The following is a 167,299-nucleotide window of genomic DNA, read 5'->3' on the forward strand; positions in this document are numbered from 1 at the left end:
ATGGCTAAGTGCCACTGATGCTGTTTAAGTATTTGGCAAAGCATTTTAATACCCGGCATTAAAGGTAAATTATTTTTTAACTCATCTATTAAGCTTTTTTCAATTCCGGTAAGTTTAGCGACGCGCTGATTTAGGCTTTCACTAAAATCAAGCTTACCAGCCATTGCCAGTGCTGTTACCGAAGCAACCTCATCGTATACGTTAGCTAAGCGTGCAATTTCATCTATGCACTCAATAGTAATAGCGGTTGAATCCATATCCATTACCAATAAACCTGGCTCATACAAGTTGGGTGGGCAAGCTATTTGCACTAGCTGAAAATCAAGTGTGCTGGAAAATTGTTGTAATACTAGCGGGTTAATCGGCAGCTCTGCTTGCTTAATATAAAAACACAGTGCCGCTGGTAAACTTAAGTCCGGCTGATACTGGCAAAGCCCTGTAACGGTTTGATTATGCTTCGCAAAAAAATCTATTATGGCTTTAATATGGGTAATACTAAAATTGCCAGCAAAGGCAATACTAAATAAACCTTGGTGTTTATTAGGTAGGTTTTTTAACGGTAAAAACACCTCATCCTGATAGCTAAACCATTTATTTAATACTAACTGCGTTAATGGTTGCTCAGCACCAGGCTGTGCCATGTTCGTTTGCGACATGGATTCTCCGTGAATTTTTTTGTTATCCTGATAGCTACTTACAAAATGTTAAATATATTACTTGCGCTAAATTCGCCATCAGGTGGGGTTTAAGGTTATAGTATACCCAAACAACTTGGGTATAGCATTTGTAACATCAAATCAAAATGCTGTCAGTAGTATATACGGTGACTATGAAAAATAACCATCTTAAAAACCCTATCACTGCCTCACAAAAAAAACGCTTAGTGCGTTTATTGCTTGCTACTGCCTGCTTAATATTACTGAGCTGGGTGGGCATTAATAGTAGTTTTCAAAGCCATCAATTACTTTATGACAGTGCCGATAGTACGGCAAAATCGCTCACCAAATTTATGGCATTAAATGCTAAAACCCCGTTAATTGAAAAAAACAAACCGCAACTTAATGCATTATGTAACAACATAAGCAAAGATGAATTTGTACTTTCAGCCACAATTTACGACCAGCAAGGCATGCTTATAGCCAGTAGCGATAATTGGCAATCGCTGCATGTTAGCGGCCAGCTATCTGAATCAACTCCTGGTGTTAGTAAACTTAAAACACCGTTTATAGAGCCCGTGGTAAGTGACGACGACAGACCTGTTGGTTTTGTATCTATTACTTATTTAACCCGTGCGGCAGTTACATCTAGCCACAATCATTTTCATGACTTAGGTCGCCAAGTATTATTAATGTTGGTAATTGCATGTATTTTTACTTGGCAATTTGGCCGTGGCTTAAAAATATGGCAGGTTAATCGCTATATACAAAAAACATCACAGCATGAGTCGTAAAGCTCTGTAGCTAGTTGCTCTTTGTGTTGTTTGGGCTTTAATTCACACAATACATCAAATACCCGCATTATTTGCAGCGGCGTATTGATCTCCCCTTGATAACCACATAGCGGCATTGATGGCGAGTCGGTTTCAAGCACTAGGTGCGATGTATTTATATTGGCAATTACATCGCGCGTTTTAACCGCTCGCGGGTAGCTAATAACACCGCCTACACCGAGCTTAAAACCTTGCTTAATATAATATTGAGCTTGTTGAAGTGATCCCGAAAACGCATGAATAACCCCTCCATACTTAGGCTTACAACGCTTAAACGACTGCGCTATTAAATCATGGCTTTGCCTATGATGCACAATTAACGGTAACCCTAGCTGATTAGCCAATGCTATTTGTTGTTCAAATAGAAAGGTTTGTTTGGAGAGGTTTTCAATACTTCGATCTAGACCGCATTCGCCAATTGCCACCAGCTGGTTTTTATTGGCCGTAGCAAATGTAAATAGCAGCTCTATATGGGACTCTTGATGCTGATTTAAAAAGTAAGGATGCAGTCCTGCAGCTATTTTTACGCCTGCAAAGTTAATTTTAAATTCAAGTAATGCACGCGATTGGGCCAAACTAATACCGGGCACCACAAACTGCTCAACTCCCTTTGCTACACACTCGCTAATGAGTGACTCGCGGTTTGAGTCAAACTCTGTAAAGTCGAGGTGGCAATGAGAGTCAATAAATTGCATTGTTACTTACTCATCGATTTATTAAGGGTTTAAGCGTGTAATTTGCCAGCTGTTGTCTGCTTGGCGCTGATACATAAAGCGGTCGTGCAGGCGGTGTGCCCCACCTTGCCAAAACTCAATTTTTTGCGGTACAACACAATAGCCACCCCAAAAGTCAGGTAAAGGAATTTCACCTTTAGCAAACTTGTTTTTCATATTGGCAAAGGTTTCCATCAACACTTTACGCGATGAAACTGGGCGACTTTGTGCTGATGCCCACGCTGCTAGCTGGCTTTCTTTAGGGCGAGATAAAAAGTACTTAGCCACCGCAGAAGTAGGTAAAGGTTTAGCCTCGCCATACACAATTACTTGGCGTTCCATAGGGTGCCAAGGAAAGTGCAGCGATATTTTATTATTACCTTTAAGCTCCTGCGCTTTGCGCGAACCTGTATTAGTAAAAAACACAAAACCATCATTATCTAAATGCTTAAGCAATACAATGCGCTGCGAAGGCTGCCCGGTATCATCAACTGTCGCCACTACCATAGCGGTTGGATCAGGTAAATTACTTGCTACAGCGTGCTCAAGCCAGGTTTCAAACTGTTTAAACGGATCATCAAGCAAATTATCTTCGCTTAACGCGTTTTGCAGGTATTCACGACGGATATCTTCGAGTTTCATAATAAATCCTTTAAATAAAGCGTTAGAAAAGAGCTTAGAGTAACGAGCTTAAATAGTGATGCTAGTAACAACAAACATCAAGCTTTAGGTATATTCGATACCGGTAAACACAAAATTTTTAGTGTATGCGATAGCAATAAACATCGAGCTTTAGGTATATTCGATAGCAATAAACACAGAGTCTCAAGTTTATGCGATAACAATAAATACAGAGTATCAGGTGTATCGTTGGGTTTCGTTTCACTCAACCCAACCTCGGTGTAAAGCGTTACATCTGCAAGTGTAGGAGTGCTAGCAAGGCGGTAAAACTATTTATGCCAAGGAGCATACGGTTTGTATGTGACTTAGGCTAAATAGTTTTATCAACGCAGCTAAAGCGAACTACACGCAGCAGAAGGTGATTACATTTGCTCCATGACTTCAATGCCTAGTAAGTCTAATCCCGTCTCTAACGTTTTAGAAACCAAATTACATAACACTAAACGGCTATCACGTACGTTTGGCTCTACGCCTTCTTTAAGTACTGGGCAGGCTTCGTAGAACGTCATATATAAGCTTGCTAGTTCATATAAGTAACCACATAGTACGTGTGGTGTGGCTTCAGTGATCATTAAATCAAGTACTTCTTCAAGCTGCAGTAACTTAAGCGCTAGCGCTTTTTCTTGCGGCTCTACGATAGTAACGTTTGAATTTAGTGTAGCTGCATCAACGCCTGATTTACGAAAAATACTGCGTATACGCGTATAGGCATATTGTAAGTAAGGTGCTGTTGCGCCTTCAAAGCTTAGCATGCTGTCCCAGTTGAAAATATAATCACTGGTGCGGTGCTTAGAAAGGTCGGCATATTTAACTGCGCCAATACCTACTTTGCGGGCAATTTCGCTGCGCTCTTGCTCTGATAAATCAGATTCACGCTCGGCTAATTTTATTGCTGCGCGATTAATCGACTCTTCGAGTAAATCGGCAAGTTTAACTGTGCCACCGGTACGGGTTTTAAATGGTTTGTTGTCGGCGCCCATCATGGTGCCAAACGGGCAAAACTCATAGCTAGTTTCATCGCGTAAAAAACCAGCTTTACGTGCTGTAAGCTCTACTTGGTTAAAGTGCAGGCTTTGGCGCGCATCAACAAAAATTAAGATACGATCGGCACCTAACTTATTTGAGCGGTAATCACATGCGGCTAAATCTGTAGTTGCATATAAAAAGCCGCCACCCGATTTTTGTACAATAAACGCCGATGGTTCGCCGTCTTTGTTTGCTAGTTCATCTAAAAATACTACCTGTGCGCCTTGCGACTCCACGGCAATATTTTTATCTTTTAATAAACTAATAATGTCATTTAGCTCAGCGTTGTATGCGCTTTCAGCCATAATATCAGCTTGTGTAAGCGTTACATTTAAGCGCTTATATACTTCTTCAGAGTGCTTAACTGAAGTGGCAATAAAAAGCTTCCACAGTTTTTCACAATGCGCGTCGCCGCCTTGTAATTTAACTACATAATTACGTGCTTTGTCGGCAAAGCCTTCTTCATCGTCAAAACGTTTTTTAGCGTCGCGGTAAAAGGTTTCTAAATCGGCAAGTGCTACTGTATCTAAATCTACGCCTTGGCTAATTTGATCTTCTAAATGCGCAATCAACATACCAAATTGTGTGCCCCAATCACCCATGTGATTTTGACGCACAACGCTATCGCCTCTAAATTCAAGCGCACGCACAATCGCATCACCAATAATGGTTGAGCGTAAATGGCCTACGTGCATTTCTTTAGCAAGGTTTGGCGATGAGTAATCAACAACCACTTTTTGTGGATTAGCGTGTTCATTAACCGCTAATTTTGCATCACTGTTCGCCGCTTTAACGCTTTGTGCTAAAAATTCAGGCTTTAAATGAATATTTATAAACCCTGGGCCGGCAATTTCAGTTTTTTCGGCAATGTCGCTTACATCTAGGTTATCAATAATTTTTTGCGCAAGCTCTCGTGGGTTGCTTTTCATTTTTTTAGCCGCGCCCATGGCAGCATTAATTTGGTAGTCACCAAATTGTGGACGAGTACTTTGTGTAACTGCTGGGTTAGTATCTGCTGGTAAGCCTACAGCTGTCATAGCGGCAATGGCTTTTTCTACTAAAATAGTACGAATGTTCATATTTTTTACCTTAATAAGCCCGCCAAAGCAGGCTTTTAAAATTTTACTAAGCTGGCTTTAGTTTTCGCGTGTATGGCTAAAGGTGACTTCTGGATAGCGCTCTACTGATAAATTAAGGTTTACACGGCTTGGCGCTATGTAAGTTAAATTATCGCCGCCATCTAAGGCTAGGTTGCTTTCACATTTACGCTTAAAGTCTTCAAACTTTTTAACGTCGTCGCTACTTACCCAGCGGGCTGTATTTACGTTAACACCTTCGTAAATTGCATCTACGTTATATTCTGCTTTTAAGCGCGCTACAACCACATCAAACTGAAGTACACCTACTGCGCCTACAATTAAATCGTTGTTTATTAGCGGTCTAAATACCTGTACAGCACCCTCTTCTGAAAGTTGTACTAAGCCTTTTAATAACTGCTTTTGCTTAAGCGGATCACGTAAACGAATACGGCGGAATAATTCCGGTGCAAAGTTAGGAATACCACTAAACTTAAGCTTTTCACCTTGGGTAAAAGTATCACCTATTTGAATCGTACCGTGGTTATGTAAACCAATAATGTCGCCAGCGAATGCATCACCTGCGCGCTCACGATCGCCAGCCATAAACGTAACCGCATCAGAAATACTTACTTGTTTGCCAATTCGCACATGATTCATTTTCATGCCTTGGCTGTATTTACCCGACACTATGCGCATAAAGGCAATTCGGTCGCGGTGTTTCGGGTCCATATTGGCCTGAATTTTAAATACAAAGCCAGTAAAGTTCTCTTCAGTGGCAACTACTTGGCGGTCTTCTGTTTCACGTGGTAATGGCGTTGGCGCCCATTTAGTTAAGCCGTCAAGTACATGGTCAACACCAAAGTTACCTAGTGCTGTACCAAAATAAACTGGCGATAGTTCGCCGGCTAAAAACAGCTCTAAATCAAATTCATTGGATGCGCCAATAACCAGCTCTAGCTCATCGCGTAATTGCGCGGCAAGATCGTCACCAATAGCATCAACCAGTTCTGGGTTATCTATCCCTTTAATGGTGCGCACGTCTTGAATTTTATGACCTTGGCCAGTTTTATATAAAACCGCTTCATCGTTATGAATATGATAAACGCCTTTAAAGCCTTTACCGCTACCAATTGGCCAAGTAATAGGGGCACACGCTATTTTAAGCTCGGTTTCAACTTCGTCAAGCAGCTCCATTGGGTCGCGTATATCACGGTCACATTTATTCATAAAAGTAACAATTGGCGTAGTACGCAGGCGTGTTACTTCCATTAATTTACGCGTACGGTCTTCTACACCTTTGGCCGCATCAATAACCATTAAGCACGAATCGACTGCTGTTAGGGTACGGTACGTATCTTCTGAGAAGTCTTCGTGTCCAGGTGTGTCGAGCAGGTTAACCAAGGCGTTTTTATACGGAAACTGCATTACTGAGGTAGTAACAGAAATACCACGCTCTTTTTCCATGTCCATCCAGTCAGATTTAGCATGCTGGTTAGAGCCACGGCCTTTTACTGTACCGGCTTTTTGGATAGCTTGTCCGAATAAGAGTACTTTTTCGGTGATGGTGGTTTTACCCGCATCTGGATGCGAAATAATCGCGAAGGTACGTCGTTTATTAATTTCACTGAGGAGATTTTGCTCTGCCATTAAAAAAGTTCTTTTAGTTTGAATACGGACATTTATGTATGCTGACGTTTCAGAGCTAATATTGCTCAACCCCGAAAGCTCAACACACCCTAGGAAGAACCCAATTTGGCTCCTCACACGCGATCCGTTATGTTAATCGTAATTGAAGACTATTTTCGCTGATCTTCACTCTATAAACAATCAATGCTTAGTTATTAACTGATTCTTTTTTTATTAACTCTCCCAGAGCGCGTATTTACTCAATTATTGTCCTAAATTGTGCTTAGTTATAAATATTACCAGCACAATAAACAAACGCTAAGCTTGAGTAATATAGCTGTAAAACATATTATTACTAACATTACATGGAGGATGTGTTGTTTGGTAATGAAAACCAGTAAGTTAAGCATTAGGTTATTATGGTATATAACGCCGTTAGTTATACTTCCGCTGTTATTTTTAGGTGGTTTTACGCTAACTAATGTAACCAACTCAACACAAAAACAAGCTGATTTAATTATGAGCCGGTTTGTTGAACAACAACAACAAAAAGTATTTAACTATATTGACTCATTTCAATCCACTGCTAAGCTATTATCCACCTCACCCGTATTGAACGATTTTTTAGCTAACGATTTACATGCTGATGGTGGCTACACCTATCGCCTAGGTGCGTTAATGGATGTGTTTGCCAGTTATAGCGAGGCCTATCCCGATATTATTAGCATTAACTTAATGTCGGTAAATGGCAAAAGCGATGCCTACTACTCAAGTAATTTAAGCATAGCGCCAAAATCGTATCCTTTTTTTGAAAAAGTACAGCAAAGTAATTTAAGCCAACAGCAGTTTATGATGCAAAAAGCAGATGGCACCACCAGCTTGTATTTTATTCAGCGTATTTATAGCATTGACTACTATCTTAAGCGCCCGCAACAGCTTGGTTTTATAGTACTGCATATTGACCCTTCTATTCTTAATACCAGTATTTTAGAAGCCCCTTACAACAACACTCTCAACTTACTCGTTAGTAACGAGGGGAAAATTTTATTTAGTTCCGATTATAATATTCGTGGCCAATACATTAGTGAATTTGAGCTCAACCAGGTACATAACTTAGCCGACATTGGCTCTTTATCAACCATAGAGCTTTCGAGTATAGATAAAATAGAGCGGATGATTTTTGCGGTGCAAATGAGCGGTGGTTATTATGTATCGACTATTCCTAAAGCCGTTTTGTATCAATCGGGTAAGGCTATTAGCTTAATTACCGGCTTAATTGTTATTATTTCGGTTATTACGCTGCCAATACTTATTTTTATTGTAGTGCGTAATTTATTACTTAATCCTATTGAGCTATTAGGTGCAGCTAGCCACCGTGTAGGTGATGGCGATTTAGGTGTTTCACTGCCCGCGCACACAGATGATGAAGTAGGCATATTGTTTAACGACTTTAATCACATGGTTAATCAAATTAGGCATTATCAAGAGCAATTAGAAGAATATAAACATCACCTCGAAGACAAAGTAGAAAGCCGCACCAAAGCGCTAGAAACCATGAATAGCCAGTTAGAGCTTGCGATTGGCCAAGCAGAGCAAGCAAATCAACTTAAAAGTCGCTTTTTGGCTAATATGAGCCACGAAATTCGTACCCCACTCACGGCAATAATGGGCTTTACCGAACAGCTTTTACATAACGATAAAATCACCAACAACAAACAGCATTTAAGCACTATTTTACGCAACTCTAAGCATTTACTAGAGTTAATAAATAACATTTTAGATTTGTCTAAAATTGAAGCCGAAAAAATTGCTGTAGAGCAAGCCCCACTAAATGTAGTGCGCTTAATTCACGACATTGAGTCAATTATTGAACCGCTGGCACAACAAAAAAAGCTAAAGCTCAGTATTAATTATCAACTCCCGTTACCACACACTATAAACAGCGACGAAACCCGCTTAAAACAAATACTGATCAACATTGCCAGCAATGCAGTTAAGTTTACCGAGCAAGGCCATGTATCTATAACGGTTCATTACCTACCAAGCCAAGAGCTGATGTTTGTAATACAAGATAGCGGAATTGGTATGGTTGAAAGTCAAATTAAGCGCTTATTTACTCCTTTTGAGCAAGCAGACGCTACCACAACCCGTCGCTTTGGCGGCACCGGGCTTGGGCTATGTATTTCAAAAAATTTAGCACAACGTCTTGGCGGTGATATAACCGTTAAAAGTGAATTAGATGTAGGTAGCTGCTTTACTATAACCATAGCCTGTAATTTACAAACGCCATTAGCCGATAACCTGTTTTTAGAGCAATCCAATCAACTCATTCCAGAAAAAGATCCGCTGCTTTCCTTCGCTAGTAATAATTTTGATGCACATATTTTAGTGGCCGAAGATAACCCCGATAATCAATTATTAATAAAGCTGCTGCTGCAAACTTGGGGATTAGAGCCCGACATAGCAAACAATGGCGCTGAAGCGGTAGAAATGGCGCTAGTAAACGACTATCAGTTAATTATTATGGATATGCAAATGCCAGTAATGGGTGGCCTAGAAGCGACTAAAATATTACGCCATGCTGCATACGACGGCCCTATAATCGCACTCACTGCGAATGTAATGAACCATGACGTAGACACATATATTGCTGCAGGATGCGACAAGGCTCTGGCGAAACCTATAGATAAAGATGCCCTAGAAAGCGTATTAGTAAGTTACCTACACCTTGAAAAAGACAATCAAAATAAATGGGACGACATACTCAAAAGTGAAAAATTCCAACAAATAAATGCAAATTACGTCGCTAACCTGCCAACTTATTTAGATGAAATAAAAAGCTTACAATTTTCGGGTAACTTAGTCGCATTACGCGCATTAGCACATAATATAAAAGGCAGTGCTGGGTGTTTTAACTTTGATGATATTTATCACTGTGCTGCGCGTTTAGAAGATCATTTAAAAAGCGATAGCAAAGCCGCGTTAAACGAATTAACAGCTAACTTAATTAACGCTATTGAGCAGGTTATTAGTGAGCAAAGTAAGCCGGTATAAGTTATCGGCTTACTGCAACAATATTCTTTATACAGTTATCACTGCAAACTCTTCACTACAAAATATTATTGAAAGTTTAAGCCCAGTGCCATGCCCATTAAAATAGCGTCTTCAAATCCGTTTTTAGCAGGATTGTCGCTTGGGTAATAGTTTTTACGCACTGACATTTCTATAAAGCCTGCATTTTCGTAGAGCTTTATTGCGGGGGTATTTGATTCGCGTACTTCTAAAAATAAATTTTCAGCATTTTGCTGCTCACCATATTCAATAAACTGGTTCAGTAGCTGTTTTGCAATGCCTTTTCCTTGCTCGCTTGGGGCAACGCAAATATCCATCAAGGTAAAGTCGGGCCCGGCCTTTTCGCCAATATAAAAACCTACCATGGTACCGCCGTTAAACGCTGCTAAATTAAAATAGCGCCCACCAATACATGAGCTCATGGTATTTAACGTCCACGGGTGGCTGTGGCATGCGGTTTCTATAGCCATTAATTGCGGTATAGCGGTTGCGTCTACTGATTTAAAGTTTATCAAGATGGTCACTCATTAAAGCCCATAAAGCACGTTTATCGGCAGTACTGAGCTGTGAATTTGTTAAAACTAACTGATCGCCATGTAATTGCAGTTCCGTGCCTTGTATTACACTATTGATGGTAATGGGGGCTATGGCACGCTTTATATCTGCAAATAACTGGCTTGTGAGCGAAATAGGCTCAGGCGCGACGCTGTCTGCTTTAGTGTCAGTTGCTTTATTATTTATTGGCTGGTTATTAACCGTTTGATAATGCTGATTTAATTCGAGGTTTTCTATACCAAAAACAGCTGCGTAACGTGAATGCATAACGACTCGATGAAATTAGTAAGTAAGGTAATATAAGAAGTAATAAATTCGATGTAAAGAAGAAATGGCAGGGGCGGAGAGATTCGAACTCCCAACCGTCGGTTTTGGAGACCGCTGTTCTACCAATTGGAACTACGCCCCTGCAATACCGACGAATTATAGAGACCTTTGGCCAAAGGTAAAGAAAAAAATCATCTTTTTGGTTTGATTGCCTTTTAAATAAACAAAACGACGAATTAGCAGGCTAATTATTCATTTTTTAATTACTTAGACTCAGGCAAATATTAATAGCCGAGCACTAAATTAATTATTTTTACGTTTTGTGAATAAAAATATAATAGCAATAAAGTGCTGTAGCTTACTTTATCTCACTGTGCTGATACTACTATTTGTTGTGGTTCAATAAAACTAGGCACTAATTTAGATAGTTTGCTAATAACTTACTGATAGCTTGCTGATAGCTTGCTGATAATTTGCTGATAATTTGCTGATAATTATTAGATGGTTTCTAGGCAGCTTTTAGATACTTTTTAAATAGTTTTTACAATTTGAATAACTCAAGCTCCCTGCCTTACTAATTTTAGCATGCTCTTAAATCTTCGCTATTCCCTTTAAACTTGCTCTTGTAGCTAAATTATCACCTTCAAACCATATTGATAAGAACAAAGCGTACTATTCCGCCCCCCTTTGGCTATCGCCTTTTGGCGCATTTTTAGAGCCATGCTGGTGATAATATTACCGGTTACACAAAATAAAATGTAAAGCCGATAGCATTGACACAGAGTCGATTCCTCCTTACCATTGAAATAATAGACCAGTCGTTATAATTTGAGGTGTTTTAGTTATGAGTGAAAAAGTAAAGCCGAAAGACGTTCTAATTGAGACGGCATCACGCTTATTTAGAGTGCGCGGATATTGCGGAGTGGGCCTAAATGACATAATTGAAGAAAGTGGCGTACCTAAGGGCTCCTTGTATTACTACTTTCCAAAAGGCAAAGAGCAGTTGGCGACTGCTGCAATTAACAATACTAAAAGACTTGTTATGGAAGATATTCAAAAAAACTTTGCGGGTGTATCCAATCCAATAGATGCTTTTCAAGCTTATGTTTATGAATTATCCAGAGTGTTTGGACAAGGCGGAACCCCTCTTGGCTCTCCAATTGGCACTATTGCTGGAGAAAAACATTCCACTAGTGAACCTATTCGCTTGGCGTGTGAAGCGACCTTTAAAAGTTGGCAATCTATTTATACTGAAAAGTTTCTTGAAGCAGGCTACACAGAACAACAGTCCACAAGTTTAGCTACTGTTTTTCATGCGCTAACTGAGGGCGGTATTCTCTTAGCTTTAACAATGAAAACGGGCAAGCCGCTTGAAACAATAGCAGAGCAAATTCCCTCATTGCTTATTAAAAAGTAAATTTAAAAAGTAAATAAAGTATCAACCAACACAGGTCAATTTAGTTAATCAGCGAAGAGAGTTTTAATGTCTACAATTGCATATGAACAAGATAAAACAGTTATAAGACCAGTCCCTATTCTAATATCCTTTTTAATTGCCGGATTCATTGGCTTATTTAGCGAAACAGCTTTAAATATGGCACTTGGCAATTTAATGAGTGAATTAGATGTTGTTTCCTCTACCGTGCAGTGGATAACAACAGGTTACTTACTGACTATGGGGATCCTCATTCCCGTTTCTGCACTATTAATACAATGGTTTAGTACACGGCAATTATTCGTTGCTTCGTTACTTTTTTCGATTATTGGAGCGATAGTTTCCGGTATAGCCCCCTCTTTTAGTGTTTTGCTATTAGGTCGTATTATTCAGGCAATCGGAACCGGCTTATTAATTCCCTTAATGTTCCATACAGCCCTCATCATTTTCCCTGTTCATAAAAGAGGCACTATTATGGGATTGATTGGCCTTGTTATGATGACAGCACCGGCTGTTGGACCAGCTACTTCGGGGCTGATTATTGAGCTGTTGAGCTGGAATTGGATTCTTTGGTTACTCATTCCGTTTCTTGTTTTTTCATTAGTATACGGGCTGGCTTATGTGCAGAACGTTTCTGTTTTGAGTAAGCCTAAAATAGATGTGCTGTCAATTTTGTTATCGACTGTCGGGTTTGGTGGCATTGTATATGGCTTTAGTATTGCGGGTGAAAAAGGATGGGGGAACTTACTGGTAATTAGTACCATTATAATTGCGCTAATCTCTCTTATTATATTTTCGTTAAGACAGTTTAAACTCGATAAACCAATGTTAGATTTACGTACTTTAAAATATCCAAAGTATACTTTAGGTTTATTGAGTGTATCTGCCACATTCATGATTATTTTATCAACCATGATTCTTTTGCCTTTATATTTACAAATTGGCCTTGGATTAACTGCGCTTACTGCTGGCCTTGTGCTTATGCCAGGTGGAATAATAAATGGTGCTTTGTCTCCGATCGCGGGGCGTATATTTGATAAGTTTGGCTCTAAGTGGCTACTTACACCTGGCTTTATTATTATGATTATTACGCTATGGAATCTGTCGAATGTAACCACAGAAACCTCTATTGCAATGGTTATCTTTTTGCATTCATCTCTCATGATTGGCGTAACATTAATTATGATGCCTGCGCAAACAAATGGTTTAAATGAGCTCCCCAGAGAACTATATGCTGACGGGACCGCTTTAATAAACACTTTACTGCAAGTATCTGGCTCAATTGGCACCGCCTTGGCGATTACAATCATGTCGGCTTCTCAAAATAGTTTTTTGGAAAACGTGGCCGATCCATCAGCGCCCTCTGCAGTAAGTAGCTCATTAACAGCGGGTGTACAAACAGCGTTTATTTTGGGAATTGTACTTGCGATTAGCGGGTTAATTATGTCGTTCTTTATAAAGTCATCTAAAAATACTTAAAGTAATATTAGCAACAAAAAAGCCCATGAAATCATGGGCTTTTATTTTTATATACTGCTAATACTAGCTAGTAGCTAACGCGCGATTATTCCCACTCAATAGTTGCAGGTGGTTTACCCGAAATATCGTAAACAACACGCGAAATACCATCAATTTCATTAATGATACGGTTTGAAACCACACCTAAAAATTCATATGGTAAATGTGACCAGCGCGCGGTCATAAAGTCGATAGTTTCCACGCAGCGCAGTGATACAACCCAATCGTATTTACGCGCATCACCCATAACCCCTACCGATTTAACCGGTAAAAACACAGTGAACGCTTGGCTTACTTTATGGTAAAGCTCTGCTTTGTGAAGCTCTTCGATGAAAATAGCATCGGCGCGACGCAGTAAATCACAGTATTCTTTTTTAATTTCGCCAAGTACACGGACACCTAAACCTGGTCCAGGGAAAGGATGACGGTAAAGCATGTCGTACGGTAAACCTAGCTCTAGGCCAATTTTACGTACTTCATCTTTAAATAACTCACGTAGCGGCTCAACTAGGCCCATTTTCATGTCTGCTGGTAATCCGCCCACATTGTGGTGCGATTTAATTACGTGTGCTTTACCGGTGGCAGATGCCGCAGATTCAATTACGTCTGGATAAATTGTACCTTGCGCTAACCATTTTGCATTTTTAAGCTTTTTAGCTTGCTCATCAAATACATTAATAAACGTGTGGCCAATGGCTTTACGCTTATCTTCTGGGTCTGACTTACCAGCAAGGTCATTTAAAAATTGCTCTTCGGCTTCAACTTTAACAATGTTTAGGCCAAACTTATTACCAAACATGTCCATAACTTGCTGGCCTTCGTTTAAACGAAGTAAGCCGTTATCAACAAATACACAAGTTAGCTTTTCGCCAATTGCACGGTGAATAAGCATAGCCACAACCGATGAATCAACACCGCCCGAAAGACCTAAAATAACTTCGTCATCGCCAACTGTTTCTTTAATGCGCTCAATGGCATTATCGATAATTTTTGCTGCAGTCCATAATTTTTCACAACCACAAATATCAATAGCAAAACGCTCTAATAAACGCTGCCCTTGATGTGTGTGCGTTACTTCTGGATGAAACTGTACGCCGTAAAAGCGTTTTTCTTCGTTCGACATTGCCGCATGCGGACACGTAGATGTTTTAGCTGTGGTTTTAAAGCTTTGTGGAATATCCATTACTTTATCGCCATGGCTCATCCATACATCTAGTACGCCATTGCCGCCGTCGGTAATATGATCTTCTATCGCATCAAACAACGCACAATTACCCACTTTTTCTACTTGGGCGTAACCAAACTCTTTTTTATCAGAGCTGTGTACACTGCCGCCAAGCTGAGCTGCCATAGTTTGCATGCCGTAGCAAATACCTAGTACTGGCACACCAGCATTAAATACATATTCAGGAGCGCGTGGGCTGTTTTCAAGTGTTGTCGACTCTGGGCCACCAGAGAGAATAATACCTTGTGGGTTGAACTCGCGAATTTGCTCTTCGGTCACATCCCATGCCCACAGTTCACAGTAAACACCAATTTCGCGCACACGACGGGCAATTAATTGAGTGTATTGTGAACCAAAGTCTAAAATGAGAATTCGTGAATCGTGAATGTCTTTGCTCATGGAGTATCTCGTAAAGTCAGATGCTAAATAATGCTACTGATATAGTGAGTAGCTATTTAAAAAGGCTAGTAAAACTAGCCCATAAATTGATGTAATTACGGCTGATTAGCCTAAACGGTAGTTAGGTGCTTCTTTAGTGATTTGCACGTCATGTACATGCGACTCACCCATACCAGCTGAAGTAACACGTACAAACTGTGGTTTGGTGTTTAGCTCTTCAATAGTGGCACAACCGGTTAAGCCCATTGCGCTGCGCAGGCCGCCCACTTGCTGATGGATAATAGTTGCAATAGGACCTTTGTACGCTACGCGACCTTCAATACCTTCTGGTACTAACTTGTCGGCTTCGTTTGACTTTTGGAAGTAACGATCTGATGAACCTTCTTTTTGATCCATCGCGCCTAACGAGCCCATACCACGGTATGATTTGTAGTAACGGCCTTGGTAAAGCTCTACTTCGCCAGGTGCTTCTTCAGTACCAGCAAGCAAAGAGCCCACCATTACACACGATGCACCAGCAACAAGTGCTTTTACAATATCGCCAGAAAAACGAATTCCGCCATCGGCAATTACCGGAATATCACGGCCTTTTAAGCCATCAACAGCATCTGAAATAGCCGTAATTTGTGGCACACCACAACCCGTAACAATACGCGTAGTACAAATAGAACCTGGGCCTATTCCTACTTTAACCGCATCGGCTCCAGCGTCTGCAAGCGCAACAGCGCCTTCTGCTGTTGCTACGTTACCAGCAATAATTTGTAAGTCTGGGTATTCTTTGCGGGTTTTCGCAACGCGGTCAATAACACCTTGAGAATGGCCGTGCGAAGTATCGATAAGTAATACGTCAATACCTGCTTCTACTAATGCAGCAATACGCTCATCAGTACCTGCGCCAACACTCACAGCAGCACCTACACGCAAACGACCTTGGTCGTCTTTACAGGCATCTGGTTTTTCTTGTGCTTTTTGGTAATCTTTTACGGTGATCATGCCCTTTAGTTTAAACGCATCATCAACCACAAGAATTTTTTCAATGCGGTGTTCGTGCATTAAGCCTAAAATCTCTTCGCGCGCAGCACCTTCGTTTACAGTAACTAGCTTGTCTTTTTTAGTCATAACAGTAGAAACAGGCTGTTCAAGCTTAGTTTCAAAGCGCATATCACGCCCTGTTACAATACCAACAAGATTGTTATCGCTATCGGTTACTGGAAAGCCCGAAAAACCTTTTTCTTGCGACAGCTCAAGTGCATCTGCAATGGTTAAGTCGGCAGTTACTGTAATAGGATAAGTAACAATACCCGCTTCATAGGTTTTAACTTTACGAACGTTTTTCGCTTGTTCTGCAATAGTCATGTTTTTATGAATAAAACCAAGACCACCTTCTTGCGCAAGGGCAATAGCTAAACGAGCTTCGGTAACAGTATCCATAGATGCTGAAACAAGCGGCAAGTTAAGTTTGATTCCACGCGTTAAGCGAGTTGAAATATTTGCCGTATGTGGCAAAACAGTAGAATGACCAGGTACTAAAAGTACGTCATCAAAGGTAAGAGCTTCTTTAGCGATTCTAAGCATTTTGGCAACTTCTCACATGGTGGATCTAAGATAAGGAATTGCGGCCAAATTTTAACAGCGTTGCTGGCACTAGTAAATCATATTTTGTAAATATTTATGATAAACTAGGGTTATAAATAGTTTTTGGTAGTTTTTTATGTTTTCGAAGCCTTTGCAAACGATTTACACCGTGTCACGCCTTAATAGAGAAATACGCGCCCTACTCGAGCAAGGCTTTGCCTCGCTGGTACTAACTGGCGAAATTTCGAACTTTATTACTCCGGCGTCTGGGCATTGGTATTTTTCGTTAAAAGACGATAAAGCACAAATAAAAGCAGCCATGTGGCGCGGCAATAATCGTAACCAAAGTTACCGACCCATTAACGGTGCGCAGGTAACGGTAAAAGCGCGCGTTTCACTTTATGAACCACGCGGCGACTATCAACTTATTGTTGAGCATATGGAACCTGCTGGCGAAGGACAACTTAAGCAAGAGTTTGACGCCCTAAAAATGCGTTTAGCCGCTGAGGGGCTATTTAGCTCGGTTTATAAAAAACCTCTACCGCAAAACATTAACCGTATCGGGGTAATAACCTCTGCAACTGGCGCGGCCATAAAAGATATTTTAACCGTACTAAAACGCCGCGCACCGCAGTTAGAAGTTATTATTTACCCTGCTATGGTGCAAGGTAAAGACGCACATCTGCAGTTAATTAAACAAATAGAGTTGGCTAATATTCGCAGCGAAGTAGACGTGCTTATTTTAGGGCGTGGTGGCGGCTCTTTAGAAGATTTATGGTGTTTTAACCATGAGCAACTTGCACGCGCTATATTTAATAGCCAACTGCCTATTGTGAGCGCGGTAGGCCACGAAATCGACACCACTATTAGCGACTATGTAGCCGACGTACGTGCAGCTACGCCTTCTGCGGCGGCAGAGCTGGTAAGCCCTAATACGCAAGAGTTACATAATAAAGTAACTCAGCTAGTTAACCGTCTTGCTAATGCGTTTAAACACGATATGAGCGAAAAGCGCGCTCAAGCATTACAACTACAGCACAGGTTAAATTTATGCCATCCACGTAATCAGTTAAATCAAAAAGCGCAGCGCTTGGATGAGCTAAGCATTGCACTACAACAAGCTATGCGTAATAGTTTATATCAACAAGAGCGCACCCTTAATAATTTAACGCCTAGATTAATGCGCCAATCACCCGACAAAAAGCTCACTCAAGCAAGTCACCAACTCGCACAATTACAAACTCGGCTTAACCAAGCAATACAGCAGCAATTACAGCAAGCTAATAACAGCTTAGCACTGCAGGCAAGTCGCCTAGATTCAGTAAGTCCACTTAATGTATTAGCGCGAGGCTATAGTATTACAAAAACAGATAAGCAAAAGGTGGTTAAATCGGTAGCGGATGTAAAAGTCGGAGATACTTTAATTACTGAACTGGTTGACGGCACGCTACACTCGCAAGTACTAAGTTAGCAGCGTCTTACTCTTTAGTACTCACTATAAAGTCTATCTGTTCATCGGTTGAATTTGACGAAGTGAGCTTAAATTGCTGCCACCATGGCATTAGCGCTAATTTATCGTTCAGCTCGCGCCACTGCACATGCCCTTGCTGATTAGTTTTATCGGCAACTAGGCTAAACTTACAAAGTGTTTGTTTGCACTCTAAACTAGTTAGTTGCGCGGTATTACTTAAATCGCTGGTAATTAAAAAATCAGTTAGCGCGGTTTCTACTTCGTAGCTCCACTGGCTATTTTCATCCTCAGCTATAAACTTCTCTTCTAACTGCTTAGCAAAATCAAGCTGATCTAGTTGCGCTAATTTTAACGCTTGTTCAACGCGTTTAAGTTGTTTGGTTTTAAGCTCAAGCTCATTGGTAAGCGTGGCAATTTTATGCGTATATGGTGCAATACTCTCAGCCTGAAAGTTACCATCGGCAGGGTTAACATGCTCGTCAGTACTATTGAGTGACTCATCGTTAGCTTGCTTTATAACAATACTTTTATAAGGAAACGGCTGGCTTTGTTGCGCTTGAATAGGCATAGAATGTAAAAACAAAAAGTAACCACTGGTTAATCCTACGCCTAAAATAAAACAGCACAGGCCAAGTAAGTTACTTTTGTTTAGCATTTTAAATTGCTCATTACTTTATAGCATAGAGCTAGTATGCGATTCATTTTCAGGCTCAGGTTTAGCTAAAAAGTTTTGGTTCATACTTTTTGCAGGGCATTCGCAATCTGGGCGACCAATAATTTTTGCCGGTACACCTACCGCTGTAGTGTGTGGCGGTACATTACTTAGCACAACAGAGCCTGCGCCAATACGCGCGCCCGCGCCCACTTCAATATTGCCTAATATTTTAGCCCCAGCACCAATAAGTACCCCGGCTCTAATTTTAGGGTGACGATCGCCTTGCTCATTGCCCGTGCCACCTAAAGTAACCGACTGCAGTATTGATACGTTATCTTCAATTACCGCCGTTTCACCAATAACAATACCGGTTGCATGGTCAAACATTATTCCTTTACCCACTTTACAAGCAGGATGAATATCAACGCCAAATACTTCTGAGCTACGGCTTTGAATAAAGCGCGCCAACTCTTTACGGTTTTGCGTCCACAAACAATTAGCTAAACGATGCGCCTGAATAGCATGGAAACCTTTTAAATTTAATATTACCGTAAGGTAAGTTTCGGCTGCAGGGTCACGATCTTTTACCGCTTTAATATCGTGAGCAACGTGCGTTAGCATACGCTCACACCTTACAAACGACTGATCAAATAGCTCACGAATAGTAAATGCCGACACCACCGCATCTGCCAATTTATTAGCAACAATAAAACTCAGCGCCGCCCCTAAACATTCATGGTTCAAAATACACGAATAAACATGGCTCGCTAAAAGAGGTTCGCGTTTTACTACTTCATTTGCTTCGCTGCGAAGCTGTTGCCAAATTTCATGTCGCATATTACTGCCTTTGTTGATCAAAAAGAGCCTTTTGCTAAGTTTAACGGATTTAGTCACTAAGGTGTTAATCCCTTAGTTATTTGTTGTGGTTATTAGATATAACTATTTTTATAAAACAAAAATGCCCCAACTATTTAAAACAGTTGGAGCATTTAGTTTTTTTAAGTTTAAACTTACTTAAATACTTTATCTACTGCTATTACTGCAATATTTTTTGCCGGAATAGCTAATTTGTAATCGGCAATCACTTTATCCTCTGCAACAAGCTCTGCTGGTTTATCGGTATTATAAACCATTGGCGATGTTTGCTCAGGCGCTAAACGCTTTTGCATATCAGCGCCGTCACCGGTAATAAATACATAATGGATATTATCGGTTTGTAGATTATCTTTAATAACGCGGTTTACATCCTTTACTGTTAGCGTTTTAAGTTTGTTAGTTACGTAACTTACAAAGCTGTCGGTATTGTAAAACTCGCTATCAAGTGCATAACCTAGTTGGCGATTTTGGCTTGCCACCATTTGCGGCACAAAGTTAATTAAAAAGTTACGCGTGGCTTCAAAGTCGTCTTCACTCATGCCATTTTTAATTAGCTTATCAAGCTCAAACAAGGCGGTACGAGTCGCAAAATGCGCATCGTTATTAGAGCGAAGTGGGCGTAACCACACTTGAAATATTTGCTCAGAGCGCCCTAGGTTTGCATCAGGCTTAGTTTGAAACATACCACGCGGAAAGTATTCAATGTACGCGTAATCGCCATAGTTCATGCCACGGGTTTCACGAATACGCTCATATAAAAAGCTGTTAGAACTACGGTGCTCACCAAAGTAAGAACGCACTAACCACAGTGCAGTCCAGTCCTCACTACTTCTTATTGTATCAATTGGAAAACCAAACGATACCGCTGTCGACTGCGCACTCTTTTCAACAATAGTAGCATGATGGCCTTTAAGCTCAGGCGCATCAGGAATACTTAAACGGCTTTGCTCGCCTTTAGGCAGGCCTGCTAAATCAGCTAGCATAGTGGCTTTTAGTTTTTCCGGTACTGCACCAATTAAGCCAAGTGTTAGCTTAGATTGCGTAAGCTCTGTGTTATAAAACGTTTTAACATCATCAAGCGTAAGTGCTTCTAAATCTGAAATATCACCATAGTTGTAGCTTTCATAAGGATGGCCTTTGTAAAGCGCGCTGTAGAGTACTTCTTTACCTAGTTCTTCATCGTTAGATGCTTTTAAGCCCGATTTAATACCGTCAATTAGCTCTTTTTTAAGGCGCTTAAAGTCATCTTCTCTAAAACCGGGATTAAGTAACTGATCGCTCACTAATGCATACCACTTAGCAGCGTTATCTTTATGAATACGCCCTTGAAACGACAGCATTTCTTTATCTATTTGATAACCAAAGCTACCTGCCAGCGGATAAAGTGCTTGTTTAATATCTTTATAGCTTGTTGATTGTGAGCCACCTTGCGCCAGCATAGCTGCAGTTAATGCGCCAAGGCCTTTTTTACCTTGCGGGTCAGCAGCAGCCCCGGTATTGAATAAAAAGTTAACGTCGATTAATGGCGAGCTGTTAGTTTTATCTAGTACTTTAAATGCAGCAGCCTGAGGTGCTTGCTCCAGTTTTGCAACCAGTGCGTTTAAATCAACCTCTTGCTCAAAATTTGGCGCTTTATCAAGTGCCGACATAGTCACGGTAGTGCGTGCATTATCAACAAAATACTTGTTAGCAATTGCTTTAATATCTTCAGCTGTTATTTCATCTGAGGTTTTATATAGCTGGTTTATTACCCTAGGGTCACGCTCAAAATGCATATAGCTTGCAAGGGTTGCAGCAATTGCTTGCGACGAATCTAAACCATTTATAAAGCTGTATTTAAGGTTAGATTTTAAGTCGCTGAGTTTTTGGCTATCTACTAACTCAGTACGCGCTTGGGCGTAGGTACGATTGATTGCATCGCGTACTTTGGCTAAATCGTCTGCTTTTTCTACTTTTACAAATACATGCAGTAAACCCGGATCTTTGGTTTCTGGATTATAGCTAAACATTTGGCTGGCAATTTGTTTATCTACCACTAGCTCTTGGTATAAATCTGAGTTGTTTGAAAAATAAAGCTGCGAGAGTAAATCAAGCGCAGCTCTGTCTTTTTTAGCCGGCTCCCACGCAGTGCCTTTATACGATACTAATAACCAATGCCCTGGTAAGCCTGGGTTTTGTTGATGACTATATTTTGGCGCTTGCTGTGTTGGCTCTGCTTTAATGTCGGCAACATAGTCACCCTTTTTCCACGCACCCCAGTGTTTTTTAACCATAGCCATAGTGGCTTTTGGGTCTACATCACCCACAATTACAAGTGATACATATTCGGGCTTATAAAATTTGGCAAAAAATTCTTTACCATAAGCCATTTGATCAGGCATGGCTTCTATGTCTTTAAAAAAGCCCATAGTGGTGTGTTTATAAGTGTGTTGCTCAAAGGCCTCTTCGCGTACTGCGCTAAGTAATTTACGCACTGGGCTGGCATTATTTTTTAAGTACTCGCCTTTTACCGTTTGCGCTTCGGTTCTAAATTGCTCTTCGGTATAGGTTAAATTTTGAAAAATATCAGCTTCAAGTTCAAGTACTTTATCAAGATGCTGCTTTGAAAAGTTTAAATGATAGTTAGTGTAATCGTTGGTGGTGTAAGCGCGGTTATCAACGCCAGAATTTTTTAAAATACTTGAATACACAGCCTCAGGAAATTTTTCAGAGCCTTTAAACATCATGTGTTCAAAAAAATGCGCAAAGCCCGTTTTACCCGCTTGCGTTTCATTACGTGATCCTACCGATACAGGAATTTGCAACGAGACTACATCAGGGTAATCGGTTTTAACCACCATAACGCGCAAGCCATTTTCAAGCTCTTCTAGTAAGTAGTCTTGTGAAAAAACGCCCTCGCCCGTAGTGTTTGTTTGTTGTTGTGTTACTGCTTGGCTCGTTTGATTTTGTTCAATAGCGCAACCCGACAGTGCCAGCGATACCGCTAAACTGGTTGCTAAAAATTTAAATTTCATTGTTTTTCCTTTTATAGCAATCAATTTTAATCGCTAAACGTTGAGCTAGTTTAATAAAAAGTACCATCTGATTATGCCGCAAAGCCGCCAATAATAAGAGCCTAAAGCGTTGTTATTATGTAAACAACTGTATCAAATTTACTAATTGGTAACGAGCTTGTATGAATAAACCTCACTACGATTGAAAAACTTTCATTAAATAAAGCTATCTAGCCATCTAAATGGCTGCTATATTAATTCCATCGTAACAAACTAAGCTGGAATGAGGATTATGGCTTTATCACTTCAAGAGAAAATAGAAGATAGCAATCAAGGCGTATACCTTATTGGTACTACGCCGCCAAAAATTGGTACCGATAAAGCGCAACTAAAAACCATTGCAGAAAAGCTATTGGGTCGCCTACACGAAATTGAATACGACGGCGTAATAATTTACGACATTCAAGACGAAAGCAGCCGTACTAATCAAGCGCGTCCGTTTCCATTTAGGCAAACTGTCGATCCACGTGAATACAGCAACCTATTACGTGGCTTATCGCACCTTGATGTAATTACCTATAAAAGTGTGGCGCAACGCAGTGCGAACGAGTTTAAAGATTGGCTAAGTGAAACTAAAAACGACTACGATTTAAAAAATATTGTTTTAGTAGGTAGCCCATCATCGATAGGCGATATAAAACTAAGCCTACCAGATGCGTATAAAACGCTGGCAGAGCAATCTGATGACTTCTTTTTAGGCGGCGTTACTATTGCAGAGCGTCATTCTAATAAACGTAATGAACACGAGCGCCTAATAGAAAAAACCGCTCAAGGCTGTAAGTTCTTTATTTCGCAAGCGGTTTACGACGCACAAGCAACAATAGAGTTAATAACTAGCTATGCACGTAGTTGTAAAGCACAAGGGCTTGAGCCTAAGCGCCTTATTTTAACTTTTACTCCGTGCGGCGGCGAAAAAACCTTAGAGTTTATGCAATGGTTGGGGATCTCAGTGCCAGAGGCCACTAAATGGCGCATGCTTGATGCGAACAATACGCTGAGTGAATCGGTACGTATTTGCCGCGAAAATCTCGATTTAATACTTAAAAGCTGTGCGCATTTAAACGTGCCGCTGGGCTTAAATATAGAAAGCTTAACTAACCGTAAAGAAGAAATTGACGCATCAATTAACTTATACCGCTTATTAAAAGCCACCATGGAATTAAATCTAGCTGAAAAGTTAATAGCTTAAGGGCTAAGCATTTAATACAAAACCAGATTAATTAGTTACACTCTTTGGCAAGCCTTATAGCTTGCCTTTTTTTATTTTAAATTTGAGAAGTAACGTATTTAGTTAAAGGTAAGGGGAAATTAGCAGTTATGTACTAAATGCATTTTGCGCTTTATTATCAATATTAACTATGTTTACTTTTGTTGCTGGCCGCTTTTGTTACTAACCTTTTGCCCTGAATAGCTTTTTAACGCAGCTCCCATAGCAGCGCACATAACACCAAAAATAACTCCTTCGTTAGATATAAACCTAAAGCTGATAAAAATATCTAATAAACTTATTATTGCCAGCGATAAAACTAAACCTATGCCTGAATACAGCAACCATGTTTTAGTAACTTTGTTCATAAATTAATTCCTTTTAAATGCTAAATTTAGCCTAATACAACCCCGCGGCTATTTTTCGGGGTCGTATTATTTCACTGACAATTGAAAGTCAAAACTAAAAAACTGTTATTTACGTCTTCTACTTGGCTCTCTTTGTCCTGTAATGCGTTTTTTATCGCGGTCTTTTCGTGATTTATTGGTGTTTTTGCGGTTATCTTTTGGCTTTTTGTTTGGATCTGGCTCGTAGCCTGCTAGCCACTGTGGCGTTAAGCGGGTATCTAACAGTACTTCTATTTCTTCAAGTAACCATTGCTCGTCAATACTTACTAGCGACATTGCAAGCCCTTGCTCACCAGCGCGACCTGTACGGCCAATGCGATGTACGTAGTCTTCGGCTATGTATGGCAGTTCAAAGTTAATTACAAATCTAAGTGTTGGAATATCTAAGCCACGTGCGGCTACATCGGTAGCAACTAATACACGGGTAATGCCTTCTTTAAAGTTTTGTAGTGCACGGTCGCGTGCGCCTTGTGATTTATCACCATGGATTGACTCGGTTTTTAAACCGTCTTTACACATTTCTTTAGCCAGTTGGTCGGCCATTTGTTTGGTGCGGGTAAAAATAAGCACTTGGCGCCAATTTTTCATGCCGATCATGTGCGATACCAGCTCGCGCTTGCGATCCTCGTCTACTGAGTAAATTACTTGCTCAACCTCAACTGCTGCTGAGTTGCGTTTATCAACTTCAACTAATTCTGGGTTTTTAAGTAGTTTTTTACTAAGCGCAAATACGCTGTCATCAAAAGTCGCCGAAAATAACAAAGTTTGGCGATCGCCTGGAATATGGCGCAATATACGTTTAATTTCGTCAATAAACCCCATATCAAGCATACGATCGGCTTCATCAAACACCAGTGAGTCAACACTTGAAAGCACCACACTGCCTTTAACAATATGATCGAGTAAGCGCCCCGGGGTGGCTACTATTACTTGCGCATCTTTTAGGGCTTTTATTTGTGGGCCTATGCTTGCGCCGCCATACGCTAATGCCCCTTTAATATTGGTGCCTTGGGCATATTTTTCAAAGCTGGCAAATACTTGCTGAGCAAGTTCGCGAGTTGGCGTTAAAATTACCACGCGAGCAACACCTGGCTCATCTTTTTTAGGGGTGTTTAAAAGTTTGTGTAGCAGTGGTAGTACAAACGCTGCGGTTTTACCTGTGCCAGTTTGTGCACTGCCCATTACATCACTGCCCGCTAAAATAGGCGGGATGGTTTTAATCTGAATTGCGGTAGGTTGAGTGTAATTATTTTGCTCAATCGCAGTTAATAACAACGGGTCGAGATTAAGTGATGAGAACGTAGTGGCAGACATAGGCTTAGCTTTAAAATGACAAAGAGCGCTATTGTACTCATATTCACTCATGCCGTAAATTAGAGTGCTTGAGAAAACTATTTAATCGTATTTATCTGCTTTTATTTGTGCCAATAAAAAAGGCGCTAAATAGCACCTTTTAAAATTCATCTCGTTTTTAAGCTGGTTTTAAATTTGCTTTGCGCTCGTTGTAAAAAGCAATCAAATCATCAACCGTAGCTTGGCAGTACTCGCGAATACCCGATACCACCATGTGCTTTTCACCAAAACCCACTTTTTTACCGTTTTCTAGCAAATTAAAGCGCAAAGTAATTTTGCCGCGTTTACCTGTGTATTCAAAACTAGGCTCTGCAAATTCAAGTGTCGGTGCACTAATTTCAACAGTATCAAGATTTATAATCATCGATTCGTAAATAATCATCGGGCGTGCAGGGTTAATCATTACCTCTTGCTTACCCATGAGCGGAATAATCACGTGCGGAAACGCTGCGCCTGAAAACTCAACATAATTTTTAATCAAGCTATTAGTAAGTGCTGGGCATTTGCTGGTTTTACCTTCGCGTTTTACCTTTAAAATTACTTTATCGCCGTTTGTTACATCAAATTCATCGGCCTCTGCAGGGAAGCTAAGTTTGGTATTTTCGTCAACCATACCCGCAAAAGTAAACTCCATGCGTTCACTAATACCGTAACGATCTAATACTAATGAAAAAAGTAAGTCTCCTGGAGCACAAAATTTCTTCGCATCTTTATCGTGAAGTGGGTTGTAATCATCAGCAATACACTTGGCGAAACGACAGCCTTGCTCACGAGAGATCGAAACATAATCAGCATGTTGCTGATAAAAAGGACTTAACATAGGGTGTTCACTACTTAAACGGCTTATAACCTGGCTATACTAACAGAAAAAATAAAATGAGAGGTCGAATCTGTTAGATTAGTTACTAAATAAAACAGAGTAATAAAAAAATAATGACTTTTTATTTATTAGCATTATCGATTATATGTGTTTTTCCGTACTGTAAAGTATCAATAATACGGCAACCACTTTGGCACTACTTAATGGCTTTAAGTGTTATATGTGCGTATTTTGAGGGTTATATAAATTTATATGGACTGTTCAGTACTGGGCTTTACGTTGCTTTATATCACTTTGTGCTATATACAAAGCAAACAATAATACGCGCTATTTTAAGCACTGTTTTTATAGTTTCCTCATTGGCATTAGCGCTTCATTGGGTGCCTGGTTTTAACAACCTTCCTATTGCTATAAACGAGCATATTACCAGCGATGCAATTGCTTTTACCCTTTATGCTAATTTTGATAAAGCTATGGCTGGCCTCTTTCTTTGTGCTTACTTTTATTCAAATATAAAGCCTTTAAAAGCAGAGTCTAAAAAGACGACTTCATTAATTAACCCCCCTATTTTAATAATTATTACTACCATTTTAGCCGCACTTACTGCAGCTTTAATGCTTGGGCTGGTAAGCTTTAACCCTAAGGTTCCTGACTTCTGGTTAGCATTTATTGCTATAAACCTTTTATTTACCTGTGTTGCTGAGGAAGCTTTATTTAGAGGCTTATTACAAACCAAGCTTAGCCAAATTATTACGCCTACCCGCTTGGCAATATTTGCGCCTGTAATTACTGCAGGTATTTTTGCTTTGGCACATTTTGCTGGGGGAGTTAGCTATGTATTAGTTTCATTTATTGCAGGTTTGGGATACGGCTATGTTTTTTATAAAACGCAGCGTTTAGAGTGGGCTATTTTATGCCATTGGTTAGTAAATATTTGTCATTTCTTTTTGTTTACTTATCCTATGCTAAGTAAAACCGAGTGCATATAAAGTCATTTACAAATACTAACAATTTACTCAGTAGTAAACATTGCCCACATCTGATTTTGTTAGTAATTTACTACTTCAAACAATAAATTAAAGGACTAATTAATATGCTACGTTTTATGGCAATAATAACTGCACTGGCTACTTTAAGTGGTTGCTCAAACATGACTTTTCATACTGATATAAACAACGACGTTTTATCTCAAGAAATTGGTACCTACGTTAATAAAAGAGATTTGCAGCAGTTTTACAGCGACCAAGAAGCACACGAAAGTGGCGCTACACTTTTAGGCCGAATAGCAGGTGAAAGCTGTGATGGCGATGGTATGGGTAACAATAATGTAAGCTATAACCGTTCTAAATCAAATGCTATTGATTTACTTAAAGCTGATGCCATGCGCAGAGGCGCAAATGCTTTTACTATTAACTCTTGTAGCGAAACCTCTGTATCGTATTGCGACCTATCTGTTTTATGTACCGGACAGGCCTACGACTATTAATAAATCATATATTAAGTGCAAAGCTCAGTAGCACACGCTTTCCAGACTCGATTTTAGATACGCTGTGTTCGTACTTATCGGGCCTAAATAAATACACCCTATTAAACCAGTTAATAATACATTTAGCGCATTTAAACACCCCACCGCTTTTAGGTTTTACTAATACAAAGTTGAGTTTGTAATAGCGCCCTTGCTGCACCGGATCAATATGGTTCATAACGCTGTGGTTTGTAGGGTAAGTAACTAAATTTATAGAAAATACACGACTACTAAAAATGGCTTTGTTTTTAACGGTTGCAATCATACTGCCTCCTATGAGTTTATATGCCGCATTGTAGCATTTAGTAAATTATGAATGCTTAGACTAAACAATATCAAAATACGATGTCATATAACTAAACAACCTGAAACAAAAAAGCCGAACTTATTTACTAAGCTCGGCTTTTAAAAATGCATTATTTAGCAATTATGCACTTGGGTATTCGCGGTAGGCACGTTCGATATTTTTAGCCTGCTTTTTAGAAATACCTAAATGCGCCAATGCTACACGTAAACGAGCACGCGATAGGTCAGAGCCTAATATTTCCATAGCATCAAGCACAGAGGTAGATGACGTTTTACCCGTAATTGCCACAAAAATCGGCTCTAAAAAGTCTTTAATTTTAAGCTCGTGGAACGTTGCTACTTCTTTTGCAATGGCAAAAATAGCTGATTTATCAAAGCTACGTAGGCCTTCTAGCTGCCATACAAAAAATTGTAGTGCTTGGCGAATTACGTCTTCATCGGCTTTGCCCGCTGTTAATAGCGCAGGATCATAAGTAGGTATACCGCCTACAAAGTGCCCTGCTAAGTCAACTAAGTCCGACAATGTGTTAATACGTGCTTTGGCTTCTGGTAATACTTTAGCTAGCATTTCGCCATTAAACTTCCAATCAACAAAGCGCTGAATTAACTGCTCGTCAGTTAGGTTTTCGCGGATCCACATGCCGTTTAACCAGCTAAGTTTATCTACGTCGAATACTGGGCCACCTAGTGACACGCGCTTCATATCGAAGTTTTCAATCATTTCGTTAAGAGTGAATTTTTCACGCTCATCTGGCATTGACCAACCCATGCGGCCTAAATAGTTAAGCACGGCTTCTGGCAGGTAACCCATTTCTTTATAGTAGTTAATAGAGGTTGGGTTTTTACGCTTAGACAGTTTTGACTTATCTGGGTTACGCAGTAGCGGTAAATGCCCAAGTACTGGCGCTTCCCAACCAAAATCTTCGTAAAGTTTTAATAGTTTAGGCGCTGAGTTAATCCACTCTTCGCCACGGAAAATATGGCTAATTTGCATATGGTGATCGTCAACTACGTTCGCTAAAAAGTAAGTTGGGAAGCCATCAGCTTTTAATAGCACTTGCATATCGACGTTTTCCCACGGGATCTCAATTTCGTCGCGTAGGTAGTCGTTAAATTTAAAAGTGCCTTCGCTAGGGATTTTCATACGTATAACGTAAGGTTTACCCGCTGCTAGGTTTGCTTTAATTTCGTCGTCTGTGTGGTTTAAGCCACGGCCGTCGTATTTAGGGCGTAGACCTTCTGCCATTTGCTCTTCGCGCATTTTATCCAGCTCTTCGCTTGTTGCAAAACAGTAAAATGCTTTGCCGTCGTCAACGAGTTGGTGTGCGTATTTTTTGTATAAATCGCTACGCTCAGACTGGCGGTACGGGCCAAACTCACCGCCCACATCTGGGCCATGATCCCACTCGAGTCCTAACCAACGCAAACTATCCATAATTGCTTGCTCTGACTCGGCAGTGCTACGTACTTGGTCGGTATCTTCAATGCGAAGTACAAATTCACCACCTTGCTGTTTAGCAAAACAGTAATTAAATAAGGCGATATAAGCGGTGCCAAGATGCGGGTCGCCAGTTGGCGACGGGGCAACACGGGTGCGAATTGTCATGGTAATGTCTCTTTTAATAAGTGAGATGGTAAAGTTATTTATGCTGCTACTTTGTTTATATAAGCAATAATATCGTTTGATTCGTATAGCCAAGTTACTTGGCCATTTTGCTCGATGCGCAGACAAGGCACTTTAACTTTTCCGCCTTGTTCTAGCAGTTCTTGACGATATTGCTCATTACTTTTTGCATCACGCGTTTCTATTTTAAGGCCTTCGCGCTTAATAGCACGGCGCACTTTTACACAAAACGGGCATGCTTTAAATTGATAAAGCTTAAATTGTGCGGTTTGCTGATCAAGCTGCTGTTGCACTTCTGGAGCACGTTTTTTACTACGTGGCGTAAATACAAAATTAAAGAATAAAATTATACTTCCTAATAACCAACGAACTAATTTCATTAACTGCACTCTATTTACAACAAATTTAAGGTGCCAGATTTTAACACAAAAATAGCAGCAAAAAAGCTCAAATATACTCAGCCAGTATATTTGAGCTTTGTAAGCTCAACCTCGGGTCAGGTTAATTATTTAGCTACTAAAATGGGAGCTTATTTATTCAGCTATACTGCTTTTTATTACAGTAAAATTAAGTCATCGCGATGCAGTACTTCTGCCCCGCCATCGTAATCAAGTAATTCACCTATTTGCTTAGAGTGCGCGCCTTTAATTTTATTAACTTCGCTGCTGCTAAAGCGGGTTAACCCACGAGCAATAAGTTGTTTGTCGCTATTTATTACACTTATTAGATCGCCGCGCTCAAATGCCCCCAACGCATTGGTCACGCCTTTAGCAAGTAAGCTTGCACCTTTAGTTTGCAGCGCGGTTATTGCACCGGCATCAATAACAATTTGCCCGCTACTTTTAGGTCCAGCGAGTAACCACTTTTTACGCCCTTCTTTTGGCGCAGTGAGCTTTAAAAAACGTGTGCCGGGCAGTTGCTCGCTCATACATTTTAAAATGACATTTTTACCCGCACCTTTGGCAATTATAACCTCAACCCCAGCACGCCTTGCAATGTCGGCTGCTTGTAGTTTGGTTGCCATACCGCCGGTGCCCAAGTTTGTGCCACTACCACCAGCAAGCTGGCGCAATTCGTCGTTAATATCACTCACTTCACCAATTAATGTGGCATCGGCATTAGTGCGCGGATCGCTGGTAAATAATCCTTCTTGATCGGTAAGCAATAACAGCTTATTGGCATTAGCTAAAATAGCCACCAACGCTGATAAATTATCGTTATCGCCTACTTTTATTTCACTAGTAGCAACCGCATCATTTTCGTTAATGATGGGCACTACGTCGTAGTTTAATAATGCATTTAGTGTATCGCGGGCATTTAAATAGCGCTCTCGGTCGTTAACATCGGCGCGGGTTAACAGCATTTGCCCTACGTTTACACCATACAAAGCAAACAAGCTTTGCCAAATATGAATGAGCTGGCCTTGACCAACTGCTGCTAGCATTTGCTTATCTATTACGCTGCGGCCACAGGGCTTTAGTAATTGTTCTCGTCCGGCCGCCACGGCTCCGCTCGAAACTAAAATAACGTGATGCCCTTGCTTTTTAAGCTCACAACATTGGCGCACTAGTTCAACCATATGCGCTTTATCTAGCTTATCGGTGCCGCCAGTCAGTACGCTTGTACCTAGCTTTACAACGATTACCTGATCCCTTTGCATTTATTTTTACTACTGAATAATTAAAGATGAATTTATTTATACCAGCTGGGTATTTTTCAACAAGTAAAATATATTCATGCTAGGATCTGATTTTATTCAATTGTGTAAATTACCTGCTATGCCTGCCAGTTTATGTTTAATTATTGCCACCTTTTTATGGGGTAGTTCCTTTATTGCACTTAAGTATGCCATTGCTATTTACGACCCCGCTTTGGTGATATTTTTACGCATGCTAACCACATTATTTTTATCGCTGTGCTTATGGCGCTATGTAATACGCTTTGAATACAGAGTTGGTGACTGGAAGTATTTAATTGCTATGTCGCTGGCTGAGCCTTGCTTGTACTTTTTATTTGAAGGCCATGCAATGGAATATACCTCGGCATCGCAGGCGGGGGTAATTGTGTCGTGCTTGCCTATTATTATTGCTGTACTGGCTTTTTTTATGCTTAAAGAATACATCAGTAAATCTATTATTATTGGCTTTACTTTTTGTATTGGTGGCAGCATTTTGCTCACTGTGCTTTCACCAAACTCCGATCAAGCGCCTAACCCATTATTAGGTAATTTTTTAGAACTTATGGCCATGGTATGTGCGGCGTTTTATACCGTTTGCATTAAACACTTAGCGAGTCGTTATTCACCGTTAACGCTTATAGCGCTGCAAGGCATTAGTGGCAGTTTATTTTTTGCACCGTTTTTGCTTTTTATCGACCTACCAAGCGAAAATCAACACAATATAACCGCTTTATTAAGTATTTTATATTTAGGCTCGTTTGTTACTTTAGGCGGTTATGGTATGTATAACTACGCTATTAGTAAGGTATCGGTATTAACCGCAGCGGCTTATTCAAATTTAATTCCTATATTTACGCTGATTCTTTCGGCCATCATTTTAAATGAAGTGCTTAACTTGTGGCAGTGGCTGAGTATATTTGTGGTATTTGTTGGCGTAATGATCAGCCAACGTCATCAAGAATTAGTGGTTGATATCCCCAGCGCCGAGTCGGGCGAGGATATTTCCACCGATCTTACTACCTCCGATATCATATCGGCCGAAACCAATAGCCTAAATTCGGTTCCCGATGCTAACGCGTCAAAAGGGTAGCACGTTAGTAAATACAATTGTGCAGTGTGTAAAAATGTGTTTTCTGACTCATGAATTACCTCGCTGCCGGTTACTTTATAATGCTGCAAGGTGCCATTTTGTAATTGCAGGGTAAACTGCTCTCCCACTTTAACGTGCTGTAAAAAAGCAAAGTGAGTGTCGTTATGCCCTGCAATGAGTGCCCCAGCTTGTTTACTACCAAGCTCTGCTGCGGGTAAAAAGTGGCTGGGCGCAAAGGCTAAATTACGCCCGCTAGCACCTGCTAATACGGTGAGTTTTTCATTATGCGCCGGCCAATTTAATTGTGCGGTTACATAACTATCGGCGTAAAACCATGGCTTAACTTTTGCCTCAGGCGTTTTAAGAGCCTGCTGCCAGGCCTGTTCAATTAGTAATTGCGCCAGCCATGCTTTGCCTTGCATGTAAGCGCCATGACCAAATAACCCCAAACCAAGTATTAATAGCCCCGCGCTTAGCCACTTTTTCATTTAAAACGCCTTACTAGCACAAACCCACTTAACAATAAAATTCCTAATATTATATGTACTTTGCTTTGCCCGTCGGTTTGTGGCAAACGCATTGCCATACCCTGAGGAACTGCGTTAGTAGCATTAGCTGTTTGTTCTGCTATTGGATTAATTTGTGTTTGCTCTATTGCTATAAATGCCGTAAATGGGCTGAGTAATTGATGAGTAAGCGCCAATTGTTGCACTTCGTCTTTAACTGCATTTTGTGAGTTATAGAGCAGCAACGACTTAATTTTTTGACGAGCCCACAGCTTAGCAATTCCTTTAGCATTTGAGCCTGCTTGTGTGTTTAGGTTAATACTAATAGGCCCTTGTGCAGTTTGCCCGTTTAATATTACATTACTGGTATTATTGAGCTTTATAGCCACCATTATTGGCTCATTAAAATAGAGATCTGGCAGTGGCGAAGGCCAAAAGTCTAGGCTATTACCGTTTTCATCGCTTAGCGCTAAATTAGTAATTGCAGGGTGTGCGAGCTTATCAAATAACTGCTGCATTTTAGGTTGCACCTCGCTAGTGCTGCCTATAAAAGTAAACGAGCCCTTGCCTACATCTGCCGCACGGCGCATAAAAAAGCTATTGGGGGCGCTGCCAATACCAACTGTAAATAAGCGGCTATCGCCTAATTTAGCTTGAATACTTTTAAACAGTGCATCTTCGTTGCTTACGCTACCATCGGTTAAAAATATTACTTGGCGTACAAAACCATCAAACTGCGAACCATCTAAAACGGCATCAAGTGCGCCTTGTATTTCTGTACCGCCGTCGGCTTGTAACCCATATATAAAGCGCTCTGCGCGGCGTAAATTAAAGCCACTTGCAACTAAAGGTTTATCGCTCATTAGGGTTACTACATTATCAAACCCTATAATGTTAAAACTGTCGTTACTGTCTAGCAGCGATAGCGCATAAAACAATGCGTTTTTAGCTTGCTCCATAGACTGCCCATGCATAGAGCCCGAAGTATCGACTACAAATACTGTTTCGCGGGCTAATCGCTGCGTTGCTATAAAGTTATCTGCAGGCGGCATTAGCATAGCGAGCCCGTAGCGCTCGCCATTTTCAAACTGCTCAGTAAAAAATGCGGCTTGGGCTTGCTCTTTTTGCAGTGGTTTAAACTCCAGTACAAAGTCGCGGTTTAGCGCATTTTGCTCATTTAACTCTATTGAGTATTGTCCAAATGCAGTGTTTTGAATATTTACATTATGAAATTTAGAATTTATATCTACCAGCTCTAAACCTACGTCTATATCTAAGTTTAAATTAAACTGACTACTTGGCTTATCGTCATTTTTTTGCGTGCTATAAACTGGGCTTAGCCAACCATGTGGTAGCGAGTTAGTTGGTTTTTGGCTTTCTTTATTTATGTCAATTTCACCTTGGGTTACATGATAACGCGGTGTGATTGTGCCCGGAAAGCGCACTGTAAAGGTGCCGCTGCTGTAATCAATTATTTCTTGATATTCCAGCTCAATAATAACCTGCTCCCCAGGGGCTATATTAGCTACGTTTGTAATAAACATATTAGCGCGTTGCTGGCGTACTAGTGCTGCTTGCTTGCCGGCCTGTTTGGCTTCTGCGTATTTTTTTTCGGCCGCCACTTTTTTATCAATTTGGCCCTTAATTACTCGCTCGCCAATACGCATGGTCATAGCATGTACTGCGCTTTCATCGGGCAGCGGAAACACATAACGCGCATTAACAGCAAACGGGTTTTGGTTTTGATAAGTTTGTTTAACTACAACATGATTTATAAGTCCGGTTAATGTCATATTTGCATCACTTTTTAATATTATTGCAGGGCCTGCTTGTGCGCCGCTGCTATCAAAAAGTTCTAACTTGGGAGAGTGTGCGTGGCTTTTAAAGCTCGTTAACATCACCAGTATACCCAGTGTAAAAAGACTTACCCATTTAAGGGTAAGCACTTTGCTTGGTTTACTCAAAAAAAACATAAAATCACTCCATCGAAGGCTTTAATTTAATTACTTGCTGTTTGGCTATTTACAGGATTTATTAAACGAGTAGTAAGGGTTACCCGCCGATCAAACGTGTTGTCTTCTACTGTGTTAGTTTTAGCAAGTGTTTGCTGCTCACCAAATGCTTGCGTGCTTAAGCGCGTGTGGCTTACGCCCTGTTTTATTAAATAGCTTTGCACCGCATTTACACGTGCTTTTGAAAGTAAAAGGTTGGCTTGTTCATCACCGCGTTGATCGGCAAACCCACTTAAATCGAGCGCTAACTGTGGCTGGTTTTTTAAAAGCGTAACGAGTTGGTCTAACTGCAATGCAAAATGTGGCGCAATAACACGTGAGCCGGTTTTAAACTGTACTGTCATGGCAAGTAAATTATTAATTTGCGATTGTGTTAACTGCTCATTTTGATTAGCAAGCACTTCGATTTGTTGCTCTAACTGGCTGTTATGGCTAAGCAGGTGTTGGTAGTCGTTGGTTTTTTCTGTCATTACAATTATTGCACGCTGTTGCTGGGCAATTTTGTTATCAGCAACTTTTGCATCGCCTATTAAACCACCAGCAAATGCTCCCACAAAAGCACCAATAGGGCCGCCTACTACACCACCTATAATAGCGCCCGCTCCTAAGCCTATTGCGGTTTCGGTGTGCGCTTCTTTTGTAGCCGTATTATTAGAGGTTGATGCTAATGCGGGACCGCAAAAAACGGCCGCTAGGGTTAGCGCTATTAATGTCTTCTTCATGATTGATCCTTAAACTTACTTTTTAATTTATGATGTTTTGTTTTGATGGGTGTATTAAAACAAGCTCAAGTGGCAACAAAGGGGAGCAAAAATGGCAAACCACTGAGCAATTGTGGCAAAAAAAAGGCAATTGCCTTTTTAAGCGTACTTAGCTTAAAAACTTCGTTATAGTGCGTTGGTAATAAAGAGGATAAACCCAGAAATGAAAAAAATAGCCATCATTGAAGATGAACCCGCCATTCGCGAAAACTACACTGAAATGCTCAGCGCACAAGGTTATCAGGTAACTGGGTATGCAAATCGTAGTAGCGCAGAAGCGGCGTTTAAAAATGCCCTGCCCGATTTAGCCATTGTTGATATTGGCTTAGGTAATGAAATAGATGGTGGGTTTTTGCTGTGCCAAACATTGCGATCACTGTCTAAAACGCTGCCTATTATTTTTTTAACCGCTCGTGATAGCGAAATAGACACTGTATGCGGCCTACGTATGGGCGCCGACGACTACCTCACAAAAGATATTAGTTTGGCTCATTTAGCGGCGCGTATTGGTGCGCTATTTCGTCGTATGGAAGCACTTAAGCAACCTGCCGACGAAAATGCACTTATAACTCGCGGGCCGTTAACGCTCGATACACAGCGCATGCAGGTGTTTTGGCAACAACTATTAGTTGATTTAACAGTAACCGAATTTTGGATGTTGCACTCCCTCGCACAGCGCCCCGGACATGTTAAAAGCCGTAATGAATTAATGAGTGATGCTAAAATTTATGTAGACGACAGCACCATAACTTCACACGTAAAACGTATTCGTAAAAAGTTTATAGCACTCGATAGTAACTTTGACTGCATAGACACAGTGTATGGCATGGGCTACAGGTGGGAGCAAATTTAATGTTGCGATTTGGCCTACGTAGTAAGTTTATTTTACTTTCTTGCTTTTTATTTTTATTGCCCTGGTTGGGCTACGAATATGTGTGGGAAATGGAAAAGTTTTTACGCCAAGGCCAAGAAAAAACCTTAGTAGGCACTACCCGTGCCCTCGCCACTGCCCTGCATGAACGCCCTGCATTATTTGATCAGCAAACTAGTTTTTTAGATCAAGTTGTAAAGGGCCGCGATCTATACGCGTACAACCTTAAAAATCCTATTCAACTCGATGGTAAGCTCACTGATTGGGAGAGCTATCAGGCATTATTTTGGCAATACGACAAACGCTACTTACAAAAAACCGACAACAAGCATCAAGCCAGCGATCTGTCGTTTGAGCACATGGTAGGAAAGTTTGATAATTACCTTTATGCACTGTTTAAAGTAACTGATAACCAACTCGTTTATCGACCAAAAAACAGTTTAAGTATTACTAATAACGACCATTTAAAAATTGGCTTAAAAACACCTGATGGGCAGTTTAACCGCTATATTATTGCGCCACGGCAAGATGGCTGGGTAAACGCTTTTAATGCAGATAGCAAAGTACCCTTTACAAAAATTCAGGGCTATTTTAGCAGTACGGCGGCTGGCTACAATATTGAGCTACGCTTTCCTATTAGTATGCTTGGCAATAAGCTTGGCTTTGCCATTGTTGATGTAGATAACAAAGAGCCCTTGTTAGAACCTAAAATAATGTCGACCTCAAACTTAAATAACCCCAGCGATTTAGGTTCAGTACTTGTGCCCTCTCCCGAAATTAATCGTATTTTAAAAGGCATGGGCCACAGTGGCAGCCGTATTTGGGTGGTCGATAAGCATCATAGAGTATTAGCACAATCGGGCTCGATTCATCATGCCGATGGCGTATGGGCTGACGGCCTTGCCAATCAAGCTCCTGAAACTTGGTGGCAACAGTTTGAGCAAAACTACTTGCATCCCCTTTATTATAAAATTTTAACACGCCCCGAAAACGAATTTTTAGATACTCTGCACGACGTAGCAGCTATGCAAGGCAGTCATTTAGCCAAAGCACTAAAAGGCCAGCCTGCATCATCGTGGCGATTAACCCCCGACAGTAAAGCCGTTATTTTATCGGCTGCTTACCCTATTTGGATCCAAGATAAAGTAATTGGCGCGGTAATAGCCGAGGAAACTACCAATGGCGTACGTACACTGCGTAATAAATCGCTCGAAAAATTATTTAACGTTATTTTAGCCGTGATGCTTATTGGCACAGTAACGTTATTCTTTTTTGCCTCTCGAATATCGAGCCGTATTAGGCGTTTGCGCGATACTGCAGAGCAAGCTATAGATGCACAAGGGCGAGTTACTGGCAGTATTAATTACAGCGATGCTAATGACGAAATTGGCGATCTATCACGCAGCTTTGCTAATATAGTCAGCCGCCTTGGTGGCTATACTAACTATTTAGAAAATATGTCGTCGCGGTTATCGCACGAGCTGCGTACACCTGTTGCAGTAGTGCGCTCATCGCTCGAAAACCTACAAATGCAACCACAAAGCGAGCTGAGTCAAAAGTACTTAGATCGTGCCAGTGAAGGCGTTGAACGCTTAGGTAAAATTATTACCACCATGAGCGAAGCCACTCGCTTAGAGCAAAGTATTCAAAGCAATGAGCCTGAGCCATTCGACTTACAAAAAGTAATAAATGGCTGCATGCAGGGCTACCAGCTTACTTACCCTAAGCAGCTGTTTACACTTGATATATGCCAAACTGCGCTTCCTATGCAAGGCGCACCAGAGTTTATAGCGCAACTGCTCGATAAGTTAATTAATAATGCAATTGAATTTAGCCACGCAGAAAAGTCAATTAGTGTTAGCTTAAAACAAAACGACAGTGCAGCAATTTTAACCGTAGGGAATTATGGTCCATTATTACCTGTCGGTTTAACTGAGCATATTTTTGATTCTATGGTGTCGGTGCGTAGCCAGCAAATGCAGCAACAGCCACATTTAGGATTAGGACTCTATATTGTAAGGTTGGTGTGCGACTACCATAATGCCAGTGTAACCGCTAAAAACAATCAACAGGGCGATGGCGTAGTGTTTACTGTAAGCCTGCCATTAGTTAAGTAAAAGTGGGTTGTAATTTACTTAACTAATACTCGCCACTGGGTTGGCTTTTTTTGGGTTACAATTTAGTAAGAGTTAAAATGTAACTGTTCATTTTTAATTCAGTGGCAAAACCCTAACCTAGCGCTAATCATACTAAGCTAAGGTTTAATCATGCACCCATTATTAGAGCAAGAAGAGCTAGATTTTATATTTGAATTATATAGGCCAACAACAAGCACTAAACCTGTAAGCGAGCAGAGCCAAAACCGCAACTATAAAAAAGTAACGCAGCGCCAGTGCAATAAAGATAACAGCACATCAAGTTACTTAATTTAATTACTTTTAATACCCTACTCACTGTGCCTGTTTTTCTCGTGTTAAAAACGCTTTTACACAGTTTATTTCCGTTTGTTTAACTTCCTCGCCTATTTCTGGGCCTTTTTTGCCGCTGTTAAGTGCAGCTTGTACCACTTGTTTTTTATCTAGCTTTAATAGTTCTGCATGAATAGCACGCAGCTTAGCTGCTTGCGGGTAAGGTTTATCTACGAGTGTTTCGCCGCGCCCTTGTGCATCGCATTGGCATGCTTGAGTAAAAGCAATAAAACGTTGTGGATGAACCAAGGCGTTTAAATTAGTCACAATTAACTTATGAACCGTTTCGGGCCTTAATTGCTCTAATCTATGACAAAGAGTGTGATTATCGCTAGTAAGTACGCCAATATCGCGAAAGCAATTAGGTATTTTTAAGCGTTCACAAAACTGTTCAACTACAGCAACCCCATCTCGTTCATGGCCACGTAAATTACCGCGTTTTTTAAAACTGATCGCTTTACCAAAGTCGTGAGTTAATGCAGCAAAACGCGTTGCTAAATCAAAATTCAAATCGGCTGCACGCCTAAGTACTAACATGGTATGCACAAACACATCACCCTCGGGGTGATGTTGTTTAGGTTGCGGCACATTAACCATTTTCTCAAGCTCGGGAAAAATCCCTAAGCCTTGCAACGCTTGAAAATAAAGTTCGGGATGCTTTTCACCCAGGGCTTTTTCGGTCTCTAACCATACTCGCTCTGGCACTAAATGATTAAGCTCGCCTTGCTGCTTAAGCTGTTGCATTAGTGCATAAGTGCTCGGATGTATACGCCACTCGCTGCCAAAACGGGCTAAAAAGCGAGCTATACGCAACACCCGCACTGGGTCTTCTACAAATGCATCTGTTGTATGGCGCAGTATTTTATCTTTAAGGTCTTGTTGGCCGTTAAATGGGTCAATTATATTGTCGTTAGCATCGAGCGCCATAGAGTTTATAGTTAAATCACGTCTGGCTAAGTCTTCCTCTAGAGTCACATCTGGGCTGGCATCAACCACAAAACCGGTATAGCCTTTACCACTTTTTCGCTCAGTGCGCCCAAGTGCATATTCTTCTTTGGTTTTTGGGTGTAAGTAAACCGGAAAGTCGCTACCTATTGGCACAAAGCCTAACGCTTCCATTGTCTGTGGCATTTCGCCAATAACAACATAATCGTTGTCATTTGATGCTCTTTTTAGCAGTAAATCACGCACTGCACCACCAACTAGGTAAACCTGCTCCAATGCTTTATCCACGTAACCTCCAAAAACAAATACCAAAACCGCAATTAATGGTACTAATTATACCCAAAACCATATTAAAAGTCTGAGTAGTTTGACCTACCGCTAACTTGCTCATTACAATAGCGCTTTATTTTTAGCTAAAGTCATAACAACAATGAAAAAGCACTCTGCAAAAAAAGAACTCATGCTACTGCCTATATTACTGGTGGTTATTTTAATGTGTGTGGTGGGGCACTTTTTTATGCAAGCGGATTATCAAGACAGTAACATGATTGAATACATGTTAGCAGCGCTGCCATTTGCAATGTTTGGCTTAGTGGTTGTAGCCTTTAAAATGGCGGCTAAAAGCGAAAAAGAAGAACAAAACGAGCAGGATTCTTAATCCTGCGTTATGTGTTTAAAGTACATGATAACCAAACCAATCAGGTTTAATTTTTTGTGCTTGCCCACTTGGGGTCAGTTTTATACTAAGCTGGCTGTCGAGTAAATCTATTGCAAAGCAATCGTCTACGTCGTGTAAATCATCTTTATGAATATGGCTAAGGCCAGCGAGTAAATCGTTTTTAGCGCGCTGTTTGGCCTCTTGACTACTGCTTGCTACATACAGTGCAAAGTCGTGTTGCTCAGCCATTAAATCGCTTCTGTAGGCGCCTAAGTTTACAAAGTAAAGCTGTTTAGTTTGCTCAACGGGCGTGTCGCTTACTGTAACTTTATAACCATCTATGTGGTTAATTGCCATGTAGCTATCCATATGCACGCTGTTTTTGTCGCCCACCCATTGGCTTTTTAATTTAGTATAGGTTTGCTCAATGTTTTGCCCAACTACAAAACGAATGTCGTGCATTTCTATATGACAGCCCTGAATTCGCCCACCTAAATACACCATAAATAACTGCATGTTTAGTTCCTATAAATTGGTTATTTAAGCTAAATTATCAACATCTATATTGTGCTTTTTAATCAGTTTATAAAAATCTGAACGGTTACGTTTAGCTAGTTTTGCGCCTTCGGCGACATTTCCACCAGCCATTTTAAGGGTGTTTATTACGTAGTCGCGTTCAAATTCTTTTTTAGCGTCGTTTAGCGACAATGGCTCTACATTTTTTTCGTTGCTATTTAATGCACTTAGCACTAAATGCTCTGAAATAACTTCGCTTGGGGTAAGTGCTACAACTTGCTCTACCACGTTTTGAAGTTGGCGAATATTACCTGGCCAGTCGTAACGCACGAGTGCGTGCATGGCGTCGTTGGCAAAGTGTTTTTCGCTTTGCTTCATTCGCTTTGCAATACTGGCGCTAAAGTATTGTGCAAGTAGACTTATATCTTCGCGACGCTCGCACAAAGGAGGGAGTTTTAAATTAACCACGTTTAAGCGGTAGTATAAATCCTCCCTAAACTGCTGATTTATAATCGCTTCGGGGAGGTTTTTATGAGTTGCCGATACAATGCGAACATCTATGGCTATTTCTTCTTGAAAGCCGACTGGACGTATGGTTTTTTCTTGCAATACGCGCAGTAACTTAACTTGTAAATTAAGCGGCATATCACCTATTTCATCTAAAAATAAGGTGCCTCCCTCAGCTTGTTGAAACAGTCCTTGGTGATCTTTTATTGCCCCAGTAAACGAACCTTTTTTATGACCAAATAATTCTGACTCTAGCAGTTCACCCGGTACTGCGCCGCAGTTTATCGCTACAAATGGGCCTTTACTTACATGGCTATGCTGATGAATAGCTTGAGCTAATAACTCTTTACCTGTGCCGCTGGCTCCGGATATTAATACGTTAACTTGCGTTGGCCCTAGCAGTTTAACTTGCTCTAGCAAATGTAGCATAGCGCCGCTACGGGTAACTATATTGCTAGTGGGTATTATTTCATCGGCATTTACGCCGTGTATTTCTATCGCTTTTGCTAAGCTGTCGAATAACTCGTCTTTATCTATTGGTTTGGTAATAAATGCAAAAATGCCTTGTTTGGTAGCCTCTACCGCATCAGGAATAGAGCCATGCGCTGTCATCATAATAACGGGCAATGCCGGATAGCGGCTTTGCAATTGGCGGTGCAGTGCCATGCCATCCATTTCGTCCATGCGCAGGTCGGTTACTACGGCATCGAACACTTGGCTTTTTAATATTTGTAACGCAATTAGGCCGCTCTCGCAGGTGGTAACCTCGTAGCCTTTTGATTCGATACGAATAGCAAGCAATTTTAATAAGCTGGCATCGTCATCCACTAATAATACTTTTGCACCTTGCGGTTTTATTGCTGGCATAACTACTGCTCCTTAGTTTCTTCGCGTAATAACAGTTGCTGCTCTATGGTTGCTAATGACGAGAGCGTTTGTTGCATTTTATTATTAAGTGCTTGCTGCTCTTTTTTAGCATTTATTTGTAGTGTTACTTGTTGTTTTTGTAGCCATAAATACTGTTTTATATCGTCTGGCCAATAGTAAGCTTGGTCAAGTTTAAGTAACTTACTCATTACCGTATTAGGATCGCTACTAGTGTTTAAACACATAAATTGAAAAAAGTTTTTTAGTTCTTTTTCGCCAACAAAATCTTTGTTATCTGGGGTTAACTTAAAACCACCACATTTATTAGCATGCCAGGCTATTACTTGCTCCGCAGGGGGATACATAGGATCGCTTTTAGGCCGAGGCTTTGGGCTTGGCTGGCTGTTTTTATCGCTCGTTACTTTAGTTTGAGTTTGCGCCACTGGGCTATCAACCACTTGCTGTTGGGGGTTATTAGTTTTGCACCCCGATAAAATGATGGCACTGCCACACACACATAAAATAGCCATTAAACGCGAGGTCATGCTAGTTAACTCCTTGATTTGTTATTATGGGAAGCGTAATTAAAAATCGACAACCTTGGGGTTCATTTTGCTCTATTAATAATTGTCCGTTTAATTGCTCTACTGACTCTTTAACAATAGTTAAGCCTAAGCCACTGCCTTGTAGCGTAACATTTTTGCTATGCTTACCTTGATAAAATGCGCTAAAAACATGTGCTTTTTCGTGCTCTTTAATTCCGCATCCCTCGTCGCTTATCGCCATTTTTAGCTTACTGTGCTCAAAGGTTAACGCTATAGATACTGCCTGCCCGTGTTGTGAAAACTTTAAGCCATTAGAAATTAATTGCACTAAAATCATTTCAATTAACTCCCCAGGTAACGCAAGCGCCTTATTAGGTAAGTTGTTATGCCAAATAAGGGTTTGCTCTCGGGCTGTTAGGCGGTGCTCAAAATGACTATTAATTTTATTAATTAAATGATTAAACTCAACCTCACTTACGCTGTCTTTACTAGTACGAATCGCGTTATAACTAAGTAGGCTGTCAATCATAGTACGAAGGCGCACCATAGACTGGCTAATAAGCTCAAGTACTGCGCGTTGCTCTTTAGTTATAGGGCCAACTATTTCATCGCTGAGCAAGTCGGTGCCCTCGACCATTGAGGCTAGAGGTGTTTTAAGTTCGTGGGTAACGTGGCGTAAAAAGGTGTCTTTTTGCTGCTCAAGTATATGTAACTGAGCTTGCACCCATTGTAATTTATTACCTAATTCAACTAGCTCTGCTGAGCCTTGCACGGCTATTTTTTGTTGCCAGTCACCTTGCCCTAATTTACCAATAATTTTAGTCAGGCTTTTTAAGCGGCCACTTATACGCCACAAAAAACCGCCTCCTACTAAGAGTGTTAGCGGAATTAGCGCCACCAGCCAGTTAATAAATGAAGTTTGTAACTGCGCTATTTCTTTTTGATTATTAGTAATTTGGGTTTCGCTTTTATCGCGTAACCATAAGGTAAGTTCGGCGAGTAAATCGCTAATAGGTAAAAATAAGGCTACCTGCTGTTGTTTTTGTTCAACAAGTTGAGTGTGTGCTAGTTGCAGAGTATTCGTTAAACGCTGCCATTGTGCGGTGTGACTTTTACTGGGCGCTACACGTGTAAGATCTTCAATACTTTGTAGCGATGCTTGCCACTTATCAACTATGAGCGTATCGAGTGACTCACTTTTTAGTACCCAATTTTGCCGAGTAGCGCGCTCTAAACTATTGAGTTCTTGTTTTAAAATATTAAACGATTTAGTTACTTGGTAGTTATTACTAACAATTTGCTGAGTTACAGCTAACTGCTTATTAAGCGCATTTAAAAATACAATAACCACTAACGATAAGGGTAATAACGACAGCAACATGCTCATTACAAACTGGCTAATTAAATTAGGGCGCCAATTAAGTATTGCTTTGTATTTTTCAGCCATCGCTGCTGGCATTGCATCCATCCTTTAGTAACTTTAAACAGCCTATTATTAAGCGTTTAAGTTATACACTAGCTGAATCAATTTATATATCTGTTATTCGTACTGTAAAGCTGCCTGTTGCCAAACAGCAACAACTCAACTCTTTGATTTGTATTGCTTCTTTATTTATAAGCCAAATTTCGTTGCAAAAAACACACAGATACCTGTAAAACTTGCTTAACCTATAACACCAAAAACCATAAGCAACTGAATTTAAAGGATAAAAATAATTGGCATCGTTTTTGTAATAGTTAATCTAAGTTTATCTTATAAGGAAATGACCATGAGTAATCGCTTTTTAATTATTATGCCAATCGTTGCGCTAGGCTTTTTGAGCGCTAACGCGCTGGCAATGGATGTACAAGCTACTTTTAATGAACTTGATAAAGACAGTAACGGTACTCTCAGCGAAGCTGAAGCTGGTGAGGACGCCGTACTTCATGAAAACTTTTCACAAATAGATACTGATCAAAATGGTCAGCTGTCGCTAGATGAGTTTAAACAGTTTATTAAGTAACTAACCTAGTAACAAAAGGAGTTTTTTATGAAACAGCTTATAGCCGCATTTTCGTTACTGTTTTTAGTTATTAGTGCTACTGCCCTGGCTTCATCGTTTAATGCTCGTTTTGCTTTTTTAGATAAAAATATGGATGGAAAAATATCTATTACCGAAGCCAAAAAAGATAAAGAAGTAATGAAACAGTTTTCTGATTTAGATGAAAATAACGATGAAATGATCTCTAAAAAAGAGTTTGAGGCGTTTAAGCCTTAAGTTTAAATTCAAGTTTGGTCTTGTAAAATTAATTAAAAGTATTTGCTATAACCCCTGAGGGAGTGTGTAAATGGATTTAATGTTGGGCGTTAAATTATGGCAAGTACTTTATTTTATTACGAATGACATTAAAATGAGCTTTGCGAAGGAGCACCATGAAGATACGCGCTTGTTTAGTTAGTTGCTTATTATTACTAAGCTTTAATTCATTAGCACTTGATGTAAAGCAACGTTTTGATCACCTTGATACAGATCAAAGCGGCTATTTAATTCACCATGAGCTTGAGGCTCAACCGCACTTACTAAACAACTTTAGCAAATGGGATAAAAACCAAGATAATAAAATTTCATTGGTTGAATTTAAAAATTATCTTACGAATAACCTCTACTGAGTAATTTATGAAAAATATAAGCTATATAGCGCTCGTTGCGCTTAGTATTTGTAGCACACCAAGCTTTGCCAGCAGCAATAACATTGCCAAGCAATTTGAAAAATTTGATCGTAACCAAAACGGCTTATTAAGCCGAGCAGAAACAGCCAGTGACCCTGCCCTATGGTCTCGTTTTGCAAGTTACGATAAAGACAAAGACGGCCACCTTTCTTTAAGCGAATTTACACTTTATGCAAGTCAGTAATTAATTTACCAATAAATTAACTGGCTTACTCTGCACAAATAACAATCCAACCACCTCAAGTGGTTGGTATTATAAAAGTGAGTTTGTTATGTTAAAGCCATTAACAATAAAAATAAGCTCACTATGCCACTCAAAAAAATAATCAAACCTTTGCTACTCGCTTGCCTTTGCGCAGGCTCAAGCCTTGCGGTTGCGCAAACTAAAGTTATTTACAACGCCAACGGCTACACACCTTTGTACAAAGGTGAAGTGCAGCAGTTTTCTACTTTAGTTATAAAAAACGGTAAAGTAGTTAAACTTGGCGGCGATACGCTAAAAAATAGCTTTCCTGATGCCAAGCTTATTGACGCTCATGGCAATACGCTACTACCGGGTTTAATTGACGCACACGGTCACATTATTGGTTTAGGTAATAACCTGTCACAATTAGATTTACGCGGTGCGCTTTCTATTGATGAAGTTACTAATAAACTCAAGGTATTTGCAAATAACAAACAAGGTTGGATTATTGGCCGTGGCTGGAATCAAGAGCTGTGGCAAAAAAAGCAGTTTCCTACCGCTGCCGATTTAGACAAAGTAGTGAGCGATCGCCCTATTGTACTATCGAGAATTGATGGCCACGCTATTTGGGTAAATAGCAAAGCCCTAGAGCTTGCGGGCATTACTGCAAACACCCAATCGCCAGAAGGCGGCGAAATTATTAAAGACGAATTTGGCAATCCTACTGGTATATTTGTAGATAAAGCAGAATCGTTAATTAAACAATTTATGCCAAAACCATCAAAACAAACTCTTAGTGACTCTTTAGATGCTGCCGGTAATCATTTATTAAGTTTAGGGATTACCTCAACCCATGATGCGGGTATAGATAAAACCACTTGGGAATTATACAAAGAACGCGGTGAACTAGGCAATTTACCACTGCGTATTGTGGCAATGCTCAGTGGCGCGAGTCCTGATTTAAAAACTATGTTAAAAGCAGGTCGATACCAAGATGCCAACGACTTTATGTCTATTCGCAGCGTTAAGGTTTATGCTGATGGCGCATTAGGTTCGCGTGGCGCGGCGCTAATTGAGGATTATGCCGACAGAAAAAACCACCATGGCTTAATGCTCGAAACCCAGCAAAAACTAGAAGAGCTATTTACGCTTAGTTTTAAAAGCGGTTTTAGTGCCAACACCCATGCAATTGGCGACAAAGCTAACCACGTTGTATTAGATGCTTATAAAAATGTATTTAAAGCAACCGGCGGAATTTTACTACGTAACCGTATGGAGCATGCACAAATAGTAACGCTTGATGATATTAAGCGCTTTAAAACATTAAAAATTATTCCTTCAATGCAACCAGTGCATGCCACCTCTGATATGCACATGGCAGAACAACGCTTAAGCGAAAAGCAATTAGCGGGTGCTTATGCATGGCAAACCTTTTTAAAACAAGGGTCAGTGATTGCAGCAGGATCTGACTACCCAATAGAATTGGCAAATCCTTTTGATGGCTTGTATGCAACAATTACTCGTATGGATCACAACCAACAACCAACCCAGGGCTGGCGCGCTAGCGAAGTATTAAGCCGTGAAGACGCACTGCGTGCTTTTACCCTAGGCGGCGCTTATGCAGCGCATCAAGAGTTTAAAGTGGGTAGTTTAGAGCAAGGAAAGTGGGCCGACTTTATTTTAATAGATAAAGATTATTTTAAAGCCCCGGTTGATGAACTATATAAAATAAACGTATTACAAACATGGATTGCAGGCAAACTTCGTTACGAAAAAGAGGCTGTGACTGCGCAATAAACTGAATACAAACTGAAAATAATAAATTAATGATAAAATTTAATTAAAGTAATCAAAAAGTGTGTCGATAAAATGGGGTATTTAAAAATCCCCTTATGTTTCAGGAAGAAAACATGTTATCTAAAAAAATATCTCTTACTTTATCGGCACTTTTTACCCTTTCACTTTCAGCTTGTTCTAGTCACCCTGTTTACAATGGTCACGCTCCTCATAATGACTATTCTCATAACAAAAGGCACGTTCAAAATGACTCGCCTCGCGTGAGTAACTGGCAGTTTCCAGAAAAAAATTACCGCCCAATAAATAGCAGTAAATTACTTAGTAATTACACCGAACAATTAGCCATGAAGCTAATTGAAAATATGAATTACATAAATAGTAATACCCCTATTGCCATTACTTCTTTTGTAAATTTAGATGATAACCTACAAACAACTAATATTTTTGGTAACCATTTAGCTGAGAGCTTTATTACTGAACTACAAGAGTTTGGATTATCTGTTGTAGATTACAAACACACAGGTACTGTACATGTAACCCCAAATGGCGACTTTTCATTTAGTCGTAATGGTCGAGAAATTAAAGGCTACCCGCATATTGAATACACTTTAACTGGCACACTTACTTACACCAATCGCGGTGTTATTGTAAACGCACGTATTATTGGCGCTAAGTCAAAGGTAGTGGTGTCTTCGGCTAAAGGATTTGTGCCTAGCTTTGTGGTTGAGTCGTTATATCCCACTCGCCGCGTTGACGGCATAGCGCTTGACGTAATCTTATAAAAACTAAAAAGGATTAGCTTAGACTAATCCTTTTTAGGCTCTGGCTGTTTATTACGGTATAATTTAATAATATGATACGCGTTTACAAACGCGAGTAAGCCGTTAGTAAAGGCAACGGGTACTGCACCAATAGCTAAGCCATAAATAGTAAAGGCGATACACCCAAATAAATTATACCAACGCAGCTTTACCACGTCGGTCATTGTTAACGATGCAACCAGTAAAGCAGATGCTATATAACCTAAATATTCCCAACTCAATTGTTCTCTCCTAGGCTTTAGGTTAGCATTGCATATTAAACTTTAGTACATTGAATCTGTACAGCAACGTAACAGCTAAATAAAAGTTAACCTATAAATGGCTTAAAACTCTGTTGGTTATCAGCAGCTATACTGCTCAAATAATTAGTCCAACAGTGCCAGCCCATTATATTAGCAGCACCTGATATGTTAATTAATTTAACATAATTTCTTAGAGCTTTGATGCTATCGCCATTAAGGTGCAATAAATAGGACAATTGTCCGAAGAGTATGATTGATGTTTCAATACCATTTTTCCAGTTATCTTGTTGAACAACTACTTACCTTTGCCGGTAGTAGTTATCAGCAATCAAAAAAAGAAATATTAATACAACAAGACCAGCCTTTAACTAAGTTGGTACTTGTGCGCAGCGGAACTGTGTCGTTTAGTTACGATGTAGGTAACGGACGACGCCTGCTGCTTGGTCAACTCGATTGCAATAACACCCTCATTGGTGAAATAGAAGCGCTCAATAATAACCCCTGTATTTATACAGTAACCTGTTTTAGCGATGTAACTTATAATTTAATTGAGTTAAAGCATTGGCGTGCGTTATTACTTGAAAAACCTGAGCTGAGTTTATACACAGCACAAACTATAGCGGCTAAATTTCAAGAAAATCAAAAAATAAACCTAGATAAATTATTACTGCCACTGAGCTATAACATAGCTAAAGACTGCCTACTAAGAGCCGAGAACAACAACCCTACACTGCTGCGTGCGTACCCTACGGTAAATGCCGAAGCAGAACGTTTTGCAACCACTGAGCGCGCTTACAGGCGCGTTGTAACAGAGCTCGTAGAAAAAAGCTTAGTACAAAGAAGTACCCAAGGTTTATTAGCAGTAGATATACCGCGCCTAAGCCAATATGTAGATAGCTTTGCGCAATTGTAATTTATTACATCAGGTTACATAGGTTGAAGCGTTAAGTTTTATCCATAAAAAAAGGCCTTAATGGCCTTTTTTTATTTATGCAGGTTGATTATTTTTCTAGCAAAATGTCATGTATTTTTGCTAGGTCTGATTTGCCAGCAATAATTTCATCCGGTGTTAAACCCGATAACTCATGCGGAAACACTAGCCATTCTTCAGACTCATGAATATAGTAATCTGGCTTCATGTCTACTTTAGAGTTTTTAGGCTTGTAGTAAGGGCATGCAATGCGAATATCGCGCGGTAAGTTTAAACGCATTAGCTCTGAAAGCTTTTCTTTTAATGCAAAAATACTGCGGCCAGAGTCAAACACATCATCAACAATAAGTAATGAGTCACCTGCATTAGCATTTTCTACAATGTAGTGTAAACCATGTACTTTTATCTCTTTAGATTGCTTTCCAATGCCATAATAAGACGATGTACGTACCGCAATGTGATCGGTTTCAATGCCTTTGTAATCGTAAAATTCTTGCACTGCAATACCTATGGGTGCACCACCTCGCCAAATACCAATAATGAAATCTGGACGAAAGCCATCATTATACACTTGCGCTGCTACGCGAAATGAATCTTCAAGTAATTGTTGAGCCGTGATATAGCACTTATCTGACATAGTTAGGATCCCAGTGGTGAGTACAACATTTGAGCGCAGCTTAGATTAAAGCTGTAAATGAAACGTTCAAACATCTAAGGCGAGGGATTTTACCGTAATTTAAATCAAAATGCTTGTTTGCAGCACAAAAAAATAGGCACCAAACGGTGCCTATTATAATTTTTTAATAAACTAACTCTGCAAATATTACGCTTTTTCTAACAAGGTGCGAGCAACAGTACGCATGCCTTGTGTGGTAGCGCCTGCAGCCCATTGGTTAGTGCTGCTCATATTAAATGCAGCTGCCAGATCAATATGCACCCAGCCTTTGCCATCATTTGCTACAAAGCGCGATAAGAAACCAGCCGCATTTGATGCACCACCATAACCACCGCCTTTTTGCGCACGGCTGTTAGCTGTATCGGCATAAGCCGATGGGCAGTTTTGCTGATGCCACTTTTCAAGTGGTAATGGCCACGCTGCTTCCATTTCTTGAGAAGCAAAGTCTTCAACTTCACGTACTAGCTCTTTATCAAGTGCAAACAAAGCATTGTACTCTTGGCCAACAGCAACTAGCGCAGCGCCGGTTAGTGTTGCAGCATCAATAATTAATGGCGCACCACTCTCACCTGCAGCCATTAAGCCATCAGCTAATACTAAACGCCCTTCAGCATCAGTATTTACAATTTCAACTGTAGTGCCATTTTTATACGTTAAAATGTCACCTAATTTATAAGCATGGCCAGAAATTAAGTTTTCTGCACAGCATAAAAACAGCTTAATACGTTTTTCAATACCGCGATTAATAGCCAGCGCCAAACCAGCCGTTACTGTAGCAGCACCGCCCATATCGCACTTCATGCCTAGCATACCTTCGCTTGACTTAATTGAGTAACCGCCTGAGTCAAACGTAATCCCTTTACCTACAAGCGCAGCGCTTACTGGCGCATTTGCGTCGCCTGTTGGGTTGTAATCAAGCTCAAGTAAAACTGGCGGGCGAACACTACCACGGCCAACAGCATGAATACCGATCCACTGTTGCTCTAATAATGCATCGCCTTTAATAATTTGGTAGCTCACATGCTCAGGCGCTAACGATTGAATAAATTCAGCGGCTTTTTCAGCAAGGCTTTCTGGGTAAATATCATCGGCAGTACCGTTAACCATTTCGCGAGCCCAAATAGCTGAGGTTTTTAAGTTACCTAGCTCTTTAATATCTGACTGTGCGTTGTCAACAAAGGTAACGCCATTTAACGATTTAGGCGTTACAAACCCTTGATAAAACGCCCACTGGCTTTCGGTACACCAAGTATCGCCAGTTAGTTCAACAGCTTTTACGCCTTGAGTAGCAATAGTACGCGCTGCTTTTTGAACATTTTTTAATGTTTCTTGCTCAGATAAATGAACGGTTGCCCCGTGTTCATTAAAAGATAACGACGCGTTTTCGCCCCAATGGCTTGGTGCTGACTGCTCGCTTAGTTGAACAACAAATTTTTCACTCATGTTAGAATATCCTTGCACTTAAATGTGCCACCGAGTTTACTATAGAGCGCTTGAGTTCCCAACAGCTTGAGATAAATAACATAAATTACGCTACGGAAGTTATTATGAAGTACCAACCTGCCCTGCAATCAGCCACCTTATTAAAACGCTATAAACGTTTTTTAGCTGATTTACAGCTCAGTGATGGCTCAGAGTTTACCGCCCATTGTGCCAATACAGGTAAAATGACTGGCTGCGCTGAACCCGATTTTAATGCTTTTTACTCCACCAGTACTAATAGCAAACGCAAGTACCCGCAATCGTTAGAGCTCACCCAAAATAGCTTATCGCAACTTATTTGCGTTAATACCGCAGTAGCAAATAAAGTGGTTGCTGAAGCTATAAATGCCAATCTTATTAGTGAGCTTAACAATTATGAGCAATTACAAAGCGAAGTTAAATATGGCAACGAAAACAGCCGTATCGACTTTTTACTAACCAGCGATGAGCGTCCTAATTGCTACGTTGAAGTTAAATCGGTAACGCTCTTAAGCCAAGATAACCCCCGCAGTGGCCAAGGCTACTTTCCTGATGCACCAACTCTGCGCGGGCAAAAACATATTCGCGAATTAATAGAGATGGTGGAGCAAGGTCATCGTGCAGTATTACTTTTTGCTGTACTGCATCAGGGAATAAATCAGGTAAGCGCTGCTGCTCATATAGACAATAAATATGCACAGTTACTAAATGAGGCAATTAACCAAGGCGTTGAGGTATTTGCATATAAAGCAGATATTTCTACCAATGAAATCATCTTAAAAGAGAAGCTCCCTTTTATATAATCATCATTTAATACAAAGTGTTGTAATTAGGTTTTGGTAAATACAAATATAAAGCAGCGGTAATGGGCTAAATATATAAAGTAAACTTTAAGTAACACCTTGTTTTTTAACTTTTAGCCCACATATATAGGCAAGTTTAGAAACCGATAGTGCGATTAAAAAAAGTACAAATATTACTTATCATACTTTTAAATCAATAAACGTGGTTACAGCTAATTCGATTAATTAAAAATAAATTTGCCTAGGGTATAAGATTCTGTTATTTATACCGCCGGCTAATGCTGAGGCATTAAATTAAGGATTTAGGAGAGAGTTATGCCAAACCAAAATAGATTAGGATTATTGGCTCAAGCCGGTTTAGAACCATACCAAGAAAAACCAGGTGAAGAGTATATGAATGAAGCACAACGTGTTCATTTTAAAACAATTTTAGAAACTTGGCGTAACGATTTACGCAACGAAGTTGATCGTACTAAATCGTATATGCAAGATGAAGCTGCTAACTTTCCTGATCCAGTTGACCGTGCTGCGCAAGAAGAAGAGTTCTCTTTAGAACTGCGTACTCGTGACCGCGAACGTAAACTGATCAAAAAAATTGAAAAAACAATCAACTTAATTAAAGAAGATGATTTTGGTTTTTGTGAGTCTTGTGGTATCGAAATTGGTATTCGCCGCTTAGAAGCGCGCCCGACTGCTGATTTATGCGTAGACTGTAAAACACTTGCAGAAATTAAAGAAAAGCAATCTGGACGTGGCTAATTAACTTATATTAATTAGTTATGTTTACTACAGCCGTTATTACGCCAACGCGTAAATACTGCGGTCGCTTTGCACCGTCTCCTTCTGGGCCATTACATTTTGGCTCATTAGTAGCGGCTGTAGGTAGCTATCTTGATGCTAAAGCTAACCAAGGAAAATGGTTAGTTCGCATCGAAGATATAGACACCACTCGCGTTGTAAAAGGCGCCGACACCGACATTCTAAATACCTTACAAGCCTATTCTCTGCACTGGGATGAAAACGTCGTTTATCAAACACAACGTTTAGATTTATACCAAGATGTTGTTAACTCTTTACACAATAAAAACCTTATTTATGCCTGTAGTTGCTCGCGCAAACAAATTAAAGCTATTGGCGGAATTTACCAAGGTCATTGTAAAAACCTGCACCAAGATATAACCCACAGTGCCCTGCGCCTTAGCCAAAGCTTTGCCACCAACCAATTTAACGATTTAATTCAAGGCGACATAAACGTTAATAACGCCTTTGCTGCCGAAGATTACATAATAAAGCGCAGCGATGGTTTATTTGCCTACCAGCTTGTGGTGGTAATTGACGATATAGACCAAGGGATCACGCGCATTGTTAGAGGGGCTGACCTAATTGAGCCTACCGTTCGCCAGATCAGTTTGTTTAAACAACTTAATAGCCCTGTCCCCCAATTTGCTCATTTACCCTTAGCAGTTGCAAAGCCAGGCTTTAAGCTCTCAAAGCAAAATTATGCGCCAGCAATTTGTAAGCAAAACCCTAAACCGGTACTTATCGATGTGTTCGCGTTTTTAGGCCTAGCAGTCCATAGCCAGCTTATGGACTTAAATATTGAGCAACTACTTGCATGGGGGGTAAATAACTTTAGCTTAAATCAAGTGCCAAACCTTGCTGAAATTCAAATTTAGCAGTCCACAACTCCCCGCGCGCAATAATTTAGACCTTTAAGTAAATAAAAATCGCTAAAAATGGCTTAATTTCAGTGCAGCAACTTAATTTTTAAACCTTGCTGGTATATGATAGCCGCCTAAATATATGCTATTTACATTAATCAGCCAGTAATAGGTTATAACACCTACATTTGCTGTAATTTTGATTGCAATGGCAAGTCAATCAACACCTTCTAGGAGACAGACTATTATTTCCAAGCTTTTTCAATTTTGTCGACAAATAATCGGCCCAAATGCCAGTGCCGAAAACACGGCAATAAGCAGCGAACCGCTAGTGATCTCACGAGGTGAACATGGTATTTCTCGTAAACAATTTAGCCCAAATGCAATCAAAGTTTTATACCGTTTAAAAGATGGTGGTTTTGACGCCTACCTAGTTGGTGGTTGTATTCGCGATGTATTGTTAGGTCAACAGCCAAAAGATTTTGACGTGGTAACAAATGCCACGCCAGAACAAGTTAAAAAGTTATTTAGAAACTGTCGTTTAATTGGCCGCCGCTTTCGTTTAGCTCACATTGTATTTGGTCGTGAAATAATAGAAGTAGCTACCATGCGCGGGCACCACGAAGCGCCAGAGGACAAAAACCAAATAAGCCAATCGAGTGAGCAAGGACAATTGCTACGCGACAACGTATTTGGCAGTATTGAGGAAGACGCAGAACGCCGTGACTTTTCAATCAATGCACTTTATTACTCAATTAACGATTTTTGTATTTACGATTACGCCAATGGTTTAGCCGCAATAAAAGCTAAACAAATTGAGCTAATTGGCGATCCAGAAACGCGTTACCGTGAAGATCCGGTGCGCATGCTACGTGCGGTACGCTTTGCCACTAAGCTAGATATGAAAATTGCACCAAACAGCGAAAAGCCGATGACTGCTTTAGCAAGTTTGCTAGATAACATTCCACCGGCGCGTTTGTTTGAAGAAATACTCAAACTGTTTTTAAACGGCAAAGCACAAGCTAACTACTTAATGCTGCGCAAATACGGCCTATTTAACTCACTGTTTCCAGAGCTAAACCGTATTTTAGATAATAATCCTGGCGGGCTTGAAGCCACTTTTATTGAAAACATGTTTAAAAATACAGACGATCGTATTAACGCAGATAAAAAAGTAACCCCTGCGTATGTATTTGCTGCGCTACTTTGGTTTCCGCTATTAGAGCGCACTAAAACAGTACAAAATGAAGAGCAGCTCTCTGAATACGATGCATTTTCGCAAGCAATTAATAGTGTACTTAGCGATAACGCCCAGCACATAGCTGTTCCTAAACGCTTTACTTTAGGCGCACGCGACATTTGGCATATACAGCATCGTTTAGATAAACGTGCCGGCCAACGTGCATACAGATTAACGCAGCAACCTCGCTTTAAAGCCGCATACGACTTTTTATTAATGCGTGTAGAGGCAGGAGAAACACAACATAGCGAGCTTGCTCAGTGGTGGACACAATATTTGAGCCTAGATATTAATGGCCAAAAAGAAATGGTAAGAACCTTGGGTCAGCCTGCGGGGCCAAAACCACGCAGACGCGCTCGCCGTCGTACACCTAAAAAGCCAACAGAGTAACTTCTATGCACTGTGTTTATTTAGGTTTGGGTGCCAATTTAAACTCACCAAAAAAGCAGCTTGATAACGCTATTGCCGCGCTTAAAAAGCTGCCAGATTGTGAATTTATAAGTGTTTCGCATTACTATACGAGTAAGCCCATGGGCCCACAAGACCAACCTGACTATATTAACGCCGTTGCCTGCATAAACACTACGCTTAGCCCTGAAAAGCTGCTTGATTTAACCCAAGCAATTGAGCTTGAGCATGGCCGTGTTAGAAAAGCCGAGCGTTGGGGGCCACGTACTTTAGATATAGATATGTTATTGTTTGACGCACAAACAATTAATACCGAGCGCCTTATAGTGCCTCATTATGGTTTAACTGAACGTGAGTTTGTTGTGTATCCACTGCTAGAACTTGCGCCAAAACTTATTTTACCCAGCGGCATTGCACTACACACTATTGCAAATACATTACCGCTTAACAATTTACAACAATTACCACAGTAATTAACTAAGGCTTATGCCGGTGAGAAAATTATGTCTAAAATAACAGTTTCAACTTTAAATAAAATGAAAGCAGAAAAAAATAAAATTACTGCTTTAACAGCTTATGATGCCAGTTTTGCTAAGTTATTTCATGATAACGGCGTTGAAGTTATTTTAGTTGGCGACTCTTTGGGTATGGTATTACAAGGCGGCGACGATACACTTGGCGTAACTAATCAAGATATTGCCTATCACACTCGTTGCGTACGTGCGGGTAGCCGTGAGCTGTTTGTAATTGCTGATATGCCGTTTATGACTTATTCGAGCCCCAATGACACCTGTAAAAATGCCGCTGAGCTAATGCGTGCTGGTGCTAACATGGTTAAGTTAGAAGGGGGTGAATGGCTTTTTGAGAGCATTGAAGCCCTAACTCAACAAGGTATTCCTGTGTGTGGTCATTTAGGCCTAACGCCGCAGTCGGTACATGTATTTGGTGGTTTTAAAGTACAAGGGCGTGCAGAAGAGCAAGCACTAAAAATAATTGCCGATGCTAAAGCCCTTGAAGCGGCTGGCGCACAATTATTAGTACTGGAATGCATTCCAAGCGCACTGGCAAAACGCGTTACCGACGCATTAACTATTCCTACTATTGGCATTGGCGCGGGTAATACTACCGATGGTCAAATATTAGTAATGCACGACTTAGTAGGTATTTCTGCTGGGTTTATTCCTAAATTTTCGAAAAACTTTTTACTCGAAACAGGCAATATGCCTGAAGCCGTTAAAAAGTATTGTACCGATGTAAAAAGCGGTGCCTTTCCAAGTGCCGAACACGAGTTTAAATAATGCAGTCAATTACTGAAATTAAATCATTACGTAGCCAAATTAAAGCATGGCGCCAAGCCGGATTAAGCATCGCCCTAGTACCCACTATGGGCAACTTGCACTTAGGCCACTTTTCGTTAGTCGAAAAAGCAAAAATGATGGCCGATAAAGTCGTAGTAAGCATTTTTGTTAACCCTATGCAATTTGGCGCTAATGAAGACTTAGACAATTACCCTCGTACCCTTGATGAGGACAAGCGTGGCTTAGCCGACCTTGAAACTGATATTGTATTTACGCCAAGTGTAGAGACTATTTATCCTAATGGTTTAGCTGCACAAAGCTTTGTAGATGTACCTGATATTTCATTAGGTTATTGTGGTGGTTCACGCCCAGGGCACTTTAGAGGTGTGGCAACAGTTGTTACTAAACTCTTTAATTTAGTGCAGCCAGATTACGCTTGTTTTGGCGAAAAAGACTTTCAGCAGCTACAAGTAATTAAAACTATGGCTCGCGACTTATCGATTCCGGTTGAAGTTATTGGTGTATCAACTATGCGTGAAGTCTCTGGGCTTGCTATGAGTTCGCGTAATGGTTACTTATCGAATGAGCAAAAAGACAGTGCCACCGCACTTTTTAAAGTGCTTAATAACTGCGCTGAGCAACTTAAAAGTGGTAATACTGACTTTGCTACGCTGGAAGAAACAGCCAAACAAAGTTTACAGCAAGCTGGATTAAAACCAGACTATTTTTCGATAGCTCAACGAGATACGTTAAAAGCTGCTACACTCGATGATAACAAATTTGTTATTTTAGCCGCGGCCTATTTAGGCAGTGTTAGATTAATCGATAACCTTCAGGTTGAAGTTTAATATAACCGCGACTTTCATTTAAGGATAAGCATGCATACTTTAATAAAAATGAGCGCAGTAGCCCTTACATTTATGCTATTAGCAGGTTGTCAGAATAACGCTGGAAATCCAGAGTTAAATCAATGTGCACAACAAAACTATCAATGCGAAAGTAGTTGTGAGCAACAATCAACTGGCGAAGGTTTAAAGCAGCAAGTATGCTCAGCTAAGTGTGTTGAGAGCTATAATCAGTGTAAAGCACAAGCCGAAAACTTAGGTAACATATAAGTATTAAGCTTGTACCTGAACAGTAAATATAAAAAAACCGCTCAATGAGCGGTTTTTTATTGCGTATAATTTAGTGACTTAATTTAAGCCTAACTTTTTAAGCTCAACTTCAGCCAATTTGGCTGAAAGCGGTACATAACCGTCTTTTTCTACAATTTTTTGCCCATCTTTCGACAATACCATTTTTAAAAATTCAGCTTCAATTGGTGCTAATGGTTTATTCGGGTGCTTGTTCACGTAAAGGTATAAAAAGCGCGACAGCGGATACTTACCTTGTGCTACATTTTCAAGCGTTGCATCAACAAAGTGGCTGCCTTTTTTGGCCAGTGGAACTGTGCGTACACCAGAGGTTTTATAGCCAATTCCTGAGTAGCCAATCGCGTTCAATGAAGATGAAATAGACTGCACTACAGATGCTGAACCCGGTTGCTCATTTACGTTATTACGAAAGTCGCCTTTACACAGTGCTTTCTTTTTAAAGTAACCATAAGTGCCTGATACCGAGTTACGCCCATACAATTGAATATCTTTAGCAGCCCATTCTCCAGTTAAACCTACGTCACTCCAGCGGTTAACTTGCTGCGTTGCACCGCACTTACGAGTAGATGAAAAAATAGCATCTATTTCATCAATACGTAGCCCTTCTATAGGGTTGTCTTTGTGTACAAATACCGCAAGTGCATCGATGGCAACCCGTACTTCTGTGGGTTTATAACCATGGCGTTTTTCGAATGCTTCAACTTCTTTTGATTTCATTTTACGGCTCATTGGCCCTAAATTTGCTGTGCCTTCGGTTAATGCCGGTGGCGCAGTTGATGAGCCAGCTGCTTGTATTTGAATATTTATATTTGGATAAATACGTTTATATTCTTCAGCCCAAAATGTCATCATGTTCGCTAATGTGTCTGAACCTACCGATGAAAAGTTCCCTGAAACACCACTAATTTTTTGATACTCAGGTAGTGCGTTATCCAAAGCGACTGCTTGTGCAGATACAAACGTTGTAACAGCCACACCCATTGCGGCAACTAAGTTTTTAAATTTCATGTGGGGTTCTCCAATTTGTTCGTCCCATTTTTTAACTGTGTTCACTGTAAATTGTGTAGATGACAGTGATATTACCCTTAAATGACACTTTTATGACTTGCCACTTGTTTGTACTGTGCTGCTCATAGGTACTATTTTATTACTTGAAAAATCAAAAGAAAAACACGAACCTTGACCCAAAACACTACTAATCTTTAACTGGCTATTGTGGCGAGTTAATACGTGTTTGGTAATTGCGAGCCCAAGGCCTGAACCACCTGTAGTGCGACTGCGCGCTTTATCTACCCGGTAAAAGCGCTCCGTTAAACGATTTATATGCTCAGGCGCAATACCATCACCATTATCGGTTACGCTAAAGCAAGCTCGATCGTTTTGACGCTGCCAACATATTGTTATTTTTCCGCCTGGTTTAGTGTAATGAATGGCGTTAAAAACTAAATTAGAGAATGCACTGCGCAGTTCATCTGCTGATCCGCTAATATCTAAGGAAGTATCAATATTAAAAATAAGCTGATGCTTTTTTTGCTGATTAATTGAGTTAGCTTCTGTTTGAATATAGTTAAGTAGTAAGGGTACATTAACCGCTTTATCGTTATTTTGCTTACGCGCACCTTCTATACGTGATAGTGATAGCAGCTGAGTAACTAAACTGTCCATGCGTTTGCATTGCTCAAGCATAGTATTTTGGGCTTTATTCCACATTGCGGGCGGTGGCATCATGTCGCTATCCATCATCTCAAGATAGCCTGTAACCACCGTGAGCGGAGTTCGCAGTTCATGCGACACATTGGCAACAAAGTCTTTGCGCATTTGTTCTAGTTGCTTTAAGCGGGTTACATCGCGTACTACTACCATTAACTGTGTGCTGGCATAGGGCATAACTCTAAACTCAAGTATTTGCTCTATGTTATGACCACTTTCAAGCTCCAGTGGCTCGGTAAATTGGCCGCGGTGCATATACTTAGCAAATTTAGGTTCACGAATTAAGTTATCCAGACGCTGCCCTTGATCTGTAGGCCACTGCAAGCCTAATACTTTTAATGCCAGTTGATTACACCAATAAATGGTTAAATCATTTTGCAGCACTATCACCGCATCAGGAATGGCTTCAGCACCATCACGAAAGCGATGAATTAATGCCGATAGTTCATTACGCTTTTTACGATTACGATGCTGCAGCTGATAAATACCTTCGAATACCTGCTCCCATGCGCCCTCTCCTTCGGGCGGGTTAAAGCTTTGTTGATTAAGCAACCAATCACTTAAACGATAAAGTTGGTAGTAGTGCCAAATAAGTAGCGAAAATGAGCCTAAAAATAACAACAAAAATGGGGCACCTACTAACAGCCCTATTAGCAGTAAAGGTATAAAATAGATAAACAGCCGTTTAACTAAGGTGCGTTTATTAATAACTCTATACATACACTGTTACCTTAAAGTCGCTATCCATTGGTACTTAGTTAAGCTGCAAGTACATTATAATTTACTTGAAAAGCGATAACCTGCTCCGCGTACCGTTTGCACTAAGCGGTCATGCCCTAAGGGTGAAATAGCTTTACGTAAGCGGCGAATGTGTACATCAACCGTACGGTCTTCAACGTATACGTTAGTACCCCAAACTTGATCAAGTAATTGCTCACGGCTATATACGCGCTCGGTGTGGGTCATAAAAAAGTGTAGTAATCTAAATTCGGTAGGCCCCATATCAAGCTCACTGCCACCTGAGGTAACGCGGTGCGAAATAGGATCAAGGCGCAGGCCATGTACGTCAATTGCTTCTTCTAATGAGGTGGGCGACACACGACGTATAACCGCTTTAATGCGGGCCATGAGTTCTTTGGGCGAAAATGGCTTAGTAACATAGTCATCGGCACCTACTTCTAGGCCGCGTACTTTGTCTTCTTCTTCGCCACGAGCGGTGAGCATAATAATGGGAATAGCGCGCGTGTATTCATTTTGTTTAAACTTTTTAGCAATTTGAATTCCGCTACCCCCTGGTAACATCCAATCGAGTAATACCATATCTGGGTATGGCTCTACCATTGCCGCAATAGCAGAGTCGTAATCTTCTGCTTCAATTGCCTGAAATCCATTTTGTTCTAAAACAAAAACCAACATTTCTCTGATCGGTGCTTCATCATCAACGACTAATACTTTACGTGACATTCCATTTATCTCTTAGCTATCGAATTTGTTTTCATTATTATGACTAAGTATGACACTTTTATGAAAACCTAGCGCGTAAGTTAATATAACAGTAAAAAAACACAAAATAGTGACAAAATAAATATTTACACGCAATTATAGCGATAAAGCAAAGCGTATAGCAGGATCATTATTTTACTAACATTGTGTGTTAAAGCAGCCAACTTTGTTCACTTAAATAGCATACGCTAACCTAGTAATACAATTATGATCTGCATTGTGATGATCTTAAATTAAAAGATCAGAGTTTTATTAAGCAGATCCGTTTTGGGATCACTATTATACCCAGTGAAATAGCTAAGTTGATGATTGTTTGTACTATTCTTTTATTTAATAATGAATTTAAGTGTCAACTAGGGCTAAAATACCCGTTTACTTAGTAAAGTAATGATCTCAAACTGATCACGTTAGTAATTCAGTGATCCTAATTACCTGCTGTTAGTAAGATATTGATCCCTAAACGGCATAAAAAAAGCCAGTGACAATGCAACTGGCTTTAGTAAAAAGTCTAAAATGATCAATTATTTAATGCGTGGGTCTAACTCGCCGCTTAAATACTTAAGATGCATTTCATCTAATGAAATTGGTTTAATTTTGCTAGCTTGGCCTGCTGTACCAAACGACTCATAACGCGAAATACAAATATCGGTCATGGCTTGAGTTGCTGCCGCTAAAAATTTACGCGGATCGAAGTTTGCCGGATTAAGCGCCAAATGGCGACGCACCGCACCGGTAGATGCTAAACGTAAGTCTGTATCAATATTAACTTTACGTACGCCAAACTTAATCCCTTCAATAATTTGCTCTACTGGCACACCGTAAGTTTCTGGAATTTCGCCACCGTACTGATTAATTATTTCTAACCATTCTTGTGGAACCGATGATGAGCCATGCATTACTAAGTGAGTATTTGGAATACGTGCATGAATTGCTTTAATACGATCAATCGCTAAAATATCATCCGTTGGTGGACGAGTAAATTTATACGCACCGTGCGATGTACCACAAGCAATTGCCAGCGCATCAACATGGGTTTTATTTACAAAGTCAGCCGCTTCTTCTGGATTAGTTAGCATTTGCTCAGTGGTTAATTTACCCTCTGCGCCAATACCATCTTCTTCGCCTGCTTCACCTGTTTCAAGCGAACCTAAAACACCCAGTTCGCCTTCAACAGAAACACCACACGCATGTGCCATTTCTACAGTTTTACGGGTTACTTCTACGTTGTATTCGTAGCTTGAAGGTGTTTTACCATCGCTCAATAATGAGCCGTCCATCATTACTGATGAAAACCCAAGTTGAATTGAACGCTGACATACACCCGGTGATGTACCGTGATCTTGATGCATAACCACTGGAATATGTGGCCACTCTTCAACCGCTGCTAAAATCATATGACGAATAAATGGGGCACCAGCATAAGCACGTGCGCCTGCAGAACCTTGCACAATTACAGGGCTATTGGTTTTGTCAGCCGCTTCCATTATTGCGCGCATTTGCTCTTGGTTGTTAACGTTAAAAGCAGGTACGCCATAACCATGCTCAGCGGCATGATCCAGAAGTTGTCGCATACTGATTAAAGCCATTGGGTTTTCTCCAATTTTTTGATAGCAGTTCTCTGCCATCTAGTTTGAACGGATGTGTTAGTTTGGCGCAATCACTGCGCCACGAATTAGTACTGATAAACAGTAACTAACGCGTAAAATTAATTATTAAATTAGGGTGAGAGGTATTTAATAATTAATTATTGCGGATGAAGTAACCTCCATCCGCTTACGCCTAAATAAAATAAATTACTTAGCGCGCGATTCTAGCATCTCAACTGCTGGTAGCTTTTTGCCTTCTAAAAACTCTAAAAACGCACCACCACCAGTAGAAATATACGATATTTTATCGCTAATGCCGTACTTATCAATTGCCGCTAAGGTGTCGCCACCGCCTGCAATCGAAAACGCATTTGAATTAGCAATAGCTTGGGCAATAGCACGAGTACCGTTACCAAATTGGTCAAACTCAAACACGCCAACAGGGCCATTCCATACTACAGTACCTGCATTAGCAATTATTTTTGCCAGCTTGTTTGCTGTATCTGGGCCAATATCAAAAATCATATCGTCGCTGGTAACTTCACTTACATCTTTAAGTGTTGCTACTGCTGAGTCTGAAAACTCATTACCTACAACAACATCAGTCGGTACTGGAATTTCACCATTGTTAGCAACAGCCGCTGCGCATAAGCGATTCGCTTCATCCATTAAATCAGCTTCGTAAAGCGATTTACCAACAGGATAACCCGCCGCCGCAATAAAGGTATTAGCAATACCGCCACCGGTTACTAGCTGATCAACAATTTTTGATAGTGAATCAAGCACTGTTAATTTAGTAGACACTTTTGAACCACCCACAATCGCCACTAATGGGCGAGCTGGGTTATCAAGTGCTTTGCCAAGAGCTTCAAGCTCTGCCGATAATAATGGCCCTGCACACGCAACATCTGCAAATAAACCTACGCCATGGGTAGAGGCTTGTGCGCGATGCGCCGTACCAAATGCATCCATTACGTAAACATCACATAATGCTGCAAGTTGTTTAGATAGCGCTTCGTCGTTATTTTTTTCGCCTTTGTTAAAGCGTACGTTCTCAAATACCACCACTTCGTTATCAGCAAGTTCAACACCGTTTAGGTAGTCTTTTTCTAAACGTACTGTTTGCTCTAGGGCATCGTTTAAGTAATTAACGACAGGAGCAAGAGAAAACTCTTCGTCATATTCCCCTTCCGTAGGGCGGCCAAGGTGTGACATAACCATTACTTTTGCGCCTTTTTCAAGGGCTAACTTAATTGTTGGTAGCGCCGCACGAATACGCGCATCTGACGTCACTTTACCTGCTTTAACGGGTACATTTAAATCTTCACGAATTAATACACGCTTGCCGTTTAAATCTAAATCTGCCATTTTTATGACCGACATGAACATCTCCTTAGTTAACGATACTAAACCCAATAAAAGGCGGTTATTTTATATTAGTTATTTTTTCTAACGCGACCATTGCACGCGCAGTGTCGAGCATTCGATTAGCAAAACCCCACTCGTTATCGCACCAAACTAGTAACTTTATCAGTCGTTTATGACTAACTCGTGTTTGGGTACCATCTATAATACAAGAATGTGGATCATGATTAAAATCAATCGATACTAGTGGCTCTGCGGTGTAACTTAAAATGCCTTCAAGGCGATCTTTAGCTTGTGCTTTAAGCGCGCTATTTACTGCATTTAAATCTACATCGGTATTAACCGTTACACTTAAATCCATAGCCGTTACGTTAATAGTAGGCACGCGTACAGCAATGGCTTCAAAGCGGCCTTTAAATTTAGGTAAAATACGGTCTATACCGCGGGCTAGTTTTGTATCAACTGGAATAATAGATTGACTGGCTGCGCGTGTACGGCGTAAATCGTGGTGGTAGGCATCAATTACCGGCTGATCGTTCATCGAGGCATGTATTGTGGTAATAGCACCCGATTCAATACCAAATGCATCATCTAACACTTTAATAACCGGCACTACACAGTTAGTAGTACACGAACCATTAGAGACGATAGTGTGCTCTGGTTTTAGCTCATCGTCATTAATACCATAAACAATAGTGGCATCAACATCGTTATCAGCTGGATGCGAAAACAACACTTTTTTAGCGCCTGCGGTTAAATGTAGCTGTGCATGTTCGCGCGAGTGATAAACCCCAGTACATTCAAGTACTACGTCTACACCTAAGGTTTTCCAAGGTAATTCCGCCGGATTTGGCTCACAGAAAAGAGCAATAGCATCGCCTGCTACGCTAATGGTGTCCTCACCAAGCTTTACAGGAAAAGAGAAACGACCATGAGAGGTGTCGTATTTTAATAAGTGAGCAATAGCTTCAGGGTCAGCAAGTTCGTTAATCGCAACAATTTTTATCTCGTTGCTCAAACCTGATTCGTATAACGCGCGGACAATATTTCGACCAATACGACCAAAACCATTAATTGCAAGTTTGATTGCCATGAAATATAAAATCCACTCTTTTGCGTGCAGATAAAGGCAATATGCCTTTTAGATGGCGGTATTGTAATCGACCTTGAGCTTTATTATAAGAGGGAGCGATTAGAAACTTTAAATAAATGATAAGTTAAAAATTAAATATTAACTTATAAGCTGCTAGAGGCTCGGCTATAGCTAAGGTAATAACCTTAGCTATAGCCGAAGCAGTTAAATTTTATGTAGTGTTACTCTAATTAATAGCTACACCCTAGCAGCTAAAACTTAATTATTACCATAGCCATTTATTAAAGTTATTTATCACCTAAATACTCTGCCATTATTTGTTCAATTTTTTGATCTTCTGCAAGCCTTAATAAAACTAAGTTAACGTCGTTAACTAGTTTACTGTCGGCTCTAAATGCGAAGCCGTAACCTTGCTTATAATACTCCGCACTTGGAATATGAATATTCTCTGCTTTATGTTTATTTTTATAAAACAACAATTGTGGACGGTCAAAAACAACGCCATCCACACTTTTATCTTTTAGTCTTTCCATGGCTTGGCTTAGGTTATTTACCAATACTTTTTGGCCTTGATGTTCTTCAATAAAGCCTATAGCTGGCGAGCCTGCTGATGCTGCAATTTTTTTACCTGGAAATTGTTCAACTTGTGTAATAGTAGAACTGCTAAAGCTTGATACGGTAAGAGTACTGGCAATACCTGCAATCATTGATGTAGCAAAAATTAATGAAATAATCATCCAACAACCAGCTACAACTCGGCCTTTTAAGCTCACCGGTGCCATGTCGCCATAACCTGTTGTACTCATAGTCACTATGGCTAGCCACATACCGTTAGCTATCCCTCTTTTTGGATCTGCAGGAAACTGCTCTGGAGAATGTTTGCGCTCAGCAAGCCAAAAGAGCAGCCCAACAATGGCCAGCAAAGATAAAAATATGGCAACAGCAATTAGTAATTGTATGCTAAAAAAAGGTTTTATTTTACCCCAAATACTGGCATTTTCATCGCGCGAGGCAATAGTAAGGCTCGATTGGTAATAAGGCTGAGAAAACAGAAACTTTTCCACTCGCTCCGAGGTAATACTAATCGGCCCAGCAAGTAAATCAACTTCGCCTTGCTGCAAAGCGGTAAGTGCCTCATCAACCGTAGTAAAATATTTATATTGGTATTCCCAATTTTTTTTATCGGCTATATTTTCCCAAATTGTAAGTGAAATCCCCTCTAGTGAATTATTTTGGGGATTGTGTATAACAAAGGGAGCATCCCCCGCTACACCAACGGTCAAACCTGTCTCTGGCAAAGCACTTTGAGCATGCACCGATAAGGTTAAAATTGCCATAAGGCTTAAAGCGCCTACACGTAATGAATTTAATATTTTTGTTAGCATAAAAACTCAATTGTTTGGGGTGATGTGAATAGCTTATAAGCTCACAAACATACTAATAGAATATGTATAAGGTTACGAAAGTGTAAAATAGTTTCAAGCTAAGGTCAAAAATAGCTTGATTTAGCGCTTAATTTTCAGATGGTAGCCTTAGCTTTCAGATAAAAATAAAAGCCAAGTACGGTGTTTAAAATGCATAAACACTATTTATTAAAGAGGTTAAGAGTGCATAAAGTAGTGATTTAAATCGTAGCAAATAAAGCTAGCAACTAAACAAGCTCCCTCACTTTTAATCCTCTGCCACTACTTATTTGATGGCACTGCGCCAAAAATAACTCTGCTGTGGCTTGTGCGTCGGTAAGTGCGTGATGACAATGATAACTAGGCAGTTCGTAGCGATTACGACATTCGTTTAACGTTAAATCATCTTGCTTTATTTCGACGCCTTGATGTTGCAGGCGCTTTTTTTCTATTTGTAAGGTGCAGAGTATTAGTTTTGGCCGCGTAGTAATATTGGCATTTTTAAGCGCTGGTTTTAAAAAACCCCAGTCGAGCATGGCATTATGAAACACTAAAATACAGTCATTAAAGTGCTCACTAAGGTGCTCTAAAATACTATGTAAACTTTGCCCTGCAGCTACATTATCATTATTAATGCCGTGATAAACTGGGCTTTGTGCCAAGTTTTTAACCTCTTTATTAATTAAATGCTGCGACTGACTCATTTTTATACATTGATTTTCTATAACCACCCAAGCTAGCGACACTATTTCGTGCTGCTTGGCGTCAAGCCCAGTTAGCTCTAAGTCAATCACTAGGTAGCGCTGCTTTAAAGCAGCATGTGCCAGTAGCTGTCGCCTTTTAAAATAACGGGTAATTAAGCGCTTAACCATAATGTTTATTACTCGCTTTGTCCGCCGCTTTTTTATAAACAGCCATGCTATAAGCTACCACGGGCAAATTTAAACACAGCGGCTTGCTGCGCTTGTTTTACCAGATAAAATGCTTCTTTGAGTTGGTGGCGCTCTAAAGAGTTTAATTGGTCGGGGTTAATACAATTACTGGGCAGCCCTTCTTGATTTATTTGCGTGCTTAATCGCAGCTGGGTTAAAAAACGCCAGCAATCTTTTAGGTTATAAATATCTTCTTTGCTGAGTAAAGTGTGTTTTAACAATGCGTCTAAACGCTCTTGGGTATTGGCACGGCGAATCCCCGCTCTTAATGCATATAAACGCACTATGTCGTTAATTATTACTACGCCACGTTTTTTTAAGTCGATATATTTATAGTTTTTTTCTGTTTTTTCGGTTTTAAAATTATTAAACAAGCCTATAGGCACGCTGTTTGAGTCAATGTCGTTGGCCATGGCGGCGTAAAATAATTCGTTGCGTGACATGTGCGTAAGTTGCTCATAAAACTTACTATAAAGTGTGTGTGAGCCTTCGATAAAGCGTAAATCAAAAAATATTTTACAGTTGAGCATGGCTTGAGGGGTTGGGCTGCTTATCCATTTAAAAAAGCGCTCGCGCCAGTCACTAATACTCATTCGGCACAACTCGCTACTGGCCATTATATTGCCAGGGCAACGTCTAATGCCGCACTCTACTAAGTTTTCGCAAACATATTCCCCCATGCCTTTAAAGTAGGCTAACTCATCGTCATTTAAACCATCGGGTAATAATAAGCCATTATCTTGATCTGAATGTAGAGTTTGTTCTTCACGGGCTTGCGAGCCAAAACAAATAAAACTAAAACTACTTGGTGCTACTCCATGTTCTTGTTGATACAAATAAATTAGCCGCGAGGTGAGTGCATCGGTTAGGCCACTGAGTAATTTGCCAATTAGCGATATGTCGTCAATATTGTACGAAAAGCCGCGTAGCAACTCTGGGATCTCTTTGGCGTAGCGTTTTAAATCGGCAATAGCACGCGCTTTATAAATACGACCTATAAGTTGTACCGGGTCGCTTTTTTGCTGGCGTAATAAATCGGTACTGGTGATCATTCCCAAAGGTTTGTGGTTTTCGTCAAGTACTGGAATATGATGAATATTATGTTTAAGCATTAAGTGTAGCGCTGAAAACACCCGGTTATTTTCAAAAATAAACTTGGGTTTTGCTGTCATTATGCTGCTTACGCTTTGCTGAGGATCAACTTCATCTGCCAGTACCCGATTACGCAAGTCGCGGTCGGTTACTACCCCAACTAAGTGCGCATCTTGGGTGATCATAATAGATGACACACCATACTCTTGCATTTGTTTTGCCGCGTGGCGAATACTCGAATCTGGCGTTAAAGTAATGGCTTTTCGGGTCATTAACTCTGATATTTTCCTCTCCGACCAGCTTTCTGTTTTACTTTTATAATGTGATGAGAGTAGGCGGTTTGCATGAGCGCGAACAAAATATTGTTCAAACGGTTTATATTCGCGGCGCAAATAATCAAACGACTCCTGAGGCAGCATATACACTATGCCCTCTTTTTGTACTTCTAACCTGTTTTGCATCGCCTCACCGGTTAATAGCGACGGAAAACCAAAATAATCACCTTGTGCTAAACGCGTAACTATATCGCCTTTACTATCCACTAAATCGTATAAACCTGAGCGAATTAAAAATAACTTAGGGTGATCACTTTGCAGCCATTGTGCTTGGTTTTCACGGTTGAGGTAAGCAATATCAAGGTGCTTTACAAAATAGCTGCAAGCACTCGCCTCAAGCATGCTAAACGGGGCCTGCATAGTTACAAACTGGGTTATATCTTGCTGCTCTGCACTCATAGTTACGCTCGTTAAGTGATTTATATAAGGTTTAATGTAATCATTTATTAAACAAATAAAAAGCCCGACTTAAGTCGGGCTTTTGGTACTTTTATTGCCTGTTAAGCAAATAGACTTAGTGATCGTGAGCTTCACTAGATCCTTTAGGATTACGAATACCTTCAACCAACTGTTGAATTTCCAGTGGTGTCGGTTTAGTAAATTTAAGTACTATTGCAGCAACTGCAAAGTTAATTATCATACCCACTAAGCCAATACCTTCAGGTGAAATACCTAAAAACCAATGCTCGGCACTATTAAGCTCTGGGCTAACAAATTTAAAGTAAATAATATAGCCAGCGGTAAAACCAATACCCGTTACCATGCCAGCAATTGCACCTTCTCTGTTCATTGCTTTAGAGAATATACCCATAATAATAGCTGGGAAGAAACTCGCTGCCGCTAAGCCGAAGGCAAATGCAACCACCGATGCCACAAACCCTGGCGGGTTAATCCCAAAGTAGGCGGATATAACAATAGCGACCATGGCAGCTAACCTCGCTGCGAGTAACTCTTGCTTATCGCTAATATTAGGCTTAAGGGTTCGCTTGAGTAAATCGTGCGATACGGAGGTAGAAATAACTAACAGTAAACCTGCGGTTGTTGATAATGCTGCTGCAATACCACCGGCAGCAACTAGGGCAATAACCCATGCTGGTAAGTTAGCAATTTCTGGATTAGCAAGTACCATAATGTCGCGGTCAACATCTACTTCATTAGCACTGTTTGGATCGTCAATGCTGCCTGAAGTGTAAAACATTTTGCCATCACCATTTTTATCATTAAAAGTAATTAAGCCGGTACGTTCCCAGTTTTTGATCCACGTTGGTGCTTGTGCATACTCTGTACCGCTACCATCTTTACCGTTAATAGTATCAACCATGTTTACGCGAGCAAATGCAGCAACTGCTGGTGCTGTAGTATAAACAATAGCAATAAACACTAAGGTCCATGCCGCTGATATACGCGTATCTTTAACGCGAGGTACAGTGAAAAAGCGAACAATTACATGTGGTAAACCTGCAGTACCCACCATTAATGCACCGGTAATAGCAAATACATCAATCATACTCTTAGAGCCTTCGGTATACTGAGAAAAGCCCAATTGCGAACTTATGCCATCTAGCTTATCAAGTACATAAGCACCTTCTCCGCCAATTAATGTGGCACCAAAACCAGTTTGTGGCAAAAAGTGACCTGTCATCATCATAGAGATAAAAATAGCCGGTACTAAGTAAGCAAATACCAACACACAATACTGTGCAACTTGCGTATATGTAATGCCTTTCATACCACCTAAAACAGCATAAAAGAATACAATAACCATACCTATGTATACACCGGTTTCAATTTCTACTTCTAAAAAGCGAGAAAAAACCACGCCTACGCCACGCATTTGCCCTGCAATGTAGGTAAAACAAATGAATATGGCACAAAAAATAGCAACTAAACGCGCTGTACGTGAGTAGTAACGGTCGCCAATAAAGTCTGGCACAGTAAACTTGCCGAATTTACGTAAGTAAGGCGCTAAACACATGGCAAGTAATACATAACCACCTGTCCACCCCATTAAGTAAACGCCGCCGTCGTAACCCGCAAACGAAATAATACCCGCCATTGAAATAAACGACGCCGCGCTCATCCAATCGGCAGCGGTTGCCATACCATTAGCTAAGGGAGGTACGCCGCCACCCGCTACATAAAACTCTTTAGTTGAACCCGCTCGGGCCCAAATTGCAATGCCGATATAAAGCGCGAAGCTTAAACCAACAATTAAAAACGTGAGTGTTTGAACATCCATTGCTTAGCTCCTATTCGTCTACGCCATATTTTTTATCTAACGTATTCATTTTGACTACGTACACAAAAATCAAAGCCACAAAGGTATAAATTGAACCTTGCTGGGAGAACCAGAAGCCAAGTTTAAACCCAAAAAAACGTACTTCATTAAGTACATCAACCAGTAATATGCCAAAACCAAATGACACGACAAACCACACTGCTAATAATTTAAATAACAGTGAAATATTTTCCGCCCAATAAGCTTTTGCTTGTTCTTCATCTTTAAAAGCCATTTTTATTTTCCCCTTTAAGCATCACTAAAAAGTAATGAGTGGTTTATTTTTCATCTACCAATTTAGCAACGCAATGCAAATATTGAATTGCGACCATAGTCGTAACAGCCTGTTAACCTTTTGGCGAAAAACCAGTATTTAGCTGATATTAAAATTAAAAAGCATTATTTTTCAGCTATTTAAAACCTTACTCAGATCCCACCCGTTAACATTTTGATAAAATTTAGATTGCATGCGACATTAGTCTTATACTGTATTGCTATAATTTAATGTTTATAAATAGCAATTAAAAACAACAGCTTAAACTTATAAATAAATATCGCACCCACACTTAATTCAAGCTCTGGTATTGTGTATAGTCCATGCTAGTTGAGTGCATATTCAAAAAGGTTTAATAAATACATGACTGCCGTACTAATTTTTGTTGCTTTGAGCTATATAGGAGTGCTGTTTTGGCTCGCAAGTTGGGGCGATAAAACCACGCCTTTGGCTAAGCGTATTAGTCATCATCCTTTTGTGTATGCATTTTCACTAGGCATTTATTGTACATCTTGGACCTACTACGGCTCGGTAGGAACTGCAGCCACAAGCAGTTGGAGTTTTTTGCCCATACTACTAGGCCCCGCATTATTATTTTTTTTCGGCCAAGGTTTTTTACGTAAATTAGTTTTAGTGAGCAAAAAACAAAATATTACCACCATTGCCGACTTTATTTCTGCCCGTTATGGCAAGCGCCAAACCACCGCTATTATGGTGACTTTAATCGCGCTATTAGCGACTATTCCGTATATTGCGCTGCAATTAAAAGCGCTCAGTTCGAGCTTTTTACTGCTACAAACAAGTAATAAAATATCTGGAGATATAGTCGCCCTGTCGGCAACCTTAATTATGGCGTTATTTGCAATATTTTTTGGCACTCGAAAAGTTGATGTCACTGAATATCGTTCAGGGCTAATGCTTGCTGTAGCGTTTGAATCTCTCATAAAATTAATTGCACTCATGGCTGTAGCTGGGCTGGCTGTGTATTCTTTATTTAACTTACCTGAGTCTTATGCTAACCAAGTAGACGAGCCTTTGTGGACACACTGGGCCGACTTTGACTTTTTTAGTTTTAACTTTGTTGGTCAGTCATTAATGGCTGCGGCGGCTATTATTTGCCTACCGCGTCAGTTTCATGTGACCGTGGTCGACAATCAAGACAAGCGTCATTTATTTACCGCGCGCTGGGCGTTTCCACTGTACTTATTACTTACCGCAGCAATGATTTTTCCAATAGCAACTGCCGCTATTCACCCAGAAATAGGCCGTAGTTTTTCACCCGACAGCTTTGTGTTAGCCCTGCCAATGCTGCACTATAATGCCTTTTTAACCACCTTCGTTTTTATTGGTGGCTTGTCGGCTGCCACTGCTATGATAGTGGTAGCAACACTCACTTTAAGTACTATGATTTCAAACGATGTAGTACTGCCCCTAATACTGCGTCGCAAATTTAAACGCAACTTAATAACCACCAGCTATAGATCGAGAATACTATTAGTACGACGCTTTGCTATTGCCGGTATTTTAACCTTGGCTTATTTTTATCAGCATTGGTTTGGTCACGGAAGTGCATTAGCGAGCATGGGCCTGGTGGCATTTTCGTTAGTAACCCAATTATTACCCGCTATTGTAGGTGGTTTATATTGGCGAAAAGGCCATGCTTATGGCGTTTATGCGGGCTTACTTGCAGGCTTTATATGCTGGGTGCTGTTTTTAATGCTGCCTATTTTAGATGCTGGCAACACGCTAAATAACGAGCTACAACAAACCCTTATGACCCGCGGCACGCTGATTGCGTTATTTGCTAACATAGGTTGTTATATTAGCTTTTCGTTAGGGGCTGAGGAGCGATTAATTGATAAAATTCAGGCTGCTGCATTTGTTAACCCAAAAGATCAGACTATTTTATCAAAGCGTTTAAATAAAGATGTTAAAGCCACAGTATACGACTTTAAAATACTGCTACAGACCTTTTTAGGTATTCAGCGCAGCCAGCAAGTATTAGCCAATTATGCCCTAGCCCATCATTTAAGTGACAACAACGCGCACCCCAAACCTGAGTTTATTGCTTATTGCGAACGTGCGTTAACCGGTGTGCTTGGTGCATCGTCGGCTCAGGCATTAGTGCACACTGTATCGTCTGGTAAGCGCATGGCATTTGAAGAAGTGGTTAACTTTTTTGATGAAACCACCCAAGCACTGCAATTTAACCAAAACTTATTGTTTACCTCGCTTGAAAACTTAAGCCATGGTCTTTCTGTGGTCGACAAAGATTTAAAACTTGTTGCTTGGAATAAACGCTATAGCGAAATGTTTAATTACCCTGAAGGCTTTTTAGAAGTGAGCCAACCGGTAGAAGACATAATACGTTATAACGCAGAGCGTGGTGAATGTGGTCCAGGCGAAATAGAACGCCATGTAGATAAGCGGGTTCGTCATTTAAAAAATGGCACCTCGCATCATTTTATTCGCCACCGCCGCAACGGCCAAGTGTACGAAATGATAGGTAACCCTTTGCCTGATGGCGGCTTTGTTACCAGCTTTTCAGACATAACAACACATATTAATACTCAAAATGCGCTGGAAGAAATTAATATCGATTTAGAAAACCGCATCGAGGCGCGTACTCAAGAAGTACAAACCATTAATAAAGACCTTCAAGCGCAAATAGATAGCCGAGTCCAAACTGAGCAGGCGCTAACTTTAGCCAAACGTGAGGCCGAAAAAGCCAACGACAGTAAAACCCGCTTTTTAGCACTGGCGAGCCACGATATTTTACAGCCATTAAATGCCGCGCGCTTATACCTTGCCGCCATCGACGAAAAGCAGCTCAATAGCACTAATCAAAATAATCTTGATAAACTAGGAGACAGCCTAGACTCTACCGTGCATTTAATGTCGGCTCTGCTCGAAATAGCCAAGTTAGAACAAGGCGCAATGGCGCCTACACCACGCCACTTTTGTATTGACGATATTTTGCAACCGCTTAAAAGCGAGTCGAGTATTTTACTCAGTGTAAAAGGGTTATCGTTCAAAGTGCTTTCTAACCAACAAATAGTGCACAGCGATATTACTTATTTACGACGCATTATCCAAAACCTGCTCTCTAATGCAATTAAGTACACACAAAGCGGTAAAGTTTTAATTGCCTGTAGAAACCGTAAACATAGCCTGCGCATAGAAGTATGGGATACAGGACAAGGGATCAGTGAAGCAGAGCAAGCTAAAATTTTTAATGACTTTTACCGGGTTGAGGCTGGCGACAATAAAGGCATAGGCTTAGGTTTAGGAGTAGTAAAAAGAATGGCTGACTTACTCAGCTTACCGCTTGATGTATGCTCAGTGCCTAATAAAGGCAGCCGCTTTAGTATTGAAGTACCTTATGGTGATGCAAAATTTGTACAGCATAAAAGTATTGCTAATAGTGTAATGGAAAACCGCGCCGCCATTAATATTGTTGCCGTTGACGACGATCCTGCCAATCTAGCTGCCATGGCAAGCTTACTCAACAAATGGCAAGCCAATTACACCTTATTTGATAACGTTGAACAGGTGCTTGCGCACGCTAATGAGCACAGCGCACCCGATGTGATTTTAATGGATTACCAGTTAGGTAATGATTGCGACGGCATAACACTTATAAAAACCCTGAGAGATATTTGGCAACACCAAGTCCCTGCTATCTTAATAACAGCGGTGCGCGATGAAGAGCTTAAACTAGAAACTAAAGCGGCTAATATTCATTACCTAAGTAAGCCTATTAAACCGGGCAAACTAAAAGCGCTGCTAAATCACAGCACTTAAATATTACACCCAGCCTGCTAGTAATAGCGGGCTGGGTTTTCCTTTGCTTTATTTTATAAAGGCTTAAGCCAGATTAGCGCGGCTTCTCAGCTTTTGAAACAACCAGCTCAGCCCCACTAAAGATAACCCTAATCCAATAAACGATATCGCTTTTAGTAAACCTGTTAAGTTTGCCATATCGATTAAAAATACTTTTAAAATAACCGCGGCCAATAAGCCTAAACCTACTTTTTGTATTAGTAGCTGATTTTTAAGATGGCCCACAATAACCGTACTTGCTCCCAGTACTAGCCAAATAATAGAATAGCTGTAAAGCTCAGCGTTACCTACCCCCTTAGATAAGTAAATATACGCCCCTTGCCAATATTGACGAATTAAACTGTTAATTGCCAAGAAGGTAAATGCCCCCGCAATTGCGAGAACTATTGCAATTACCTTAGTATTTATAGCTTTGCTATTTATAGTTTTAAGTAACCTTGCTAACCACAAAGTTAACCCTGCAGGTACTAACCATAATAACAATAACCAGTTAAATATTGGCGTTGTACCAATATCTATTGCACTCAATAACGGATTGTCGTCAACTAAGGTTTTTAGTGCAAACACACCAGCTAAGCCCGCCAATGCAAAGCCGCCAATGCGATACAGTTTTGCTAAACTCCCTGCTATTCGCGCGCGATATAAATACACACAACCTAACCCAAGCCAGTTACAAACCAGTAATACTTGCTCGTAAAAACTCAATGAATCAAATTGTGGATAATGCCCTACTAGCTGATAACTGGTTTCGGTGGTAATAAATAATGCCAAGCAATGCAGCGCTGCACCTTCTAGCCATAACTGCATTTTTGATGTGTTAAAACATCTTGCTGCAACATAAAATAGCACCGTACACAGCGGGTACACCACTATACTCCAGTGCAAACCAAAAATAGTAAGAGCCTCGTAACTTGGTGTCCAAGGTGAGAAAGTTAGTCGCAATAATAATGCTGCCACCAGTGCTTTAATAGGCCAATGTGGCATAGGTATGCTGTGGCGTTTGATCAGCAAGCTAATCAATAACACTTGAATAGCCAGCGCTATAGTTAAGCCACTGTCGTTTAATAGCATAGTAATCGCGAGCGTAATATTAGCATTTGCTGCTATCCAGTAGGTAAAACGCTGATACAAACTAGCACTGTGCTGCGCACTTTTTATTAAAACAGCACTACCAACAAGTAATATAACTGCCCAAAGCGGATACGCTGTACTTAACGCTGAATTAGGAATAAGTGCGTATAACGTGGCTATCATTAAAAAGAAACTAAATGCGCCGGTAATATGAAATGCCAAGCGCTTAGGAAACTTACGACCAAAATAAAGGCCATAAGCAGTCAAAGTAAAACCTAGTATTAAACCTAGTCCATATTCTTGTTTAAATATAAACAAGGCATCATCAAAATCAAAAGTTTGCTGGGTACTGACTAAAACGACCAGGGCTATGACTAAACACACAGCTTGCCATAAATCCCAGCGGCTATTTTTTAATACTAAAAACAGCATTAGCACTAAAGTTATTAAGCTAAATATCTGAAACTGCACGTCGAACCTATGCAATAGCATCATCAAAATAAACGGTGCGGTAAACACTAACATTAACGGGTGATCGGGCAGTACATTAATTAAACGCTTTAAGCTGTGCGGGCGAAACTCAATTAGTGTAAACCTTCCCCCTAAACGAGGGATAGCTACGAGGCCAATAATACTGGCGACTGCATAAACACCCAGTAACCAAATGGTGCTGCTTTCGAGTAAAACAAAACCCGCTAAGTACCAAAAAACATGCCCAGCCCAGAGTAAATACCACAGCCAAATACGCTGTACTTGGTGCGCCACTATGGCGGCAAATAAACTAACAAAGCCAACATACATAAATAAAGAAAATAAATTAACGCTATTACTACTAACCCAAATAGGCACGCTGTAGGCACCAATAATGCCCAAAACAGCAAGTAAAGGGCCAAACTTAATTGCCATAACGCTTGCACTTAAAGCTATAATCGCCAATAGCACAAATGCAACAGTGGAGCTAAGCATGGCGTAGTTACTGTAAGCAAGTAAGGCTAACGCAAAGCAGGTAATAAAGCCGCCACTAGCAAGGGCTGCCGGAATATAGTTATTAAACCCTTCAAATACAATGCGTTTATAATGTAAATACCCAGCAGCTGCTATTAAACCAAGGCCAAATAGTGCACCTAAACTCAACCGCATAACGGGTGAAAGTAACCCAGCTTCTAAGCTGTATTTTGCTAAAAAAATACCGCCAAACGCAAGCGCTATCGCGCCTATCCAGGTCATCCAGTTTTCTTCAAATCCTGCACGTAATTTATTAAATAATGTATGTAAAACGCTAGGTTTTTTAGGGAAGGTATTTGTTTTAGCTGTTTTAGTAACTGCAGCTTCATTGCCGCTTATAGCCGCAGTTTTTACCTGCGTTGAAACAGTTGCTGGTGTGCTTACTTGTGGTTGTGGTTGCGCTTGTGGTGGTGCTTGCTTACTAGCAAGCGGTGTTAATTGCTCTTGTTGCTGGAGTAAACTATTAACTTTAGCTGTTAACTGCACAACTTGTTGCCTTAAACTTTTAAGCTGTGTAAGTGCAATAAACCCGCAAATAGCGCCTGCTATTATCGCTAATATAAATAGCCCTACTAACCCAATCAACTCATCCATGGCATGCTCTTATTATTTTATTTAATATAAATTAGCGGTATTAAATTACCGTCGTTAACCACCATATACCGATTACAAAAACAGTTAAAGTAATCATGGCTTTAGTTTTATGTTTACTAATAAGTTGCTCGGCTTTATTACCGGCGTAATACACAACTACCGCTAAAGCAAAATATCGTATAGCACGCGAAATTGCGCTGGCTAATAAAAATAACCCGAGGGAATATTTAGTCGCCCCCGCTGCCAGCATGGCTATTTGAAATGGAATAGGCACTATGCCTAGCGTTATTACAAACCAGAAGCCTTGATTGTGCATTTGTTGTTTAACATTTTCAAACTGCTCGGGGCTTGAGAAACTATTAATAACCCAATCGCCAACTGCATCAAATAAGTAATAACCCAGCGCATAACCAAATAACGCCCCCACAATACATCCCAAAGTGGCCATTAAAGCAATAAGCCATAATTTTTCACGACGCGCTTGCATTAAGGGTACTAAAACAGCTTCAAGCGGAATAGGTACTATGGTCGACTCTAAAAACGACGCCACGGTAATGCCACTGAGCATATGTTTAGATTCAATAAAATTACGTGTTTTTTGTTTAAGCTTTTTTTGAATCGCCATAGTAAATCCTTTTCACTTATAAATAAGAACAAGAGTATTCAATGAGCTAATAATTACATATTTAGGTTAATACACGCTGAAAACACTGTGCTAAATTTATCAGGTCCTAGGGCGTATTAACAAATTAGTAATATCCATAAGAATATTTTATTATGTGCCCATGCAGTTAGATTCCCTATCACAGTAGTTATTAATTTATGCAAAGTGCGCGTTTTATTCCCTTTAGAAAGCAAGATATTGTTGATATGTGTAGCGAAGAGCTCAATAACAGCACACAACAAACATCGTTTAAACAGTTTTGTGATTTACTAGCTAGCCTTATTCATTACGATTACCACGCAACACTTGAGGCACTTAAAAACAATTATGCACCATTTGATCCCAATAGCGACACACGATCTTTAGCCCCCGTATCGGCAGAACAAAAAGCACAGTGCCAACGTGAGTTTGCTAAAGACTTTGCCAAGGTACTTAACGCCGCTAATTTTGAAGTAATCACCAATGAAGACTTACAAGACGCATTAAACGAAGAATCACTATTTAAGGTGCGCCTTGAAGTTGAATTTGACGACTTTGAAGAAGTGGTATTTTATCGCCGTGGCGAGTCGCAGCTCACTGAAACGATTACCAGCTTTTGGGGCTTGCGTAAAAAGCCGCTGCATTTTACTAATTACGATCGTGTTGCGGTGTTTATTCGCTTTAAAGATAGCGCTTATTTTGAAGCTAAAAACAAAACGCCACTGGGATTTGAGCCAAGTTCAACCATAGTAAAGTTGTTTCAAAATGTGCCTAAGGCCGATCTCGAAATGCTATTTCCTAATAGCGAAGTGCGCATGCGCCCTATCGATAAGGTCATTATTGGATCGTCTGCTTTAGTTGGCGGTGCAGTGGTACTTATTACTAAATTGGGCGCATCAATCGTATTATTGCTTGCTCTGTTTGCTTTTTGGGGTGGTTTTAGAAGTGAAGCTGTAGAAATGACCCAACAACACTTTATTACCTTTGCTATCGGTATGGGCGTGTTTGGCAGCTTTATTTTTAAAGAATGGAGTAAGTTTAAAAACCGCAAAATAAAATTTATGAAAGCCCTAAGCGATAACCTCTACTTTAAAAACCTCGATAACAACGCGGGCGTATTTCACACGCTTATTGATGCCGCCGAAGAAGAAGACATAAAAGAAGCCTTGCTTGCGTATACCTTTTTACTAAAATCGGAAAGCGGATTAAGCGCACAAATGCTTGATGAGCAAATAGAGCATTGGTTTAAAAGCAAATACCAGTGCGTTCTTGATTTTGAAATTAGCGACGCGCTTGAAAAGCTGGTACGTATGCGTTTGGTAACGTGTAGTAACGAAATAGAAGGTAATGAAGTGTATAGCGCGCTGAGTTTAGAACACGCAAAAACCATTTTGGATGAGCGCTGGGATAATCTTTTTCAATATAATTAATGTAGTATTTTTACTAAATAATACTCAAAAAGAGCAGCTGTAAATACAGCTGCTCTTTTGATCAAGCTTTAAATAGCGAGTACTTAAGCTAACTCAGCTTCTGCTTTTTTAGTAAATTTAGAATGCACTAACTTATAAAGCGCAGGCAATATTAATAGTGTTAGTAGAGTTGATGAAATAATTCCGCCAACCACAACCGTTGCTAAAGGTTTTTGCACCTCAGAACCCGTCCCCGAATTAAGCGCCATAGGTATAAAGCCTAAACTTGCCACCAGCGCCGTCATCAGTACTGGGCGCAGGCGCTGTAATGCGCCGCTGTGAATTGCATCAAACAAACTTAAACCATCGCTTCGTAACTGCTTAATAAACGACAGCATAACCACGCCGTTTAATACCGCTACACCACTTAAGGCTATAAAGCCAACACCCGCTGAGATTGAAAGCGGCATATCGCGCAGCAATAACGCAAGTACACCACCCGTTAATGCCAGTGGCACACCACTAAATATAATTAATGAATCACGAAGCGATCCAAAGGCGCTATAAAGTAAGCCAAATATAAGCAGTAAAGTGACCGGCACAACTAATGATAACCGCTTACTTGCCGATTGTAGCTGCTCAAACGTGCCGCCATATTCAAGCCAATAGCCACTTGGTAAGTTAAGTGATTCATTCATGCTCGCTTGCGCATCACTTACAAAGCTTGCTAAATCGCGCCCCTCTACATTGGCAGTTACCACTACGTTGCGCTTACCACTTTCGCGGTTTATTTGATTAGGCCCTTTTTCAATGCTGATTGTCGCTACTTCGCCAAGCGGTACAAATGCAAGTTCTGGGTTGCTATCTTTAGGTAAAGCAACTGGCAAACGGGCAAGTGCTGATACATCGCTCGACCAACGCCTATCAAGGCGCACTAATAACGAAAAGCGTTTATCGCCCTCAAAAATTAGCCCGGTTTGCACACCACCAACAGCGGCGGCAAGTGTTTGTTGAATGTCGTTTACACTTAAGCCTAATAACGCCATGTGGTCGCGCATTGGTGTTACCGAAAGCGTTGGCAACCCTTCCATTTGCTCCAAACGTACATCGGTAGCGCCTGCAATATTACGCATTAAGCCTGTGGCTTTTTCGCCAAACTCTTTAAGTACGCTTAAGTCGTCACCGTAAATACGCAGTGCTACATCGGCGCGCACACCAGCAATTAACTCGTTAAAGCGCATTTCTATTGGTTGTGTGAATTCGTAATTATTACCGGGTACATCGTTAACACGAGTACGAATTTGCTGAACCAACTCTTCTTTAGTGAGTGCTGGATTTGGCCATTGTTTTTGAGGTTTTAACATTAAAAAAGTATCGGCTACGTTTGGCGGCATAGGATCGCTTGCCACGTCAGCAGTACCAATTTTTGAAAAAACGTTAGCGACTTCGGGTTGCTTTAAAATGGCTTGTTCAAGCTCTTTTTGCATTTGTACCGATTGCTCAATACCGGTGCCAGTAATGCGCAGCGCATGCATAGCAATATCGCCCTCATCAAGCTGCGGTAAAAATTCTGCCCCCATATTTTTAACTTTAAAACCAAGCACTAATACTAATGCAGTGGCAATACCCACCATAAGCCACGGTAATTTAAGCGATATACCAAGTAATGGCTTATACACTTTTTTAACGCCGCGCATGACTGCGTTTTCGGTTTCATTAACCTTACCGCGAACAAATACCGCAATAGCAGCAGGTACAAAGGTAACGCCAAATATAAGCGCGCCTATTAATGCAGCAACTACAGTAAACGCCATTGGCTGAAACATTTTGCCTTCAACGCCGCTTAGTGCAAATAAAGGTAAGTAAACCAGCATAATAATAACAATACCAAATACAGCCGGTGTAAATACTTCTTTGGTGGCGGCGGTCACTACATTTAGACGCTCATTTAAGGTAAGTAGCCTGCCATGTTTATGCTGAGCTACACCGAGTTGGCGCAGGCAGTTTTCAACAACAATTACAGCGCCATCAACAATTAAACCAAAGTCGATTGCACCTAAGCTCATTAGGTTACCCGATACGCGATTACCCACCATACCTGTAACGGCAAACAACATACTCAACGGAATAACCATTGCCGTAATTAGCGCGCCCGTTACATTACCCAGCAGTAATAGCAAAACTACTATCACTAAAACGGCACCTTCAAATAAGTTGGTTTGCACAGTTGCTATGGTTTTATCAACAAGCGTAGTACGGTCGTAAACCGCTTCAACAATAACGCCAGCGGGTAAGCTTTTTTGCACATCAACTAACTTATCAGCCATAGCTTTTGCCACCACGCGGCTGTTTTCGCCAATGAGCATCATGGCGGTGCCGAGCACGGTTTCTTCGCCGTTATAAGTCGCCGCACCGGTTCTAAGCTCTTTACCTAAAAGCACGTTAGCCACATCTTTAATGCGTACAGGTGCGTCGTCGCGCTTAGCAACAACGGTATTGGCTATGTCTTCTAGCGTTTTAAGCTGCCCTGGCGAGCGTACTAAATATTGCCCATCAAAGCGCTCAATATAGCCTGCGCCTCGGTTACTGTTATTAACCTCAAGTGCACTAATCACATCGCTAATAGTAAGCTTATAGGCAATGAGTTTTTCGGGCACTGGCGCTACTTGGTATTGACGCTCAAAACCACCTTGGCTGTTTATTTCGGTTACGCCTTTTACTTTTAAAAGCTGCGGACGAATAACCCAATCTTGCAAAGTACGTAAGTCTTCTGCGTTATATGGCGTGCCATCGTCTTTTAACGTATTAGGCTCTGTATGCACAGAGTAAGTAAAAATTTCCCCTAGGCCGCTAGCAATTGGTCCTAAGTTTGGCTCAATATTGGCTGGCAAGTCTGAGCGAATACTTTGAATACGCTCACCTATTTGCTGGCGCGCCCAATAAATATCGGTGCCTTCATCAAAAATAACCGTTACTTGCGAAAGCCCATAACGCGAAAGCGAACGGGTATAATCAAGCTTAGGTATGCCCGCCATGGCGGTTTCTACCAAATAAGTAATGCGTTGCTCTACCTCTAATGGCGTAAACCCCTGCGCTTTGGTATTAATTTGCACTTGTACGTTAGTTATATCGGGTACTGCGTCTACCGCTAAATTTTGAATATTGTATACACCAAATCCAGCAAATAAAAATGTAAGCGCAAGCACCAGCATGCGGCGTTTAACCGCAAAAGAAACTATCCAATTAATCATGGTGCCTCCTAGTGAGCGTGGCTTGCGCCGCTTTTTAAAATATCGGCTTTAATTACATAACTATTGTCTGTTACGTATTCGCTACCCGCGTTTAAGCCTGTTAGTACTTCTACCCATTCGCTATTTTTTGCACCTAAGGTAACGGGGCGCACTTCAAATACATTATTTTTACGAACAAACACACTTGTTTGACCGTTAAACTCTTGAATAGCGTGTGGCTTTACACGCACGCTGGCATTTATTTTAGCCATACTTACATCGCTATTTATATGCATGCCTGGGCGCCAATGCCCGTCTGGGTTATTAAGCTCTATACGTGCACGGGCTATGTGCCCTCCAGTCATCATTGGGGCTATAAAAAACACTTTGCCTTGCGTATTTAAATGATGATGTAAGTCGTACACTTTAGCGCTTTGCCCTATGGCTAGCTTTTCAATGTTTTCGGGAAAAGCCGACAGCTCAACCCATACTTTATCAAGGTTAACTACTTGCATAAGTGCGCTGGTGCTTGCAAGCTCACCACGCTTTAAATATTGCTCAGTTACAACGCCACTAATAGGGCTTTTAATGGTGTAGTTTTGTAGTGTTTCGCGGTTAGTGATACTTACAAGCACCTCGCCTTTTTTAACGCTTTGGCCAATGCTTACAAAAATATCGCTGATCAATCCTGTATACGGCGCCATTACTTCTACTGTGCCGTGCTGGGTTGGCGCAATAACACCAAAAAGCGTGTCGGTAATATCTACCTCACCACTTTGCGCTATCTCAGTTTTAATACCTGCGCGCTCAATAGCTCGCTCTGTTAACGTGGTACGGCCTTCGTGTTGCTCGTACTCATAGCTAATACTCTCACCGTTATAATTAGCAGTAACGGCAAGTACAAATGAATGCGGTTCGTTAATTGATTGCGTGCTTACAAGGTAGTCGCCCTCAGCTGAAAACTGTATATTTTGCGGCGCTTCAACTAATCGTTTTAAACTCATTGTTATGTTTAAATCACTTATATTAATTGGCTTGCTTTGCTTGTAAGCGTATATACGCAGCTCAACATTACCGGCAAATTCTTGTAATTTAAGTTCAAGAGTTAACTTAGGATCAACTAATAAAAAACCACCGTGTGGACCTTGCTTTTGCTCGTGTTGTTCTGTTTCTTTATGACCTGACTCGCCATGCTCAGCAGAGGCAAATACATCTGTGCTTAACACGCTGCCAGCAAGTGAAAGTGATACTAATAATGCAATTATATTTTTATTCATGATTGGTAAGTCTCAATTAAAGATTGGCCAGTTAAACGCTCAAGAGTAAGTAGCACTTGGTACAGCTCTGCGTGGGTTGCAATGAGTGCGCGTTTAGAGTCAAAGTGTGCTTGCTGGGCATCGAGCAACTGCAACACCGAAATTTGCCCGCGTTGATAGCTGTTTAAGCTTTGCTCAATCAATGTTTGTGTCTGAGGAATTATTTGCTTATTTAATAACGTGGCTTGATTTGCTATCCCTTGATAATAAGCATACAGAGTACGTACTTGCTGGCGTAACTGAACTCGCAACTGCCCTTGCTGCTGGTTTAAAAGCGCAAGTTCACTTGCTGCTGCAGCAATATTACCGCTATTAGCATTACTGATTTGCAGTGGCATAGAAAACGAAAACAACAATGAGCTAGAGTCATTTTTTTGGTTGTAACGCACACCACCACCTACATTAATATCGCTTTGCCCATTGGCTTTTTGCAGCGCTAAGTTAGCCGTTTGCTGTATATATTGCTGCTGAAGTAAGGCAAATTCAGGTGCTAAATTTACCGCATCTAAAAGCGCTTGCTGTGACTTAAGCGGCGTGATGACGTTAATATTTCCCGCTAAAAAAGCACTACTTTGCTCATCAATCCAAAGCTCATTAAGTAATAAACGCGCGCGCTCAAACTCACTTGTTAGCTTTACTTGCTCAAGCTCTACTTGGCTAAGTGCATAACGCATACGACTTACATCGGCTTGCGATACAGCCCCGGCATTTGCTCTTTGCTCAATTGTTTTGAGCGCCTGTGTTACAACGCTTTTTCGCTCAACATTTAATGCTAATAAGGTTTGAAATTTAAGTGCGCTATAGTAACGCTCTGCGGTGGTAGCTAATAACGCTAAACGAGTATTTTGATACTGTATAGCCTGCGCTTTAATATTTGCAGTAGCAAAACCTACTCTACTTTGGCGTTTATCGCCCAGCTCAATAAGTTGGCTAAGCCCGAGCGTTATTTCAGCGCCTTTTACGCCACGCGCATCATTGGTGCCTAACACGTTTTCAACCGCAACACTAAGCACAGGGTTTGGCGAAAGTGTGGCTTGTGATTTAAGCGCGCTCAATATTTTTTGATGATAGGGGTAGCGTTTTAATATCGGATTTTGTTGCTCGGTATTACTCAGTGCTTGCTTAAGCGTGAGTATATTTTCACTGGCACTAACATTAGCCAGCGCATTAAATACCGGCAGCACGCAAAGTAGTGCCACCAGCATAATTGGTTTTTTATTCATATAGCTTGTCCGTTTTTTAACAAACAGGGTTAACTTACAAAATAATTTAAAATTAAAAATCGCAATGTAAATTTGTAAGCAACCTAAATATGCATATAACACAGCCTATATAGCGTCTAAACGCAGGCAGTAAAATGCACCATATTTTATTAAGGTAAATTAAAACTAGCTAAGTGAAATAGGAGGGCGCGACATAGGTGGATAAATTAATCCACAATAGCGTACAGGTAACGCGGGGTTACTCTGCTCAGGGCTGATTGAATGATTTACTGTACTGTAATAGCCACTATGACAATGTTGGTGGGCATGAATTTCGGCAGAGGCTTGAGCCTCATTTTGGCTACCATCGGCAGTTATATTACTTTGTAACTGCGCGCTGGTTATGTGATCCACGTCTTCTTGTAAATGATACGCAGCACCATCACAGCTAATAAAGCTGTGTACAAGTACTAAAAGTATCACTATTAAAAAACGCTTTGAATGCATTGTCTGCCTACAAACTCTAAAAAGAAGTCCCTTCTAAATACTTGAATATAAAAGGAGTCAGCAGCATAATAAACCTTCTAGTTACTGGAAGGTCAATATGCAAATCAAGCAACTTGCTCACTTAGTTAATATTAATGCAAAAACAATTCGCTATTACGAACAAATAAACCTTATTCCTGCTCCAAAAAGAGAGAGCAACGGCTATAGAACCTACACCCAAGCAGATACAGAGCGTCTTATTTTTATTCGACGCTGTCGCGATTTACAAATTCCAATAGACGATATTAAAACTCTACTTGTTGCGCAATCATACGGCGATAAATCGTGTGTTGAGGTTGACGATATTATCGAAAACCAATTAATTAAAGTACGAGCGGCACAAAAAGAACTTAAAAAGCTCGAGGTATCGCTTGCCAGCTTATTAACTAACTGCACCGCAAATACTATAAACGACTGCCAAATAATAAAAGAATTAAATAGTTAATACATATAAAAAAACCGCTAACCTGTAAGGCTAGCGGTTTTTATTAATAACACTTTAAATTAAGCGACTGCTTGTTCTAAAATTTCACGACTTTCTTTTAGCGTGATTGCTTGGTTTTCACCAAGGGTAAGCATGCCATGCGCTTCAAGTTTGCCAATAATATTGTCAATCGCTGCTGCTTTATCTTCACCATGTTCAGTAAGCTGCGTAGCTACATCAAGGCTATGGTAAAACGCTTCAATTGCTTGAATTGTTAGCTCTGCTAAATCGTCTGATTGTGCAAGGCCAAATACGTTTTTACCCATTTGCTCAAGTTTTGCTTTTTTAACTGCAAATTGATTGCGTAGTAAAGAAGGCTGAACTATTGCAAGCGAACGTGCATGGTCAACACCGTATGCAGCTGTAAGTTCGTGACCAATCATGTGGGTTGCCCAATCTTGCGATACGCCAGAACCAATCAAACCGTTTAATGCTTGATTCGCTGACCACATAAGATTTGCACGCCATGCGTCATCTTGGTTTTCAAAGTTATCGCCAAGTACTTTAAGTGCTTTAAGCAATGCTTCAGCGTAACCATCTTGTACTAATGCACCTTCAGGGAACGTTAAGTACTGCTCACAGGTATGCACCCATGCGTCTACTAAACCATTTACAAGTTGACGCTGTGGTAATGTTTTCATTACATCAGGGTCCATAATCGCAAATTTAGGTTGTACTGCTGGTGACATAAACGGGAGTTTTTGTTTTGTAGCAGCTTTGCTTACTACTGAGCCTTGGTTAGACTCTGAGCCAGTAGCTGGTAATGTAAGTACTGCACCAATTGGTAATGCGCTAGTTACTTTATGCTTACCAGTAGGAATATCCCAACCTTCGCCATCGTATACTGCTGAAGCTGCAATGTATTTAACGCCGTCAATTACTGAGCCGCCGCCAACACCTAGTACAAAGTCGATGTCTTGTTCTTTACAGATTTTTACTGCTTGATCTAGTACTTCAATTGTTGGGTTAGCGCCAACGCCCGAAAACTCTACCCAATCAAAACCTTCAAGTGCTGCTGCAACTTGGTCGTATACGCCGTTCTTTTTAATTGATCCGCCGCCGTACACAACTAGTACTTTTTGATCTTTTGCGATCAAATCAGTTAGTGAGGCTATTTGTTGTTGGCCAAATTGAATTAGTGTTGGATTTACGTAGCTAAATTTCATTATTTTATCCTAGGGTGACGATTAAATATGGTTCAACTTACTTAGTTACTAACTAAGTAAATTTTCAATGAGTGCATATTACTGGCAAAACAAACATAAAAAAAGCTCAATAACGCGCAAAAGCTTGCCTAAAACTATCAAGATTGTTATTTTACGTAAAAGTCAGCCATGTAAAGATGCTTTTATGTCCACCATTGCCAATATGTTGCAGCAGTACGCAGAACAAAATCAGTTACTCAGTTTTGAAGGCACGATGGAAACCATTATTACTGGGGTTTATTTTCATCGCGCCAGTAAAAGCTCGCCGCGACAGCCGCTTATTTATAACTCTGGGATTATTGTGGTCGGGCAAGGGCATAAAGTAATTCATTTTACAGATCATAAAATACAATATGGTGCGGGGGATTATTTAGTATTGGGCGTTCCTGTACCGCTAGAGTGCGAAGCCTTTACTGATGGCGACTTACCAGTGCTTGGGATTGCTGTTGATATTAACCCTGCGTTATTGCACAAACTCGTTAACCAAATGACTGAGCATAAACAATTTGCTCTGCCACCAACATGCGGGCAAATGAGTGGCGTGCAATCGGCTAAACTCGATAACGCGATGGAGCTGGTAACTAAGCGTTTATTAACCGTGTTAAATAACCCACTTGAAGCACAAGTATTTGGCGAAGATATAGTAAAAGAATTAGTATACCGTGTACTTTGCGGCCCCCAAGGACATACCTTGTTTGGCCTTGCTATGCACGACGGCCACTATGCACGTATAGCGCGCACACTGTCTATTATGCATAGTAATTATGCCAACCCCATCACAGTAGAAGGGTTAGCAGAGGACGTAAATATGAGCATTTCGTCGTTTCATCGCGCCTTTAAACAAGTGACTTTTGAGTCGCCGTTACAATATTTAAAAAAGCTGCGTTTAGCCAAAGCAAAAGCACTTATAACCGCCAGTGGCAGCAAAGCCAACGAAGCCGCATTAAAAGTAGGCTATACCAGCCCATCGCAATTTAGCCGAGAATTTAAACGCCACTTTAATAAAACACCAAAAGAAATGTTACTCTAAGCAAACCGCTAAAGCTGCGTTTTAGCGGTATTAAAAGCAACCGGATTAACGTATTTACGGTTTATAAAATGGCTAAAAATAAGCGTAAACAACACCGAGCTAATAGTTGCCACTGTATAAACTTGCCAAATTAAAATATCGTATTTTAATAGCAATGCAATGGCGGCAAAAAATATACACCCACCTAATGAGCCAATAATACCGCCGTTTAGTATTTTAAACGCTGAGTCTTTTTTATCACTGATATACGCTATGCTGCCCATTACCGCTAAAATAACCGGAAAAGTAGAAAGCAACCCACTCCATGCCGAGCCAATATGCTCAGAAATAAAGGTAACCAACATAATAAAACTAGTTACTAACACTATTTTTATTGGCAGCTCCCATTTTGAATTTAAAGGCTTTGCATCTATCGCTACTTTTAATTTTGTAGTAGCAAAAGTTAAAGCCAATAAAGTACTAATAGAGAACAAGCACGCTACAAAAATATTAACCGGTAAAAATAATGTCAGTATGCTAAATAAACACCACACACTCAGCGCTATTAACAACGACTTTGCTAAGCCACACTTATACGAAACCGCCATATACACAAAGCAAAATAAACCAATACCACTCATGCCATATAAAGCGCCCACCGCTGAGTTAGCTGCAAACAGTTTTCCTTGCTCTATAGCAATAAAATATGAAATAGGCCCAGAGGTGATTGGCAGGCCAGGAATAATACCGCTTATAAAACTACCAAACTTTTTTTGCGCGTAAGAAATAAAGAGCAGTAATAGCGGGGCAACCATTAATTTAACTAACATGACTAATAATAAAAGATGAGTAATGGCGCAAATTCTACTCACTTAGTTAATACAGTCAATCAATATTGAGTTGAATTTAAATCATCTCATCAGGGCGTATTTATCTTTTTATGACTAATTTATAGCTACTTTTTAATAACTTAAAATTATTTACTCAATTGAGAATGAATTGGCATTACAATTAAGCAGCTAAAAATCAAAGGTTGCAATAATTGGTAATATAATAATTGCACTTTGGTATGTTAAGTTGGTTTTAAATACGTTACAGTCATGTGCAACAATGTAAATATTTAACTTTATACTGAGGTACTAATGAATAAAAATAACATTACACATCTTATTAAGCCCGGCGCTTTAATTGCCCTCACTACCTCTTTGGTTATTGGTTGTGTTAGCCAACAACCAAAAAGCAATGAGCAACAAGCTAACCCATTAGTACCCGCCTCTAAATTTGATTTATCTCATTGGAAAATTAATGTACCGGTTGATTTAGATAACGACGGTAAAATTGATGAAATAGATGTTAAAAAAATTCAGACTTACTCACATCCTGATTTTTTCTATCTGGATGATAAAGGTTACATGGTATTCACCTCGCCAAACAAAGCACTCACCAGTGCCAATTCTACCAATACACGCAGTGAATTTAGGCAAATGCTCCGCGGAGCAAATACCAAAATAAAAACCAAAAGTCCTAAAAACAATTTTGCTCTTGCTGTACACCCACTATCGGATCGATTTGGCTCTATTGGTGGCAAAATGGAAGCAACGCTAAAAGTAGATCATGTTGCATTACGTGCTACTGATCCAAGTAAAAATGCGGCCTACTCTGTTGTTGTGGGGCAAATTCACGCAGGTAAAGATCAGGCGCTTATTGACACTAAGCTTGGTTATGGCTGGGGCAACGAGCCACTAAAAATATATTATAAAAAGTGGCCTGGACATAAAACGGGATCGGTTTTTTGGAACTACGAGCGTAACCTACCAAAAACAGATCCTAACCGTACTGATATAGCTTATCCTGTTTGGGGTAACACATGGGAAAACCCTAACGAGCCAGGCAATGCTGGTATCGCATTAGGTGAAGAGTTTAGTTACACAGTAAATGTGTATAAAAATGTGATGCACCTAACATTTAGCACAGCAGGCAAAAACGATGTTAGCTACTCTATTAACTTAGGTAATAACGTAGATGCGTATGGCAACGTAGACGAAAAAGATCACCCGCATGGGTATGCGGCTGATTGGCACTACTTTAAAGCAGGCGCGTATAACCAATGTAGTACCAAAAATGCTAAAGGCATTTGGTATCCGGGCTGTTTAGGTACGGGCGACTGGGCTACAGATAAACAAAACGGTGACTATGCACAAGTGAGCTTTAGTAAACTTGTATTAAGCCCCGCTAGCCCACAATAAAGGTAACTAAATTATTACTGCCCCGCTTGTTTGCCTTATTTAATAAAGTAAACAAGCGAGCGCGTACAATCAACTTTTCTTAAATAAAACCTCGGGGTTAACCATAGTTTTCATTTCGAGTACGTTACCGTTAGGATCTTCTATAAAAAATGTTTCTTGTTCAAACTCATCACCTATAAAACGACGATATGGCTTATCTAAATACTCCAAGCCCGCGCTTTCAATACGTTGCTTTAACGCATTAAATTCGTTTTCAGATAAATGAATGCCAAAATGTGGTACGGCAACTGCGCCCATATCAACATCATGACGAACTGTAGGTAGGCGCTCAACACTTTGGTGCAGTGTTAACTCGTTACCCCAAAAATCAATATCTATCCAGCGTCCTTGCTCGCTATTTCCGGTTTTACAGCCAAGCACATCGCAATAAAAAGTTTTAGCTATATTTAAATCACCAGCCGGAATAGCCAGATGTAAACAGTTAGACATAAATTACCCTTGATAATAGCTTTTAATAAATTAAACAGTCAGCATTATACATGCTTTGTAATTTATAGAACATTAACGAGTATATTTTAGCATTTACAGCCCTTACAACTATTAGGCTAATAAAATGATTAAATTCTGACACCTACTATTTTTGGCAATTAGCTATTATTAGTTATGCTATAAAATTCTAGCTTTGAGCTATCAAACATAAAAGTGTTACTTTATTATACGCACGCTATAAGGTACTAATTTGCGCGCTATGATTAAATTTTTATTATTAAAGTCCATCACATTTTTTGCCGGCTGTATGTCGTGCTTTGTAATGCATACAACATTTGCATTACCACTTGTTATATCTGCAGCATTAACCGGGCTAGCTGGCTCGTTTATTCCTTTTCCTAAGCTTTATCAAAACCACCCTTATGCGGCCATATATGCAGGTAGCTTTGCCGGTATGTGCTCAACTAGCTTAATTACTAGCTACTGGGAAGTGGCGATAATCTCAATTATTGGCGCAACGCTATACACCCTTACCTTAAATGCATTTGCTGGTTTTGGTGGCCGATTAGGCAGCGTAGCCTTTGCAAGTGTTGCTTTGTATTCTTTAGCTAAAGGCTTAGTGTAATGAGTATTGAATATTCTATATTAGCTTTGATAGGCGCTTTTTTAACATTTTATTTAGCCAAGCATAGTCGTTTTGATGGTATTAGAGCTTCTGCGGCCTTATCTATAGTTACTTACTTAATTTTTTACTGGCTTAACCTTGATCCTGAGTTATACAGCGTTGTGTTTTTTGGTGGTACTTTTATAGGTATGAGCGCCCCACACCGCTTTGGCATATATACGCTTGCCAGCTCCGCTGTTATATTTTCGTTATTATTTGAGTACTTAGTACCCATACTCGACGGCTACGGCGGTGCTTTAGGTGTGAGTGCATTTTTGTCGGTATGTATTTGTCACTTATTCATTATATTAGGTGCACCACGCAGTAAAAACATTTCTTTTCGACGTGTTAAATAAGCAGTTAATTGGAACTTGTAGGGTAACCAAATATCACTTTTAGCTTTGCCGTTACCCCTTTTGCTTTAAATGCACTTTTTACTAAATAAGCCCATTGATGAAAAGTTATGGTCAGTGGGTTGTTACTATTTAACTGCCCCACAATACCGTACTTACACGGTTTATCGGCTTTTTCCTCGGCGTAAGTGCCAAATAACTTATCCCAAATAATGAGTACACCGGCAAAATTTTTATCTAAGTAGCCGGGGTTAATAGCATGATGTACTCGATGATGCGATGGGGTGTTAAATACCTTTTCAAACCAGCCTAGTGTACTTACCGTTTGGGTATGCACAAAAAACTGATAGGCCAAATTAAGCGCCACTACGGTAAATACACTCAGCGGATCAAAGCCGATTAATATCATTGGCAACCAAAATAACCACATACCCGCAAGCGGATACATTAAGCTTTGCCTAAATGCGGTTGAAAAGTTCATTTTAGTTGAACTGTGATGCACCACATGGGCAGCCCATAACCAATGAATATGGTGCGACGCTTTATGAAACCAATAATACAAAAAGTCTTGTAGTAAAAATGCGCCAAATATCGTCAGCACCGACAGTTCAATATCAAATAACCTATATTGATGCAGCCAATAAAAAAATGGCATTAGCACAATTAAAGCAATTGCATCGGCGCCTTGGTGCATAAGCGCCAGTGCTGTATTCGCCAAGCTGTCTTTTATGTCGTAATAACGCCGATATTTAATAAATTCATAACTTACAAAAATAATAAATACAGGACTAAGGGCAAGTAAAATTATTTCTATGCTCATGATATGTTGCCCTTAAAGTTGGCTTTTAGTTTATTAAGCGCTTGTGCTATATCTTTTTTAATAAAAAATTTAATCACTAGGCTTGGCAGCCACCACGGTGTTTTACAGCGTATGTTATAGGTAACTTCGGTGCTTGTTGGGGCATTGTCACTAACGCAAAAATAAATATCGCCACGATGCTCTGCAACTGGTTTATTACCTATTATTTGATAACTAATATGATTGCTATCGGCGCTAATTATACGCTCTTCAAAGCGAACTCCTGCCATTATAACTTGCCTAATAGCACCTTTACCGCCAATAATTTCGCCTTCATTTTGCTTTTTTAATAGGACAAATTTAGCATTAAAAAAACGTTCTAATTGCGCATGATCAAGCAAAGCGTCTCTGACTTGTAGAGGCGTTGCTGCAATCTTTTGTTTTAAGGTTATTTGTATCATTTTTATATAATAAGTATTTTCATAATGCCCTACCATATAAAATTTTTTCGTGGCAAACTTGCTGTTACACGACCATTTTTTAGCTTTAGGCGACAAATGAGCACACTTGCCGATCATTATTTTTCAAGCTGTATTGATTACCTTGAAACACTTGGACTTAATAGCCAAGCTGTTTTGTCGGCTATTAACTTTAATGAATACAGTAATAAGCAAGCTCAGCAACTCGCGCCACGCATTAGCTTAAACAGTTACAACGCACTGCTAAATTATGCTCAGCAAACTCTAAACGAGCCTTTGTTTGGCTTTAAGCTTGGTCAGCAAATTCGAACTGCCGACTTTGGCATATTGGGTTACTTAATTGAATCGAGTAATAACTTAGCCAGCGCTATTACCGCACTGCTTAACTACGACAGTTTAGTTGCAGATATTGGTAGAGCAGAGTTTGAACAGCAAGGTGAGTTGGCAATTATTCGTTGGCTACCTAATGCTAACTGTAGCCCACAGGTTATTTTACGTAATATGACCGCTTGGGTAAGTGTTATTCGACAACTATTAAATCCACAGCTATCGCCCAGTACTATTTATTTTACCCAAGCTTTTACCAGCAATGAAAAAACAGTACTCACACACTGGTTTAACTGCCCCGTTAAAACTAACGCACAGTATAACCAAGTGGTATTTCCGAGCAGTTATTTAGCACTGCCATTTAAAACCGACAATACGCAAATTAATTTAGTGCTTAAACAGGTTTCTGAGCAGCAACTTTCACGCTTTAAAAGCCAGCAGCTACTAACCGAAAAAATTAGCCAGTTATTTATAGCTAAAAATGACTTAATCGACTGCAGTTTAATACGCACAGCAGGCGCGCTAAACATGACCCCGCGCACCTTGCAACGCCATTTAAAGCGCGAACAAATATCGTTTGCCGACTTACTTGAGCAAGAGCGTAAAAGGCGCGTAATACTGTGCATTGGCAAAGAGCCATTAAGTAACATAGCAATTAAACTTGGCTTTAACGACCAAAGTTCATTTAATCGTGCTTTTAAACGCTGGTATAACTGCACTCCACTGCAATATCTAAAAACACTACCTAAAAACATTGGCTAAAAATCAAACGTTACTTAACTCTTTAATTCAACATAGGTAATAAAAAGCCGCGGTTAAATTTAACCACGGCTTTTTATTCGCTTACTAATACGCTTACTTTCCTATCGCTTCTTTAGCAAACAAATGCTTTATTGGGCCTAAGTTATCAACCATTGAAAGCCCAACTCCACGAATTAGTTTTTTAATTGGGTTAGCACCGGCAAATAACTCTTTTAAAGAGTACATCATGGCAATGTGTTTTTGCGCATCGAGTTTACGGGTGCGCTCGTAATCACGTAAAGTACGCGTGCTGGCAAATTCTTTATTATCACTTGTTAGTAACTCAATTAAATAAGCGGCATCTTTTAGGCCTAGGTTCATCCCCAAGCCTGCAAGCGGATGAATCGTATGTGCAGCATCGCCAATTAATACGACTTTACCTGCAACCCATTGCTGGGCATAACGCATTTTAAGTGGAAATGCAGCGCGTACACTTTGCACTTCACACAAACCACATTGGCCATCTATTGCCGCCATAATGGCTTTGTTAAACTGGTTGTCGTCCATTGCTAATAGCTCTTCACAATGCGTTGGGTTTGTAGACCACACAATTGAATGGGTGTTGGCATCGCTCAACGGTAAAAATGCTAATGGCCCGCTTGGTAAAAACACTTGGCGTGCGGTATTGGCGTGTGGGTCTTGGGTTTTAACTGTAGCCACCAATGCATGGTGGTCGTAGTCTTTAAAGCTCAGCGCCATATTAAACTGCTTTCGAATTGCCGAATTTGCACCATCGGCGGCCACCAGCAGCTTTGCAATGATTGGCTCACCACTTTTTAAAGTAACAAATACATCCGATTCGCTTTGGTGTATTTGCTGATAACAAGTGTCGAACATCAGCGTAGCATTTGGCTGCTGCTCCAGCTCCTTTACAAGCGCGTAGCAAATAATATCGTTTTCAACTATATGACCTAAATGATCAAGCTCTAGTTGCTCACTATTAAAAGCTATTTTGCCAAAGCTGTCTGCATCGCGCACATCCATATGGGTATAGGCACTAGCACGCAAAGCAACTATGTGTGGCCATACGTTTAATTGTTCAAGCAAGGTTTGACTCGCAATACTCAACGCACTTACGCGCATGCCATACTCGTCTGTTGGCGGTGTTTGCTTTGGCGCAGCGTCAAGCACGACTACGCTTATACCTGCTTTTGCCAACCCAAGCGCTAAGGTAAGCCCTACACTGCCACCACCTACAATACATACCTGTACTTGTTTCATAAACCTTGACCTTGTTTAACTTGCCCCATTAACTGCTTAGCCAATGGCGCTTTTAAAGAGGGGAATAAATCCATCGAAAACAACCCAATACTACGGCCAAGTGCCAGTATGCGTGATGAATTTGAAAAAAGCCTTACTAAACCATCTGTTAGAGTCATCACGTTATTTATATCAGCGCTGCGCTGCTGTGCATACTCGCGAGTAAATGCATAACTGCCTAAGTCATTTGGGCTCTGGGCAATTAAGTTACTAAGTACTTGTACATCTCGCAGGCCTAGATTAAACCCTTGCCCTGCAATGGGATGAATTGCATGCGCAGCATTACCTATTACTACCGTGCGGTGCGCAATAAGCGATTCTACTTGCCCATACACTAAGGGGTAATTAGCACGCATACCCACTTTAGTAAATTGACCACCGCGATAACCAAAGGCACTTTGTAGTGCGCTTATAAAGTCGTCTTCACTTTGTGCCATGTGCTGCTCAACGTGCTGTTGCTGCATACACCACACCAGTGAATAGCGGTTGTTGCTCATAGGTAATAGCGCCATGGGGCCATGTTGCGTAAATCGCTCAAAAGCATGGTTATTATGCCCACCAGCTACTTCTATATTGGCAATAATAGCCCCTTGCTCATAAGCTTGAGTGTTAAACTTAAGTCCAAATAAGCTACGAGTTGGCGACTGTGCACCGTCGGCAATAACTAACAGCTTGGCGGCTATTTGCTCGCCACTTTGCAAAGTAACTATATTATTATGTAATTGCTGCTCAATGGCACTTACGCTATCAGGGCAATATAAACTGATATTTATTTGAGCGTTTAATAATTGATGTAACGAGCGGCCAAACGGGTTTACTTCAACCACATAACCAAGGGCATCTTTAGCAAACTCTTCACAGTTAATATCTGCTTTACCAAAATGGTGACGATCAGACACACTTACTTTTTTAATTGCTGTAGCGTACGGTGAATTTAACGCAAATAAATTTAAGCCTTGCAAGTACTCTACCGACTGCTGAGCAAGTGCTATGCTTCTATCATCAAAGCTCGGGTGATAGTCATTACTTACTTCATTCGCCTCAACAACAGCAATACTAAGCGCGGGATTTATTTTAGCCACGCTTAACGCACAGCTAGCACCGGCTAAACCGCCACCAATAACAACAACATCAAACTGCTTAGGCACTTTTTTCTCCTAGTCTTATGCGCTTTTATTGCTTTGCATAAGTGCTTCTATATCGCTTATGGTTTTTGGCGCACTTAGGGTGAGGTTTTCATAACCACTTGGGGTTACTAATAAGTTATCTTCAATGCGAATACCAATACCTCGGTATTTTTGCGGTGCATTTGAATCTTCGCTGATATAAAGCCCAGGCTCAATGGTTAAAACCATGCCCGCAGCAAATGCGCGTTCGCTATTATTTTGTTTGTAGTCGCCTACATCATGTACGTCTAGGCCTAACCAATGCCCCAAACCATGCATGTAATATTCTTTACAGGCTTGCTTTGCCATTAACTCATTAAAGTTGCCAGTTAAAATACCCAAATCTAGTAGACCTTGGGTCATTACTGCCATTGCTAAAGCATTAGCATGCGACATATAACCGCCGGGTTTAATTTCTGCAAACGCCACTTCTTGCGCTTTAAGAACAATATTATATAACGCGGCTTGCTCGGGGCTAAATTTACCATTCACTGGAAATGTACGTGTAATATCAGCAGCGTAGCCTTGTAGCTCGCAACCTGAATCTATTAACACTAGATCGCCACTTTTAAGGGCGTCGCTGTTTTGGGTGTAATGTAAAATATTAGCATTGTCGCCACTGCCTACAATAGTGCCATACGCTGGGTGCCGCGCACCATGCATTGCATAATGATGATGTAGCTCTGCTTCTAATTGATACTCGGTTGCACCGCTATGGGCAAAACACATTGCCCTAACATGGCCTTGTGCGCTAATTTCGCAGCCTGCGCGCATAATGTTTATTTCACTTGGTGATTTAAATAAACGCATTTCGTGAATTAACAAACGAATATCTTTAATGGTACTTGGCGCTGTGTCACCTTTTTTAGGGGCGCTGCGCAGAGTATTAAGCAAAGAGAAAACACGCCCATCAAAAGCCGAATATGCACCTTGCGCATAATATAAAACCGCTTTGCCATTGAGCAAATTAAATAACTGTTCACTCAACTCACTTAATCCATGGGTTGCATCAAACAAATATTCGTTTTTTGCTTTTTCAAAGCCTATTCTACGGCCATGCCATACTTCGGCTAGTTTATCTTTATTAAGGCAAAATAATGTACTGGGGGTGTCGCTATTTGGAGCAAGTACAAGTACGGCATCGGGCTCATTAAAACCAGTTAAGTAAAAAAAGTCACTGTCTTGTCTAAATGCATAGTGAGTGTCGCGGCTGCGCGTAACTTCGCTCGCCGCAGGTATAATTGCCACACTGTTACTATCCATTTTTGCAAGCAGACACTCACGACGTGCTTTAAACTCTGACTTTTGTATTTCAACCATGTGCAACAAACCCGTTTAACTTAAACTATTAATGAAGTGTTTTTTTAGTGCTAGCAGCACTTTGATCTTTACCTAACTCTGCAAAGCAAAGTAATGCCGACACACGCACATACTCAATCACTTCATGTAGTGCTTGGCTGTCTTCTTCAGTTTCTTCAAAGGTAGTATCAAGGCGAGTAATTTCGCTAAAATCGGTAATAACTTCTTTTACATCGGCTGATAATTTACCGTAATCTTTTTGCTTTAAACCAAAGCCAAGCATAAAACCTGCAACCCAAGAAACCAAACCATTAGCCTGATCTATAAGTGTTTCATCGTCGCTGGGTAAAAACAAATCAAACGCAAACTCTTCATCATTAAAACTAGCAACGACCTGCTTATAAATGCTGCCAAAAAACTGTTTTAAATTATTACTAAACGAATCACCATCGTTAAACACATCGCTTAACAGCCCTAGGTATTCTTTGTCGTCAATCGTTAACCCACAAGCTAATAAACCACTAATTACACCGTGCGCTTCGGCCGGTGATACAAATATTTCGTTTTTTTCTAATAATAATTGGGCTTCTTCGTAATCTGGTAAATCGCTCATTGTTATATCTTCATTTTGCTAGTTAAGGCAATGCTACCACTCGATAAAAAGCAACTCCAATAAATTCTATAATCAAACCGCTTAAGGGGCACTATTAAACACTTTAATAGTGGCAGCTCTTTATTGCTGCGGTATGCTTTATTAAGCCCAATATATAAAAAACATATTTATGGTTAAAAAGCACACTCATAAGTAAATAACTAGTAACAAGAGCATAATAACCACGCAAACAAAATAATATTTTACTTTTGGGGTTTAAGCTTTCGATTATGTCTTATATACTGGATTTGTTCCCTGGGGTGCTGGAGCTTGGTTAAGTCCCTGAGCCGATAAATTTTATACCAGGGTTTCTGTTCGTATACTATTGTGCAAGCTCGGCATGTACCGAGAAGCCTACGGTAAACCGCAGATTCCCGCCCTGAAACCTCAAGGTTTCAGGACTGACACCAACACCACACTTTGGGGAACACCTTCTTATTTTTATAATCCCTCTTATTATTTATTTGTCTTTTTTGTTATAACTTTCTAAATTATTTTTATAATCTTTGGCAAAAAAAAGCTGCAAGTAATTCCTTACTTACAGCTAAATTCTAAATGCTTACACTTATTTACTTAAACCAACCCTGAAAACGCTCCATGAGCATATAATTTACCGGTACTAGCAATAAAGTAATGAAGGTGGCGAATATAATTCCAAAGCCTAAGCTCACAGCCATAGGAATTAAAAATTGCGCTTGAGTCGCTTTTTCAAATAATAACGGCATTAATCCTATAAAAGTGGTTAAGCTAGTTAGCATAACTGGGCGAAAACGTGACGCGCCGGCAAGTTTAACTACCTCAATTAATTCAATCCCTTCTGTGCGTTTTTTATTAATATAGTCAACTAATACCAGCGAGTCATTAACCACTACGCCAATTAATGCTAGCATGCCAAGCAAGCTCATAATGGTTAATTCCATTCCCATGATCCAATGCCCTACTACAGCGCCTATCATGCCAAAGGGTATAACACTCATTACTATTAATGGCTGTAAATACGATTTAAACGGTATCGCTAATAGCGCATAAATAATAAAAAATACAAATACTAACGCCCAAGCAAGTGAACCAAACGACTCTCTTTGCTCTTTTGCTTCTCCTTCTAATGCATAATCAACTCCTGGGTATTGCTGCATTAGCTCATCCAAATACTGGGATAAATCAGCTTGGAGTATGGTCATGTTAGTGTTGCTTTTTTCTATATCGGCGGTCACATTTAAAGTACGGTAACGATCGATTCGATTGATAGTAGACGGGCTTTGCCCTGTAATTAAAATAGCCACATGCGATAAAGGCACTGAGCCACCGGCAGGTGTGTTTATGAGTATATTTTGCAAGTCGGCTACCGAGCGTCTTTCATCAATAGGCAAACGTACCATTACGCGCACATCGTCTCGCCCACGTTGGATCCTTTGTACTTGCGAGCCAAAAAACGAGTTACGCACTTGCCCTGCTACATTCACTCTATTTAAACCCAGCGCTAAGCCTTGCTCTGTAAGCTCTATTTGTAACTCTTCTTTACCATCAGACATACTATCGGCAATATCGAATACAGTTGGGTAGGTCGATAAACGCGTTTTAATATGATCTGCCACGTCTTGTAAAACCTTTAACGATGTACCGCTAAGCTGCACATCTATTGGATCTGAACTACGACCTATTTCGGCTCTAAAGGTGAGACTTTCAGCGCCGGGAATAACGCCAATTAATTCGCGCCATTCACTGGCAAGCTCGCGTGAGCCTATATCTGAATCACGTTTTTCAGCTGGGGTAATTTCAAAGCGTACTGCGCCTGAGTTAGATACTCCGCCGCGCCCGCCCGTTGTTGCTAAAATATTTAAAATAACGCTCTCCCCCGTATCAGGGTCACGGTATTTTTCTTGTAATTGCTGCGCCTTTTGCGACATATCAATCACGTACTTATTAGTTACTTCAAACGGCGTGCCAGCAGGCAGGGTTAAGTTTACCCGTACGGTTTCGCTGGGAATACGTGGAAAAAATACAAACTTAGTCCAACCACTGGTGATCATAGTTAAAATAATTAAAAACACGCCAACAAATAAGCTCACCGTTGCCAGTTTATGGCGCAGAGCTAAATTAAGAATAGGTTGATAATATTTTAAAATCGCACTTTCAAAGCCATCAGCAAAACGTTGCTGTAGCAGATCAAACTTTGATTGCTTACCTTTTTGGTGACGTAGCTTTATATATTTTAAATGTGCAGGTAAAACAAATTTAGATTCAATTAAAGAAAACAATAATACCGGAATAACCACCACCGGAATTTGTGCAAATAATGCCCCGCGTGCACCTTCAATAAAGGCTAATGGCAAAAAGGCCGCTACCGTGGTTAATACACCAAAAGTCACTGGCGTTGCTACTTCTTGGGTACCTAATATGGCAGCTTGTTCGCCCGATTCGGCTGTTTTTAAATGGGTGTAAACGTTCTCTCCGGTGACTATGGCATCATCAACCACAATACCGAGTACTAAAATAAAACCAAACAAGCTCATTACATTAAGCGTTACGCCAAAAATAGGCATAGCAATAAATGCCCCCATGAACGACACCGGAATACCAATAAACACCCAAAATGCGATAGCTGGGCGTAAAAATAAGGTTAGCAGTGCCAGCACTAAAATACCGCCTTGCAAGGCGTTAGTGGTGAGTGTGGCAATACGGCTTTTAACTAGCTCTGAGTCGTCATCCCAATAACTTAATGCAAAACCTTGCGGCAATGAAGGTTGCTGGGCATTTATATAAGCTTTTACTTCATCGGCAACAGTAATTGCACTTTGTGGGCCTATTCGGTATACGTCGATAAAAGCGGCTTGTTTTCCGTTAAAACGTGTACGCACTGGGGTTTCTTCAAAGCCGTCATTAATTGTGGCTATATCACCTAAGCGAATAATAGTACCGTCGCTTTGGTTTTTAACCACTATGCTGGCAAATTCATCTTTTCGGTATGCTTGTCCTTTTGAGCTAATAAGTACATCGCCACCTTGGGTTTTTAAGTTACCCGCAGAAATGTCTGAGCTTGAGTTAGCAACCGCATTAGAAATTTGCGCCAGTGTTAAGTCATATTGGCGCAATGTATCTTGGCTTACTTCAATAGCCAGTTCGTAGTCGCGCACGCCACTTAACTCAACCTGCGTTACACTGGGTAAACGTAATATTTGATCGCGTACTTGCTCTGCATACTCGCGAGTTTCTTTTTCGCCATAATCACTAGATACAGTTACCGCTATAACCTCTCGTTTTCGCTCAGCTAGAGCAACGATGGGTTTTTCAGCATCCCCAGGAAAGGTATTAATAGCATCAACACGGCTTTTTATATCAGCGAGCAACTCTCGAGGATCGTAGCCGCTTTCCACTTCAACAGTGACAGAGCCCGAACCTTCAGATGAGCGGCTAAATATTTGCTTTATACCCTCTAAATCTTGTACAGACTCCTCTATACGTATAGTGACACCTTGCTCAACATCCTCTGGCGTCGCGCCACGTAAACTAACCTGAATGCTGATCATATCGGTTTCAAACGAAGGAAATACTTCGATCGGTATTTTCGTCGATAAACTAAACAGCCCAGACAGCAACAAAGTTACTAACAATAAATTGGCAGCAACATGGTTTTTGGTAAACCAAGCAATCATGGCTTATCTCCTTGCTTTGCTGCGCGACGTTTTTTTACTAGCTCTGCAACACTAATGCCTTGCTCTTTTGCTTGTTGTGCTAATTGCTCTGCTGTTGGGCGTTGCTTCATACTTTGTGGTTTAGTCGCTTTATTATCTTCGCCTAAAATATTCACTTGTGTACCCGAACTAACTTGCCCCAGTGGCGTAATAACAAGTTTATCACCTGCTTTTAAGCCGGTTTTTATCATTGCAAAAGCGGCATTTTGCCATGCAAGCGTTATATCTTTACGCTTTAATACTCCCTGCTCAACAATATAAACGTAAGACCCCTGATAAATAGTGCTATTTGCAATAATAAGTGCATCAGAAACTGTTTTTCCGGTGATCTGCGCTTTAACGTATTGCCCTATTTTTATTGGGTATTGATTACTTTGTGTTGCTTTATAAGGGTCATTAATTTTAGCAACCACGTAGAGTTGCTGTGCACTTTCATCAATAGCACCTTCGGTACGCGCCAACTGCCCTTGCCATGTTTGCTCACCAACTAAATCAGAGCTAAATTTAATCACGGATCCGGCCTGGTTTTTAGCACCGTCGCGGTACTGCTCAGGTAAATTAATAAAAGGTAGGTCTTTGTTTTTTATTGGCAACCGAATCTCTACGCTGTCTATTGCGTAAATAGTAGCGAGCTGAGTATTGTTGCTAACAACTTGGCCTAAATCTACATTACGACTAAGTACTCGTCCTGCAAAAGGCGCTATTATTTGGGTACGTTCTAAGTTTAACTTGGCTTTTTCAAGTGTTGCTTGCGCCGATAATACTTGTGCTTGTGCTGCAGCTAATTGTGGCTCACGTAGCACCAAGCTACTTGCAGGTTTATCATTACCTAAACGCTGCCAATCTGTAATAGCCTGCTGCCCGCGGGCTTGTTCTTCTAAAAGGCCTTGCTTTGCTGTTAATAAGTTAGCCTGTGCCGATTTAACCTCTGCTTGATAGTCTCTATCGTCGAGTTGGATTAGTACCGCACCTTTTTTAAAAAAACCACCTTCTCTAAAGTCATCGCTTATATTTATAATTAAACCCGATGCTTGAGCAACTAATAAGCTTTGTGTACGTGGTTTTACTGTGCCGTAGCTGTCTACCATCACTTGATAGTTTTGCGGCTGCAACATTTGAACTGCTACATTAATTGATGCTTTTGGTGGTGCACCAAAGCGATTAGCTTCTGGCGGGTTACCTTTAATAAACATGACGATTAAAATAGTGGCAATAATAACCGCGATTGGAATAATAATTTTTGCTGTTTTAGTTTTCATTGCTATTACTCTGTAGTTCGGTTGAAGTGTTTGCAAAATCGCCACCAAGGGCAAGGTGTAAATTAACTCGGTTTGCTATCAATTGATTTTTAATACTAATTAAGGAGCTTTGAGCATCGAACGAGCGTCCTTGTGCATCAAGCACTGTAGTGTAGCTAACCAAGCCACTTTGATATTGCTCAAACGATAATTGCTCGGCAGCAAGGGCATTTTCTTGTGCTTCTAGCGTGCTTGTATATTGCGCTTTAAGTGATTGCTGTAGCGTAATCGCATTTTCTACGTCGCTAAAAGCATCGTAAAGTGTTTGTAAATACTGCTGCTCTTGTTTTTGGCTATTTAAACGCGCAATTTCTTCATTCGCTTTTAACCGGCCGCCATTAAAAATAGGCGCTGAAATACTGCCAAGTAATGACCATGCTAGGCTAGATGGCGAAAACAAATCACTTACTCTATCAGTAGTATCACTTAAACTTGCCGTTAAATTTAAACTTGGAAAACGTTGCTTATGGGCATAAGCCAAGTTTGCATCACTTGCTAAAAGCTGATACCAATTTGCACGTAATGTTGGCTTTCGGGTAATTAACTCTGAGGGTAAACCTAGTGGAATGTCAGTATTGATAACTGGTAGGTCATTATTTGCCGAGATAATTCCTTTCGGATAATCTCCCAATAAACGCTCAAGTACTCTTGCTGTAGTTAATAAGCTAGCTTGCTGAGTAGCAATACGTGAACGCTCATTATTTAGCTCGTTGCGAGCTAAATAAACATCGAGAGCTTCGTTTAATCCTTGACGATAACCTGACTCTATAATATCAAGATTTTGCAAAGCATTGGCTTCACGGCGCTTATATAAATCAAGTAATTGCTTTGCGGTTACTACATCAAACCAGCCCTTTACTACATCGGCAACTAGCTGTTGTTTGGCTTGTTCAAAGCGCGCCTGTTGCGCTAAGTAGTTTAAATTAGCTTGGCGATTAGAATCTGACAGCTTGCCCCATAAATCAACTTCGTAACCTAAATTCAAGCTCACTGAACTTGCATTATTATAACTAATTGGGCGGTTATTTTTACTGCGGCTAGTACGCGCAGATAAGTCCAGAGTTGGCCACAACGCAGCGCCCGACACAATTAACTGCTGCTTTTGGATCGCTACATCGTAACTACTTTGTAAAAGCTGCTGGTTATTTTTAAGTGCCTGCTCCACAAGCTTATTCAGCTGTGGATTTTGTAATTGTGTAAGCCATTGCTGCTGTACGTGTAATACCGGCGCAGAGGTTTTTTGTTGCCATTGCTGCGGTACATTGTTAGGTGCTTGTTCGCGCTGCTGTGAATTTATATTGCTCGCACAGCCGCTGAGCAGCACAATACTGAGTGCCAATAAAGTTGGCTGGTATTGTTGCCAAATCATAATTAAACCTGAATTACTGCTATTTATAATGTAATTCAAGCACTTTGAACTAAAACGCTCAACTTACTTTACATAACATTACATAATTAGCCATAAACTATCGGATAACTATTTATACTCTATTTCGACATTAATGATCATTAAGAAAGTTGAAAGTAACTATAAGTGGTTTGTATCACTAAGGGGGTTGCTAAGTAGTGTACTGATAAGCTTAAAATTAGTCTGGAACAATTTTAAGCTGTATGGGATGCAGGGATAAATAATCTTTATAAACAAAAAAACCTCACAAATGTGAGGTTTTTTAATAAATGGTGCCTCGACGCGGAATCGAACCACGGACACGAGGATTTTCAATCCTCTGCTCTACCGACTGAGCTATCGAGGCACATAAACTGTGCGAGTTAACTAAATATTCTAAGCTAACTTTTTACTAAACTGATTTAGTAAATAAATGGTGCCGACTAACCGAGTCGACGGGTAACTTGAACAGACTACTGATTACAGCTTTCTTTTCAAATTACATTATAAATGGTGCCGACTAACCGAGTCGAACGGTTGACCTACTGATTACAAGTCAGTTGCTCTACCAGCTGAGCTAAGTCGGCACACAAAACTGTGTGCTAAGGCACTTTATCAATTTTAAAGATTGATAACTTTTAATAAATGGTGCCTCGACGCGGAATCGAACCACGGACACGAGGATTTTCAATCCTCTGCTCTACCGACTGAGCTATCGAGGCACATAAACTGTGCGAGTTAACTAAATTTTCTAAGCTAACTTTTTACTAAACTAATTTAGTAAATAAATGGTGCCGACTAACCGAGTCGAACGGTTGACCTACTGATTACAAGTCAGTTGCTCTACCAGCTGAGCTAAGTCGGCACACAAAACTGTGTGCTAAGGCACGCATAATACTGTTTAATATCTTTGATTTCAAACACTATTATTTAATAATGGTGCCCAGACGCGGAATCGAACCACGGACACGAGGATTTTCAATCCTCTGCTCTACCGACTGAGCTATCTGGGCGTGCGGCGTATTAAACGAGTTTTGCTGTTACAAGTCAACTTTTTTTTCATTCTTTATAACTGTTTGCACGGTTTTTATGCAACTCGGGTCTTTTTTAATTAACACTGCTCATTTATACTACAAACAAGTGAAAAGTAGCACCATAATTTTAATCTAAACTATGCTAAAGTTGCGGCGAGTTATTTTTACTTGTTTTTGTTTATCCCAAAGTACGGTAAAGGCTTACCGTGTTATTAATATACCAATTAGGAAAAATCCATGCAGAGTAAGTTCTCTTCAGTGATAAAAGGTTTGTTACCTCTTTTTTTATTAAGCAATGTAATTATAACCACACTGTTTATAATTGCCTTTTCACTTTATTCTCAAAGTGAAGTGGATACTAAAAAGAGCGCACCGCTTATTGACATCACTTCACTGGCTAACAAGCTAGAAGCTCCTCTAATCGACGCTTTAACTATATACGGACAAGGTAAAGTACAAGAGCTGCTTGAGCTTACCTCTGTATTTAGTGACAACTTTGAATACACGCTATATCGCTTTAGCGCTACATCACAAACGGAGCTGGTATATAGTACTAACAAACCTGCAATTGCTGCTATTAAACTTAACGAGCATTTAGTTGATCAAGGTGTTTTACATAAAGTTTTAACGCTTAACGATCAACCTATTGGCGAGCTTATTTTAAAACAAAAAAAATCCCCTCCCACTTTAACTAAACAAACGTCATTATTGAGCGCCTATTTTATGGCTTGTATAGCGGTTATTACATTATTTGTATTAGCATTGCTATTAAACCAATATATTAATAACCGTTTACGTAAGAGTACGGGCTTGCTTAGCGAAGAATTACAGGCTGTAACTGATAGCAGTAATTTTAACAGCACTGTAAATGAGCAGTTAGGTAATGGCTTAAATGTGATTGCACTAAATATTAATTTTTTATTGAAAAAAGTACAAGCAGCTTTATCTGAGAATGAAAAAACTCGAAAAGAATTACAAAAACTGCAAAACAATCTTGAAATTGAAGTGCAAACTCGAACTCTTGCACTTGAAAAAGAAACTTTAAATGCGCAAAAAGCAAGTGAAACTAAAACGACCTTTTTAGCAACTATGAGTCATGAAATTAGAACCCCTATGAATGGCGTTATAGGAACTATAGATTTACTGCGCCAAACAAATTTAGACGGTTCACAATATCGGCTTAGTACCATTATTCGTGAATCTGCTTTTTCTTTACTGAGTATTTTGGACGACATTTTAGATTTTTCTAAAATTGAAGCAGGCAAACTAAATATTGACCCGATCCCGTTTTCTGTAACCGATACGATTGAAGAAGTGGTGCGCGTACTTTCTTCTATCGCTAAACACCGTGATCTCGATTTAAATCTATCGATTGCCCCTGATATCCCTATTAACCTTATTGGTGATAACACTCGAGTACGCCAGATACTATATAACCTATGCAGCAATGCGATTAAGTTTACCAGCACGAGTGAATCGCATAAGGGGCAAGTTAATATCTCTGTAGAGGTAGCTCACAACACAGCAGAACACTTCACTTTACGTTTTTGTGTAACCGATAATGGTAAAGGCATGAGCCAAGCGCAATTAAGAGAAATATTTAATCCGTTTATTCAAGCGGAAAGCTCAATAACCAGAGAATACGGTGGAACCGGCCTTGGATTGTCAATTTGTAAAAGTTTAACCGAGTTAATGTTAGGTACTATATCGGTTAATAGTAATATTGGCATAGGCAGTGAATTCATCGTGGAGCTGCCATTTAGTACTTCGGGTAAAATTAAGTTCGCACATAAAAATAGTTTAGATGGCAGGCATATTGTTGTAGTGAGTAATAATGTTGACCGTGAAAAAGTAATCTATCGTTATTTATCATTTATGGGCGCCAAAATAACTTATGTGCACAACGAGCAAGAAATTGAGTCTCTGCACGACGCTAAAGATATCATTTGGGTTGTTGATGGCATTGATGATATGGACAGCATAAATGCATTTTTAAGGCGTTTACTTTACTCTTTAGAGGATAATAATCAGCAGGTTGTCGTTTTAAGCAAGCTAGATGATGCAGCTATTAATCATAAAAATATTTTTTATATTAACGCAACGCCATTATGTAAGTCTAACTTTATGCTATCAATACTTGTAGCTGCAGGTTTACATCAGCCTAAGCACATTAAAAAAACCATAGCATACGATAACCATTTAACTACAGAGCAAGCTTTAGCCGCTAACAAGCTTATTTTACTAGTTGAAGACAACCTTTTGAATCAGCAAGTTATAACTGATCAACTGCACATCTTAGGTTACGGTGTTGAAGTAGCTAATAACGGTGAGGAAGGGATTAATATGTGGCGAAAAGGTAACTATTCGCTCATTTTAACCGATTTACATATGCCGATAATGTCGGGCTACGATATGGTCGAAAAAATCCGCAATGAGGCCGAAATGCTAGGTTCGGTTATTTCACAGCCTTATATAATTGCCGTGACAGCCAACTCTTTAAAAGGTGAAAAAGAACGCTGTTTAGCTGTTGGTATTAACGACTTTATTACTAAGCCTGTTGAGCTTAACGTTTTAGAAAGTACACTAATACGCTGGAATGAAAAAAGTAATCACAAGAGCATAGACATACCACATCAAAAGCCAGCAATGCCAATAGATATGGATTCAGTAGCTAAATACATTAATGGCGATGACGCGAAGAAAATACGTTTCTTTAAAATGTATTTAGAGCAGAGCCAAGAGCTAATAAAGTCGATTAACTTTGGTGTTATGCAAAGCAACGTTAATGAGATTCTTGAGGGGTGTCATCAATTAAAGTCTATATCTAAAACCATTGGGGCGCATCGCGTCGCTGAACTGGCCGTCGTGTTTGAAGAGCAATGTAAAACAGATGAACTAAACAGCGATAAGTTAATTGATTTAAGAGATCAATTAGAAATTGAATATTCTAAAGCTGCTCAATTTTTAAAAGAGCAAATTAAAAGTGCCGAGCAGCAAGAACAACCGAGTTAATTAATTTAGGTATAAAAAAAGGGCTATTTAGCCCTTTTTTTATTCCACATAACAATTACTTTTCTGGTGGTTTGTAGCCTTCAATTTCTACTTCTTTGTTTTCAAACAAAAAACCAACCATTTGCTGCTCTAAAAAGCTACGATGCTCTGGGTCCATCATATTTAAATGCTTTTCGTTAATCAGCATTGTTTGCTTGTGCTGCCACTGCGCCCAAGCCTCTTTAGAGATATTGTTAAAGATTTTTTCGCCTATTTCGCCAGGATATAATTGAAATCCAAGCCCTTCAGCTTCTTTTTGTAACTTTTGACAAAATACTGTACGTGCCATAATTAATTCTCTTTAGCGATAGTTATAAACAAGTCTAACCTATTGGTGCAATTTGTTTAACCAACTTTTTAGTTGGTGCTGCTAAACCCACCTCAATTGACTGATCTAGTGGGTACCAAACTAATTGTCGGTCGTTAATTACATCTGGAATTTGTACTACATTTAGCACATGTGGATTAATAGTAAGTTCAAAGTGCGAAAATATATGGGTAAAGGGTTCAAGCGCCACTAAGTCAGCTGTTAGCCCTTGCTGCGCTATAAACACCTCTAGTTCGCTCAATTCATTAAACTCAAAAAAGCCAAACAACCCGCCCCATATTCCTGAGTTAGGCCGTTTTTCCATGAGCACTTTATCATCATGTTTAATAATTAACTGATGGCAGCTTTTTTTCGGCACTGCTTTTTTAGGTTTTGAGTGTGGGAATGTTTTTACCTGCTGCGTTTTAAATGCACCACAGCGGCTACTTAACGGACATGCAGGGCAGTCAAAACGACTACGCGAACATAAGCTCGAGCCTAAATCCATCATAGCTTGATTAAACTCGGTTACGTTATTTTTAGGCGTTAGCTGCTCGCTCAAATGCCAAAGTTGGCTTTCGACTTTTTTAACACCATACCAGCCTTCAACCATAAAAAAACGGGCTAATACTCGCTTAACATTACCATCGAGTATGGGGTGATGCTGCCCAAGTGAAAGTGATAACACTGCACCGGCTGTAGAGCGCCCTATTCCGGGTAAATCAATAACCTCTTCAAGCGTTGTAGGAAACTGCCCCTGATACTTGTCACGAACTATTTTAGCTGTTTTATGTAAGTTACGTGCCCTTGCGTAATACCCTAAACCAGTCCAGTGATGCAGCACCTGATCTTCATCGGCGTTAGCTAAAGCAATAATATCGGGAAAGCTTTGCATAAACCTTTCAAAATAAGGGATAACGGTCACTACTTGAGTTTGTTGTAACATCACTTCAGACACCCATACTTTATAGGGTGTTTTTGCTAACTGCCACGGCAGCGTTTTTCTACCATGAAGATGATACCAATCAACCACTTGGTTAGAAAACCAATCAGACTGCTGTTTATTTAAATCCAAAATAGTTTACTTTTTACGTATGCTCAATGGCGGCTCAGTTTATTGCAGTTAGTGAAAAGATCAAGCTATAGCGCCTCTATACACCTAGTAAAATCAGCTAGAGCTTGTTATCCATGGCTTGGTCAGGGATAATACGCAACCATTTTTTAAACCAGTTATTTTTGTCAGGCCAATAATATGAGTGAATCAAGTAACACTAATCTTGAGCAAGCAAAGCAAGAAGGTAAGTATATCCGCACTATTCGTAGTTTTGTAAAGCGCGAAGGTCGTTTAACCAAAGGCCAAGCTGCCGCTATCGAAAAATGCTGGCCAATAATGGGCTTAGAGCATAAAAATGGCATGCTTGATTTAAGCGAAGTTTTTGGCAATAACAATGATGTAGTGCTAGAAATTGGTTTTGGTATGGGCAAATCACTGGTTGAAATGGCAAAAAATGCCCCGCATTTAAACTTTATTGGCATAGAAGTACACCGCCCAGGCGTTGGTGCTTGTTTAATGGATGCTGATGAAGCGGGTATTACTAATCTGCGTATTTTTGAACACGATGCGGTTGAAGTTTTAGCCGATTGTATAGCAGATGAAAGTTTAACAACCTTACAATTGTTTTTCCCTGATCCTTGGCATAAAAAGCGTCACCATAAACGCCGTATTGTACAAGGCGAGTTTGTTGAAAAATTACGTTCACAGTTAAAAATGGGCGGTGTTTTTCATATGGCTACCGACTGGGAAAATTATGCTGAGCATATGCTTGAAGTAATGCAAGCTGCGCCTGGCTTTAAAAACCAGTCAACAACAAACGACTACGTACCACGCCCTGATTTACGCCCGTTAACCAAGTTTGAGCAACGCGGCCATCGTTTAGGTCATGGTGTGTGGGATTTAATGTTTGAACGCACTAAGTAATCTGTATTTCGGATAATAAATACCTTAACCTACATTTAGGTTAAGTACATAACTCTGTAAATTATATAATCTGTAAGGTAAAGCCATTTATGAGCGTATTAACCAATCCAAGCCTACTGTTACTTCGCAATAGCGAAAAGTTAGTTGGGAAATCTATATTGGTGGTCAACTTTGTTCAAGATGGCTTTTTAGCCGAGCTTAAAAAGCGCAACCCAGAGAGTAAAATAACCGCCTTTAGCTACAATCATGCTAATGGCGAATTTGCCAAAAACACACCCGGCGTTGATGTATGTGTAAACCACTGTATTAGCGGTAACGACTTTGATTTAGTGGTTCTTTACTATCCAAAATCAAAACCTGAAGTTCTTATGGCGCTTGATAATATACGCGCAGTAATTACAGCAGATGCTGAGTTACTGGTGGTTGGCGAAAATAAGAGTGGTGTTAAATCAATAGAAAAACAGCTTACTGATAAAGCTAATTTTAGTAATAAAATAGACTCAGCAAAGCACTGTGTTTTATATTCATTTGCAGAGCTTAAACAACTTAGTCAGTTTAATATTAGCGATTATCATAAGCCATTTACGGTCAGTGTGGCCGATAGCGAATTTACCGCTATCAGTATTCCTGGGGTATTTAATCACGGTAATTTAGATGTTGGCACTAAAATATTGCTTGAAAACGCTCCGTTTATTAAGCAAGGTACTGTGCTCGATTTTGGTTGTGGCGCTGGCTTAATTGCAACTTATTTAGGGCTGCAAAATCCGGCATTGAGCTTTGTTTGTAGTGATGTGAGCGCTTTGGCAATCTATGCAACAACGCAAACCCTTAAGCTTAATAACATTAAAGGCGAAGCCCTCTTAAGTGATGGACTTACTAACATTACAGGTAAGTTCGATCTTATTATTAGTAACCCACCTTTTCATACCGGTATTGCAACCGACTACACAGTGGCTGAAACCTTTTTAGCCAATGCTAAACAGCACCTAACTAAAGCAGGTAAGTTGAATATTGTTGCTAATAGCTTTTTAAAATACCCGCCAATTTTAGAAGCGCAATTTGATAACTATCACACCGTGTTTAAAAATAATAAGTTTGCCGTTTACAGCAGTTAATAATGCTCATGTTTGAGCACCTCAAGTGCTCAAACTTATTTATAAAATTAATTACCCTCCTGAATTTTTACCGCTTAGCAATAATAGTCAAAATATTGAGGGGAATAGTAAAATCAAGTATTTGACCTTTTTATAACAAATAAATAAGGATAAGGTACGAGAACTATTTCAAGCCGTCTATCTGCTGGCAAACCTGTTAAGTAATATCCAAGTAAACTCTGAGCGTAAGACAGCTTTTATAGTCAAAGTAAAAACGACACTCACCAACAACACCACAGCTTAAACAACGTACTGATTAATTATAAGCATGCTCTTGAATTTTAACTTTATGACCTCATTAATAGAGCATTCGTTATTCAACTATATTATTTAGTGAATTAACTGCTTAAAGTTAAATATTTTCTGAACTTTAATGCTTTTAAGATATCACATACATTGATGAAAGGTTGGAAAGTGATATAATTTCGTTTTGAATTAGTCTGATTATTTTAAGTATCTTTACCTGATTGATGGATGTATCAATTACTAAAGGGAAATGGCTTTGACTTTAATAATTCAAAATATGCATCCAATTTTAAAGATCAATTAAACAGTAGCTTTACTCTATACCTTTTAAGTAGGCTGTGCGGATCCTGCTGTTTTTCTCTAATTGTTTTTACTTGTTAACAATTAGATATAATCCTATACTCTTTTAGTAATCGGTTTATAAAACTATACCGGTTTTTTTTATAAATAAAACACACCAAAAGGTTAATTAAAAATGCAAACGCCAGTCATTCTGATAGTAGAGGATGAAGACGTAACTAGACTAAACCTCGTTAGTTTATTTGAAGCTGAAGGTTACAAAGTTATTGAAGCCATTGATGGCGATGACATGCATGATAAGCTTACAAATAATGACGACGTCAATCTTGTAGTTATGGATATCAATCTACCGGGTAAAAACGGGCTAATTTTAGCACGTGAGTTACGCCAAAAACGCAAAGTCGGTCTTATTTTCTTAACAGGCCGTGACAATGATGTAGATCGTATTTTAGGCCTAGAAATTGGTGCTGATGACTATATTACTAAACCGTTTAATCCTCGCGAATTAACTATTCGTGCGCGTAATTTAATTACTCGTACTGCCCTAGGTGGTGAAGAGTCTGCACTTGAAACAAATGGTGTAATTACGTTTAACGGTTGGGAACTTGACGAAAACAGTCGCTGTCTTACTTCTCCAGGTGGAGACGCAAAACGTCTACCTAAAGGCGAATACAGAGCACTGCGTTTAATGCTTGACTCTCCAGGTCGTATTTTTAGCCGTGAGCAATTAATTAAACACATGACTGGCCGTGAGCTACGTGCAAACGATAGAACAGTTGATGTTACAATTCGTCGTATTCGTAAGCACTTTGAAAGCGACAACTCAACAACTGAGTTGATCAGCACCATTCATGGTGAAGGTTATCGCTTCATTGGTAAAATCGACAGCTAATTAGTTACTCTAATTGCTGTAAGAATAAATGAAGGGCATGCTGTCCTTCATTTATTTTGTCTGCTAAAACATCTAACCACTGCTTTAACACCTCGTCAGATTCATCCAGCGCACCATACTCCATTACTTTTGCATGCAATTGCACATCATTTAAGCCTACAGATCCCGCAGCACCTTTAAGCTTATGTGCAACTGATTTATATTCTTCTCTGTCGCCTGAGTTTAACGAGGTAAGTAACTCTTGCTGATATTGGGGATTGAGTTTTTCAAATAACTGACTACTGCGTTTAAACACCACCAAACCCATTGAGTTTACAAAGTCTTCTATAGTTTCAACATCAAGTAAATGTGCATTAATGTCAGCAAGCGCTGCTGTACTTACTTTTAATTGTGGCTCATTACTTCTTGTTTGTTTTATACCAAATAAATCAGCCAATATTTTATCTAGTTTTACCGTATTGATAGGCTTAGCGAGCGCTCCTTGGATTGAAATCCCCTCTAGCTCTTGCTCTGCACTGCGCACATTTGCGGTAAGCGCTACAATAGGTAGTTTATCAAAATGGCTATCGGCTCTTATTTGCCTTGCTACTTCATCACCGTTTATATCGGGTAACTGCATATCAAGTAAGATCAAATCTAAATCGTCTTCAGTTTCTACAAAAGACAATGCATCTTCGCCGGTCTCAGCCCAAATAACTTCATGACCACGCTGTTCAAGTAAGTTAGTCGCAATTTCGGCATTTAACGGCACATCTTCTACTAACAGTATATTTAAGCTGCGTCCTACATAACTATTCTCAGTGGGTGCGCTACATAAAATTAGCGGTATTTCTACTATAAAGCAGCTCCCCTCGCCTTCGGTACTATTAACCGAAATAATCCCCTGCATTGCATCAACTAAGGCTTTGGTTACTGCTAAGCCAATGCCAGAACCAATAGCATTGGTGCCTTTAAGATCTGGCGCTTTATAATACATATCAAAAATACGAGAGAGCTGTTCGGCTGGTATGCCTTCTCCGGTGTCTGATATTTTCATGGTAAGCCAAGGGCCATCATCTCGATTTTCACGAATACAGGTAAGGGTTACACTGCCCTTATGAGTAAATTTAACCGCATTATTTATTAAGTTCCAAACAACTTGGCGAAGTCGGGTTGGATCTAGTTGCGCATAAATATCTAGCATGCCTAAGCGTTTAATATCAAAAGAAAGATCTTTTTGTTCAGCAATTAGGCCTGCAAAGTTAACCACATCGTTAATAAAGTCTGATACGTTTATAGCATTAGTTGCAATATCTAACTGCTCTCTGTCTATTTTGTCTAAATCTATAATGTCGTTAAATATATTACCTAGTGTTTCGGCACTCGAAAACACCGTATTACACCAACTACGCTGCTGTTTATTAAGCTCTGTATCAAGCAACATACGTGTTAAACCAACAATGCCATTAAGTGGTGTACGCAACTCATGGCTCAAAGTGGCAATAAATTTACCTTTATCCTTGTAGGCTGTTTCAAGTGCTTCTGCAGCCTCTTTACGACTCGTAATATCACGGCCAAATGCAAGTAAACCTATGTACTTACCTTTATCATTAATAAACGGCAATTTACGTAATTCAAACCAACGCGTTTCGCCGCCCACATCGTATTGAACATCTATAGTTAATGCTTGATGAGTTTGCTCTACCTGTTTATCGGTTTTTAAAACTTCAGATAAAAATTGATTAGGAAATATTTGTTCAGCACTCTTACCGATTAATTCGTCACTGGTTTTACCCATTACTTCTTCAAACATTTTATTACAGCCAGCAAACACACCGTTGTCGTCGCGGTAATAAAATAAATCGGGGGAGGAGTCTACTATTGAGCGCTGTAGCATACTTTGCTGGGCAAGCTCTTGTTGTGTTTTTTTACGCTCAGCAATTTCTTTTCTTAGCTCTTCTATTGCCCGGTGCTTGGCATGGAACGCCATTTTACGCTCATCAATTTCTACATTTAAGCGATTTATATTATCTTTTAATGTTTGATTGAGTAGCTTTTCTTGTTTTGTCGCACTGTCTAAATATGCATAGGAGGCATCTAGTTGCCTGATTGAATTTATTAGCACGCTTATAACCAGAGGCGATACCACAGAGGTAAAAAATACCACTGCTAATATATCAACAAGATTAACTTCTCCAACGGCAACATAATAAAACATACTTGATAAAACAAGCGAAACTGCCAATAACAAAGCATAGCAAATGGCTGCAGTTTTAAACTCACCAAACCGAGTTATTAAACTAGAAAGAACTCGAGCCCAAGGGCTCAAAGAGGAATCGGTCATATATCAGTGTGTCTCTTAGCTTAATTACAAAAAGGTTTAAATTGCATGTTATGGTTAATTTTAGCATTTTCTATCAGCTATTTTCATGTTGTGCGATAAAAACTCTAATATTTATTGTTTGAATCATTAGCTGGCTACAACTCATCATTCCAGCAATAAATTATTTAGTGTAAAATGCGGCGCTTTATTATTGCTAATAACGAGTAACACACCATGCAAACTAATATGCCCGATATAGCTAACACGGCTCCCGCCTTACAAACTGGTACATTAGACTGGGTGGGAATGGGTGAAATTGAACTGCCATTTATTTTTGAGTCGCATGGCATAACGCCAGTTACTGTTAATGCTAAAGCCCGCGCTTTTGTAAACTTACACAAAGAAGATGCAAAAGGCATTCATATGTCGCGCTTATTTTTAGCGCTCGACACGCTCTCTACTGAGCAGCAAGTTAATCCTCAAACATTAGCTCAAGCGCTCGATTTTTTTATTAGTAGCCACGAAGGCTTAAGTGATAAAGCACTTATAGAATTTAAGTTTGAATTACCACTGCGCCGTAAATCGTTATTAAGCGGCAAGGCTGGCTGGAAAAGTTACCCCGTTATATTAACCAGCACAATTGAACAAGGTGTTATTAATTACGAGCTAAGTGTTGATGTAACCTATTCATCAACTTGCCCATGTTCAGCGGCACTTGCGCGTCAGCTGATACAAAATGCATTTGCCGAAAAATTCAGTCAAGAAACCCTCAGTCAAAAAGAAGCACTAGAATGGCTAGGTACTACGCAAGGTATTGTAGCCACCCCACACTCGCAGCGCTCAATTGCTAATGTAAAAGTAAAGCTCGACAGTAATATTACTCAATTTGACGTAGTTAATTTAATTAACACGATTGAAGATGAATTAAAAACGCCAGTACAAGCGGCAGTGAAACGTGAAGATGAACAAGAGTTTGCCCGCCTAAATGGTCAAAATTTAATGTTTTGTGAAGATGCTGCTCGTAAAATTAAAGCGCTACTAGAAACACAGCAATACAGTGATTACTGGTTACAAATAAATCATTACGAATCGCTGCATGCGCACGACGCACTCGCTATTGCAGTTAAAGGCGTTGCTGGCGGTTATAGAGCTTAAGTTCTTATTTTGCAGTGTTCAATATCCATACGGGAACATACTACTTAACTAACTAATTTAGGCACGTTAATTGCTTTACTTAAGCAGTGTCAATTTGTTGTTATGGAGTTACCGTATGGAATTCGCTTTATTATCAATTTTAGTATTAGTTGTTGGGGCCTCTGTTGTTGCGTCAAAGTTTAACGATGATGGCGGAAACCCTTATCCTTTTACCCGCAAGCAAAATGTATTTACTCAAGTAGAAAGTGCTTTTTTAAATTTATTAGAACGCGCAGTGGGCGATCAGTATAAAATTGTTAGTCGTGTAAAACTAATCGACGTGATTGATTGCAAACAAGGTTTATCGGCAAAGTCTAAGCGTGCAGCAATGGCTAAAGCTAAAAATAAACAGCTTGATTTTGTGCTAGTCGATAAAGAAAAAATGACCATAGTGGCAGCCGTAGACTTAGTAAACAATGCCAATAAAGATGGCCATAAAGCACAACGCGACTGGTTTGTTAATGGCGCATTAGAGGCCGCTGGCATCCCGCATATTCGTATGAAAGTAAAATCAGGCTATCGCCCAAGTGAAGTACGCGACGCTATTATGTTTAAACTCGGCAAACCTGCGGCTACGCAAACAGCTCGCCCTATTCGTACCCGAGTTCAAAAACCAGCGGTGCTATCACCTTCTCAAGCTAAAGCGCACTCTACAGCACTAGCCGAAATTTAACGTAAATAACATAATAAAAAGCGAGCAAAGTAAAACTGCTCGCTTTTTTGTTTTTTAGCGCTAACTTCACGTATAATCAGCGCATTCAAACTCAGGAACTTAACACTATGAATGTTGGTATTATTGGCGCAATGGAGCCAGAAGTTAAAATTTTGCGCGAAGCAATGCAAAATCCACAAACTTTAACTAAAGCTGGTTTTACTTTTTATACCGGTGAATTAGCAGGTAACACAGTAACATTGGTTCAATCTGGTATTGGTAAAGTAGCATCAACTATTGCAACTACATTACTTATTGACAACTTCGCCCCTGATTGCGTAATTAACACCGGCTCTGCCGGCGGCTTTGATCCGTCATTAAATGTGGGCGATGTAGTTATTTCGTCAGAAGTTCGTCATCATGATGTTGATGTAACTGCCTTTGGTTACGAAATAGGTCAAGTACCACAAATGCCAGCAGGTTTTGCAGCACACCCTAAATTAGTGGCTGCCGCAGAGCAAACTATTGCGCAAATTAGTGACGTAAAAACCTTAGTTGGTTTAATTTGTACCGGCGACATATTTATGTGTGACCCAATACGTATTGAAAAAGCCCGTAGCGACTTTCCTACAATGCTTGCAGTAGAAATGGAAGGGGCATCAATTGCGCAAACCTGTCATACACTTAATACACCGTTTGTGGTTATTCGCTCGATGTCAGATATTGCCGGCAAAGAGTCGCCGCAGTCGTTTGAAGAATACCTAGAAACAGCATCAATCAATTCATCTAAAATGGTAGTGGCGTTACTTGAAAAGCTAACGGCAGTTTCACTGTAAATGCTCAGCAATATGGTTCAAAATCACTTGGACTTTATTGTATTTATAATGGCGCTCCTTGCTGAGCGCTTTTTACCACTTGTTAGTTGGTATCATCCTAACACCGCTTTAACGGCTATTTTTAGCGCTATTGGTAAGCGTATTTATAAAGCAGCAGAACCCAATAGCTATCAATATTTAGCCGCAGCCCTTGCCAGTACACTTATTTTAAGTGTGGTACTTATTATTATTGTATTACTACTGGAATTTGCATTTTACCCTGAATTACTCGCCGGGCTTATTTTATATTTATGCCTTGAGAGTAAAGCTATTGATAAAAAAGCACTACGTATTGCTAAGCTTACCAAACAAAATCAAAAATCTGCCGCCCGTGAGCTATTAAAGCCATTAGTAGCCCGAGATGTTACTAAACTCTCTGGTGCAGGCATAATTAAAGCCTTAATAGAGAGCCTAATATTACGTACTGCAAGATATTACTTTGTGGTGATATTTGTTTTTTTAGTACTTGGCCCTATTGCAGCGCTTGCCTATCGATTACTTACTTTAATTGAGCAGGCATGGCGCAGTAACATTAAACCCAACAGCCCTTTTTTAAAGCCGCTTAAAATTACCTTGTTTATTATTGAATTTATTCCTATGCGCTTATTGGCACTGACTATTGCAGCCAGTAAAGCGAGCAAGCTAAGCATGCATTATATAAAGCATTATGGCAGGCACTTTTATCAAACTAATACCGGGTGGCTTTTAAGCACTTGCTCTGCATCATTAGGCGTACAACTAGGCGGGCCTGCAGTGTATTTTGGCGAACGTTTTAACAAAATGCGTATTGGTACCGAACGCCTCCCTATTGCTGAGGACGTGCCGATTACTATTAATAGACTAAATCAAGCGCGGGTATTTTGGTTACTGGTCGTTGTTTGCATAGAAATACTTAAAAACATTTAGCTAAGGGCGAGTTACACACCTATTATTAAAAATACAAAAAATATAAGCACAAAAAAACCAGCCGTGGCTGGTTTTTAGCGTTTTACCGTTTAGCTTTACGCTACAGTAATATTTGCAAACTTACGCTTACCTACTTGGTAAATAGCCGTACTGCCTTTTGCTATTTCAAGTTTAGTGTCTGTAATTTTATCTTCGCCGTTGAGCTTAACTGCACCTTGCTTAATCATGCGCATTGCTTCTGATGTACTAGCAACTAAGTTAGCTTCTTTAAGCAAGTTAGCAATTAAAATGCTGTCTTGCTCAATGGTTACTGTTAGTTCAGGTATTTCATCCGGCAGAGCTTTTTTCTGAAAGCGCTGAATAAAGTCATCATGAGCTGCTTGTGCATCGGCTTCACTATGAAAGCGCGCAATAAGCTCTTTTGCTAACTCAATTTTAATATCACGAGGATTTGTACCTTGCTCTACACGCTCTTTTTGCGCGTTAATACCAGCAATCGACAGCCCGCTTAATAAGTCGTAGTAACGCCACATTAGCACATCACTAATCGACATTATTTTACCAAACATATCGTTAGGCGCATCGGTAATACCTATATAGTTACCCAACGATTTAGACATTTTTTGCACCCCATCGGTGCCCTCTAATAACGGCGTCATTATTACTGTTTGTGGTTTTTGGCCTTCGTCTTTTTGTAGCTCACGACCCATTAGCAGGTTAAAGCGCTGATCAGTACCACCGAGCTCTACATCAGCCTCAAGTGCAACCGAATCCCAACCTTGCACTAACGGATATAAAAACTCATGAATAGCAATAGACTGGCCACTAGCGTAACGCTTTTTAAAATCATCACGCTCTAACATACGCGCAACGGTTTGGCGTGCTGCAAGTTTGATCATTCCAGCTGCGCCTAAATTTTCCATCCAGGTAGAATTAAATGCGACCGTGGTTTTTGCAGGATCAAGAATTTTAAATACTTGCTCTTTATAAGTCTCAGCATTAGCAAGCACGTCTTCGCGAGTAAGCGGCTTACGCGTTACGTTTTTACCTGTTGGGTCGCCAATCATACCGGTAAAGTCACCAATTAAAAATACAACCTCATGACCTAAGTCCTGAAAGGTTTTCATTTTATTAATAAGTACCGTGTGACCTAAGTGTAAATCAGGCGCGGTTGGATCAAAGCCCGCTTTAATTTTTAGTTTTTTTCCAGATTTTAATTTTTCAACTAACTCATCTTCAATTAATATCTCTTCTGTACCGCGTTTTATCTCTGCAAGAGCGGTTTGTAAATCCACTGTGTGTTACTCCAAAAAATTCTGTTAACGAAGGGGTTAATTATTAATATGCTCGCGGCTTATTACTAGATAAGTAGCACTTTTAGAGTCAATAAACCTATGTAACTAAGATAGCAAATTATTACCTAATTAAAACAACTTTTTAAACGATAGCGTCACTAAATAAGGCAAAGCGGCATAAGTTGCATAAACGAGTAAAGATAACTGTTTGCAACACTTTAAAAACAGCACAAACAGCTGCAGCTTTGGTTTTTAAATTACTAACGTGATGATGCATCATTGTTTTATTATTTTGCTCAAAAATACCGCGGTTTAGCCCTAGTTCTAGATTAATAAAACACCTAGATCATAAGCTGCTTTAATACTAAGATGCCTATAAGCCCTGTGATTTTAGCTTAATTTAGCATTAGTTTAAATCTACAAAATACTAGTATTCGTACATTATTCGTTATATCCTGCAAGATAATCTATTAATTTTCTTGACAGCAGAAAAAGGCACGTTATGGTTCACGTGGTTCACACGCTCCCCAAAAAACACAAATTGCTTATTTTAGGCTTAGTTTCTGCTATTGCTGGCTTAGCTTTTCTCCCTTCTGAAAAAGCCACTGCATCCAAAGACAATAGTGAAAACACGCTAGAAATTGGCAAGCGCTATGAGTTACAAGTTAAAGTTGATGACAACGAAAAATTAACTGCGTTAAACTCAGAGCAAGCAGCAGACAAGCTGCCAGAATACGACTTTGTTGATCACCAAGTAAAAAATGGAGATAACTTAGCTATTATTTTTAAACGTGCTGGCTTTTCAGCTCAAACGTTACATAAATTAATTAACACTAACGCAGAAACTCGCAAACTTACTAAAATTCACCCGGGTGAAACACTGAGTTTTGCCACTGCAAAAGATGGCGATTTAGCACAGCTGCGTTACGTTATTTCAAAAACAGACACTTTATTTGTTACCTTAAACGATGAAGGGCAATACGACACTTCAATCGATAGTAAAGAAATAGAAACACTAACTAAAACAGTAGGCGGCGAAATTTCTAGTAGCTTTTGGACTTCAGCAATAGCTGCAGGTTTAAGCGAGCGCCAAATAATGAACTTTGCCGATATATTTGGTTGGGATGTAGATTTTGCTAACGATATTCGCAAAGGCGATGGGTTTGGTTTAATTTATGAATCTCACTATGTAGATGGTGAGTTTATTGGTACTGGTAAAATTATTGCTGCGGAATTTGTTAACCAAGGCCAGCGCTATGCTGCAATTCGCCACACTGACGGTAGTTTTTATACTCCTGAAGGGCGCAGCATGAAAAAAGCATTTTTACGTGCACCAGTTAGTTTTAAATATATAAGCTCAAGCTTTAACCCGCGACGTTTGCACCCAGTAACGGGGCAAGTTAGAGCGCATCGCGGTATAGACTTTGCGGCGCGCACTGGCACGCCGGTAGTTGCCTCAGGTAATGGTAAAGTTATTAAATCGGGTTACAGTAAATATAATGGTAACTATGTATTTATTAGCCATGGCACACAGTACGTAACTAAGTACTTGCACCTTAATAAACGCCTAGTAAAAACAGGGCAAAAAATTAAGCAAGGTGAGCAACTCGGTACTGTTGGCTCTACTGGTCGTGTGACCGGTGCCCACTTACACTATGAATTTTTAGTTAATGGTGTTCATCGTAATCCTAAAACCGTTAAATTGCCTAAGTCAGAGCCGCTGCCACGTGCAGAGCTTGCCAAGTTTAAGCCTATTGCTGATAACTTTATTGCCCAGTTAGAGCGCAACCGCGAACTACAGTTAGCACTTAAGTAACATTAAATCATTATTAAAAAAGCCTTTGCTAGGTAACTTGCAAAGGCTTTTTTGTACCTATAATTTTTTTGCCTATGAATAATAGACTGACACACTAATTCATTAATACATAAATTAGCTGTACCACTAACGATACCATTACCAGTGGCCATATATACTTACTGTATTTTTTAGCGCCATCTAAGCCTATTTTACTTTGATACTTTTCTAATAACGGAATTAATATTAACAATGCGACAAACAAGCTAATTAAAATAACGAATATATTCATAGTAATACCTTAAGTGGGGGTCTAAATTAGGGTAACTCGTGCCCTTTGGCGCTGACATATAATGCATACCAATGCTCTCGGGTTAATTCTATATTTACAGCGCTGCACGATGCAGCCAGTCGCTTAGCATTAGTTGTGCCTATTACCGGTTGAATTAATGCCGGATGGCGCAGTAACCAAGCCAATACAATAGCCTCGGCAGACGTGCTATAAAGTGCTGCTAACTTATTAACTAATATAGCGGTATTAATATCTGCAGGTGATGCATTTTGCAGCTGTTTTCCTGAATATAATCCTTGGCATAAGCTACCCCAGCTTTGAATTTGTATTTCCTGCTCGGTGCAATATTCTATAAAGCCGGGAGTAAAGTTAATGTCTTTGCCATCGCGGTTACCGACATATACCCCCTCATCAACCCAGGCTGATTGCTTTAAGCTTGCTTCAATTTGGTTGGCAACTATGGGCATATCAAGGGCTGTTTGTAAAAACTGTATTTGTTGCTGCGACATATTAGACACCGCAAAATGACGTACTTTGCCACTTTCTTTTAAGCGACTAAATACCTGAGCTACTTCTTCAACTTGTATCAAAGGGTCGGGTCTGTGCAGCATAAGTACATCTAAATAATCAGTATTTAACCGCTTAAGAGAGCCCTCTACTGATTGCTCAATCCATTGCTTTGATAAGTCGTAGCGCTTTGGCCCTTGCTCATCGGCAAAACGAATTCCGCACTTTGACTGGATATAAATTTGCTCTCTCAGCTCTGGGCGCTGCTTAAGGACTTGGCCAAACACCTGCTCAGCTTTACCAAATGTATAAATATCGGCGTGATCAAAAAAATTAATGCCACCGGCTATTGCTGTATCTATACAAACATGTGCCTGCTGGGTATGAGTATTAGTTAAGGGGTCTTTATTCCAGCCTCCCCCAAGTCCCATACAACCAAATATGAGCTTGCTAACATTAGGTAAATATTTTGCCAAAGGAGTGTCATGCATGCCGGCTATCCTTAATTAATTACAAGTAGCTTACTGTAACAAAAACAGTCAATAAATTAAGCATAAAAAAAAGCGCAGTAAACTGCGCTAATCGGTTGGATTTTAAAATTGATGTTAGCCAACAAGTGCTAATAAAATACCTGCTGCAACTGCACTGCCTAGTACTCCGGCAACATTTGGCCCCATTGCATGCATAAGTAAAAAGTTATGTGGATTGCTCTCAAGGCCTACTTTATTTACTACGCGCGCCGCCATGGGTACAGCCGATACTCCCGCAGCACCAATTAATGGATTAATCGGCGTTTTAGATATTTTATTTAACCCTTTAGCCATAAATACGCCCGAGGCTGTACCTATAGCAAAAGCCAGTGCGCCAAGCACTAAAATACCAATCGTCTCAACAGTTAAAAACTTATCTGCAGCAAGCTTTGAGCCTACAGCTAAACCTAAAAATATAGTTGTAACATTGATGATTTCGTTTTGAGCACTGTTACTTAATCTATCAACAACACCCGACTCTCGCATTAAGTTACCTAAACAAAACATACCAACCAGAGGTATCGCCGCAGGTAAAAACATTGCTGTTAAGCTAAGTACCATTAACGGAAAAATAATTTTCTCTTTTTTAGATACTTTACGCAGCTCTGGCATTTTTATTTGGCGCTCTTCAACCGTGGTTAATGCGCGCATAATTGGCGGCTGAATAATTGGCACTAATGCCATATACGAATAAGCAGCTACCGCAATCGCACCTAACAAGTCGGGTGCCAGTTTAGAGGCTAAAAATATAGCGGTTGGGCCATCAGCTCCACCAATTATCGCAATAGCCGACGCATCTTGCAGGCTAAATTCAAAACCAGGTACATAGTTAAGTAAAATAGCGCCAAACAAAGTCGCAAAAATACCAAACTGTGCAGCTGCACCTAATAGCAACATACGAGGGTTAGCAATTAGCGCACTAAAATCAGTTAACGCGCCTACTCCCATAAATATTAATAGTGGAAAAATACCGGTATCAATACCTACATAATACACATAATGCAGTAAGCCGCCGGGGTCGGATAAACCTGCCACCGGAATATTAGTTAATATTGCACCAAAGCCGATAGGTAATAATAATAGGGGCTCAAATTTTTTGGCTATTGCCAAAAACAATAATAAACAGCCTACCGCAATCATAATCAACGCTGGAAATGTAAAGTTAGCAATGCCTGTGGCATGCCAGAGGTTTAAAATACCATCCATCCTCTATTTACTCCTAAGCTAATGCAATCATAGCGTCGCCGGTAGTTACAGCATCGCCTTCACCAACTAACACTTCAGCAATTGTTCCGGTGTGCGTAGCGCGTATTTCAGTTTCCATTTTCATGGCTTCCATAATAATCACTACATCACCTTCATTCACAACTTGCCCTGCTTTTACCTTTATCTTAAAAATATTACCGGCTAAAGGGGCGTTAAGTGTTTCGCCTGATGCAACCGAAGCAGACTGAGGAATATGTTCTGAGTCTTTTAATGTAACTTCTTTAAGCTCGCCGCCTTGAGCTACAACAACGTCGTAAACCTTACCGTCTACTTTTACGCTGTATTGCTCAGCTTTAACGCTGTTGTTATTTGAAGCTGATTTAGAGGGAGCTTTATTACTTTTATCTTCAACACAAGGAACTGGCTCAAATGCATCTGGGTTGTTACGGTTTTTAATAAACTTCAAACCAACCTGTGGGAATAATGCATACGTTAGTACGTCATCAATTTGCTCATCAGCAAGAGTTAAACCTTGCTCTTGTACTTCTTTTAATAATTCAGCCTCAAGCGTTGCAAGCTCAGGTGCAATATTATCTGCAGGACGACAAGTAATTACCTCTGCTCCATCAAGCACACGCTCTTGTAGCTCTTTATTCATAGGTGCTGGTGTTAGGCCATATTCACCTTTTAATACGCCAGCTGTTTCTTTAGTAATTGTTTTATAGCGCTCACCCGTTAGTACATTAAGTACCGCTTGAGTGCCTACAATTTGCGACGTTGGTGTAACAAGCGGTAAAAAGCCTAAATCTTCTCGTACACGTGGGATCTCAAGTAAAACTTCATTAAGCTTATCTGCTGCGCCTTGCTCTTTAAGCTGGTTTTCCATGTTAGTTAACATGCCACCAGGTACTTGCGCGAGTAAAATACGGCCATCAACCCCTTTTAAGCTACCTTCAAATGCCGCGTATTTTTTACGTACATCTCTAAAGTAAGCAGCAATTTCTTCAAGGTGATTTAAATCAAGCTCAGTATCACGCTCAGTCCCTTCAACTATCGATACAATAGTTTCAGTTGCGGTGTGTCCGTAAGTCATACTCATAGATGAAATTGCGGTATCAAGCATATCAATGCCTGCATCAATCGCTTTTTGATAAGTCGCAGTACTTAAACCTGTTGTGGCGTGGCACTGCATTGCAATTGGAATAGATACAGTTTCTTTTAGTGCTTTAATTAGTTTTTCAGCATCGTACGGCTTTAATAAACCCGCCATATCTTTAATACAAATTGAATGACAGCCTAAATCTTCCAACTGCTTAGCTAGCGTTAACCACATATCAAGCGTATGAACAGGGCTTACTGTATAAGAAATAGTCCCTTGGGCATGTGCGCCTACTTTTATAGCCGCTTTAATTGCCGTTTCAAGATTACGTACATCGTTCATTGCATCAAATATACGAAATACATCAACGCCATTTTTATGGGCACGCTCTACAAATTTTTCTACTACATCGTCAGCATAATGGCGGTAACCTAATAAATTTTGACCGCGTAATAGCATTTGCTGTTTGGTATTTGGCATCGCTTTTTTTAGTGCGCGAATACGCTCCCAAGGATCTTCACCTAAATAACGAATACACGAATCAAACGTAGCTCCACCCCACGACTCAATAGACCAATAACCTGCATCATCAAGCTTTTTTGCAATCGGTAGCATATCGTCAAGGCGCATACGAGTTGCTAACAATGATTGATGCGCATCACGTAGTACCAGTTCTGTTAATTTTAATTTAGCCATTTAAGTGCTCCTTTAATTATTGTTTGTTTTGTACTGAGCAATGGCAGCACTAATTGCGGCGATGTGCTCATTAGGCACACCTTGTGATTTAAAAGACGGTGTTCTGGCAGGCATTGCAAGCTCAGGCTCTGCAAAGCGAGATACCAGCTTAGACATAACCGTAACGCAGGTAATTAATAATGACAGAAACACAAACACCCCCACCATACCGGTTAGCATTAAGTTGCTTGCTGTTGTAAGTAAAGCAGCGATATCCATTTTCCTCTCCTATAAAACTTATACCGAAATCAAAATAAAAAATCATTTTACGTAAATAATTATTCACCGAATAATAACAAAAAACAGTGTTTTGTCTATAGCCTGTAAATTGGTAAAACCAATTTAAACAAAACTAACATGCTATTAATTAACTTAACACTACAAAAAGGACTAGATACGCGCTATTACATAGATAATAAAAATAGTGAATATAAATAAAAGTTATATAGGCGACCTAAAAACCGTTAATAATGCACTTAAAGTAAAGCGTTAACAGTTCTATTAGCATAAAGTAATTTCACCACTGGCAATTGGTCTTACCAAATATATTTGTTAATTATTCAACCATTTAAATAGCCGCTGTTATTAAGCCCGCTATGCTCGTAAGTCTCGAACTGCAATTTAATAGCTCTTAAACTCAATTCTAAAAATCAATATGCGCTAACTTCTCTTATAAAAAACTAACATCCATAATCACTTGTATCAGTATGAATAAATTACATAGCAAAGCGTAAAACTTACCATTGAGTGCACGCTGAAATAACACAAATAAAAGCAAGCCATTGATTTAAAAGCAAAAAAAACAATGGCACGTAACTCGCATCATATCCATTGAGCAAATTTGATAAACCAAGGAGAATACAATGTTACGCTGGACAATCACTTTTTTAGTAATTGCTTTAATTGCTGCAGTGTTAGGTTTTGGTGGTATAGCAGGCGCCGCAGCGGGTATTGCAAAAATTATATTTTTTATATTTTTAATACTTTTAGTTATATCTTTAGTATCGGGTGCCCTACGTGGCAAAAAGCCCTAGGTAACAAACTAAAGTTTTAAACTAATTAAAAATCATTTAAATCAAAATTTACAAGGAATTACATTATGAATTCGACAACTTTAAGAGCAGCACTAATTGGCCTATTCGCAAGTTTATTTATTATGGGCTGTGAAGATAACCACGCAGAAGATGCTGGTGAACGTATTGACGAAGCAGTAACTGACGTGCAAAACAAAGTTGAAGATGCATGTGAAGAAGTAAAAGAAGGTGTAAATGCAGAAGAAACTAACTGTTAATTCTTCTAATTTATTAAAAAAACGGCTCTAAAATGAGCCGTTTTTTTATGTGTGTAATAAAATAATATCTAAATTAAAGGTTGGATCTGATAAATAATAAACGCCAATATCTTTATCTATTATGCAGTTATTTATTATATAACTGCGCATTTACTGGTTAGCTTGTTAAAATGCATATAACTATGTTTTAAGAACTTCTATATGACACTTACAACAACCTACACGCTTGATAAGCCTTATTTTTATGAGTGCTTTGACGAATCAGTTGCGCATAGCAAGCGCGCGCAACCAAAATACTTTTTATTGGCGCTATTAGTAGCACTCGGTTTATTTGGAATTTATGGTTTAGACGATCATTACCTAGGATCTTTTCTGATCATGGTTGCGGTACTCGAATGTATTGCCTTTTATTATCGCCGTCCTTGGTGGGTTACTAGACAAATGCTAAGCAAAGCCTCGGGGTCTGAGGTCACCCTTACCTTTGACGAAGAAGGGATTAAATCGAGTAACTTTTATAAAAACACCCAACTTCTGTGGTCAGATATTAACGAAGTTATAACCACAGAGCGCGGCATACTATTAAAAAACAAAAAAGGTATGCAGTATATATCCAAGCACATATTAACTGCCGAAACACTTAATTTTATACACAAAAAAGCCACTCAGTGAGTGGCTTTTGGCAATAACTCAGTATGTAACTAAGTTATATACATTGCTGATTAAGCATTGCCAGGTTCAGGGTTAGACTTTTCAGCTTGAATACGCATGTAAATCTCTTCACGATGCACTGAAACGTCTTTTGGTGCGTTAACACCGATTCGAACTTGATTCCCTTTAACACCTAGAACAGTAACGGTTACTTCGTCACCGATCATTAGGGTTTCACCTACTCTACGAGTTAGTATTAGCATTCTTTTGCTCCCTTGTTCCAATAAAATTATAAGATTCCGCTAAAACATTTTAATGAAAATTAGACTAAAAAGTAAGTAAAACCTATCAATCTATTCATTTTCTGTTAAAAATATCTTATGTAATGCACGAACAGCCAACTCTAGGTATTTTTCATCTATTAAAACCGATATTTTAATTTCTGATGTAGACACTAAAATAACATTAATATTTTCTGCAGCTAATGCATCAAAAAATAAACTAGCAACACCCGAATGTGACTTCATACCCATACCAACAGCAGACACTTTAGCCACTGTTGTTAACCCAAAAATATTTTGTGCTGTTAACTGAGCTTGCTGCTCTGTTAAAACGTCTAATGCGTGTAAATAATCATTTGTGTGTACAGTAAAAGCATAGTCTACTTTGTCAACATTATGATTAACTTGATTAATCATATCTATTTCGATGCCATTATCTGCAAAAAGTTTCAAAATCTTTGCAAGATATTGTGTACCACTAAGTACACCCTCTACATTTATTAAACATTCATCACGATTAAACGCAATACCCGAAACGACATTACCAGGCATATCGCTCGCCTCAAAACTAATCAATGTACCAGCATCAGGGTAAAAACTTGATAGCACCCTAAGTGGCACATTGTGCTTTCCTGCCGCTTCAACTGAACGAATATGCAATACTTTAGCCCCTAAACTTGCTAACTCTAGCATTTCAGCAAAGGTAACTTGGCTCATTCGTCGTGCATTAGGTTCAACACGAGGGTCTGTAGTATATACGCCGTTAACGTCGGTATAGATCTGACATTCGTCAGCTTTTATTGCTCCAGCAATTTCAACCGCCGAAGTATCGGTACCGCCACGCCCTAATGTAGTTACATTTCCTTCAATATCACGGCCCTGAAAACCCGCAATAATTGCAATACGGTTATGCTCAAGCTCATGTTTTAAACGCGTTGCAGCTACATCTGTAATACGGGCTTTGCCAAACATATTATCGGTTAAAATATTAACCTGATCGGCTAATAAACTCACAGCAGAATGACCGCGTTTAATAATAGCCATAGCTAATAAAGCCACCGAAACCTGCTCGCCGGTGCTAATTAATACGTCAAGTTCACGGCTACTTGGCCGAGTATCTATTTGTTTGGCGAGATTAATTAAGCGGTTGGTTTCTCCCGACATAGCCGAGAGCACTACAACCACTTGATGGCCTTGTTGTTTAGTTTTAACAACAAGGTCGGCAACCGCTTCAATTCGCTCTATTGAACCAACTGAAGTGCCACCGAACTTTTGAACAATAAGTGCCACTTAAGCTTGTGTTTTCTCAGTAAACCAAGCTGTTACACTGTCTAATGCTGCAGTTAGGTTTTCTGGCTCAGAGCCACCCGCTTGTGCCATATCTGGACGGCCGCCACCTTTACCACCTACTTGGCTGGCCATATGGTTAACTAGCTCACCGGCTTTAACTCTACCGGTTAAATCTTTAGTTACACCTGCAATTAAGCTCACTTTATCATCGCTTGCAACACCTAGTGCAATAACACCCGAGCCAATTTTGTTTTTAAGATCATCAACCATACCACGTAACGCTTTTGACTCAGTGCCCTTAACGTTGGCTATTAATAGCTTAATACCGTTAATTTCTACTACTGAATCAAGTAATGAGGCACCCGCAGCACTTGCTAGCTTATCGTTAAGTTGCGCAATTTGTTTTTCTAGCTGTTTTGATTTATCAAGCAACGCAGTTACTTTTTCAAGTACTGACGCGCTGTCGGCTTTAACTACAGCAGCTACATCATTTAGCTTTTGCTCTTGCTCACTCACGTAGGCAATCGCGTCAGCGCCGGTTACCGCTTCAATACGACGAACACCCGCAGCAATACCGCTTTCAGATACTATTTTGAATAAACCAATATCACCTGCGCGTTCAACATGTGTACCACCACAAAGCTCAATAGAGTAGTCCCCAATAGTAACTACACGTACTTCGTCATCGTATTTTTCGCCAAATAGCGCCATTGCACCTTTTGCTTTAGCGTCATCTATTGCCATAAGCTCGGTACTTAACGCAAAGTTACAACGAATTTCATCGTTTACTACACGTTCAATTTCGCGTAATTCTTCTTTGGTAACAGCTTCAAAATGTGAAAAGTCAAAACGCAAACGCTCTGCTTGAACTAGCGAGCCTTTTTGACCTACATGTTCGCCTAATAATTGGCGCAGTGTTTCGTGTAATATATGCGTAGCAGTATGGTTTTTCTTGATGCGTTCGCGGCGTGCGTCATCAATTGTTGCTTCTACTTTATCGTTAAGACCAATACGGCCTTGTACTATACCGTGGTGTGCAAATGCATTACCTAATTTAGTCGTGTTAGTTACTGTAAACTCGCCACCAGCAACGCTAATTACACCTGTATCACCAACTTGGCCGCCCGACTCTGCATAAAATGGCGTACGGTCTAGTATTACAATGCCTTTTTGGCCATCTTCTAGTAATGAAACCGACTCACTGCCAGCAAACACTTCAACCACAGTCGCACTATGGCTAGTGGTGGTGTAACCTTTGTAAGTTGTTTGTTTGTCTGACTTTAATTGATCGTTATAATCGGCACCAAATTTACCGGCCTGCTGCGCTGTTTTACGCTGCACCGCCATGCACTCTTCAAAGCCTTTATTATCAATCGTCATTTGACGCTCACGCGCCACATCTGCAGTTAAATCCGCAGGAAAGCCATAAGTATCGTAAAGTTTAAATACTAAGTCGCCAGGAATTACATCACCTTTAAGGTCGCTTAAGCTTTCTTCTAAAATAGCTAAACCACGCTCTAGCGTTTTACCAAACTGCTCTTCTTCAATGCGTAATACTTTTTCAATAATTTCTTGCTGCTTTGCAAGCTCTGGGTACGCTTGGCCCATTTGCTCAATAAGTGCAGCTACTAATTTATAGAAAAAGGCACCTTGTGCACCTAATTTATTACCATGGCGAACAGCACGGCGAATAATACGACGTAGTACATAACCACGGCCTTCGTTAGATGGCATAACCCCGTCAGAGATTAAAAATGCACACGAACGAATATGATCCGCCACTACGCGTAGTGATTTATCGTCCATGTCTTGTGCGTTAGTAACACTTGCAGCAGCGGCAATTAAGCCTTTAAATAAGTCAATTTCATAGTTTGAATGAACGCCTTGTAAAATAGCAGCAATACGCTCAAGCCCCATACCTGTATCAACCGATTGCTTAGGTAGTGGCAGCATAGTTCCGTCGTTTTGACGGTTGTACTGCATAAATACTAGGTTCCAAATTTCGATAAAGCGATCGCCATCTTCCTCAGGTGATCCAGGAGGACCGCCCCAAATATGCTCGCCATGGTCGTAAAATATTTCAGAACACGGGCCACACGGACCGGTGTCCCCCATTGACCAAAAGTTATCTGCAGTGGCAATTCTAATAATGCGATCTGCAGGTAAGCCTATATCGTTAGACCAGTAGTTAAACGCTTCTTCATCGTCATGGTAAATAGTAACTAACAGTTTTTCTTTAGGTAGCTTTACTTCCTCTGTTAAAAACTGCCACGCAAATTTAATCGCGTCTTGCTTGAAGTAATCACCAAAACTAAAGTTACCTAACATTTCAAAAAATGTATGGTGACGCGCAGTATAACCAACGTTTTCTAAATCGTTATGCTTACCGCCAGCACGTACACAGCGCTGCGAGCTAGTCGCACGCGTATAAGGGCGGCTTTCTGCGCCTAAAAATACATCTTTAAATTGCACCATACCGGCATTGTTAAATAACAAAGTGGCATCGTTACCCGGTATAAGCGAGCTTGAAGGAACAACTTGATGTTGTTTGCTGGCAAAAAAGTCTAAAAACTGTTGTCTAATTTGTGCGGTAGTCATGTGCTGCATGTGAAGGTCTCACCCGTATTTACTGTGCTTGCATTGCAAAATCGATTTCATCGTAGCTAAAGCCTCTATACATTAGGTAGCGCACGCGCTTGGCCTTGTCTTTGTACTCGAGGTCTGCCGGTGTATTTGAATATTTTTTATTGTACGCATCCTGCGCCAGCTCAAACCAATCTACTTCAAGCTCTTCAATTACTTTTTCAAGTAATGAACGGTCAATCCCTTTGCCCATAGCTTCGCTTTGAATGCGCCTTAAGCCATGGCATTTAAATATGTGTTTTCTAACAAAGCCTTCACAGTAACGTTGCTCGTTTACAAAATTGTGCTTTTCGCACCAATCAAGCAAGGTTTCGATAAACTCATCTGTGGCTTCTTTTTTTTGTAATTTGAACGTTAATTCTCGGCGTGAATATTCTTGCCTTGATAACAACCAAAGTACATAGTTTTTTAATTTCTGCTTTAACTTATCATCCATTAAGCGTCAAAACGCCCACTAGACTCACTACTTAATGGCGTAATATTGCTATCGTCACTTGGTGGTACAACCGGCATAAAAATAGCTTGATAAGATACAAAAAAGCTAATGTAGCAAATAGGCATTAAAACCAACAAGGGTAAGAACGATAAAAACATCGAAAGCACTATAAATAACCCGCAAATAATAGCATAAACGCTTAGCGGTAAAATATTATAATAAAACACCATAAAGGAGTTTTTAAGAGTGCTAAAAATACGCTGTTCTTTATTAAAGTAAACTAATGGAACCGCGTAAGCGAATGCAGTTAAATAAACAGACAACGCTAATAAAAATAGCACCACGCTTGCCATAGAAATACTCTCTAACATTTGGCTAATTGCTATATTAGGATCTAAATCTGGCTGCGCCATAACCGCAATTGCATCGGCAAATAAACCGTTTGCTAATAATGCCATTAAAATACCCGCACCCATTTGGTACAAAGCCAAACGCAGTAAACCTAAACGATTACCTTTAGTGGTAATAGGCTTGAGAATATCAGCGAGCATAATTTTACCGCCTTGCTGCTTAGTAAGCACAGCCTGATAAAATCCTGCGGTTAAAAATGGCGTAGCTAAAGCCGCTACCACTTGTAATAGCGGTAAAAATAACGACAACAGGCCAACAATACCAATAAATAAATGCATAAAAATAAAAGTAAGCGGCTGGGTTTTAAAAATAAGCCAGCCCGCTTTAAACCACTTTAGGGCAGCATCGGCCTTAAAAACTCGTAATTGTGTAGACATAGTTACTCTTAATTTAAGGTTTTTTAATTTTTTTGATATCTAACATGTGCGCGCCATGTTTAATTTTGGTTTCTAAATACGCTTTATTACCCGCAACACCGGCTTTAATGTGTGCGTGCGTACCCACAACCGAATCAACCGTAATACCAGCATCTCTTAGTGCATTAAGCTTTTTAGGGTTATTGGTCATTAATTTAACGTGGGGTAAATTAAGCGCATTTAGCATTAGCACCGCATCCGAAAAATCACGTAAATCATCAGCAAAACCTAAATGATTATTTGCCTCATAAGTGTTCATACCTTGCGACTGCAACACGTAAGCATCTATTTTATTATACAAACCAATACCACGACCTTCTTGGCGTAAATACAATAAAATACCGCCTTGCTCGTGCATCATTTCAATACACTCATTTAACTGCTCACCGCAATCACAACGCGACGAGTAAAATACATCACCCGTTAAACACTCTGAATGCATACGAATAAGCGGTACATTTTGCTCTGTATCAGCGTTGTTAAACACCATAGCAATATGTTCTTTGCCATCTTTTAAATCAGTAAACGAGATAATTTCAGCGGGAATATCACTGTTCTTGCCAACATTAAGCTGAACTCTTGCTCTTACTTGCGCCACGACAAATCCAAATATTTAAATAACTACGACACGATAATGAAGTGATATTATCACAAAAGAATACAAAAAGATCGAAATCCAAGGGTATTTATTGCAATTATATGGCGACGAGAAGCTTAATTATCAATGCATAATTACAATATATAATTCTCACTAAAGCCCTTACTGTTTACCTTTATTTACATCAATTCATGACTAATTATAAGTAAATTGTTAATGTGTTAAAAAGTATAATAATTATAATATGGAACATTATGAAACCACATAAACTCGCCTTACTGCTTAGCCTTAACCTTTCAGTTATTACTGCATCGGCTTTTGCAAGCGAAGCTACAAATGCAAACACTGCATTTTCTCAAGCGTACCAAAATTACTTAAGCGCCGTAGATACCAACGAAAACATACAACAAGCTGCCAAACTCGCTTACTCTTTAGGTGCTAAAGTATATGGCGATAACGCAGATAACACCGCAAATTTAGCCATTAATTACGCTAAAGCTATCAGCGGATTTAACCAGGAAGACGAAGCTAAACGCTACGAACTGTATAAACAGGCGTACAATATTTTAGCTAACAATCATGGTGAAAGCTCAGTCGAGACAATAGACGCCTTACTAGGTATGGCAAGCAATACTAAATCAGCGCGTCAGGCCGATAGCCAATTGGAACGTATAGTTGATATAGCAAAAGAGCTTAAAAAACCAAGATTTGTAGCCGACATGCAATTTGCTGCAGCCTCTTTGTTAGTTAAAAAGTTTGTGCCAGAAAAATACCGTTCTGCTAAACACTACGCCGAAGAAGCTGACGAGTATTACCAAGCAAACTTACCTGAAAACGCTGTAGAGCGTATCAAATCAGATTTTTTAATGGCCTCGTTTGATGAAGGTCGTAAAAAATATGATTCAGCAATTACAAGGTTAAACCGCATAGTCACCGTATTTGATAATAACTTAAGCTACGATCACAGCGCCGAGCTAAGCGCTCACTCTAAGCTTATAGCACTATACGAAAAGCAAGGCGAAAGTGAGCAAGCAACTAAGCACTGCTTAGCTATTGCTAAAATGGTGCCTTGGGAAGAAAGCCAAGAACAAACCCCGCTTTATCGTGTTAATCCTGACTACCCTATGGGCAAAGCACGCCAAGGTAAAGATGGCAGTGTAGTTATGGAGTTTGAAGTAGACACCGCAGGCTTTGTTAAAAACGTGAGTGTGCTCGATTCAAATGGCGGCGTAACCTTTGAGCACTCGGCAAAAAAAGCAGTAGAGCAATGGCGCTATGCTCCTAAATTTGAAGATGGCATACCTGTAACAGCAAAAACCCAAGTACGGCTCGACTTCAAAATTAACCGATAACTTAGTGAACTACCCAGCGACTAAAGATCACAGGGTTTTCTCGCTAAATAATCATAAATTCTCTAATAAAAAAGGCGCAATTTAGCGCCTTTATTAATTCACTATAACGCACAAAGCCATTACTTAAACATTGGCTGTTAATTTAGCTAATATTTTATCACTTGCTGCTTCAATTAAATCTAGCACCTTTTCAAAACCATCGTCCCCACCATAATAAGGATCGGGAATAGCACTTACAGCCTGCTCACCAAACTCTAAAAACAGTGCAAGCTTATACTGTAAATGTGCTGGGCAACGCTGAGTTAAATCGGCTAAATTTTGTTTGTCGGCGGCTAAAATCAAATCGAATTCAGTAAAATCACTACTGCGCACTTTACGCGAATAAATCCCTTTGAAGCTATAACCTCGTTTTTCGCCCGCCTGCATAGATCGGCTATCTGGTGAATTGCCTTCGTGATGACCTATAGTACCGGCCGAGTCAACTTTAACGGTAATACCTAACTGCTCAGCACGTTTTTTTAATACCGCTTCAGCTGTAGGCGATCGACAAATATTACCTAAACACACAACCAGTATTTTTTTCATAGAGCCTCCCTCTAAACTAAACGCTGTTAATTACTGAACTAAATAACCTAAACACTATTGCATTGACGCAAGCATAGCCTGCTCACTTTGTAATAAATTTTGCATTGCTGGTAATGCTTTTACACGCTCAAAAAGTGCAGCTAAATTTGGCCAGCGCTGTGCATTAATCTGCTCGCCCGCATGCTGCATATTGATTATCTGCGACGCAAACGCTATATCAGCAAGGGTTAACGTGTTACCTACAAAGTAATCATTATGACCTAGCACGCCTTCAAGGTAGTCAAAGTGCGGTGGTAACTGCTCATTCATAGCCAACTTTACTAAACTTTCATCACATACTTTTTGCATACCTAAATTAATTACTCGCTGTTGAAACACAGTAAAAGTAGTTAATGGGGCAAGTTCATAATCAGCATATTTTTCTAACCAGCGTACCTGAGCAGTCTGCTCGACAGTGTCGCCAAGTAATGCTGTATTCCCTGTGTATTTATCATCAAGGTATTGGCAAATAACACTCGAATCAGCCAGCACTAAATCACCATCTTTAAGCGCTGGTATACGCCCTAATGGATTTAACTCAAAAAACCAAGCCGGTTGATTAAACGGCGACACTATTTCTAACTTATAATCTAACTGCTTTGCAGCCAAACACAGACACACCTTGCGTACATAAGGAGAAAGAGGTACGCCATAAACAATTAAACTCATGTTAAACCCTTATCAGAAGAAAAAAGCGCAACTAATACGCTAATTAAAAAGCTATTTAATACTTAAAATCGTTTTAAAATTGCTTTAAAAGTTCTTTAAAATACTTGCATCATAGTCATTGGCATCAAGTGTTAAATTATACTTAGCCGCCACACTATCCAGCTCAGCTTGCTTAATTGCTAAGTCATCCATAGTGATTGTATTGTCATCGAGCTGCCATAACAATTTAGAGCCCGCGTAACTGTAATGAATAGCCAATAGCGCATCACTATTACCTTCACGCCCTGCTGCCTTTAATTTCGCCATTTTACGCGTTATTTTATTAAGCGCTTGTTTAAGCTCCCACACATACACCACTTCAATCATAAACGGATGCGTGCGGTATTTATTAAGTAACCACGCAAGCCCTAATGCGCTAATAACAACGCCCGTTACGTTCCAATGAAAGTGAGTGCCGCTCTCATCAGGAAACAAAGCAATCAGCGTTTGCGATATAGCTAAGCTCCCAACAGCTAAACCCACAGCACAACCGGCAATAACACGGTTTAAATGCTTACGATAACGCGCTTTATTTATTTCAATGAGTTGCATAACAGCCTAAAATTAAGTGAACAAAATATAACTGCCGCCATTGTAACTAAACAATCCACTTATCGAAAAATCTATTTGCGTTCTTTTTGATTTAACAACAGCATTAGTGCTATTAGCCCTCTGCAACGTTAGGAGCTGTTAATCAATGGTTAGCCAACGAATTAATTTGCACTGCGTCTAGATGCGTAGGATAGTAACCAAATAATCGCTGTAACTGTATAGGACTACCATGCTTAAACTACTATTTGCTTCAAGTTTAATTTTTTCTTCTTGCTCGGTTTTGAGTAACAATTTAACAACCGAAGAGCAACGAATTGAAGCCGCTACCCACGCCATGCCTCAGGTGCTAATGGCCTTTGCTGATGAGGTGAATCAATTTGAACAGCAATGGAAAAGCCTTAACAACTTTCGGCATGCAACTGACTTAATCGCTGATTATTCAAGTCAATTATGGTTAAACGCCAAACAACGCATTGTTACAACTAAAAACTACGATGATCGCGAGCTTTACTGGGCACGATTACTTTCAAGTAAAATAATTCGCTCTGTTAAGCCAAAATTTACCCTCTCAGTTGCTGAGCAAAATAACCTTTTAACTCAGTTAGAAAAAGGCAGTCGCGGTCATAACGACCTCAGCTTTACTAAAGGCAGCACTAAAAAAATTATCCTTACCGGCTTTGACCCCTTTTTATTAGATAAAAACATAAATCAAAGTAACCCATCTGGGGTTGCTGCCCTCTTGCTAGATGGTCAAGTAATTAACTACCAAGGCATTAGCGCTGAAATTAACACCGTTATGGTGCCCGTTCGTTATGCCGACTTTGATCAAGGTATAATCGAAGCACTCCTCGCGCCCTATTACGCCCTGAATAATGTCGATATGATTGTTACTGTAAGCATGGGTCGCAAAGATTTTGATTTAGAAAGATTTCCCGGTAAGCGCCGCAGCGTAACTGCCCCAGACAATGCCAATATTATATTTGGTGGGACACAAACAGCTCCCTTGCTCCCAAGTTTAAATAACCAGCCACTGCCAGGTAACGAATTTGTACAATTTAGCCTTCCCGTGGCAAATATGCAGCAAGCACAAGGGCCGTATAAGGTTATTGATAATCATAAGATCACTACCTTAGAAAAAACTTACGAGCCCGCAACACTTGCCGAGCTGAAAAATAGCATTGCCGTAAATGGCTCTGGCGGTGGATACCTGTCTAACGAAATTTCGTATCGCAGTATACGCCTTCGTAATCAACTTAATTCAACCATTCCAACAGGCCATATTCACACACCCAGAATTCAACAGTTTGAGCCGAAAACGGAAGCAAAAATAGTAAAGCAAATTACCGCAATGCTAGAGCACAGCTTAAATGCGTTGTAAGTAGCTGTCTTGTCGGATGGCGCGGCTGCGCCGCTTATCCGACCTACGTATAAACCAAAAAGCCTGCAAATTTGCAGGCTTTTTGTCATTCAAAATGAGTAATCATAAACACGCTTATAAAACAATTATGCTCGTTACTAAGTAGGCTATCAGTGTCAGGCCACCAGCGAACAAGGCATAGGGTAGCTGGGTTTTAACGTGAGTAAGTAAGTCGCAGCCCGATGCAATTGCCGATACTGCGCTGGTGTCGGATATGGGCGAGCAGTGATCGCCAAATATACCGCCACCTAAAATAGCACCTAATACCAACGACGGCGGCAAACCCAATGCTTGAATAAGCGGCACGCCAATAGGGATTAAAATTGCAAAGGTGCCCCACGATGTACCCGTAGTAAACGACATAACCGCACCGGTTAAAAACAGTGCCGGTACCACCAAGTAAATAGGGAGGTAATCGCCCACTAAAGATGCCACAAACACACCAGTACCCAACTCTTTTAAGCTTGCTCCTAAAGTTAACGATAACAATACAATGCCTACTAGTGGCAGTAATTCGCCCATGCCTTTAAAGCCTATTTCAACTAACTTATGGTGGCTAAATTGGCGTGATGCTAGCATTAAAAAGTAAGCTACAACTATGGCTAAAACGGTTGCATACAATACCGACTTTGAGCCACTACCTTCTGCCAATACACCGTTACCTGTGTAAAACATAAAGCCCACCATGCTAACAATCAGCGTAATAAGGGGCACTAACATAAAGCGTGCTTTAGAGCCTTTTACTTCTTCTTTTAAGTCAGTTGTTTGTAGCTCTAGTTTTTGCTCAGCTTGTTTCATTGGGCCATGTACTTTATCAAACGCAATGGTGTAAAAAACAATAACAAGCGTAATTATGGCGTAAAAGTTATAGCCTACGCTGCCCCAAAGTACCGATACAGCTGATTCACCTAACTCGTAGTTACTTAATAACCCCAGTACAAATGCGCCCCAGCCATTTAGTAATATTAAAATACATACCGGCGCACTGGTGCTATCGATAATATAAGCTAAGCGGGCGCGGCTCATTTTAAATTTATCGAATAATCCGCGCGATAAAATACCCGCAGTAAGTACACTCAGGTTTGACTCTATAAACACCGCAATGCCAGTAAACATAGTTAAAAAGCCAACTTGACGCTTACTTTTCGCTATACCTTTGTTCATTAACATATTAACGGTAGCGGCTACTCCACCCGACTCGCGAATGTAGGCAAGCAAAGCACCAATCAAAATACTAAAAATTAAAATACGGGTATTGCCGGGCGAGCTTGCTACGCTAACAATACGTTCAATAGTGTTTAAAAAGGTATTAAATACACTACTGCCCTCCCCCTGTAATGCGAGTAAAAACTCTGACGAAGCCACTGCAAGCAACAGCGCCATAATGACCTCTTTGCGCCAAAATACGACAGCAATGGCGATTAACGGCGGTAAAATAGAATACCAAGACATAAATTAACCTTTATTTTAGTGTGCTTATTTACGGGGTAAATATTTTACACTTTGTTATCTAGCTTAAGTTTTACAGTCAAAACCCATTTAAGTAAACCACTAAGCACATTGATATATGCTATTTATACTGTCAGTTTATTGATTTAATAACGCTTCGTATATTAATGAAACAACCGAGCCATATTGTGCAGTTTCATAATTTTTACCACTAAATTGATAACTTTTTTGCGAGCCTGTAATTGGCGTATGCCGCGCATTAGTTAATAAAATAATCGCTAAGTCGTAAACGGGATCAATTACCGTTACTGTGCCTGTCCAACCTGTATGCCCATAAGCCTGTGCGCTTGCGTAAGGGCCAAAGTGCCAACGCCTTGCTTGGTTGTTACCAGCAAGCCTAAAGCCCAGCCCGTAGGTTTCATCGCTACTTTGTGGGGTTAAAAACTGCGCCAAAGCACTTGCACTAAAAAGCTGCTTATCGCCGTAACCACCATTATTTAATAGTAGCTGACAAAGTATGGCTAAATCTGGCGCATTACTAAATAACCCCGCGTGCCCTGCTACGCCACCTAGAGAATAGTACGCACGCTCGTCATGTACTTGGCCTTGTAAAACATGGGTGCGAATATTATCAAATTTGATTCGTCCGTCTCGCGTGTTACCACCCAGCTCTGTGGCGGCAAATTGCTGAGCATTAAAGCCTTTTTTAAGGGGGTTAAACACAGTGTTATGCAATTTTAATGGCGCATATACTTGTTGCTCTAGGTAATCGTCAAGTGAAAGACCGGTTATACGCTCAACCAATACTCCTAAAATCATGTAATCAATGTCTGAATAAACATGCTGCCCGAGCGACTTTGCGCTAAGTGGCACACTGGTAAGTAAGAGCTTTTTTGTAGTATGGCTATTTTGTGAGTAAAACACATCGCCATTGCTACTGTCTTTACGATGAAAATCAAACACCGGCGGATAGCCTGCGCTATGCGTGAGTAAATCTTTTACGCGTCGCTGCTCTCGACCATCGCCTTGATACTCTGGTAAATATAATTGCACTGGCTTATTAATATTTAATAGGCCTTCGCTTACTAACTTCATTAATGCAAAGTTGGTAGCAAATATTTTAGTATTAGAGGCTAAGTCAAATAAGGTATCAGTTTGCATTGGCTCTGGGCGTAATAGCATTAAATCATTTTGTTGATACTGTTTTGCATCGCCATAAGCAGTTAATTTAATTAACTCACCATTTTTTACTACCGCTAAAACAGCACCAGGAAAACCCGCTTTAATATCTCGCTCTATTAATGCATCTACCTCACTAAAATTAGCCTGCTGATGCGACGCTTTATTTAAAGTAGGAAACGCAAAGCGCAGCGTTAAACTTGCTCCCGCTGGTTGAATGTTTGCAACTTTAAAGGTGTTAACCCCGTTATGCGTTAGCTTAGCTAAACTATATTGGTACACAGTATTAGCGCCGAGCAATTGCTTAATATTAAGCAGTTGATTATTTATATAAATGTCGGCACTTTTAGCACTATGATTTTGAATTAACAGCTGCCCATGGCCTTTATAGGCTTTAAACGTGCCGCGATTATTTACATACTCACGGCTACTAGGGTTTGGCTCAGGAAAGGTAACAATTACTTGCGCATTAGGCAGCTCAACAAGTTTACTTTGCGTTAATAGCGCCTTGGGCTCGAGCGGCTCTACAGAGGAGCTACATGCCCCCAGCATAAAACTTAAAGCCACTATTAATAACTTTTTTATACTGTAATAATTTTTATTTTTTAAATATAAGTACATAAGCTGCCTTTTACTCATATAACAAATAAGGTGCTCTTTGCTGTTTAAATTGCATCAGGGCCGCCTGCCAAGTTTGCTTTATTTGTTGTGCCGATTGCCCCGCCTCAATAGCTAAGCGCAGCTTATCGGTACCTGCTAACTTATCCATAAAATCAGCGCGCTCAAAAAACGTAATATCATTATTAAGCTGCTTATAAGCACTTATTAAGTAGCTTAAATCTAACCCTTTAGTGGTGGCTTGGCGTAAGTCGAGCCCCTGCACTGCTTGGTTTTTAAATTTAGGGTTTAGGGCCGCGCCTTTAATTGCACGCGGGGTAAAACTAAACTCCCCTAAAGCAATCGGTGAATACCCTATAACCTGAAACGCAAAGTCGGTGCCTCTGCCAATACTAATTGGCGTGGCTTCAAAAAAGCACAAGGACGGATAAAGCGAAATAGCAGTATCATTTGGTAAATTAGGACTTGGCTTTATCGGTAAACTATAGCTAGTTGCGCGTGTATAACCACTAACTGGGATCACATTAAGCTCTAAAACAGCTGCTTGATTTATCCAGCCTTCACCTTTGATCATGTTTGCAAGCTCGCCCACAGTCATACCATGAACTATAGGAATGGGGTGCATACCTACAAATGACTTAAATTGCGGCTCTAATATGGGCCCATCAACATAAGCAATATTTGGGTTTGGTCTGTCGAGTACAATAAACTCAACCTCTTGTTCGGCAGCTGCTTCCATCATGTAATGCATAGAGCTTATATAAGTATAAAATCGCACACCCACATCTTGAATATCAAAAATTATTACATCAACATCTGCTAAAACTTCGGCGCTCGGTTTTTTATTGTTGCCGTAAATGGAAATAAGTGGAATACCTGTTTTACTATCAACGGCATTTTTTACGTGCGCCCCCGCATCGTGATCGCCACGAAAGCCATGCTCAGGTGCAAATATTTTAGTTATGTTTACGTTTTTTTCCCGCAGGCTATCTACTAAATGGATTTGTTCTACTGTTGATGTTTGATTAACCACCAGCCCTACGCGCTTATTTTTTAACTGCGGTAAATACTTTGTGTATTGCTGCGCCCCCACAACAATTGAACCTTTAGCTTCATCAGCTTGTACGCTGAGTATTAAAGTAGCGCTAAAAATAAAAAACAACGTAATAAATAGGGTTTTAAACATACTGCAATATCCTTTTAAACAAGGTACTTAAAATAACATAGGTAGTGATAAAGAGCAGCTTTAGAAAGGGGTTAAGTGGGCTTGAGCAGGCTTTGAATTGATATAGTGATTAGGCTCTGCGTCTACGACGAATAAATAAACTCGGTGTCTACTGGGTAGCAACCTATATTTCACTTTATTTCAGGCATAAAAAAACCGACTCAAGTGTCGGTTAATATATGAAAATGGTGGGCGCAGGACGTATCTTGTAAGAGTGAACCTGCGAGTGCTCGGTTCTCGGCCACACAATAATTTCACTTTATTTCAGGCATAAAAAAACCGACTCAAGTGTCGGTTAATGTATGAAAGTGGTGGGCGCAGGACGTATCTTGTAAGAGTGAACCTCCGAGTGCTCGGTTCTCGGCCACACAATAATTTCACTTTATTTCAGACATAAAAAAACCGACTCAAGTGTCGGTTAATGTATGAAAGTGGTGGGCGCAGGAGGATTCGAACCTCCGACCGCTCGGTTCGTAGCCGAGTACTCTATCCAGCTGAGCTATGCACCCACTTTCATTGTTTGCTTATTTAAACTCTAAGCGGAGTGTATAACTTTAAAATAAAAAAACCGATTTTCATCGGCTTATTTTTCTTACACTTAAAAGTGTATGAAAATATGAAAGTGGTGGGCGCAGGAGGATTCGAACCTCCGACCGCTCGGTTCGTAGCCGAGTACTCTATCCAGCTGAGCTATGCACCCACTTTCATTTTTACTTTACTTGTTTTTACTCTAAGTGAGAGTCTATAAAGTGGTGGGCGCAGGAGGATTCGAACCTCCGACCGCTCGGTTCGTAGCCGAGTACTCTATCCAGCTGAGCTATGCACCCACTTTATAGTTTACTTATTTTAACTCTAAGCAGAGCTTTTGCTTATTTAAACTCTAAGCAGAGTTATTAAAGTATGGTGGGCGCAGGAGGATTCGAACCTCCGACCGCTCGGTTCGTAGCCGAGTACTCTATCCAGCTGAGCTATGCACCCATACTTTAAAACTTACAAAACACGCCATTTAAAAATGGTGGAGAGGGAGGGATTCGAACCCTCGATAGAGCTACAAACTCTATACTCCCTTAGCAGGGGAGCTCCTTCGGCCACTCGGACACCTCTCCGTCTTGTGGGGCGTATAATAAAGAGTTCAGAAAATATGTCAAACACTTTTCTACCAAATGTGCCTATATGGTTATAGATTGTGCATCTAGTTAGTTTTAATGTGTAATTAGTTTGAAATTCAAACAACTTTTAACTTTTTTCTGGTGGGTTAACGCCTAACACAGGCACTAAATCATCATTTAACTCTGCAAGATACTGCTCTTGATAACCTAACTTTTGAAACTCTGCAATACAGGCTCGGTAAAAGGCTTGTCTTGCATCTTCTGTTTCGCAGTTATTGATTGGGTTTTCAATACGTTTATTTTTCATATTATTATTTATAAATCCATTTAATCTTTTTATTTAGAGCCTTAAATCAATCCTCTAAATTTCCATCGTAGTGTAGCGAACAACTTTACATAAATGCAACAGTGCGTTTAAAAAACACTCAGATTAAAAAGTTATAGCCCAGACACAAAAACGCCGCATTTAAGCGGCGCTTTATTACTTTACATTATTAAGCTTAGTCGGCTTGCGGGCGCATATGCGGGAACAAGATAACGTCTTTAATGGTTGGAGAGTCAGTAAACAGCATTACTAAACGGTCAATACCAATACCTTCACCTGCAGTTGGTGGTAAGCCATACTCTAGTGCGCGTATGTAGTCTTCGTCGTAATGCATTGCTTCATCATCGCCTGCGTCTTTCTCTTCAACTTGACGAGTAAAGCGCTCTGCTTGGTCTTGTGCATCGTTAAGCTCAGAGAAACCATTAGCCAGCTCACGTCCGCCAACAAAAAACTCAAAGCGGTCTGTAACAAATGAATTTTCATCGTTACGACGTGCCAATGGTGATACTTCCCATGGGTAGCCGGTAATAAACGTAGGTTGAATAAGCATGTGCTCTGCTGTTTCTTCAAATATTTCACACAAAAATTTACCTGGGCCCCAAACACAGTTTTCAGGAATTTTAACGTGTACTTGCTTAGCGTACGCTTTTAATTGTTCAAAATGGTTTTCTGGGTCGTTAAATACTGCCGCATCAAACTCAGGGTTATATTTTAAAATTGCGTCGCTCATGCTTAAGCGCGTAAACGGTTGACCAAAATCGTATTCAACTGAGTCAATTACTTCGCCGTTTTCGTCTTTAGTTGTGTTAACTACCACAGCACTACCAAGTACGTTTTCTGCAACTGTACGTAGCATGTCTTCGGTAATGTTCATCAGATCGATGTAATCAGCGTATGCTTGGTAAAATTCAATCATTGTGAATTCTGGATTGTGACGCGTAGATAACCCTTCGTTACGGAAGTTACGGTTAATTTCGAATACGCGATCAAAACCACCTACCACTAAACGCTTTAAGTACAGCTCAGGCGCTATACGTAGGTACATGTCAATATCAAGCGCGTTATGGTGTGTTACAAACGGGCGTGCCGATGCACCGCCAGGAATAACCTGTAGCATGGGTGTTTCTACTTCCATAAAGTCACGGTCTGCTAAAAAGCGACGAATGCCTTCAACTACTTGTGAGCGAATGCGGAATGTTTCACGCGTTGCTTCGTTAGTAATTAAATCAACGTAACGTTGACGGTACTTAGTTTCTTGATCTGATAAGCCATGGAATTTTTCAGGCAACGGGCGAAGTGACTTAGTTAACAGTTGGTACTCTGTCATTTCTACGTATAAATCGCCTTTACCCGATTTATTAAGCGCGCCTTTAACACCAATAATATCGCCAGTATCTAGTTGGCCATATTTTTCTTTTAAATCTTTTTGCACATCTTTAGACGCATATGATTGTACGCGGCCTTTCATGTCTTGAATTACAAAAAATGGTCCGCGCTTTGCTAAAATACGTCCAGCAATAGACACTACTTGTTGTAACTCTACTAATTCTTCTTTGCTCTTATCACCAAACTGGGCTTGCAAATCTGCCGTGTAATGCTCACGACGGAATTGGTTTGGATGACCGTTGGCTGGGCAATTTTGGCGTATAGCATCTAATTTGCCACGACGCTCAGCGATTAACTTGTTTTCGTCTTGGATTTGATCAGTCATTTTTTTAGCTCTTTATTAGCTTGGTGGTTATAAACCAGATTTTAAGCTGGCTTCTATAAATTTGTCTAAGTTGCCGTCAAGTACCGATTGGGTATTACGGCTTTCAACGCCTGTACGTAAATCTTTAATGCGAGCGTCATCGAGTACGTATGAACGAATTTGACTGCCCCAACCAATGTCCGACTTTGAGTCTTCTTGGGTTTGTTTTTCAGCATTTTGTTGTTGTAACTCTAGCTCAAACAGTTTTGCTTTTAACTGTTTCATTGCTTGGGCTTTATTTTTATGTTGTGAGCGCTCATTTTGGCACTGCACTACGGTATTTGTTGGTACGTGCGTAATACGAACCGCTGATTCAGTGGTGTTAACGTGCTGACCACCTGCGCCCGAGGCACGGTAAACGTCAATACGTAAGTCAGACGGGTTCATATCAATTTCAATATTGTCGTCAACTTCTGGGTAAACAAATGCAGAGGCAAACGAAGTATGACGACGACCACTTGAGTCAAACGGGCTTTTTCGCACTAAACGATGCACGCCAGTTTCGGTACGTAACCAACCATACGCGTATTCGCCAACAAAGCGAACTGTTGCGCCTTTAATTCCTGCAACATCGCCGCCAGTAGCTTCCACTAATTCAACTTTAAAGCCTTTAGCTTCGCCCCAGCGTAAATACATACGCAGCAAAATATTACACCAGTCTTGTGCTTCAGTACCGCCAGAACCAGATTGTAAATCAAGGTAAGCGTCGTTTGAGTCATGAGGACCGCTAAACATACGACGAAACTCTAACGCTTCTAGTTGCTCGTTCAAGTCTGTTAGTTCGCTTTGTGCTTCATCAAAGGTTTCTTGATCTTCGGCTTCTACAGCAAGCTCAAGTAAGCCTTCAACGTCGTCAGTACCCGTCACTAAAGTATCGATAGTTTCAACAACAGCTTCTAATGCCGACTTTTCACGGCCGAGAGCTTGTGCGCGTTCAGGTTCATTCCATACGGCTGAGTCTTCAAGTTCGGCGTTAACTTCTTCTAAGCGTTCTTGTTTAAGAGCATAGTCAAAGGTACCCCCGAAGCAACTCAGTACGTTCGCGAATTTCCTTGATTTGGTTAATCACAGGATTCACTTCAAACATGGTCATTACTCCAAAATGGCTAGGTTATTACGCTCCTTAAAAAGGAATTAACGCAATATATTATCGTCAAATGATAAAAACGCCCGATTTTAACAAAAAACCGTGCGCTTTATTAGCACTTTATGCGATCTATTCTAGATATTTTTTAGCTGGCTTTTTCTAGCTCTCGGATAATTAATTGCAGGGTGAACTTGCCTCTAAACTCATTTATATCGAGCTGATACGCTGCTTTAACAAATTGTGCGTTGTTATCTGGCCATTCTTTTACATCAATGCCAAAAGCTATGGCATCAACTAAGCGGCCTGATTGATGTTTTAATACCAGTTTTAAATGCTTTTCGCCCACTATACGCTGCTGAATTAACTCAAATGTGTGCTCAAATACCGGTTCAGGAAATTGCTGCCCCCAAGGGCCCGCTTGTTTTAATTGCTGGGCAAAATCCATGGTAAAACACTCATTTGGCAACTCGCCATCGGTAAATACAATGCAGCGTTTACTTTCTTCACTAAGCTGGGCGCTAACGGCAGTATCAAAGGCGTGTTTAAATTCGCTAAATTGCTGCTCATTAATACTTAAACCGGCCGCCATGGCATGGCCACCAAACTTACTAATTAAGTGCGGATCGGCCGTACTTAGCCCTTCGAGTAAATCGCGTATGTGCAGCCCTTCAATTGAGCGACATGACCCTTTTATCTCACCGTTTTCGCCACCCGCAAATATAACTGTTGGGCGGTGGTATTTTTCTTTTAAACGCCCGGCTAAAATACCGATAACACCTTGGTGCCAATCCTCTTGGTATAAACAAATAGCGTCGGGAATATTGTCATCATTAAACGCTAACTTATCAAGCACAGCTTGCGCTTCATGCTGCATGCCTTGCTCTATTTCGCGGCGTGCAAAGTTTAAGCTATCTAGCTCACTAGCAATGCGCCTAGCTTGGTTTATATCGGTACTGAGTAAGCAGGCTATGCCTAAACTCATGTCATCTAAGCGCCCTGCGGCATTTAGGCGCGGAGCAAGCGAAAAACCAAAGTCGCTGGCACTCAATCTTGAGGCATTACGATTAGCAACCTCAATGAGGGCAGTAATGCCTGGGCGAGTTTTACCACTGCGAATACGCGCTAGTCCTTGGTGCACCAATGTTCGGTTATTGGCATCAAGCGCCACTACATCGGCTACAGTACCAAGCGCAACTATGTCGAGCAGGTCGGCTAAGTTAGGCATAGGCTGCTGCGCAAAATGATTTTGCTCACGCAGTGTGCTTCTAAGGGCAATAAGTAAGTAAAAAGCCACACCAACACCTGCAATCGATTTAGACGGAAAGCTGCAGTCGTGCCTGTTCGGGTTTACTATGGCATCGGCATTAGGGAGTGTTTCGCCCTGTAGGTGATGGTCGGTAACCAGTACTTTAATATTGGCGGCTTTTACAATATCAATACCCGCAATACAGGAAATACCGTTATCGACTGTAATTACTAAATCGGGTTTAAGCTGTACTATTTGCGCAGCTAACGCCGGGCTTAAACCATAACCTAAGCTAAACCGATCAGGTACTAAGTAATCTAAATGAGCAAAGCCAAACATGGCCAAGCCTTGCATTAATGTAGCGGTACTGGTTGCACCATCAGCATCAAAATCGCCAACAATTAAAATATGGCTTTGGGCATGTAGCGCCTCAATTAACAAGTCGCAGGCTTTGTCCATATCTTTAAATAACTTAAAGTCGTGTAATGTGGCGGCGCTGTTATTTAGCTCATCGGCATGGGAAACATTTCGCGTGGCATAAATTTGCTTAATTACAGGGTGTAAATGACTCGGTAAATGTGAATCATCGACGTTTTCGCGCGTTTGGATCGTTTTTTTCATGCAGATTTTTAACTTATTTGGTTCATCATAAATATACAAAAAAAGGCCTTTCGGCCTTTTTTTATGCGCACCGTAAATTTAATTACTATGGGGCTTTACTAGCGTTAAGCGCAGCGCTTAATGCGGCAGCTGGCTGATAACCTGGGATCATGGTGCCATCTTCTAAAATAATAGCAGGTGTACCGGTAACACCAAAGCTTTGACCTAGCTGATAATGCTCAGCAACTGGCGCACTACAACCTTTAACTGCTGTAGTATTTGAGCCACTTTTAGCTTCGGTTAGTGCTTCTTGTTGATCTTTAGCACACCATACGTTCATTAAGTCATTATAACCTGAACCTTGTAGGCCACCGCGCGGAAACGCTAAATACTTAACGGTAATACCCGCTTCAAGTAAATCATCTAGCTCACGGTGTAATTTACGACAATAACCACAGCTAATGTCGGTAAATACGGTAATGCTATGTTTTTCGTTAGGTGCTTTGTACACTATCATCGAATCTTCGTATTCTTTTAACCCAGCTTGGCGTACGCCGTTTAGTGCTTTTTCGGTTAAATTACTACGATTATTTAAGTCTATAAGTGTCCCTTGCATTAAAAACTGTCCGTCTGGGCTTGCATAAAGCACACCTTGATTAGTGATCAGTTCTTTTAAACCCGCTACTGGGCTTGGGTTTATTTGCTTAACGGTAACACCAAGCGCGGCAAATTTAATAACAATAGGATCATTAGCGTTAGGGGCTACAGCCACATCATTCGCTACGGCACTTAAACTAGTGCATAACATGGCACCTGCTAACATTAATTTTTTCATAATTCTTCTCTATTTTTATAAATACATATCAATTGACCGGCTTAGTGATAATAAATTTCATATTAAGCACGTGGATGATGCTGCGCATGTACCGATTTTAATCGCTCATTTGCAACATGCGTATATATTTGGGTGGTTGATAAATCACTGTGTCCTAACATCATTTGAACCACACGTAAGTCTGCCCCATGATTTAATAAGTGGGTTGCAAATGCATGGCGCAATGTATGCGGTGACAATGACGACTCAATTGATGCCAAAATAGCATAGTGCTTCACTCTATGCCAAAAAGTTTGTCGGGTCATGCCAACCCCTCGCTTTGAGGGAAACACAAAGTCGGTGGCGTGTTTAATCATTTGCGCCCGTCCCACCTTTAAAAACTGCTCAAGCCAATACATGGCCTCTTCGCCCAGTGGCACTAAACGCTCTTTATTCCCCTTACCTTTTACAAACACCACAGCTTGGCGCAAATTAATTTGTTCAATCCGCAGCCCTACAAGCTCACTAACCCGCAAACCTGTTGCATATAGTAACTCAAGCATGGCTTTATCGCGCAGCCCCATTGGCTCATCGGTATTGGGAGCGCTCAGTAGTGCCTCTACTTCAGCCTCCGAAAGCGTTTTAGGCAAAGACTGTCCTGCTTTAGGTTGCGCAATATTGAGCATTGGCGAGTCGCTAATTAACTTTTCGCGCACAAAGTACTGATAAAAACGCTTAAGCGCACTAATACTACGCGCAGTACTACGCGGCTTTAAGCCTAGATCAACTCTATGGGCTAAATAGCTTTCAACGTCTAGGCCGGTTACAGTCATTAAATTTTTGCCTTTTAAAAACTGGCAAAACTTATCTAAATCGCTGCGATACGCCGATAGTGTATTTTCACTCACCCCTTGCTCTAAATACAAACAATCTAAAAAGGTTTCTAGGTAATCGTTATTGCTTTTTGGTGCCGTGCTTGGTTCTGAAAAGTCGTCAGCTAGCGTTGTCACTTTTGTGCTCTCATTTTTGTTATAGCCATTGCCTAAGGTATCAATTAAAAACACCTTACGGTAAACTTGAGCTTATCATATCAGGCAATTACACAGTGATAAATACGATGCAAATTGGTTTATTTTTTGGCTCTACTACCTGCTACACCGAAATGGCAGCAGAAAAAATTCGCGACATTATTGGTGCCGATATCGTTACCTTGCATAATATTAAAGACGAACCACTAAAAAATGCAGAGCAATACGATTTCATTATTTTTGGTATTTCAACCTGGGATTTTGGTGAAATACAAGAAGACTGGGAGTCAAAGTGGGACGACATAGCAGACGTAAACTTAAATGGTAAAACCATCGCGTTATTTGGCATGGGTGATCAACAAGGTTACGGCCAGTGGTTTCAAGATGCGCTTGGCATGCTACACGACGAAATAAGTCCGCAAACATTTACCCAGTTAGGTTTTTGGCCAAACGACAATAGTTACGAGTTTGAAGCATCTAAAGCACTCACCGAAGACGGTACACACTTTGTTGGTTTAGCCCTTGATGAAGACAGCCAGTACGAGCTAAGCGACGAGCGTATTGCCACTTGGGTTGAACAGGTAATGACCGAGTACAGCGAAACCCTGTAATACTGTTTATTATTGTTGTACTTGTAAAGCGCAGCCACACTGCGCTTTAATTTTATTGGCTAACTACTCTACTCTTAGCCAATATTGGTTACGATAAAAAAAGCCAATATAACCACGCACTTCTAATTTTTCACCAGCATCTTGAGTCGTTAAGCGCACTGTATAGCTTTTACCGTTATTTGGGTCGAGTATTTGACCGTCTTCCCAACTACCATCACCGCTATCAATCACATTATCAATAATGGTCATGCCTAATATGGGCTGATCTTTTTTATCGCCCGAGCACTGCGAGCACACTGCATTTTGCTTATCTTTATTTAATAATGTTTCAATGGTGCCGCTTAAAACCCCGTTATTTTCAACTATACGGACATACGACTTAGCTTCATTAGTGTCTTCATCAATGGTTTTCCAAAGCCCAACAGGCGTCATACTGGCAAGTACGCTCTGCGTTGTAAAAAATGTAGCGGCTAAGGCGCTTAATAATACTGATTTAGTTCGTTTTTTCATTATAAGTTTCCTGTATACATATAAACTCATCATACCAGCACTGTTTACCACATTACATCTTCAAATAAAATGCTTTGCATAGCGTAATATAATCTTCGCTATAGTTGTTTTCATTATCTTTTATACACAAAGCTGATTCCACAATGCTCTGGTTTATATAGCTAAAGGTCATTAGGCTTCGGCTAATCGCTTTATTTGGCGTCGCCTTTACTTGGCAATGAGTATTTAAAAAAAGCCCGTTTTGAGTAGCAAGTTCAATAAACACCGCAACCTCTGTAGTGGGTAAAATTAAGCTAAAGGTTGAGCCTGAATGACTGAGCTTTTTAAAAGCACTAATTAGCTCAGCAAAACTTAAACCATCTGTATGGCGCGCAATATTACGCGCCTTATTATTACCTTTTAAACTGTGATTAAAATACGGCGGATTGGCTATCACTACATCAAATGGCTGCGCGCTGTTAAAAGTTTGAATGCTTTGCTGGTGCACCTCTATATTTGGCCACGGGCTAGCGGCAATATTTTGCAACGCTTGTTGGTAAGCATTTTTATCAACTTCTACCGCCGTTATAGTTAACTGGGGGCTGCGCTGTTTGCACATAAGCGCCAGCAATCCCGTGCCTGTACCTATATCGAGCAAGCTGTTGGCATTACTTAAATTAGCCCATGCTCCAAGCAAAATACCATCGGTTGATACCTTCATTGCACACTGTTCGTGCGCAACTTTAAATTGTTTAAATGCAAAACCAGACATTTTTTCACCTTTTCATTCACCAAGCAGGCGTAACCGAGTATAATTAGTGCCATTGTCCTTTATTTTTGACACTCTATGCAATTTTCTGAATTTGATCTTGATAACAAGCTACTCGACGCCATTAATAAAATGGGTTACGAAACGCCAACCAGCATTCAACAACAAGCTATTCCTGAAGCACTTCAGGGGCGTGACATTTTAGCATCTGCGCCTACAGGTACAGGTAAAACAGCCGCCTTTTTAATTCCGGCTATTCAATATTTATTGGATTTTCCGCGTCGTGATCCTGGTTTTGCGCGCGTATTAGTAATGACGCCAACTCGTGAGCTAGCTTATCAAATTCATGAACAATGCGAACTACTTGCTAAACGTACTAACCTTAAAATTGGGGTAGTAACAGGCGGTATTAACTATGGTACGCATAAAGAGATTTTTGAAAAAAATAATGACATTTTAATCGCCACCCCAGGGCGTTTAATGGAATATTTAGAAACCGAAAACTTTCATGCTGAACACGTAGAAATGCTTATTATTGATGAAGCCGACCGCATGCTAGACATGGGCTTTAAAAAAGAAATGAGCCGTATTTGTGATGAAGCTAAAAATCGTCGTCAGTGCTTTTTATTTTCAGCAACCCTTGAAGGCGACAGTGTTGAAAGATTTGCTGAAACAACGCTAAACGATCCAGCATTGCTTGAAGCTGAATCGTCACGCAAAGAAAAGGCTAAAATTCACCAGTGGGTACATTTAGCCGACGACTATCATCATAAACTTGAGCTGTTAGTTAATACCCTTAATGGCCCAGACGTAACTAAAGCCATAGTGTTTGTTAAAACCCGTGAGCGTCTTGAAACGCTAATTGGTGAACTAACAACTAACGACGTTAAAGCAGCCTGGTTACGCGGCGAAATGCCGCAAGACAAACGCATGAAAGCGATGGAAAACTTCCATAGCGGCAAAACCCGTATATTAGTTGCTACCGATGTAGCGGCGCGCGGTATTGACGTGGCTGATATTAGCCATGTAATTAACTTTGACCTACCACGCACAGCCGATATATATGTACACCGTATTGGCCGTACAGGCCGCGCTGGTAAAAAAGGCATCGCTCTTTCACTGGTTGAAGCGCACGATATTGGCATTCTTTATAAAATAGAACGCTATATTGAGCAAAAACTTAAACGTCGTGTTATTAAAGGATTAGAGCCAAAGCATAAAGAAGCTAAGCCGCCGGCTAAAAAGCGTAAAGATCCGGTTAAAATGAAAGCGAAGAAAAAAGCTAAGGTTAAAAAGAAAAAGTAACTTAAGCGCATACTGTAAGTAGTATTATATTAGCCGACAAAAATGTCGGCTTTTTAATGCCTGCTCCTCCATAACTGCATGGTTTAGGGCTATGTAATCTCTACTTAGTTTTATGTAACAATTGCCCACCTGAATTCCCACTTAATAAAATAGCCTTTATTTTCAGTACATTAAATATGGAACGATAATTGTAACTATCATGGTAACTCTGCCTAATTTGGCTACCCGATTAATTGCAATGTAAGGATATGATTATGAGCCGTTTAAAATTAACTATCGCTTTAGTATCATTTTGTTGTTTGTTTTTATTAGCATGCGCTACAAAAGTGAGTGCTACAACAAATATGGTTGTCGTTAGCAGCCTAGCAACCCAACCAAACTTACAGCAATCGATTACCCACACTTTGCGTACCAACCCCAATTTAGCGCTAAGCGATATTCGCGTACAAGTTAAAAATGGTGAAGTAGATTTATACGGTAAAGCGCAAACAGGTTTTGAGCGTGCGTTGGCACAAAAGTTTTTAGAAAATATGGATGGCGTAAAAATCATTCGTAACAAAATTGATATTATTTAAGTTCTACTTAAATAACTTACATAAAAAATGCCGCTTATTGCAAAATAAGCGGCATTTTTTTCAGTGCTCATATATTCAGTAATCAAGCCCAAGCTTAGTAATAAGCCAAACAGGCTAACTACTTTTTAAGCTATGAGCTCTATTTAGCTCTTTGGCGATTACTCGCTACCTTTGGTTTTGTATTGGCCTTATGAAATTGGCTAAAACCAGTATGGCGCGTTAATGCTGGGCGCCCACCTCGACTACTTCCTTTTGCAGCTCTTTCGTCGCGCCCTTCTTCTGGCACTAAGCAATTTGGCGCTTTACCTATTAGGTTAGCTTTACCCATTTTGCGCAGTGCTTCGCGGATCATTGGCCAGCCCGCAGGATCGTGATAGCGTAAAATTGCTTTATGTAAACGACGCTGGCGCGCACCTTTCGGCACAGGTACTACTTCGGTATTATTTTTAATATTACGCAGTGAGTTCATCTCGGTATGATAAATAGTGGTCGCATTTGCCATTGGAGATGGGTAAAAATTTTGTACCTGATCAAGTTTAAAGTCGTTCGACTTAAGCCACAAAGCCATGTTTACCATGTCTTCGTCTTTAGTACCTGGGTGCGCCGAAATAAAGTATGGGATTAAATACTGCTTTTTACCCGCTTCTTTTGAGTACTTATCAAATAACGCTTTAAACTGATCGTACGCTCCCATACCTGGCTTCATCATTTTTGATAATGGTCCATCTTCGGTATGCTCTGGCGCTATTTTTAAATATCCACCTACATGGTGAGTAACTAATTCTTTAACGTAACGTGGATCTTGCACGGCTAAATCGTAGCGTACACCCGAGGCGATTAATATTTTTTTAATGCCTTTAACTTCACGGGCTTTTTTATACAGCTCAATTGTTGGCGTATGATCGGTATCCATATGCTTACATATTTCAGGGTATACACACGATAAACGTCGACAGGTACTTTCTGCTTTTTTGCTAGTACAACCCAATTTATACATGTTGGCTGTTGGGCCACCTAAGTCAGAAATAACCCCGGTAAACCCGGGTACTTTATCTCTAATTTGCTCAATTTCTTCAATTATTGATTCTTGCGAACGGCTTTGAATAATCCGCCCTTCATGTTCGGTAATCGAACAGAAACTGCAACCACCAAAACAGCCTCGCATAATATTAACTGACGTTTTAATCATGTCGTAGGCAGGTATTTTTGCATCCCCATAGCTAGGATGAGGAATACGTTGATACGGCAAACCAAATACGGCGTCCATTTCATGTGTTTCTAGTGGATATGCTGGGGGATTAACCCAAATAGAACGATCGCCGTGGCGCTGAAAAATAGCACGAGCACAACCTGGGTTAGTTTCTTGGTGCACAATACGAGAAGCATGTGCATACAATGGCTTATTCACACTTACTTGCTCAAACGCAGGTAATTTAACGTAGGTTTTTTCCCATGGCTTAGGGCGCGCTGGCTGAATAGTAATAACCTTGGCGGCTTCGGCTTTTAAGTCTATACCTGCTTGTTTAAATTCTGATTTGCTACAGCCAACATCATCTGCGCCATACGGGTTTGGAATTGGATCAATTTTACCTATTTTATCAATAGCGGTAGAGTCACTGCCACGCCAGCCTGGTAAGGGCTCTTTACGAATAACCGCAGTCCCTCGTACATCCTGAATGGTATCGGTACTTTCGCCCGCTGCAATACGATGAGCAACCTCAACCAGTGGGCGCTCCGCATTACCATATATTAAAATATCGGCTTTAGCGTCAAACAAAACACTACGACGCACTTTTTCTTGCCAATAATCGTAATGAGCAACACGGCGTAAACTTGCTTCAATGCCACCTAAAATAAGTGGTACATCTTTATACGCTTCGCGGCAACGTTGTGAGTAAATGATTACCGCACGATCAGGGCGTTTACCACCAATATTGTCTGGCGTGTAGGCATCATCATGGCGCATGCGTTTTTCAGCTGTATAACGGTTAATCATCGAGTCCATGTTGCCAGCGGTTACACCAAAAAATAAATTGGGTTTACCCAGCGCCATAAACGCTTCTTTAGAGTCCCATTCTGGCTGGGCAATAATACCCACTCTAAAACCTTGCGCCTCAAGTACTCGGCCAATTACTGCCATCCCAAAACTAGGATGATCTACATAAGCATCGCCACTAATAATAATTATATCGCAGCTATCCCAGCCAAGTGCATCCATTTCTTCGCGTGTAGTAGGTAAAAATGGTGCTGTGCCATAACACTCTGCCCAATACTTTGGGTATGAGAATAAGGCGCGCTTAGCTTTAAGTGTGCTCATAAAGTTGACCGTTTAATAACAAAAGGCGCAAATTATACCCTATACCAACCTACCTTGATAGAGCACTACTTTGCTGTGCCGCGCGGTTTTAAAGTGAAGTTTCGTTATTTTTTAATACTTATACACCTAAATTAACTATTACTTTTTATAGGTTGTGGCTAAGTATCTAGCTCAATTAAAAAATAGTTGCTATAAAATTAACCTCGAAAGTTAAGCACACCCGAGTTAATATGCTAAATTAATAATAAGTTATGAGTTTGTAACCTAATTTATCTGAGGTTTTTTTATTAAAATATTAAAAATGTTAGTGCAGCTTTTATTAGTTTTACTCTTACTTTTTATCGTTATTGGCCTATTACTACCCCAGAGCTATAACGTAACAAAGAGTATTAACATTAATGCCAATACGCACATAGTAAAACCCTTAATCACTGACTTTTCGCAGTGGCATAAATGGTCGCCTTGGAAGAAGCTGGATCCCTCTGTAGAATTTTCCTTAGGTGAGCCAAGCACAGGGGTTGGTGCTCATCAATCATGGCAAAGTAAATGGGGCGCAGGTGAAATGACCACCACAGCGTTAAGTGCAAACAAAATGGTGTTGAATATTTTATTTGCTCAAGAACACATTATTGCCGCTAATGTAATATTTACGCAAAATGCAAAAACGGTCACGGTTACTTTTCAAATTACGGGGCAAGCCACGCTACCTTTAGTTTCTGGGTATGTGGCTGTGCTTAGTGAGCACATTTTAAGTAACGCAGTATCACTGGGGCTCAATAATTTAAAAACAGTAGCGCAGCTAAGTGATGCACAAACAATAATGGAAAGTCATGGCAGTCAAAACCGCACAAGCAAGAATTAATCTCGCTAATACCATAGAGTCGTTACTGGGTTATCCTATTATTAAAGTAGGCAATAATGAGGCATCCCATAATAATGAGCAAAGTTATGGCCCCCAAGGCAAGGTTAAACCGCTATATCGCATTAATAGCGACAATACCGTTTTAGCTAGAGCACAAAAAAGACAAGACTTACTGCTCATTAAACAACAGCAAAATATAGAAACAATTTTAGCTATGGCAATGGATTTTTGTCCTGACGTAGCCAGTAGTAAACAACCCGATGCCGATTGGGTAGAACACTTTGTAGCACTATGTGGTGATACCTCAAATCAATCTATGCAGTCACTTTGGGCAAAAATACTCACCGGTGAAACGCTTAACCCGGGGACTTTCTCAATAAAAAGTTTGCAAACACTTAAGCATATGACCCAGCGCGAAGCTGACTCTCTACAAAAGTGTGTATCCCTCTCTGGTTATAATGAAAAAGACGATAGCCACTTTATTTTACTGGGGTTTTATAAAAAACCATCACTATTTGATTTGTTACGTAAGGGCAATAAAGTATCTTTAAATCTAGGAAAAACAGGGATTAGCTTTCCTGATATATTAACTTTAATGGATTTAAATTTACTATATCGAAAAGAGATTGAGTCTGCGGTACTAAAAACTGGGCAAGAACTTACGTTATCGTTTTTATCACAAAAAGTAACGTTAAAAGCAAAAAATAGCGATTTAGTATTGAGTTATTATAAGTTTACGCAAACAGGTGATGAGCTATCTAAACTCATTAACTACCCGGTAAATAAAGTGTATAAGCAGTTACTTAATAGTGCACTTGAGAGTGAATTTGAACTAGCGTGGCATACTACTAAGTAGCAAAACCACGCTATATACTATTAATTAGCAGTGTAATTAAAAGTGTACTTGAATGCCCGCAAATGGACCCGATGCATCAATATTAGTGTTAATATCATCAACATCGTCTAGCTCTAATGTCATTGAGCGGTAACCTGCTTTAACAGCAACATCTATTGCTAGGTTATCAATAAATTCCCATGCAATACCCATTTGGTAATCTTGAACTTTGCTATCGTCAATTGCTACAAAGCTGCCCTCAAAAAACACGCTTAAACCGGTAAAAGGTAAGCCTGCTTCAGCGCGGCCGTAAACCAATGGTACAAAGCCTGAAAACTCAACAGTTTCAGTATAATCAGCGCCACCTTGTTGCGTAGTACCTTTAACTAAAATCTCACCATCAAACTGCTTAGCGTTAACACCCAAATCGATAGAGATTAAGTCGTTATCAAAAATTTCGTAATAAAATGTGTAATCAATGTGAGTTAAGTCACTTACTGAATTAACCGTAGTACCTACAACGTAATCTGAACCATTAAAAGAAAATGTTTTATCCAGACGTGTAGAGCCGGTAAGCTCAAGCTCTGTGTATCTTAATTTAATATTAGGTACTAATGGCACTGGATGCTCAAGTGCAGCGTAGTAGCTTACGAAGGTTTCATCGTCAAAATTAAAATTTTGTGGTGCATTTCCTTTATAAGAAAAGCTTCCTTCGTTATCCGCTTTCCAGCCATCAACACCTACATACAAGCCTAATAAGGTATCAGCTTGCGCTGCAGGCGCTAAACATGCCATTGAAAGGGCTGCTGCTAAACAATACTTTTTCATTTTCTATCCTTGGGTCAATAATTCGCTAAGTTCAATAAGAGCCGCATTGGCTCTAGAAATATAATTTGCCATAACCAGTGAATGGTTTGCTACATAACCAAAACCATTCCCATTTAATATCATTGGGCTCCATACTGTTTCTTGAGTTGCCTCAAGCTCTCGTATAATTTGCTGCACACTTACGCGTGCATTCTTTTTCTCAAGTACATCGGCAAAGTCATATTCTATCGCTTGTAAGAAATGCAATAAAGCCCAAGTAGCACCGCGCGACTCATAAAATACATCATCAATGTCTAACCATGGCGTTTTTGCTTGCTGTTGTAATGGAGAAAAAGTGGCTTGTGTATTTGATGTATTACCCGCTAAATCAGTGTTTACTTTATCTTGGCCTACACTAGCGCTTAAACGCTGACTCAAGCTACCTAAACGCTTTTCAGCTTCTTTTAGCCAACTGCGCAAGTTATCGGCGCGAGCATAGAATTGACTGTCACGCTCATGGTCATTCGCTATTTGAGTACGATATACCAATAAGTAATCAATGCCTTTTTGGTACTCACCTTCAGCGCTTGGCCACGCCCACGCTTCAGAGCTTATATTAAACTGCGGCTGTGCTTTTTTTAGAGCTTCGTGTTCAGTTGATTGCGATTGCGAACGGCTAAAATCTTTACGCATAGAAAGGGCTAAATCACGCACCATTTCGAGTGCGCCATATTCCCACGCAGGCATATCGTCCATTATTATACTTGGCGGCAAAACATCATTTGATAAATAACCGCCTGGCTTTTCGAGTAACGTACTTGCTACCGTTATTAATGTTGATGTTGTTGTATAACCAATAACAAATTGCTCATTACGTTGCTGCGCTTGCTGCTTTGCTTTTTCTACCACATTAAAACGAGCAGGCTCCGTACTCCAATAAACAGCTATTGCGTAAAAAATAATTAGTAATATAGCTAATGCTGCAACTATTTTCCCTTTATGTTGTGACATTGATCCTCCTAATGATGAGTATGTTGTTTTGATGCTTGTGATTGTTCTGCTTGTGATGCAAGCGATACCACCTGAGCATTGGTAAATACACGGTTGCCATCACTAAAATATAGTGTGAGTTTACGTTGTTGGCCTACTTTTAACGGTTCTTGTGGTTCAAAAATCATTAAATGATAGCCACCAGGCTTAAAATCGATTTGTTGATGGGCGTTAATTGTTAACGATTCAACTTTTTGCATTTTCATCATGCCATCTACGTGCGAGTGCTCATGAATTTCAACGCGACCTAAGCCATCAATAGTTGCTTTAGTCAACGTAGCCACAGTATCACTATGATTTATAATACTTAAATAACCTACACTTGAAGTTGTGGCAGGTAAAAACTCCCTTACTTGTGCATTACTAACCTTAATAATAGCAACATCCGCATCGTGATCATGCCCTGAATGTGCCATCGATGATGATGAAAAAAGACTTAAAACCGACACCAAAACAATTGAAATACACTGTTTAATCACCACTCTAATCCTTGTTAAAACATAATGCTAAGTATCAAATTTAACATAGTTCAGTTGCAATAGTCAGTTAATTTGGAGTTAAGATGCTACTTTTTTGTTATCAGCTACTAACCAGCAAAGTACCGCAATAAATAGTAACGGCCAAGCAATCATCAGCGATCCAAATAAAAATGCCAATACAGTTCCGACTAATGCAACTGCTGCTGCGCCAACTAATCCTATCGTTATTAGTACTGCAACAGCTACAAAAATAATAATAGCCGCTAAAACTCCTATTAGCTCAAGCCCAGTCCAACTTGTATCTGCAATCCAAAGCGGTAATTGCCAAGTATCAAAGTGCACCGCAGAGACAACATCAGTAAAAAATAGTAAATAAACAATTATACATACGGCTAACGCTTTCATTTAGCTCTCCTTAATTCAATCTAAATGTAAATTAGCTTAAATTATTTTTTCTTCTAGGCAGCAATGCGCAATAAAATAACCTAGTGCAATTGCAAACGGAAAACTCAAAAATAATAAAATAGTGACAAGTCGTGTTGACCACACAGGTAAATCTAATCGCTGCGCTAAACCACTGCACACACCAGATATTTTTTTATCAAGTGGATCTTTGTACCAACCACGTTTGCTGTTAAAACTATTCATAATTATCTCCTTAAGCACTCTGTTTTAAGTTAGTTTTTAAATCAGCTTTTAAGCGAGCTAATTCTGCATCTACTTGTTCGTTTTTCACCAAAGCGTCTATTTGTGCAGCTATAGTATTTTCTGAATCAGTAAGCTCGTACGCTTCTACCTGTGCTTCAATACCTTCTACGCGCTGCTCTACTTTCTCAAATCGAGAGAGTGCATGTGCAACTTTTTCACTTTGTAATTGGCTATTTATTTGCCCCCTTGCAGCCACTATATTGTGCCGCTGTACTAACTGTGTTTGCTTGGCTTTAGCCTCGGCTATTCTTTGTTGCAAACGCTGACAATCCGCTGTCATTTTAGTTATTGATTGCTGCAGCGTTTCTAGTTGCAGCTGCTTTGCTACAACTGTGTTACTAATGGTTTGTTTTTCAAGCAAAGCTGATTTTGCCAAATCATCTCGACCTCTCTCTATTGCTAGCTCAGCTTTATCCTGCCAATATACTAAATTGTTATTTTTATTTTCAATTTGACGTTTAAGTGTTTTTTCTTCGCACAACAAAGCCGCTGTCGTAATGCGACACTCAGTAAGTGCATCTTGCATCTCGCTGAGCATTAAATTAAGTAATTTTTCTGGATCTTCTGCCTTGTCTAATATCGACACTATATTTGCTTGAACAATATCGTTTACGCGATTAAATATTCCCATGAGATTCTCCTGTTAACTTTTTAAGTGATTACACAAATTAGATTCCAAGAGTTATGCCAAGTAATAATATAAACAGTAAAACACATTAAATTCAGAAACTTAAACTTATAATTTATAAATTAAAGTTACTTTTAACTGAATATGATTAAGTGTAATTAGCCAATAAACTAAACTTTTGACTATTTTTTAGGATCAAAAAAGCCATCCGAAGATGGCTGTATTTATTCATTTATTAAATTATTCACTTAGCTGATTATTCAGGTACAAAACTCAAAGCTTTATCCATTACCGATAAGTCGGCTTGTTTTCCATGGCCATTTTCAGACAGATGACGCCTAAATCCACGGGCACCAGGCTGCCCCTGAAAAATCCCCAGCATATGACGAGCAACATGCCAAAAGTTAGCCCCTAAGCGCATTTCGTCTTCAATATAACTATACATAGAGCGCACGACATCATGACGAGATTGCGTGTTAGCGATATCACCATAAATCTTTTCATCCACTTCATTGAGTATAAATGGGTTGCTATACGCTTCTCTACCAATCATCACACCATCAATATGCTGTAAATGCTCTAAACTTTGTTCAATTGTTTTAACACCACCATTAAGACTTAAATCGAGTTGTGGATAATCTTTTTTCAACTGATAAACACGTGGATAATCAAGCGGCGGTACCTCACGGTTTTCTTTAGGGCTTAACCCCTTTAACCAAGCTTTACGAGCATGAATAATAAAATCATCACACCCAACATTATGCGACGCTTCTATAAGTGCACACAAAAACTCATACGAGTCTTGCTCATCAATACCAATGCGCGTTTTAACCGTAACAGGTATATTTACTTCTGCTTTCATTGCCGCCACACAGTCAGCAACTAATTGCGGCTCACCCATTAAACAAGCACCGAAACGACCATTCTGCACGCGATCTGACGGGCAACCTACGTTTAAGTTAATTTCGTCATAACCACGCTCACCCGCAAGCTTTGCACATTGTGCAAGAGCCTGTGGATCAGAGCCACCCAGCTGCAATGCAACAGGCCCTTCGTGTTGATTAAAGTGTAGGTAGTCGCCTCGGCCAAACAAAATAGCACCCGTGGTGATCATTTCCGTGTACAACACTGTATGCTTAGTCATTTTACGATGAAAAGTACGACAATGACGATCAGTCCAATCCAACATGGGTGCTACAGAAAAGCGTCTATCGAGTGGTTTCATTGGTACACCGTGCTATATAAGTTTAAGTACATTTCGTTCAATTTAAATATCTCTTTTTTGCTTATTTACACACATTTAGATCTATTATTAATAAATAACTACACCGTAGGGAACAATCAAAAGGGGTGTTTTAGAATATAAAATCAGGCGTATCTGCGCTAAATTCAAACATTATTATATCAGAATAAGCAAAAAATATAGATACCATTTATATTGAAAACGTCAGCGTTCAAAGTTCAGCCACCCACATTTCACTTTCTTGCAGACGTAAAAAAGCCCGACTATTTCTAGTCGGGCTTTCTACAATTTGGAGCCTGGCAATGTCCTACTTTCACATAGCAAATGCTACACTATCATCGGCGCTGTTTCGTTTCACTACTGAGTT

The 167,299-nt window shown here is 40.1% G+C and carries 150 protein-coding genes, 11 tRNA genes, 1 other RNA gene and 1 pseudogene (1 of these 163 running past the window's edge); 56 read left to right on the forward strand and 107 right to left on the reverse strand.

The features are described from left to right. Positions 1-656: the 5' portion of a phosphoserine phosphatase SerB gene (gene serB, locus H5079_RS06930; RefSeq protein ID WP_182683798.1), read on the reverse strand. 373 nt of this gene lie to the left of the window's left edge; the window shows 656 of its 1,029 coding nt (coding positions 1-656); its start codon is at positions 654-656; the stop codon falls past the left edge of the window. A gap of 173 nt (positions 657-829) precedes the next feature. Between serB and H5079_RS06935 the strand changes: the two genes are divergently transcribed. After that, positions 830-1,450: an AhpA/YtjB family protein gene (locus H5079_RS06935; RefSeq protein ID WP_011327357.1), complete on the forward strand. Its 621-nt coding sequence runs from the start codon at positions 830-832 to the stop codon at positions 1,448-1,450. Here H5079_RS06935 and H5079_RS06940 read toward each other — a convergent pair. From H5079_RS06940 to prfC, 4 genes are all read right to left on the reverse strand, one after another. Further along, positions 1,417-2,184: a TatD family hydrolase gene (locus tag H5079_RS06940; protein WP_182683799.1), complete on the reverse strand. Its 768-nt coding sequence runs from the start codon at positions 2,182-2,184 to the stop codon at positions 1,417-1,419. The two genes, H5079_RS06935 and H5079_RS06940, sit on opposite strands and share 34 nt — an antisense overlap. A gap of 21 nt (positions 2,185-2,205) precedes the next feature. After that, a complete protein-coding gene (gene pdxH, locus H5079_RS06945) occupies positions 2,206-2,844 on the reverse strand; it encodes a pyridoxamine 5'-phosphate oxidase (protein ID WP_011327355.1) in 639 nt (212 codons plus the stop codon). A 401-nt stretch (positions 2,845-3,245) separates the two neighbouring features. Then, positions 3,246-4,988 carry an arginine--tRNA ligase gene (argS, locus tag H5079_RS06950; protein ID WP_086997856.1) on the reverse strand — a complete coding sequence of 581 codons (1,743 nt, stop codon included), beginning with the start codon at positions 4,986-4,988 and terminating at the stop codon, positions 3,246-3,248. 57 nt (positions 4,989-5,045) lie between these two features. Further along, positions 5,046-6,635 (reverse strand): peptide chain release factor 3, encoded by a 1,590-nt coding sequence (prfC, locus tag H5079_RS06955; RefSeq protein ID WP_011327353.1) that lies wholly within the window; start codon positions 6,633-6,635, stop codon positions 5,046-5,048. A 366-nt stretch (positions 6,636-7,001) separates the two neighbouring features. On the opposite strand from prfC, the gene H5079_RS06960 reads away from it, so the two are divergent. Beyond that, a complete protein-coding gene (locus H5079_RS06960) occupies positions 7,002-9,668 on the forward strand; it encodes an ATP-binding protein (protein WP_182683800.1) in 2,667 nt (888 codons plus the stop codon). 65 nt (positions 9,669-9,733) lie between these two features. Here the strand turns inward: H5079_RS06960 and rimI are convergent, their stop codons facing one another. The 3 genes from rimI to H5079_RS06975 form a co-directional block, all read right to left on the reverse strand. After that, positions 9,734-10,201 carry a ribosomal protein S18-alanine N-acetyltransferase gene (gene rimI, locus H5079_RS06965; RefSeq protein ID WP_182683842.1) on the reverse strand — a complete coding sequence of 156 codons (468 nt, stop codon included), beginning with the start codon at positions 10,199-10,201 and terminating at the stop codon, positions 9,734-9,736. Next, positions 10,188-10,508 (reverse strand): hypothetical protein, encoded by a 321-nt coding sequence (locus tag H5079_RS06970; RefSeq protein ID WP_182683801.1) that lies wholly within the window; start codon positions 10,506-10,508, stop codon positions 10,188-10,190. Before H5079_RS06970 ends, rimI begins: the two co-directional genes overlap by 14 nt. A gap of 65 nt (positions 10,509-10,573) precedes the next feature. Then, positions 10,574-10,650 (reverse strand) — tRNA-Trp (locus H5079_RS06975). Positions 10,651-11,352: 702 nt separating this feature from the next. Here H5079_RS06975 and H5079_RS06980 point away from each other — a divergent pair. Both H5079_RS06980 and H5079_RS06985 read left to right on the forward strand, forming a co-directional pair. After that, positions 11,353-11,925, forward strand: a complete 573-nt coding sequence (locus H5079_RS06980) for a TetR/AcrR family transcriptional regulator (RefSeq protein WP_011327349.1) — start codon at positions 11,353-11,355, stop codon at positions 11,923-11,925. A 66-nt stretch (positions 11,926-11,991) separates the two neighbouring features. Continuing rightward, positions 11,992-13,422 carry an MDR family MFS transporter gene (locus H5079_RS06985; RefSeq protein WP_011327348.1) on the forward strand — a complete coding sequence of 477 codons (1,431 nt, stop codon included), beginning with the start codon at positions 11,992-11,994 and terminating at the stop codon, positions 13,420-13,422. Positions 13,423-13,507: 85 nt separating this feature from the next. Here H5079_RS06985 and guaA read toward each other — a convergent pair whose 3' ends face one another. After that, the gene (gene guaA / locus H5079_RS06990; RefSeq protein WP_011327347.1) at positions 13,508-15,085 is read right to left on the reverse strand and encodes a glutamine-hydrolyzing GMP synthase; all 1,578 of its coding nucleotides are present in this window, start codon (positions 15,083-15,085) and stop codon (positions 13,508-13,510) included. Positions 15,086-15,190: 105 nt separating this feature from the next. After that, entirely contained in the window at positions 15,191-16,660 is a 1,470-nt protein-coding gene (gene guaB, locus H5079_RS06995; protein ID WP_011327346.1) for an IMP dehydrogenase, read from the reverse strand. Positions 16,661-16,796: 136 nt separating this feature from the next. Between guaB and xseA the strand changes: the two genes are divergently transcribed. Then, positions 16,797-18,131: an exodeoxyribonuclease VII large subunit gene (gene xseA, locus H5079_RS07000; protein WP_089367813.1), complete on the forward strand. Its 1,335-nt coding sequence runs from the start codon at positions 16,797-16,799 to the stop codon at positions 18,129-18,131. A gap of 7 nt (positions 18,132-18,138) precedes the next feature. Here the strand turns inward: xseA and H5079_RS07005 are convergent, their stop codons facing one another. The 3 genes from H5079_RS07005 to H5079_RS07015 form a co-directional block, all read right to left on the reverse strand. Next, the gene (locus H5079_RS07005; protein WP_089367812.1) at positions 18,139-18,786 is read right to left on the reverse strand and encodes a hypothetical protein; all 648 of its coding nucleotides are present in this window, start codon (positions 18,784-18,786) and stop codon (positions 18,139-18,141) included. Between the two features lie 18 nt (positions 18,787-18,804). Continuing rightward, entirely contained in the window at positions 18,805-19,623 is an 819-nt protein-coding gene (cysE, locus tag H5079_RS07010; RefSeq protein ID WP_011327343.1) for a serine O-acetyltransferase, read from the reverse strand. Between the two features lie 173 nt (positions 19,624-19,796). Continuing rightward, the gene (locus H5079_RS07015) at positions 19,797-22,676 is read right to left on the reverse strand and encodes a pitrilysin family protein (RefSeq protein ID WP_086997831.1); all 2,880 of its coding nucleotides are present in this window, start codon (positions 22,674-22,676) and stop codon (positions 19,797-19,799) included. A 271-nt stretch (positions 22,677-22,947) separates the two neighbouring features. Here H5079_RS07015 and H5079_RS07020 point away from each other — a divergent pair, with 271 nt between their 5' ends. Further along, positions 22,948-23,904, forward strand: a complete 957-nt coding sequence (locus H5079_RS07020) for a methylenetetrahydrofolate reductase (RefSeq protein ID WP_011327340.1) — start codon at positions 22,948-22,950, stop codon at positions 23,902-23,904. A gap of 173 nt (positions 23,905-24,077) precedes the next feature. Here H5079_RS07020 and H5079_RS07025 read toward each other — a convergent pair whose 3' ends face one another. From H5079_RS07025 to H5079_RS07035, 3 genes are all read right to left on the reverse strand, one after another. Further along, positions 24,078-24,290, reverse strand: coding sequence for a hypothetical protein (locus tag H5079_RS07025; RefSeq protein WP_041454345.1), 213 nt, complete (start codon positions 24,288-24,290; stop codon positions 24,078-24,080). Positions 24,291-24,395: 105 nt separating this feature from the next. After that, positions 24,396-25,643, reverse strand: a complete 1,248-nt coding sequence (locus H5079_RS07030; protein WP_041454344.1) for a DEAD/DEAH box helicase — start codon at positions 25,641-25,643, stop codon at positions 24,396-24,398. Positions 25,644-25,800: 157 nt separating this feature from the next. Beyond that, positions 25,801-26,502 carry a DUF3581 domain-containing protein gene (locus H5079_RS07035; RefSeq protein WP_182683802.1) on the reverse strand — a complete coding sequence of 234 codons (702 nt, stop codon included), beginning with the start codon at positions 26,500-26,502 and terminating at the stop codon, positions 25,801-25,803. A gap of 203 nt (positions 26,503-26,705) precedes the next feature. Between H5079_RS07035 and H5079_RS07040 the strand changes: the two genes are divergently transcribed. Further along, positions 26,706-27,491 carry a CPBP family intramembrane glutamic endopeptidase gene (locus H5079_RS07040; protein WP_231613427.1) on the forward strand — a complete coding sequence of 262 codons (786 nt, stop codon included), beginning with the start codon at positions 26,706-26,708 and terminating at the stop codon, positions 27,489-27,491. 104 nt (positions 27,492-27,595) lie between these two features. Continuing rightward, positions 27,596-27,988, forward strand: a complete 393-nt coding sequence (locus H5079_RS07045; RefSeq protein ID WP_182683804.1) for a hypothetical protein — start codon at positions 27,596-27,598, stop codon at positions 27,986-27,988. A 4-nt stretch (positions 27,989-27,992) separates the two neighbouring features. On the opposite strand, the gene H5079_RS07050 is transcribed toward H5079_RS07045, so the two are convergent. The 4 genes from H5079_RS07050 to proB form a co-directional block, all read right to left on the reverse strand. After that, positions 27,993-28,292 carry a 2OG-Fe(II) oxygenase gene (locus H5079_RS07050; RefSeq protein ID WP_182683805.1) on the reverse strand — a complete coding sequence of 100 codons (300 nt, stop codon included), beginning with the start codon at positions 28,290-28,292 and terminating at the stop codon, positions 27,993-27,995. 162 nt (positions 28,293-28,454) lie between these two features. Next, entirely contained in the window at positions 28,455-29,939 is a 1,485-nt protein-coding gene (gene gltX, locus H5079_RS07055; protein WP_089367808.1) for a glutamate--tRNA ligase, read from the reverse strand. A gap of 38 nt (positions 29,940-29,977) precedes the next feature. Then, the gene (locus tag H5079_RS07060) at positions 29,978-30,337 is read right to left on the reverse strand and encodes a glutaredoxin domain-containing protein (RefSeq protein ID WP_011327332.1); all 360 of its coding nucleotides are present in this window, start codon (positions 30,335-30,337) and stop codon (positions 29,978-29,980) included. Positions 30,338-30,513: 176 nt separating this feature from the next. Then, the gene (gene proB, locus H5079_RS07065; RefSeq protein ID WP_011327331.1) at positions 30,514-31,617 is read right to left on the reverse strand and encodes a glutamate 5-kinase; all 1,104 of its coding nucleotides are present in this window, start codon (positions 31,615-31,617) and stop codon (positions 30,514-30,516) included. Positions 31,618-31,735: 118 nt separating this feature from the next. Between proB and H5079_RS07070 the strand changes: the two genes are divergently transcribed. Beyond that, complete coding sequence (locus tag H5079_RS07070) at positions 31,736-32,725, forward strand: DMT family transporter (protein ID WP_041454657.1); 990 nt, start codon at positions 31,736-31,738, stop codon at positions 32,723-32,725. Here the strand turns inward: H5079_RS07070 and H5079_RS18440 are convergent. The 3 genes and pseudogenes from H5079_RS18440 to pdsO form a co-directional block, all read right to left on the reverse strand. After that, positions 32,725-33,213 (reverse strand): annotated as a pseudogene (locus H5079_RS18440) (class GN sortase); the annotation flags it as partial. The gene H5079_RS07070 and the pseudogene H5079_RS18440 sit on opposite strands and share 1 nt — an antisense overlap. Continuing rightward, the gene (locus H5079_RS07075) at positions 33,210-35,204 is read right to left on the reverse strand and encodes a marine proteobacterial sortase target protein (RefSeq protein WP_182683806.1); all 1,995 of its coding nucleotides are present in this window, start codon (positions 35,202-35,204) and stop codon (positions 33,210-33,212) included. The gene H5079_RS07075 and the pseudogene H5079_RS18440, both read right to left, overlap by 4 nt. Positions 35,205-35,230: 26 nt before the next feature. Further along, positions 35,231-35,965 carry a sortase-associated OmpA-like protein PdsO gene (gene pdsO, locus H5079_RS07080; RefSeq protein ID WP_011327327.1) on the reverse strand — a complete coding sequence of 245 codons (735 nt, stop codon included), beginning with the start codon at positions 35,963-35,965 and terminating at the stop codon, positions 35,231-35,233. A gap of 202 nt (positions 35,966-36,167) precedes the next feature. Here pdsO and pdsR point away from each other — a divergent pair, with 202 nt between their 5' ends. The 3 genes from pdsR to H5079_RS07095 all read left to right on the forward strand — a co-directional run bounded on the left by pdsR (position 36,168) and on the right by H5079_RS07095 (position 39,307). Beyond that, the gene (pdsR, locus tag H5079_RS07085) at positions 36,168-36,857 is read left to right on the forward strand and encodes a proteobacterial dedicated sortase system response regulator (protein WP_011327326.1); all 690 of its coding nucleotides are present in this window, start codon (positions 36,168-36,170) and stop codon (positions 36,855-36,857) included. Then, positions 36,857-38,992 (forward strand): proteobacterial dedicated sortase system histidine kinase, encoded by a 2,136-nt coding sequence (gene pdsS / locus H5079_RS07090; protein ID WP_182683807.1) that lies wholly within the window; start codon positions 36,857-36,859, stop codon positions 38,990-38,992. The genes pdsR and pdsS overlap by 1 nt, the downstream gene beginning before the upstream one ends. Before the next feature lie 150 nt (positions 38,993-39,142). After that, on the forward strand, positions 39,143-39,307 hold the full coding sequence (locus tag H5079_RS07095) for a hypothetical protein (protein WP_011327324.1): 165 nt from the start codon (positions 39,143-39,145) through the stop codon (positions 39,305-39,307). Positions 39,308-39,325: 18 nt separating this feature from the next. Here H5079_RS07095 and H5079_RS07100 read toward each other — a convergent pair whose 3' ends face one another. After that, positions 39,326-40,576, reverse strand: a complete 1,251-nt coding sequence (locus H5079_RS07100; RefSeq protein WP_182683808.1) for a multifunctional CCA addition/repair protein — start codon at positions 40,574-40,576, stop codon at positions 39,326-39,328. Positions 40,577-40,718: 142 nt separating this feature from the next. On the opposite strand from H5079_RS07100, the gene H5079_RS07105 reads away from it, so the two are divergent. Beyond that, positions 40,719-40,946, forward strand: coding sequence for a hypothetical protein (locus tag H5079_RS07105; protein ID WP_011327322.1), 228 nt, complete (start codon positions 40,719-40,721; stop codon positions 40,944-40,946). A 15-nt stretch (positions 40,947-40,961) separates the two neighbouring features. Here the strand turns inward: H5079_RS07105 and H5079_RS07110 are convergent, their stop codons facing one another. The 4 genes from H5079_RS07110 to H5079_RS07125 are packed head-to-tail and all read right to left on the reverse strand — an operon-like array spanning position 40,962 to position 44,840. Further along, positions 40,962-41,462 carry a DUF1543 domain-containing protein gene (locus H5079_RS07110; protein ID WP_182683809.1) on the reverse strand — a complete coding sequence of 167 codons (501 nt, stop codon included), beginning with the start codon at positions 41,460-41,462 and terminating at the stop codon, positions 40,962-40,964. Between the two features lie 24 nt (positions 41,463-41,486). Next, positions 41,487-42,836: a sigma 54-interacting transcriptional regulator gene (locus tag H5079_RS07115; protein ID WP_011327320.1), complete on the reverse strand. Its 1,350-nt coding sequence runs from the start codon at positions 42,834-42,836 to the stop codon at positions 41,487-41,489. 2 nt (positions 42,837-42,838) lie between these two features. Beyond that, the gene (locus H5079_RS07120; protein WP_011327319.1) at positions 42,839-43,381 is read right to left on the reverse strand and encodes a hypothetical protein; all 543 of its coding nucleotides are present in this window, start codon (positions 43,379-43,381) and stop codon (positions 42,839-42,841) included. A gap of 1 nt (position 43,382) precedes the next feature. Next, on the reverse strand, positions 43,383-44,840 hold the full coding sequence (locus tag H5079_RS07125; RefSeq protein WP_011327318.1) for a sensor histidine kinase KdpD: 1,458 nt from the start codon (positions 44,838-44,840) through the stop codon (positions 43,383-43,385). 310 nt (positions 44,841-45,150) lie between these two features. Between H5079_RS07125 and H5079_RS07130 the strand changes: the two genes are divergently transcribed. From H5079_RS07130 to H5079_RS07155, 6 genes are all read left to right on the forward strand, one after another. Beyond that, positions 45,151-45,384 carry an EF-hand domain-containing protein gene (locus tag H5079_RS07130; protein ID WP_011327316.1) on the forward strand — a complete coding sequence of 78 codons (234 nt, stop codon included), beginning with the start codon at positions 45,151-45,153 and terminating at the stop codon, positions 45,382-45,384. Between the two features lie 27 nt (positions 45,385-45,411). Next, positions 45,412-45,639: a hypothetical protein gene (locus tag H5079_RS07135; protein ID WP_011327315.1), complete on the forward strand. Its 228-nt coding sequence runs from the start codon at positions 45,412-45,414 to the stop codon at positions 45,637-45,639. Positions 45,640-45,794: 155 nt separating this feature from the next. Beyond that, the gene (locus tag H5079_RS07140; protein WP_011327314.1) at positions 45,795-46,031 is read left to right on the forward strand and encodes a hypothetical protein; all 237 of its coding nucleotides are present in this window, start codon (positions 45,795-45,797) and stop codon (positions 46,029-46,031) included. Positions 46,032-46,038: 7 nt separating this feature from the next. Beyond that, positions 46,039-46,275 carry an EF-hand domain-containing protein gene (locus H5079_RS07145; protein ID WP_011327313.1) on the forward strand — a complete coding sequence of 79 codons (237 nt, stop codon included), beginning with the start codon at positions 46,039-46,041 and terminating at the stop codon, positions 46,273-46,275. 123 nt (positions 46,276-46,398) lie between these two features. Continuing rightward, positions 46,399-48,072 carry an amidohydrolase gene (locus H5079_RS07150; protein WP_089367802.1) on the forward strand — a complete coding sequence of 558 codons (1,674 nt, stop codon included), beginning with the start codon at positions 46,399-46,401 and terminating at the stop codon, positions 48,070-48,072. A 113-nt stretch (positions 48,073-48,185) separates the two neighbouring features. Then, on the forward strand, positions 48,186-48,854 hold the full coding sequence (locus H5079_RS07155) for a FlgO family outer membrane protein (RefSeq protein ID WP_182683810.1): 669 nt from the start codon (positions 48,186-48,188) through the stop codon (positions 48,852-48,854). Between the two features lie 23 nt (positions 48,855-48,877). Here H5079_RS07155 and H5079_RS07160 read toward each other — a convergent pair whose 3' ends face one another. Next, complete coding sequence (locus H5079_RS07160; RefSeq protein ID WP_011327310.1) at positions 48,878-49,114, reverse strand: YgjV family protein; 237 nt, start codon at positions 49,112-49,114, stop codon at positions 48,878-48,880. A 277-nt stretch (positions 49,115-49,391) separates the two neighbouring features. On the opposite strand from H5079_RS07160, the gene H5079_RS07165 reads away from it, so the two are divergent. Beyond that, positions 49,392-50,048, forward strand: a complete 657-nt coding sequence (locus H5079_RS07165) for a Crp/Fnr family transcriptional regulator (RefSeq protein ID WP_011327309.1) — start codon at positions 49,392-49,394, stop codon at positions 50,046-50,048. Between the two features lie 88 nt (positions 50,049-50,136). On the opposite strand, the gene H5079_RS07170 is transcribed toward H5079_RS07165, so the two are convergent. Together H5079_RS07170 and pepB are read right to left on the reverse strand one after the other, a co-directional pair. Further along, positions 50,137-50,703 carry a phosphoribosyltransferase gene (locus tag H5079_RS07170; RefSeq protein WP_011327308.1) on the reverse strand — a complete coding sequence of 189 codons (567 nt, stop codon included), beginning with the start codon at positions 50,701-50,703 and terminating at the stop codon, positions 50,137-50,139. Positions 50,704-50,889: 186 nt separating this feature from the next. Beyond that, positions 50,890-52,185, reverse strand: coding sequence for an aminopeptidase PepB (gene pepB / locus H5079_RS07175; protein ID WP_011327307.1), 1,296 nt, complete (start codon positions 52,183-52,185; stop codon positions 50,890-50,892). Positions 52,186-52,289: 104 nt separating this feature from the next. On the opposite strand from pepB, the gene sfsA reads away from it, so the two are divergent. From sfsA to H5079_RS07215, 8 genes are all read left to right on the forward strand, one after another. Next, the gene (gene sfsA / locus H5079_RS07180; RefSeq protein ID WP_182683811.1) at positions 52,290-53,006 is read left to right on the forward strand and encodes a DNA/RNA nuclease SfsA; all 717 of its coding nucleotides are present in this window, start codon (positions 52,290-52,292) and stop codon (positions 53,004-53,006) included. Between the two features lie 315 nt (positions 53,007-53,321). After that, entirely contained in the window at positions 53,322-53,765 is a 444-nt protein-coding gene (gene dksA, locus H5079_RS07185; RefSeq protein ID WP_011327305.1) for an RNA polymerase-binding protein DksA, read from the forward strand. Between the two features lie 20 nt (positions 53,766-53,785). Continuing rightward, on the forward strand, positions 53,786-54,682 hold the full coding sequence (gluQRS, locus tag H5079_RS07190; RefSeq protein WP_182677197.1) for a tRNA glutamyl-Q(34) synthetase GluQRS: 897 nt from the start codon (positions 53,786-53,788) through the stop codon (positions 54,680-54,682). A gap of 193 nt (positions 54,683-54,875) precedes the next feature. Continuing rightward, positions 54,876-56,297, forward strand: coding sequence for a polynucleotide adenylyltransferase PcnB (gene pcnB / locus H5079_RS07195; protein WP_080516806.1), 1,422 nt, complete (start codon positions 54,876-54,878; stop codon positions 56,295-56,297). A gap of 5 nt (positions 56,298-56,302) precedes the next feature. Beyond that, positions 56,303-56,788 (forward strand): 2-amino-4-hydroxy-6-hydroxymethyldihydropteridine diphosphokinase, encoded by a 486-nt coding sequence (gene folK / locus H5079_RS07200; RefSeq protein ID WP_182677195.1) that lies wholly within the window; start codon positions 56,303-56,305, stop codon positions 56,786-56,788. A gap of 30 nt (positions 56,789-56,818) precedes the next feature. After that, positions 56,819-57,613, forward strand: coding sequence for a 3-methyl-2-oxobutanoate hydroxymethyltransferase (panB, locus tag H5079_RS07205; RefSeq protein ID WP_011327301.1), 795 nt, complete (start codon positions 56,819-56,821; stop codon positions 57,611-57,613). Beyond that, positions 57,613-58,461 (forward strand): pantoate--beta-alanine ligase, encoded by an 849-nt coding sequence (gene panC, locus H5079_RS07210; RefSeq protein ID WP_011327300.1) that lies wholly within the window; start codon positions 57,613-57,615, stop codon positions 58,459-58,461. The genes panB and panC overlap by 1 nt, the downstream gene beginning before the upstream one ends. A gap of 30 nt (positions 58,462-58,491) precedes the next feature. Further along, entirely contained in the window at positions 58,492-58,728 is a 237-nt protein-coding gene (locus tag H5079_RS07215) for a hypothetical protein (protein WP_011327299.1), read from the forward strand. Positions 58,729-58,806: 78 nt separating this feature from the next. On the opposite strand, the gene H5079_RS07220 is transcribed toward H5079_RS07215, so the two are convergent. The 11 genes from H5079_RS07220 to H5079_RS07270 all read right to left on the reverse strand — a co-directional run bounded on the left by H5079_RS07220 (position 58,807) and on the right by H5079_RS07270 (position 72,299). Then, a complete protein-coding gene (locus tag H5079_RS07220; RefSeq protein WP_011327298.1) occupies positions 58,807-59,775 on the reverse strand; it encodes a PstS family phosphate ABC transporter substrate-binding protein in 969 nt (322 codons plus the stop codon). A gap of 90 nt (positions 59,776-59,865) precedes the next feature. Further along, positions 59,866-61,197 carry a phosphate regulon sensor histidine kinase PhoR gene (gene phoR / locus H5079_RS07225; protein WP_011327297.1) on the reverse strand — a complete coding sequence of 444 codons (1,332 nt, stop codon included), beginning with the start codon at positions 61,195-61,197 and terminating at the stop codon, positions 59,866-59,868. Positions 61,198-61,251: 54 nt separating this feature from the next. Then, entirely contained in the window at positions 61,252-61,941 is a 690-nt protein-coding gene (phoB, locus tag H5079_RS07230; protein WP_011327296.1) for a phosphate regulon transcriptional regulator PhoB, read from the reverse strand. A 560-nt stretch (positions 61,942-62,501) separates the two neighbouring features. After that, positions 62,502-63,566: a class II fructose-bisphosphate aldolase gene (gene fba / locus H5079_RS07235; protein WP_011327295.1), complete on the reverse strand. Its 1,065-nt coding sequence runs from the start codon at positions 63,564-63,566 to the stop codon at positions 62,502-62,504. A gap of 207 nt (positions 63,567-63,773) precedes the next feature. After that, positions 63,774-64,949: a phosphoglycerate kinase gene (locus H5079_RS07240; RefSeq protein ID WP_011327294.1), complete on the reverse strand. Its 1,176-nt coding sequence runs from the start codon at positions 64,947-64,949 to the stop codon at positions 63,774-63,776. Between the two features lie 43 nt (positions 64,950-64,992). Further along, positions 64,993-66,024, reverse strand: a complete 1,032-nt coding sequence (epd, locus tag H5079_RS07245) for an erythrose-4-phosphate dehydrogenase (RefSeq protein WP_182683812.1) — start codon at positions 66,022-66,024, stop codon at positions 64,993-64,995. A 287-nt stretch (positions 66,025-66,311) separates the two neighbouring features. Next, complete coding sequence (locus H5079_RS07250) at positions 66,312-67,409, reverse strand: transporter substrate-binding domain-containing protein (protein WP_226898030.1); 1,098 nt, start codon at positions 67,407-67,409, stop codon at positions 66,312-66,314. Positions 67,410-67,675: 266 nt separating this feature from the next. Continuing rightward, positions 67,676-68,299 (reverse strand): 3'-5' exonuclease, encoded by a 624-nt coding sequence (locus H5079_RS07255; protein ID WP_011327289.1) that lies wholly within the window; start codon positions 68,297-68,299, stop codon positions 67,676-67,678. 47 nt (positions 68,300-68,346) lie between these two features. Further along, complete coding sequence (locus H5079_RS07260; protein ID WP_182683813.1) at positions 68,347-70,185, reverse strand: putative nucleotidyltransferase substrate binding domain-containing protein; 1,839 nt, start codon at positions 70,183-70,185, stop codon at positions 68,347-68,349. 115 nt (positions 70,186-70,300) lie between these two features. Then, on the reverse strand, positions 70,301-72,025 hold the full coding sequence (locus tag H5079_RS07265) for a sodium:solute symporter family protein (RefSeq protein WP_011327287.1): 1,725 nt from the start codon (positions 72,023-72,025) through the stop codon (positions 70,301-70,303). 10 nt (positions 72,026-72,035) lie between these two features. After that, positions 72,036-72,299 (reverse strand): DUF4212 domain-containing protein, encoded by a 264-nt coding sequence (locus tag H5079_RS07270; RefSeq protein ID WP_011327286.1) that lies wholly within the window; start codon positions 72,297-72,299, stop codon positions 72,036-72,038. Between the two features lie 402 nt (positions 72,300-72,701). Between H5079_RS07270 and H5079_RS07275 the strand changes: the two genes are divergently transcribed. After that, the gene (locus H5079_RS07275) at positions 72,702-76,142 is read left to right on the forward strand and encodes a PAS-domain containing protein (RefSeq protein ID WP_182683814.1); all 3,441 of its coding nucleotides are present in this window, start codon (positions 72,702-72,704) and stop codon (positions 76,140-76,142) included. A 63-nt stretch (positions 76,143-76,205) separates the two neighbouring features. Here the strand turns inward: H5079_RS07275 and H5079_RS07280 are convergent, their stop codons facing one another. Next, entirely contained in the window at positions 76,206-78,851 is a 2,646-nt protein-coding gene (locus H5079_RS07280) for a DUF2339 domain-containing protein (RefSeq protein WP_182683815.1), read from the reverse strand. A gap of 40 nt (positions 78,852-78,891) precedes the next feature. After that, positions 78,892-79,476, reverse strand: coding sequence for a YqaA family protein (locus tag H5079_RS07285; RefSeq protein ID WP_011327283.1), 585 nt, complete (start codon positions 79,474-79,476; stop codon positions 78,892-78,894). A gap of 197 nt (positions 79,477-79,673) precedes the next feature. Here H5079_RS07285 and H5079_RS07290 point away from each other — a divergent pair, with 197 nt between their 5' ends. Next, positions 79,674-80,924, forward strand: coding sequence for a TMEM143 family protein (locus H5079_RS07290; protein ID WP_182683816.1), 1,251 nt, complete (start codon positions 79,674-79,676; stop codon positions 80,922-80,924). Between the two features lie 83 nt (positions 80,925-81,007). Here the strand turns inward: H5079_RS07290 and H5079_RS07295 are convergent, their stop codons facing one another. From H5079_RS07295 to H5079_RS07310, 4 genes are all read right to left on the reverse strand, one after another. Continuing rightward, a complete protein-coding gene (locus tag H5079_RS07295) occupies positions 81,008-84,154 on the reverse strand; it encodes an efflux RND transporter permease subunit (RefSeq protein ID WP_182683817.1) in 3,147 nt (1,048 codons plus the stop codon). Positions 84,155-84,162: 8 nt separating this feature from the next. Continuing rightward, entirely contained in the window at positions 84,163-85,410 is a 1,248-nt protein-coding gene (locus tag H5079_RS07300; RefSeq protein WP_182683818.1) for an efflux RND transporter periplasmic adaptor subunit, read from the reverse strand. Continuing rightward, positions 85,407-86,672 (reverse strand): TolC family protein, encoded by a 1,266-nt coding sequence (locus tag H5079_RS07305; RefSeq protein WP_041454652.1) that lies wholly within the window; start codon positions 86,670-86,672, stop codon positions 85,407-85,409. The genes H5079_RS07300 and H5079_RS07305 overlap by 4 nt, the downstream gene beginning before the upstream one ends. A 165-nt stretch (positions 86,673-86,837) precedes the next feature. Further along, a complete protein-coding gene (locus H5079_RS07310) occupies positions 86,838-87,158 on the reverse strand; it encodes a hypothetical protein (RefSeq protein WP_011327276.1) in 321 nt (106 codons plus the stop codon). A 97-nt stretch (positions 87,159-87,255) separates the two neighbouring features. Here H5079_RS07310 and H5079_RS07315 point away from each other — a divergent pair, with 97 nt between their 5' ends. Beyond that, a complete protein-coding gene (locus H5079_RS07315) occupies positions 87,256-87,642 on the forward strand; it encodes a Cd(II)/Pb(II)-responsive transcriptional regulator (RefSeq protein WP_011327275.1) in 387 nt (128 codons plus the stop codon). A 59-nt stretch (positions 87,643-87,701) separates the two neighbouring features. Here the strand turns inward: H5079_RS07315 and H5079_RS07320 are convergent, their stop codons facing one another. Then, a complete protein-coding gene (locus H5079_RS07320) occupies positions 87,702-88,847 on the reverse strand; it encodes an iron-containing alcohol dehydrogenase (RefSeq protein WP_182683819.1) in 1,146 nt (381 codons plus the stop codon). A gap of 184 nt (positions 88,848-89,031) precedes the next feature. Between H5079_RS07320 and H5079_RS07325 the strand changes: the two genes are divergently transcribed. Further along, positions 89,032-89,916, forward strand: a complete 885-nt coding sequence (locus H5079_RS07325) for an AraC family transcriptional regulator (RefSeq protein WP_041454651.1) — start codon at positions 89,032-89,034, stop codon at positions 89,914-89,916. A gap of 8 nt (positions 89,917-89,924) precedes the next feature. On the opposite strand, the gene H5079_RS07330 is transcribed toward H5079_RS07325, so the two are convergent. Beyond that, entirely contained in the window at positions 89,925-90,725 is an 801-nt protein-coding gene (locus H5079_RS07330; RefSeq protein WP_050754469.1) for a hypothetical protein, read from the reverse strand. Between the two features lie 312 nt (positions 90,726-91,037). On the opposite strand from H5079_RS07330, the gene H5079_RS07335 reads away from it, so the two are divergent. Continuing rightward, positions 91,038-92,141: a polysaccharide lyase family 7 protein gene (locus H5079_RS07335; RefSeq protein ID WP_182683820.1), complete on the forward strand. Its 1,104-nt coding sequence runs from the start codon at positions 91,038-91,040 to the stop codon at positions 92,139-92,141. Between the two features lie 69 nt (positions 92,142-92,210). Here the strand turns inward: H5079_RS07335 and H5079_RS07340 are convergent, their stop codons facing one another. After that, the gene (locus tag H5079_RS07340) at positions 92,211-92,630 is read right to left on the reverse strand and encodes a VOC family protein (RefSeq protein WP_011327270.1); all 420 of its coding nucleotides are present in this window, start codon (positions 92,628-92,630) and stop codon (positions 92,211-92,213) included. 259 nt (positions 92,631-92,889) lie between these two features. On the opposite strand from H5079_RS07340, the gene H5079_RS07345 reads away from it, so the two are divergent. Next, on the forward strand, positions 92,890-93,255 hold the full coding sequence (locus tag H5079_RS07345) for a hypothetical protein (RefSeq protein WP_182683821.1): 366 nt from the start codon (positions 92,890-92,892) through the stop codon (positions 93,253-93,255). Continuing rightward, the gene (locus H5079_RS07350; RefSeq protein ID WP_011327268.1) at positions 93,255-93,650 is read left to right on the forward strand and encodes a hypothetical protein; all 396 of its coding nucleotides are present in this window, start codon (positions 93,255-93,257) and stop codon (positions 93,648-93,650) included. Before H5079_RS07345 ends, H5079_RS07350 begins: the two co-directional genes overlap by 1 nt. A gap of 4 nt (positions 93,651-93,654) precedes the next feature. On the opposite strand, the gene H5079_RS07355 is transcribed toward H5079_RS07350, so the two are convergent. Beyond that, positions 93,655-94,467: a sterol desaturase family protein gene (locus H5079_RS07355; RefSeq protein WP_086997331.1), complete on the reverse strand. Its 813-nt coding sequence runs from the start codon at positions 94,465-94,467 to the stop codon at positions 93,655-93,657. Next, positions 94,464-94,907: an SRPBCC family protein gene (locus H5079_RS07360; RefSeq protein WP_089368931.1), complete on the reverse strand. Its 444-nt coding sequence runs from the start codon at positions 94,905-94,907 to the stop codon at positions 94,464-94,466. The genes H5079_RS07355 and H5079_RS07360 overlap by 4 nt, the downstream gene beginning before the upstream one ends. A 96-nt stretch (positions 94,908-95,003) precedes the next feature. Here H5079_RS07360 and H5079_RS07365 point away from each other — a divergent pair, with 96 nt between their 5' ends. After that, positions 95,004-96,014 (forward strand): AraC family transcriptional regulator, encoded by a 1,011-nt coding sequence (locus H5079_RS07365; protein WP_179807619.1) that lies wholly within the window; start codon positions 95,004-95,006, stop codon positions 96,012-96,014. Positions 96,015-96,107: 93 nt separating this feature from the next. Here H5079_RS07365 and H5079_RS07370 read toward each other — a convergent pair whose 3' ends face one another. The 4 genes from H5079_RS07370 to H5079_RS07385 are packed head-to-tail and all read right to left on the reverse strand — an operon-like array spanning position 96,108 to position 100,391. Beyond that, entirely contained in the window at positions 96,108-97,274 is a 1,167-nt protein-coding gene (locus H5079_RS07370) for an FAD-dependent oxidoreductase (protein WP_182683822.1), read from the reverse strand. Beyond that, positions 97,271-98,461, reverse strand: a complete 1,191-nt coding sequence (ubiH, locus tag H5079_RS07375) for a 2-octaprenyl-6-methoxyphenyl hydroxylase (RefSeq protein ID WP_089367785.1) — start codon at positions 98,459-98,461, stop codon at positions 97,271-97,273. The genes H5079_RS07370 and ubiH overlap by 4 nt, the downstream gene beginning before the upstream one ends. Before the next feature lie 15 nt (positions 98,462-98,476). Then, complete coding sequence (gene pepP / locus H5079_RS07380; protein ID WP_182683823.1) at positions 98,477-99,799, reverse strand: Xaa-Pro aminopeptidase; 1,323 nt, start codon at positions 99,797-99,799, stop codon at positions 98,477-98,479. A 28-nt stretch (positions 99,800-99,827) separates the two neighbouring features. Next, complete coding sequence (locus tag H5079_RS07385) at positions 99,828-100,391, reverse strand: UPF0149 family protein (protein WP_182683824.1); 564 nt, start codon at positions 100,389-100,391, stop codon at positions 99,828-99,830. Between the two features lie 288 nt (positions 100,392-100,679). Here H5079_RS07385 and ssrS point away from each other — a divergent pair. Then, positions 100,680-100,861: non-coding RNA, 6S RNA (gene ssrS, locus H5079_RS07390), on the forward strand. Positions 100,862-100,999: 138 nt separating this feature from the next. Here ssrS and H5079_RS07395 read toward each other — a convergent pair. The 8 genes from H5079_RS07395 to H5079_RS07430 all read right to left on the reverse strand — a co-directional run bounded on the left by H5079_RS07395 (position 101,000) and on the right by H5079_RS07430 (position 107,820). Further along, complete coding sequence (locus H5079_RS07395; RefSeq protein ID WP_011327260.1) at positions 101,000-104,083, reverse strand: efflux RND transporter permease subunit; 3,084 nt, start codon at positions 104,081-104,083, stop codon at positions 101,000-101,002. After that, positions 104,080-105,381 (reverse strand): efflux RND transporter periplasmic adaptor subunit, encoded by a 1,302-nt coding sequence (locus H5079_RS07400; RefSeq protein ID WP_089367784.1) that lies wholly within the window; start codon positions 105,379-105,381, stop codon positions 104,080-104,082. The genes H5079_RS07395 and H5079_RS07400 overlap by 4 nt, the downstream gene beginning before the upstream one ends. After that, positions 105,371-106,789 (reverse strand): efflux transporter outer membrane subunit, encoded by a 1,419-nt coding sequence (locus tag H5079_RS07405; protein WP_086993246.1) that lies wholly within the window; start codon positions 106,787-106,789, stop codon positions 105,371-105,373. Before H5079_RS07405 ends, H5079_RS07400 begins: the two co-directional genes overlap by 11 nt. 309 nt (positions 106,790-107,098) lie before the next feature. Further along, a tRNA-Phe gene (locus tag H5079_RS07410) sits at positions 107,099-107,174 on the reverse strand. 144 nt (positions 107,175-107,318) lie between these two features. Continuing rightward, positions 107,319-107,394, reverse strand: a tRNA-Thr gene (locus H5079_RS07415). 59 nt (positions 107,395-107,453) lie between these two features. Further along, positions 107,454-107,529: transfer RNA gene (locus H5079_RS07420), tRNA-Phe, on the reverse strand. Positions 107,530-107,596: 67 nt separating this feature from the next. Beyond that, positions 107,597-107,672 (reverse strand) — tRNA-Thr (locus H5079_RS07425). Between the two features lie 72 nt (positions 107,673-107,744). Beyond that, positions 107,745-107,820: transfer RNA gene (locus H5079_RS07430), tRNA-Phe, on the reverse strand. Positions 107,821-108,078: 258 nt separating this feature from the next. Here H5079_RS07430 and H5079_RS07435 point away from each other — a divergent pair. After that, entirely contained in the window at positions 108,079-110,853 is a 2,775-nt protein-coding gene (locus H5079_RS07435; protein WP_182683825.1) for a hybrid sensor histidine kinase/response regulator, read from the forward strand. A 55-nt stretch (positions 110,854-110,908) separates the two neighbouring features. On the opposite strand, the gene H5079_RS07440 is transcribed toward H5079_RS07435, so the two are convergent. Both H5079_RS07440 and mutY read right to left on the reverse strand, forming a co-directional pair. Continuing rightward, positions 110,909-111,181, reverse strand: coding sequence for an oxidative damage protection protein (locus H5079_RS07440; RefSeq protein ID WP_011327256.1), 273 nt, complete (start codon positions 111,179-111,181; stop codon positions 110,909-110,911). A 34-nt stretch (positions 111,182-111,215) separates the two neighbouring features. Then, positions 111,216-112,277, reverse strand: a complete 1,062-nt coding sequence (gene mutY / locus H5079_RS07445; protein ID WP_182683844.1) for an A/G-specific adenine glycosylase — start codon at positions 112,275-112,277, stop codon at positions 111,216-111,218. A gap of 174 nt (positions 112,278-112,451) precedes the next feature. Here mutY and trmB point away from each other — a divergent pair, with 174 nt between their 5' ends. The 3 genes from trmB to arcA all read left to right on the forward strand — a co-directional run bounded on the left by trmB (position 112,452) and on the right by arcA (position 115,769). Continuing rightward, positions 112,452-113,177: a tRNA (guanosine(46)-N7)-methyltransferase TrmB gene (gene trmB, locus H5079_RS07450; RefSeq protein WP_011327254.1), complete on the forward strand. Its 726-nt coding sequence runs from the start codon at positions 112,452-112,454 to the stop codon at positions 113,175-113,177. Between the two features lie 89 nt (positions 113,178-113,266). Further along, positions 113,267-114,292 carry a methyltransferase gene (locus H5079_RS07455; RefSeq protein WP_182683826.1) on the forward strand — a complete coding sequence of 342 codons (1,026 nt, stop codon included), beginning with the start codon at positions 113,267-113,269 and terminating at the stop codon, positions 114,290-114,292. 760 nt (positions 114,293-115,052) lie between these two features. Further along, the gene (gene arcA, locus H5079_RS07460) at positions 115,053-115,769 is read left to right on the forward strand and encodes a two-component system response regulator ArcA (RefSeq protein ID WP_011327252.1); all 717 of its coding nucleotides are present in this window, start codon (positions 115,053-115,055) and stop codon (positions 115,767-115,769) included. Between the two features lie 4 nt (positions 115,770-115,773). Here arcA and arcB read toward each other — a convergent pair whose 3' ends face one another. Next, complete coding sequence (gene arcB, locus H5079_RS07465; RefSeq protein WP_182683827.1) at positions 115,774-118,092, reverse strand: aerobic respiration two-component sensor histidine kinase ArcB; 2,319 nt, start codon at positions 118,090-118,092, stop codon at positions 115,774-115,776. A gap of 213 nt (positions 118,093-118,305) precedes the next feature. Here arcB and folE2 point away from each other — a divergent pair, with 213 nt between their 5' ends. The 4 genes from folE2 (at position 118,306) to H5079_RS07485 (ending at position 121,698) form a co-directional block, all read left to right on the forward strand. Continuing rightward, positions 118,306-119,226, forward strand: coding sequence for a GTP cyclohydrolase FolE2 (gene folE2 / locus H5079_RS07470; RefSeq protein WP_086993242.1), 921 nt, complete (start codon positions 118,306-118,308; stop codon positions 119,224-119,226). A gap of 115 nt (positions 119,227-119,341) precedes the next feature. Beyond that, a complete protein-coding gene (locus H5079_RS07475; RefSeq protein WP_011327249.1) occupies positions 119,342-119,938 on the forward strand; it encodes a DUF2726 domain-containing protein in 597 nt (198 codons plus the stop codon). Between the two features lie 107 nt (positions 119,939-120,045). Further along, positions 120,046-120,753, forward strand: a complete 708-nt coding sequence (gene mtnN / locus H5079_RS07480) for a 5'-methylthioadenosine/S-adenosylhomocysteine nucleosidase (RefSeq protein WP_011327248.1) — start codon at positions 120,046-120,048, stop codon at positions 120,751-120,753. Continuing rightward, positions 120,754-121,698, forward strand: coding sequence for a cobalamin biosynthesis protein (locus H5079_RS07485; RefSeq protein ID WP_089367778.1), 945 nt, complete (start codon positions 120,754-120,756; stop codon positions 121,696-121,698). It begins immediately after the preceding gene. Between the two features lie 95 nt (positions 121,699-121,793). Here the strand turns inward: H5079_RS07485 and tyrS are convergent, their stop codons facing one another. Continuing rightward, a complete protein-coding gene (gene tyrS, locus H5079_RS07490; protein WP_011327246.1) occupies positions 121,794-122,993 on the reverse strand; it encodes a tyrosine--tRNA ligase in 1,200 nt (399 codons plus the stop codon). A gap of 502 nt (positions 122,994-123,495) precedes the next feature. Between tyrS and H5079_RS07495 the strand changes: the two genes are divergently transcribed. Beyond that, positions 123,496-124,809, forward strand: coding sequence for a peptidoglycan DD-metalloendopeptidase family protein (locus H5079_RS07495; RefSeq protein WP_011327245.1), 1,314 nt, complete (start codon positions 123,496-123,498; stop codon positions 124,807-124,809). A 94-nt stretch (positions 124,810-124,903) separates the two neighbouring features. On the opposite strand, the gene H5079_RS07500 is transcribed toward H5079_RS07495, so the two are convergent. From H5079_RS07500 to H5079_RS07520, 5 genes are all read right to left on the reverse strand, one after another. Next, positions 124,904-125,080 carry a hypothetical protein gene (locus H5079_RS07500; RefSeq protein WP_011327244.1) on the reverse strand — a complete coding sequence of 59 codons (177 nt, stop codon included), beginning with the start codon at positions 125,078-125,080 and terminating at the stop codon, positions 124,904-124,906. Positions 125,081-125,106: 26 nt separating this feature from the next. Then, on the reverse strand, positions 125,107-126,078 hold the full coding sequence (locus H5079_RS07505) for an aldo/keto reductase family oxidoreductase (RefSeq protein ID WP_089367777.1): 972 nt from the start codon (positions 126,076-126,078) through the stop codon (positions 125,107-125,109). A gap of 114 nt (positions 126,079-126,192) precedes the next feature. After that, the gene (locus H5079_RS07510; RefSeq protein ID WP_011327242.1) at positions 126,193-127,323 is read right to left on the reverse strand and encodes a sodium ion-translocating decarboxylase subunit beta; all 1,131 of its coding nucleotides are present in this window, start codon (positions 127,321-127,323) and stop codon (positions 126,193-126,195) included. Between the two features lie 13 nt (positions 127,324-127,336). Next, positions 127,337-129,118 (reverse strand): sodium-extruding oxaloacetate decarboxylase subunit alpha, encoded by a 1,782-nt coding sequence (gene oadA, locus H5079_RS07515; protein WP_011327241.1) that lies wholly within the window; start codon positions 129,116-129,118, stop codon positions 127,337-127,339. Positions 129,119-129,130: 12 nt separating this feature from the next. Beyond that, a complete protein-coding gene (locus H5079_RS07520) occupies positions 129,131-129,376 on the reverse strand; it encodes an OadG family protein (RefSeq protein ID WP_011327240.1) in 246 nt (81 codons plus the stop codon). A gap of 644 nt (positions 129,377-130,020) precedes the next feature. Between H5079_RS07520 and H5079_RS07525 the strand changes: the two genes are divergently transcribed. The 3 genes from H5079_RS07525 to H5079_RS07535 all read left to right on the forward strand — a co-directional run bounded on the left by H5079_RS07525 (position 130,021) and on the right by H5079_RS07535 (position 131,117). Next, complete coding sequence (locus H5079_RS07525; protein ID WP_011327239.1) at positions 130,021-130,191, forward strand: DUF1328 family protein; 171 nt, start codon at positions 130,021-130,023, stop codon at positions 130,189-130,191. A 65-nt stretch (positions 130,192-130,256) separates the two neighbouring features. Next, complete coding sequence (locus H5079_RS07530) at positions 130,257-130,448, forward strand: hypothetical protein (protein ID WP_011327238.1); 192 nt, start codon at positions 130,257-130,259, stop codon at positions 130,446-130,448. Positions 130,449-130,649: 201 nt separating this feature from the next. Continuing rightward, positions 130,650-131,117, forward strand: a complete 468-nt coding sequence (locus H5079_RS07535) for a YcxB family protein (protein WP_011327237.1) — start codon at positions 130,650-130,652, stop codon at positions 131,115-131,117. Positions 131,118-131,167: 50 nt separating this feature from the next. Here H5079_RS07535 and csrA read toward each other — a convergent pair whose 3' ends face one another. The 6 genes from csrA to ribA all read right to left on the reverse strand — a co-directional run bounded on the left by csrA (position 131,168) and on the right by ribA (position 137,171). After that, positions 131,168-131,359, reverse strand: coding sequence for a carbon storage regulator CsrA (csrA, locus tag H5079_RS07540; protein ID WP_011327236.1), 192 nt, complete (start codon positions 131,357-131,359; stop codon positions 131,168-131,170). A 90-nt stretch (positions 131,360-131,449) separates the two neighbouring features. Next, entirely contained in the window at positions 131,450-132,667 is a 1,218-nt protein-coding gene (locus H5079_RS07545) for an aspartate kinase (RefSeq protein ID WP_182683828.1), read from the reverse strand. Then, positions 132,668-135,274 (reverse strand): alanine--tRNA ligase, encoded by a 2,607-nt coding sequence (alaS, locus tag H5079_RS07550; protein ID WP_011327234.1) that lies wholly within the window; start codon positions 135,272-135,274, stop codon positions 132,668-132,670. It lies immediately after the preceding gene. 19 nt (positions 135,275-135,293) lie between these two features. After that, positions 135,294-135,746, reverse strand: a complete 453-nt coding sequence (locus tag H5079_RS07555) for a regulatory protein RecX (protein ID WP_011327233.1) — start codon at positions 135,744-135,746, stop codon at positions 135,294-135,296. Then, entirely contained in the window at positions 135,746-136,534 is a 789-nt protein-coding gene (locus H5079_RS07560; protein ID WP_182683829.1) for a BPSS1780 family membrane protein, read from the reverse strand. The genes H5079_RS07555 and H5079_RS07560 overlap by 1 nt, the downstream gene beginning before the upstream one ends. A gap of 13 nt (positions 136,535-136,547) precedes the next feature. Continuing rightward, positions 136,548-137,171: a GTP cyclohydrolase II gene (gene ribA, locus H5079_RS07565; RefSeq protein WP_182683830.1), complete on the reverse strand. Its 624-nt coding sequence runs from the start codon at positions 137,169-137,171 to the stop codon at positions 136,548-136,550. 254 nt (positions 137,172-137,425) lie between these two features. Between ribA and H5079_RS07570 the strand changes: the two genes are divergently transcribed. Continuing rightward, on the forward strand, positions 137,426-138,523 hold the full coding sequence (locus tag H5079_RS07570) for an energy transducer TonB (protein WP_011327230.1): 1,098 nt from the start codon (positions 137,426-137,428) through the stop codon (positions 138,521-138,523). Between the two features lie 123 nt (positions 138,524-138,646). On the opposite strand, the gene H5079_RS07575 is transcribed toward H5079_RS07570, so the two are convergent. From H5079_RS07575 to H5079_RS07585, 3 genes are all read right to left on the reverse strand, one after another. Then, positions 138,647-139,108 (reverse strand): low molecular weight protein-tyrosine-phosphatase, encoded by a 462-nt coding sequence (locus H5079_RS07575; protein WP_011327229.1) that lies wholly within the window; start codon positions 139,106-139,108, stop codon positions 138,647-138,649. Positions 139,109-139,162: 54 nt separating this feature from the next. Beyond that, positions 139,163-139,816, reverse strand: a complete 654-nt coding sequence (locus H5079_RS07580; RefSeq protein WP_182683831.1) for a glutathione S-transferase family protein — start codon at positions 139,814-139,816, stop codon at positions 139,163-139,165. A gap of 84 nt (positions 139,817-139,900) precedes the next feature. Next, complete coding sequence (locus H5079_RS07585) at positions 139,901-140,407, reverse strand: DUF3087 domain-containing protein (RefSeq protein WP_086993283.1); 507 nt, start codon at positions 140,405-140,407, stop codon at positions 139,901-139,903. A 229-nt stretch (positions 140,408-140,636) separates the two neighbouring features. Here H5079_RS07585 and H5079_RS07590 point away from each other — a divergent pair, with 229 nt between their 5' ends. After that, on the forward strand, positions 140,637-141,785 hold the full coding sequence (locus H5079_RS07590; RefSeq protein ID WP_182683832.1) for a hypothetical protein: 1,149 nt from the start codon (positions 140,637-140,639) through the stop codon (positions 141,783-141,785). Positions 141,786-141,899: 114 nt separating this feature from the next. On the opposite strand, the gene H5079_RS07595 is transcribed toward H5079_RS07590, so the two are convergent. The 14 genes from H5079_RS07595 to xerD form a co-directional block, all read right to left on the reverse strand. After that, entirely contained in the window at positions 141,900-143,276 is a 1,377-nt protein-coding gene (locus H5079_RS07595; protein ID WP_182683833.1) for a Na+/H+ antiporter NhaC family protein, read from the reverse strand. A 135-nt stretch (positions 143,277-143,411) separates the two neighbouring features. Further along, positions 143,412-145,073 (reverse strand): penicillin binding protein PBP4B, encoded by a 1,662-nt coding sequence (pbp4b, locus tag H5079_RS07600; protein WP_182683834.1) that lies wholly within the window; start codon positions 145,071-145,073, stop codon positions 143,412-143,414. Positions 145,074-145,083: 10 nt separating this feature from the next. Continuing rightward, on the reverse strand, positions 145,084-146,256 hold the full coding sequence (locus tag H5079_RS07605; protein ID WP_182683835.1) for an exo-beta-N-acetylmuramidase NamZ domain-containing protein: 1,173 nt from the start codon (positions 146,254-146,256) through the stop codon (positions 145,084-145,086). A gap of 471 nt (positions 146,257-146,727) precedes the next feature. Continuing rightward, positions 146,728-146,804 (reverse strand) — tRNA-Arg (locus H5079_RS07610). A gap of 114 nt (positions 146,805-146,918) precedes the next feature. Continuing rightward, positions 146,919-146,995, reverse strand: a tRNA-Arg gene (locus tag H5079_RS07615). Positions 146,996-147,045: 50 nt separating this feature from the next. Next, a tRNA-Arg gene (locus H5079_RS07620) sits at positions 147,046-147,122 on the reverse strand. 74 nt (positions 147,123-147,196) lie between these two features. Further along, positions 147,197-147,273: transfer RNA gene (locus H5079_RS07625), tRNA-Arg, on the reverse strand. 35 nt (positions 147,274-147,308) lie between these two features. Next, positions 147,309-147,401: transfer RNA gene (locus tag H5079_RS07630), tRNA-Ser, on the reverse strand. Between the two features lie 130 nt (positions 147,402-147,531). Further along, positions 147,532-147,711: a hypothetical protein gene (locus H5079_RS07635; protein ID WP_182677141.1), complete on the reverse strand. Its 180-nt coding sequence runs from the start codon at positions 147,709-147,711 to the stop codon at positions 147,532-147,534. A gap of 193 nt (positions 147,712-147,904) precedes the next feature. Continuing rightward, positions 147,905-149,440 carry a lysine--tRNA ligase gene (gene lysS, locus H5079_RS07640; protein WP_011327221.1) on the reverse strand — a complete coding sequence of 512 codons (1,536 nt, stop codon included), beginning with the start codon at positions 149,438-149,440 and terminating at the stop codon, positions 147,905-147,907. Between the two features lie 27 nt (positions 149,441-149,467). Further along, positions 149,468-150,566, reverse strand: a protein-coding gene (gene prfB / locus H5079_RS07645) for a peptide chain release factor 2 (protein ID WP_182677139.1) whose coding sequence is annotated in 2 segments (ribosomal slippage) — positions 149,468-150,490 and positions 150,492-150,566 — 1,098 coding nt in all. Because the reading frame shifts where the segments join, the coding sequence is not laid out codon by codon here. 145 nt (positions 150,567-150,711) lie between these two features. After that, positions 150,712-152,433: a single-stranded-DNA-specific exonuclease RecJ gene (gene recJ, locus H5079_RS07650; RefSeq protein ID WP_011327219.1), complete on the reverse strand. Its 1,722-nt coding sequence runs from the start codon at positions 152,431-152,433 to the stop codon at positions 150,712-150,714. 85 nt (positions 152,434-152,518) lie between these two features. Next, the gene (gene dsbC, locus H5079_RS07655; RefSeq protein WP_041454340.1) at positions 152,519-153,247 is read right to left on the reverse strand and encodes a bifunctional protein-disulfide isomerase/oxidoreductase DsbC; all 729 of its coding nucleotides are present in this window, start codon (positions 153,245-153,247) and stop codon (positions 152,519-152,521) included. A 62-nt stretch (positions 153,248-153,309) separates the two neighbouring features. Next, positions 153,310-154,236, reverse strand: a complete 927-nt coding sequence (gene xerD, locus H5079_RS07660) for a site-specific tyrosine recombinase XerD (protein WP_011327217.1) — start codon at positions 154,234-154,236, stop codon at positions 153,310-153,312. A gap of 107 nt (positions 154,237-154,343) precedes the next feature. On the opposite strand from xerD, the gene fldB reads away from it, so the two are divergent. Next, on the forward strand, positions 154,344-154,865 hold the full coding sequence (fldB, locus tag H5079_RS07665; protein ID WP_011327216.1) for a flavodoxin FldB: 522 nt from the start codon (positions 154,344-154,346) through the stop codon (positions 154,863-154,865). 63 nt (positions 154,866-154,928) lie between these two features. On the opposite strand, the gene H5079_RS07670 is transcribed toward fldB, so the two are convergent. Beyond that, positions 154,929-155,375 (reverse strand): DUF2147 domain-containing protein, encoded by a 447-nt coding sequence (locus tag H5079_RS07670; protein WP_011327215.1) that lies wholly within the window; start codon positions 155,373-155,375, stop codon positions 154,929-154,931. 52 nt (positions 155,376-155,427) lie between these two features. Further along, positions 155,428-156,126: a tRNA1(Val) (adenine(37)-N6)-methyltransferase gene (locus H5079_RS07675; protein ID WP_182683836.1), complete on the reverse strand. Its 699-nt coding sequence runs from the start codon at positions 156,124-156,126 to the stop codon at positions 155,428-155,430. Positions 156,127-156,201: 75 nt separating this feature from the next. Between H5079_RS07675 and srmB the strand changes: the two genes are divergently transcribed. After that, complete coding sequence (srmB, locus tag H5079_RS07680; protein ID WP_058372586.1) at positions 156,202-157,428, forward strand: ATP-dependent RNA helicase SrmB; 1,227 nt, start codon at positions 156,202-156,204, stop codon at positions 157,426-157,428. Between the two features lie 254 nt (positions 157,429-157,682). Continuing rightward, positions 157,683-158,003, forward strand: a complete 321-nt coding sequence (locus H5079_RS07685; RefSeq protein ID WP_011327212.1) for a BON domain-containing protein — start codon at positions 157,683-157,685, stop codon at positions 158,001-158,003. 139 nt (positions 158,004-158,142) lie between these two features. Here H5079_RS07685 and H5079_RS07690 read toward each other — a convergent pair whose 3' ends face one another. Continuing rightward, positions 158,143-160,320 carry a YgiQ family radical SAM protein gene (locus H5079_RS07690; protein WP_011327211.1) on the reverse strand — a complete coding sequence of 726 codons (2,178 nt, stop codon included), beginning with the start codon at positions 160,318-160,320 and terminating at the stop codon, positions 158,143-158,145. Between the two features lie 301 nt (positions 160,321-160,621). Between H5079_RS07690 and H5079_RS07695 the strand changes: the two genes are divergently transcribed. After that, positions 160,622-161,182, forward strand: a complete 561-nt coding sequence (locus H5079_RS07695) for an SRPBCC family protein (protein WP_011327210.1) — start codon at positions 160,622-160,624, stop codon at positions 161,180-161,182. After that, positions 161,151-162,038 (forward strand): TIGR03899 family protein, encoded by an 888-nt coding sequence (locus tag H5079_RS07700; protein ID WP_011327209.1) that lies wholly within the window; start codon positions 161,151-161,153, stop codon positions 162,036-162,038. Before H5079_RS07695 ends, H5079_RS07700 begins: the two co-directional genes overlap by 32 nt. A 36-nt stretch (positions 162,039-162,074) precedes the next feature. Here H5079_RS07700 and H5079_RS07705 read toward each other — a convergent pair whose 3' ends face one another. From H5079_RS07705 to dusA, 7 genes are all read right to left on the reverse strand, one after another. Continuing rightward, complete coding sequence (locus H5079_RS07705) at positions 162,075-162,845, reverse strand: TIGR04219 family outer membrane beta-barrel protein (RefSeq protein WP_182683837.1); 771 nt, start codon at positions 162,843-162,845, stop codon at positions 162,075-162,077. Between the two features lie 3 nt (positions 162,846-162,848). Next, a complete protein-coding gene (locus H5079_RS07710) occupies positions 162,849-163,835 on the reverse strand; it encodes a DUF2333 family protein (RefSeq protein ID WP_182683838.1) in 987 nt (328 codons plus the stop codon). 8 nt (positions 163,836-163,843) lie between these two features. Beyond that, a complete protein-coding gene (locus tag H5079_RS07715; RefSeq protein WP_086996934.1) occupies positions 163,844-164,353 on the reverse strand; it encodes a copper chaperone PCu(A)C in 510 nt (169 codons plus the stop codon). Between the two features lie 78 nt (positions 164,354-164,431). Continuing rightward, positions 164,432-164,758, reverse strand: coding sequence for a hypothetical protein (locus H5079_RS07720; protein ID WP_182683839.1), 327 nt, complete (start codon positions 164,756-164,758; stop codon positions 164,432-164,434). A 36-nt stretch (positions 164,759-164,794) separates the two neighbouring features. Next, complete coding sequence (locus tag H5079_RS07725; RefSeq protein ID WP_182683840.1) at positions 164,795-165,001, reverse strand: PspC domain-containing protein; 207 nt, start codon at positions 164,999-165,001, stop codon at positions 164,795-164,797. 10 nt (positions 165,002-165,011) lie between these two features. After that, positions 165,012-165,692: a PspA/IM30 family protein gene (locus tag H5079_RS07730; RefSeq protein WP_182683841.1), complete on the reverse strand. Its 681-nt coding sequence runs from the start codon at positions 165,690-165,692 to the stop codon at positions 165,012-165,014. A 253-nt stretch (positions 165,693-165,945) separates the two neighbouring features. Beyond that, entirely contained in the window at positions 165,946-166,914 is a 969-nt protein-coding gene (dusA, locus tag H5079_RS07735; RefSeq protein WP_080516805.1) for a tRNA dihydrouridine(20/20a) synthase DusA, read from the reverse strand. Positions 166,915-167,299: the final 385 nt, after the last annotated feature.

Source organism: Pseudoalteromonas sp. SG44-5, assembly GCF_014164175.1.
Taxonomy (GTDB): domain Bacteria; phylum Pseudomonadota; class Gammaproteobacteria; order Enterobacterales; family Alteromonadaceae; genus Pseudoalteromonas; species Pseudoalteromonas nigrifaciens.

Excerpts from the sequence above, each read along its gene's own strand:
- H5079_RS06935 (WP_011327357.1), top strand. The coding sequence starts at position 830 with ATGAAAAATAACCATCTTAAAAACCCTATCACTGCCTCACAAAAAAAA.
- H5079_RS06940 (WP_182683799.1), bottom strand. The coding sequence starts at position 2,184 with ATGCAATTTATTGACTCTCATTGCCACCTCGACTTTACAGAGTTTGAC.
- pdxH (WP_011327355.1), bottom strand. The coding sequence starts at position 2,844 with ATGAAACTCGAAGATATCCGTCGTGAATACCTGCAAAACGCGTTAAGC.
- argS (WP_086997856.1), bottom strand. The coding sequence starts at position 4,988 with ATGAACATTCGTACTATTTTAGTAGAAAAAGCCATTGCCGCTATGACA.
- prfC (WP_011327353.1), bottom strand. The coding sequence starts at position 6,635 with ATGGCAGAGCAAAATCTCCTCAGTGAAATTAATAAACGACGTACCTTC.
- H5079_RS06960 (WP_182683800.1), top strand. The coding sequence starts at position 7,002 with ATGAAAACCAGTAAGTTAAGCATTAGGTTATTATGGTATATAACGCCG.
- H5079_RS06970 (WP_182683801.1), bottom strand. The coding sequence starts at position 10,508 with ATGCATTCACGTTACGCAGCTGTTTTTGGTATAGAAAACCTCGAATTA.
- H5079_RS06980 (WP_011327349.1), top strand. The coding sequence starts at position 11,353 with ATGAGTGAAAAAGTAAAGCCGAAAGACGTTCTAATTGAGACGGCATCA.
- H5079_RS06985 (WP_011327348.1), top strand. The coding sequence starts at position 11,992 with ATGTCTACAATTGCATATGAACAAGATAAAACAGTTATAAGACCAGTC.
- guaA (WP_011327347.1), bottom strand. The coding sequence starts at position 15,085 with ATGAGCAAAGACATTCACGATTCACGAATTCTCATTTTAGACTTTGGT.
- guaB (WP_011327346.1), bottom strand. The coding sequence starts at position 16,660 with ATGCTTAGAATCGCTAAAGAAGCTCTTACCTTTGATGACGTACTTTTA.
- xseA (WP_089367813.1), top strand. The coding sequence starts at position 16,797 with ATGTTTTCGAAGCCTTTGCAAACGATTTACACCGTGTCACGCCTTAAT.
- H5079_RS07005 (WP_089367812.1), bottom strand. The coding sequence starts at position 18,786 with ATGCTAAACAAAAGTAACTTACTTGGCCTGTGCTGTTTTATTTTAGGC.
- cysE (WP_011327343.1), bottom strand. The coding sequence starts at position 19,623 with ATGCGACATGAAATTTGGCAACAGCTTCGCAGCGAAGCAAATGAAGTA.
- H5079_RS07015 (WP_086997831.1), bottom strand. The coding sequence starts at position 22,676 with ATGAAATTTAAATTTTTAGCAACCAGTTTAGCGGTATCGCTGGCACTG.
- H5079_RS07020 (WP_011327340.1), top strand. The coding sequence starts at position 22,948 with ATGGCTTTATCACTTCAAGAGAAAATAGAAGATAGCAATCAAGGCGTA.
- H5079_RS07025 (WP_041454345.1), bottom strand. The coding sequence starts at position 24,290 with ATGAACAAAGTTACTAAAACATGGTTGCTGTATTCAGGCATAGGTTTA.
- H5079_RS07030 (WP_041454344.1), bottom strand. The coding sequence starts at position 25,643 with ATGTCTGCCACTACGTTCTCATCACTTAATCTCGACCCGTTGTTATTA.
- H5079_RS07035 (WP_182683802.1), bottom strand. The coding sequence starts at position 26,502 with ATGTTAAGTCCTTTTTATCAGCAACATGCTGATTATGTTTCGATCTCT.
- H5079_RS07040 (WP_231613427.1), top strand. The coding sequence starts at position 26,706 with ATGGCTTTAAGTGTTATATGTGCGTATTTTGAGGGTTATATAAATTTA.
- H5079_RS07045 (WP_182683804.1), top strand. The coding sequence starts at position 27,596 with ATGCTACGTTTTATGGCAATAATAACTGCACTGGCTACTTTAAGTGGT.
- H5079_RS07050 (WP_182683805.1), bottom strand. The coding sequence starts at position 28,292 with ATGATTGCAACCGTTAAAAACAAAGCCATTTTTAGTAGTCGTGTATTT.
- gltX (WP_089367808.1), bottom strand. The coding sequence starts at position 29,939 with ATGACAATTCGCACCCGTGTTGCCCCGTCGCCAACTGGCGACCCGCAT.
- H5079_RS07060 (WP_011327332.1), bottom strand. The coding sequence starts at position 30,337 with ATGAAATTAGTTCGTTGGTTATTAGGAAGTATAATTTTATTCTTTAAT.
- proB (WP_011327331.1), bottom strand. The coding sequence starts at position 31,617 with ATGCAAAGGGATCAGGTAATCGTTGTAAAGCTAGGTACAAGCGTACTG.
- H5079_RS07070 (WP_041454657.1), top strand. The coding sequence starts at position 31,736 with ATGCCTGCCAGTTTATGTTTAATTATTGCCACCTTTTTATGGGGTAGT.
- H5079_RS07075 (WP_182683806.1), bottom strand. The coding sequence starts at position 35,204 with ATGTTTTTTTTGAGTAAACCAAGCAAAGTGCTTACCCTTAAATGGGTA.
- pdsO (WP_011327327.1), bottom strand. The coding sequence starts at position 35,965 with ATGAAGAAGACATTAATAGCGCTAACCCTAGCGGCCGTTTTTTGCGGT.
- pdsR (WP_011327326.1), top strand. The coding sequence starts at position 36,168 with ATGAAAAAAATAGCCATCATTGAAGATGAACCCGCCATTCGCGAAAAC.
- pdsS (WP_182683807.1), top strand. The coding sequence starts at position 36,857 with ATGTTGCGATTTGGCCTACGTAGTAAGTTTATTTTACTTTCTTGCTTT.
- H5079_RS07095 (WP_011327324.1), top strand. The coding sequence starts at position 39,143 with ATGCACCCATTATTAGAGCAAGAAGAGCTAGATTTTATATTTGAATTA.
- H5079_RS07105 (WP_011327322.1), top strand. The coding sequence starts at position 40,719 with ATGAAAAAGCACTCTGCAAAAAAAGAACTCATGCTACTGCCTATATTA.
- H5079_RS07110 (WP_182683809.1), bottom strand. The coding sequence starts at position 41,462 with ATGCAGTTATTTATGGTGTATTTAGGTGGGCGAATTCAGGGCTGTCAT.
- H5079_RS07115 (WP_011327320.1), bottom strand. The coding sequence starts at position 42,836 with ATGCCAGCAATAAAACCGCAAGGTGCAAAAGTATTATTAGTGGATGAC.
- H5079_RS07120 (WP_011327319.1), bottom strand. The coding sequence starts at position 43,381 with ATGACCTCGCGTTTAATGGCTATTTTATGTGTGTGTGGCAGTGCCATC.
- H5079_RS07125 (WP_011327318.1), bottom strand. The coding sequence starts at position 44,840 with ATGCCAGCAGCGATGGCTGAAAAATACAAAGCAATACTTAATTGGCGC.
- H5079_RS07130 (WP_011327316.1), top strand. The coding sequence starts at position 45,151 with ATGAGTAATCGCTTTTTAATTATTATGCCAATCGTTGCGCTAGGCTTT.
- H5079_RS07135 (WP_011327315.1), top strand. The coding sequence starts at position 45,412 with ATGAAACAGCTTATAGCCGCATTTTCGTTACTGTTTTTAGTTATTAGT.
- H5079_RS07140 (WP_011327314.1), top strand. The coding sequence starts at position 45,795 with ATGAAGATACGCGCTTGTTTAGTTAGTTGCTTATTATTACTAAGCTTT.
- H5079_RS07145 (WP_011327313.1), top strand. The coding sequence starts at position 46,039 with ATGAAAAATATAAGCTATATAGCGCTCGTTGCGCTTAGTATTTGTAGC.
- H5079_RS07150 (WP_089367802.1), top strand. The coding sequence starts at position 46,399 with ATGCCACTCAAAAAAATAATCAAACCTTTGCTACTCGCTTGCCTTTGC.
- H5079_RS07155 (WP_182683810.1), top strand. The coding sequence starts at position 48,186 with ATGTTATCTAAAAAAATATCTCTTACTTTATCGGCACTTTTTACCCTT.
- H5079_RS07165 (WP_011327309.1), top strand. The coding sequence starts at position 49,392 with ATGTTTCAATACCATTTTTCCAGTTATCTTGTTGAACAACTACTTACC.
- H5079_RS07170 (WP_011327308.1), bottom strand. The coding sequence starts at position 50,703 with ATGTCAGATAAGTGCTATATCACGGCTCAACAATTACTTGAAGATTCA.
- pepB (WP_011327307.1), bottom strand. The coding sequence starts at position 52,185 with ATGAGTGAAAAATTTGTTGTTCAACTAAGCGAGCAGTCAGCACCAAGC.
- sfsA (WP_182683811.1), top strand. The coding sequence starts at position 52,290 with ATGAAGTACCAACCTGCCCTGCAATCAGCCACCTTATTAAAACGCTAT.
- dksA (WP_011327305.1), top strand. The coding sequence starts at position 53,322 with ATGCCAAACCAAAATAGATTAGGATTATTGGCTCAAGCCGGTTTAGAA.
- gluQRS (WP_182677197.1), top strand. The coding sequence starts at position 53,786 with ATGTTTACTACAGCCGTTATTACGCCAACGCGTAAATACTGCGGTCGC.
- pcnB (WP_080516806.1), top strand. The coding sequence starts at position 54,876 with ATGGCAAGTCAATCAACACCTTCTAGGAGACAGACTATTATTTCCAAG.
- folK (WP_182677195.1), top strand. The coding sequence starts at position 56,303 with ATGCACTGTGTTTATTTAGGTTTGGGTGCCAATTTAAACTCACCAAAA.
- panB (WP_011327301.1), top strand. The coding sequence starts at position 56,819 with ATGTCTAAAATAACAGTTTCAACTTTAAATAAAATGAAAGCAGAAAAA.
- panC (WP_011327300.1), top strand. The coding sequence starts at position 57,613 with ATGCAGTCAATTACTGAAATTAAATCATTACGTAGCCAAATTAAAGCA.
- H5079_RS07215 (WP_011327299.1), top strand. The coding sequence starts at position 58,492 with ATGCATACTTTAATAAAAATGAGCGCAGTAGCCCTTACATTTATGCTA.
- H5079_RS07220 (WP_011327298.1), bottom strand. The coding sequence starts at position 59,775 with ATGAAATTTAAAAACTTAGTTGCCGCAATGGGTGTGGCTGTTACAACG.
- phoR (WP_011327297.1), bottom strand. The coding sequence starts at position 61,197 with ATGTATAGAGTTATTAATAAACGCACCTTAGTTAAACGGCTGTTTATC.
- phoB (WP_011327296.1), bottom strand. The coding sequence starts at position 61,941 with ATGTCACGTAAAGTATTAGTCGTTGATGATGAAGCACCGATCAGAGAA.
- fba (WP_011327295.1), bottom strand. The coding sequence starts at position 63,566 with ATGGCTTTAATCAGTATGCGACAACTTCTGGATCATGCCGCTGAGCAT.
- H5079_RS07240 (WP_011327294.1), bottom strand. The coding sequence starts at position 64,949 with ATGTCGGTCATAAAAATGGCAGATTTAGATTTAAACGGCAAGCGTGTA.
- epd (WP_182683812.1), bottom strand. The coding sequence starts at position 66,024 with ATGGCAATCAAACTTGCAATTAATGGTTTTGGTCGTATTGGTCGAAAT.
- H5079_RS07250 (WP_226898030.1), bottom strand. The coding sequence starts at position 67,409 with ATGCTAACAAAAATATTAAATTCATTACGTGTAGGCGCTTTAAGCCTT.
- H5079_RS07255 (WP_011327289.1), bottom strand. The coding sequence starts at position 68,299 with ATGGTTAAGCGCTTAATTACCCGTTATTTTAAAAGGCGACAGCTACTG.
- H5079_RS07260 (WP_182683813.1), bottom strand. The coding sequence starts at position 70,185 with ATGAGTGCAGAGCAGCAAGATATAACCCAGTTTGTAACTATGCAGGCC.
- H5079_RS07265 (WP_011327287.1), bottom strand. The coding sequence starts at position 72,025 with ATGGATGTTCAAACACTCACGTTTTTAATTGTTGGTTTAAGCTTCGCG.
- H5079_RS07270 (WP_011327286.1), bottom strand. The coding sequence starts at position 72,299 with ATGGCTTTTAAAGATGAAGAACAAGCAAAAGCTTATTGGGCGGAAAAT.
- H5079_RS07275 (WP_182683814.1), top strand. The coding sequence starts at position 72,702 with ATGACTGCCGTACTAATTTTTGTTGCTTTGAGCTATATAGGAGTGCTG.
- H5079_RS07280 (WP_182683815.1), bottom strand. The coding sequence starts at position 78,851 with ATGGATGAGTTGATTGGGTTAGTAGGGCTATTTATATTAGCGATAATA.
- H5079_RS07285 (WP_011327283.1), bottom strand. The coding sequence starts at position 79,476 with ATGGCGATTCAAAAAAAGCTTAAACAAAAAACACGTAATTTTATTGAA.
- H5079_RS07290 (WP_182683816.1), top strand. The coding sequence starts at position 79,674 with ATGCAAAGTGCGCGTTTTATTCCCTTTAGAAAGCAAGATATTGTTGAT.
- H5079_RS07295 (WP_182683817.1), bottom strand. The coding sequence starts at position 84,154 with ATGATTAATTGGATAGTTTCTTTTGCGGTTAAACGCCGCATGCTGGTG.
- H5079_RS07300 (WP_182683818.1), bottom strand. The coding sequence starts at position 85,410 with ATGAATAAAAATATAATTGCATTATTAGTATCACTTTCACTTGCTGGC.
- H5079_RS07305 (WP_041454652.1), bottom strand. The coding sequence starts at position 86,672 with ATGAATAAAAAACCAATTATGCTGGTGGCACTACTTTGCGTGCTGCCG.
- H5079_RS07310 (WP_011327276.1), bottom strand. The coding sequence starts at position 87,158 with ATGCATTCAAAGCGTTTTTTAATAGTGATACTTTTAGTACTTGTACAC.
- H5079_RS07315 (WP_011327275.1), top strand. The coding sequence starts at position 87,256 with ATGCAAATCAAGCAACTTGCTCACTTAGTTAATATTAATGCAAAAACA.
- H5079_RS07320 (WP_182683819.1), bottom strand. The coding sequence starts at position 88,847 with ATGAAATTTAGCTACGTAAATCCAACACTAATTCAATTTGGCCAACAA.
- H5079_RS07325 (WP_041454651.1), top strand. The coding sequence starts at position 89,032 with ATGTCCACCATTGCCAATATGTTGCAGCAGTACGCAGAACAAAATCAG.
- H5079_RS07330 (WP_050754469.1), bottom strand. The coding sequence starts at position 90,725 with ATGTTAGTTAAATTAATGGTTGCCCCGCTATTACTGCTCTTTATTTCT.
- H5079_RS07335 (WP_182683820.1), top strand. The coding sequence starts at position 91,038 with ATGAATAAAAATAACATTACACATCTTATTAAGCCCGGCGCTTTAATT.
- H5079_RS07340 (WP_011327270.1), bottom strand. The coding sequence starts at position 92,630 with ATGTCTAACTGTTTACATCTGGCTATTCCGGCTGGTGATTTAAATATA.
- H5079_RS07345 (WP_182683821.1), top strand. The coding sequence starts at position 92,890 with ATGATTAAATTTTTATTATTAAAGTCCATCACATTTTTTGCCGGCTGT.
- H5079_RS07350 (WP_011327268.1), top strand. The coding sequence starts at position 93,255 with ATGAGTATTGAATATTCTATATTAGCTTTGATAGGCGCTTTTTTAACA.
- H5079_RS07355 (WP_086997331.1), bottom strand. The coding sequence starts at position 94,467 with ATGAGCATAGAAATAATTTTACTTGCCCTTAGTCCTGTATTTATTATT.
- H5079_RS07360 (WP_089368931.1), bottom strand. The coding sequence starts at position 94,907 with ATGATACAAATAACCTTAAAACAAAAGATTGCAGCAACGCCTCTACAA.
- H5079_RS07365 (WP_179807619.1), top strand. The coding sequence starts at position 95,004 with ATGAGCACACTTGCCGATCATTATTTTTCAAGCTGTATTGATTACCTT.
- H5079_RS07370 (WP_182683822.1), bottom strand. The coding sequence starts at position 97,274 with ATGAAACAAGTACAGGTATGTATTGTAGGTGGTGGCAGTGTAGGGCTT.
- pepP (WP_182683823.1), bottom strand. The coding sequence starts at position 99,799 with ATGGTTGAAATACAAAAGTCAGAGTTTAAAGCACGTCGTGAGTGTCTG.
- H5079_RS07385 (WP_182683824.1), bottom strand. The coding sequence starts at position 100,391 with ATGAGCGATTTACCAGATTACGAAGAAGCCCAATTATTATTAGAAAAA.
- H5079_RS07395 (WP_011327260.1), bottom strand. The coding sequence starts at position 104,083 with ATGATTGCTTGGTTTACCAAAAACCATGTTGCTGCCAATTTATTGTTA.
- H5079_RS07400 (WP_089367784.1), bottom strand. The coding sequence starts at position 105,381 with ATGAAAACTAAAACAGCAAAAATTATTATTCCAATCGCGGTTATTATT.
- H5079_RS07405 (WP_086993246.1), bottom strand. The coding sequence starts at position 106,789 with ATGATTTGGCAACAATACCAGCCAACTTTATTGGCACTCAGTATTGTG.
- H5079_RS07435 (WP_182683825.1), top strand. The coding sequence starts at position 108,079 with ATGCAGAGTAAGTTCTCTTCAGTGATAAAAGGTTTGTTACCTCTTTTT.
- H5079_RS07440 (WP_011327256.1), bottom strand. The coding sequence starts at position 111,181 with ATGGCACGTACAGTATTTTGTCAAAAGTTACAAAAAGAAGCTGAAGGG.
- trmB (WP_011327254.1), top strand. The coding sequence starts at position 112,452 with ATGAGTGAATCAAGTAACACTAATCTTGAGCAAGCAAAGCAAGAAGGT.
- H5079_RS07455 (WP_182683826.1), top strand. The coding sequence starts at position 113,267 with ATGAGCGTATTAACCAATCCAAGCCTACTGTTACTTCGCAATAGCGAA.
- arcA (WP_011327252.1), top strand. The coding sequence starts at position 115,053 with ATGCAAACGCCAGTCATTCTGATAGTAGAGGATGAAGACGTAACTAGA.
- arcB (WP_182683827.1), bottom strand. The coding sequence starts at position 118,092 with ATGACCGATTCCTCTTTGAGCCCTTGGGCTCGAGTTCTTTCTAGTTTA.
- folE2 (WP_086993242.1), top strand. The coding sequence starts at position 118,306 with ATGCAAACTAATATGCCCGATATAGCTAACACGGCTCCCGCCTTACAA.
- H5079_RS07475 (WP_011327249.1), top strand. The coding sequence starts at position 119,342 with ATGGAATTCGCTTTATTATCAATTTTAGTATTAGTTGTTGGGGCCTCT.
- mtnN (WP_011327248.1), top strand. The coding sequence starts at position 120,046 with ATGAATGTTGGTATTATTGGCGCAATGGAGCCAGAAGTTAAAATTTTG.
- H5079_RS07485 (WP_089367778.1), top strand. The coding sequence starts at position 120,754 with ATGCTCAGCAATATGGTTCAAAATCACTTGGACTTTATTGTATTTATA.
- H5079_RS07495 (WP_011327245.1), top strand. The coding sequence starts at position 123,496 with ATGGTTCACGTGGTTCACACGCTCCCCAAAAAACACAAATTGCTTATT.
- H5079_RS07500 (WP_011327244.1), bottom strand. The coding sequence starts at position 125,080 with ATGAATATATTCGTTATTTTAATTAGCTTGTTTGTCGCATTGTTAATA.
- H5079_RS07505 (WP_089367777.1), bottom strand. The coding sequence starts at position 126,078 with ATGCATGACACTCCTTTGGCAAAATATTTACCTAATGTTAGCAAGCTC.
- H5079_RS07510 (WP_011327242.1), bottom strand. The coding sequence starts at position 127,323 with ATGGATGGTATTTTAAACCTCTGGCATGCCACAGGCATTGCTAACTTT.
- oadA (WP_011327241.1), bottom strand. The coding sequence starts at position 129,118 with ATGGCTAAATTAAAATTAACAGAACTGGTACTACGTGATGCGCATCAA.
- H5079_RS07520 (WP_011327240.1), bottom strand. The coding sequence starts at position 129,376 with ATGGATATCGCTGCTTTACTTACAACAGCAAGCAACTTAATGCTAACC.
- H5079_RS07525 (WP_011327239.1), top strand. The coding sequence starts at position 130,021 with ATGTTACGCTGGACAATCACTTTTTTAGTAATTGCTTTAATTGCTGCA.
- H5079_RS07530 (WP_011327238.1), top strand. The coding sequence starts at position 130,257 with ATGAATTCGACAACTTTAAGAGCAGCACTAATTGGCCTATTCGCAAGT.
- H5079_RS07535 (WP_011327237.1), top strand. The coding sequence starts at position 130,650 with ATGACACTTACAACAACCTACACGCTTGATAAGCCTTATTTTTATGAG.
- csrA (WP_011327236.1), bottom strand. The coding sequence starts at position 131,359 with ATGCTAATACTAACTCGTAGAGTAGGTGAAACCCTAATGATCGGTGAC.
- alaS (WP_011327234.1), bottom strand. The coding sequence starts at position 135,274 with ATGCAGCACATGACTACCGCACAAATTAGACAACAGTTTTTAGACTTT.
- H5079_RS07555 (WP_011327233.1), bottom strand. The coding sequence starts at position 135,746 with ATGGATGATAAGTTAAAGCAGAAATTAAAAAACTATGTACTTTGGTTG.
- H5079_RS07560 (WP_182683829.1), bottom strand. The coding sequence starts at position 136,534 with ATGTCTACACAATTACGAGTTTTTAAGGCCGATGCTGCCCTAAAGTGG.
- H5079_RS07570 (WP_011327230.1), top strand. The coding sequence starts at position 137,426 with ATGAAACCACATAAACTCGCCTTACTGCTTAGCCTTAACCTTTCAGTT.
- H5079_RS07575 (WP_011327229.1), bottom strand. The coding sequence starts at position 139,108 with ATGAAAAAAATACTGGTTGTGTGTTTAGGTAATATTTGTCGATCGCCT.
- H5079_RS07580 (WP_182683831.1), bottom strand. The coding sequence starts at position 139,816 with ATGAGTTTAATTGTTTATGGCGTACCTCTTTCTCCTTATGTACGCAAG.
- H5079_RS07585 (WP_086993283.1), bottom strand. The coding sequence starts at position 140,407 with ATGCAACTCATTGAAATAAATAAAGCGCGTTATCGTAAGCATTTAAAC.
- H5079_RS07590 (WP_182683832.1), top strand. The coding sequence starts at position 140,637 with ATGCTTAAACTACTATTTGCTTCAAGTTTAATTTTTTCTTCTTGCTCG.
- H5079_RS07595 (WP_182683833.1), bottom strand. The coding sequence starts at position 143,276 with ATGTCTTGGTATTCTATTTTACCGCCGTTAATCGCCATTGCTGTCGTA.
- pbp4b (WP_182683834.1), bottom strand. The coding sequence starts at position 145,073 with ATGTACTTATATTTAAAAAATAAAAATTATTACAGTATAAAAAAGTTA.
- H5079_RS07605 (WP_182683835.1), bottom strand. The coding sequence starts at position 146,256 with ATGTTTAAAACCCTATTTATTACGTTGTTTTTTATTTTTAGCGCTACT.
- H5079_RS07635 (WP_182677141.1), bottom strand. The coding sequence starts at position 147,711 with ATGAAAAATAAACGTATTGAAAACCCAATCAATAACTGCGAAACAGAA.
- lysS (WP_011327221.1), bottom strand. The coding sequence starts at position 149,440 with ATGACTGATCAAATCCAAGACGAAAACAAGTTAATCGCTGAGCGTCGT.
- recJ (WP_011327219.1), bottom strand. The coding sequence starts at position 152,433 with ATGAAAAAAACGATCCAAACGCGCGAAAACGTCGATGATTCACATTTA.
- dsbC (WP_041454340.1), bottom strand. The coding sequence starts at position 153,247 with ATGAAAAAATTAATGTTAGCAGGTGCCATGTTATGCACTAGTTTAAGT.
- fldB (WP_011327216.1), top strand. The coding sequence starts at position 154,344 with ATGCAAATTGGTTTATTTTTTGGCTCTACTACCTGCTACACCGAAATG.
- H5079_RS07670 (WP_011327215.1), bottom strand. The coding sequence starts at position 155,375 with ATGAAAAAACGAACTAAATCAGTATTATTAAGCGCCTTAGCCGCTACA.
- H5079_RS07675 (WP_182683836.1), bottom strand. The coding sequence starts at position 156,126 with ATGTCTGGTTTTGCATTTAAACAATTTAAAGTTGCGCACGAACAGTGT.
- srmB (WP_058372586.1), top strand. The coding sequence starts at position 156,202 with ATGCAATTTTCTGAATTTGATCTTGATAACAAGCTACTCGACGCCATT.
- H5079_RS07685 (WP_011327212.1), top strand. The coding sequence starts at position 157,683 with ATGAGCCGTTTAAAATTAACTATCGCTTTAGTATCATTTTGTTGTTTG.
- H5079_RS07690 (WP_011327211.1), bottom strand. The coding sequence starts at position 160,320 with ATGAGCACACTTAAAGCTAAGCGCGCCTTATTCTCATACCCAAAGTAT.
- H5079_RS07695 (WP_011327210.1), top strand. The coding sequence starts at position 160,622 with ATGTTAGTGCAGCTTTTATTAGTTTTACTCTTACTTTTTATCGTTATT.
- H5079_RS07700 (WP_011327209.1), top strand. The coding sequence starts at position 161,151 with ATGGCAGTCAAAACCGCACAAGCAAGAATTAATCTCGCTAATACCATA.
- H5079_RS07705 (WP_182683837.1), bottom strand. The coding sequence starts at position 162,845 with ATGAAAAAGTATTGTTTAGCAGCAGCCCTTTCAATGGCATGTTTAGCG.
- H5079_RS07710 (WP_182683838.1), bottom strand. The coding sequence starts at position 163,835 with ATGTCACAACATAAAGGGAAAATAGTTGCAGCATTAGCTATATTACTA.
- H5079_RS07720 (WP_182683839.1), bottom strand. The coding sequence starts at position 164,758 with ATGAAAGCGTTAGCCGTATGTATAATTGTTTATTTACTATTTTTTACT.
- H5079_RS07725 (WP_182683840.1), bottom strand. The coding sequence starts at position 165,001 with ATGAATAGTTTTAACAGCAAACGTGGTTGGTACAAAGATCCACTTGAT.
- H5079_RS07730 (WP_182683841.1), bottom strand. The coding sequence starts at position 165,692 with ATGGGAATATTTAATCGCGTAAACGATATTGTTCAAGCAAATATAGTG.
- dusA (WP_080516805.1), bottom strand. The coding sequence starts at position 166,914 with ATGAAACCACTCGATAGACGCTTTTCTGTAGCACCCATGTTGGATTGG.